Origin of the sequence: Pseudomonas sp. TREG-RG-20F-10-E-6-01 (genome assembly GCF_022662455.1) — a bacterium.
Taxonomy (GTDB): Bacteria; Pseudomonadota; Gammaproteobacteria; order Pseudomonadales; family Pseudomonadaceae; genus Aquipseudomonas.
This window is the reverse complement of record NZ_JAKNQP010000002.1, coordinates 510,806-735,084: the sequence shown is the minus strand read 5'-3', so window position 1 is coordinate 735,084 and position 224,279 is coordinate 510,806. Positions and strand designations below refer to the sequence as shown.

The 224,279-nt window shown below is 59.8% G+C and carries 217 protein-coding genes, 5 tRNA genes, 2 pseudogenes and 1 riboswitch (2 of these 225 running past the window's edge); of the genes and pseudogenes, 147 read left to right on the top strand and 77 right to left on the bottom strand.

Annotated elements, in window-relative coordinates; all coding sequences use genetic code 11:
• Window positions 1-382 carry the 5' portion of a ribonucleotide-diphosphate reductase subunit beta gene (locus tag L8K08_RS09835; protein WP_032879817.1) on the bottom strand. It extends 869 nt beyond the left edge of the window, so only the first 382 of its 1,251 coding nucleotides appear in the window; it begins with the start codon at window positions 380-382; its stop codon lies off the left edge, out of view.
• Window positions 383-960: 578 nt separating this feature from the next.
• Window positions 961-1,230: a DUF2790 domain-containing protein gene (locus L8K08_RS09830; RefSeq protein ID WP_145159385.1), complete on the bottom strand. Its 270-nt coding sequence runs from the start codon at window positions 1,228-1,230 to the stop codon at window positions 961-963.
• A gap of 397 nt (window positions 1,231-1,627) precedes the next feature.
• Here L8K08_RS09830 and acs point away from each other — a divergent pair, with 397 nt between their 5' ends.
• The 7 genes from acs to argR all read left to right on the top strand — a co-directional run bounded on the left by acs (window position 1,628) and on the right by argR (window position 9,667).
• Window positions 1,628-3,583 (top strand): acetate--CoA ligase, encoded by a 1,956-nt coding sequence (gene acs, locus L8K08_RS09825; RefSeq protein WP_056861684.1) that lies wholly within the window; start codon window positions 1,628-1,630, stop codon window positions 3,581-3,583.
• 692 nt (window positions 3,584-4,275) lie between these two features.
• Window positions 4,276-5,061, top strand: coding sequence for an ABC transporter substrate-binding protein (locus tag L8K08_RS09820; RefSeq protein ID WP_242196207.1), 786 nt, complete (start codon window positions 4,276-4,278; stop codon window positions 5,059-5,061).
• 91 nt (window positions 5,062-5,152) lie between these two features.
• Window positions 5,153-5,842: an ABC transporter permease gene (locus tag L8K08_RS09815; protein WP_242196204.1), complete on the top strand. Its 690-nt coding sequence runs from the start codon at window positions 5,153-5,155 to the stop codon at window positions 5,840-5,842.
• Entirely contained in the window at window positions 5,839-6,537 is a 699-nt protein-coding gene (locus L8K08_RS09810) for an ABC transporter permease (protein WP_106576111.1), read from the top strand. Before L8K08_RS09815 ends, L8K08_RS09810 begins: the two co-directional genes overlap by 4 nt.
• Before the next feature lies 1 nt (window position 6,538).
• The gene (locus L8K08_RS09805) at window positions 6,539-7,651 is read left to right on the top strand and encodes a succinylglutamate desuccinylase/aspartoacylase family protein (RefSeq protein ID WP_242196201.1); all 1,113 of its coding nucleotides are present in this window, start codon (window positions 6,539-6,541) and stop codon (window positions 7,649-7,651) included.
• A gap of 27 nt (window positions 7,652-7,678) precedes the next feature.
• Entirely contained in the window at window positions 7,679-8,443 is a 765-nt protein-coding gene (locus L8K08_RS09800; RefSeq protein WP_003214336.1) for an ATP-binding cassette domain-containing protein, read from the top strand.
• Between the two features lie 243 nt (window positions 8,444-8,686).
• A complete protein-coding gene (gene argR, locus L8K08_RS09795; RefSeq protein WP_106576113.1) occupies window positions 8,687-9,667 on the top strand; it encodes a transcriptional regulator ArgR in 981 nt (326 codons plus the stop codon).
• Window positions 9,668-9,673: 6 nt separating this feature from the next.
• Here the strand turns inward: argR and L8K08_RS09790 are convergent, their stop codons facing one another.
• On the bottom strand, window positions 9,674-15,598 hold the full coding sequence (locus L8K08_RS09790; protein WP_242196197.1) for a DUF6543 domain-containing protein: 5,925 nt from the start codon (window positions 15,596-15,598) through the stop codon (window positions 9,674-9,676).
• Window positions 15,599-15,884: 286 nt separating this feature from the next.
• Between L8K08_RS09790 and L8K08_RS09785 the strand changes: the two genes are divergently transcribed.
• The 7 genes from L8K08_RS09785 to astE all read left to right on the top strand — a co-directional run bounded on the left by L8K08_RS09785 (window position 15,885) and on the right by astE (window position 23,751).
• Complete coding sequence (locus L8K08_RS09785; protein WP_242196195.1) at window positions 15,885-17,105, top strand: aspartate aminotransferase family protein; 1,221 nt, start codon at window positions 15,885-15,887, stop codon at window positions 17,103-17,105.
• A gap of 201 nt (window positions 17,106-17,306) precedes the next feature.
• Entirely contained in the window at window positions 17,307-18,326 is a 1,020-nt protein-coding gene (gene aruF / locus L8K08_RS09780; RefSeq protein WP_106576116.1) for an arginine/ornithine succinyltransferase subunit alpha, read from the top strand.
• Window positions 18,327-18,377: 51 nt separating this feature from the next.
• Window positions 18,378-19,403, top strand: a complete 1,026-nt coding sequence (astA, locus tag L8K08_RS09775; RefSeq protein ID WP_003193612.1) for an arginine N-succinyltransferase — start codon at window positions 18,378-18,380, stop codon at window positions 19,401-19,403.
• A complete protein-coding gene (gene astD / locus L8K08_RS09770) occupies window positions 19,400-20,869 on the top strand; it encodes a succinylglutamate-semialdehyde dehydrogenase (RefSeq protein ID WP_242196407.1) in 1,470 nt (489 codons plus the stop codon). Before astA ends, astD begins: the two co-directional genes overlap by 4 nt.
• A 191-nt stretch (window positions 20,870-21,060) precedes the next feature.
• Window positions 21,061-22,407 (top strand): N-succinylarginine dihydrolase, encoded by a 1,347-nt coding sequence (astB, locus tag L8K08_RS09765; protein ID WP_145159371.1) that lies wholly within the window; start codon window positions 21,061-21,063, stop codon window positions 22,405-22,407.
• Between the two features lie 37 nt (window positions 22,408-22,444).
• Window positions 22,445-22,735, top strand: coding sequence for a hypothetical protein (locus L8K08_RS09760; protein WP_003214319.1), 291 nt, complete (start codon window positions 22,445-22,447; stop codon window positions 22,733-22,735).
• 11 nt (window positions 22,736-22,746) lie between these two features.
• The gene (gene astE / locus L8K08_RS09755) at window positions 22,747-23,751 is read left to right on the top strand and encodes a succinylglutamate desuccinylase (RefSeq protein WP_242196192.1); all 1,005 of its coding nucleotides are present in this window, start codon (window positions 22,747-22,749) and stop codon (window positions 23,749-23,751) included.
• Here astE and L8K08_RS09750 read toward each other — a convergent pair.
• Together L8K08_RS09750 and L8K08_RS09745 are read right to left on the bottom strand one after the other, a co-directional pair.
• Complete coding sequence (locus tag L8K08_RS09750; RefSeq protein ID WP_242196189.1) at window positions 23,748-25,271, bottom strand: M91 family zinc metallopeptidase; 1,524 nt, start codon at window positions 25,269-25,271, stop codon at window positions 23,748-23,750. The genes astE and L8K08_RS09750 overlap by 4 nt on opposite strands.
• Window positions 25,272-25,417: 146 nt before the next feature.
• Entirely contained in the window at window positions 25,418-25,924 is a 507-nt protein-coding gene (locus tag L8K08_RS09745; protein WP_242196186.1) for a 6,7-dimethyl-8-ribityllumazine synthase, read from the bottom strand.
• 113 nt (window positions 25,925-26,037) lie between these two features.
• Window positions 26,038-26,207: riboswitch (FMN riboswitch) on the bottom strand.
• A 192-nt stretch (window positions 26,208-26,399) separates the two neighbouring features.
• Here L8K08_RS09745 and ltaE point away from each other — a divergent pair.
• From ltaE to mgtE, 8 genes are all read left to right on the top strand, one after another.
• Entirely contained in the window at window positions 26,400-27,404 is a 1,005-nt protein-coding gene (ltaE, locus tag L8K08_RS09740; protein WP_242196183.1) for a low-specificity L-threonine aldolase, read from the top strand.
• A 146-nt stretch (window positions 27,405-27,550) separates the two neighbouring features.
• Window positions 27,551-30,169, top strand: coding sequence for an alanine--tRNA ligase (gene alaS / locus L8K08_RS09735; RefSeq protein ID WP_242196180.1), 2,619 nt, complete (start codon window positions 27,551-27,553; stop codon window positions 30,167-30,169).
• A gap of 97 nt (window positions 30,170-30,266) precedes the next feature.
• The gene (locus L8K08_RS09730) at window positions 30,267-31,508 is read left to right on the top strand and encodes an aspartate kinase (protein ID WP_056861669.1); all 1,242 of its coding nucleotides are present in this window, start codon (window positions 30,267-30,269) and stop codon (window positions 31,506-31,508) included.
• A gap of 175 nt (window positions 31,509-31,683) precedes the next feature.
• Entirely contained in the window at window positions 31,684-31,872 is a 189-nt protein-coding gene (gene csrA, locus L8K08_RS09725; RefSeq protein WP_003175645.1) for a carbon storage regulator CsrA, read from the top strand.
• A gap of 62 nt (window positions 31,873-31,934) precedes the next feature.
• Window positions 31,935-32,025: transfer RNA gene (locus tag L8K08_RS09720), tRNA-Ser, on the top strand.
• Window positions 32,026-32,134: 109 nt separating this feature from the next.
• A tRNA-Arg gene (locus tag L8K08_RS09715) sits at window positions 32,135-32,211 on the top strand.
• 72 nt (window positions 32,212-32,283) lie between these two features.
• Window positions 32,284-32,360, top strand: a tRNA-Arg gene (locus L8K08_RS09710).
• A 339-nt stretch (window positions 32,361-32,699) separates the two neighbouring features.
• Window positions 32,700-34,142, top strand: coding sequence for a magnesium transporter (gene mgtE / locus L8K08_RS09705; protein ID WP_145159361.1), 1,443 nt, complete (start codon window positions 32,700-32,702; stop codon window positions 34,140-34,142).
• Window positions 34,143-34,257: 115 nt separating this feature from the next.
• Here mgtE and L8K08_RS09700 read toward each other — a convergent pair whose 3' ends face one another.
• The 3 genes from L8K08_RS09700 to L8K08_RS09690 form a co-directional block, all read right to left on the bottom strand.
• Window positions 34,258-34,584, bottom strand: coding sequence for an Arc family DNA-binding protein (locus tag L8K08_RS09700; RefSeq protein ID WP_003193592.1), 327 nt, complete (start codon window positions 34,582-34,584; stop codon window positions 34,258-34,260).
• A gap of 392 nt (window positions 34,585-34,976) precedes the next feature.
• Window positions 34,977-35,156, bottom strand: a complete 180-nt coding sequence (locus tag L8K08_RS09695) for a PA3371 family protein (protein WP_242196178.1) — start codon at window positions 35,154-35,156, stop codon at window positions 34,977-34,979.
• A gap of 10 nt (window positions 35,157-35,166) precedes the next feature.
• Window positions 35,167-35,394 carry a hypothetical protein gene (locus L8K08_RS09690; RefSeq protein ID WP_145159360.1) on the bottom strand — a complete coding sequence of 76 codons (228 nt, stop codon included), beginning with the start codon at window positions 35,392-35,394 and terminating at the stop codon, window positions 35,167-35,169.
• 328 nt (window positions 35,395-35,722) lie between these two features.
• On the opposite strand from L8K08_RS09690, the gene L8K08_RS09685 reads away from it, so the two are divergent.
• Window positions 35,723-35,799, top strand: a tRNA-Arg gene (locus L8K08_RS09685).
• A 280-nt stretch (window positions 35,800-36,079) separates the two neighbouring features.
• The gene (locus tag L8K08_RS09680; protein WP_242196175.1) at window positions 36,080-37,465 is read left to right on the top strand and encodes an MFS transporter; all 1,386 of its coding nucleotides are present in this window, start codon (window positions 36,080-36,082) and stop codon (window positions 37,463-37,465) included.
• A 61-nt stretch (window positions 37,466-37,526) separates the two neighbouring features.
• Here L8K08_RS09680 and L8K08_RS09675 read toward each other — a convergent pair whose 3' ends face one another.
• The 4 genes from L8K08_RS09675 to flgA form a co-directional block, all read right to left on the bottom strand.
• Window positions 37,527-38,276, bottom strand: a complete 750-nt coding sequence (locus tag L8K08_RS09675) for a flagellar brake protein (RefSeq protein WP_119741971.1) — start codon at window positions 38,274-38,276, stop codon at window positions 37,527-37,529.
• A gap of 96 nt (window positions 38,277-38,372) precedes the next feature.
• A complete protein-coding gene (locus L8K08_RS09670; RefSeq protein ID WP_145159358.1) occupies window positions 38,373-38,843 on the bottom strand; it encodes a flagellar protein FlgN in 471 nt (156 codons plus the stop codon).
• A 48-nt stretch (window positions 38,844-38,891) separates the two neighbouring features.
• On the bottom strand, window positions 38,892-39,215 hold the full coding sequence (gene flgM, locus L8K08_RS09665; protein ID WP_145159357.1) for a flagellar biosynthesis anti-sigma factor FlgM: 324 nt from the start codon (window positions 39,213-39,215) through the stop codon (window positions 38,892-38,894).
• Window positions 39,216-39,357: 142 nt separating this feature from the next.
• Window positions 39,358-40,116 carry a flagellar basal body P-ring formation chaperone FlgA gene (flgA, locus tag L8K08_RS09660; RefSeq protein WP_145159356.1) on the bottom strand — a complete coding sequence of 253 codons (759 nt, stop codon included), beginning with the start codon at window positions 40,114-40,116 and terminating at the stop codon, window positions 39,358-39,360.
• A gap of 81 nt (window positions 40,117-40,197) precedes the next feature.
• On the opposite strand from flgA, the gene L8K08_RS09655 reads away from it, so the two are divergent.
• The 7 genes from L8K08_RS09655 (at window position 40,198) to L8K08_RS09625 (ending at window position 46,586) form a co-directional block, all read left to right on the top strand.
• Window positions 40,198-41,130, top strand: a complete 933-nt coding sequence (locus L8K08_RS09655) for a chemotaxis protein CheV (RefSeq protein ID WP_242196171.1) — start codon at window positions 40,198-40,200, stop codon at window positions 41,128-41,130.
• 43 nt (window positions 41,131-41,173) lie between these two features.
• On the top strand, window positions 41,174-42,001 hold the full coding sequence (gene cheR, locus L8K08_RS09650) for a protein-glutamate O-methyltransferase CheR (protein WP_119741973.1): 828 nt from the start codon (window positions 41,174-41,176) through the stop codon (window positions 41,999-42,001).
• Between the two features lie 353 nt (window positions 42,002-42,354).
• The gene (gene flgB, locus L8K08_RS09645) at window positions 42,355-42,762 is read left to right on the top strand and encodes a flagellar basal body rod protein FlgB (protein WP_010208346.1); all 408 of its coding nucleotides are present in this window, start codon (window positions 42,355-42,357) and stop codon (window positions 42,760-42,762) included.
• A 3-nt stretch (window positions 42,763-42,765) separates the two neighbouring features.
• On the top strand, window positions 42,766-43,218 hold the full coding sequence (flgC, locus tag L8K08_RS09640) for a flagellar basal body rod protein FlgC (RefSeq protein WP_106576134.1): 453 nt from the start codon (window positions 42,766-42,768) through the stop codon (window positions 43,216-43,218).
• Between the two features lie 16 nt (window positions 43,219-43,234).
• Window positions 43,235-43,969: a flagellar hook assembly protein FlgD gene (flgD, locus tag L8K08_RS09635; RefSeq protein WP_242196168.1), complete on the top strand. Its 735-nt coding sequence runs from the start codon at window positions 43,235-43,237 to the stop codon at window positions 43,967-43,969.
• A 31-nt stretch (window positions 43,970-44,000) separates the two neighbouring features.
• The gene (flgE, locus tag L8K08_RS09630; RefSeq protein ID WP_145159354.1) at window positions 44,001-45,311 is read left to right on the top strand and encodes a flagellar hook protein FlgE; all 1,311 of its coding nucleotides are present in this window, start codon (window positions 44,001-44,003) and stop codon (window positions 45,309-45,311) included.
• Between the two features lie 189 nt (window positions 45,312-45,500).
• A complete protein-coding gene (locus L8K08_RS09625; protein ID WP_178119658.1) occupies window positions 45,501-46,586 on the top strand; it encodes a hypothetical protein in 1,086 nt (361 codons plus the stop codon).
• An 88-nt stretch (window positions 46,587-46,674) separates the two neighbouring features.
• Here L8K08_RS09625 and L8K08_RS09620 read toward each other — a convergent pair whose 3' ends face one another.
• The gene (locus L8K08_RS09620; protein WP_145159319.1) at window positions 46,675-49,572 is read right to left on the bottom strand and encodes a ribonucleoside-diphosphate reductase subunit alpha; all 2,898 of its coding nucleotides are present in this window, start codon (window positions 49,570-49,572) and stop codon (window positions 46,675-46,677) included.
• A 715-nt stretch (window positions 49,573-50,287) separates the two neighbouring features.
• Here L8K08_RS09620 and L8K08_RS09615 point away from each other — a divergent pair.
• A complete protein-coding gene (locus L8K08_RS09615) occupies window positions 50,288-51,013 on the top strand; it encodes a response regulator (protein WP_145159317.1) in 726 nt (241 codons plus the stop codon).
• A complete protein-coding gene (locus L8K08_RS09610; RefSeq protein ID WP_242196164.1) occupies window positions 51,010-52,620 on the top strand; it encodes an ATP-binding protein in 1,611 nt (536 codons plus the stop codon). Before L8K08_RS09615 ends, L8K08_RS09610 begins: the two co-directional genes overlap by 4 nt.
• 83 nt (window positions 52,621-52,703) lie before the next feature.
• Here L8K08_RS09610 and L8K08_RS09605 read toward each other — a convergent pair whose 3' ends face one another.
• On the bottom strand, window positions 52,704-53,420 hold the full coding sequence (locus L8K08_RS09605) for a 4'-phosphopantetheinyl transferase superfamily protein (RefSeq protein WP_145159313.1): 717 nt from the start codon (window positions 53,418-53,420) through the stop codon (window positions 52,704-52,706).
• A 138-nt stretch (window positions 53,421-53,558) separates the two neighbouring features.
• Between L8K08_RS09605 and L8K08_RS09600 the strand changes: the two genes are divergently transcribed.
• Genes L8K08_RS09600 through L8K08_RS09590 form a run of 3 tightly spaced genes read left to right on the top strand, consistent with a single transcriptional unit; the run spans window position 53,559 to window position 55,906 of the window.
• Window positions 53,559-53,867 (top strand): hypothetical protein, encoded by a 309-nt coding sequence (locus tag L8K08_RS09600; protein WP_145159311.1) that lies wholly within the window; start codon window positions 53,559-53,561, stop codon window positions 53,865-53,867.
• An 18-nt stretch (window positions 53,868-53,885) separates the two neighbouring features.
• Window positions 53,886-54,563 carry a response regulator gene (locus tag L8K08_RS09595; RefSeq protein WP_017138377.1) on the top strand — a complete coding sequence of 226 codons (678 nt, stop codon included), beginning with the start codon at window positions 53,886-53,888 and terminating at the stop codon, window positions 54,561-54,563.
• Window positions 54,560-55,906 carry an ATP-binding protein gene (locus L8K08_RS09590; protein WP_106576142.1) on the top strand — a complete coding sequence of 449 codons (1,347 nt, stop codon included), beginning with the start codon at window positions 54,560-54,562 and terminating at the stop codon, window positions 55,904-55,906. Before L8K08_RS09595 ends, L8K08_RS09590 begins: the two co-directional genes overlap by 4 nt.
• A 130-nt stretch (window positions 55,907-56,036) precedes the next feature.
• Here the strand turns inward: L8K08_RS09590 and L8K08_RS09585 are convergent, their stop codons facing one another.
• Window positions 56,037-57,035, bottom strand: coding sequence for an AraC family transcriptional regulator (locus L8K08_RS09585; RefSeq protein WP_106576143.1), 999 nt, complete (start codon window positions 57,033-57,035; stop codon window positions 56,037-56,039).
• Between the two features lie 340 nt (window positions 57,036-57,375).
• On the opposite strand from L8K08_RS09585, the gene L8K08_RS09580 reads away from it, so the two are divergent.
• The 3 genes from L8K08_RS09580 to L8K08_RS09570 all read left to right on the top strand — a co-directional run bounded on the left by L8K08_RS09580 (window position 57,376) and on the right by L8K08_RS09570 (window position 60,539).
• Entirely contained in the window at window positions 57,376-58,707 is a 1,332-nt protein-coding gene (locus L8K08_RS09580) for a dicarboxylate/amino acid:cation symporter (RefSeq protein ID WP_145159305.1), read from the top strand.
• Between the two features lie 258 nt (window positions 58,708-58,965).
• On the top strand, window positions 58,966-59,952 hold the full coding sequence (locus tag L8K08_RS09575) for an XdhC family protein (protein WP_242196162.1): 987 nt from the start codon (window positions 58,966-58,968) through the stop codon (window positions 59,950-59,952).
• Window positions 59,949-60,539, top strand: a complete 591-nt coding sequence (locus L8K08_RS09570) for a nucleotidyltransferase family protein (RefSeq protein WP_242196159.1) — start codon at window positions 59,949-59,951, stop codon at window positions 60,537-60,539. The genes L8K08_RS09575 and L8K08_RS09570 overlap by 4 nt, the downstream gene beginning before the upstream one ends.
• Window positions 60,540-60,653: 114 nt before the next feature.
• Here the strand turns inward: L8K08_RS09570 and rne are convergent, their stop codons facing one another.
• Window positions 60,654-63,857 (bottom strand): ribonuclease E, encoded by a 3,204-nt coding sequence (gene rne / locus L8K08_RS09565; protein WP_242196156.1) that lies wholly within the window; start codon window positions 63,855-63,857, stop codon window positions 60,654-60,656.
• Window positions 63,858-64,625: 768 nt separating this feature from the next.
• On the opposite strand from rne, the gene rluC reads away from it, so the two are divergent.
• Genes rluC through L8K08_RS09550 form a run of 3 tightly spaced genes read left to right on the top strand, consistent with a single transcriptional unit; the run spans window position 64,626 to window position 67,239 of the window.
• Window positions 64,626-65,585, top strand: a complete 960-nt coding sequence (gene rluC, locus L8K08_RS09560; RefSeq protein WP_242196153.1) for a 23S rRNA pseudouridine(955/2504/2580) synthase RluC — start codon at window positions 64,626-64,628, stop codon at window positions 65,583-65,585.
• Window positions 65,572-66,234, top strand: coding sequence for an HAD-IA family hydrolase (locus L8K08_RS09555; protein ID WP_242196148.1), 663 nt, complete (start codon window positions 65,572-65,574; stop codon window positions 66,232-66,234). Before rluC ends, L8K08_RS09555 begins: the two co-directional genes overlap by 14 nt.
• Before the next feature lie 21 nt (window positions 66,235-66,255).
• On the top strand, window positions 66,256-67,239 hold the full coding sequence (locus L8K08_RS09550; RefSeq protein ID WP_242196145.1) for a S49 family peptidase: 984 nt from the start codon (window positions 66,256-66,258) through the stop codon (window positions 67,237-67,239).
• Between the two features lie 130 nt (window positions 67,240-67,369).
• On the opposite strand, the gene L8K08_RS09545 is transcribed toward L8K08_RS09550, so the two are convergent.
• Complete coding sequence (locus tag L8K08_RS09545; protein ID WP_242196141.1) at window positions 67,370-67,948, bottom strand: nucleoside triphosphate pyrophosphatase; 579 nt, start codon at window positions 67,946-67,948, stop codon at window positions 67,370-67,372.
• Window positions 67,949-68,053: 105 nt separating this feature from the next.
• Here L8K08_RS09545 and L8K08_RS09540 point away from each other — a divergent pair, with 105 nt between their 5' ends.
• The 21 genes from L8K08_RS09540 (at window position 68,054) to L8K08_RS09440 (ending at window position 86,443) form a co-directional block, all read left to right on the top strand.
• Window positions 68,054-68,584, top strand: a complete 531-nt coding sequence (locus tag L8K08_RS09540; protein WP_032886799.1) for a YceD family protein — start codon at window positions 68,054-68,056, stop codon at window positions 68,582-68,584.
• 13 nt (window positions 68,585-68,597) lie between these two features.
• Complete coding sequence (gene rpmF / locus L8K08_RS09535; protein WP_008152339.1) at window positions 68,598-68,780, top strand: 50S ribosomal protein L32; 183 nt, start codon at window positions 68,598-68,600, stop codon at window positions 68,778-68,780.
• Between the two features lie 4 nt (window positions 68,781-68,784).
• Window positions 68,785-69,795, top strand: a complete 1,011-nt coding sequence (gene plsX / locus L8K08_RS09530; RefSeq protein WP_242196138.1) for a phosphate acyltransferase PlsX — start codon at window positions 68,785-68,787, stop codon at window positions 69,793-69,795.
• A gap of 144 nt (window positions 69,796-69,939) precedes the next feature.
• Window positions 69,940-70,878, top strand: a complete 939-nt coding sequence (gene fabD / locus L8K08_RS09525) for an ACP S-malonyltransferase (protein WP_242196135.1) — start codon at window positions 69,940-69,942, stop codon at window positions 70,876-70,878.
• Window positions 70,879-70,910: 32 nt separating this feature from the next.
• Window positions 70,911-71,654, top strand: a complete 744-nt coding sequence (gene fabG / locus L8K08_RS09520; protein WP_106576155.1) for a 3-oxoacyl-ACP reductase FabG — start codon at window positions 70,911-70,913, stop codon at window positions 71,652-71,654.
• A gap of 191 nt (window positions 71,655-71,845) precedes the next feature.
• Complete coding sequence (gene acpP, locus L8K08_RS09515; protein ID WP_016973676.1) at window positions 71,846-72,082, top strand: acyl carrier protein; 237 nt, start codon at window positions 71,846-71,848, stop codon at window positions 72,080-72,082.
• Window positions 72,083-72,226: 144 nt separating this feature from the next.
• The gene (fabF, locus tag L8K08_RS09510) at window positions 72,227-73,471 is read left to right on the top strand and encodes a beta-ketoacyl-ACP synthase II (RefSeq protein WP_145159285.1); all 1,245 of its coding nucleotides are present in this window, start codon (window positions 72,227-72,229) and stop codon (window positions 73,469-73,471) included.
• Window positions 73,471-74,286, top strand: a complete 816-nt coding sequence (pabC, locus tag L8K08_RS09505) for an aminodeoxychorismate lyase (RefSeq protein ID WP_242196133.1) — start codon at window positions 73,471-73,473, stop codon at window positions 74,284-74,286. The genes fabF and pabC overlap by 1 nt, the downstream gene beginning before the upstream one ends.
• Before the next feature lies 1 nt (window position 74,287).
• Window positions 74,288-75,433 (top strand): endolytic transglycosylase MltG, encoded by a 1,146-nt coding sequence (gene mltG / locus L8K08_RS09500; protein WP_242196106.1) that lies wholly within the window; start codon window positions 74,288-74,290, stop codon window positions 75,431-75,433.
• Between the two features lie 19 nt (window positions 75,434-75,452).
• A complete protein-coding gene (tmk, locus tag L8K08_RS09495; protein ID WP_242196104.1) occupies window positions 75,453-76,085 on the top strand; it encodes a dTMP kinase in 633 nt (210 codons plus the stop codon).
• Entirely contained in the window at window positions 76,078-77,067 is a 990-nt protein-coding gene (locus tag L8K08_RS09490; protein ID WP_106576160.1) for a DNA polymerase III subunit delta', read from the top strand. The genes tmk and L8K08_RS09490 overlap by 8 nt, the downstream gene beginning before the upstream one ends.
• Window positions 77,068-77,129: 62 nt before the next feature.
• Window positions 77,130-77,915, top strand: coding sequence for a TatD family hydrolase (locus L8K08_RS09485; RefSeq protein ID WP_145159275.1), 786 nt, complete (start codon window positions 77,130-77,132; stop codon window positions 77,913-77,915).
• Between the two features lie 443 nt (window positions 77,916-78,358).
• Complete coding sequence (locus L8K08_RS09480) at window positions 78,359-79,027, top strand: TetR/AcrR family transcriptional regulator (protein WP_106576163.1); 669 nt, start codon at window positions 78,359-78,361, stop codon at window positions 79,025-79,027.
• A 139-nt stretch (window positions 79,028-79,166) separates the two neighbouring features.
• Window positions 79,167-80,135 carry a radical SAM protein gene (locus L8K08_RS09475; protein WP_145159273.1) on the top strand — a complete coding sequence of 323 codons (969 nt, stop codon included), beginning with the start codon at window positions 79,167-79,169 and terminating at the stop codon, window positions 80,133-80,135.
• Between the two features lie 108 nt (window positions 80,136-80,243).
• Window positions 80,244-80,849, top strand: a complete 606-nt coding sequence (locus L8K08_RS09470; protein WP_106576165.1) for a DUF4823 domain-containing protein — start codon at window positions 80,244-80,246, stop codon at window positions 80,847-80,849.
• Between the two features lie 19 nt (window positions 80,850-80,868).
• Complete coding sequence (locus L8K08_RS09465) at window positions 80,869-81,429, top strand: DUF1285 domain-containing protein (protein WP_145159271.1); 561 nt, start codon at window positions 80,869-80,871, stop codon at window positions 81,427-81,429.
• Window positions 81,430-81,499: 70 nt separating this feature from the next.
• The gene (locus tag L8K08_RS09460) at window positions 81,500-82,213 is read left to right on the top strand and encodes a GntR family transcriptional regulator (RefSeq protein ID WP_145159269.1); all 714 of its coding nucleotides are present in this window, start codon (window positions 81,500-81,502) and stop codon (window positions 82,211-82,213) included.
• Window positions 82,210-83,211: an ADP-ribosylglycohydrolase family protein gene (locus L8K08_RS09455; protein ID WP_242196101.1), complete on the top strand. Its 1,002-nt coding sequence runs from the start codon at window positions 82,210-82,212 to the stop codon at window positions 83,209-83,211. The genes L8K08_RS09460 and L8K08_RS09455 overlap by 4 nt, the downstream gene beginning before the upstream one ends.
• 101 nt (window positions 83,212-83,312) lie before the next feature.
• Entirely contained in the window at window positions 83,313-84,779 is a 1,467-nt protein-coding gene (locus tag L8K08_RS09450) for a cytosine permease (protein WP_145159265.1), read from the top strand.
• Window positions 84,772-85,689: a PfkB family carbohydrate kinase gene (locus L8K08_RS09445; protein ID WP_242196099.1), complete on the top strand. Its 918-nt coding sequence runs from the start codon at window positions 84,772-84,774 to the stop codon at window positions 85,687-85,689. Before L8K08_RS09450 ends, L8K08_RS09445 begins: the two co-directional genes overlap by 8 nt.
• Before the next feature lie 25 nt (window positions 85,690-85,714).
• Complete coding sequence (locus tag L8K08_RS09440) at window positions 85,715-86,443, top strand: class I SAM-dependent methyltransferase (RefSeq protein ID WP_242196097.1); 729 nt, start codon at window positions 85,715-85,717, stop codon at window positions 86,441-86,443.
• A gap of 75 nt (window positions 86,444-86,518) precedes the next feature.
• Here L8K08_RS09440 and L8K08_RS09435 read toward each other — a convergent pair whose 3' ends face one another.
• The 4 genes from L8K08_RS09435 to L8K08_RS09420 form a co-directional block, all read right to left on the bottom strand.
• Window positions 86,519-86,899, bottom strand: a complete 381-nt coding sequence (locus L8K08_RS09435; RefSeq protein ID WP_242196095.1) for a Rho termination factor N-terminal domain-containing protein — start codon at window positions 86,897-86,899, stop codon at window positions 86,519-86,521.
• A 50-nt stretch (window positions 86,900-86,949) separates the two neighbouring features.
• Complete coding sequence (locus tag L8K08_RS09430; protein WP_106576174.1) at window positions 86,950-87,216, bottom strand: hypothetical protein; 267 nt, start codon at window positions 87,214-87,216, stop codon at window positions 86,950-86,952.
• 50 nt (window positions 87,217-87,266) lie between these two features.
• Window positions 87,267-87,620 (bottom strand): hypothetical protein, encoded by a 354-nt coding sequence (locus L8K08_RS09425; protein ID WP_145159255.1) that lies wholly within the window; start codon window positions 87,618-87,620, stop codon window positions 87,267-87,269.
• Window positions 87,621-87,705: 85 nt separating this feature from the next.
• On the bottom strand, window positions 87,706-88,911 hold the full coding sequence (locus L8K08_RS09420; RefSeq protein WP_242196093.1) for an MFS transporter: 1,206 nt from the start codon (window positions 88,909-88,911) through the stop codon (window positions 87,706-87,708).
• 191 nt (window positions 88,912-89,102) lie between these two features.
• Between L8K08_RS09420 and L8K08_RS09415 the strand changes: the two genes are divergently transcribed.
• The 6 genes from L8K08_RS09415 (at window position 89,103) to L8K08_RS09390 (ending at window position 95,789) form a co-directional block, all read left to right on the top strand.
• Window positions 89,103-89,582 (top strand): GNAT family N-acetyltransferase, encoded by a 480-nt coding sequence (locus tag L8K08_RS09415; protein WP_119742815.1) that lies wholly within the window; start codon window positions 89,103-89,105, stop codon window positions 89,580-89,582.
• Window positions 89,583-90,488: 906 nt separating this feature from the next.
• Window positions 90,489-91,310, top strand: coding sequence for an SDR family oxidoreductase (locus L8K08_RS09410; protein WP_145159251.1), 822 nt, complete (start codon window positions 90,489-90,491; stop codon window positions 91,308-91,310).
• Between the two features lie 29 nt (window positions 91,311-91,339).
• Window positions 91,340-92,320, top strand: a complete 981-nt coding sequence (locus L8K08_RS09405; protein WP_242196091.1) for a substrate-binding domain-containing protein — start codon at window positions 91,340-91,342, stop codon at window positions 92,318-92,320.
• Window positions 92,317-93,816 carry an L-arabinose ABC transporter ATP-binding protein AraG gene (araG, locus tag L8K08_RS09400; protein WP_242196090.1) on the top strand — a complete coding sequence of 500 codons (1,500 nt, stop codon included), beginning with the start codon at window positions 92,317-92,319 and terminating at the stop codon, window positions 93,814-93,816. The genes L8K08_RS09405 and araG overlap by 4 nt, the downstream gene beginning before the upstream one ends.
• 17 nt (window positions 93,817-93,833) lie before the next feature.
• Window positions 93,834-94,799: an L-arabinose ABC transporter permease AraH gene (gene araH, locus L8K08_RS09395; protein WP_106576704.1), complete on the top strand. Its 966-nt coding sequence runs from the start codon at window positions 93,834-93,836 to the stop codon at window positions 94,797-94,799.
• 186 nt (window positions 94,800-94,985) lie between these two features.
• Window positions 94,986-95,789, top strand: a complete 804-nt coding sequence (locus L8K08_RS09390; RefSeq protein WP_242196088.1) for an IclR family transcriptional regulator — start codon at window positions 94,986-94,988, stop codon at window positions 95,787-95,789.
• Here L8K08_RS09390 and L8K08_RS09385 read toward each other — a convergent pair whose 3' ends face one another.
• Window positions 95,790-96,842, bottom strand: coding sequence for an NAD(P)-dependent alcohol dehydrogenase (locus L8K08_RS09385; protein WP_017138342.1), 1,053 nt, complete (start codon window positions 96,840-96,842; stop codon window positions 95,790-95,792). It lies immediately after the preceding gene.
• 181 nt (window positions 96,843-97,023) lie between these two features.
• Here L8K08_RS09385 and L8K08_RS09380 point away from each other — a divergent pair, with 181 nt between their 5' ends.
• Complete coding sequence (locus L8K08_RS09380) at window positions 97,024-97,914, top strand: AraC family transcriptional regulator (RefSeq protein WP_242196086.1); 891 nt, start codon at window positions 97,024-97,026, stop codon at window positions 97,912-97,914.
• Between the two features lie 167 nt (window positions 97,915-98,081).
• Here the strand turns inward: L8K08_RS09380 and L8K08_RS09375 are convergent, their stop codons facing one another.
• Window positions 98,082-99,746, bottom strand: a complete 1,665-nt coding sequence (locus L8K08_RS09375; RefSeq protein WP_106576188.1) for an electron transfer flavoprotein-ubiquinone oxidoreductase — start codon at window positions 99,744-99,746, stop codon at window positions 98,082-98,084.
• Between the two features lie 532 nt (window positions 99,747-100,278).
• Here L8K08_RS09375 and L8K08_RS09370 point away from each other — a divergent pair.
• The 14 genes from L8K08_RS09370 to L8K08_RS09305 all read left to right on the top strand — a co-directional run bounded on the left by L8K08_RS09370 (window position 100,279) and on the right by L8K08_RS09305 (window position 112,002).
• On the top strand, window positions 100,279-101,028 hold the full coding sequence (locus tag L8K08_RS09370) for an electron transfer flavoprotein subunit beta/FixA family protein (protein ID WP_057009251.1): 750 nt from the start codon (window positions 100,279-100,281) through the stop codon (window positions 101,026-101,028).
• Window positions 101,029-101,030: 2 nt separating this feature from the next.
• On the top strand, window positions 101,031-101,960 hold the full coding sequence (locus tag L8K08_RS09365; protein ID WP_145159239.1) for an FAD-binding protein: 930 nt from the start codon (window positions 101,031-101,033) through the stop codon (window positions 101,958-101,960).
• 81 nt (window positions 101,961-102,041) lie between these two features.
• Window positions 102,042-102,863 carry a transporter substrate-binding domain-containing protein gene (locus L8K08_RS09360; protein ID WP_242196084.1) on the top strand — a complete coding sequence of 274 codons (822 nt, stop codon included), beginning with the start codon at window positions 102,042-102,044 and terminating at the stop codon, window positions 102,861-102,863.
• Between the two features lie 9 nt (window positions 102,864-102,872).
• Window positions 102,873-103,235, top strand: a complete 363-nt coding sequence (locus tag L8K08_RS09355; protein WP_242196081.1) for a DUF4398 domain-containing protein — start codon at window positions 102,873-102,875, stop codon at window positions 103,233-103,235.
• The gene (locus L8K08_RS09350; protein ID WP_145159233.1) at window positions 103,232-104,047 is read left to right on the top strand and encodes an OmpA family protein; all 816 of its coding nucleotides are present in this window, start codon (window positions 103,232-103,234) and stop codon (window positions 104,045-104,047) included. The genes L8K08_RS09355 and L8K08_RS09350 overlap by 4 nt, the downstream gene beginning before the upstream one ends.
• 273 nt (window positions 104,048-104,320) lie before the next feature.
• Complete coding sequence (locus tag L8K08_RS09345) at window positions 104,321-105,760, top strand: PLP-dependent aminotransferase family protein (protein ID WP_106576193.1); 1,440 nt, start codon at window positions 104,321-104,323, stop codon at window positions 105,758-105,760.
• A gap of 117 nt (window positions 105,761-105,877) precedes the next feature.
• Window positions 105,878-106,372, top strand: coding sequence for a translation initiation factor 2 (locus L8K08_RS09340; RefSeq protein ID WP_242196078.1), 495 nt, complete (start codon window positions 105,878-105,880; stop codon window positions 106,370-106,372).
• A gap of 159 nt (window positions 106,373-106,531) precedes the next feature.
• Window positions 106,532-106,786 (top strand): YkgJ family cysteine cluster protein, encoded by a 255-nt coding sequence (locus L8K08_RS09335; RefSeq protein ID WP_083357231.1) that lies wholly within the window; start codon window positions 106,532-106,534, stop codon window positions 106,784-106,786.
• 67 nt (window positions 106,787-106,853) lie between these two features.
• Window positions 106,854-107,459 (top strand): START domain-containing protein, encoded by a 606-nt coding sequence (locus tag L8K08_RS09330; RefSeq protein ID WP_064453725.1) that lies wholly within the window; start codon window positions 106,854-106,856, stop codon window positions 107,457-107,459.
• Between the two features lie 103 nt (window positions 107,460-107,562).
• The gene (locus L8K08_RS09325; protein ID WP_106576196.1) at window positions 107,563-107,799 is read left to right on the top strand and encodes a hypothetical protein; all 237 of its coding nucleotides are present in this window, start codon (window positions 107,563-107,565) and stop codon (window positions 107,797-107,799) included.
• 213 nt (window positions 107,800-108,012) lie between these two features.
• The gene (locus L8K08_RS09320) at window positions 108,013-108,354 is read left to right on the top strand and encodes a ribonuclease E inhibitor RraB (protein WP_003193463.1); all 342 of its coding nucleotides are present in this window, start codon (window positions 108,013-108,015) and stop codon (window positions 108,352-108,354) included.
• Between the two features lie 483 nt (window positions 108,355-108,837).
• Window positions 108,838-110,247, top strand: coding sequence for a circularly permuted type 2 ATP-grasp protein (locus tag L8K08_RS09315; RefSeq protein WP_145159230.1), 1,410 nt, complete (start codon window positions 108,838-108,840; stop codon window positions 110,245-110,247).
• A gap of 4 nt (window positions 110,248-110,251) precedes the next feature.
• Window positions 110,252-111,202, top strand: coding sequence for an alpha-E domain-containing protein (locus tag L8K08_RS09310; RefSeq protein WP_242196075.1), 951 nt, complete (start codon window positions 110,252-110,254; stop codon window positions 111,200-111,202).
• Window positions 111,199-112,002, top strand: a complete 804-nt coding sequence (locus L8K08_RS09305) for a transglutaminase family protein (protein ID WP_145159228.1) — start codon at window positions 111,199-111,201, stop codon at window positions 112,000-112,002. Before L8K08_RS09310 ends, L8K08_RS09305 begins: the two co-directional genes overlap by 4 nt.
• Window positions 112,003-112,245: 243 nt before the next feature.
• On the opposite strand, the gene L8K08_RS09300 is transcribed toward L8K08_RS09305, so the two are convergent.
• Window positions 112,246-113,052, bottom strand: a complete 807-nt coding sequence (locus tag L8K08_RS09300) for a cytochrome c (protein ID WP_242196072.1) — start codon at window positions 113,050-113,052, stop codon at window positions 112,246-112,248.
• 647 nt (window positions 113,053-113,699) lie between these two features.
• On the opposite strand from L8K08_RS09300, the gene L8K08_RS09295 reads away from it, so the two are divergent.
• The 3 genes from L8K08_RS09295 to L8K08_RS09285 all read left to right on the top strand — a co-directional run bounded on the left by L8K08_RS09295 (window position 113,700) and on the right by L8K08_RS09285 (window position 118,013).
• On the top strand, window positions 113,700-114,905 hold the full coding sequence (locus tag L8K08_RS09295) for an acetyl-CoA C-acetyltransferase (RefSeq protein ID WP_242196069.1): 1,206 nt from the start codon (window positions 113,700-113,702) through the stop codon (window positions 114,903-114,905).
• A gap of 16 nt (window positions 114,906-114,921) precedes the next feature.
• Entirely contained in the window at window positions 114,922-117,069 is a 2,148-nt protein-coding gene (locus tag L8K08_RS09290) for a 3-hydroxyacyl-CoA dehydrogenase NAD-binding domain-containing protein (protein WP_242196066.1), read from the top strand.
• A gap of 215 nt (window positions 117,070-117,284) precedes the next feature.
• On the top strand, window positions 117,285-118,013 hold the full coding sequence (locus tag L8K08_RS09285) for an amidotransferase (RefSeq protein ID WP_145159216.1): 729 nt from the start codon (window positions 117,285-117,287) through the stop codon (window positions 118,011-118,013).
• A 37-nt stretch (window positions 118,014-118,050) separates the two neighbouring features.
• Here L8K08_RS09285 and L8K08_RS09280 read toward each other — a convergent pair whose 3' ends face one another.
• The 3 genes from L8K08_RS09280 to L8K08_RS09270 all read right to left on the bottom strand — a co-directional run bounded on the left by L8K08_RS09280 (window position 118,051) and on the right by L8K08_RS09270 (window position 120,804).
• Window positions 118,051-119,022 carry a magnesium and cobalt transport protein CorA gene (locus L8K08_RS09280; protein ID WP_058420797.1) on the bottom strand — a complete coding sequence of 324 codons (972 nt, stop codon included), beginning with the start codon at window positions 119,020-119,022 and terminating at the stop codon, window positions 118,051-118,053.
• 135 nt (window positions 119,023-119,157) lie between these two features.
• Window positions 119,158-119,898, bottom strand: a complete 741-nt coding sequence (locus tag L8K08_RS09275; RefSeq protein WP_242196062.1) for a 1-acylglycerol-3-phosphate O-acyltransferase — start codon at window positions 119,896-119,898, stop codon at window positions 119,158-119,160.
• A 213-nt stretch (window positions 119,899-120,111) separates the two neighbouring features.
• A complete protein-coding gene (locus L8K08_RS09270) occupies window positions 120,112-120,804 on the bottom strand; it encodes a crotonase/enoyl-CoA hydratase family protein (RefSeq protein WP_145159212.1) in 693 nt (230 codons plus the stop codon).
• A gap of 336 nt (window positions 120,805-121,140) precedes the next feature.
• Here L8K08_RS09270 and L8K08_RS09265 point away from each other — a divergent pair.
• The 6 genes from L8K08_RS09265 to L8K08_RS09240 all read left to right on the top strand — a co-directional run bounded on the left by L8K08_RS09265 (window position 121,141) and on the right by L8K08_RS09240 (window position 123,938).
• A tRNA-Ser gene (locus L8K08_RS09265) sits at window positions 121,141-121,230 on the top strand.
• A 193-nt stretch (window positions 121,231-121,423) separates the two neighbouring features.
• Window positions 121,424-121,981, top strand: coding sequence for a helix-turn-helix transcriptional regulator (locus tag L8K08_RS09260; protein WP_106576207.1), 558 nt, complete (start codon window positions 121,424-121,426; stop codon window positions 121,979-121,981).
• A gap of 116 nt (window positions 121,982-122,097) precedes the next feature.
• Window positions 122,098-122,673, top strand: coding sequence for an HD domain-containing protein (locus tag L8K08_RS09255; protein WP_106576208.1), 576 nt, complete (start codon window positions 122,098-122,100; stop codon window positions 122,671-122,673).
• Window positions 122,674-122,942: 269 nt separating this feature from the next.
• Window positions 122,943-123,197: a hypothetical protein gene (locus L8K08_RS09250; protein ID WP_242196059.1), complete on the top strand. Its 255-nt coding sequence runs from the start codon at window positions 122,943-122,945 to the stop codon at window positions 123,195-123,197.
• Between the two features lie 247 nt (window positions 123,198-123,444).
• Window positions 123,445-123,690 (top strand): hypothetical protein, encoded by a 246-nt coding sequence (locus L8K08_RS09245; RefSeq protein WP_242196056.1) that lies wholly within the window; start codon window positions 123,445-123,447, stop codon window positions 123,688-123,690.
• Window positions 123,687-123,938, top strand: coding sequence for a hypothetical protein (locus L8K08_RS09240; RefSeq protein ID WP_242196053.1), 252 nt, complete (start codon window positions 123,687-123,689; stop codon window positions 123,936-123,938). The genes L8K08_RS09245 and L8K08_RS09240 overlap by 4 nt, the downstream gene beginning before the upstream one ends.
• On the opposite strand, the gene L8K08_RS09235 is transcribed toward L8K08_RS09240, so the two are convergent.
• From L8K08_RS09235 to L8K08_RS09200, 8 genes are all read right to left on the bottom strand, one after another.
• A complete protein-coding gene (locus L8K08_RS09235) occupies window positions 123,922-125,106 on the bottom strand; it encodes a DUF3596 domain-containing protein (RefSeq protein WP_242196049.1) in 1,185 nt (394 codons plus the stop codon). The genes L8K08_RS09240 and L8K08_RS09235 overlap by 17 nt on opposite strands.
• Window positions 125,107-125,375: 269 nt before the next feature.
• Window positions 125,376-125,624 (bottom strand): hypothetical protein, encoded by a 249-nt coding sequence (locus L8K08_RS09230; RefSeq protein ID WP_242196046.1) that lies wholly within the window; start codon window positions 125,622-125,624, stop codon window positions 125,376-125,378.
• Between the two features lie 65 nt (window positions 125,625-125,689).
• Window positions 125,690-125,983: a hypothetical protein gene (locus tag L8K08_RS09225; protein WP_242196042.1), complete on the bottom strand. Its 294-nt coding sequence runs from the start codon at window positions 125,981-125,983 to the stop codon at window positions 125,690-125,692.
• A gap of 15 nt (window positions 125,984-125,998) precedes the next feature.
• Window positions 125,999-128,797, bottom strand: coding sequence for a toprim domain-containing protein (locus L8K08_RS09220; RefSeq protein ID WP_242196040.1), 2,799 nt, complete (start codon window positions 128,795-128,797; stop codon window positions 125,999-126,001).
• 4 nt (window positions 128,798-128,801) lie between these two features.
• Entirely contained in the window at window positions 128,802-129,035 is a 234-nt protein-coding gene (locus tag L8K08_RS09215) for a hypothetical protein (protein ID WP_242196037.1), read from the bottom strand.
• A 73-nt stretch (window positions 129,036-129,108) separates the two neighbouring features.
• Entirely contained in the window at window positions 129,109-129,345 is a 237-nt protein-coding gene (locus L8K08_RS09210) for a hypothetical protein (protein WP_242196034.1), read from the bottom strand.
• Window positions 129,342-129,821, bottom strand: coding sequence for a YmfL family putative regulatory protein (locus L8K08_RS09205; RefSeq protein WP_128588295.1), 480 nt, complete (start codon window positions 129,819-129,821; stop codon window positions 129,342-129,344). Before L8K08_RS09205 ends, L8K08_RS09210 begins: the two co-directional genes overlap by 4 nt.
• A 29-nt stretch (window positions 129,822-129,850) precedes the next feature.
• Window positions 129,851-130,063 (bottom strand): hypothetical protein, encoded by a 213-nt coding sequence (locus L8K08_RS09200; RefSeq protein WP_099312182.1) that lies wholly within the window; start codon window positions 130,061-130,063, stop codon window positions 129,851-129,853.
• Window positions 130,064-130,204: 141 nt separating this feature from the next.
• Here L8K08_RS09200 and L8K08_RS09195 point away from each other — a divergent pair, with 141 nt between their 5' ends.
• Together L8K08_RS09195 and L8K08_RS09190 are read left to right on the top strand one after the other, a co-directional pair.
• Entirely contained in the window at window positions 130,205-130,498 is a 294-nt protein-coding gene (locus tag L8K08_RS09195) for a helix-turn-helix transcriptional regulator (protein WP_242196404.1), read from the top strand.
• 75 nt (window positions 130,499-130,573) lie between these two features.
• Complete coding sequence (locus tag L8K08_RS09190) at window positions 130,574-130,759, top strand: hypothetical protein (RefSeq protein ID WP_242196029.1); 186 nt, start codon at window positions 130,574-130,576, stop codon at window positions 130,757-130,759.
• 38 nt (window positions 130,760-130,797) lie between these two features.
• Here L8K08_RS09190 and L8K08_RS09185 read toward each other — a convergent pair whose 3' ends face one another.
• From L8K08_RS09185 to L8K08_RS09175, 3 genes are all read right to left on the bottom strand, one after another.
• Window positions 130,798-131,055, bottom strand: coding sequence for an ogr/Delta-like zinc finger family protein (locus L8K08_RS09185; RefSeq protein ID WP_073638021.1), 258 nt, complete (start codon window positions 131,053-131,055; stop codon window positions 130,798-130,800).
• Between the two features lie 74 nt (window positions 131,056-131,129).
• Window positions 131,130-131,999 (bottom strand): phage portal protein, encoded by an 870-nt coding sequence (locus L8K08_RS09180; RefSeq protein WP_242196401.1) that lies wholly within the window; start codon window positions 131,997-131,999, stop codon window positions 131,130-131,132.
• Window positions 131,911-133,962: a terminase family protein gene (locus L8K08_RS09175; RefSeq protein ID WP_242196026.1), complete on the bottom strand. Its 2,052-nt coding sequence runs from the start codon at window positions 133,960-133,962 to the stop codon at window positions 131,911-131,913. The genes L8K08_RS09180 and L8K08_RS09175 overlap by 89 nt, the downstream gene beginning before the upstream one ends.
• 161 nt (window positions 133,963-134,123) lie before the next feature.
• Here L8K08_RS09175 and L8K08_RS09170 point away from each other — a divergent pair, with 161 nt between their 5' ends.
• The 25 genes from L8K08_RS09170 to L8K08_RS09050 all read left to right on the top strand — a co-directional run bounded on the left by L8K08_RS09170 (window position 134,124) and on the right by L8K08_RS09050 (window position 154,241).
• The gene (locus L8K08_RS09170; RefSeq protein WP_106576227.1) at window positions 134,124-135,044 is read left to right on the top strand and encodes a GPO family capsid scaffolding protein; all 921 of its coding nucleotides are present in this window, start codon (window positions 134,124-134,126) and stop codon (window positions 135,042-135,044) included.
• A gap of 1 nt (window position 135,045) precedes the next feature.
• Window positions 135,046-136,065: a phage major capsid protein, P2 family gene (locus tag L8K08_RS09165; protein ID WP_242196023.1), complete on the top strand. Its 1,020-nt coding sequence runs from the start codon at window positions 135,046-135,048 to the stop codon at window positions 136,063-136,065.
• Window positions 136,062-136,787, top strand: a complete 726-nt coding sequence (gene gpM, locus L8K08_RS09160; RefSeq protein ID WP_106576230.1) for a phage terminase small subunit — start codon at window positions 136,062-136,064, stop codon at window positions 136,785-136,787. The genes L8K08_RS09165 and gpM overlap by 4 nt, the downstream gene beginning before the upstream one ends.
• Before the next feature lie 98 nt (window positions 136,788-136,885).
• Window positions 136,886-137,347, top strand: coding sequence for a head completion/stabilization protein (locus L8K08_RS09155; RefSeq protein WP_106576231.1), 462 nt, complete (start codon window positions 136,886-136,888; stop codon window positions 137,345-137,347).
• On the top strand, window positions 137,344-137,793 hold the full coding sequence (locus L8K08_RS09150) for a phage tail protein (RefSeq protein WP_106576232.1): 450 nt from the start codon (window positions 137,344-137,346) through the stop codon (window positions 137,791-137,793). Before L8K08_RS09155 ends, L8K08_RS09150 begins: the two co-directional genes overlap by 4 nt.
• On the top strand, window positions 137,783-138,463 hold the full coding sequence (locus tag L8K08_RS09145) for a phage virion morphogenesis protein (RefSeq protein WP_106576234.1): 681 nt from the start codon (window positions 137,783-137,785) through the stop codon (window positions 138,461-138,463). Before L8K08_RS09150 ends, L8K08_RS09145 begins: the two co-directional genes overlap by 11 nt.
• Before the next feature lie 11 nt (window positions 138,464-138,474).
• Complete coding sequence (locus L8K08_RS09140; RefSeq protein ID WP_242196020.1) at window positions 138,475-139,602, top strand: DUF2586 domain-containing protein; 1,128 nt, start codon at window positions 138,475-138,477, stop codon at window positions 139,600-139,602.
• A gap of 5 nt (window positions 139,603-139,607) precedes the next feature.
• Window positions 139,608-140,057: a phage protein gene (locus L8K08_RS09135; protein WP_053253844.1), complete on the top strand. Its 450-nt coding sequence runs from the start codon at window positions 139,608-139,610 to the stop codon at window positions 140,055-140,057.
• The gene (locus tag L8K08_RS09130) at window positions 140,057-140,275 is read left to right on the top strand and encodes a TraR/DksA family transcriptional regulator (RefSeq protein WP_106576236.1); all 219 of its coding nucleotides are present in this window, start codon (window positions 140,057-140,059) and stop codon (window positions 140,273-140,275) included. The genes L8K08_RS09135 and L8K08_RS09130 overlap by 1 nt, the downstream gene beginning before the upstream one ends.
• Window positions 140,272-140,478, top strand: a complete 207-nt coding sequence (locus L8K08_RS09125; RefSeq protein WP_063033543.1) for a hypothetical protein — start codon at window positions 140,272-140,274, stop codon at window positions 140,476-140,478. Before L8K08_RS09130 ends, L8K08_RS09125 begins: the two co-directional genes overlap by 4 nt.
• Window positions 140,475-141,008, top strand: coding sequence for a lysozyme (locus tag L8K08_RS09120; RefSeq protein WP_242196018.1), 534 nt, complete (start codon window positions 140,475-140,477; stop codon window positions 141,006-141,008). Before L8K08_RS09125 ends, L8K08_RS09120 begins: the two co-directional genes overlap by 4 nt.
• Complete coding sequence (locus L8K08_RS09115) at window positions 141,008-141,466, top strand: lysis protein (RefSeq protein ID WP_242196015.1); 459 nt, start codon at window positions 141,008-141,010, stop codon at window positions 141,464-141,466. The genes L8K08_RS09120 and L8K08_RS09115 overlap by 1 nt, the downstream gene beginning before the upstream one ends.
• 32 nt (window positions 141,467-141,498) lie before the next feature.
• Window positions 141,499-141,786: a putative phage tail assembly chaperone gene (locus tag L8K08_RS09110; RefSeq protein ID WP_242196013.1), complete on the top strand. Its 288-nt coding sequence runs from the start codon at window positions 141,499-141,501 to the stop codon at window positions 141,784-141,786.
• A 23-nt stretch (window positions 141,787-141,809) separates the two neighbouring features.
• Complete coding sequence (locus L8K08_RS09105) at window positions 141,810-141,950, top strand: hypothetical protein (protein ID WP_019360422.1); 141 nt, start codon at window positions 141,810-141,812, stop codon at window positions 141,948-141,950.
• Between the two features lie 6 nt (window positions 141,951-141,956).
• Window positions 141,957-144,353, top strand: a complete 2,397-nt coding sequence (locus tag L8K08_RS09100) for a phage tail tape measure protein (protein ID WP_242196010.1) — start codon at window positions 141,957-141,959, stop codon at window positions 144,351-144,353.
• On the top strand, window positions 144,350-144,667 hold the full coding sequence (locus L8K08_RS09095) for a DUF2590 family protein (protein ID WP_069553415.1): 318 nt from the start codon (window positions 144,350-144,352) through the stop codon (window positions 144,665-144,667). Before L8K08_RS09100 ends, L8K08_RS09095 begins: the two co-directional genes overlap by 4 nt.
• Complete coding sequence (locus L8K08_RS09090; protein ID WP_242196007.1) at window positions 144,664-145,836, top strand: baseplate J/gp47 family protein; 1,173 nt, start codon at window positions 144,664-144,666, stop codon at window positions 145,834-145,836. Before L8K08_RS09095 ends, L8K08_RS09090 begins: the two co-directional genes overlap by 4 nt.
• Window positions 145,833-146,357 carry a phage tail protein gene (locus tag L8K08_RS09085; RefSeq protein WP_242196004.1) on the top strand — a complete coding sequence of 175 codons (525 nt, stop codon included), beginning with the start codon at window positions 145,833-145,835 and terminating at the stop codon, window positions 146,355-146,357. Before L8K08_RS09090 ends, L8K08_RS09085 begins: the two co-directional genes overlap by 4 nt.
• A gap of 9 nt (window positions 146,358-146,366) precedes the next feature.
• Window positions 146,367-148,757 (top strand): phage tail protein, encoded by a 2,391-nt coding sequence (locus L8K08_RS09080; protein ID WP_242196002.1) that lies wholly within the window; start codon window positions 146,367-146,369, stop codon window positions 148,755-148,757.
• Window positions 148,754-149,257 (top strand): hypothetical protein, encoded by a 504-nt coding sequence (locus L8K08_RS09075; protein WP_242195999.1) that lies wholly within the window; start codon window positions 148,754-148,756, stop codon window positions 149,255-149,257. The genes L8K08_RS09080 and L8K08_RS09075 overlap by 4 nt, the downstream gene beginning before the upstream one ends.
• Window positions 149,250-150,176, top strand: coding sequence for a hypothetical protein (locus tag L8K08_RS09070; protein WP_242195996.1), 927 nt, complete (start codon window positions 149,250-149,252; stop codon window positions 150,174-150,176). The genes L8K08_RS09075 and L8K08_RS09070 overlap by 8 nt, the downstream gene beginning before the upstream one ends.
• Window positions 150,173-150,718: a DNA-binding protein gene (locus L8K08_RS09065; protein ID WP_242195992.1), complete on the top strand. Its 546-nt coding sequence runs from the start codon at window positions 150,173-150,175 to the stop codon at window positions 150,716-150,718. Before L8K08_RS09070 ends, L8K08_RS09065 begins: the two co-directional genes overlap by 4 nt.
• Window positions 150,715-151,419, top strand: a complete 705-nt coding sequence (locus L8K08_RS09060) for a hypothetical protein (protein WP_242195989.1) — start codon at window positions 150,715-150,717, stop codon at window positions 151,417-151,419. Before L8K08_RS09065 ends, L8K08_RS09060 begins: the two co-directional genes overlap by 4 nt.
• Window positions 151,392-152,369 carry a hypothetical protein gene (locus L8K08_RS09055; RefSeq protein ID WP_242195986.1) on the top strand — a complete coding sequence of 326 codons (978 nt, stop codon included), beginning with the start codon at window positions 151,392-151,394 and terminating at the stop codon, window positions 152,367-152,369. The genes L8K08_RS09060 and L8K08_RS09055 overlap by 28 nt, the downstream gene beginning before the upstream one ends.
• Before the next feature lie 90 nt (window positions 152,370-152,459).
• Window positions 152,460-154,241 (top strand): NACHT domain-containing protein, encoded by a 1,782-nt coding sequence (locus tag L8K08_RS09050; protein WP_242195984.1) that lies wholly within the window; start codon window positions 152,460-152,462, stop codon window positions 154,239-154,241.
• Between the two features lie 475 nt (window positions 154,242-154,716).
• On the opposite strand, the gene L8K08_RS09045 is transcribed toward L8K08_RS09050, so the two are convergent.
• The gene (locus tag L8K08_RS09045) at window positions 154,717-154,932 is read right to left on the bottom strand and encodes a hypothetical protein (protein WP_242195981.1); all 216 of its coding nucleotides are present in this window, start codon (window positions 154,930-154,932) and stop codon (window positions 154,717-154,719) included.
• An 872-nt stretch (window positions 154,933-155,804) separates the two neighbouring features.
• On the opposite strand from L8K08_RS09045, the gene L8K08_RS09040 reads away from it, so the two are divergent.
• Entirely contained in the window at window positions 155,805-156,617 is an 813-nt protein-coding gene (locus tag L8K08_RS09040) for a hypothetical protein (RefSeq protein ID WP_242195978.1), read from the top strand.
• An 88-nt stretch (window positions 156,618-156,705) separates the two neighbouring features.
• Here the strand turns inward: L8K08_RS09040 and L8K08_RS30345 are convergent.
• From L8K08_RS30345 to L8K08_RS09010, 5 genes and pseudogenes are all read right to left on the bottom strand, one after another.
• Window positions 156,706-157,287, bottom strand: a pseudogene (locus L8K08_RS30345) (tyrosine-type recombinase/integrase); the annotation flags it as partial.
• 277 nt (window positions 157,288-157,564) lie between these two features.
• Complete coding sequence (locus L8K08_RS09025; RefSeq protein WP_242195975.1) at window positions 157,565-158,110, bottom strand: hypothetical protein; 546 nt, start codon at window positions 158,108-158,110, stop codon at window positions 157,565-157,567.
• Window positions 158,111-158,151: 41 nt separating this feature from the next.
• A pseudogene (locus tag L8K08_RS09020) lies at window positions 158,152-158,470 on the bottom strand (phage virion morphogenesis protein); the annotation flags it as partial.
• Between the two features lie 426 nt (window positions 158,471-158,896).
• Complete coding sequence (locus tag L8K08_RS09015) at window positions 158,897-159,280, bottom strand: cytochrome c (protein WP_242195972.1); 384 nt, start codon at window positions 159,278-159,280, stop codon at window positions 158,897-158,899.
• A gap of 187 nt (window positions 159,281-159,467) precedes the next feature.
• Window positions 159,468-159,737: a short-chain dehydrogenase gene (locus L8K08_RS09010; RefSeq protein WP_242195969.1), complete on the bottom strand. Its 270-nt coding sequence runs from the start codon at window positions 159,735-159,737 to the stop codon at window positions 159,468-159,470.
• Between the two features lie 505 nt (window positions 159,738-160,242).
• Here L8K08_RS09010 and L8K08_RS09005 point away from each other — a divergent pair.
• On the top strand, window positions 160,243-161,217 hold the full coding sequence (locus L8K08_RS09005) for a hypothetical protein (RefSeq protein WP_242195966.1): 975 nt from the start codon (window positions 160,243-160,245) through the stop codon (window positions 161,215-161,217).
• The gene (locus tag L8K08_RS09000) at window positions 161,218-161,583 is read left to right on the top strand and encodes a hypothetical protein (RefSeq protein ID WP_242195963.1); all 366 of its coding nucleotides are present in this window, start codon (window positions 161,218-161,220) and stop codon (window positions 161,581-161,583) included. It abuts the gene before it with no gap.
• Window positions 161,584-161,644: 61 nt separating this feature from the next.
• Here the strand turns inward: L8K08_RS09000 and L8K08_RS08995 are convergent, their stop codons facing one another.
• From L8K08_RS08995 to L8K08_RS08970, 6 genes are all read right to left on the bottom strand, one after another.
• Window positions 161,645-162,685: a DMT family transporter gene (locus L8K08_RS08995; protein ID WP_242195962.1), complete on the bottom strand. Its 1,041-nt coding sequence runs from the start codon at window positions 162,683-162,685 to the stop codon at window positions 161,645-161,647.
• Window positions 162,686-162,753: 68 nt separating this feature from the next.
• Window positions 162,754-163,089, bottom strand: a complete 336-nt coding sequence (locus L8K08_RS08990) for a hypothetical protein (protein ID WP_106576263.1) — start codon at window positions 163,087-163,089, stop codon at window positions 162,754-162,756.
• A gap of 101 nt (window positions 163,090-163,190) precedes the next feature.
• Window positions 163,191-163,544 carry a gamma-glutamylcyclotransferase family protein gene (locus tag L8K08_RS08985; protein WP_094950323.1) on the bottom strand — a complete coding sequence of 118 codons (354 nt, stop codon included), beginning with the start codon at window positions 163,542-163,544 and terminating at the stop codon, window positions 163,191-163,193.
• 9 nt (window positions 163,545-163,553) lie between these two features.
• The gene (locus L8K08_RS08980; RefSeq protein WP_242195958.1) at window positions 163,554-164,213 is read right to left on the bottom strand and encodes a M24 family metallopeptidase; all 660 of its coding nucleotides are present in this window, start codon (window positions 164,211-164,213) and stop codon (window positions 163,554-163,556) included.
• A 206-nt stretch (window positions 164,214-164,419) separates the two neighbouring features.
• Window positions 164,420-164,998 (bottom strand): DUF4337 domain-containing protein, encoded by a 579-nt coding sequence (locus L8K08_RS08975; RefSeq protein ID WP_145159185.1) that lies wholly within the window; start codon window positions 164,996-164,998, stop codon window positions 164,420-164,422.
• A 54-nt stretch (window positions 164,999-165,052) separates the two neighbouring features.
• Complete coding sequence (locus L8K08_RS08970) at window positions 165,053-165,937, bottom strand: LysR family transcriptional regulator (RefSeq protein ID WP_242195955.1); 885 nt, start codon at window positions 165,935-165,937, stop codon at window positions 165,053-165,055.
• A gap of 92 nt (window positions 165,938-166,029) precedes the next feature.
• On the opposite strand from L8K08_RS08970, the gene L8K08_RS08965 reads away from it, so the two are divergent.
• Complete coding sequence (locus L8K08_RS08965) at window positions 166,030-166,998, top strand: NAD-dependent epimerase/dehydratase family protein (RefSeq protein WP_242195952.1); 969 nt, start codon at window positions 166,030-166,032, stop codon at window positions 166,996-166,998.
• Here L8K08_RS08965 and L8K08_RS08960 read toward each other — a convergent pair.
• Window positions 166,985-167,341 (bottom strand): DUF2784 domain-containing protein, encoded by a 357-nt coding sequence (locus L8K08_RS08960; protein WP_242195949.1) that lies wholly within the window; start codon window positions 167,339-167,341, stop codon window positions 166,985-166,987. The genes L8K08_RS08965 and L8K08_RS08960 overlap by 14 nt on opposite strands.
• Before the next feature lie 238 nt (window positions 167,342-167,579).
• Between L8K08_RS08960 and L8K08_RS08955 the strand changes: the two genes are divergently transcribed.
• Window positions 167,580-168,269 carry an HAD-IA family hydrolase gene (locus L8K08_RS08955; RefSeq protein ID WP_145159177.1) on the top strand — a complete coding sequence of 230 codons (690 nt, stop codon included), beginning with the start codon at window positions 167,580-167,582 and terminating at the stop codon, window positions 168,267-168,269.
• Between the two features lie 111 nt (window positions 168,270-168,380).
• Here L8K08_RS08955 and L8K08_RS08950 read toward each other — a convergent pair whose 3' ends face one another.
• Complete coding sequence (locus L8K08_RS08950) at window positions 168,381-169,127, bottom strand: 3-oxoacyl-ACP reductase family protein (protein WP_242195946.1); 747 nt, start codon at window positions 169,125-169,127, stop codon at window positions 168,381-168,383.
• Window positions 169,128-169,233: 106 nt separating this feature from the next.
• Between L8K08_RS08950 and L8K08_RS08945 the strand changes: the two genes are divergently transcribed.
• A complete protein-coding gene (locus L8K08_RS08945) occupies window positions 169,234-170,157 on the top strand; it encodes a LysR family transcriptional regulator (RefSeq protein WP_242195943.1) in 924 nt (307 codons plus the stop codon).
• A 106-nt stretch (window positions 170,158-170,263) separates the two neighbouring features.
• On the opposite strand, the gene L8K08_RS08940 is transcribed toward L8K08_RS08945, so the two are convergent.
• The 3 genes from L8K08_RS08940 to L8K08_RS08930 form a co-directional block, all read right to left on the bottom strand.
• A complete protein-coding gene (locus L8K08_RS08940) occupies window positions 170,264-170,992 on the bottom strand; it encodes an aspartate/glutamate racemase family protein (protein WP_242195940.1) in 729 nt (242 codons plus the stop codon).
• Between the two features lie 13 nt (window positions 170,993-171,005).
• Entirely contained in the window at window positions 171,006-172,535 is a 1,530-nt protein-coding gene (locus L8K08_RS08935) for an NCS1 family nucleobase:cation symporter-1 (RefSeq protein ID WP_242195937.1), read from the bottom strand.
• A gap of 471 nt (window positions 172,536-173,006) precedes the next feature.
• Window positions 173,007-173,741, bottom strand: a complete 735-nt coding sequence (locus tag L8K08_RS08930; protein ID WP_106576281.1) for a phosphoadenylyl-sulfate reductase — start codon at window positions 173,739-173,741, stop codon at window positions 173,007-173,009.
• A gap of 152 nt (window positions 173,742-173,893) precedes the next feature.
• Between L8K08_RS08930 and thrH the strand changes: the two genes are divergently transcribed.
• Window positions 173,894-174,511 carry a bifunctional phosphoserine phosphatase/homoserine phosphotransferase ThrH gene (gene thrH, locus L8K08_RS08925; protein ID WP_145159167.1) on the top strand — a complete coding sequence of 206 codons (618 nt, stop codon included), beginning with the start codon at window positions 173,894-173,896 and terminating at the stop codon, window positions 174,509-174,511.
• Window positions 174,512-174,580: 69 nt separating this feature from the next.
• Here thrH and L8K08_RS08920 read toward each other — a convergent pair whose 3' ends face one another.
• From L8K08_RS08920 to L8K08_RS08895, 6 genes are all read right to left on the bottom strand, one after another.
• A complete protein-coding gene (locus L8K08_RS08920; protein ID WP_242195934.1) occupies window positions 174,581-174,952 on the bottom strand; it encodes a transcriptional regulator in 372 nt (123 codons plus the stop codon).
• On the bottom strand, window positions 174,952-175,254 hold the full coding sequence (locus tag L8K08_RS08915; protein ID WP_145159163.1) for a type II toxin-antitoxin system HigB family toxin: 303 nt from the start codon (window positions 175,252-175,254) through the stop codon (window positions 174,952-174,954). Before L8K08_RS08915 ends, L8K08_RS08920 begins: the two co-directional genes overlap by 1 nt.
• A gap of 227 nt (window positions 175,255-175,481) precedes the next feature.
• Window positions 175,482-176,825: an aminodeoxychorismate synthase component I gene (gene pabB, locus L8K08_RS08910; RefSeq protein ID WP_145159161.1), complete on the bottom strand. Its 1,344-nt coding sequence runs from the start codon at window positions 176,823-176,825 to the stop codon at window positions 175,482-175,484.
• A gap of 178 nt (window positions 176,826-177,003) precedes the next feature.
• Window positions 177,004-177,990, bottom strand: a complete 987-nt coding sequence (locus L8K08_RS08905) for an alpha-L-glutamate ligase-like protein (protein ID WP_242195932.1) — start codon at window positions 177,988-177,990, stop codon at window positions 177,004-177,006.
• Complete coding sequence (locus L8K08_RS08900; RefSeq protein WP_106576285.1) at window positions 177,990-179,522, bottom strand: inactive transglutaminase family protein; 1,533 nt, start codon at window positions 179,520-179,522, stop codon at window positions 177,990-177,992. Before L8K08_RS08900 ends, L8K08_RS08905 begins: the two co-directional genes overlap by 1 nt.
• Window positions 179,523-179,527: 5 nt before the next feature.
• Window positions 179,528-180,064 carry an ATP-dependent zinc protease gene (locus tag L8K08_RS08895; RefSeq protein ID WP_119742081.1) on the bottom strand — a complete coding sequence of 179 codons (537 nt, stop codon included), beginning with the start codon at window positions 180,062-180,064 and terminating at the stop codon, window positions 179,528-179,530.
• 270 nt (window positions 180,065-180,334) lie between these two features.
• Between L8K08_RS08895 and L8K08_RS08890 the strand changes: the two genes are divergently transcribed.
• The 6 genes from L8K08_RS08890 (at window position 180,335) to prpD (ending at window position 188,818) form a co-directional block, all read left to right on the top strand.
• A complete protein-coding gene (locus tag L8K08_RS08890) occupies window positions 180,335-181,030 on the top strand; it encodes a GntR family transcriptional regulator (protein ID WP_119742083.1) in 696 nt (231 codons plus the stop codon).
• Between the two features lie 11 nt (window positions 181,031-181,041).
• Window positions 181,042-181,935 (top strand): methylisocitrate lyase, encoded by an 894-nt coding sequence (gene prpB, locus L8K08_RS08885; RefSeq protein ID WP_025854214.1) that lies wholly within the window; start codon window positions 181,042-181,044, stop codon window positions 181,933-181,935.
• A 42-nt stretch (window positions 181,936-181,977) separates the two neighbouring features.
• A complete protein-coding gene (prpC, locus tag L8K08_RS08880; protein WP_242195929.1) occupies window positions 181,978-183,105 on the top strand; it encodes a 2-methylcitrate synthase in 1,128 nt (375 codons plus the stop codon).
• 199 nt (window positions 183,106-183,304) lie between these two features.
• Window positions 183,305-185,899: a Fe/S-dependent 2-methylisocitrate dehydratase AcnD gene (gene acnD / locus L8K08_RS08875; RefSeq protein WP_242195926.1), complete on the top strand. Its 2,595-nt coding sequence runs from the start codon at window positions 183,305-183,307 to the stop codon at window positions 185,897-185,899.
• A 10-nt stretch (window positions 185,900-185,909) separates the two neighbouring features.
• On the top strand, window positions 185,910-187,100 hold the full coding sequence (gene prpF, locus L8K08_RS08870; protein WP_242195923.1) for a 2-methylaconitate cis-trans isomerase PrpF: 1,191 nt from the start codon (window positions 185,910-185,912) through the stop codon (window positions 187,098-187,100).
• Between the two features lie 233 nt (window positions 187,101-187,333).
• Window positions 187,334-188,818 (top strand): 2-methylcitrate dehydratase, encoded by a 1,485-nt coding sequence (gene prpD / locus L8K08_RS08865; protein ID WP_242195918.1) that lies wholly within the window; start codon window positions 187,334-187,336, stop codon window positions 188,816-188,818.
• Between the two features lie 156 nt (window positions 188,819-188,974).
• On the opposite strand, the gene L8K08_RS08860 is transcribed toward prpD, so the two are convergent.
• Window positions 188,975-190,294 (bottom strand): nitrate/sulfonate/bicarbonate ABC transporter ATP-binding protein, encoded by a 1,320-nt coding sequence (locus L8K08_RS08860; protein WP_145159151.1) that lies wholly within the window; start codon window positions 190,292-190,294, stop codon window positions 188,975-188,977.
• Between the two features lie 14 nt (window positions 190,295-190,308).
• Window positions 190,309-192,054, bottom strand: a complete 1,746-nt coding sequence (locus tag L8K08_RS08855) for an ABC transporter permease subunit (protein ID WP_242195915.1) — start codon at window positions 192,052-192,054, stop codon at window positions 190,309-190,311.
• Window positions 192,055-192,384: 330 nt separating this feature from the next.
• On the opposite strand from L8K08_RS08855, the gene L8K08_RS08850 reads away from it, so the two are divergent.
• On the top strand, window positions 192,385-193,347 hold the full coding sequence (locus L8K08_RS08850; RefSeq protein WP_242195913.1) for a hypothetical protein: 963 nt from the start codon (window positions 192,385-192,387) through the stop codon (window positions 193,345-193,347).
• 59 nt (window positions 193,348-193,406) lie between these two features.
• On the opposite strand, the gene L8K08_RS08845 is transcribed toward L8K08_RS08850, so the two are convergent.
• From L8K08_RS08845 to L8K08_RS08825, 5 genes are read right to left on the bottom strand one after another with little or no spacing between them, the layout of a single operon-like run.
• The gene (locus L8K08_RS08845) at window positions 193,407-194,138 is read right to left on the bottom strand and encodes an alanyl-tRNA editing protein (protein WP_242195910.1); all 732 of its coding nucleotides are present in this window, start codon (window positions 194,136-194,138) and stop codon (window positions 193,407-193,409) included.
• 2 nt (window positions 194,139-194,140) lie between these two features.
• Entirely contained in the window at window positions 194,141-195,133 is a 993-nt protein-coding gene (locus tag L8K08_RS08840; protein WP_106576296.1) for a serine O-acetyltransferase, read from the bottom strand.
• Window positions 195,134-195,170: 37 nt separating this feature from the next.
• Window positions 195,171-196,085, bottom strand: a complete 915-nt coding sequence (locus L8K08_RS08835) for a PLP-dependent cysteine synthase family protein (protein WP_242195907.1) — start codon at window positions 196,083-196,085, stop codon at window positions 195,171-195,173.
• Between the two features lie 15 nt (window positions 196,086-196,100).
• Complete coding sequence (moeB, locus tag L8K08_RS08830) at window positions 196,101-197,963, bottom strand: molybdopterin-synthase adenylyltransferase MoeB (RefSeq protein ID WP_242195904.1); 1,863 nt, start codon at window positions 197,961-197,963, stop codon at window positions 196,101-196,103.
• 38 nt (window positions 197,964-198,001) lie between these two features.
• Window positions 198,002-198,895, bottom strand: a complete 894-nt coding sequence (locus L8K08_RS08825) for an EamA family transporter (protein ID WP_164487959.1) — start codon at window positions 198,893-198,895, stop codon at window positions 198,002-198,004.
• Between the two features lie 160 nt (window positions 198,896-199,055).
• Here L8K08_RS08825 and L8K08_RS08820 point away from each other — a divergent pair, with 160 nt between their 5' ends.
• Window positions 199,056-200,480 carry a PLP-dependent aminotransferase family protein gene (locus tag L8K08_RS08820; RefSeq protein ID WP_106576709.1) on the top strand — a complete coding sequence of 475 codons (1,425 nt, stop codon included), beginning with the start codon at window positions 199,056-199,058 and terminating at the stop codon, window positions 200,478-200,480.
• 127 nt (window positions 200,481-200,607) lie between these two features.
• On the opposite strand, the gene L8K08_RS08815 is transcribed toward L8K08_RS08820, so the two are convergent.
• Window positions 200,608-201,426 (bottom strand): pyruvate, water dikinase regulatory protein, encoded by an 819-nt coding sequence (locus tag L8K08_RS08815; protein ID WP_058412273.1) that lies wholly within the window; start codon window positions 201,424-201,426, stop codon window positions 200,608-200,610.
• 178 nt (window positions 201,427-201,604) lie between these two features.
• On the opposite strand from L8K08_RS08815, the gene ppsA reads away from it, so the two are divergent.
• The 8 genes from ppsA (at window position 201,605) to L8K08_RS08775 (ending at window position 209,746) form a co-directional block, all read left to right on the top strand.
• Window positions 201,605-203,980 (top strand): phosphoenolpyruvate synthase, encoded by a 2,376-nt coding sequence (gene ppsA / locus L8K08_RS08810; protein WP_106576300.1) that lies wholly within the window; start codon window positions 201,605-201,607, stop codon window positions 203,978-203,980.
• 105 nt (window positions 203,981-204,085) lie between these two features.
• Window positions 204,086-205,075 carry an alpha/beta fold hydrolase gene (locus tag L8K08_RS08805; RefSeq protein ID WP_242195901.1) on the top strand — a complete coding sequence of 330 codons (990 nt, stop codon included), beginning with the start codon at window positions 204,086-204,088 and terminating at the stop codon, window positions 205,073-205,075.
• A 230-nt stretch (window positions 205,076-205,305) separates the two neighbouring features.
• Window positions 205,306-205,797, top strand: a complete 492-nt coding sequence (rraA, locus tag L8K08_RS08800; protein ID WP_145159137.1) for a ribonuclease E activity regulator RraA — start codon at window positions 205,306-205,308, stop codon at window positions 205,795-205,797.
• 25 nt (window positions 205,798-205,822) lie between these two features.
• Window positions 205,823-206,818 carry a zinc transporter ZntB gene (locus L8K08_RS08795; RefSeq protein WP_145159135.1) on the top strand — a complete coding sequence of 332 codons (996 nt, stop codon included), beginning with the start codon at window positions 205,823-205,825 and terminating at the stop codon, window positions 206,816-206,818.
• Window positions 206,819-206,904: 86 nt separating this feature from the next.
• Window positions 206,905-207,150 carry a hypothetical protein gene (locus L8K08_RS08790; protein ID WP_005790375.1) on the top strand — a complete coding sequence of 82 codons (246 nt, stop codon included), beginning with the start codon at window positions 206,905-206,907 and terminating at the stop codon, window positions 207,148-207,150.
• A gap of 2 nt (window positions 207,151-207,152) precedes the next feature.
• Window positions 207,153-207,977 carry a mechanosensitive ion channel domain-containing protein gene (locus L8K08_RS08785; RefSeq protein WP_003193288.1) on the top strand — a complete coding sequence of 275 codons (825 nt, stop codon included), beginning with the start codon at window positions 207,153-207,155 and terminating at the stop codon, window positions 207,975-207,977.
• Window positions 207,978-208,064: 87 nt separating this feature from the next.
• Window positions 208,065-208,655, top strand: coding sequence for an RNA polymerase sigma factor SigX (gene sigX, locus L8K08_RS08780; RefSeq protein WP_034120675.1), 591 nt, complete (start codon window positions 208,065-208,067; stop codon window positions 208,653-208,655).
• A gap of 107 nt (window positions 208,656-208,762) precedes the next feature.
• Window positions 208,763-209,746 carry an OmpA family protein gene (locus tag L8K08_RS08775; protein ID WP_106576304.1) on the top strand — a complete coding sequence of 328 codons (984 nt, stop codon included), beginning with the start codon at window positions 208,763-208,765 and terminating at the stop codon, window positions 209,744-209,746.
• A 60-nt stretch (window positions 209,747-209,806) separates the two neighbouring features.
• On the opposite strand, the gene cobA is transcribed toward L8K08_RS08775, so the two are convergent.
• From cobA to L8K08_RS08735, 8 genes are all read right to left on the bottom strand, one after another.
• Window positions 209,807-210,550 (bottom strand): uroporphyrinogen-III C-methyltransferase, encoded by a 744-nt coding sequence (gene cobA, locus L8K08_RS08770; protein WP_242195898.1) that lies wholly within the window; start codon window positions 210,548-210,550, stop codon window positions 209,807-209,809.
• 9 nt (window positions 210,551-210,559) lie between these two features.
• Window positions 210,560-213,268 (bottom strand): nitrate reductase, encoded by a 2,709-nt coding sequence (locus tag L8K08_RS08765; RefSeq protein WP_242195895.1) that lies wholly within the window; start codon window positions 213,266-213,268, stop codon window positions 210,560-210,562.
• The gene (gene nirD, locus L8K08_RS08760) at window positions 213,268-213,585 is read right to left on the bottom strand and encodes a nitrite reductase small subunit NirD (protein ID WP_145159126.1); all 318 of its coding nucleotides are present in this window, start codon (window positions 213,583-213,585) and stop codon (window positions 213,268-213,270) included. Before nirD ends, L8K08_RS08765 begins: the two co-directional genes overlap by 1 nt.
• Window positions 213,582-216,035: a nitrite reductase large subunit NirB gene (nirB, locus tag L8K08_RS08755; protein WP_242195892.1), complete on the bottom strand. Its 2,454-nt coding sequence runs from the start codon at window positions 216,033-216,035 to the stop codon at window positions 213,582-213,584. Before nirB ends, nirD begins: the two co-directional genes overlap by 4 nt.
• A gap of 235 nt (window positions 216,036-216,270) precedes the next feature.
• Window positions 216,271-217,941, bottom strand: a complete 1,671-nt coding sequence (locus L8K08_RS08750) for a bifunctional protein-serine/threonine kinase/phosphatase (RefSeq protein ID WP_242195891.1) — start codon at window positions 217,939-217,941, stop codon at window positions 216,271-216,273.
• Window positions 217,941-219,152, bottom strand: coding sequence for a nitrate/nitrite transporter (locus L8K08_RS08745; RefSeq protein WP_124418244.1), 1,212 nt, complete (start codon window positions 219,150-219,152; stop codon window positions 217,941-217,943). Before L8K08_RS08745 ends, L8K08_RS08750 begins: the two co-directional genes overlap by 1 nt.
• A 211-nt stretch (window positions 219,153-219,363) precedes the next feature.
• Window positions 219,364-219,939 carry an ANTAR domain-containing protein gene (locus L8K08_RS08740; RefSeq protein WP_083357333.1) on the bottom strand — a complete coding sequence of 192 codons (576 nt, stop codon included), beginning with the start codon at window positions 219,937-219,939 and terminating at the stop codon, window positions 219,364-219,366.
• A 13-nt stretch (window positions 219,940-219,952) separates the two neighbouring features.
• A complete protein-coding gene (locus L8K08_RS08735) occupies window positions 219,953-221,179 on the bottom strand; it encodes a CmpA/NrtA family ABC transporter substrate-binding protein (RefSeq protein WP_242195887.1) in 1,227 nt (408 codons plus the stop codon).
• A 258-nt stretch (window positions 221,180-221,437) separates the two neighbouring features.
• On the opposite strand from L8K08_RS08735, the gene sctC reads away from it, so the two are divergent.
• From sctC to L8K08_RS08715, 4 genes are all read left to right on the top strand, one after another.
• A complete protein-coding gene (gene sctC, locus L8K08_RS08730; protein WP_242195884.1) occupies window positions 221,438-222,916 on the top strand; it encodes a type III secretion system outer membrane ring subunit SctC in 1,479 nt (492 codons plus the stop codon).
• Between the two features lie 202 nt (window positions 222,917-223,118).
• The gene (locus L8K08_RS08725; protein ID WP_106576312.1) at window positions 223,119-223,520 is read left to right on the top strand and encodes a winged helix-turn-helix domain-containing protein; all 402 of its coding nucleotides are present in this window, start codon (window positions 223,119-223,121) and stop codon (window positions 223,518-223,520) included.
• The gene (locus tag L8K08_RS08720) at window positions 223,513-223,968 is read left to right on the top strand and encodes a transglycosylase SLT domain-containing protein (protein ID WP_145159113.1); all 456 of its coding nucleotides are present in this window, start codon (window positions 223,513-223,515) and stop codon (window positions 223,966-223,968) included. Before L8K08_RS08725 ends, L8K08_RS08720 begins: the two co-directional genes overlap by 8 nt.
• A gap of 86 nt (window positions 223,969-224,054) precedes the next feature.
• On the top strand, window positions 224,055-224,279 hold the beginning of the coding sequence (locus L8K08_RS08715) for a quinone-dependent dihydroorotate dehydrogenase (protein WP_242195880.1). Its footprint extends 801 nt past the window's final position; 225 of the gene's 1,026 nt are visible here — the first part of the coding sequence; it begins with the start codon at window positions 224,055-224,057; its stop codon lies beyond the right edge, outside the window.

Genomic DNA, 224,279 nt, shown 5'->3' with positions numbered 1-224,279 from the left:
CGGCGGTCATGTTGACCTCTTGCGGCATCCAGTGGTTGGCGCAGCCGTCGAGGTACTTTTGCCAGGCCCAGTCGTACTTGAAGGGCACGAGTTGGTTGAGGTCGGCGCGGCAGTTGATCATGCGCTTTTCGTCAACGGCGACGCGGGCGGCGGAGCCTTCAAGCTCAGCGAGGCCTTCGGCGACGTCGAGTTTGTCCAGGGCGGCCTTGGCGCGCACGATGGCGGCGGAGTCACTGGCGGTGACGGCGCGGGCTTCGATGGCGGCGGCGGCGCCGGCACCGTCGAGGCGGTCCATGTTGGCTTCGGTGGCGTGGCCGGCGTTGGCGCCTTTAGCGGCTACTTCGCCTTCTTCTTCTTTGTCGAATTCGTCCCAGCTCAGCATGACGTGTCGTCTCCTGCGTGAGGGCTCAAAGGTGCCCGTGTGAAACCGGATGGTTGGGTGTTCACACGGCCCTGAGGCCGCGGTGGATCTTAAGGAATCGTTTGTTGCAACAGCTCGCGCAGGCATTAAACGGAATTGGGTAACGGGTGCTCTGCGTGAGGCTGAGGGGCGGAGCGACTGGTGCATGCTCCAGCGGGAGGCCTCAGGTCTGGCTCTTCATCCCAGTGTAAAGGGATATTGCAGGCCCGATTTACCCGCGCATTATAGGGAAAAATTCGACTTTGTGTTGCGGCGGATGGTCACGATTGAGCGCCAAAATGGCTTGGTTTTCGGCCAAGGCGCGTGTTTGCAAGGCTTTGCCGGGACAGGAATTTTTTGACGGGCGGTGGGATAGTTTTTGTGCGGGCAGCAGAGGCGGGTAGGTGGCGGGCTTTGGGAGGTGGGTAAGGCTGAAATTGCCATCGCAGGCAAGCCAGCTCCCACATTTGTTTCATGGCGGGTTCGAAATAGGTTCTTGGCCGCAAGAACGATTACTTGCGGCGACCAAGATCCGGGTTTAAACCTGACTCAATAACCTGTTATCCGTTAGAACAACCGTTGCCCATAACTTGGTAATTAAGAATATGACGTTGACCGTGTGAGTCTTCATATTCCATTTGTACCGGTACCACTTGGCATACTTCCGGAACAGTGCTCATGGACAATACTTTGGCAACATCCAGGTGAGTGCTGTAGGTGTAATCCTCAACGATCGGGGCGTTCTGGCCGGCCAGCTCGGTCGGGGCCTCATCGGCCAGGGCGGCGGTGGCGCACAAGCTGCTGAGGGCCATAACTACGAGAGCTTTCATTTCTTTACTTACCTTCTTCAGGGCGAAAGGGGTCACGGGGCCCTTATGAGGCCGCGTGTGTAACTTAAGAGTTGGGAAGTTCGGATTAACGTTGCCTTCGTGGGGGCTGTTACGTTGTTAATCACGTTGCCTTGTTGGCGGAGTTGATTTTAGGCTCGCGAGTTATATTCATATACCCGTGCTTTTGATAAACACTATTGGCGGTTTTTGTAACAATCCCCTGATAAAGGTTTTTTCATCCAGCCGGAAAGCCACGCAGGGCGCGGGCCAGAGCCGTAAATGGGCATAGCGGTGCAATTTGTAGGGGCTTGTTACTACCATCGTCGAATGGTTCTATGGGGGCGCCCCGGCTACAACAGGGCATACAAAAACAACTATTGTCACCGAGGTAAGAAAGATGAGTGCGGCTTCCCTGTACCCCGTTCGCCCCGAAGTAGCAGCCAACACGCTGACCGACGAGGCGACCTACAAGGCCATGTACCAGCAGTCGGTGGTCAACCCCGATGGCTTCTGGCGCGAGCAAGCCAAGCGCCTTGACTGGGTCAAGCCTTTCACCGCGGTCAAGCAGACCTCTTTCGACGACCACCATGTCGACATCAAATGGTTCGCTGATGGCACCCTGAACGTTTCCTACAACTGCCTGGACCGTCACCTCGCCGAGCGTGGCGACCAGGCGGCGATCATCTGGGAGGGCGATGACCCTTCCGAAAGCCGCACCATTACCTACCGCGAGCTGCATGAAGAAGTCTGCAAGTTTGCCAACGCCCTGCGCGGCCAGGATGTGCACCGCGGCGACGTGGTGACTATCTATATGCCGATGATCCCCGAAGCCGTGGTCGCCATGTTGGCCTGTACCCGCATCGGTGCGATTCACTCCGTGGTGTTTGGCGGCTTTTCGCCAGAAGCCCTGGCCGGTCGCATCATTGACTGTAAGTCGAAGGTGGTGATCACCGCCGACGAAGGCATCCGCGCCGGTAAGAAAATTCCGCTGAAGGCCAACGTCGACGACGCACTGACCAACCCGGAAACCAGCAGCATCCAGAAAGTCATCGTGTGCAAGCGCACCAATGGCAACATCAAGTGGAACCAGCATCGCGACATCTGGTACGAAGACCTGATGAAAGTGGCGGGCACCGTGTGTGCGCCCAAAGAGATGGGCGCCGAAGAAGCGCTGTTCATCCTCTACACCTCCGGCTCCACCGGCAAACCCAAAGGCGTGCAGCACACCACCGGCGGCTACCTGCTGTATGCGGCGCTGACCCACGAGCGCGTGTTTGACTACCGCCCGGGCGAAATCTACTGGTGCACCGCCGACGTCGGTTGGGTCACCGGCCACACTTATATCGTCTACGGCCCATTGGCCAATGGCGCGACCACGCTGCTGTTCGAAGGCGTGCCGAACTACCCGGACATCACCCGTGTCGGCAAGATCGTCGACAAGCACAAGGTCAATATCCTCTACACCGCGCCCACTGCGATCCGCGCGATGATGGCTTCCGGCACCGCCGCCTGCGAAGGCGTGGACGGCAGCAGCTTGCGTCTGCTCGGTTCAGTCGGTGAGCCGATTAACCCGGAAGCGTGGGATTGGTACTACAAGAACGTCGGCCAGTCCCGTTGCCCGATCGTCGACACCTGGTGGCAGACCGAAACCGGCGCCACCCTGATGAGCCCGCTGCCGGGTGCGCACGCACTCAAGCCGGGTTCGGCCGCGCGGCCATTCTTTGGTGTGGTGCCGGCGTTGGTGGACAACCTGGGCAACATCATCGAGGGCGCTGCCGAGGGCAACCTGGTGATCCTCGATTCGTGGCCTGGCCAGGCGCGTACGCTGTACGGCGACCATGACCGCTTCGTCGACACCTACTTCAAGACCTTCCGTGGCATGTACTTCACCGGTGACGGCGCGCGTCGCGATGAAGATGGCTACTGGTGGATCACCGGCCGTGTGGATGACGTGTTGAACGTGTCCGGGCACCGCATGGGCACTGCCGAGATCGAAAGCGCGATGGTTGCACACCCGAAAGTCGCCGAAGCGGCGGTGGTGGGCGTGCCGCATGACATCAAGGGGCAGGGCATCTATGTGTATGTCACGCTCAAAAATGGCGAAGAGCCGAACGAAGCGCTGCGCCTGGAACTGAAAAACTGGGTGCGCAAAGAGATCGGGCCGATTGCGTCGCCGGATGTGATCCAGTGGGCACCGGGCTTGCCGAAGACGCGCTCGGGAAAAATCATGCGGCGGATTCTGCGCAAGATTGCCACGGCTGAATATGACGGGTTGGGGGATATCTCGACCTTGGCTGATCCGGGTGTGGTGGCGCATTTGATTGAAACGCACAAGACCATGAACGTCGCGTAAGGCGGGTTGGTGGGACGAAGCCCCATTCGGCGTGAGCCGGGTGGGGCTTTTTTGCAGGATATCGAAGCCAATGCAAATCCCCTGTGGGAGCGGGCTTGCTCGCGAATGCGATGGACCAGTTAGCAGATGTGCAGCTGACCCACCGCATTCGCGAGCAAGCCAGCTCCCACATTTGGAATGTATTTCATGGACAAGGCGGTGTAGGTCTGACAGACCGACATAACCACCAAGCCAATAAATATCGACTTCCCCCGTAGGACGTTTCTGAATGTTACCGAGGCCTGCAAATGTGTAACCCCACGCCCAAACCTGAGGCAAAGCGCTACGCCCGTGCCCCGAAAAGCCCCGTTTTAGACACCCTCTGAAATAAGATTAAACGCCAGACTTGCCGTGCTAGAAGGGTTTGCGAATAATAGGCCCGCAATTTGCAGCATCAACAGGTTTAATATCTTTTGTCTCTGCATAAAATTCAGAGGCTGTCAATGTGCTGGAACCGCTTTCTCAGTGCTTCTGTAAATTGTTGTCGCATTGAGGAAATATCGGCTTCCGGCCTGTCGTTAGAATGCCGATCACTCGCTCGTCGTCTCCCATGCTGAACCGGGGTAGGACGCAGCACCGCTATTCGGTTTCACTTAAGTCGCATCGTGGGCCACGGCTCATTCTGCTTTTTGCCCTACCGATGGAGTCCCAAGATGAAGAAACTTGTGCTGTTGGGCGCCCTGGCGCTGTCCGTTCTGTCGATGCAGGGCTTCGCTGATGAAAAGCCACTGAAGATTGGTATCGAAGCGGCTTACCCTCCGTTTGCCTCGAAGGCGCCGGATGGCAGCATCGTCGGGTTCGACTACGACATCGGCAATGCCCTGTGCGCCGAGATGAAGGTCAAGTGCGTCTGGGTCGAGCAAGAATTCGACGGCCTGATCCCTGCGCTCAAAGTGCGCAAGATCGACGCGATCCTGTCGTCCATGTCCATCACCGAAGACCGCAAAAAGTCCGTGGACTTCACCAACCGCTACTACCTGAGCCCAGCGCAGCTGGTGATGAAGGAAGGCACCACGGTCAGCGACAGCCTGGATGAATTGAAAGGCAAGAAAATCGGCGTGCAACGCGGTTCGATCCACGACCGTTTCGCCAAGGAAGTCCTGGCCCCTAAAGGCGCCACGGTTGTGCCTTACAGCTCGCAGAACGAAATCTACCTGGACGTGGAAGCCGGCCGCCTCGACGGCACCGTGGCCGACGCCACCCTGCTGCAAGACGGCTTCCTGAAAACCCCGGCCGGTAAAGGCTACGCGTTCGTGGGCCCACAGTTCACCGACGCCAAGTACTTCGGCGACGGCATCGGCATCGCTGTACGTAAAGGCGACAAGGCCGAGCTGGACAAGATCAACGCGGCCATCGCAGCGATCCGTGCCAACGGCGAATACAAGAAAATCCAGGACAAATACTTCGACTTCGATATTTACGGCGCTGACCCTAAGTAACTCGTCCTAGCTGTCTGTCCAGAATGGCGCAAGCAACAGAATTCCTGCGGTTTGCGCCATTTTTTCATCCCCCTTTTCGAGGACCTGAATCATGTTGAAAGGCTACGGGGCCGTCATCCTCGATGGCGCATGGTTGACGCTTCAGCTCGCCTTGTCGTCCATGGCCTTGGCCATTGTTCTGGGTCTGATCGGGGTCGCGTTACGCCTGTCGCCGGTGCGCTGGTTGGCCTGGCTGGGTGACTTGTACTCCACGGTGATCCGCGGGATCCCCGACCTGGTGCTGATCCTGCTGATTTTCTACGGCGGTCAGGACTTGCTGAACCGCGTCGCGCCGATGCTCGGCTATGACGACTATATCGACTTGAACCCCTTGGCCGCCGGTATCGGCACCCTGGGTTTCATCTTTGGCGCCTACCTGTCGGAAACCTTCCGTGGCGCCTTCATGGCCATTCCCAAGGGCCAGGCCGAGGCCGGCCTTGCGTATGGCATGAACTCTTTCCAGGTGTTTTTCCGGGTGATGGTGCCGCAGATGATTCGGCTGGCGATCCCTGGTTTCACCAACAACTGGCTGGTACTCACCAAGGCCACCGCGCTGATTTCGGTGGTGGGCCTGCAAGACATGATGTTCAAGGCCAAGCAGGCGGCAGACGCCACCCGCGAGCCTTTTACCTTCTTCCTCGCAGTGGCGGCGATGTACCTGGTGATCACCAGCGTGTCGTTGCTGGCCCTGCGCTATCTTGAGAAGCGCTACTCGGTAGGCGTAAGGGCGGCTGATCTATGATCTTCGACTACAACGTCATCTGGGACGCCATGCCGCTGTACCTCGGCGGTTTGGTGACCACCCTGAAATTGCTCGCCATCTCGCTGTTCTTCGGCTTGCTCGCCGCCTTGCCCCTGGGCTTGATGCGCGTGTCCAAGCAGCCGATCGTCAATGGTGCGGCCTGGCTCTACACCTACGTGATTCGCGGCACGCCGATGCTGGTGCAGCTGTTTTTGATCTACTACGGTCTGGCCCAATTTGAAGCCGTGCGCGAAAGCTTCCTGTGGCCGCTGCTGTCCAGCGCCACGTTCTGCGCGTGCCTGGCCTTTGCGATCAACACCAGCGCCTACACCGCGGAGATCATCGCCGGTAGCCTGAAGGCCACGCCGAACGGTGAGATCGAAGCGGCCAAGGCCATGGGCATGTCGCGTTACAAGCTGTACCGCCGCATTCTATTGCCATCGGCCCTGCGCCGTGCGCTGCCGCAGTACAGCAACGAAGTGATCATGATGCTGCAGACCACGAGCCTGGCGTCCATCGTCACCCTGATCGACATCACCGGTGCCGCGCGCACTGTGAACGCCCAGTTCTACCTGCCGTTCGAAGCCTATATCACGGCCGGCGTGTTCTACCTGTGCCTGACCTTTATCCTGGTACGCCTGTTCAAGTTGGCCGAGCGCCGCTGGCTCAGCTACCTGGCGCCACGGAAGCACTGATATGGAACGTATCGATCACCTGTTGCCCTGGGGCCACCTGGGCTGCGAGCGCCAGCTGAGCGTGTTTCGTTTCGGCAGCGGCGAGCGCAAGGCCTACCTCCAGGCCAGCCTGCACGCCGACGAATTGCCCGGCATGCGCGCCGCCTGGGAACTGAAAAAACGCCTCACCGAACTGGAACAGCAAGGTGCGCTCAATGGCGTGATCGAGCTGGTGCCCGTGGCCAACCCGATGGGCCTGGGCCAGCTGTTGCAAGGCAGCCACCAGGGGCGTTTCGAAGTCGGCAGCGGCAAGAACTTCAACCGTGATTTCGTCGAGTTGAGCGAGCCGGTCGCCGCGTTGCTCCAAGGCAAGCTGGGCGATGACCCGCACGCCAATGTGCGCATGATCCGTCAGGCGATGAGCGATGCGCTTAGCGCGTTGCCCGAGCCGAGCAGCCAGCTGCAAGGCATGCAGCGCGTTTTGCTCAGCCACGCCTGCACCGCCGATATCGTCCTCGACCTGCATTGCGATGCCGAAGCCGCGCTGCACATGTACGCGCTGCCGCAACACTGGCCACAGTGGCGTTCGCTGTCGGCGCACTTGAATGTGAAAGTCGGCCTGCTGGCGGAAGACTCCGGCGGCAGCTCGTTTGATGAAGCCTGTTCGCTGCCGTGGTTGCGTCTGTCCCGGGCGTTCCCCGAGGCGCAGATTCCGCTGGCGTGCCTGGCGACGACGCTGGAGCTGGGCGGCCAGGCCGACACCGGCCGCGACGAGGCGATCTTCCACGCTGAAGGCATCCTCGCGTTCCTGGCCGAACAAGGCCTGATCAAGGGCGAATGGCCCGCGCCGCAGCACGAGCCGTGCGAAGGCCTGCCATTCGAGGGGACCGAGCTGTTGTTCGCGCCCCATGCCGGCGTAATCAGTTACCTGCGTAAAGCCGGTGACTGGGTGGAGACCGGCGAGCCGATTTTTGAAGTGATTGATCCCTTGACCGACCGCGTCAGCATTGTGTGTGCGGGCACGTCCGGGGTGTTGTTTGCCGTTGAACGGCTGCGTTATGCCCAAGCGGGTTTCTGGCTGGCCAAGGTGGCGGGGCGCGAAGCGCTGCGTCACGGGCGCTTGCTCAACGACTGACCACCTGTTTTTGTGAGAACCGACCGCATGTACAAACTTGAAGTCCAAGACCTGCATAAACGCTATGGCAGTCATGAAGTGCTCAAAGGTGTGTCCCTGGCCGCCGCGGCCGGTGATGTGATCAGCATCATCGGTTCCAGTGGTTCAGGCAAAAGTACCTTTTTGCGCTGCATCAACCTGCTCGAGCAACCTCACGCCGGCAAGATTCTGCTCAACAACGAAGAGCTGAAACTGGTGGCCAACAAAGACGGCGCCATGAAGGCTGCCGACCCGAAACAACTGCAACGCATGCGTTCGCGCCTGTCGATGGTGTTTCAGCATTTCAACCTGTGGTCGCACATGACCGCGCTTGAAAACGTGATGGAAGCCCCGGTGCACGTGCTGGGCATGTCGAAAAAAGACGCGCGTGAAAAAGCCGAGCATTACCTGGCCAAAGTCGGTGTGGGCCATCGTAAGGATGCGTTCCCAGGCCACATGTCCGGCGGCGAACAGCAGCGTGTGGCAATTGCCCGCGCCCTGGCGATGGAGCCTGAGGTGATGCTGTTCGACGAACCGACCTCGGCGCTCGACCCGGAACTGGTCGGCGAAGTACTCAAGGTGATGCAGGACCTGGCCCAGGAAGGCCGCACCATGGTGGTGGTGACCCACGAAATGGGCTTTGCCCGTGAAGTGTCGAACCAGCTGGTGTTCTTGCACAAAGGCATCGTTGAAGAGCGTGGCAACCCGCGTGAAGTGCTGGTGAACCCGCAGTCTGAGCGGTTGCAGCAGTTCCTGTCCGGCAGCCTGAAATAATCAAGACTGCTTTGTGCACCGAGTTAGTGCATGCTTCACAGTCTTGAGATCGGCTCAATCCCCTGTGGGAGCGGGCTTGCTCGCGAAAGCGGTGGATCAGTCAGCAGATGAGTAGCTGGCCCACCGCATTCGCGAGCAAGCCCGCTCCCACATTAGATCTCCATATGTTTTGAGATTTGTGTTGGTTTCCGGGCTAGCATTGGCCCTTGTCTTCATTACCGTTCTTCGTTCGGATAGCACTCCATGACCGCCCACAAAATTGGTTTCCTGATTTGGCCCAGCACAAAAGCCCTGACGCTTGCGCTGGCTGAGGAGGCCTTGCGCGTTGCTCAGCGGGTGCATCCGGACGTGGTCTACGAGTTGTCGTTCCTGCTCGCCGAGCCTGCCACCGAAGGCGCCTGGCAATTGCCGGGTGAGCCGTGGGCCGGCAAGCTCGAGGGTTTCCAGAAACTCTTCCTGCTGGCGGACGAGCCGCCGACCGTCATCGCCTCGCAACTGAGCGCTGCGCTCAAGCAGCTTGTGCGGGCGGGTTGCGTGATCGGTGGCTTATCGGCGGGTGTGTATCCGCTGGCGCAACTGGGTCTGCTCGACGGCTACCGCGCCGCCGTGCACTGGCGCTGGCAGGACGATTTTGCCGAGCGCTTCCCCAAGGTCATCGCCACCAGCCATCTGTTCGATTGGGACCGTGATCGCCTGACCGCCTGCGGCGGCATGTCGGTACTCGACCTGTTGCTGGCCGTGCTGGCCCGTGACCATGGCGCCGAACTGGCCGGCGCCGTCTCCGAAGAACTGGTGGTCGAACGCATTCGCGAAGGTGGCGAGCGCCAGCGCATTCCATTGCAGAACCGCCTGGGCTCCAGCCATCCGAAGTTGACCCAGGCCGTGTTGCTGATGGAAGCCAACATCGAAGAGCCGCTGACCACCGACGAAATCGCCCAGCACGTATGCGTGTCGCGACGACAGCTTGAACGCATCTTCAAGCAATACCTCAATCGCGTTCCCAGCCAGTACTACCTGGAATTGCGCCTGAACAAGGCGCGCCAGATGCTCATGCAAACCAGCAAGTCGATCATCCAGATCGGCCTGTCGTGCGGCTTCTCCTCGGGCCCGCACTTCTCCAGCGCCTACCGCAACTTCTTCGGCGCTACCCCGCGTGAAGACCGCAACCAACGCCGCAGCAGCAGCCCGTTCGAGTTGTCGTCGGTGCCGTCCGAGCGCGGCTGACCTCTGTTATTCCTCCATCGGTTCAGGTGTAGACGGTGGCGTCAGGGGCGCGCCCTGGGCGTTCAGGCCGGCTGCGTCCACCTGCAGATCATTGCCCGTCTGGCGAAAATACTGCCGAAGGTGGTCCAGGCTGCCCTCCGACAGCGGGTTGCCGCTGAGGTCGGACTCGTCGTCCCACGGCTGGCGCATGCTTAGAATGTCGTCCGGGACCTGGGTGATCAGGTTGTCGCTCAGGTCCACGGTGCGCAAATAAGGGCGGTCAAACAGCCCGACCGGTACCTCGCTGAGCCCGCAGTTTTGCAGGTAGAGGCATTCCAGCCTGGGCATATTGTCCAGCTCAGGCGCCCCGCCCAGCGGGTTGTCACTCAAGTCCAGGTACTCCAGGTTACGCAAATCTCGCAACTTGGCGCGGGCCCGCGGGCTGAGGCGAAGGCGACTTTGCGTCAACGTCAGGCTGGTCAGCCTTGGCAGGTTGAAGATCAGGTCGGGAATATCGCCCAGGGCGTATTGATCCAGCGCCAGCGTGCTCAGGTTAGGGAATGCACGCACCAGGCCTTCAACGTTGGTGGTGGTGCCTTCGCCGATGAGCTCCAGATGCGAAACATGTTCGAACCGTGCGCTCAAGGTGGGCAGCTCGCCAAAGATCGACGTATGGCACGTCAGCTTATGGGTCACGCCATACCCGCCATTGAAATCGTCGATTTCGCTCTCGCGGCGCCAGCCTTCCTCCAGTGTTGTCTTGATGGCAAGGCGCTGGATTTGCTCCTCGGCTGCTGTCTGTTCGTCCAGTGCCACATCAAGGATGGGATGCCGTTCGGGTACGGTCAGTGCCCAGAGGGTGAGGTCTGCACTGAGGCGCTCGTATTCGCTTTCCAGACGACGGATGGCGCCGTCAATCGCATCCAGATCGCCGGGCAGGCTGAAGATAAACACATTCACCTCCGCAGTGGTGAACGTCGGATACAGGGCTGCGATGCGCGCTTTATAGGCGCCGGGCGCATCGACCTGGAGGTGCTCGCCGCGGGTTTGGCAATAGCGCTTGAGCCGTTCCAGGGTCGCTCGTGACAGCGGGTTGGCAGATAAATCAAACGCGCTGGTAACTGGGGCCGGCCTTTGCAGCAGCGGTTCTGGGATCTGCGTGATCAGGTTGTGGCTCAGGTCTACGAGGTTGCGTTCGCGGGGCGTGAGCAGGCTCGGCGGAATCTCTGTGAGGCCGGTGTTGCGCAGTCCCAGGCTGTCCAGTGAGGTCATCGAAGTAAAGTCCGGGAGTTGCCCCAGAGGGTTATCGCTCAGGTTCAGCCGTTCCAGGTTGCTCTTTGCCTCCAGGGCCTGGACGGTTTTTGCTGACAGTCGCAGGTTGCAGCGTTCGAGGCTGAGGGTCGTGAGCTGTGGCAGTTGGAAAACCGGCTCGGGAATATCCTCCAGCACATAGTCTTCAATGATCAGGTGCTGCACGTCCGAAAAACTCGCCAGCCAGTTTCCCACGTCCAACGGCTGAGCATCGCCACGGAGCCTGAGGGTCGACACGTGGGTGAACCGGCTGCTGAGTGTCGGCAATTTGCCGCTTATGGGGGCAGAGATGTCCAGCGCGTAAGTGGGATAAATGTCGTTGCTGTGGTCGTCCTGCTTCAGTTGCCGACGCCATCCGGCGAGCAGCGCCTGTTTGAACGCCTCGCGCTGGTTGGGGGCGGTTTCACTGAGGCCGGGGCTGTTCACCCAAGCGTCCAGCTCGTGGTTCAGCTGCTTGTAGTCAATGTCCCGCCGCGCCAGTTCGATCTTGCCCATTTCCAGGTTGCCCGGCAGGCCGAAAATCAGGCGGTTGATTTCGTCACTGCTCAAGGTTGGGTAAAGCATCTTCGCGCTGGCAATGTCCACCGGGGCCGCATTGGCCTCCCAATAACTGCCGGTGCGCTGGAAGTAGGTTTTGACCTGCTCAAGGGTCTGGCCAGACAGCGGGTTGCCGGAAAAGTCGAACGAATGACTGGTTGCCACGGGAAGCTCGAAAAGCGCGTCGGGCAATTCAGCAATGCGGTTGTCCCGAAACAGCGCGGTCTCCAGCTGGGGGCGCTGCAAAATCCCGGCAGGCAATTGCGTAATGTCGGTGTTGCTCAGATCGAGAAAGTGCAGGCCAGGCATGTTCTCGACACTGGGTATGAGCCCCAGCGGGTTGTTGAAGAGGTCGAGGGTTTTGAGCCGGGTCATGTTTTCAAGCGCGGTGCGGGTCTGGGCAGTCAAGGTGATGTTGCAATCGCTGAGCACCAGTTCATTGAGGCTGGGTATCGCGGGGACGCCATCGGGCAGTCTGTCGAGGTTGAAGTTGCGCACGGTCAGGCGGCGCAGGAACGGAAACATCGACAGGAACGTGTCGATCTCCAGTGGCCCTTGCTCGCCCTCCAGCGACAGGCTGGAGATATGACCGAAACGCCCGGGCAGCACGGGAGGATTGCCGGCAATCGGCCAGTTCAAGTGCAGTTGATAGCCATTGGGGGCAGGCGGCTCGTAGTACGCATCGAGCGGGGTTTCCAGGCGCCAGGCCCGGCGCAGTTCATCGGCCCAGGCCGTGCGGTTGCGCCTGGCATAGGCGAGTTCCTGACGACTGATGCGCACCTCGGCGTCAGCGCTCAGGCGCGGCGTGGCCGTGATCCAGGCCTGCAAGTCGCGCTCAAGTTGCTGGTATTCGTTGCGCAGCGTACTCAGCGCCGTCGTGACCCCGCCGGGCGCTTGTTCCAGGCTGCGCACAATGTTGTCGATATGTGTGCGTGGCAACGCCGGGAACAGTTGTCGGGCGTGTTCATGCGCGGTCAGCGCGTGCTGCGCGCCGGGCATGGTCGTCGGCCGATAGCCCGGCATACCACCGCGCAGGCGCATGGTGTTTGGGTCGTAGGCGGGTTTGCCGACGGGGGCGTCCGCGAGCAACTCGCGCAGGTGCCAGTGGTGCAGGGCATGACGAGCAAGCGCCTGGCGCAGGGCCGGGCCCTGGCCGATATGAATGCCCAACGCAGCGCGCGCCGGGTCGGGCAGCGCCTGGAGCAGGGCGGTGTAGAAGTCGGTTTCGCCAAACAGCGGGCCGCTGCTGTCGGTGGGCACGTAGTCGCCGTTGGCGGTGTAAACCAGCGTGCGCTGAACGCTGGCGCGGTCATCACCGGTCACGTCGCGCAACGGGCCATCAGCGGTGTCGTTTCTGACGCTAATGCGCAGCCCCGCGGGCCAGTTCGGCAAATCAGGCAGGGAGTGCAGGGCCAGGCGGTCAGTGTCCTGGTTGTCGATGCTGTCCAGGTACAGCCCTTCGTAGGCACGGCAGGCGCGTATTTCTCGCTGGGCCTCGTGCGCCAACTCGATCAGGCGCCGTGGTACCCGGCCTTGATCGAGGGCGCGCAGCTCCTCAGGGCGGGCGATGGCGCGCAGGGCTTCAGCGGCGCTCACCGGCAAGCCCGGCGACGCGTCGACAAGCGCGCTCAGCTGCGCATCGTCGGTACGCTGCAGGGCGCGATACGCCGATTCGAACAGCGCCCAGCGTTTTTCCCGTGCCAGGTGGGCAAGTTTTTTCCTGAGAACACGCGTACGTGCTTGTAGCGAGGTTGTGGGATCGCCGAACGCTTCCCCAAGCAACGTCCTTCTCTGCGGTTCGTCCAGCGCTTCGATAAGGGTCTGGAGCAGGTCGCCATTGTTCAGTTGGTGCTCATGAATCTGGGTGACGCTGGCGTCTGGCGCGCCCGGGATTTCCCAGTGCGTGCGTCCCCGGCTGTCGATCAGGCGCAGGGTTCTGGTGGTGGGCCACAGCCCGTAGTTGGTCAAGAGCAGCAGTTGGGTCTGGGCATCGGCCAACGCCTGGACACGGGGGTCATCGCTGTTCATTTGGTCGATGAAGGTTTGCAGGTCCTGGTCGATTTTGAAGCGCTCGAGGGTGTCGGCCAGCAGCGGTGGCAGGGGTTCGCGGATCATGTAGAGTTTGCGCAGCGCCGCGTCTTCGACACCGCTGACGTGGCGAATCTGTGCCAGTTGCAGGTCGCTGAAGCTTTGCGCCTGATGGCCCAGACGGCGCATCAACTGGGCGCTGTCCCAACTCAGCGGCCGGTCCAGCTCACTCACCCAGGCGCCTTGGCCATTGCTGTATGCCGTTGGGCGGTAGGCATTGGTGCGGGTGGGATGCTTGAAGTAATGCGTCTGGGTGCTGGGGTCGAGCCCCAGCGCGTAATGCGCGCCGGACAGGGGCAGGATGTCTTGCTCGCCATGCGTGTGCAGGCCGAGCGGGTTGGCGCGCGAGCCTTCGGGCAGCGTCACCGCGTGGGCGTAAGGCGCAAGGTCCGGTTGCCACAGCCGGGGCTGGCCATCGGGCAAGGTGACGGGTTTGAGACGGTCGAAAAACTGCCAGAGTTCCGCGGGCAAGTGTTGGCGCAACAACCCTTCGGCAAGCGGCGGGCCGAGGGCGAACATGCCCAGTTGGACCATCTGCTCCAGCACTGACATCAGGTGCCCGAACGCCTGGGTCTTGAGGCCTTCGGCCCAGTCGACGATGCCCTCGAACGTGTCATCCAGCAGCTGATACGCGGTGTAACCCAGCATCAGTAAACCCACCGGCGGTACAAACGGCGCGGCGACCAGCGCGGCAATCTGCAGCAGGGCCGAGCCGATTTTTTCGAACAGGCTCCAGCGCTCCCAGCGGGTTTTCTGGTCGGCGCTGGCGGTGGACACGGCTTGAGCGCGCGCGTCATTGAACAGCTTGCTCAGTGTGGTCTGGTAAAGGTGTTCGAGCACCGAGCCGCTGATCGGTGTGACGGCAAACTGCAGCTCAGGCTTGTCCACCGGCGTATCCCGCCAGGCAGGGCGCGGGTCGCCGCGGGTGTGCGCATGCCAGGTGACGCGTGACAGGCGCTGGCCAAGCTCGGCGAAAAAATGCCCGCGCTCGTCGTGGTTCACGAAACGGCTGAAGAATTGCTGGTACGCAGGCTGGCGCAGGTCGGCGGTCAGGGCCTGCATGAACTGCACGCTGGAGGGATACTCCTTGAGCGGGTGTTGCGGGTCGTGCGGAATATAGGCAATGACGGGCACCACGTGATTGGCCCGCTCAAGGTTCGCGGAGGTAAACAGCACAATGCCTGTCAGCGGGCTGGACAGGATGCTCAGGGCGTGACAGCGCAGTGCGTTGCAGTCCGCCGGGTTGCTCAGCAATTGTTGCAGGCGCTGCGAGCTGGCTTGCGACAGGTCGCCCTGCAGGCGCGCCATGTGCAGGGCGAGTCTCAGGTTGGCGACCTGGCTGGCGTCGAAGCGGTGTTGCAGGTAGGCAGCGGCGACGGGGTTGTTGAGGTCCAGGAAGTGCTCGAGGTAGGCGCTGTATTGGCCGCCAAGGTCCAGTTCGCGACACAGGCGTGTAAAGGCCGGCACGCTGATACGGGTGTCTATGTCGGGCAGGGTTTCGAAATGCCCGGTGGCGGTGGGCCGGGTGATAAAGCCGGACGGTGGCTCGTAGGCGTCGACAGTGGTTTCGCCAGCTTCAAAGTTATGCAGGGCGGCGTCCAGCAGCGACACGGTCCTGATCCGCGTTGCGCCGGAGCGCACCGGGAACCAGGGGATGGTCGCCGGTACAGATAGGCGCAGGTAGGTGCTGCGCACATCGCACTCCACACCGAAACGCTGCTTGAGCGCCTGTTGCAGCGCGGGCGCGGCGAAGTCGGCGGGTGACTTGAGTGCGTCCATGACCTTGTCGAGCCGGTTCTGGCTGATCCAGGCCTCACGGATCAGGCCTTTGAGCGCCGCGTCCTGCTCGGCTGAGGGCTGGGCGTACCACGCCGGGGCGCTGGTTTTAAGGGCGTTGCGACGCGCGGCCGACGCGTTGCCCAGCCAGTCGGGGATCGCGTTTTTGAGCGTTTCATGATGAACGTCGCGCGCCGGAATCAGCCGGTCGAAGGCGGACACGCTGGGTTGCTGGCTCATTGCAAAGCTTCCTGAGGATAAAATGATGCCCTCAGCAGAACAGTTCGCCGTCGCCGATCCGTGTTAGATAATTAAGCGCGAGCCGTAAATCGGTGCCGTTGGGCGAGCCCACGGTTTAAACTGCGCCATTGCGATGCTATTTGTCGCATTGGCGTAAACCCGCTGAAAACGCGGGTTGGCGCTATAAGAAGTTGTCGCTTGGCGGCAAGGCCGCACTGAAAACTGTCCTTACAATCCCTGCATCGCCCGCCAGTTCCAGGCAGGCGTTCCTCTTCAGGAGACTCCGATGTCCGTTGAGCAAGCCCCGGTGCAACGTGCCGATTTCGACCAGGTCATGGTTCCCAACTACGCACCTGCCGCATTTATCCCTGTGCGTGGCGCGGGTTCGCGCGTCTGGGACCAGGCCGGTCGCGAGCTGATCGACTTTGCCGGCGGCATCGCGGTTAACGTATTGGGCCACGCCCACCCGGCGCTGGTCGGTGCACTGACCGAACAAGCCAACAAGCTGTGGCACGTTTCCAACGTCTTCACCAATGAGCCGGCCCTGCGCCTGGCCCACAAGCTGATCGACGCCACCTTTGCCGAGCGCGTGTTCTTCTGCAACTCCGGCGCCGAAGCCAACGAGGCCGCGTTCAAGCTGGCCCGCCGTGTGGCGTTCGACCGTTTCGGTACCGAGAAGTACGAGATCATCGCCGCGCTGAACAGCTTCCACGGCCGTACTCTGTTCACCGTCAACGTCGGTGGCCAGTCGAAGTACTCCGACGGCTTCGGGCCTAAAATCACCGGCATCACCCACGTGCCTTACAACGACCTGGAAGCGCTGAAAGCTGCCGTGTCGGACAAGACCTGCGCCGTGGTGCTCGAACCGGTCCAGGGCGAAGGCGGCGTATTGCCGGCTGAGCTGGCGTACCTGCAAGGCGCCCGCGAGCTGTGCGATGCGAACAACGCGCTGCTGGTGTTCGACGAAGTGCAAACCGGCATGGGCCGCAGCGGCCACCTGTTCGCCTACCAGCATTACGGCGTGACGCCGGACATCCTCACCAGCGCCAAGAGCCTGGGCGGCGGTTTCCCGATTGCAGCCATGCTCACCCGTGAAGACCTGGCCAAGCACCTGGTGGTCGGCACCCACGGCACCACGTACGGCGGCAACCCGCTGGCGTGCGCGGTGGCGGAAGCGGTCATCGACGTGATCAACACCCCGCAAGTGCTGGCTGGCGTGAATGCCAAGCACGAGCTGTTCAAGGCGCGCCTGCAACAGATCGGCGAGAAATACGGCATCTTCACCGAAGTGCGCGGCATGGGCCTGCTGATTGGTTGCGTGCTCAGCGACGCGTTTAAAGGCAAGGCCAAGGACGTGTTCAACGCGGCCGAAAAAGAAAACCTGATGATCCTGCAAGCCGGCCCCGACGTGGTGCGTTTCGCCCCGAGCCTGGTGGTGGAAGATGCGGACATCCATGAAGGTCTGGACCGTTTTGAACGCGCCGTGAAGACGCTGACGCAAGCCTGATAGCGACACATTTTGCTGGCTGGACTGGGTCAAAAATGTGGGAGGGGGCTTGTCCCCGATAGCGGTGGATCAGTCACTGGATTTATCAACTGACAGACTGCTATCGGGGGCAAGCCCCCTCCCACATTGGATCTGTGTGAACTCAGATCCCGTGTCCGGCATTTTTTCCTCTATGAGTTTTTCGAGTTAAGGAGTGACACCATGCTGGTGATGCGCCCCGCGCAAATGGCTGATCTGGGCGAGGTACAGCGTCTGGCTGCGGACAGCCCGATTGGTGTCACCTCCTTGCCGGATGATGTGGAACGCCTGAGCGACAAGATCGCCGCCAGCGAAGCGTCCTTCGCGGCCGAGGTCAGTTTCAATGGCGAAGAAAGCTATTTCTTCGTGCTTGAAGACACCGAGACCGGCGAGCTGGCCGGCTGTTCGGCCATCGTCGCGTCGGCCGGTTACTCGGAGCCGTTCTACAGCTTCCGTAACGAAACCTTCGTGCACGCGTCCCGCGAGCTGAAGATCCACAACAAGATCCACGTGCTTTCCCAGTGCCACGACCTGACCGGCAACAGCCTGCTCACCAGTTTCTACGTGAAGCCTGCGTTGGTCGGTTCGCCGTGGTCGGAACTCAATTCCCGTGGCCGCCTGTTGTTCGTCGCCAGCCACCCCGAGCGCTTTGCCGACTCGGTGGTGACCGAGATTGTCGGCTACAGCGACGAGAACGGCGATTCGCCGTTCTGGGACGCCATTGGCCGCAACTTCTTCGACCTCAACTACGCCGCCGCCGAGCGCCTGTGCGGGCTCAAAAGCCGCACCTTCCTCGCCGAGCTGATGCCGCATTACCCGATCTACGTGCCGCTGCTGCCCGACGAAGCCCAGGAAGCCATGGGCCAGGTGCACCCGCGTGCGCAGATCACCTTCGACATCCTGATGCGTGAAGGCTTCGAGACCGATCATTACATCGACATCTTCGACGGCGGCCCGACGCTGCACGCGCGGGTTTCGGGCATTCGCTCGATTGCCCAGAGCCGCGTGGTGCCGGTGAAGATCGGCGAAATGGTCAAGGGGGCCGGCCGCCAGTACCTGGTGAGCAACGCGCAGTTGCAGGATTACCGCGCGGTGATGCTGGAGCTGGACTACGCGCCCGGCAAACCGGTGACCCTGGACCTGGCCGCGGCCGAAGCCCTGGGTGTCGGCGAAGGTGCCAGCGTGCGCCTGGTCGCTGTTTAAAGCAGAGTTTTGCGGGTGGCCTGGAGCAGGCGGCCCGTTTGAGGAGATAGCATGATCGTTCGTCCCGTACGCAGCAGCGATTTACCGGCCCTGATTGATCTGGCGCGCAGCACCGGCACCGGCCTTACCACCTTGCCGGCCAACGAAGAGCGCCTGACCCATCGGGTTGGCTGGGCGGAAAAAACCTTTCGCGGCGAAGCCGGGCGCGGCGATGCCGACTACCTGTTTGTGCTGGAAAACGACGAAGGCCGCGTGGTGGGTATTTCCGCCATCGCCGGCGCCGTCGGCCTGCGTGAGCCGTGGTACAACTTCCGGGTCGGCCTGACCGTCAGCGCCTCCCAGGAACTGAACATCTACCGCGAGATTCCGACGCTGTTTTTGGCCAATGACCTCACTGGCAACTCCGAATTGTGCTCGTTGTTCCTGCACGCCGATTACCGCAACGGTCTCAACGGCCGCATGCTGGCCAAGGCGCGCATGCTGTTTATCGCTGAATTCCCGCAGCTGTTTGGCAACAAGATCATTGCCGAGATGCGCGGCGTGTCCAACGACGCCGGGCGCTCGCCGTTCTGGGAAAGCCTGGGCCGGCACTTTTTCAAGATGGAATTCAGCCAGGCCGATTACCTGACCGGCGTGGGCAACAAGGCGTTTATCGCCGAGCTGATGCCCAAGTTTCCGCTGTACAGCTGCTTCCTCTCCGAAGACGCGCGCAATGTCATCGGCAAGGTTCACCCGGACACCGAACCGGCGCTGAGCATGCTCAAGAGCGAAGGCTTCAGCTACCAGGGCTATGTCGATATCTTCGACGCCGGCCCGGCGGTGGAGTGTGAAACCAGCAAAATCCGTGCGGTGCGCGACAGCCAGTCACTGGTGTTGGCCATCGGCACCCCCGGGGACGACGCCACGCCGTTCCTGATTCATAACCGCAAGCGCGAGGAGTGCCGCATCACGGCCGCTCCGGCCCGTCTGGCGGCAGGCACGCTGGTGGTCGATCCACAGACCGCCAAACGCCTGCAGCTGGTGGTGGGTGATCAAGTGCGCGCTGTTGCGTTGTCTGCTGCTCGGGAGTCGAAATAATGAATTCGCTGTATATCGCAGGTAGCTGGCTGGCGGGTCAGGGTGAACTGTTCGAGTCGCGCAACCCGGTGACGCAGCAGGTGCTGTGGGCCGGCAATGGCGCCAGCGTCGAACAGGTCGAATCCGCCGTGCAGGCCGCGCGCCAGGCGTTTCCAGGCTGGGCCCGGCGCCCGCTGGAAGAACGCATCAGCGTGCTGGAAACCTTTGCCGCCACGCTGAAAAGCCGCGCCGATGAAATCGCCCGTTGCATCGGCGAAGAAACCGGCAAACCGCTGTGGGAATCGGCCACCGAAGTCACCAGCATGGCCAACAAGATTGCCATCTCGGTGCAAAGTTACCGTGAACGTACCGGCGAGAAGAGCGGCCCACTGGGCGACGCCACGGCCGTGTTGCGCCACAAGCCGCACGGCGTGGTGGCGGTGTTCGGCCCTTACAACTTCCCTGGCCATTTGCCGAACGGGCATATCGTCCCGGCGTTGCTGGCGGGCAATACCGTGCTGTTCAAACCGAGCGAGCTGACCCCCAAAGTCGCCGAGCTGACCGTGCAATGCTGGATCGACGCCGGCTTGCCGGCGGGCGTGTTGAACCTGCTGCAAGGCGCGCGGGAAACCGGTATCGCGTTGGCGGCCAACCCCGGTATCGACGGGTTGTTCTTCACCGGCTCCAGCCGCACCGGCAATCACCTGCACGAGCAGTTTTCCGGGCGCCCGGACAAGATCCTCGCCCTGGAAATGGGCGGCAACAACCCGCTGGTGGTCGACGAAGTGGCCGACGTGGATGCGGCGGTCTACACCATTATTCAGTCGGCGTTTATCTCGGCCGGTCAGCGTTGCACCTGCGCGCGCCGCTTGCTGGTGCCCGAAGGTGCCTGGGGCGATGCGTTGCTGGCGCGCCTGGTGGCGGTCAGCGCGACGATTGAAGTGGGTGCGTTTGATCAGCAGCCGGCGCCTTTCATGGGCTCGGTGATTTCCCTCGGCGCGGCCAAGGCCTTGATGGACGCCCAGGCGTTGATGTTGGCCAATGGCGCCGTGGCGCTGTTGGAAATGACCCAGCCGCAGGATCAGGCCGCGTTGCTGACGCCTGGCATTATCGACGTGACCGGCGTGACCGAGCGCGAAGATGAAGAGCTGTTCGGTCCGCTGCTGCAGGTGATCCGCTACGCTGATTTTGCCGCGGCGATCACTGAGGCCAACAACACCCAGTACGGTTTGGCCGCGGGCTTGTTGTCGGATTCCGAAGCACGCTACCAGCAGTTCTGGCTGAAAAGCCGCGCCGGCATCGTCAACTGGAACAAGCAGTTGACCGGCGCTGCCAGCACCGCGCCGTTCGGTGGGGTAGGGGCGTCGGGCAACCATCGCGCCAGCGCCTATTACGCGGCGGATTATTGCGCGTACCCGGTGGCGTCGCTGGAAACGCCGAGCCTGACGGTTCCAGCCACGCTGACGCCAGGTATAACGCTGATCTAAAGGTGGGAGCGGGCTTGTGGGGGAGCTGGTTTGCCTGCGATGCGGGCAACTCGGTCCTTTAGTCAAACCGCGCCGCTGCCATCGCGGGCAAGCCAGCTCCCACAGTTGATCGGGTTTACAGATAGAGAGTAGCGGTGGTGTGAAGACTGCTATTGATGCCTATAAAAACAGATGTTCGTGGAGCCTCGCCGATGAAATCCTGTGAAGTCAATTTTGACGGTCTCGTGGGGCCGACCCATAACTACGGCGGTTTGTCCTACGGCAACGTCGCATCCCAGAGCAACAGCCAGCAGTCTTCGAACCCCAAGGTTGCGGCGTTGCAGGGGCTGCAGAAAATGAAAGCCCTGATGGACATGGGCTTTGTGCAAGGCGTGCTGGCGCCGCAGGAACGTCCTGACGTGGCCGCGTTGCGCAACCTTGGTTTCAGCGGCACCGACGCTCAGGTGATTCAGCAGGCGGCCAAGCACGCCATGCCGCTGCTGGTTGCCAGTTGCTCGGCCTCCAGCATGTGGGTGGCCAACGCCGCCACTGTCAGCCCGAGCGCCGACACGGCGGACGGCCGCGTGCATTTCACAGCCGCCAACCTCAACTGCAAATACCATCGCAGCATCGAACACCCGACCACCAGCCGCGTGCTGGGTGCGATGTTCGCTGACCAAAAACACTTTGCCCATCACGCCGCGTTGCCGGCGGTGGCGCAGTTCGGCGACGAAGGCGCGGCCAACCACACGCGTTTCTGCCGTGACTATGGCGAGGCCGGCGTCGAGTTCTTCGTGTTTGGCCGCAGCGCGTTCGACACCCGTTACCCCGCGCCGCAGAAATACCCGGCGCGCCAGACCCTCGAAGCCTCCCAGGCCGTCGCGCGCCTGCATGGCCTGAAGGATGACGGCGTGGTCTACGCTCAGCAGAACCCGTCTGTGATCGATGCCGGCGTGTTCCACAACGACGTGATCGCGGTGGGCAACGGCGAGGTGCTGTTCTACCACGAGGACGCGTTCCTCAATACCGAGCAGATGCTCGCCGAGCTGCAAGGCAAGTTGGGCAAACTGGGCGGCAACTTCCAGTCAGTGTGCGTGCCGCGCGCCCTGGTCAGCGTCGAGGACGCCGTACGGTCCTACTTGTTCAACAGCCAGTTGCTGACCCGCGCCGACGGTTCGATGCTGCTGATCGTGCCGGAAGAATGCCGCGCCAACGAGCGCGTCTGGCAGTACCTGCAAGGCCTGACGGCCTCCGGCGGGCTGATCCGTGAAGTGAAGGTGTTTGATCTCAAGCAAAGCATGCAGAACGGCGGTGGCCCGGCGTGCCTGCGCTTGCGCGTGGCGTTGAATGAAACTGAGCTGGCGGCGGTGAACCCAGGGGTTATCATGACCGCGCCGTTGTACGACACGCTGACCCAGTGGGTCGACAAGCACTACCGCGACAGCCTGCGTGAAACCGACCTGGCTGATCCGCAATTGCTGCTTGAGTGCCGGACGGCACTGGATGAACTGACGCAAATCCTTAAACTGGGCTCGGTTTATCCTTTCCAGATCAACTAGCGCCACTTTTTTTACACCCTATGGCTGAGAACTCTTTATGACCACCGACACCCTGAAACTGATTCTTGAAGACACCGACGGCACCCAGCTGGAAACCTCCTGCACCCGCGTCGCCGTGGTCTGGCAGGGCAAGGAAATCTGGATCCAGCACGACGGCCGTGGCCAGCTGCTGATTGGTGTGGACGTGGAAGAAGGCGACGCTGAATACGCCAACCTGCTGATGCGCCCATTGGCCACCAACCTGATGAGCCTGCAACTGGAAATGGAACCGGCCGACGTTGAAGGTGATGACGACGATCACGTTCACGGCCCTGGCTGCAACCACTAAGGAAGCTGCTTATGCTCGCCCTCGGCAAATTGCTTGAACTGACCCTCGCCGGTCGCGAACCGGCGCAAAAAATTCAACTGACTGTCGACGGCGTGCAGATGCGCTGGCTCAGCGAGGGCGCGCTCGAAGTGCGCCCGCCGCAAGCGCTGGACAACGGCAGCGACCTGCTGCTGTCGTCTGGCATCCATGGCAACGAAACCGCGCCGATCGAACTGCTCGACCGCCTGTTGCATGGCATTGCCCGTGGGGAAATCAAACCCCGCACCCGTATTCTGTTCCTGTTCGGTAACCCCGAGGCCATGCGCCGCGGCGAGCGTTACCTCGAGCTGGACGTCAACCGGCTGTTCAATGGCCGCCACGAACAAAACATTGGCCCTGAGGCCATGCGCGCCGCTGAGCTTGAGCAGCTGGCCCGCACGTTCTTCAGCCTGCCTGAGCGCTCGCGCCTGCATTACGACCTGCACACGGCCATTCGCGGTTCGAAGATCGAGCAGTTCGCGCTGTACCCGTGGAAGGAAGGTCGCCAGCATTCACGTCACGAGCTGGCGCGCCTGTGTGCGGCCGGCATGCAAGCGGTGCTGCTGCAGAACAAGACGTCGATCACCTTCACCGCGTTCACCTATGAGCAACTGAACGCCGAGGCGTTTACTCTGGAGTTGGGCAAGGCGCGGCCGTTCGGCCAGAACCAGGGCGTGGATGTTTCCCGCCTGGAGAGGCGCCTGACGCAGATCATCGAAGGCAGCGAACCGGCCACCGACAGCCTGGATGGCCTGCAGCTGTTTGCGGTATCGCGTGAAGTGATCAAGCACAGTGATGCCTTCCTGCTGCATTTGCCGGCGGACGTGGAAAACTTCTCGCCGTTGGCCAAGGGCTATCTGCTGGCCGAAGATGTGGCCAAGACCCGCTGGGTGATCGAGGAGGAGGGCGCACGCATCATCTTCCCGAACCCGAAAGTGAAGAATGGTTTGCGCGCCGGGATTCTGATTGTGCCCACCACGGACGCAGCGCTGGTTTAGTCCCCTTGAGGCTTCGCCAGGTACGTGTCGCGTGTCGGCAATCCGAACTCCTTGCGCAGCGCATTTTCCGTAAAAGCCTCGGGGTTGGTCCGCGTGGGCGGGGTGTCTGGGTTCAGGTCGAAGTCAAAAGGCGCCAGATCGATGGGCAGGCCCACGGCTTGCCGCTCCACGTTTTTGATCGCAACGGTTTTGCCTCCGTCAGTTTCATCGGTGGTGCCGGGCGCCACGGTACCGGTGACGGCGTTATAGGCGTGACACAGCTCGTGATAGAGCCCGATGATCGGCAGCGAGCCCGGTGGGCTGAAAAAAGGGTTGTACTCGATCCGCCCGCCGTAGGCCGGCGTGCCGGGCTGGCCGTCGCGAATCATCAGCGTGTCGCTGTCGGTGGAGGGCGTGAACCTGGCGTTGTTTTCGTCACCCGGTTCAATGCTGACGGGTTGCCCACTGTGTTGTGCCGCAATATCCAGTGCGTGGAGCAGTTTTTGCCCGTTGGGCGAAACGCGCAGCAGGCTGAGATCGGATTCGACGCGCGCAGCAAACTGCCTGTTTCCCCCAATCGACAAACCCGTTTTACCGGCCTCGCCGGACGCCACGGGCGTCTGGTGGAGCGTGTGGAGGTCGGTGGGGAACAGCGCCGCCATGACCTGTTCGAGCGACGCGGTTGGCAGGCTGGCGAGTTTTTCAAGCAACCACGCGTAGCGTTCGTCGTTGGTCATGGCAACCAGGGTGTCGCCGGGCAGGCTGTATACCCGGTCTGTCGCCTTGAGCTTGCTGACATGGTCATGGCCTTTACCTGGATAGATGACGTTAGTGGCGCTGCCAGCCTTGATCGTGTCATTGCCGTCGCCGCCGCTGAGCAGGTGATGGCCGCTGCCTCCAACAATCACGTCGTCGCCCGGCCCGCCATCGATAAAGTTGAGCCCGGCGCCGCCGTGAATGCTGTCGGCGCCGTCACCCGCATAGATACGCGCGGTGCCGGCGCCGATGACCTGCGTGCTGTCGTTGCCGGGGCCGCTGTCGACGGTGCAGTCCTCGGCGCTGATCCGTAGCGTGTCATCGCCCTCGCCGGACAGGATCGTTGAGTGACGGCCGCCGACGCGCAGGTAGTCGTCGCCAGCGCCTGCGTCAATGCTGACGGGGTTCTGGAGGCTGTCATCGACATGGATGCAGTCGGCGCCATGGCCGGTGACCAGCTCGATGATTTGCCTCGGCGAAGACGGCGTTATCTGATAGAGCGCCGTGCCTACGTACAGGTGCAGGCGATCGCCCGCTGCGCCGAGCCAGAGTTCGCTTTGATCGGCGGTGAATGCAAATCTCAGGGCATCCCTGCGCGGCGCCTTATCCTGGCGGGTCTGCAGCCTGAATCGTTCGACCCGAACGGCCGTGTCCCGATAGACCTGCGCACGCAACGGGGCACCGCCCAGGTTGGCGGTTTTTTCTGCGTCGGTGGGCGAAAGGCTTCCCCCGTGCACGGTGTGAATGGCGCTGGGGGTGTCGGGTACAAACAGAGGACGGTGCATGGCGTGATGGCTCCGGGTCAGGTGAGAAGGCCGGCGGTGGCCCGGCGTGTGGCTCACTAGACCGCAGATACGTCATGGCGCGGTGGTAGATGCTTGAACGAAAAACGCCCCGCTCACCAGGGTGGGCGGGGCGTTTTCAGGGGCGATTATACCGCCAGTTTCTGCTCGCTGCGACGGATTGCACGCACTTTGTGCAAGGTGTCGGCGCAGGTGCGCGCAGCTTCCTGGCCCTTGTGTACGAAGTGCTCGTAGAAGAAGGTGTGGTGTTCGCTGCCCGCGTGGAAGTGGTGCGGAGTCAGGGACACCGAGAACACCGGCACTTCGGTTTCCAGCTGCACTTGCATCAGGCCACTGACCGCCGACTGGGCGACGAATTCGTGACGGTAGATGCCGCCGTCCACCACCAGTGCGGCTGCGACGATGCCGGCGTAGCGGCCGGTCTTGGCCAGCAGCTTGGCGTGCAGGGGCAGTTCAAAGGCGCCGCCGACTTCGAAGAAATCGATGTCCGATTCCTGGTAGCCCTGGGCGATCATTTCGGCAAGGAAGCCTTTACGCGATTGGTCGACAATATCCTTGTGCCAGCAGGCCTGGATAAACGCGACGCGCTCGCCGTGATGGTTCTTGATTTTGCTGTCGATTGCGGTGGGTTGCATGTTCTGACTCCTGTTTAAGAAAAAAACAGGGCGTTATGAATCGAATGGGATTTAAGGGTACGAACCACTGCCTCATGCAAGCATGAACCCAGCGCGCGGCCCTTAGGTGCCAATCCCGTTCTCTCTTCATCCGGACTATGACCGTCGGCCCCGGGATCACACCGGGTCTGCTGACCTTGTCGCCGTCCTGCGTGAGCAGTTCGAGGCGCCAAGCGCTCGCGGGCTATGCACATTGCGTGCAATTACCGCCGGTGGGGAATTACACCCCGCCCTGAGAACGTTGCCGCCAGAACCCTGGCGGCGGAGAGTTTTTAACATGGTTTTTCAAAAACTGCACGAGCGCTGTATCGATAACCTATATCGGTTTGTTTGGTTGGTATTCGATTGAAGCCAATTGGGGCTTGATATTCCGTGGCTTTGCCCGCAGTAATCACCCACAAGAGCACATCACATCACCCCGTTAGAGGCCTGCTTCATGTCTGTGATCGACCTGCGTAGCGACACCGTGACCCAACCCAGCCCCGGCATGCTCGACGCGATGGCCAGCGCCGTCAGCGGTGATGACGTCTACGGCGAAGACCCCAGCGTCAATCTGCTGGAGGCCGAGCTGGCCAAGCGTCTGGGGTTCGAAGCTGCGCTGTTCGTGCCCACCGGCACCATGAGCAACCTGCTGGCGTTGATGGCTCACTGTGAGCGTGGCGAGGAATACATCGTCGGCCAGCAGGCCCACACCTACAAATACGAAGGCGGTGGCGCGGCGGTACTCGGTTCGATCCAGCCGCAGCCGCTGGAAGTGCAGGCGGACGGCTCACTGGACCTGGACCACGTGCTGGCGGCGATCAAACCGGATGACTTCCACTTTGCCCGCACCCGCCTGCTGGCGCTGGAAAACACCATGCAAGGCAAGGTACTGGCGCTGGACTACCTGGCGAAAGCGCGGGCGTTTACCCGTGAACATGGGCTGTCGCTGCACCTGGATGGCGCGCGGATCTACAACGCCGCGGTCAAGCTTGGGGTGGATGCGCGGGAAATTGCTCAGCACTTCGACTCGGTGTCGGTGTGCCTGTCCAAGGGCCTGGGTGCACCGATTGGCTCGGTGTTGTGCGGCTCGCACGCGTTGATCGCCAAGGCGCGTCGTCTGCGCAAAATGGTCGGCGGCGGTATGCGCCAGGCCGGCTCTCTCGCGGCGGCCGGGCTGTATGCCCTGGATCACCAAGTACAGCGCCTGGCCGATGACCACGCCAATGCCCAGTGGCTGGGCGATGAACTGCGCAAGGCCGGTTATGCGGTGGAGCCGGTGCAGACCAACATGGTCTACGTGCAGATCGGTGACCGCGCCGACGCGTTGAAAGCCTTTGCTGCCGAGCGCGGCATCAAGTTGAGCGCCGCGCCGCGTCTGCGTATGGTCACGCACCTGGATGTCAGCCGGGCACAGATCGAGCAAGTCGTGCAGACATTTGCCGAGTTTTCACGCAAATGACGGTGCAGACCGTCTAATTGACTGTTTCTATCACATAAACACGCTGTACCACCGGCAAAGGGCCGATATAATGCGGCCCTTTGCCGTCGCTCCGTCTGATGATGTTGCGCACTGGCCTTTGGCCGCAGACTCCGTGGAAGAACCTAATGAAAAGCGCAGAAATCCGTGAAGCCTTCCTTCGCTTCTTCGAAGAGCAAGGCCACACCCGTGTAGCCTCCAGCTCCTTGATCCCAGGCAATGACCCCACCCTGCTGTTCACTAACGCGGGGATGAACCAGTTCAAGGACTGCTTCCTGGGCCAGGAAAAGCGCGCCTATACCCGCGCGACCAGCAGCCAGAAGTGCGTGCGCGCCGGCGGCAAGAACAGCGACCTGGAAAACGTCGGTTACACCGCTCGTCACCACACTTTTTTCGAGATGCTGGGTAACTTCAGCTTCGGCGACTATTTCAAGAAAGATGCGATTACCTTCGCCTGGACCTTCCTGACCGGCGTGTTGAAGCTGCCCAAGGAAAAACTCTGGGTCACCGTCTACGCCACGGACGACGAAGCGTATGACATCTGGACCAAAGAAGTCGGCGTGCCGGTCGAGCGCATGATTCGCATCGGCGACAACAAGGGCGCGCCTTACGCCTCCGATAACTTCTGGACCATGGGCGATACCGGCCCATGCGGCCCGTGCACCGAGATTTTCTACGATCACGGCGCCGACATCTGGGGCGGCCCACCGGGCTCGCCGGAAGAAGATGGCGACCGTTACATCGAGATCTGGAACAACGTGTTCATGCAGTTCAACCGCACCGCCGATGGCGTGTTGCATCCGTTGCCAGCCCCGTCGGTCGACACCGGCATGGGCCTGGAGCGGATCAGTGCGGTGATGCAGCACGTTCACTCCAACTACGAGATCGACCTGTTCACCAACCTGCTGAGCGCTTCGGCCGCCGCCATTGGCTGCGCCAACGAAGGCCAGTCGTCGCTCAAGGTGGTGTCTGACCACATCCGTTCCTGCAGCTTCCTGATCGCCGACGGCGTATTGCCATCGAACGAAGGCCGCGGCTATGTGCTGCGCCGGATCATCCGTCGCGCCTGCCGTCACGGTAACAAGCTGGGCGCCAGCGGCAGTTTCTTCTACAAAATCGTTGCTGCGCTGGTGGCCGAGATGGGCGATGCCTTCCCGGAACTCAAGCAGCAACAGGCCAACATCGAGCGCGTGCTCAAAGCTGAAGAAGAGCAGTTCTCCAAGACCCTGGAACACGGCCTGAAGATTCTGGAGCAGGACCTGGCCGAGCTCAAAGGCACCGTGGTGCCGGGCGACGTGGTGTTCAAGCTGTACGACACCTACGGTTTCCCTATGGACCTGACTGCCGACATCGCCCGCGAGCGCGAGCTGACCGTCGATGAAGCGGGTTTTGAGCGTGAGATGGAAGCCCAGCGCGTGCGCGCTCGCTCTGCCAGCTCCTTTGGTCTGGACTACAACACGCTGGTCAAGGTTGACGTGCCTACCGAGTTCATCGGCTACAAGGCGACCGTTGGCGCGGCGAAGATCGTGGCCATTTATAAAGACGGCAAATCGGTCGACGTGCTCAATGAAGGCGAAGAGGCTGTTGTGGTCCTGGACCAGACGCCGTTCTACGCCGAGTCCGGTGGCCAGGTGGGTGATTGCGGCTACCTGAGCTCGACGTCCGGTCGTTTTGAGGTGCGCGATACCACCAAGACCGGCGGCGCATTCCTGCACCACGGTGTGCTGGTGTTGGGCAACTTGACCGTCGGCGCGCCGGTAGACACTCAAGTGGATGCCGACGTGCGGCATGCAACTGCTTTGAACCACTCCGCCACTCACTTGCTGCACGCCGCCTTGCGCCAGGTGCTGGGTGAGCATGTGCAGCAGAAGGGTTCGTTGGTTGATAGCCAGCGCCTGCGTTTCGACTTCAGCCACTTTGAAGCGATCAAGCCTGAGCAGATCAAGGCGCTGGAAGACATCGTCAACGCCGAAATTCGCAAGAATACCCCGGTGGAAACCGAAGAAACCGACATCGAAACCGCCAGGAACAAAGGCGCCATGGCGCTGTTTGGCGAGAAGTATGGCGACGAAGTACGCGTACTGAGCATGGGCGGCAGCTTCTCGGTGGAGCTGTGTGGCGGTATCCACGCCAACCGTACCGGCGACATCGGTCTGCTGAAAATCATCAGCGAGGGCGGTGTGGCTTCGGGTGTACGCCGTATTGAAGCGGTCACCGGTGCTGCGGCCCTGGCCTACCTCAATGCAGCCGAAGAACAACTCAAGGAGGCGGCCAGCCTGGTCAAGGGCAGCCGCGACAACCTGATCGACAAGCTCTCTGGTGTACTGGAGCGCAACCGCCAGCTGGAAAAACAGCTGGAGCAGTTGCAGGCCAAGGCGGCCAGCGCAGCGGGCGACGATCTGTCGGCCTCTGCCCTGGACGTCAAGGGCGTGAAGGTCCTGTCCGTGCGCCTGGATGGTCAGGACGGCAAGGCGCTGTTGGCCTTGGTCGATCAGTTGAAGAACAAGCTCGGCCGCGCAGTGATCCTGCTCGGCAGTGTCCATGAGGATAAGGTTGTTCTGGTTGCCGGTGTAACCAAAGACCTGACTGGCCAACTCAAGGCTGGTGATTTGATGAAGCAAGCCGCCGCGGCAGTGGGCGGGAAGGGCGGTGGTCGTCCGGACATGGCGCAAGGCGGTGGTGTAGACGCCGGTGCCCTGGACGCGGCCCTGGCCCTGACCGTGCCGTTTGTCGAGGCCGGTATTTAAGGCACTGTTAATGAGCCCATGGTCTAGTCATGGGCTTGCTCAGCTGCTGGAAAATTTGTTTATTGGGCGCCCCTTTACGGGCTGAGGCGGCTTAGAAATGGCTTTGATCGTACAGAAATTCGGAGGCACCTCGGTCGGTTCTGTCGAAAGAATCGAGCAGGTCGCCGACAAGGTTAAGAAATTCCGCGACGCCGGCGACGACCTGGTAGTGGTGCTGTCGGCCATGAGCGGCGAGACCAATCGCCTGATCGATCTGGCCAAGGCGATCAGCGGTGATCAACAGCCGCTGCCGCGTGAGCTGGATGTGATCGTGTCCACCGGTGAACAGGTCACTATTGCCCTGTTGGCCATGGCGCTGAACAAGCGTGGTGTGCCGGCGGTGTCCTACACTGGCAGCCAGGTGCGCATCCTGACCGACAGCGCACATACTAAGGCGCGCATCCTGCAGATTGATGATCAGAAAATCCGCACAGATCTCAAAGCCGGGCGCGTGGTAGTTGTAGCCGGTTTCCAGGGTGTGGACGAGCAGGGCAACATTACAACCCTGGGGCGTGGCGGTTCAGACACCACCGGCGTAGCGCTGGCAGCGGCCCTTAAGGCTGACGAGTGCCAGATCTATACCGATGTGGACGGCGTCTACACCACCGATCCGCGTGTGGTGTCCGTGGCCCAGCGCCTGGACAAGATCACCTTTGAAGAGATGCTGGAAATGGCCAGTCTCGGTTCCAAGGTGCTGCAGATCCGCGCGGTGGAGTTCGCCGGCAAGTACAACGTTCCGCTGCGCGTATTGCACAGCTTCAAAGAGGGTCCGGGCACCCTCATTACTATTGATGAAGAGGAATCCATGGAACAGCCGATCATTTCCGGCATCGCTTTTAACCGCGATGAAGCCAAGCTGACGATCCGTGGCGTGCCGGATACTCCGGGCGTGGCCTTCAAGATCCTCGGTCCTATCAGTGGCGCGAACATTGAAGTCGACATGATCGTGCAGAACGTTTCGCACGATAACACCACCGATTTCACCTTCACTGTGCACCGTAACGAGTACGATGCGGCGGAGCGAATCCTGCAGAACACCGCGAGCGAGATTGGCGCCCGTGAAGTGGTCGGCGATACCAAGATTGCCAAGGTGTCGATCGTGGGCGTGGGCATGCGTTCCCATGCCGGCGTTGCCAGCCGCATGTTTGAGGCGCTGGCCAAGGAAAGCATCAACATCCAGATGATCTCCACCTCGGAAATCAAAGTCTCGGTGGTGATCGAAGAGAAGTACCTGGAACTGGCTGTACGCGCGCTGCATACCGCTTTTGAGCTGGACGCTCCGGCCCGACAGGGCGAGTGATGCGATGCCAGGAAGGCGCGGTTTACCGCGCCTTTCATTTTTTTGTGGGGCGCATGGTCTTTTGCGTGTGCTCGACAATACTTAGGCCGTTAGGGCTACGGCTTTCATGTCGTAGGTCGAACGCCTTTTTTTTGCAGACTGTTGTTCCTGAACTGAAATGCGTGAGGAGAAAGGTATGCTGATTCTGACTCGTCGGTGCGCAGAAAGCCTGATTATCGGTGATGGCGAAATCACCGTGACCGTGCTCGGCGTCAAAGGCAATCAAGTACGTATCGGGGTTAACGCTCCGAAAGAGGTAGCGGTCCACCGCGAGGAAATTTACCTGCGGATCAAGAAAGAGAAGGACGAAGAACCAAGCCTTTAATTTTTATCGTTTTTTATGTTTGCAAACGGGGATGAACGTGGTTAATATACGCCCCGTGTTGCGGAGAGCTGGCCGAGTGGCCGAAGGCGCTCCCCTGCTAAGGGAGTACACCTCAAAAGGGTGTCGGGGGTTCGAATCCCCCGTTCTCCGCCATTATTTGCTTAGTACGTTGCAATCTGGTTTTTTCGGTAAGTTGTTGAAATTACTCGAAAAAATAGCTTTACATAGAGATTGAACGGCCTATAATGCGCATGCAACAAATGCACTCGTAGCTCAGCTGGATAGAGTACTCGGCTACGAACCGAGCGGTCACAGGTTCGAATCCTGTCGAGTGCACCATTTAAGAGTCAGTTGCAGCAATGCAGGTGACTCGGCTTAAACCAGTTGTGATCTGGTCTAAAAACACAATCTGCACTCGTAGCTCAGCTGGATAGAGTACTCGGCTACGAACCGAGCGGTCACAGGTTCGAATCCTGTCGAGTGCACCATACAAACAAAAAGCCCGCCTAGTGCGGGCTTTTTGCCGTCTGGGGTTTGTGTGGGATTTTATCTTTTTCTCCCGCGCCATGTGTTTTCCTTATCCGCTGCGTCGTCGCAGTTCATAGATACAGCCAAAGCTCAGCTTTGGCTCGCAAGCGCTTGTTCTTTCCAGTTTTTTAACGTTTAAAACCGACGCAAGGTGTATCATTGCGCCCGTCAGCCCCGCCGGGGCTTGTGGAATACCTCCATGGACTTACCCAGTAGTTACTTAGTACCCCGTTTTACCAATCATGAATTGACTGATTGATCCTTCCGGCGTGCCCCGCTGCTGGGAGTGGAGTTCGCCTATGACCGAAGTAGAAGTAAAGAAAACGCAAGACAGCCTGCAGGATCGCCTGGCTCAAGTCATCGAGCTGCTGCAGCGCCAGCGCGTGGTCGAAGACCTCACGCACCGCCAGGAAGGTCCGCATCACGACCGCGTCGAAAACCTGGTGCACCGGCAGAACCTCGTCGAGCTGCAACGCAAGCTCGATGACCTGCACTCCGCCGACGTTGCCTATATCCTCGAAGCCTTGCCGCTGGATGATCGACTGACCCTGTGGCAGTTGGTGAAGGCCGACCGCGACGGCGATATTCTCCTCGAGGTATCCGACTCGGTCCGTGAAACCCTGATCGCCGACATGGACGATCATGAGCTCCTGGCAGCAGCCAGGGAGATGGACGCCGACGAACTGGCCGACCTGGCCCCCGAGCTGCCCCGTGATGTTGTCCATGAGCTGATGGAAGCGCTCGACAGCCAGCAGCGTGAGCGAGTGCGCTCCGCGCTGTCCTACGACGAGGATCAGGTCGGCGCATTGATGGACTTCGAGATGGTCACCATCCGCGAAGACGTCAGCCTGGAAGTGGTACTGCGTTATCTGCGTCGCCTGAAAGAGTTGCCTGGTCACACCGACAAATTGTTTGTGGTCGACTACGAAGGCATTCTCAAGGGCGTGCTGCCAATCAAGCGTCTGCTGGTAAATGATCCGGATAAGAAAGTTGCGGATTTGATGGCCAGCGACACCGTGAGCTTTCACCCGGATGAGGACGCCTACGAGGCGGCGCAGGCGTTTGAGCGTTACGACTTGATCTCGGCGCCGGTGGTCGACAAGAACGGCAAGCTGATTGGCCGTTTGACCATCGACGAAATGGTCGACCTGATTCGTGAAGAAAGTGAAACCGAAGTCCTCAACATGGCCGGTTTGCGTGAAGAGGAAGACATTTTTGCGTCGGTCTGGCGCTCTCTGCATAACCGTTGGGCCTGGCTGGCGATCAACCTGATCACAGCCTTTATCGCCTCGCGCGTGATCGGGCTGTTTGAAGGTTCGATCGAGAAGCTGGTGGCCTTGGCGGCGCTGATGCCGATTGTGGCGGGTATCGGCGGCAACTCCGGTAACCAGACGATCACCATGATCGTGCGTGCGATGGCACTGGATCAGGTGAGTACGGCCAATTCCTCGCGCCTGCTGCGCAAAGAGCTGGCCGTGGGCCTGATCAATGGCCTGGTGTGGGGTGGCGTGATCGGCGTGGTGGCTTACTTGCTGTATGGCAGTTGGTCGCTTGGCGTCGTGATGACCGCCGCCATGACCCTCAACCTGCTACTGGCGGCGTTGATGGGGGTGTTGATCCCCATGACTCTGGCGCGCCTTGGGCGTGATCCGGCGATGGGTGCCAGTGTGATGATCACTGCCATGACCGACAGCGGCGGCTTCTTCATCTTCCTGGGTCTGGCGACGATCTTTCTGCTCTGATCCCCTCAGCGGGAGCACATCTGCTCCCGCTTTGCCGTCTGTTCCCGGCACTCATTTATCAAATCGCAGGCAAAAAAAAGCCAGCACATGGCTGGCTTCGGCTTTCAACTGCAGATCAATTGGCTTCTGCGGCCGCCTCAACGTCGTGCGCAATAAGCGAGACGAGAGCATTTTGCTGGCGGTGGGAGAGCTGACGAAAACGCTGCAGCAGTTCGCGTTCGTGCAGTGACAGCTCAGGGCTGTCCAGGCGCATGCTCAACTCTTCGCCCAGCGCACCTTCCTGAATAAGGCTCTGTTCCAGGCGCGCGATGATTTCGGAGTTCATGCTGCGGTGATGATTGCGAGCCACCTCGGCAATGCGTTCCCGCATTCCGTCTGGCAGACGTACGACGAACTTGTCAGCCGTACGGCTGGAATAAATTGCCTGTTTCAATGGGCGCATATATTTAACCGGTTAGTTCAGGGGAGCGGTTTTTGGAATTGGCCGCAAGATGAGTCTTAAGACAAGGCTCACGACCAAAGTTCAACCCGAATTACAAAGAGGCCGCATCATGCCTCAGATTTGACAGTTCCTTGGCGTCAATTCTGTGACAAATATTGAACTGCCTAAAGGCTTTATGCCAGCACTCATTTGCATTTTTGCGGACTGGTTTGAAAACTTTTCAACGAGTGATTCCGCAAAGGAACTTCTCGCAAGTCCAGGCCACGGCGGGGTTTGAGGCCGCACATCCTATAGCAATATGGCCTTTTGCCCTCGCGTTTAAGACTAGTGGCAATTTGCCGATTTACTAGCACGAGGCGACATAAGGTAGGGGGACAAGCAGGAGGGAGGGATCAGCGTAAGACGGGGTCGAATTTGATTCTGCGGCCCATGATGAGCGTCAGCAGCAGAAGGCTTGCACATACACCGGCAGCAACAAAAGCGGTGGTTTGCGTATCCTGGGCATCGGCGCCAAGGCCTGCGATGCCAGTTGCAACGGTCAGGCACAAAAACAGCCAGGCAGATTTAGTCATTCACGATCCCTCAGAAAACCCAGTGTTCAGATGCTGGCGCGGCCTGACTGCCCTGGGTCAGGCGTACCGGCGATTGTGCGTTGGGCGTCATCACCGCCAATTGCGGGCGTTGTTGCAAATGGTGCGGCACCGCCTGGCTGATCTGTGCGGGATCATTGCTGCCAGTCGATTGAAAATGGAAAGTCACCAATGCAGCAAGGGCTACGGTGTTGAGGGCTAACAGAAGGGCACTGTTCATGGTCATGTTCTCCGCTTAACGCCGTGGCCGGTTAGGTTTTGTAGGAGAAGTATTGCAGGTCTCGTGCCAAACTATTATTTCAATAAAATCAGTGCCTTAAGTCTACTTTAACCGCCTGTAAGGTTGCAATTTGCAATGCTGGCATTTTGGGGGAGTGCATTTTGCACGACGGTGATGGATCCCCCGGTTTTACGGGTTCAAACCGCGCTCTGCAGAACAAGGACAGGCCTACGCTCAAAAAGCCAACGGACGACATGACAAAACCTACCTCGGCCGTTAACATGCACGCCGTCCGTCGCCGCGCCTCTTGTCCGGTGGCCGTCACTTTGTCCCAGTAGCTCAATTGGATAGAGCATCCCCCTCCTAAGGGGAAGGTTGGCCGTTCGAACCGGCCCTGGGACACCAGATTCAGCACCTGTGAAAAAGCCCCGTCCAGAGCGCTCTGGCGGGGCTTTTTTGTGCGCGCTTGGTGAACACCGGTCGAACCTTGCAGCCGTTGAGGGTTCACAGCAGGTGCGCGGTGTATTTATCGCAAACTGTGTACCTTGCACATGGTCAGGCAGCGTCTGAGCCATAAGCAAAATATTCCCCGGATACAGCCGATATCGCCTGTCCGGACCCGGCAACCCCGGACTATCATGCCGATAGCCCTGACTCTCACTGCAAGGAGCCGCTCGGAACGCCGATGCGCCAGATCTGGAAATCTTTTCGAGCCCTTTATTTCGCCTCCTTGATGATGTTGATCGGGTCCGGCCTGCTCAGCACCTATCTTGCCTTGCGCCTGGCAGCCGACCACGTCGACAGCCTGTGGGTGGGTGCGCTGATGGCGGCTAACTACTTTGGCCTGGTGTTGGGCGGCAAGATCGGGCACCGCCTGATCGCCCGTGTCGGGCATATTCGCGCCTATGCCACGTGTGCCGGGATTGTCGGGGCTGCCGTTTTGGGCCATGGCCTGATCAACTGGCTGCCCGCCTGGATCGTACTGCGGATGATCGTGGGCCTGGGGATGATGTGCCAGTACATGGTTATCGAGAGCTGGCTCAATGAGCAGGCGGACGCCAAGCAGCGTGGCGTGGTGTTCAGCGGTTATATGATTGCCTCCTACCTCGGGCTGGTGCTGGGTCAACTGATCCTGGTGATGCATCCGGAGCTCGGCCTCGAACTGCTGATGTTGGTCGCGCTGTGCTTCGCCCTGTGCCTGGTGCCGGTCGCCATGACCCGGCGCATTCACCCGGCGCCTTTGCATCCTGCGCCGATGGAGCCGCGCTTCTTTATAAAGCGCGTGCCCCAGTCGCTTAGTACCGTGCTGGGCGCAGGGCTGATCGTAGGTTCGTTCTATGGTCTGGCACCGCTCTATGCTTCGCAGCAAGGCCTGACCACCGAGCAAGTGGGTCTGTTCATGGGGAGCTGCATTTTCGCCGGGCTGGTGGTGCAGTGGCCTTTGGGCTGGCTCTCAGACCGCTATGATCGCGCCTTGCTGATTCGGTGTTTTGCCTTATGCCTGGCAGTGGCAGCGTTGCCGTTGGCGCTGCTGACCAAGGTGCCTCTGGAAGTGCTGTTCGTGGCCGGGTTCTTGTGTTCCTTGGTGCAGTTCTGCCTGTATCCGTTGGCGGTGGCGTTTTCCAATGACCACGTCGAGGGTGATCGGCGGGTGTCGCTGACCGCGATGTTGCTGGTCACCTACGGCATAGGCGCCAGTGTCGGACCGTTGCTGGCGGGCGTGGTCATGAAGCTGTTCGGCAGCCATATGCTGTATGCGTTTTTCAGCCTGTGTGCGTTGATTCTGGTGTGGCGTATCCGGCCGAAGGCGGTGACCAACCTGCACCAAGTGGACGATGCGCCGCTGCACCACGTGGCAATGCCTGACAGCATGTCCAGCTCGCCGCTGGTGGCATGTCTGGACCCTCGGGTGGATGAGGCGGTGGTGCAGGAGCAGATGCAGACTACCGTGCCGGATCCTGAGCCTGACACTGATCCACAGCCGCCGGCAGACGAGCCAGCTTTCGAAGGGCCGCCGGAACCTCTGGGGCCGGAGGAGCATCCTCACGACTTGAGCAGGGCGCGCCCCTGAATGCAAAAACGGGCAGATCCCATCAGGGTCTGCCCGTTTTTTTTGTCGCGATCCTTAACGCTTAAAGATCGTCGTCTTTGTCAAAGCGTCGCGCCTCGCGCTGCAGCTGATACACAAACCGCTCCACCTGGCGCTGCACCAGCCCGCTCATGTTGTGAAAGCGCACGCCGGCGAAGGTGGTGTTGATCTTGTCTTCGAAGTGCAGGTAACGCAGCTCGACAGAGGTGGTCATGCTGCCAAAGGGCAGGGCGGCAATAAAGCGGTCATAGACCTGGCCCAGTTGCAGGCGCTCGGAAATGTCGCCTTCAAAGCGCAATTTGCAGCCGGTGGCGGAGATGTCCAGAAGCTTGCCGCTGATCGGCGCCTTGAGCTTCTCGCCGCCCAGTTCGATGCTGACCAGTTGCGCCAGCTTCAACGCCGCGCGAAAGGCATTGCGGCGTTGGTGGTAAACCACCTCGTCGGGCATGCTGCCGGTGTAGATGCGGTGGCCGTCTTTTTCACTGATTGTCAGTGTGCCGTTGCTTTCCCAGGCGACGCGTACGCCATCGTGGAAACCTTCGATACGAAAGGGTTCGCCATTCTCGAGGTAGCGTTCACCGTCACGCGGAATCATTTCGTCCAGGATCAGCGTCTTGCTGTCCCGGTCAACGTCCACCAGGTAGCTTTGAAAGCGCTGGCTGCGTTCATGGAAAGTGATGATCAGTGGATCATGGCTTTCTTGCAGCATCCGCAATGTGCTGGCGATTTCCAGAGGCGTGGTGAGCACCTTGGGTGGCTGCGGAGCATCTTCCGCATTAAGGGCGTTGAACACGGTTCTTCCATCTCCAGACAAAATACGACTACACGCAAGAACCGGCATTTTGCCAGCATGTAGCGCGCCTTGGATAGGGCGCGCTGTAAACCACTGTCAGGCTTGGCTGCGGGTGCTTGGCTTGACCAGACGCGAGGTGGAACCCTGGGCGTTATACAGCGCCGGGGGTTCTCCGCCGTGAAGGATGCGCAACTGATTGGCCGTCGTCGCTTGCTGCAGCTGGATCGACTGACCGTTGAGCAGGTTGGCTTCCTGGCACTGGGCAAGTAATTGATTAAGTGCGGTGCTCTGCGCCAGCAACTGATCGCCAACCGAAGAGTGGCTGGCCAGTTGTGCGAGGCCGTCGTGATCAGCCGGGAGGCCCAGGCTGAGAAGAATTTCGCTGCGCTTTTTGCCATGCTGCTCAAGCAGCACAATCAGCGACTGCTTGCGCGCCAGAATTTCTTCCAGCAGGCGCATGTCCCGGCCGTACAGGGCCAGGGATTCTTCCTTTAGCAGCTCGAGCAAATGTTGCGTCGGCGCCAGATCATCAATGATCAGTTGAAGCAAATGTTCGTCGTGGTGCATGGCTGGCCTTGGGTTTTAAGCGTCCAAAAGCCCTGCGCAGGCCTTTGCCTAGCGCTCGGCTTCGAAGTTAAGCAGCTTGCTGGCTACACGGCTGCTGTCGACTTTGTAGCTGCCATCGGCGACGGCCTGTTTCAACTCGGCCACACGGGCTTTATTGACAACCGGCTGGTCGCGCAGCGAGTCAGTGACCTTTTGCAACTGTTGAGCCTCATTGCTCAGGTGAACCGATTCCCCGCTTTGGCTGGCGCTGGCCTGTTCGGTCTTGGCGGGCGCTGGCTGGGCCTTGGCTTCTACGCTGTCCTTGGCACCGCTGGTGCGCGTATTGCCGGGCAATGCCGGGGTGTTATTCAAACGACTGAAATCGATGACCATGATAAAAAAACCTCTGGGTATTTGGACGCTTGCCATGTTTTCGGCCATACCCGGACAAACTTTAGGCTCGATTGACAATAAACCTGTACAGGTCGACATCCAGAGCACAGTGTAGGAAAAGCTGGCGCTTGATACCAGTGATCTATAAAGCGACCTCGACTTGGCCTGGCGCCATCACCTGTGCCTTGATCACGCGATTGGAATTGAGGTTCTTCACCCGGATCTGTTCGCTCATGCCGCCATTGGACAGCGCCTCGCCGGGCATCTTTACCGTCAGCCCGCCGCTGCTGGCGGAAATCACCACTTGGTCGCCCTTGCGAATCACTTCAGCCTGCTCCAGATGCACCAGCGTAATCACCTGGTCGGCGACCATTGGTCGGGTAAGTTTTTGCCCGACGGCCTGGTCCACAGAGGTGAGATAACCCTGGCTGATCGAGCTGATATCCCGTTCACGCAGCGCAACGTCTTCAAACCCGATGATGCCCGTCCGTTTGAGCGGGCGTGTGACAACCACTACATCACGAAACAGTTTGACCTGCGCCGGGACGAACACAGTCCAGGGCGAGGCGCCGTCGCAGCGTACTTTGACCGTCACGCGGCCGATGGGCTGGGCGGGACTTTCCAGGGTGGCTGTCAATTCCTTGTCGCACATGGGCATGCGCAGGCGCGGGTCCAACTGGTTCACCTGAATTTCATAACGTCCCGGCGTCTGCGTGGTCGCCAGATAATCTTCTACAGTGAATTCAAGAAAGCCTTGAGTGACGCCGATAAGGAGATCAGGCAGGGTGACATTATCTGCACGGGCCATGGTGCCCGTGCCCAAGGCAAGCAACGCCAGCCAGACGCAGACAACTCTGCGGTAGCGTGGGATGCGTCGGGAAACTGTCGTTTTAAGGTTCATAAATCTATAAATAGCAAAGCTCGTGCCGTTTAGTGTTGGGTACGCGTCGTACCCCTAAGGTTTTTGCGTAGGAGTCTGGGCATGGCAGGAGTAATGGATTCAGTAAACCAGCGCACACAGCTGGTAGGGCAGAATCGCCTGGAGTTGTTGCTTTTTCGCCTGGACGGCAAGCAGCTGTACGGCATCAACGTGTTTAAAGTGCGGGAAGTGCTGCAGTGTCCCAAACTGACGATCATGCCCAAGTCCAGTCCGGTGGTGTGTGGCGTGGCCAACATTCGTGGTGCGACCATTCCCATTCTTGACCTGGCCTTGGCCACCGGCTCTGCGGGGCTGCAGGACCGTCAGAATCCGTTCGTGATCATTACCGAATACAACACCAAGACCCAGGGTTTTCTGGTGCGCTCGGTGGAACGCATCGTCAACATGAACTGGGAGGAAATCCACCCGCCGCCCAAGGGCACGGGGCGCGATCACTACCTGACGGCGGTGACACGGGTCGATAACCAGTTGGTGGAAATCATCGACGTGGAGAAGATCCTCGCGGAAGTGGCACCGACCTCCGAGTCGATTTCGGTAGGCGTCGTCGACGCCGAAACGGCGCACAAGGCAATCTCGCTGCGCGTGCTGACCGTGGACGACTCCTCGGTCGCGCGCAAGCAGGTGACCCGTTGCCTGCAGACCGTCGGCGTGGAAGTGGTGGCCCTCAACGACGGTCGCCAGGCCCTGGATTACCTGCGCAAGCTGGTGGACGAAGGCAAGAAGCCGGAAGAAGAATTTTTGATGATGATCTCCGACATCGAGATGCCGGAAATGGATGGCTACACGCTCACGGCCGAAATACGCAACGATCCACGCATGCAAAAATTGCATATCATCCTGCATACTTCGTTGTCGGGCGTATTCAATCAGGCGATGGTCAAGAAGGTCGGTGCCGATGACTTTCTGGCCAAATTCCGCCCTGATGACCTGGCATCCCGGGTAGTCGACCGGATCAAGGCAGCAGATCACGGCTAAGGGGAGTTCCCCTGGCGGTCACACGATTTAAGAGGCGGTATCATTGTCTACGGGTAATTTGGATTTCGAACAGTTCCGGGTCTTCCTGGAAAAAGCCTGTGGCATATTGCTCGGTGAAAACAAGCAGTACCTGGTATCCAGCCGCCTCAACAAACTGATGGAGCAGCAGGGCATCAAGTCGCTGGGCGAGTTGGTCCAGCGCATTCAGGGCCAGCCGCGCAGCGGGCTCAAGGAAATGGTGGTGGATGCCATGACCACCAACGAAACCCTGTGGTTTCGGGATACCTACCCCTTCGAAGTGCTCAAGAACAAAGTGCTGCCGGAGGCCATCAAGGCCAGCCCGGGCCAGCGCTTGCGTATCTGGTCGGCCGCTTGCTCCTCGGGGCAGGAACCGTACTCGATCTCGATGTCCATCGACGAATTCGAGCGCACGAACATGGGCCAGTTGAAGGCCGGGGCGCAGATTGTCGCCACTGACTTGTCCGGCACCATGCTCACCAATTGCAAGACCGGCGAGTACGACAGCCTGGCCCTGGGCCGTGGTTTGTCTCAGGAGCGCCTGCAGCGTTACTTCGACCCCAAAGGGGCGGGGCGCTGGGCAGTCAAGGCACCGATCAAGAGCCGGGTGGAGTTTCGTTCGTTCAACCTGCTCGACAGCTACGCCAGCCTGGGCAAGTTCGACATGGTGTTCTGCCGCAACGTGCTGATCTATTTCTCGGCCGAAGTGAAGAAAGACATCCTGTTGCGCATCCACGGCACGCTCAAGCGTGGTGGGTACCTGTTCCTCGGTGCGTCCGAGGCGCTGAACGGGTTGCCGGATCATTACCAGATGGTGCAGTGCAGCCCCGGTATCATTTACCAGGCCAAGTGATCGGCACATGAGCATTAAAAAACGGGAGGCCCGCAAAGGCCTCCCGTTTTTTATGCGCGCGATTCGGCAGGGTTCAAGCCCAGGCGACGCAATATTCAGTGTTCAGGCCGTTGCATTGAAGGGCTGCCTGCTGAACCTGTCGTCCAAGCAGCCGTGTCACTGCCGGCAGTTTGCATAAAAGCGGCAACCGGTATTGCCGCTTTACTGGCGCCACGCGGAAGGCCGTTGCCGCTTTTCTGGCATTGCCACCGGCAAACTCCCCGCAAACCCTTGAATTACGGGCCCCGATGGAATTGGCATGCGCCTTGCTATAACCCTGTTACGAAAAGCAGGTCAGCCTAAAGGTTTCCGCCATGAGCATCAGCTTCGATAAAGCGCTCGGTATCCACGAACAAGCCCTGGGCTTCCGCGCCCAGCGTGCCGAAGTCCTGGCCAACAACATTGCCAACGCCGACACCCCGAACTACAAGGCTCGGGACCTGGACTTCTCTGCCGTGCTCGCTGCACAGCAGGACAAGACCAAGAACGGCACCTTCGCCTTGAACATGACCAACAGCCGTCATATTGAAGCGCAAGGCTTGAGCAATGGTGACGAGTCGTTGCTGTATCGCACGCCGATGCAGCCATCGATCGACCAGAACACCGTCGACGCCCAGCTGGAGCAATCGGCCTACGCCGAAAACTCGGTGAACTTCCAGGCCAGCTTCACCCTGCTCAACAGCAAATTCAAAGGGCTGATGTCAGCCCTGCGTGGAGAGTAAGCCATGTCCTTAGCCAGTGTTTTCAATATTGCCGGCAGTGGCATGAGCGCGCAGACCACGCGCCTGAACACCGTCGCCAGTAACATCGCCAACGCCGAAACCGTGTCTTCGAGCATTGACCAGACCTACCGTGCCCGTCACCCGGTGTTCGCCACCATGTTTCAGGACGGCCAAAGTGGCCAGAGCGGTAGCGGCGACTCGCTGTTCCAGAACCAGGACGCCGCAGGCCAGGGCGTGCAGGTGCTTGGCGTGGTCGAAGACCAGAGCAATCTGGAAGCCCGCTACGAACCCAACCATCCCGCCGCGAACGAAAAGGGTTACGTGTACTACCCCAACGTCAACGTGGTCGAGGAAATGGCCGACATGATTTCCGCCAGCCGCTCGTTCCAAACCAACGCGGAAATGATGAACACCGCCAAAACCATGATGCAGAAGGTCCTGACCCTGGGTCAGTGATAAGGGGCGCCAAATAATGGCCATTGTTGATAGCACTTCTACGACAACCAACACGCCGGTTCAGGACCTTTTCAACTCCAAGGTCAAGACCTCGACGGACAACAGCGGCCTCGCTTCGGTGGCCACGGCGGCCACCGGTAACCAGGCGCTGGGTAAAGATGCATTCCTGCAGCTGCTGGTAACCCAGCTGAAAAACCAGGACCCGCTGTCGCCACAGGACAACGGCGCCTTCGTGGCCCAGCTGGCTCAGTTCAGTAGCCTGGAAGGCATCAACACCCTGAACGACTCGGTGAATGCGATCTCCAGCAACTTCAGCTCCTCGCAAGCGCTGCAGGCGTCGTCGATGGTCGGGCGTTCGATCATCACCCAGACCGACAAGGCCATGGTTGATACCAGCAAGAGCATGACCGGCTCGGTGGCGGTGACCGCGGCGACGGGCAACGTCTCCGTGAAGATCACCGACAAGGACGGCAACGTGGTCCGCACCCTCGACATGGGTGCCCAAAGCGCCGGTGATTCCAGCTTTATCTGGGATGGCAAGGACGATAACGGCGAGGTCGCCCCCGCCGGGACTTATACCTTCGCGGCCAGCACCAAAAATGATACGGGCGACTCGGTTGCCTTGTTGACCTCGCTGCCGGCAACAGTGACCAGCGTGACGTTGAGCCAGACCGGCGGCGAAATGCTGCTCAACCTTGCCGGCGGCATGGGCAGCGTCAAGCTGTCGCAAATTCAGACTATCGGTACATAGAGCCGGCTAAATACGGCAGAAGGAGAGAAACATGTCTTTTAACATCGGCCTTAGCGGCCTCTATGCGGCCAACAAACAACTGGACGTGACCGGCAACAACATCGCCAACGTCGCGACCACGGGCTTCAAGTCGTCCCGTGCCGAGTTCTCGGACATCTACGCCGCGTCCAAGCTGGGCACCGGCCAGAATAGTGTCGGCAGTGGTGTAAACCTGGCGGCCGTTTCCCAGCAGTTCACCCAGGGTGACGTCAACAACACCGGTGGTCTGCTGGACATGGCGATCCAGGGCGGCGGCTTCTTCGTTCAGAAGGGCAGTGACGGCTCGCTGGAATACACCCGCAGCGGTGCCTTCCGTTCGGATAAAGACGGCTACATCACCAACAACACCGGCACCTCGCGTCTGCAAGGCTACGCGGCGGACGCCGACGGCAACATCATCAAGGGCGCGCTGACCGACCTGCAACTGAACCTGTCGAACCTGCCGCCCAAGGCGTCCACCAAAGTCGATTCCACCAGTAACCTGAACTCGTCTTCGCCGGTGATCGATCAAACGACCAAGCCGTTTGATCCAACGGACTCCACCACCTTCAGCACCCAATACAACACCACCTTGTATGACACCCAGGGCAACGCCCACCCAATGGTGCAATACCTGGTGAAAACAGATTCCAACACCTGGAAATCCTACACCCTGATCGATGGCCGTAACCCTGACGGTTCGGCGCCTACCGGCACAGGCTCGACGCCGCCGGTCGCCTCGACGTTGAGCTTCGACGGTTCCGGCAAGCTCACCGGGATTGTCACGGGCACCACTTCCAGCACCACCTTGCAGCTGACCGGCTGGGTGCCAGGCACAGTGACCGACGGCGTGTGGACCCAAAACGGTGCGAACGCCAACCCAGGTGGGATTGCCATCAACATGAGCAACATCACCCAGTACAACTCGGCCACCTACCGTAACCCCCCGGTCACCGATGGCTACGCCACCGGCCAGATTACCGGCCTGAACATTGACGGTAACGGCGTGTTGTTCGCCACCTTCAGCAACCAGCAGAGCAAGTCCATCGGCCAGCTTTCCCTGGCCAGTTTCAACAACGAACAAGGCCTGCAGCCGGCGGGCGGCACCACTTGGAAAGAAACCTATGCATCGGGCCAGCCGGGTTACGACACCCCGCAAGCCGGTACCCTGGGTTCGATCGTGTCCAAATCCCTGGAGAACTCCAACGTCAACCTGACCAACGAGCTGGTGGACCTGATCAAGGCCCAGAGCAACTATCAGGCGAACGCCAAGACCATCTCCACTCAGAGCACCATCATGCAGACCATCATTCAGATGACCTGATGCTGTTGGCCTGACGCGCACGCGCAACAAAAGCCCCTCGATCGAGGGGCTTTTTTTTGCCTGCCATTTGGCATCGGGGAGTATTCCCACCTCTCGCCTGATTACAGCCGACAGGCCCGTGTTGGAACCGGCCACACGGTTCTTCCCACTCATCAAGCCTCAACGTGTTCGATCACAAGGTGGCTCGGTATGGGAAGTTCGTCGATGTCCGGCCAAGGGGCTGGAGGTGTGCGTTATGGCGTTGGGTGGGCAGGGCAGTTCCTGAATGGCGTCAGCCGATCAGAGGGCAACCGGGATGCGTTCGATGCCGATAAAGAGGCGGTCACGCAGCTTCTCAGGCAGTTGGATGACGCCGAGAAAACCTCCAAAAACCAGACGGTCCAGGACCTGCGCGACAAGCTCAATGACAAGCGAAACGCGCTGGGAGAGGAAAAATTCAAAGCGATCCTTGAGCAGCTGAAGCGCGATGCGGTCACAGATTTTCTTGCGCTGTTGAAGAGGCTGTTTCCGGAGCTGTTTGCAGATGACGCGACTCCGTCTCCAACACCGCGTCCCACACCGTCGCCAGACCGCGGTGGCGGTGGCGGTGATGGCGGCCGGGTTAATCCAAGCGATTTTGGCGGCAGTGAGCCCATGAGTAATCTGCCGATTACCGAAGGCTCCAAGCATTTCAACTACAAGCCGGACGCAAGTAACCCGGGCAAGAAACCGGACAATATCTGGAGTGGATTCAGCCAGGGGCCTGATGGTAATTGCGTCACGGTTGCCGCGATAAAGGGGGCGATGATGAAGTTTGGGCAGAAGCCCACTGATGTTTTCGCTGAGGTGCATGAGACCGCTGGTGGCTATCACGTCAAGATGCGCGATGGGTTCGAACTGGATTTATCCAAGGCTGAACTGAGGTACGCCGCCAGTTACGCGCAGTTCAAGGGGGATAACCCCTCGATGATGACCGACGCCAACTTCATGTACGCGGTGAGTGCCAAGCGTGCACAGATGGAAGGGAATGGTTTTGATGACAATCCCGAGGCTTCAAAACAGAGTTTTGCGCATGCGATGCAAAGCTTGAACAACGGTGAGATGGGGCAAGAGGCGCTGGACCGGCTTGGGTTGAAGGGCCTCTACAAAGCCTCTTCGAGTTCGGAGCTGGCAAGCGGCACACTGGGCGTTGTCGACTATGGCGGCCATTCAATGGCGGTAATTGGCGGGCGCGTGGAGTTGTGGGGAGGGCGGGGCGGCGCTCCCCAGGAAGGCAACGCCTACGAATTCGTTTAGCGTAAAAACAAAAAACCGATAAACCCACTGCAGCAGGGTCTATCGGTTTTTTTCAACCCCGGGCAATCAAGCCCGGGATCAGCTCAGCTTATTGGCAAGCTTCGCAATCCGGCTCATCAATCGCGCAGGCCTTTGGCACTGGCGCTGGACCGGCTGGTGCTGCGAGAACCGAATCATCACCGTGGTTGCCGCCGCTGGAAACAGCGTTCAGCTTGCCGGTGTTGATGGTCGACTTCTCGGTGCTGGTCGCGGCCAGGGCACGGAGGTAGTAAGTGGTTTTCAGGCCACGGTACCAGGCCATGCGGTAGGTCACGTCGAGCTTCTTGCCCGATGCGCCAGCGATGTACAGGTTCAGCGATTGGGCCTGGTCGATCCACTTCTGACGGCGGCTGGCGGCGTCAACGATCCACTTGGTGTCCACTTCGAACGCAGTTGCGTAGAGCTCTTTGAGTTCTTGCGGGATGCGCTCGATCTGCTGCACCGAACCGTCGTAGTACTTCAGGTCGTTGATCATCACCGAGTCCCACAGGCCACGAGCTTTCAGGTCGCGAACCAGGTACGGGTTGATCACGGTGAATTCGCCCGACAGGTTCGATTTCACATACAGGTTCTGGTAGGTCGGTTCGATCGACTGCGATACGCCAGTGATGTTGGCGATGGTGGCGGTCGGTGCGATGGCCATGATGTTGGAGTTACGAATGCCTTTCTGCACACGGGCACGTACCGGGGCCCAGTCCAGGGACTCTTCCAGGTCAACGTCGATGTACTTCTGGCCACGCTGCTCGATCAGGATCTGTTGCGAATCCAGCGGCAGGATGCCTTTGGACCACAGCGAACCCTGGAACGTCTCGTAGGCACCGCGCTCGTCGGCCAGGTCGCAGGAAGCCTGGATGGCGTAGTAGCTGACCGCTTCCATCGACTTGTCGGCGAACTCGACCGCAGCGTCCGAACCGTAAGGAATGTGCTGCAGGTACAGCGCGTCCTGGAAGCCCATGATGCCCAGGCCGACCGGACGGTGCTTGAAGTTGGAGTTCTGCGCCTGTGGTACCGAGTAGTAGTTGATGTCGATAACGTTATCGAGCATACGAACGGCGGTGTTCACGGTGCGTTCCAGCTTGGCGGTGTCCAGCTTGCCGTTGACGATGTGGTTCGGCAGGTTGATCGAGCCCAGGTTGCAAACGGCGATCTCGTCCTTGTTGGTGTTCAAGGTGATCTCGGTGCACAGGTTCGAGCTGTGGACCACGCCCACGTGCTGCTGCGGGCTGCGCAGGTTGCACGGGTCTTTGAAGGTCAGCCATGGGTGGCCGGTTTCAAACAGCATGGACAGCATTTTGCGCCACAGGTCTTTGGCCTGGATGGTCTTGAACAGCTTGATCTTGCCTGGGTACTGGGACAGGGCTTCGTAGTACTCGTAACGCTCCTCGAAGGCCTTGCCGGTCAGGTCGTGCAGGTCTGGTACTTCGGATGGCGAGAACAGGGTCCACGGGCCGTCATCGAAGACACGCTTCATGAACAGGTCAGGGATCCAGTTGGCGGTGTTCATGTCGTGGGTACGACGACGGTCATCACCGGTGTTCTTGCGCAGCTCGATGAACTCTTCAATGTCCATGTGCCAGGTTTCCAGGTAGGCACACACAGCGCCTTTGCGCTTGCCACCCTGGTTCACGGCTACAGCGGTGTCGTTCACTACTTTGAGGAACGGTACAACGCCCTGGGACTTGCCGTTGGTGCCCTTGATGTACGAACCCAGTGCACGCACAGGGGTCCAGTCGTTGCCCAGGCCGCCGGCGAATTTGGACAACATGGCGTTGTCGTGGATCGCGTGGTAGATGCCCGACAGGTCATCCGGCACGGTGGTCAGGTAGCAGCTCGACAGCTGTGGACGCAGGGTACCGGCGTTGAACAGGGTCGGGGTCGACGACATGTAGTCGAAGGACGACAACAGGTTGTAGAACTCGATGGCGCGGTCTTCTTTGTGCTTCTCTTCGATCGCCAGGCCCATGGCCACGCGCATGAAGAACACTTGCGGCAGTTCGAAACGGATACCGTCCTTGTGGATGAAGTAACGGTCGTACAGGGTCTGCAGGCCCAGGTAGGTGAACTGCTGATCGCGCTCGTGGTTGATCGCCTTGCCGAGTTTTTCCAGGTCGAAGGTGGCCAGGATCGGGTTGAGCAATTCGAACTCGATACCCTTGGCGATGTAGGCAGGCAGGGCCTTGGCGTACAGGTCAGCCATCTCGTGGTGGGTGGCGCTGTCGGCGACTTTCAGGAAGCCCAGGCCTTCGGCACGCAGGGTGTCCATCAGCAGGCGCGCGGTCACGAACGAGTAGTTCGGCTCACGTTCAACCAGGGTACGGGCGGTCATCACCAGGGCTGTGTTGACGTCGGTCAGGGCCACGCCGTCGTACAGATTCTTCAGGGTTTCGCGCTGGATCAGGTCACCGTCGACTTCTTCCAGGCCTTCGCAGGCCTCGGTGATGATGGTGTTCAGGCGGCCCAGGTCCAGCGGTGCAAAGGTGCCGTCAGCCAGGGTGATGCGGATCGACGGGTGAGCTTGTACGGCAGCTTCTTCAGCCGGGGTGCGTACAGCGCGCTCTTTGGCGCGGGAGTCACGGTAGATCACGTAGTCGCGGGCAACTTTCTGCTCGCCGGCACGCATCAGGGCCAGTTCGACCTGGTCCTGGATTTCTTCGATGTGGATGGTGCCGCCCGAGGGCATGCGACGCTTGAAGGTCGCAGTGACTTGTTCGGTCAGGCGGGCAACGGTGTCATGGATGCGCGACGAGGCAGCAGCGGTGCCGCCTTCAACTGCAAGAAACGCTTTGGTGATGGCGACGGTGATTTTGTCATCGGTGTAAGGAACGACAGTGCCGTTACGCTTGATCACTCGCAGTTGGCCAGGTGCGGTGGCGGACAGATCCAGGTTCGAATCAGCGGCCTGCGGCACGGAGCCCTGCGGGTTCTCGCGAGTTGTGTCGGTTTGCATGGGGGGTTGTCTCCACATTCTATATTTATTTGGGCACCATCACGGTGCCCACCGTTCCGTCCTGAAGCACTTACAGCAGGCCTGGGCCTGGCATAACAACTTCGGGACAGGAGGAAGGGAGCTCATCGCGCCGCTTCCATGCCGAAGTCTTCGGTTCGGGCCATGAGGCGCCCTTCGCCGTATTCCTGGTGGGTGACAGTTGCTCGCTTCAAGCACTGCAACACCCGTACCGCTTTCTGCCCTGGAGGCTGGAAAACGGCTGCCATCCGCGTGCGCGGTTTGGGCTTTTAAAAAATGCGTTGGTTCCAACCAAACGGGAGCAAGAAAGCGCTTGAGTTTCTTGTCTGATCTGTGTTTGGTTTTTCGCTTAAAACCCTACATGTAGGGTTTTTTTAGCGCCGAGGTACAAGATAATGCGTTTTGGGGGGCTTAGCAACGCACTACCTGTGGATAACGCTGTGGGTAAAATGTGTATGAATCGTAGAACGCCCGTGTAGGCCGCAGTACTACTGGATCGCGCCGTTTGTCACCGAATATTCCAAGGTAAAAACAGCCGATTGGAATTTTGAGGGCGCGAACCCTACCACAAAAAAATGCGATCACCGAATGGATTTCCCGGCTTGTGCCAGAGGGCTGGCGCATGGCTACAATCGGCCTTCAATAGAGGCAGCAGTGTGTGCCCCGTAGATGACAATAATTAGAACCGAGGTAGCGCATGGAGCAAGAAGCCTGGCAGATATTGATCGTCGAGGACGACGAGCGATTGGCCGAGTTGACCCGTGATTATTTGCAGAGCAACGGCCTGCGGGTGGCGGTGGAAAGCGACGGCGCCCTGGCGGCGGCACGCATCATTGCCGAACAGCCCGACCTGGTGATCCTCGACCTGATGCTGCCCGGCGAAGATGGCCTGAGCATCTGCCGCAGTGTGCGCGAGCGCTATGACGGTGTGATCCTGATGCTCACTGCACGCACCGATGATATGGACCAGGTGCAGGGCCTGGACATGGGCGCCGATGATTACGTGTGCAAACCCGTGCGCCCGCGCCTGTTGCTGGCGCGTATCCAGGCCCTGCTGCGGCGCAGTGAGCCGGCCTTGCCGATCGCCGTGGAAAACCAGCGTCGCCTGCAATTTGGCCCCTTGGTGGTGGATAACGCCCTGCGCGAAGCCTGGCTGCACGAAGGCGGCATTGAGTTGACCAGTGCCGAATTCGACCTGCTATGGCTGCTGGTGGCGAATGCCGGGCGCATCCTGTCGCGCGAAGAAATCTTTATCGCCCTGCGCGGCATCGGCTACGACGGCCAGGACCGTTCCATCGATGTTCGCATCTCACGCATTCGCCCCAAAATCGGCGACGACCCGATCCACCCGCGCCTGATCAAGACGATCCGCAGCAAAGGCTACCTGTTCGTCCCCGAAGCCGCTGCCGATATGCCGCTGTGAACTCAATCTTCCTGCGCATCTACGGCGGCATGTGCGCGGCGCTGATCCTGGTGGCGTTACTCGGCGTACTGGCCCTGCACCTGCTCAATGAAGTGCGCAGCGGTCAATACCGTGAACGCCTGGCCCACGGCACCTTCGCGTTGATGGGCGACAACCTGCAGCCCATGAGCGCCATCGAACGCCAGCGCGCCCTGGCGGTGTGGGAGCGTTTGCTGGGCATTCCCCTGGAACTGCGCACACTCACCGATGCGCAACTGGACCTGAGCCAACGCAACCGCCTGCAACGCGGCCAGGTGCTGGTCGAGCAGACCGGGCCGCACGCGGCGCGGGTGCTGCGCCTGGTCAGCGAGCAGGAACAACTGGTACTCACCGGCGAAGTGCAACAGATCAGCGAACAACTGGCCCGCGCGACGATTTACCTGCTGGCGGACGAACTGGTGCGCTTTCCGGTCGCCGAGCAGCCGCAAAAACTCGCTGACATAAAAGAAGCCAAGGGCTTTGGTTTTGACATGCACCTGATGACCCTGGACCAGGCTGACATGGACGACGACCAGCGCCGACGGGTCTCGGAAGGCGATACGGTGATGGCCTTGGGCAAGGGCGGCGATTCGATCCGCGTGTTTGCCGGCATGGTCGGGACGCCATGGGTACTGGAAATCGGCCCGCTGTACCAAATGAACCCTTACCCGCCGCAGTGGCTGATCCTGATCGCCTTGATCAGCCTGACCTTGATCGGCTTGATCGTGTATTTGTTGGTGCGTCAGCTTGAGCGGCGTCTCAAGGGGCTGGAAGCGGCGGCCACACGCATCGCCAAAGGCAATCTGGAGGTCCGCGTGCCGGCACGTGGCGCCGACTCGGTGGGGCGACTGGCGGCGGCCTTTAATGGCATGGCCGAGCACTTGCAGCAGTTACTGGCGATTCAGCGTGAGCTGGTGCGGGCGGTGTCCCACGAATTGCGCACTCCGGTGGCACGCCTGCGCTTTGGCCTGGAGATGATCGGCGACGCCGCCAGCCCCGAGGCGCGGCGCAAATACATGGACGGCATGGACAGCGACATTCAGGACCTGGATGGCCTGGTTGACGAAATGCTCACCTACGCCCGCCTGGAGCAGGGCGCGCCGGAGCTGAATTTCCAGCGGGTCGACCTCAGCGCGTTGCTCGATCAGGTGATCGGCGAATTGTCGCCACTGCGCCCTCAGGTCAACGTGGCCCGTGGTATTTGCTTGTCGTCGGCGCATTGGGACGACGCCTGGGTCGATGCCGAGCCGCGCTACCTGCACCGCGCTGTGCAAAACCTGGTGAGCAATGCGATGCGCCACGCCCAGGGCCAGGTGTTGATCAGCTACCAGGTCGGGCAGGTGCGTTGCCGCATTGATGTGGAAGATGACGGCCCCGGTGTGCCGGAAAGCGCCTGGGAGCGCATTTTCACGCCGTTTCTGCGCCTGGACGACAGCCGCACCCGCGCCTCCGGCGGGCACGGCCTGGGTTTGTCGATTGTGCGGCGGATCATCTATTGGCACGGCGGGCGGGCGCTGATCAGCAAGAGCAACAACCTGGGTGGGGCGTGCTTCAGCCTGAGTTGGCCCAGGGATCAGGAGAAGGCTTGAGATCGCTATCGCAGGCAAGCCAGCTCCCACAGGGGGAATGCATGCAAAAATGTGGGCGCTGGCTTGCCTGCGATGGCGTCAGATCAGGCCCTGACGGCCACTAGACTCAACAATTGCTCACCTTCCACCGCAAACTGCCCCTCCAACTCCGTGCCATGGCACCACTCGGCAGACAGGTCGGTCAGCAGCCTTAGTCGCACCTGTCCGGTCTCGGACCACGCCACCACCTCGGCATGTTCGAAGTAAAAGCGCTTCTGCACGATCGGGTAGAGCGCCTTGAACAGGCTTTCCTTGGCCGAAAACGTCAGCGTCACCAACAAGGCGACCTGCTCGCGCGGCACGCTTGCCATGCGCTGCATTTCTTCAGCCGTCAGAATCTCCCCGGCCAGGCGTTCGGCCCGGTCCAGTGCCAGCACATTCTCCAGGTCCATCCCCAGCCCACGCCATTGCGCCTTGTGCCCGACAATCGCCGCAGCGTGCCCGGTGCTGTGGGTGATTGAGCCGCTGATGTGTTCAGGCCACACCGGCGCACGGTCTTCGCCGATGGGCGGCACGCAATCAAGGTGATCGAGTTGTTGCAGCGCCGCGCGGGCGCACAGGCGGCCAGCGAGAAACTCAGCCTGGCGCTTGGCCACCGAGCGCTGGATGCTGGCCGGAGGCGGCACCGCGCAGCGCTGGAAATCACCGGCAGCTAATAAGGCTGGATCGAAACGGGTGCTCAGAAACACCGTGCCCGGCAACGGAGCGGGCAGCGGCCAATGGGCATCAAGTGGGGTGCAGCAAGCGGGTAGAGGCGTCATGCGCGGTATTTTGCGTCAGTTGGCGCGCCAGTGGATAGCCCGTCACGGTTCAGGCCCGGTTCAGAGCCCGTTCAGGGGGAGTTCAGGGGCGCCTGCGTAGTCTGGGCTCAACAGCCAAAACGCGTAGAGGTAAGCACCATGACTGCGATCAAAAAGCTGATGTTGGCGTTAACCATGCTCAGTGCCACTGCCGGCGTCCAGGCGTCGGACGGTGCATTTGCGGCCTTTGGTGGCGAGAAAACCAAGAAGTCCAGCAACCTGATCCATCGTGTCAGCTTCGAAGACGCGGGCACCCAGGCCGCGCCGTGGGGCCAGTCCCTGGGCCTGAGCGCCCCGCAACCTGCCTACCGCACCGGTTACGAACACCTGACGGGCCAATACAATGGCATTAAACTGCGCCCGCAAGACTTGCAGGGCCGCTATGATATCCCCCTGTCGGACAGTTGAATTGCCTTGGAGAGCCTTATGAAATTGCTGGTCGTGGAAGATGAGGCGCTGTTGCGTCATCACCTGTTCACCCGCCTGACCGACAGCGGGCACGTGGTCGAGGCCGTGGCCAATGCCGAGGAAGCCCTGTACCAGACCGGGCAATTCAACCATGACCTGGCCATCATCGACCTGGGCCTGCCCGGCATGGGCGGCTTGGACCTGATCCGCCAACTGCGCAGCCAGGCCAAAACCTTCCCGATCCTGATCCTCACCGCCCGCGGCAACTGGCAGGACAAGGTCGAAGGCTTGGCGGCCGGCGCTGACGACTACGTGGTCAAGCCGTTCCAGTTCGAAGAGCTGGAGGCGCGGATGAACGCCTTGCTGCGCCGCTCCAGCGGTTTCACCCAGTCGACCATTGTTGCCGGGCCCTTGCTGCTGGACCTCAATCGCAAGCAAGCGTCCCTGGATGAACAGCCGCTGGCGCTGACCGCCTATGAGTATCGGATTCTCGAATACTTGATGCGCCACCATCAGCAAGTTGTCGCCAAGGATCGCCTGATGGAGCAGCTTTATCCCGATGACGACGAGCGCGATCCGAACGTGATCGAAGTGCTCGTCGGCCGCCTGCGCCGCAAGCTGGAAGGGCCAGCCGGGTTCAAGCCGATCGACACCGTGCGGGGCCTGGGTTACCTGTTTAATGAGCGCTGCCGTTGATACGCTCGTTACGTGTGCGCTTGATGCTGGCGGCCACCACCCTGGCCGTGTTGTTCATGCTGGGCTTATTGCCCGCCATGCAAGGGGCATTCAGCCTGGCGCTGCAGGATTCCATCGAGCAGCGCCTGGCGTCGGACGTCACCACCCTGATTTCCGCTGCGCGCGTCGAAAACAATCGCCTGCTGATGCCTGCGCAGTTGCCGGACGAGCGTTTCAACCTCACCGATAGCCGTCTGCTTGGCTATATCTACGACCGTGAAGGCCATCTGGTATGGCGCTCACGCGCTACCCAGGAAGAAAACATCAACTACAAGCCGCGCTACGACGGGCGCGGTAATGAGTTCGCGCGCATTCGCGAGGCCAATGGTCAGGAATTTTTCGTGTATGACGTCGAGGTCAAGCTGCTGGGCGGCAAGAGCGCGGCGTTCAGTATCGTGGCCCTGCAGCCAGTGCGCGAATACCAGCTGACCCTTGAAGGCCTGCGGGAAAACCTCTATCTGGGGTTCGGCGCGGCCTTACTGGTGTTGCTGACGTTGCTGTGGCTGGGCCTGACGTGGGGCCTGCAAGCCCTGCGGCGCCTTAGCCAGGAACTTGACCAGATCGAAGGCGGCACCCGCGAAAGCCTTTCCGAGGAGCATCCACGAGAATTGCTGCGTCTGACGGGCTCTCTCAACCGGTTGCTGCACAGCGAGCGTGAACAACGGGCGCGCTACCGTGATTCCCTCGACGACTTGGCCCATAGCCTGAAAACGCCGCTGGCCGTGTTGCAGGGTGTGAGTGAAGACATGGCCCAGCGCCCGGAAGATCGCGGCCAGGCCTGGGTATTGCAGTCGCAGATCGAACGGATGAGCCAGCAGATCGGCTACCAGTTGCAGCGTGCCAGCTTGCGCAAAAGCGGGCTGGTGCGCCACCAGGTGCGCCTTGAGCCGGTATTGCAAAGCCTGTGTGACACGCTGGACAAGGTCTATCGCGATAAACGCGTGACGGTGACTTTTGAGTTGCCGGCCGAATGCGATGTGCCGATCGAGAAGGGCGCGTTGCTCGAAATGCTCGGCAACTTGCTGGAAAACGCCTATCGCCTGTGCCTGAGCGAAGTGCGCATCAGCCTGACAGAAAGCCTCGAAGGCACCGAGCTGTGCATTGAAGATGACGGGCCTGGTGTGCCGCCTGATCAGCGTGCGCGGATTCTGCAAAGGGGCGAGCGGCTGGACCGCCAGCATCCGGGGCAGGGCATTGGTCTGGCGGTGGTCAAGGACATTATTGAAAGCTACAGCGCGCGGCTGACTTTGGGCGACTCACCATTGGGCGGCGCGGCGTTCAAGATTCACTTTCCGGCCTTGTGATCTCTGTTGACTCCACTGGCCCCTTCGCGAGCAAGCCCGCTCCCACATTCGATCGCATTCCTACAGGATAAACGCGGTTAAATGTGGAAGCGGGCTTGCTCGCGAAGGGGCCGGCAATGGCACCACACCGCTAACTCTCCTGCGCCCGATACGCCCCCGGCGTCAAGCCCGTCCACTTCTTGAACGCCCGATGAAATGCCGACGGCTCGGAAAACCCCAGCTGCTCGGCAATCTCCTGCAACGACAAATCCGCTCGTCCCAAATGATAGATGGCAATGTCCCGTCGCAATTCATCCTTGAGCGCCTGAAAACTGGTGCCTTCCTCACGTAAATGCCTGCGCAGGGTTTGAGGACTGATGTGCAGGTGCTGCGCGACCGCTTCCAGGTCCGGCCAGGGCGTGCGGTCGCGGCTCAACAGGCGGCGCAGCTGGCTGCTCAGGCTGTCGCCTTCATCCGGCCGCGACAGCAGGTCGGCGGGGGAGCGCTCGAGAAAATGCTTGAGGGTGCGTTCGTCCTGCAGCAGCGGCAAGCTCAGGTAGCGGCTGGGAAACACCAGGCTGCTGTGTGGCGCGCCGAATACCTGAGGGCAGGGAAAGAGCAGGTCGTATTCGCCGGCATGGGCCGGCATCGGGTAGCTGAACGTTGCCTGTTGCAGGCGGATACGCTGGCCGATCAACCAACTGCCCAGGCGATGCCAGATCACCAGCAGGCATTCACTGAGGAAGTGATCCGGGTCCCACAGCTGCGAATCGTCCAGGCTCAGCCGGGCCATGTCGCCTTCTCTCGTCAGCTGCCAGCGCGGACCCTGTGGGAATAGGCTATAAAATAATAAGCCGCGTTCCAGAGCCTTCTCCAGGGTGCGGCAGTGAATCAGCGCGTGGCACATCATGGCGAAAGTGCCGCGCTTGCTCGGGCCTTCGGCAAACCCCAGGTATTCGTCGTCCAGCGCCAGCCACAACCTCTGCAATAGCCGGGTAAATTGCTCGGGGGCGATGCGGGCGCGGGGTTCGGTCAACAGCTCGGGGGTGATGCCCACCTGCAGCAGCAGGCCCGAGCAGTCGTAGCCCGCCCGGCGCGCACCGCCGAGGGCGGCCCGGGCGTAGTGGCTGGCGATGGTACGTTCACGCATGTGAGGGCCTCGTCCATGGAGTGGCGGATGTTAGCCATCACCGAGAGGGGCGACAAGGCGGATATCCGCCAAATTGTAGGACGAGACCGGGCGGCCTGGCGGAATTCCGCCACATCTTCCAGGGTGTACAGGGCCGTCGTCTTGCCCCCAGCCCTGATGTCTAAAGGCCTTCAGCATTTTTTAAGCGAAGTGGCACGACGTTTGCGATACAGAGAACAGCGCAGGCCTGTTTCAGCAGACCTCGCAAACAACAAATCCCTCCAGTGCAGGAGGGTTCGCAATTCAAGTGTCGTGGGCAATGGCGGATATTTGCCACACGGTGCGATTGAGGAACTTTGCAATGACGACTCGTCAGCCACTGTACAAATCCCTGTATTTCCAGGTGATCGTTGCAATCGTTATCGGTATTTTGCTCGGTCACTTCTACCCGCAGACCGGCGTGGCGCTCAAGCCACTGGGTGACGGCTTCATCAAGCTGATCAAAATGGTCATCGCTCCGATCATCTTCTGCACCGTTGTCAGCGGCATCGCTGGCATGCAAAGCATGAAATCGGTGGGCAAAACCGGTGGCTACGCGCTGCTGTACTTCGAAGTTGTTTCCACCATCGCCCTGTTGATCGGTCTGGTCGTGGTTAACGTCGTGCAGCCGGGCGCCGGCATGCACATCGACGTGGCTACCCTGGACGCCTCCAAAGTCGCGGCCTACGTGACTGCCGGTGCAGACCAGAGCGTGGTTGGCTTCATCCTTAACGTGATCCCGAACACCATCGTCGGCGCTTTCGCCAACGGCGATATCCTGCAAGTGCTGATGTTCTCGGTGATCTTCGGTTTCGCCCTGCACCGCCTGGGTGCCTACGGCAAGCCGGTGCTGGACTTCATCGATCGCTTCGCGCACGTGATGTTCAACATCATCAACATGATCATGAAGCTCGCGCCACTGGGTGCCCTGGGCGCCATGGCGTTCACCATCGGCGCCTACGGTGTAGGCTCGCTGGTACAGCTGGGTCAGCTGATGATCTGCTTCTACATCACCTGCATCCTGTTCGTGGTCGTGGTGCTGGGCGCCATCTGCCGCGCACACGGTTTCAGCGTATTGAAGCTGGTTCGCTACATCCGTGAAGAGCTGTTGATCGTACTGGGGACTTCCTCCTCCGAATCGGCACTGCCACGCATGCTGATCAAGATGGAGCGTCTGGGCGCGAAGAAATCCGTAGTAGGCCTGGTGATCCCGACCGGCTACTCCTTCAACCTCGACGGTACCTCGATCTACCTGACCATGGCGGCCGTGTTCATCGCTCAGGCGACCGACACCCACATGGACATCACCCACCAGATCACCTTGCTGCTGGTGCTGCTGCTGTCCTCCAAAGGCGCTGCAGGCGTGACCGGTTCGGGCTTCATCGTGCTGGCGGCCACCCTGTCGGCTGTTGGCCATCTGCCGGTTGCCGGCCTGGCGCTGATCCTGGGTATCGACCGCTTCATGTCCGAAGCCCGCGCACTGACCAACCTGGTCGGTAACGCCGTTGCCACCATCGTTGTGGCCAAGTGGGTCAAGGAACTGGACACCGACAAGCTGCACAGCGAGCTGGCGTCCGGCGGCACTGGCATCTCCGACACCCGTCCGGAAGATGACCTGGGCGTGGCTGAAGGCCCAGCTCCTGCGGTCAAGTAACATGCCGAAGGCGTGAATCGCGCCAGACGCTCTGCAAACGCCCCGACCTGATCGGGGCGTTTGCGTTTCTGCGGGGTCACTTTTCGGTGCTTTTGATTTACAGTCAGTCACCGCTTCATCAAATCGCGATGAGGCTCGTATCTGCCTACGTCCGTTGGCCCTGACCGGACGATGCTGATGAAACTCACGCCGGGGTGTCCGCTCTAAAACCCATTAGCCAGCCGCATGTTTGCGCTGCAATCGCTTGCAGGAGTTTTGATGGACAGTGTGGATCTGAATGTCTTGCGCAGCGTGCTCGATTGGCGCCGCGCGGGGCACCGAGTGGTGCTTTACAGCGTGGTCCAGACCTGGGGCAGTGCACCGCGCCCGCCTGGGGCGATGTTGGCCTTGCGGGGCGACGGTGTGGTGATTGGGTCGGTGTCCGGTGGCTGCATCGAGGATGACTTGATCGCGCGCTTGCAGGACGGTCGCTTGCCGGACGACGGGCCGCCGGTGCAACTGGTGACCTATGGTGTCACCCGGGATGAGGCTGCGCGTTTTGGCTTGCCCTGCGGCGGTACATTACGCCTGACCGAAGAGCGCGTGGACAACTGGGCTTGGGTCGCCCAATTGCTGGCGCGGTGTGAGGCGCATGAAATCGTTGCGCGCGAGTTGGACCTGGCCACTGGCGAGGTGAACTTGAGCGGTGCGAGCAAGACCGATGTCGTGACCTTCGACGGTGAACGCCTGCGCGCGATCTATGGCCCCCGCTGGCGTTTGTTGCTGATCGGTGCGGGCCAGTTGTCACGCTACGCGGCTGAAATGGCGCGGTTGCTGGATTTCGAAGTGCTGATCTGCGACCCGCGTGAAGAGTTCGTCTATGGCTGGGAAGAACAGCACGGCCGCTTTGTACCGGGCATGCCGGATGAAGCGGTGCTCAATATCCAGACCGATGAACGCACTGCCATCGTCTGCCTGACCCACGATCCGCGCCTGGATGACATGGCGCTGCTGACGGCGCTCAATTCCACGGCGTTCTACATTGGTGCCCTTGGTTCACGGGTCAACAGCCAGAAGCGCCGAGAGAACCTGGCGGCGCTGGGCCTGTCGGCGGAGGCCATTGCCCGCTTGCATGGGCCGATCGGTTTGCACATCGGCAGTCATACACCGTCGGAAATTGCGTTGTCGTTGATGGCCGAAATCGTTGCGATCAAGAACGGCGTGGCACCACTGCAGAAAAAGCCGTTGCCGGTAGCAGCTCAATGACCGTTGCCGCGATTGTGCTGGCGGCAGGGCAGGGCAGTCGTTTTCGGGCTGAGGCGGGGGCTGATAAAGACAAGTTGCTGGCCGATTGCGTGGGCCTAGATGGTGTGACGCGACCGGTGATCGAGCAGGTGCTTGTGAATCTGCCTGAGCGTGTTGTAACGCGCTGGGTGGTGACTTCGCCGGACCGGCTGGAGGTGATTCGCCTGGCACAGGCTTACGGCTGTGAAGTCCTGTTGCTGCATTCTGCCGGCATGGGCGACAGCCTTGCGGCGGTGGTTGCCGCCAGTGGCGCGGCAGACGGCTGGTTGGTGGTATTGGGCGACATGCCGTTTATTCAATCATCGAGCATTGAACAGGTACTGGATGCGCTGCCGGAAGAGGGTATCAGCGTGCCGGTGCATGCGGGAGCATGCGGCCATCCTGTGGCGTTTGGTCGTGCGTTCGGGCCAGGCCTGATGGCGTTGACCGGGGATCGTGGCGCCAAGCCTCTGTTCGCTCAGGCGAAGGTAGCGCAGGTTCACGTGAATGATCCGGGTGTGCTTTGGGATGTGGATCTGCCACAGAGGCTGAATTTCAACGCCGACTGAATGTGGGAGCGGGCTTGCTCGCTCCCGTGTTGGAACTGCGCAGGTCTCAAATCAATCGCCCATAAAAAAGCCCCGCCTGATCACTCAGGCGGGGCTTTTTAGTGGCTGATGGCATCAGACGAGAGGTTTAGGCTCGTGTTCTGCTTCCAAGGCCTTTGGGGCGTGCTCAGTAGTAGCCGGGGCTGGCGCCTCGACCACTTCAGCAGCAGCCGGTGCGGCAGCGGCTGCCGCGGCGGCGGCCTCAGCTTCCCTGCGACGGCGACGCACTTCACGTGGGTCGTTCGGCGCGCGGCCATTTTCAGTCAAGGCGCTGGCAGGGGCTGCTTCAACCACCGGGGCGGCGACTTCGGCTACCACTGGTGCTTCAACCACTGGCGCAGGCTCGGCAACCACCACCGGAGCGGCTTCAACCACTTCGGCAACCGGTGCTGGCGCTTCTTCTGCCACAGGGGCAGGGGTCGGCGCTTCAACCGGAGCGGCTGGCTCGGCAGTCCATTGGAAGGCGGTCTGTTCTTCGCGAACTTCACGCACTGCCGGGGCGGCCTCTTCAACAGCCGGCGCTTCAACCACGGCTTCAACCACTGGCTGAGGCTCAACCACCGGTGCAGGCTCGACAGCGGTGACTTCCACTGCTGGTTGGGCTTCGCGAACCGATGCAACTTCCACTTCCGGCACCACTGGGGCTTCGATCGGGGTGGTTGCTTCGACGACTGGCGCTTCAACTACCGGCGTTTCAACTGCCGGGGCCTCAACCACTGGCGCTTCAACCGCTGGCGTTTCGGCGACTGGCGCTTCTACAGCAGAGGTGTCTTCGACGGCGGCAGTGGCGCGTTCAGCTTGCTCGTGAGCCTGGGCTTCAGCAGGTGCGCTGATCACCGAGGTGGCTACGGCGGCTGTCACAGCCAGGCCGGCAGCCAGTTCGGCGCCAGTCGGTTCGGCGGTAGCGGCTTCTCCGTTTTCGCCAGACTCTTCCGAGCCTTCGATGACATTGCCGTTGGCGTCACGTTGACGCTCGCGACGGTTGCTGCGACGACGCTGGCCACGGGAGCGGCGACGTGGACGATCGCCTTCGGCGTTGTCCTGGCCGTCTTCCTGCAGTTGCTCTTCGCCCGTCAGCACTTCTTCTTCGCTGGCGGCAGCGGCTTGCTCGGCGCGTGGTTGACGCTCTTCACGCGGTGGGCGCGGCTGGCGCTCTTCACGTGGGGCGCGTTCTTCACGCGGCTGGCGAGCCGGGCGTTCTTCGCTGGCCGCTTCGGCAGCCACGGCTGGAGTTGCGTCCAGTGGCTCGCGCAGTTCACGCACACGTTCTTCACGCTCGCCACGTGGCTTGCGGTCTTCACGAGGGGCGCGTGGGGTACGTGGTGCGCGCTCTTCACGCGGTGCACGTTCTTCACGGGCTACGGTCGGGGTTTCTTCGCGGGCTTCGCGAGGTGCACGCTCTTCACGTGGCGCGCGTTCTTCACGCGGTGCACGTTCCTCGCGCGGCTTGCGCTCTTCATCACGGCGACCGTTGCGGTTACGGCTTTGCTGGCGACCGTTGCGACGTTCTTCGTTACGGGCCGGGCGCTCGGTGGCAGGTTTTTCAACCACTACCGGAGCAACAGGCTCTTCCTTGGTGGCGAACAGGCTGACCAGCGACTTCACCAGGCCTTTGAACAGGCTTGGCTCAGGCAGGGCGGCTGGCGCGGCAACCGGGGCGGCTACCTCGGCAGGTACCGGTGCGTTGGCACGCGCCGGCGCGGTCTTCACGGCAGCTTCCTGGCGAACCAGGGTGCGGGTTGCGGCAGCTGGCTGGACTTCTTCCACTTCAGCCGCGGCAGCAGCGATTTCGTAGCTGGACTGGCCGCTGTGCGCTTCCGGGCTGTCATCACGCAAGCGCTGCACTTCGAAGTGCGGCGTTTCGAGGTGATCGTTCGGCAGGATGACGATACGGGCACGGGTGCGCAGTTCGATCTTGGTGATCGAGTTGCGTTTTTCGTTGAGCAGGAAAGCTGCAACCGGGATCGGCACTTGCGCGCGGACTTCGGCGGTGCGGTCTTTCAGGGCTTCTTCTTCGATCAGGCGCAGGATCGCCAGGGACAGCGATTCAACGTCACGGATGATGCCGGTGCCGTTGCAACGCGGGCAGACGATGCCGCTGCTTTCGCCCAGGGATGGACGCAGGCGCTGACGGGACATTTCCAGCAGGCCGAAGCGCGAGATGCGGCCGACCTGTACGCGGGCACGGTCAGCTTCCAGGCATTCGCGGACTTTTTCTTCCACGGCGCGCTGGTTCTTGGCCGGGGTCATGTCGATGAAGTCGATCACGATCAGGCCGCCGATGTCACGCAGGCGCAGCTGGCGAGCGATTTCTTCAGCCGCTTCCAGGTTGGTCTGCAGGGCGGTTTCTTCGATGTCGCTGCCTTTGGTCGCACGCGCCGAGTTGATGTCGATGGACACCAGGGCTTCGGTCGGGTCGATCACAATGGAGCCACCGGAAGGCAGTTCGACGACGCGCTGGAAGGCGGTCTCGATCTGGCTTTCGATCTGGAAACGGTTGAACAGCGGAACGCTGTCTTCGTACAGCTTGATCTTGCTGGCGTACTGCGGCATTACCTGGCGGATGAAGGTCAGGGCTTCGTCCTGGGCTTCAACGCTGTCGATCAGCACTTCGCCGATGTCCTGGCGCAGGTAATCGCGGATGGCGCGGATGATCACGTTGCTTTCCTGGTAAATCAGGAACGGCGCGGAACGGTCCAGGGACGCTTCTTTAATAGCGGTCCACAGTTGCAGCAGGTAGTCGAGGTCCCACTGCATTTCTTCGCTGCTGCGGCCAAGGCCGGCAGTGCGCACGATCAGGCCCATGTCGGCTGGTGCAATCAAGCCGTTCAGCGCTTCACGCAGTTCGTTGCGCTCTTCGCCTTCGATGCGACGGGAAATACCGCCGGCACGCGGGTTGTTCGGCATCAGCACCAGATAACGGCCGGCCAGGCTGATGAAAGTGGTCAGGGCGGCGCCCTTGTTGCCACGTTCTTCTTTTTCGACCTGAACGATGACTTCCTGGCCTTCGCTCAGGACGTCCTTGATGTTCACGCGGCCTTCTGGGGCTTTCTTGAAGTATTCGCGGGAGATTTCTTTGAGGGGCAGGAAGCCGTGGCGCTCGGAGCCGAAATCGACAAAGGCAGCCTCAAGGCTTGGTTCGATGCGAGTAATACGGCCTTTATAGATGTTGGCCTTCTTTTGCTCGCGTGCACCGGATTCGATGTCCAGGTCGTAGAGGCGTTGGCCATCTACCAGTGCAACACGCAACTCTTCGGGTTGAGTTGCGTTAATCAGCATTCTTTTCATGTTGTACCGTCGGTTTCCGGGCTGCCGGAAACGGCGTTCGGCACACACGACTTCTCACGGTCGGTGTCAGGTGCGTCAAGAGTGGTTGGCCACTCCAGTGTCCAGCAATAACGAGCCAATTGGGCCGGTATCGCGACGGACGCGTCCTGCTTGTTAGCGGTGGTGACAAAGGCACCACTTCAACAAAAGCTAAGGTCAGGAGGAGGAATCAACCGGCGACTGTGGACGAGATGAAGCGTCTAAATATAAGCCTAGTGCTACACGGTCCGACGGTTGTGCATCTCCACCCTACACGTATCCCTGATAATTCGGGTGCTGCCGCGCGCAGAATCCGCAGCGGGTTGGCATTTACCGTGTTCTCCAATGGGGAGTCCACGCTCATGGCTAAACAAGACTAGGTGTGGGCGACTGCGCTCTCACTCAGCTCTTAACAGGCGTTGTTTCCGAAGCTTTCGCCATGGTCTGGCTCAAGACTGACTGCACTTTGTGAACTGGCCGTAAATATCGGCGCAGAACGCGAGTATTCACTCTGCTTTCTGCACTCGCTTCAGGCCTCATGTCACCTGCGCTTGTTACAATCTCGAGCCTTCCAAGGTGGCAAAAGCCCCGTAGGACGGCCTCGCGTCCTGATGAATTGCGATGGTCAGGGCCGGCAGTTTGCCGCAAGTCCTCTGTCCAGGCCGCTTTTGGCGGCGTTCGCGACTATAGCAGCAATGATTAAGTGCTTCAATTCCATAAAAAATTGTTATCATCGCCGCCATGACGACTACCGCCCCCCAGACCCCCAGCGTCCAGCTGCTCGAGGTCTCGCCGGAATATGCCGGCCAACGCATCGACAATTTTCTCCTGGCCAGGCTCAAAGGCGTGCCCAAGACCTTGATTTACCGCATCTTGCGTAAAGGCGAAGTGCGCGTGAACAAAGGCCGCATCAAGCCCGAGTACAAGCTGCAGGCGGGCGATATCGTCCGTGTGCCGCCGGTTCGCGTGCCTGAGCGTGACGAACCCGTGCCGCTGGCCCAAGGCCTGCTGCAGCGCCTTGAGGCTTCAATTGTTTTCGAAGACAGCAAGCTGATCGTGATCAACAAGCCGTGCGGCATTGCGGTGCACGGCGGCAGCGGCCTGAATTTCGGCGTGATCGAAGCGTTTCGTCAGTTGCGCCCGGATGCTAAGGAGCTGGAGTTGGTCCACCGCCTGGACCGCGACACCTCCGGTCTACTGATGATCGCCAAAAAGCGCAGCATGTTGCGCCACCTGCACACCGCCCTGCGTGGCGATGGTGTCGACAAGCGCTACATGGCGCTGGTGCGTGGCAACTGGGCGAGCTCGATCAAAAGCGTTCGTGCGCCGCTGCAGAAGAGCAACCTGCGCTCCGGCGAGCGTATGGTCGAAGTGGACGAGGAGGGCAAAGAAGCCCTGACCCTGTTCAAGGTGCTGCGCCGTTTCGGTGACTTCGCCACCATGGTCGAGGCCAAGCCAGTGACCGGGCGTACTCACCAGATTCGCGTGCATACCCTGCACGCAGGCCACTGCATCGCCGGTGACACCAAGTACGGTGATGAGGAATTTTCCAAGGAAATCCGCGACCTGGGCGGCAAGCGCCTGTTCCTTCACGCCTACATGCTGACGGTTCCGCTGCCTGATGGCGGTGAGCTCAAGCTGCAGGCGCCGGTCGACGAGATGTGGGCCAAGACCGTGGAGCGTTTGAGTGTCGCACCTTGATTACAAACTGCTGATCTTTGACTGGGACGGCACCCTGTGCGATTCCATCGGGCGGATCGTGGAATCAATGCACGCAGCTTCAACCCGCTCGGGCTTTGCGTTGTGCACCGATCTCGCGGTCAAAGGCATCATCGGCCTGGGCTTGCCTGAAGCCATCCGTACCTTGTACCCGCAGATCAGTGACGCTGAGCTGGTGACCTTTCGCGACCATTACGCCGAACACTACATCGCGCTGGAGGCCACGCCTTCGCCGCTGTTCGACGGTGTGGTGCAATCGCTGGAGGCCTTTCGTGCCCAGGGTTATCACTTGGCAGTCGCCACCGGCAAAGCCCGTCGCGGGTTGGACCGGGTCCTTAAGGCGCACAACTTCGAAGATTATTTCGACATCACCCGGGCGGCGGATGAAACCGCCAGCAAGCCTCATCCTCTGATGCTTGAGCAGATCCTTGCCCATTGTGGTGTGTCGCCGCGCCAGGCGTTGATGGTGGGCGATGCCTCCTTCGACCTGATGATGGCGCGCAATGCTGGCATGGACAGTGTGGCGGTCAGCTACGGCGCTCAGGCTGCCGAGGCCTTGCAGCAGTACGAGCCGAGGCTGACGATTGATCATTTTTCCGAACTGCAGGCCTGGCTCAGCCGGGCCCAATAAGTCTTTGCTGGGGTTAATGGCATGAGTGACGAGTGGAAGGCGCCGGAAAAGGCGGATAGCAGCGATGATAAAAGCTGGAAGCTGCTGGAGAAGACCCTCCTGGCCAGTGTTCAGGAACAGCGCCGTGCGCGGCGTTGGGGGATTTTCTTCAAGCTGCTGACCTTTATCTGGCTGCTCGCGATGCTGGTGCTGTTCAGTCCACTGATGGACATGGAAAAAAGCGCCACCCGTGGCAGTAACTACTCCGCCTTGATCGAAGTGCGTGGCGTGATCGCCGACAAAGAGTCCGCCAGCGCCGACAATATTGTCAGCAGCCTGCGCGCGGCGTTTGAAGACCCGAAGGTCAAGGGCGTGATCCTGCGCATCAACAGCCCAGGTGGCAGTCCGGTGCAGTCGGGTTACGTGTATGACGAGATTCGCCGTCTGCGCGGCCTGCATCCGGATATCAAGGTGTATGCGGTGATTTCCGACCTGGGCGCCTCGGGCGCCTATTACATCGCCAGCGCCGCTGACCAGATCTACGCCGACAAGGCCAGCCTGGTCGGCTCCATTGGCGTGACGGCGGCCGGTTATGGCTTCGTCGGCACCATGGAGAAGCTGGGGGTTGAGCGTCGCACTTACACCTCGGGTGAGCACAAAGCATTCCTCGACCCGTTCCAGCCGCAAAAAGCCGATGAAACCCAGTTCTGGCAGGGCGTGCTCGATACCACTCACCGTCAGTTCATTGCCAGCGTGAAGCAGGGGCGTGGCGATCGTCTGAAGGATAAAGACCATCCGGAGCTGTTCTCCGGCCTGGTGTGGTCGGGTGAGCAGGCGTTGCCGATGGGCTTGATCGATGGGCTGGGCAGTGCCAGTTCGGTGGCGCGGGACGTGATTGGCGAGAAGGAATTGGTGGATTTCACCGTTCAGGAATCGCCGTTTGATCGCTTCTCCAAGAAGCTGGGTGCCAGCGTGGCCGAGAAGCTGGCGATGTACATGGGCTTCCAGGGCCCGACGTTGCGCTGATACCTCGAAAGCGACAGGGTTCAAACTGTGGGAGCTGGCTTGCCTGCGATAGCGTCACCTCGGTTCGACTGATGTTCCGAGGTGTGTGCATCGCAGGCAAGCCAGCTCCCACATTGGTTTTGTGGTGGGCTTAGGGGATCTGTACGCCTTCGGCCAGCAGCATGTCCACCAGGCGAATCAGTGGCAGGCCGATCAGGCTGGTCGCATCCGGCCCTTCGGTGCTCTGGAACAAGCTCACGCCCAGTCCCTCGGCCTTGAAGCTGCCGGCGCAGTCATAAGGTTGCTCGATCCGAAGGTAGCGCTCGATGCGTTCAGCGCTCAGTTCGCGCATGTGCACCGTAAACGGTACGCAGTCGACCTGGCAGTGCCCGGTCTCGCTGTTCAGCAGCGCCAGCCCGGTAAGGAAGCTGACGCGCTTGCCGCTTGCTGCCAGCAGTTGTGCGCGCGCGTTCTCGAAGGTGTGGGGCTTGCCGATGATTCTGCCCTCCAGAGCGGCGACCTGATCGGAGCCAATGATCAAATGCCCCGGATGGCTGCCGGCGAGGGCGCGAGCTTTCTGTTCGGCCAGGCGCTTGACCAGCTCAATGGCGGATTCATTTTCACGGTGGCTTTCGTCGATATCCGGCGAGCTGCAGATGAACGGCAGGTGCAGGCGGCTCAGCAATTCCCGGCGATAAACCGAGCTGGATGCAAGTAATAAAGGCAGCATAGGCGTCTCCTCAGAGCAGCCGGGGATTCTAGCGGGGTGACCGGCTGACGCACAGGGCTGAATTTCCTTTGACATGGCCGGGTGCATCCCTATAATGCTGCGCCTATGTTGAATGACCCGATTCCACCTCACGTTGACCCGCGCAAATTGGCAGATCGTGGCACTTCCCTTCAAGGTGAATTGCTGCTGGCCGATTTGGAGAGACTCTGCGACCCGCTTTCCGACACTGTCGGTACGGTGCAGGCCAAATTTGTTTTTGAACGAGATGAACGTAAGTCTGTGGTAATCCACAGTTTTATCGACACCGAAGTCAAAATGGTTTGCCAGCGTTGTCTTGAGCTGGTCACCCTGCCGATTCACAGCGAATGCAGTTACGCTGTGGTGAAGGAGGGTGCGAATACCCAGTCGTTGCCGAAAGGTTATGACGTGCTGGAACTGGGCGAAGATCCTTTGGATCTGCATGCACTGATCGAGGAGGAGCTTTTGCTCGCCTTGCCCATTGTGCCTGCTCATCATCCGGAAGAATGCCAGCAGCCGGAGGGTCTCGATGACGAGGCCGAGCCGAGCGAGGACGAGGTAACGCGGTCCAACCCGTTCAGTGTATTGGCGCAGTTAAAGCGTGACCCAAACGTTTAGGAGTTAATCAATTATGGCTGTTCAGCAGAACAAAAAATCCCGCTCTGCCCGTGACATGCGTCGTTCGCACGATGCCCTGACGGCAAGCACTCTGTCTGTAGAAAAAACCACCGGTGAAATTCACCTGCGTCACCACGTATCGCCAGAAGGCGTATACCGTGGTCGTAAAGTGATCGACAAGGGCGCTGACGAGTAATCACTTGTCTGCTCAAGTCATCGCGATTGACGCAATGGGCGGGGACTTCGGTCCCCGCAGCATTGTTCAGGCTTGCATTGCCAGCCTGTCTGCTACGCCCTCGCTGCACCTGACCCTCGTCGGTCAACCCTCCCTTCTTGAAGAATTGATTGCCAGCCATCCGGCGGTGGATCGCGCGCGCCTGACGATTACGCCAGCCAGTGAAACCATCAGCATGGATGACAAGCCGGCGGCAGCCCTTCGTGGCAAGCCCGACTCTTCGATGCGGGTGGCGCTTGAGTTGTTACGTGATGCCAAGGTGCAAGCCTGTGTCAGTGCCGGCAATACCGGAGCCTTGATGGCGTTGTCGCGGCATGTGCTCAAGACACTGCCCGGGATCGATCGCCCGGCGATGGTCGCGGCCATCCCCACACAAAAAGGCTACTGCCAACTGCTGGACCTGGGTGCGAACGTCGATTGCAGTGCCGAGCACCTGTTCCAGTTCGCGGTGATGGGCTCGGTGGCCGCTGAGGCGTTGGGCGTGACCCGGCCGCGGGTGGCGTTGCTGAATATCGGCACCGAAGACATCAAGGGCAATCAGCAGGTCAAGCTCGCCGCCACCTTGCTGCAAAATGCGCGGGGGGTGAACTACGTCGGGTTTATCGAAGGTGACGGTGTGTACCGTGGCGAAGCCGATGTGGTGGTATGCGATGGGTTTGTCGGCAATATCCTGCTCAAGTCCAGCGAAGGCCTGGCAACCATGATCGCTTCGCGTATCGAAGCCTTGTTCAAGCAGAGCCTCGCCTCACGCATGGTCGGCGCCCTGGCGCTGCCGTTGATGCGCCGCTTGCAGGCCGACCTGGCGCCGGCGCGGCACAACGGTGCGAGCTTTCTGGGGTTGCAGGGCATTGTGGTGAAAAGCCATGGCTCGGCAGGGGTGCAAGGTTTTCAAAGTGCGATTGCGCGGGCGCTGATCGAGATCCAGGAAAACCTGCCGCACCGCTTGCACGGCCGTCTTGAGGACTTGTTGCCTTAGGCGAATTGGCTCGGGAATGCTTAAATGTGACCGGCCAGTTCAATTGACCATCCAATCTGTCAGTTTCGTGCGCTCCCACCCGTGGATTTATCTCAAAATCGGGAGCGTTCATTTTTGACGACCAGATCATTAGGGGCTTGTTACATGTCTACATCCCTCGCATTCGTCTTTCCAGGGCAGGGTTCGCAGTCCCTCGGCATGTTGGCCGAGCTGGGCGCGCAACATCCGTTGATCCTGGACACCTTCAAGGAAGCTTCCGAGGCCCTGGGTTACGACCTGTGGGCGCTGACCCAGCAAGGGCCGGAAGAGCAACTCAATCAAACCGATAAAACCCAGCCGGCCATCCTCACCGCGTCGATCGCGCTGTGGCGCCTGTGGCTGGCTGAAGGTGGCGCGCGCCCGGCTTACGTGGCCGGTCACAGCCTGGGCGAATACAGCGCCCTGGTGGCGGCGGGCAGCCTGACCCTGGCTGAAGCCGTCAAGTTGGTCGAGCGTCGTGGTCAGCTGATGCAAGAAGCCGTTCCGGCCGGGCAGGGCGGCATGGCCGCTATCCTGGGTCTGGACGACGCCGTGGTGATCGACGCCTGCGCCGAAGCGGCCCAAGGCGAAGTGGTCAGCGCGGTGAACTTCAACTCGCCTGGCCAGGTGGTAATTGCCGGTGCCAAGGCTGCCGTTGAGCGTGCCATCGAAGGTTGCAAGGCTCGTGGTGCCAAGCGCGCCTTGCCATTGCCGGTCAGCGTGCCGTCCCACTGTGAGCTGATGCGCCCGGCTGCCGAGCGGTTTGCCGAGTCCATCGCCGCCATCAACTGGCAGGCGCCGCAGATTCCGCTGGTGCAGAACGTCAGTGCGGCCGTTGCCGCCGACCTCGAGACCCTCAAGCGCGACCTGCTGGAGCAACTCTACAAGCCTGTGCGCTGGGTTGAGTCGGTCCAGACCCTGGCGGCCAAGGGGGCCACCGAGCTTGTCGAGTGTGGCCCGGGCAAGGTCCTGGCTGGCTTGAACAAGCGCTGCGCCGACGGCGTCTCGACTGCCAACCTCAATACCCCGGATGCCTTCGCTGCCGCCCGCGCGGCACTGGCCTGAATCCCTGATCCCCGAACTTAGGAGAAGCCTGCATGAGTCTGCAAGGTAAAGTTGCACTGGTTACCGGCGCGAGCCGTGGCATTGGCCAGGCGATCGCCCTGGAACTGGGCCGTCAGGGCGCCGTAGTCATCGGCACCGCGACATCCGCCTCGGGTGCCGAGCGTATCGCCGCCACCTTGAAGGAAAACGGCGTTCAGGGCACTGGCCTTGAGCTGAACGTGACCAACGATGAGTCGGTTGCCGCTGTGCTGGCGCAAATCACTGCACAATTTGGCGCACCGGCTATTCTGGTGAACAACGCCGGTATCACCCGCGACAACCTGATGATGCGCATGAAAGACGACGAGTGGTACGACGTGGTCGATACCAACTTGAACAGTCTGTTTCGCCTGTCCAAGGGCGTTTTGCGTGGCATGACCAAGGCGCGTTGGGGCCGAATTATCAATATTGGCTCCGTAGTGGGTGCCATGGGCAACGCAGGCCAAGTAAACTACGCGGCGGCCAAAGCCGGTCTGGAAGGTTTCAGCCGTGCATTGGCGCGTGAAGTCGGTTCGCGGTCGATTACGGTCAACTCGGTGGCCCCAGGGTTCATCGACACCGATATGACCCGCGAACTGCCGGAAGCACAGCGTGAAGCGTTGCTGACGCAGATTCCGCTGGGCCGTCTGGGCCAGGCTCAAGAGATCGCAAATGTGGTCACTTTCCTGGCATCCGACGGTGCGGCATACGTGACTGGGGCTACAATCCCGGTGAACGGCGGGATGTACATGAGTTAAATTGTGACGGATCGCTTCAAAAAAATGTCATACGAGCTGTCTAAAATCCGTTATAAAGCTGCAACTTAATTTATAGGCTGGTGGCCGACCGGGTACAGGGTGAAGCTTTCAGTTGAAAAGCTGAAATGGCTTTCTATACACTTACCCACTGGCCAGCTGCCTGAATTTGTCCATTAGGAGTTAAACAAGGTATGAGCACCATCGAAGAACGCGTCAAGAAAATCGTCGCCGAGCAACTGGGCGTTAAAGAAGAAGAAGTGACCAACAGCGCTTCCTTCGTAGAAGACCTGGGTGCCGATTCCCTTGACACCGTTGAGCTGGTGATGGCTCTGGAAGAGGAATTCGAGACCGAAATCCCGGACGAAGAAGCTGAAAAAATCACTACTGTTCAAGCTGCTATCGACTACGTTACTGCCCACCAGGCGTAATAGTTTGTAGTCGTCGCTTGCTGTTAGGGAAAAACCGCACTGCTGTAACGGCGTGCGGTTTTTTCTTTAGCTCTGATGAAACTTCAGCGCTGATAAAATGCGTGCTGAAGCGAAGTGTCGCCATCAAGAAAAAAGGAGAGTGCTGTGTCGCGTAGACGCGTCGTAGTCACCGGTATGGGTATGTTGTCGCCACTGGGTACGGATGTGCCAAGCAGTTGGCAGGGCATTCTGGCTGGCCACAGTGGTATCGGTCTGATCGAGCACACGGACCTTTCTGCCTATTCCACCCGTTTTGGCGGCTCGGTAAAGGGCTTTAATGTCGAGGAATACCTCTCGATCAAAGAGTCCCGCAAACTCGACCTGTTCATTCAGTACGGCCTGGCAGCCGGTTTTCAGGCGGTGCGTAATGCCGGCCTGGAAGTCACCGACGCCAACCGTGACCGCATCGGCGTGGCCATGGGTTCGGGTATTGGCGGTTTGACCAATATCGAAGAAACCAGCCGCACGCTGCACGATTCCGGCCCCCGTCGAATTTCACCGTTCTTCGTACCGGGCTCGATCATCAATATGATTTCCGGCTTCCTGTCCATCCACTTGGGTGCGCAGGGGCCTAACTACGCCATTGCTACGGCGTGCACCACGGGCACTCACTGCATCGGCATGGCGGCGCGCAACATCGCCTATGACGAGGCGGACGTGATGATCGCCGGTGGCGCTGAAATGGCCGCCTGCGGCCTGGGCATGGGCGGCTTCGGCGCGTCCCGTGCGCTGTCGACGCGCAATGACGAACCGACCCGTGCCAGCCGTCCGTGGGACAAGGGCCGTGACGGTTTTGTACTGTCTGACGGCGCCGGTGCCCTGGTACTCGAAGAGTTGGAGCACGCCAAGGCGCGTGGCGCCACCATCTACGCCGAGCTGATCGGCTTTGGCATGAGCGGCGATGCCTATCACATGACGTCGCCACCGTCCGACGGTGCCGGCGCTGCGCGCTGCATCACCAATGCGTTGCGCGATGCGAAGGTGAATCCCGACCAGGTGCAGTACATCAACGCCCACGGCACCTCGACCCCGACCGGCGACCTGGCGGAAGCCGAGGCCATCAAGTCGGTGTTTGGCGAGCACGCCTACAAGCTGGCGGTCAGCTCCACCAAGTCCATGACCGGCCACCTGTTGGGTGCGGCAGGCGCGGTCGAGGCGATCTTCAGCGTGATGGCCATCAAGGATCAGGTCGCTCCGCCGACCATCAACCTTGATGAGCCGGACGAAGGTTGCGACCTGAACTTCGTGCCCCACGAAGCCCAGCCGATGCCAATCGACGTGGTGATCTCCAACTCCTTCGGGTTTGGTGGCACCAACGGCTCCCTGGTGTTCCGCCGGTTCGCCGAGTGATGCACAGCTGGGTCGACGGTCAGCCAGCGGACAGCGTGCCCCTGAAAGATCGCGGCCTGGCGTACGGTGATGGGCTGTTTGAAACCATCGCCGTCAAGGCCGGGCAGCCCGTGCTGCTCGACCGCCACCTGCAACGCCTCGAGGAGGGCTGCCGGCGCCTTGCGTTGATCACGGATCACGCACTGATCCGCAACGAAGTCTTGGCTTACGCCGCCGCTCTTGGCGACGCAGTGCTTAAGTTGATCCTCACCCGCGGCGACAGCCAGCGCGGTTATGGCATCAACCCCGGCGCCCCGGTGCGCAGTATCTTGCAGGGCAATCCGCCCGCGACCTATCCCCACGCTCACGCAACCGACGGCATCCGCCTGTTTGCGTGCGCCACCCGTTTGGCCGAGCAGCCGTTGCTCGCCGGTCTCAAGCACCTTAATCGTCTGGAACAAGTGATCGCCCGCGCCGAGTGGCAGGATGCCGAGCATGCCGAAGGTTTAATGCTGGATATGTCTGGTCGCGTTATCGAGGGCGTGTTCAGCAACCTGTTCCTGGTTCGCAATGGCGTGTTACTGACCGCTGATCTGAATCGTTGTGGCGTTGCCGGGGTCATGCGCGCCGAGATTCTGGCCCAGGCACATGCACTGGGTATCCCGCTGGCCGTGGCCGACATCAGCGTTGAGCAGTTAAAGCAGGCCGATGAAGTCTTCGTGTGCAACAGCGTTTATGGCATTTGGCCGGTGCGCAGTTGCGCTGCGATGAGCTGGTCGGTTGGGCCGCTCACCCGTAAACTGCAGGGTATTGTTCGCGCGCTATTGGATATTTGAGTTGATACGAAAACTGGTTTTACTGCTGCAGATCGGCCTGGTCTCGGCAGGCTTGCTGCTGGGCTTCTCGGCCTGGAAGCTCGATTCTGCCTTGAAGCAGCCCCTGAATCTGACCCAGGAACAATTGCTTGATGTGCCTGCCGGGTCGACCCCGACGGGCACCTTCAATCGCCTCGAAGCCGAAGGCGTGCTGGATGATGCTTTCTGGTTGCGTCTGTACTGGCGCTTCAACCTCGACGGCCAGCCGCTGCACAGCGGCGAATACCGCATGACCCCAGGCCTTACCGCCGAAGGCTTGATTGGCCTGTGGCAGCGCGGCGAAGTGGTGCAATACAGCCTGACGCTGGTCGAAGGCTGGAACTTCCGTCAGGTGCGGTCGGCCCTCGCCAAGCATGAAAAGATCGTGCAGACCCTGTCGGGCCTGAGTGACAGTGAAGTGATGGAAAAGCTGGGTCATCCCGGCGTGTTCCCCGAAGGGCGGTTCTTTCCTGACACTTACCGCTTCGTGCGCGGCATGACCGACGTCGAATTCCTCAAAAAAGCCTACAACCGCCTGGATGATGTACTTGCCCAGGAGTGGAGCAAACGCGCCGCCGATGCGCCCTACACCGACCCTTACCAAGCGCTGATCATGGCCTCCCTGGTCGAGAAAGAGACCGGTGTGCCGGAAGAGCGGGGGCAAATCGCCGGCGTGTTCGTGCGGCGCATGAAGATCGGCATGTTGCTGCAGACCGACCCGACAGTGATCTACGGCCTGGGCGAGCGCTACAACGGCAAGTTGACCCGCGCACATCTCAAAGAAGCCAACCCTTACAACACCTACATGATCGCCGGCCTGCCGCCGACGCCGATCGCGATGGTCGGCCGCGAGGCGATTCATGCGGCGTTGAACCCGGTGCCGGGCAGCAGCCTGTATTTCGTCGCCCGTGGCGATGGCAGCCATATTTTCTCCGATGACCTGGATGCGCATAATGCCGCCGTGCGCGAGTTTCAGCTCAAGCGCCGTGCCGATTACCGTTCCAGCCCTGCGCCGGCGGTGAAACCGGCGGAAGACGCGGCGCCTCCTGCCGAAGCACCGACCGAAGCGCCGGTTGAAAAGCCCGTCGAGGCTGCGCCGGATACCGCCGCGCCGCAAAGCCCGCAATGACTCTGACTAAGGACTGCCTGTGACTGGCTTGTTTATTACCCTGGAAGGCCCGGAAGGCGCCGGCAAAAGCACCAACCGCGATTACCTGGCCGAACGCCTGCGCGCGGCGGGCATCGAGGTGGTATTGACCCGCGAACCCGGCGGCACGCCGCTCGCCGAGCGCATCCGTGAAGTATTGCTGGCCCCGGGTGAGGAACCGATGAACGCGGACACCGAGCTGCTGCTGGTGTTTGCTGCACGCGCTCAGCACCTGGCCGAGGTGATTCGCCCAGCCCTTGCGCGTGGCGCGGTGGTGATTTGCGACCGTTTTACCGATTCGACCTACGCCTACCAGGGCGGCGGGCGCGGCTTGTGCCTGGCGCGTATCGCCACGTTGGAAACTTTCGTCCAGGGCGATTTGCGTCCAGACCTGACCTTGCTGTTCGACCTGCCGGTGGAAGTGGGGATGGCCCGCGCCAGTGCCCGGGGTCGCCTGGACCGCTTCGAACTGGAAGGCCAGGTGTTTTTCGATGCGGTGCGCAGTGCGTTCCTGCAACGCGCCAAGGCGGAGCCCGCGCGCTACCACCTGCTGGACGCGGCCCAGCCGCTGGCGCAGGTACAGCGCGCCATCGACGCCCTGGTGCCGACGCTGCTGGAGCGCGCCCGTGGCTGAAGCCTATCCGTGGCAGGACAGCCTCTGGCAGCAACTGGCCGGGCGTGCCCAGCATGCGCATGCGTATTTGCTGCATGGGCCAGCGGGTATCGGCAAGCGTGCGTTGGCCGAGCGCTTGATGGCCAGCCTGTTATGCCAGCGCCCGGTCAATCTGGAGGCTTGCGGTGAGTGCAAATCCTGCCTGCTGCTCAAGGCCGGCAGCCACCCCGACAACTACCTGCTGGAGCCCGAGGAAGCCGACAAGGCGATCAAGGTCGACCAGGTGCGTGACCTCGTCAGCTTCGTGGTGCAGACCGCGCAGATGGGCGGGCGCAAAGTGGTGCTGATCGAGCCGGTGGAGGCGATGAACATCAACGCCGCCAACGCCTTGCTCAAGAGCCTGGAAGAGCCGTCGGGCGATACGGTGCTTCTGCTGGTGAGTCACCAGTCCAGCCGCCTGTTGCCGACCATTCGCAGTCGTTGCGTGCAGCAGGCCTGCCCATTGCCGAGCGAAGCGATGAGCCTGCAGTGGCTGGCGCAGGCACTGCCCGAGTGCGGCGAAGACGAACGCGTCGAGTTGCTGACCCTGGCCGCGGGGTCTCCCTTGGCGGCCGTGAAGCTGCACGCCCAGGGTGTGCGTGAACAACGTGCGCTGGTGGTCGATGGCGTGAAGAAGCTGCTCAAGCAGGAGCTGTCCGCGACGCAACTGGCCGAAAGCGCGTGGAAGGATATTCCGTTATTGCTGCTGTTCGACTGGTTCTGTGACTGGTCGAGCCTCATCCTGCGCTACCAGTTGACCCAGGATGAAACCGGCCTGGGCCTGCCGGACATGCGCAAAGTGGTGCAGTACCTGGCGCAGAAAAGCGCGCAGGACAAGGTGCTGAATATCCAGGACTGGATTCTGGCCCAGCGCCAGAAGGTGCTCGGCAAAGCCAACCTCAACCGCGTGCTGTTACTCGAAGCATTGCTGGTGCAGTGGGTCGGCTTGCTCGGCCGGCGTTAATTTCCGCGGCCGACGGTGTATCGTCGGCCAGACACTTTCCGTGACTCAAGTTGTACATTCCTATGCTCGTAGATTCCCATTGCCACCTTGATCGCCTCGACCTTGCCCAACATGGTGGCTCCCTCGACGCTGCCCTTGAAGCTGCCCGCCAGCGTGGAGTAGGGCACTTCCTGTGTATCGGGGTCAGCGCTGAAAATGCCGCCGACGTCAAAGCGCTGGCTGATCGTTATGCCGATGTTGACTGTTCGGTGGGCATTCACCCGCTGGACCTCAAGCCCGGCGAAGCCCCCGCCCTCGATTGGCTCCTGGGCGAACTCAATCACCCACGCGTGGTGGCGATTGGCGAAACCGGACTGGATTACCACTACGAGCCCGAGGCCGCTGAGTTGCAGCAGGCGTCGTTCCGCCTGCACCTGCAGGCCGCCCAGCAAACCGGCAAACCGGTGATCGTTCACACCCGTGGCGCCCGCGCAGACACCCTGACGCTGCTGCGCGAGGCCGCGTTGCCCCAGGCCGGCGTGCTGCATTGCTTCACCGAAGACTGGGACATGGCCAAGGCCGCACTGGACCTGGGCTTCTACATTTCCCTGTCGGGCATCGTCACCTTTCGCAACGCCGACGCCCTGCGTGATGTGGCGCGCCAGGTGCCGGCCGACCGCCTGCTGGTGGAAACCGATTCGCCCTACCTGGCGCCCATCCCTCATCGCGGCAAGCCGAATCTGCCGGAATACGTGCGCGATGTAGCGGATTACCTGGCAATGCTGCGGGGTGAGTCGTACGAACGCTTCGCCGAGCAGACCACCGAAAACTTCAAGCGCCTGTTCCCACTGGCCCACGTCGGCGGCTGATAGGGCCAAATTGCAGGCAAAAAAAACCCGGGTTCTGGGGGGTGAATCCGGGCTAAGACCATTAGGAGTAAACAAGGGTACACAGTCCGTCGGTACCCAGGTCGACGCGTCACTTGGGGGAGATGCCACGCCGACAGTTCAAGTATTGATCAGGATCCCATTCAGTCCAGTCGCATCTGATCGTTTTTTAAACAGATTTGGAATACGCGCGCTTCGCTTGAGTTCTCATTGCGCAGGTGCACGGGTGTCATTACTGCGTATTGTTTCTGACTGATAACGGCGAAAACGTTGGCGTGCTGAAAGTTAAGTGCATAACGGGTTCACATAGGCGTTGCCCAACGACTGTTCAGTCGGGATAATCCCTCGCACTGGGTAAATCGTATCGCCACGTATCAATGGCCCTGCGCAACCCTCCCACTTTGACCTCTGCAGACTTCTCCCTCATGCAAAAAGAACCCCGTAAGGTCCGTGAGTTTCGCCGCCGTGAGCAGGAAATTCTCGACACTGCACTCAAGCTGTTCCTCGAACAAGGTGAAGACAGCGTCACCGTCGAGATGATTGCGGATGCCGTGGGTATCGGCAAAGGCACGATCTACAAGCACTTCAAGTCAAAGGCCGAGATCTACCTGCGCCTGATGCTCGACTACGAGCGCGACTTGAACGAGCTGCTGCACTCGGCCGATGTCGATAAAGACAAAGAAGCCTTGTCCCGCGCCTATTTCGAGTTCCGCATGCGTGATCCGCAGCGCTACCGCCTGTTCGATCGCCTGGAAGAAAAAGTGGTCAAGGGCAATCAGGTTCCGGAAATGGTCGAGGAGCTGCACAAGATTCGCGCCTCGAACTTTGAGCGCCTGACCCTGCTGATCAAAGGTCGCATCAGCGAAGGCAAGCTTGAAGATGTGCCGCCTTATTTCCACTACTGCGCCGCCTGGGCGTTGGTGCACGGCGCCGTGGCGCTGTACCACTCGCCGTTCTGGAGCAACGTGCTGGAAGATCAGGAAGGTTTCTTCCAGTTCCTGATGGACATCGGCGTGCGCATGGGCAACAAACGCAAGCACAGCGCTGAACTGCCGGGCGCTGAGCCCAAGAGCGGTGAAACCCCCGCTGCTTGAGCTATTCCCGACAGTGATGGCGCAATGATTTACTGCCAGTTGCAGTACCCCAGGAATATACTCAGGCAAGGACCTTGCTAAAAGTTGATTTATAGGTCAGCTTTTAGCGCGCCCGAATCATCCTCTGCCGGAGTGATCCATGATCGTTGATCGTCAAGGCAGGCGATTTCGCAACTTGCGAATCAGCCTGACCTCAGCCTGCAACTACGCGTGTACCTACTGCGTGCCTAACGGCAAGCGGCTGGTGGCTGCCCAGGACGAACTCTCGGCCGAGGCTATGGCCCGTGGGGTGGCGTACCTGATCGAAGCGGCGGGCATCGACCGCCTGCGCATCACGGGCGGCGAACCGCTGGTGAGCCCCAAGCTGGAAGCCTTCATGAGCGCGGTCGGCGGAATGGGCCTCAGTGATATCAGCCTGACCACCAACGGCCAATTGCTGGCGCGTAAACTGCCGCTGCTGGTGGATGCCGGCATTCGGCGCATCAACGTCTCCCTCGACACCCTGGACGCCGACGCCTTCCGCAGCATCGCCCGTGGCGGCGACTTGGCCACCGTGCTTGATGGCATGGACCAGGCCCGCGCCGCGGGGATCAAGATCAAAGTGAACATGGTGCCGTTGCGCGGGCAGAACCTGGACCAGGTCATGCCGCTGCTCGACTACTGCCTTGAGCGTGGCTACGAGCTGCGCTTTATCGAACTGATGCGCATGGGCCATCTGGCCAAGGATTCCAACGCCTTCCTGCAGCAATTCGTCAGCCTGCAGCAACTGCTCAGCCTGATCGGTGAACACCACGAATACCTGCAAGCCAACGCGCCAGTAGACGCCACCGCAGTGCGCTACGAGGTGCCGGGCCAGGGCTTCTTTGGTGTCATCGCCAATGAAAGCGTGCCGTTTTGCCGGACGTGTTCGCGTCTGCGTTTGTCGTCTACCGGCTGGCTGCATGGCTGCCTGTCGTCGAGCAACCGTCATTACGTCGGCGACCTGCTCGACCTGCCGCGCCATCAGGCGCTGCCAGCGTTGCAAGGCCTGCTGATGAAGGCCCTGGGCGACAAACAGGAAGTGGCCTTCTCCGGCGGTGCCACCATCATGAAGATCATCGGCGGCTAGCCCATGCACGCTCCTCCCACATTTCATTTGCGGCGCTGCCGGATGGCGCGGATTCTGCATCTCACGCCCATTCGCCGGTTTTCCGTCACCGGCTTCTGGAGGATTAGGATGCGTAGTCTGGTTTTGTTGCTGGCGTCGTTGACGCTGAGTGGTTGCATGACCGTCAGCGATATGGCCGAAGGCACCCGCTATCAGATGAGCGACGCCGGCTTGCTGGACCACAGTGATACCCGCCGCACTGCGTCGATTCGCATACAGCCGGACTCTTTTGTCTTTATCGCCCAAGGTGCGTTTGTGCCGCCGGGCAGCGCTTATCCGCGACCTAACGTGGTGGCCGAAGAAGCCTTCAACGGCTTTGTCGAATACTTCCCGATGGTGCGCCGCGCGCGCAAGCCCGAAGGCCTGGAGCAGGCGATGGCCGAAGCCCGTGGGGCGGGTGCGCATTACCTGTTGTATTGCCGCTTCGCTGCAGCCGATGACCGCATCGGCAATGCCGATGAATGGACGGACCAACAGGCGCTGGACCGCGTCGGGCTGGACAGCGGCGTCATCCAGATCATGTTGATCGAGACCAGCACCCAGTATTTGATTGATACTGCACGTATTCGCAGTCGTGGCGGTTTACTGACGTTCCACGACAACAAGCCAGAAGATCTGATTGCCCGCCCCCTGGCGCAGTACGCCCGCGGCCTGCTGGGCATGGGAGATCAGTAAAAAACTCAAGGAGAACTGCATGTCCGATTCCGCCAAGGCCAATGACCTGTTGGCTCAATTGCCCAAGGGCAAGGGGCCGGCACCGGTGCACCTGTGGAATCCGGATTTCTGCGGCAACATCGACATGCGCATCGCCCGCGATGGCACCTGGTTCTACCAGGGCACGCCGATCGGGCGCAAGCCGATGGTCAAGTTGTTCTCCAACATCATTCGCCGCGACGGTGATGATTATTTTCTGGTGACGCCAGTAGAGAAGGTCGGCATCACCGTCGATGACGCACCGTTCGTGGCGGTAACCCTTGAGGTGCAAGGGCAGGGCGAAAGCCAGGTGCTGCACTTCACCACCAACGTCGACGAGCACGTCGAGGCCAGCCTCGAACACCCGCTGCGCGTCGAAATCGACCCCATCACCCAGGAGCCCGCGCCCTATTTGCGTGTGCGCACCAACCTCGAAGCCCTCGTGCATCGCAATGTTTTCTACCAACTGGTCGAGTTGGCGGTCAGCCGTCCGATCAACGGTCAGAACTGGCTTGGCGTATGGAGCGCCGGGGAGTTTTTCCGCATTGGCCTGGAGCCCTGAGGCCGGCTTTTTCACCTTCCTGAAATAATTCGCTTGCTGTCATCGGGCGCTATCGGTTATCAATTTGTACATGATTAGACATGTCCGATTTGATAAGAAAAAACGCGTCGTCGACGAGCTTATCCGCCGTATCGAGGCGGGGGTGATGGCCGACGGTTTCCTGCTGCCAGGCGAGCACCAGCTGGCCGAAGAGTTTGCGGTCAGCCGTGGCACGTTGCGCGAAGCCCTGGCCGAGCTCAAACGCCGCAACTACATTGCGACCCAGAGCGGCGTCGGCTCCATCGTCACGTTTGACGGCATGGTGCTCGACCAACACAGCGGCTGGGCCCAGGCCCTGGCGGACACGGGGGCGCTGGTCACCACCGACGTCCTGCGCCTGGAAGCCGTGACCCGGCCCGACCTGCTCAGCCGTTTCGGCAGCGACCAATTCATCGCCCTCGACCGTCGCCGGCGTACCACCGATGGCACGGCGGTGTCGCTGGAGCGCTCGCTGATGCCCGCCTCCGGTGGCCTGGAAGGCCTGCCCCGCGTCGGCCTGATCGACAATTCCCTGACCATCACCTTGGCCGCCTACGGCTACGTTGGCGCCGAAGGTGACCAATGGATCGGCGCCGAGCCCCTCAGCGACGAAGACGCCGAGCTGCTTGGCCGCCCCGCTGGCACGGTGTTTCTCAAGGCCTCGCGCACCACCTACGACCGCCGCGAGCGCTTCATGGAGTACGTCGAAAGTTTGCTCGACCCTCTGCACTTTCGCCTGCACCTGCAGTTTGGAGCGTCAAAATGACCCCGCAAAACCGCGCCCTCGGCGCCTTCTACGGCCTGGCGTTGGGCGACGCATTGGGCATGCCCACCCAGTCCTTGAGCCGCGAGCAGGTGCAACAGCGCTTCGGTGCCATCACGGGTTTGGAAGACGCCGACGCCGACCAACCCATTGCGCCAAACATGCCGGCCGGTTCGATCACCGATGACACTGAGCAGGCGATCCTGGTCGGCGAGTTGCTGGTTGAAGGCCACGGCAAGATCGAACCGACCGTGCTCGCCCAGCGCTTGATCGACTGGGAAGCGGCGATGCGCGCCAAGGGCTCCCAGGATTTGCTCGGGCCATCGACCAAGCGCGCCATCGACATGATCCTCGCCGGCCACACCCCGGAGGAGTCCGGGCGCTATGGCACCACCAACGGCGCCGCCATGCGGATCACGCCGGTGGGGATCGCCGCCGATGTCAGCGACCCGACACCGTTCATCCAGGCGGTGATCCAGGCCTGCCAGGTCACCCACAACACCACGTTGGGCATCTCCAGCGCGGCCGCTGTTGCAGCGGTGGTCTCAGCCGGTATCAACGGCGTGGACCTGGGCGAAGCGCTCAACATCGGCACGCAGATCGCCCAGCAGGCGGAAAACCATGGTCACTGGATTGCCGGTGGGCGTATTTCCACGCGCATCAGCTGGGCGCGGACCTTGAGCGTCGGCAGCGGCGACAAAGCCCTGTTTGCCGACCTGCTTTACGAACTGATTGGCACCTCTGTCGCCTCCCAGGAATCGGTGGTGGTGTCGTTTGCCCTCGCGCAGCAAGTGGCGGTGGGCGCGATGAATGCTTTTGAAGCCGTGTGCCTGGCCGCCAGCCTTGGCGGCGACACCGACACCATCGCCGCCATGCTCGGCGCGATGTTGGGCGCGTGCCTGGGCATGCAGTGCTGGCCGCCCGTGATGATTGAACAGGTCAAGCAGGTCAATGGCCTGGACTTGCAGCCGCTGGTGCAGGGGCTGCTGCAAATTCGCTAAGCGCCGCAGGCATTGAACTCGCAGAGTCAGGAAGACCGAGAGTCGATTCACCTTGAGTATCTGCCACAACCACAACAATACAGGCACCAGGAGCACCCCTCATGAGCAGCACTTCTTCCGGCCAAAGTGCCGGGCAATTGGAAACACGCGGTATCGAACCGGTCCCTGAAGGCGAGTGCAACGGTCATCCGCTGCAACTGTTCTGGGTGTGGTTCGCGGCCAACATCAGCATTCTCGGTTTGCCGCTGGGCGCAACCCTCGTGGCGTTCCGTGGCCTGGCGATCTGGCAGGCGATCATCGTCGCAATCCTCGGCGCCGCCGGCTCGTTCGCCGTGGTGGGCATCATCTCGATTGCCGGCCGCCGCGGGCGTGCACCGAGCCTGACGCTGTCCCGCGCGATCTTCGGCGTGCGCGGCAATATCGGCCCGACCCTTGTGTCGCTGATGTCGCGACTGGGCTGGGAAACCGTCAACACCACCACGGCAGCATTCGTGTTGCTGTCGTTGTGTTCGATCCTGTTCCACTCGCCGGTCGAAGCCAAAAGCGCGCCCGTGCTGACACTGATCTTCATCGCCATCTTCGTGCTGCTGACCCTGTCCGTCTCCGGTCTGGGCCACGCGACCTTGCTGGTGATCCAGAAGTGGGCGACCTACGTATTTGGCGCCTTGAACATCCTGGTGGGCGGCTTCCTCTGCGCCACCATCGACTGGAGCGCGGTGTTCAACGCCACGCCGGCGCCGCTGAGCGCGATGATCATCGGCGTCGGCACCATGGCTGCCGGCACCGGTATCGGCTGGGCCAATGCCGGCGCCGACATGTCGCGCTACCAGCACCGCAGCGTCAAGGCCGTGCGCCTGGTGGCCTCCGCCGCGTTTGGTGCGGGGATTCCGCTGGTGTTGCTGATCACCCTCGGCGGCTTGCTGTCGGTGGGCAACAACGATTTGGCCTCGGCCACTGACCCCATCATCGCGATCCGCGACATGCTGCCCACCTGGATGGCCGTGCCGTACCTGATCACCGCGTTTGGCGGCCTGCTGCTGTCCAACAACCTGTCGGTGTACTCGGCGGGCCTGACCACCTTGACCCTTGGCTTGAAGGTCAAGCGCGTGCACGCGGTGATCGTCGACATCGTCGCGATCTTCGCCGGTTCGATCTACTTCATGCTGATTGCCGACAGTTTCTACGGCCCGTTCATCACGTTCATCTCGCTGCTGGCGGTGCCGATTACGGCGTGGGTCGGGATCTTCGTGGTCGACTTGCTTCATCGCCACTACTACAGCCCCAAAGACTTGCTGGACGTGAGCCCAAGCAGTGCCTATTGGTATCGCGGCGGCGTGGAATGGCGTGCGTTCGGCGCCTGGGCCGTGGCCATCGTGCTGGGCTTCAGCTTCACCACCATCGGCACCACAGCCGAAAACATCTGGTTCGCCGGCCCGCTGTCCGACTCATGGCTGGGTCACAATGGGCTGGGCTGGATCGTCACCTTCCTGGTGGCCGGCGGAATTTACGCAGTACTGGGCGGCGCAGCTGACCGTCGTCCGGCTTTAGTAGAGAGCCCCAATGTCTAGATTGCTGCACACCGGCCAGGTCATCGTCGACCTGGTCATGGCCCTCGACACCTTGCCTGCAACTGGCGGCGATGTGCTGGCGCGGTCTGCCAGCTTCGAAGCCGGCGGCGGTTTCAACGTGATGGCCGCCGCCCGACGCAATGGTCTGCCAGTGGTTTACCTCGGCCGCCATGGCAACGGCCGTTTCGGCGACCTGGCGCGCGCGGCCATGCAAGCCGAGGGCGTAGAGATGGCCCAGGCGACCAGCGACGGCAAGGACACCGGCTTATGCGTGTCGCTGACCGAAGCCACCACCGAACGTACCTTCATTTCGCATATCGGCGCTGAAGGGGATTTGAGCGCCGAGGACCTGGCGAACGTCGTGCCGCGCGCGGACGATTACGTGTACGTCAGCGGCTACAGCCTGTTGCTCGAGGGCAAGGCCCAGGCATTGCTTGATTGGCTGCTGGCGCTGGCGCGTGACATCACGGTGGTGTTCGACCCGGGGCCGCTGGTCAAGGCGCCGGACTCGGCGCTGATGGTGGCCTTGCTGCCGCGCATCGACATCTGGACCAGCAACGGCCCGGAAGCCCTGGCGTTTACCGGCGCCGGTACCCTGGCCGAGGCACTGCTCGAACTCGAACGGCACTTGCCTGCCGATGCGTTGCTGGTGGTGCGCGATGGGCCGAACGGGTGCTGGGTCAGCCTTCAAGGCGAGGCCAGGCATGTGCCCGGCTTCAAGGTGACCGCCGTGGACAGTAACGGCGCCGGCGATGCGCATGCCGGTGTGTTTCTTGCGGGGTTGGCCAAGGGCTTGAAACCGGCTGATGCGGCACGCCGTGCCAATGCGGCCGCAGCGCTGGCGGTCACGCGCTGGGGGCCGGCAACCTCACCTGGGGCTGCCGAAGTGGATGCGTTGTTGGCAGAATAGGCGCCACTCAGCACGGAGCGACGCCATGACCCAGAATATCTACGACACGCCAGCTTTCTTCGAGGGCTACAGCAAAATGGGCCGCTCGGTCGAAGGCTTGGCCGGCGCGCCGGAGTGGCCTGCCTTACAGGCAATGTTGCCGCCGATGGCTGGCTTGAAAGTGGTGGACCTGGGCTGTGGCTATGGCTGGTTCAGCCGCTGGGCGCAGGAGCAGGGCGCGGCTCATGTGCTGGGCTTGGACGTGTCGCAGAAGATGCTGGCGCGGGCCAAACAGATGACCTCTGCGGCGACTATCACCTATGCCATCGCCGACCTGGAACAGCTCGACCTGCCTGCTGCCTCGTTCGATCTGGCCTACAGCTCGCTGGCCTTTCATTACATCGTCGATCTGAAGGGGCTGTTCGAGCGTATTCACCACGCTCTGGTGCCTGGCGGCCGACTGGTGTTTTCCATCGAGCACCCGATCTTGATGGCACCCCGCAACCCGGGGTGGCTGGTCGATGATCAAGGCCGCAAAAGCTGGCCGGTGGATGGCTATCAATTGGAAGGGCCGCGGGTGACTCACTGGTTGGCCGAAGGCGTGATCAAGCAGCACCGTACGCTGGGCACGTTGCTCACTCTGATGATTCAGGCGGGGTTCACGCTCAGTCACGTGGAGGAGTGGGGGCCAAGCGAAGCGGACCTCATTGCTCGGCCAGCATTGGCCGAAGAACAAGAGCGCCCCATGATGCTGCTGGTATCGGCTCACCGCTGACCCTGAATGTGCAACACAAAACACAATGTGGGAGCTGGCTCCCACATTGTGTTTGTTGTGTCGGCAAGGCCGGCGTCAGCCAGCCTTGCGCAGCGCTTCGATCAGCTCATCCTTGCGCATGCTCGACCTGCCCGGAATATCCTTGGCCCGAGCTTCTTTCAGCAAGCTTTCCTTGGTCTGCGTCGCCAGCGAAGTGCGGCCGGTGCGAGGGTGACCCTCGCGGCTGGCGGCAGCGCGCTTGGCCGAATCACTGCGTGCCTCGGCTTTTTTCTGCGGCGCTTTGCGCTGGCCCGAACCGCCGGCTTTGTCGCCGCCGCCGGACTGCTTGTTGACGGTGGCCCACGCGCGGGCTTCGGCTTCTTCCGTGGGCACGCCTTTGTGCTCGTAACTGTGTTCGATACGGGCAGCTTTGCGCTTCTGTGCGGCGGTGTATTTAGCTTTGCTTCCAAGAGGCATTGCGATACTCCAACTGGCCCTGTTGTCAGGGCCAGACCAGACAAAATGGATTACTGGGTGCTTTCGCCTTCCAACTTGCGCGCCTCGTCAACGCCTGACGCGGTCAGCTTGATCGGCAGGTTCAACGAGTATTCACCGGCGTCGTCGGTGGTCACATGCCCATCCTTGATAAATCCACGGTCCTGCAGGAACGCCAAGACACTGGCAACCTCCTTCCCGCCGCGGTAGTTATCCAGCACCTCCTTGCCCAGACCGTTCGGGTGGGCGTGCAGCAGGCGGGTGAGGACTTCTTTTTCAAGGTTTCTATCGACGTTCATGCGTACCTCTTCACTGGGAATGATCGGGTGTCGGTGTCGTTATGGACGCTTCAAGGCGCAGGTTGTTTTGGGGCGCCAGGGATGTTCGAGTCGTCGCCTTTATTGACCTTCGGCTCATTGCTGATGCCAGGGCCCATTTTGCCGTTGCCGACCGCAGCCGGTGCCTGGCGTTGGGTGTCGTTACCCTTGGTGCGAGGGTCAGCGCCAGCGCCGTTGTCGATGATCGCGCCGCCATTGGTGTCCAGGCCGGTGCCCATCGAATCCTGGGATTCCTGGGTGGCTGGGCTTGGCGGGCTGCCGACCGGGTCAGTCTTGCCAGTCGAGGAAGTGGCGGCAAAGGCGTTCAGCGATGCGGCAGACAGCAGGCCGGTGAGGGCGAGGGCGGCAAACTTGGAATTCTTCATGGGGGTGTCTCCATATGATTAATGTCCTTACCCTTTATTGGTCAGCCCCCGCTGGCGGTTCGTGCCTTGATGGCGACGAACGGTCTTAGCTCACCTGTAAGATTTTGTGTGCAGAGGCTTTGCGCCACACCAGCCGCGCCACCGTGATCAGCCAATTCAACGACGCCACGCCCACGACAATTGCCATCAATGTCGGCAGGCCGTAATCGACGATGATCCTGCCCGCCAGCCAGGGAAACCCGAACACGCCGACAAAGTACGCCAGGCTGAACAGCAGCAATGTCTGGGACGTGGTGCCGGGCGGTGCTTCGTTGGCCACCAGCCCGTTGATCACCGAATACGTCAGGCCGTAACCCACTCCCAGCGTGGCGGCGGCCAGCAAGTAGCTGAAATTGCCGCTCACGCCCACCGCAAACAGCACGATCGACCCGAGCATGATCCCCGACAACACACACGCCGCCCGGTAGGCATCACGTTTGACCACGTGGCCTGCGATCAACAGACGGCTGGTGATCGCAGCGCTCAGAAACCCGGCGAAGAACAGCGAGTAGTCCAGGCCATGCGCGGCCGCATAGCTGGTTTGAAATGACGAAAGCCCGCCAAACACACACCCTCCCAGGCCGACCATGAGGATTGCGAACCCGGCCTTGGATGACAGCACTCGACGGCTGGCGGCCCAGGAAATCCTCGAGGCCGGCACATTCGCGTGCTGTTTGAGGCGGGCGCCCATGCGCCAGAACATCAGCACCCCGGCAAAGCTGGCCAGCCCGGCAATATAGAAGGCCGTCGTCAGCGGCAGGTCCAGCGCACTGGCGGCTCGGCCGAGCAACGGGCCGGAGCCGATCCCGCTCAACATGCTGCCCGACAGCAGGGCAAAGTATTTGGCTCGCTGCTGGGGCTCCACCAGCAGGCTCACGATGATCGGGCCCAAGGTGTAGAACACGCCCCAGCCCAGACCAAGGGCCAGCCCGAACACCATCAAGCCTTGGCCGAACCCCGGCGTCAGGGCGAAACCCAGGCAGGCCACCACCAGCAATACGCCCATCCCCGCAATAGCCCGCGCGGCCCCGACCGCATCGGCCAGGTGCCCGGAAAACACCACGGCCACAAAGGTACTGAGCATCGCCGTGGAGATCACACTGCCCGCATCATGCTCGTTGCCACCGCGTGAATGGATCAGCAGTGACAGCAGAAACGTCGAGCCGTACGACAGCGACAACAGGAAGCTGGCCAGGCAGAACAGGGCGAAGAGCGTCGCGCCTTGCTTTTTTTCGGGTGCAGTGGCGTGCATGGGGTAAGCCTTGGAATAGTTGGAGTTGTGGCCAACTTTTACCACGCACGCTGCGACCGATTGTTCTGTGCTTGGTGGTGCTTGCTTTAGCACCCGCTGGAGTAAGCCTCCCTGGCCTGCACGAAAATGCGCTGCAATCAGTCATGAAAGCGCCTTAGTATGTGGGCTTTAAAATTGCCCAAGGCCCGCCCATGACCATCGAGATTCGCCCTGCCGTGCCCAGCGATGCTGCGCAGATCCTGACCTTCATCACCGAGCTTGCCGAATACGAAAAGGCCCGGCATGAAGTGATCGCCAGTGTGGCGGATATCGAGCGCAGCCTGTTCAGCGAGGGTGCCACCGCCCACGGCCTGATCTGCTCGCGGGACGGCCTGCCGATTGGCTTTGCGGTGTTCTTTTTCAGCTATTCCACATGGTTGGGCAGCAATTGCCTGTACCTCGAAGACCTCTACATCAACCCCGAACAGCGCGGCGGCGGGGCGGGCAAGAAATTGCTGCGCCACCTGGCGAAGATCGCCTGCGACAACGGCTGCGGACGTTTCGAATGGAGCGTGCTGGACTGGAACGAGCCGGCGATCGCCTTCTACAAGTCCATCGGCGCACAACCGCAGGAAGAATGGGTGCGTTACCGCATGGAAGGCGACGCACTGCGCGATTTCGCCCAAGGCTGAAGCCAACGCGCTGTAACCCCAGAAGCTCAAAGGTGGGAGCGGGCTTGCCTGCGAAGGCGGTGTATCTGTACCAACCAAACCACCTGACCCACCGCCATCGCAGGCAAGCCAGCTCCCACCTTTATTGGTGACAGACCAAAATCTCCGCACCCCCCGCAATCCAAATGTGGGAGCGGGCTTGCCCGCGAAGGCGGTGTATCTGTACCAACCAAGCCACCTGACCCACCGCCATCGCAGGCAAGCCAGCTCCCACACTTACTCTGCGACAGACCGAAATCTCGCACCCGCCGCAGCCCAAATGTGGGAGCGGGCTTGCCCGCGAAGGCGGTGTATCAGTAACAACCAAGCCGCCTGACCCACCGCCATCGCAGGCAAGCCAGCTCCCACCTTTATTGGCGACAGACCAAAATCTCCGCACCCCCCGCAATCCAAATGTGGGAGCGGGCTTGCCCGCGAAGGCGGTGTATCTGTACCAACCAAGCCACCTGACCCACCGCCATCGCAGGCAAGCCAGCTCCCACCTTTATTGGCGACAGACCAAAATCTCCGCACCCGCCGCAGCTCAAATGTGGGAGCGGGCTTGCCCGCGAAGGCGGTGTATCTGCACCAACCAGGCCGCCTGACCCGCCGCTATCGCAGGCAAGCCAGCTCCCACACTAATGAGCGACAGAGCAAAATTCCGCATCCACCTCAGCCCAATTGTGGGAGCCGGGCTTGCCCGCGATGGCGCTCGTCCGGCCAACCCTTCACCTCTGACCCACCGCATTCCCAAGCAACCCCACACCCGCACTTCTCAGCTTTTGTTTCACTATATGGGATGCAAATTTATATATTGAGATATTTCAAAAGATGGGTTTATAGTCGCCTGCATCAGCACTCACTACCAAAAATAAAACAGGTGAAGCGATGCAGCCCCAACCGTTGTCATTACCCGCCGTGCCGGAACCCACCTACGGCGAGCGGCTGAAAAACAAAGTGGTGATCATCACCGGCGCCGCTCAAGGCATTGGCGAGGCGATTGTCGCTTGCTTCCAGGCCCAGCAGGCCCGTCTGGTGATCGCGGATATCCAGGCTGAAAAAGTCCAGAACGTCGCCGCCCACTGGCGCGAACGCGGTGCCGACATTGTCGCGCAGGCCGTCGACATCACGTCCAAAGAGCAATGGCAGTCGCTGGTTAACCTGGCCATCGAGCGCTTTGGCCGTGTGGATGTGTTGGTAAACTGCGCCGGCGTCAACGTGTTCCGCGACCCACTGGAAATGACTGACGAAGACTGGCGCCGCTGCTTCGCCATCGACCTCGACGGCGCCTGGTACGGCTGCCGTACGGTGCTGCCGCACATGATCGAGCAGGGCATCGGCAACATCATCAATATCGCCTCCACCCATTCCAGCCACATCATCCCCGGCTGTTTTCCTTACCCGGTCGCCAAGCACGGCCTGCTCGGCCTGACGCGCGCGCTTGGCATCGAATACGCGCCCAAGGGCATCCGCGTGAATGCCATCGCGCCGGGCTATATCGAAACCCAGCTCAACGTCGATTACTGGAACGGTTTTCCCGACCCGCATGCCGAGCGCCAGCGTGCCTTCGATTTGCACCCGCCCAAGCGCATCGGCCAGCCGGTCGAGGTGGCGATGACGGCGCTGTTCCTGGCGACTGACGAGGCGCCCTTTATCAACGCAACCTGCCTGATGATCGATGGCGGGCGTTCTGTGATGTACCACGACTAAAATTTTTCGATAACAAGAAGAGGTGGTTCATGTTCAAGAAAACACTCGGCGCCCTGACGCTCGCCGCAGCCTTCAGCGGCTTCGTGTCTGCCGAAGAGGTAAAGATCGGCTTTTTGGTCAAGCAGGCAGAAGAACCCTGGTTCCAGACCGAATGGGCCTTCGCCGAAAAGGCCGGCAAGGACCAGGGCTTCACCGTGATCAAGATCGCCGTGCCCGATGGCGAGAAAACCCTGTCGGCCATCGACACCCTCGCGGCCAACGGCGCCAAAGGCTTTGTGATCTGCCCGCCGGACGTGTCGTTGGGCCCGGCGATCATGGCCAAGGCCAAGCTCAACGGTTTGAAAGTGCTGGCGGTGGATGACCGTTTCGTCGACGCCAAAGGCAAGCCCATGGAAGACGTCCCTTACGTCGGCCTGGACGCCTACAAGATCGGCCAGAAACAGGGTGAAGCCATGGCCACCGAAGCCAAGCACCGCAACTGGGACTGGAAGGAAACCTACGCCGTCATCAACACCTTTGACGAGCTGGAAACCGGCAAGAAGCGCACCGACGGTTCGGTAGAAGGCCTCAAGGCCGCCGGCTTGCCCGCCGATCACATCCTGTTCAGCGCACAGAAAACCCTCGACGTACCGGGCAGTATGGATTCGACCAACTCGGCACTGGTGAAACTGCCGGGCACCGCGAAAAACCTGATCATCGGTGGCATGAACGACAGCACCGTGCTCGGCGGTGTGCGCGCCACCGAAAGCGCCGGGTTCAAGGCGGCCAATGTGATTGGTGTGGGCATCAATGGCACCGATGCCATCGAAGAGCTCAAGAAATCAGACACCGGTTTCTACGGCTCGATGCTGCTGAGCCCGGACGCTTCCGGCTACAAAACCGCCACGGCGATGTTCGAGTGGGTGACCAAAGGCACTGAGCCGGCCAAGTTCACCGCCCTGGACAACGTGACCCTGATCACCCGCGCCAACTTCAAGGAAGAGTTGAGCAAAATCGGTCTGTGGAAATGACCGGCGCGGCCTTGCGCTTCAACGGCATCGGCAAGGATTTTCCCGGGGTCAAAGCCTTGGCGCAGATCAGCTTTGAAGCGCGACCGCACTCGGTGCACGCGCTGATGGGCGAGAACGGCGCGGGCAAATCGACCCTGCTGAAAATCCTCGGCGGCGCCTACATTCCGAGCAGCGGCACGGTGCAGATCGGCGAGCAGACCATGGACTTCAAGTCTGCCGCCGACAGCATCGCCAGCGGCGTCGCGGTGATCCACCAGGAGCTGCACCTGGTGCCGGAAATGACCGTCGCCGAGAACCTGTTCCTCGGGCATTTGCCGTCGCGTTTCGGCGTGGTCAATGGCGGGTTGCTGCGCAAGCAGGCGCTGGCGTGTCTCAAAGGCCTGGCCGATGAGATCGACCCGCAGGAGAAGCTCGGCCGGCTGTCGCTGGGCCAACGTCAGCTGGTGGAAATCGCCAAGGCGTTGTCCCGTGGCGCCCATGTAATTGCCTTCGACGAACCCACCAGCAGCCTCTCGGCGCGGGAGATCGACCGTTTGATGGCGATCATCACGCGCCTGCGCGACGAGGGCAAAGTGGTGCTCTACGTGTCGCACCGTATGGAAGAGGTGTTCCGTATCTGCGACGCGGTGACGGTGTTCAAGGACGGCCGCTTCGTGCGCACCTTTGACGACATGGCCACGCTGACCCACGACCAATTGGTGACGTGCATGGTCGGCCGGGATATTCAGGACATCTACGACTACCGCCCGCGTGAGCGCGGCGAGGTGGCGCTCAAGGTCGAGGGCTTGCTGGGCCCGGGCTTGCGCGAAGCGGTCAGCCTTGAGGTGCACAAAGGCGAGATTCTCGGCCTGTTCGGGTTGGTTGGCGCGGGGCGTACCGAGTTGTTTCGGCTGCTGAGCGGATTGACGCGTTCCACCGCCGGGCAGCTGCAGCTCTTTGGTGAAAACCTGCACCTGCGCTCGCCGCGTGATGCCATCGATGCGGGCGTGCTGCTGTGCCCGGAAGACCGTAAAAAGGAAGGCATCATCCCGCTGTCCAGCGTCGCCGAGAACATCAACATCAGCGCACGCGGCGCCCATTCCACGTTTGGCTGGCTCTTGCGTGAGGGCTGGGAGAAGGGCAACGCCGACCATCAAATCAAGGCGATGAAAGTCAAAACGCCGAACGCCGAACAGAAAATCATGTACCTGTCTGGCGGTAACCAGCAGAAGGCCATTCTCGGCCGCTGGCTGTCGATGCCGATGAAGGTGCTGCTGCTCGATGAGCCGACGCGCGGCATCGACATCGGCGCCAAGTCGGAGATCTACCAGATCATCCACAACCTGGCTGCCAGTGGCATCGCGGTGATCGTGGTGTCCAGCGACTTGATGGAAGTCATGGGCATCTCCGACCGCATCCTGGTGATGAGCGAAGGCGTACTGACCGGCGAGTTGAACCGCGATCAGGCGGACGAAGCACAGCTATTGCAATTGGCACTTCCGCGTACGCGGGCTTGAAGAATTCGAGGTGAATGATGTCGCAAATAAAAACTGCAAAGAGCTTCTGGCCGGGTTTTAACCAGCGCAAGTTTCTTGATGATTGGGTGATGCTGCTCGCCGCGTTGAGCATTTTTGTGCTCAGCGCGTTGTTTATCGACAACTTCCTCTCACCGCTGAACATGCGCGGGCTGGGCCTGGCGATTTCCACGGTGGGTATCGCTGCGTGCACGATGTTGTTCTGCCTGGCGTCGGGGCACTTCGACTTGTCGGTGGGTTCGGTGATTGCCTGCGCCGGCGTCGTGGCGGGGATTGTGATTCGTGACACCGACAGCGTGGTGCTCGGCGTGTCGGCGGCGTTGGCCATGGGCCTGGTGGTGGGACTGATCAACGGCATTGTGATCGCCAAGCTGCGCATCAATGCGTTGATCGCCACGTTGGCGACCATGCAGATCGTGCGCGGCCTGGCCTATATCTTCTCCAACGGCAAGGCCGTCGGCGTGATGGACGAACGCTTTTTCGTGTTCGGCAACGGCCAATTGATGGGCGTGCCGGTGCCGATCATCATCACCGTGCTGTGCTTTGTGTTCTTCGGCTGGCTGCTCAACTACACCACCTACGGGCGCAACACCATGGCCATCGGCGGTAACCAGGAAGCGGCGTTGCTGGCTGGGGTGAATGTTGATCGCACCAAGATCATCATCTTTGCCGTGCACGGTTTGATCGGCGCGTTGGCGGGGGTGATTCTGGCCTCGCGCATGACCTCCGGCCAGCCGATGATCGGGCAGGGCTTTGAGCTGACGGTGATTTCTGCCTGTGTGCTGGGCGGCGTCTCGCTGAGCGGCGGCATCGGCATGATCCGGCACGTGATTGCCGGGGTGCTGATTTTGGCGATCATCGAGAATGCGATGAACCTGAAGAACATCGACACCTTTTACCAGTACGTGATCCGCGGTTCGATCCTGTTGCTGGCGGTGATTATCGACCGCATGAAACAACGCTGAAGCCTTGCCCTGTGGAGATCCAAATGTGGGAGCTGGCTTGCCTGCGATAGCGGTGTGTCAGCCTGCACATTGACTGCCTGACACGCCTCATCGCAGGCAAGCCAGCTCCCACAGTGGATCTCCTCTGTTCAGGAGGGCTGCTTTTGCCATAATGGCGCCGTTTTCGTACTTCCCAATAGGCCCGATATGCAGGAAAACGCCCACATCCCCGTCAAAGACGCCGCGCCCACCGGCACCCAGACTCTGTTGCGTGGCCTGGGCGTGGTGCAGGCAGTGGCGGGCGGTGCGCGGGATCTGAAAGAGATCGCCCGGCGCATCGGCACCACCCGCAGCACCACCCACCGCCTGGCCAGTTGCCTGGTGGAGGAGCGTTACCTGCGTGTGGTGCCGCAAGTCGGTTACCTGTTGGGGCCCAAGCTGATCGAGTTGGGCTTCCAGGCCCGTGAAGAATTGCCGTTGGTGAGCCTCGCGGTGCCGTATCTGGATGAGTTGTCGGCGCTGACCGGCGACACCATCCACCTGGCGATTCGCGAATACGACGACGTGCTTTACCTGCACAAGAATCCCGGCCGTAACGGTCCGGAAATGCGCTCGCGGGTGGGCCATCGCATGCCACTGGCGCGCACGGGTGTGGGCAAGGCGATGTTGCTGGACGACTCGGTGCAGGAGTGGCAGCGCCTGTATGAAGCCAGCCTTCCGGCCGGTGGCAAAAGCCAGCAGTGGCCGCAGCACCCGGAGCAATCCTGGGCGCAGTTCGAGCAGCGCATGCGCGAATACGTGGCGGGGGGGTATGCCTTCGATCTGGAAGACAACGAACCGTCGATCCGTTGTGTGGCGGCACCGGTGCGCGATGCCAGCCGGCGAATCGTCGCCGGCATCAGCATCGCCAGTACGGTGCCCTACATGCCGCTGGAAAAAATGGCCGAGCTGATCCCTGTGATCAAACAGGTCGCAGCGCGGCTTTCAGCGGAGTTGGGTGCGAAGGCCTGATCAGGCCTTCAAGGTCGCCATGTCGATGACAAAGCGGTACTTCACATCACCGGCGATCATGCGGGTGTAAGCCTCATTGATCTGGCGGATGTCGAGCATTTCGATGTCGCAGGTGATGTTGTGCTCGGCGCAGAAATCCAGGACTTCCTGGGTTTCGGCAATACCGCCGATCAACGAACCGGCCAGCACTTTACGGCCCAACACCAGCTTGGCGGCGTTGACCGGCGGATCGACCGGCTCGATCAGGCCGACCAGAATGTGCACGCCGTCAAAGCGCAGCACGTCGAGGTAGGGGTTCAGGTCGTGCTGTACCGGAATGGTGTCGAGCAGGAAGTCGAAGCTGCCGGCGGCGGCTTTCATTTGCTCGGCGTCGGTGGACACGATCACGTGATCGGCGCCCTGGCGACGGCCTTCTTCAGCCTTGCTCGCGGAGCGGGTAAACAGCGTGACTTCTGCGCCCATCGCCTTGGCGAACTTGATGCCCATGTGGCCCAGGCCACCCATGCCCAGCACGCCGACTTTGTCGCCCGCTTTCACGCCGTAATGCTTGAGTGGCGAGTAGGTGGTGATGCCGGCACACAGGATCGGTGCGGCGCTGGCCAGGTCGAGCTTGGCCGGGATTTTCACCACGAAGTGCTCGCTGACCACGATGCTGTCGGAGTAGCCGCCCATGGTGTTGCTGCCGTCGACCCGGTCCGGGGTGGCGTAAGTCATGGTCGGGCCTTCGAGGCAGTATTGCTCCAGGTCCGCGTGGCAGGCGTCGCAGTGGCGGCACGAATCAACCATGCAGCCCACGCCGACCAGGTCGCCGACTTTGTGCGCGGTGACGCTGGCGCCGACGGCGGTGACTTTGCCGACGATCTCGTGGCCCGGCATCAGCGGGTACACGGCAATGCCCCACTCGTTGCGCGCCTGGTGGATGTCGGAGTGGCACACGCCGCAGTAGAGAATCTCGATGGCCACGTCATCGGCGCGCGGGCTGCGACGTTCGAAGGACATGGGGGCGAGGGGAGTGGTCGCCGACTGGGCGGCATAACCGATGGCGGTATACATGAGGAAACCTCGCAACAGGAATAACTAGGGAGGCGGCGCATTTTCCGCGCCGCGCCCCGATGCGGCCATGGCGATTGCTCCGAGTCTCATGCCTATTCGTCCGGGAGTGCCCCTTGTTTGGATCCATGTGCCCTCAGACCTGCGATGATGCTCTCATCCCTTTTTCGCGAAGTTTTTTGCCATGTTGTTGACCCGCCATCTCGACGCCAACGCCACGTTGGTGGCCTTGATAAAAGGGCTTACGCCCTGCGACGGATTTTCGCCGACGAACCTTCCCGGCGTGCAGGTCCTGCGCGCCAGCTGCGACGTGGCGCGCGGCCCGCAGATCTACGAGCCGAGCCTGATGATCGTCGCCCAGGGCAGCAAAGTCGCCTACCTGGGCCCGCGTACGCTGGAGTATGGCGCCGGGCATTATTTGATCCAGGCGATGCCGGTGCCGTTTGAATGCGAGACCTTCGCCCTGCCGAACGCGCCGTTGTATGGCGTGACGGTGGGTATTGATCGGGTGGTGCTGGGCGAGTTGGTCATGGCCATGGGCATTCAGGCCGGGCCGCCGCCGGCAGCGCAGACGCTGGAATCGATGAGTTCGGTGGTGCTCGATGATGCGATGCGTGGGTGCGTGGAGCGGCTGTTGCAGTGCCTGCACGATCCGCTGGAAAGCCGGATCATGGGCCCGGCGCGGGTGCGCGAATTGTTGTTCACCGCGTTGCGCGGGCCGCAGGCGGATGTGTTGCGGGCATTGGTGGAGCAGCAGGGGCAGTTTTCGCGCATCGCCACGTCGTTGAATCACCTGCATGCCCATTACGCCGAGCCGCTGAATATCGAGACGCTGGCCGGTTATGCGCACATGAGCGCGTCGACGTTCCACGAGCATTTCAAGCGCTGTACGTTGTTGTCGCCGGTGCAGTATTTGAAGCGTTTACGCTTGCTCAAGGCGCAGCAGTTGCTGCTGGTGGACGGCCTGAGCGTGGCGCAGGCGGCGCACAGTGTGGGGTATCAGAGTACGTCGCAGTTCAGTCGTGAATATAAGCGCTATTTTCTGCGTAACCCCGGTGAAGAGCGGGCTGCCTGATCACACCTCGCTCAATGTGGGAGCTGGCTTGCCTGCGATGGCGATGGGTCAGCTAAAGATTGGTTGACTGAGACTCCGCTATCGCAGGCAAGCCAGCTCCCACAGTTGATATATGTTGCCCATAAAAAAGGCTCCCATTTGGGAGCCTTTTTGTTCAAGCCAATGACTTACATATTCGGGTAAGTCGGCCCGCCCGCGCCTTCCGGCGTCACCCAGGTGATGTTCTGCGAAGGGTCCTTGATGTCACAGGTCTTGCAGTGCACGCAGTTCTGGGCGTTGATCTGGAAGCGCTTCTCGCCGTCTTCCTTGGTGATCACTTCATACACGCCGGCCGGGCAGTAGCGCTGCGCCGGTTCATCGTAGAGCGGCAGGTTGGTGCCGATCGGGATGCTCGGGTCCTTGAGCTTCAAGTGGCACGGCTGTTCTTCTTCGTGGTTGGTACCGGAGATGAACACCGAGCTCAGCTTGTCGAAGCTCAGCTTGCCGTCGGGTTTTGGGTAATCGATCTTCTTGCTGTCCTTGGCGAGCTTCAGGCAGGCGTAGTCCGGCTTGGTGTCGTGCAGGGTGAACGGCATTTTGCCGCCGAGGATGTTCTGGTCGAACCAGTTGAAGCCGGCGCCGAGGATCGGGCCGAACTTGTGCATCGCCGGGCCGAAGTTGCGGCTGGCGAACAGCTCTTCGTAGAGCCAGCTGGCTTTGAAGCTGTCGACGTAGTTGGTCAGTTCGTCGCCGCCTTCAGACTCGGCGAACAGGCGTTCGGCCACCGCGTCGGCGGCGAGCATGCCGGACTTCATCGCGGTGTGGCTGCCTTTGATCTTGGCCACGTTCATGGTGCCCAGGTCGCAGCCGATCAGGGCGCCGCCTTTGAAGACCATCTTCGGCAACGAGTTGATGCCGCCTTTGGCCAAGGCACGCGCGCCGTAGCTGACGCGCTTGCCGCCTTCCAGGTACTGGGCCAGCACCGGGTGATGCTTGAGGCGCTGGAACTCATCGAACGGCGACAGGAAGGTGTTGCTGTAGGACAGGTCGACGATCAGCCCCACGACCACCTGGTTGTTTTCCAGGTGATAGAGGAAAGAACCGCCCGTGTTCTCGTTGCTCATGATGTCCAGCGGCCAACCGGCGGTGTGTACCACCAGGCCAGGTTGGTGCTTGGCGGGGTCGATTTCCCAGATTTCTTTGAGGCCGATGCCGTAGTGCTGGGCGTCTGCGTCGCTGTCCAGGTTGAAGCGCTGGATCAGTTGCTTGCCGATGTGGCCACGGCAGCCCTCGGCGAACAGCGTGTACTTGCCACGCAGCTCCATGCCTGGGGTATAGACGCCTTCCTTTGGATGGCCTTCGCGGTCGACGCCGAGGTCGCCGGTGATGATCCCGCGGACCACGCCGTTTTCGTCGAACAGTGCTTCTTGGGCAGCGAAGCCTGGGTAGACTTCAACACCCAGATTCTCAGCCTGCTGGGCCAGCCAGCGGCACAGGTTGCCCAGGGAGATGATGTAGTTGCCTTCGTTGTGCATGGTCTTGGGCACAAAGAAGTCGGGAACCTTGGTGGCGGCTTCCGGGCTGCGCAGTACATAGATGTCATCGCGCACCACGGGAGTGTTGAGCGGGGCGCCAAGTGCTTTCCAGTCCGGGAACAGTTCGTTCAGGGCGCGGGGTTCAAACACCGCACCGGAAAGGATATGCGCGCCGACTTCGGAGCCTTTCTCGACCACGCAGACGCTGATTTCTTTACCGGCTTCGGCGGCCTTCTGCTTCAGTCGGCAGGCGGCAGACAGGCCTGCCGGGCCAGCGCCGACGATGACCACGTCGAATTCCATGTATTCGCGTTCCACAGGCTATCTCCTACTCAAGGCTCAACAGGCTTTTTTTTTAATGGGTGGAGGTTCGGTGTCGCATCCGTCATCAGTGCATTCGGAGCACGGGATGACCCACCTTTCTCTCTAGGTGGCGCATTATATCTACACCACTGGCAGCGTCCAATACAAACGTTTGTTTGAATTGCTTGGAAGCTAGGTAAATCAAAGCAACGCGGCTTATGACTGGCTATTTTGGCGTATTGACCAGAATAGGCGTTCCGGTCAATATACGGTCGGTTTTGCGCATACCGTAGGCATACCGCAGGTTTCAAGAGCACGTCCAAAAGCAGGGCCAAGGCAAAACAGGTGACGCGCGTTTCATTGATGGCGCGCAGTTTACACGCCGCGATAAAGAATGACCTCTCAGTCACCACTGACGAACGGTCATCATTTCCCGTGAGTAAGGTCATCCGCCGACGTTTTTGGAGGTGCCCTTGTGTGCCGATGAGCATCAACCGCCAGGTTCGCCTAGGCGACTTTCTTTTCACCGGAGAGTAACGAGGAATCCATGAAGGTTCTTGTAGCTGTCAAACGCGTTGTCGATTACAACGTGAAAGTTCGCGTCAAGGCGGACAATTCCGGCGTCGACCTCGCTAACGTCAAGATGTCGATGAACCCTTTCTGCGAAATCGCTGTGGAAGAAGCCGTACGCCTGAAAGAGAAAGGCGTGGCGACTGAAATCGTTGTGGTTTCCATCGGTCCTACCACTGCCCAAGAGCAGCTGCGTACCGCCCTGGCACTGGGCGCCGACCGCGCCATCCTGGTTGAATCGGCTGAAGAGCTGACCTCCCTGGCCGTGGCCAAGTTGCTCAAAGCCGTTGTCGACAAGGAACAGCCTCAGCTGGTGATCCTCGGCAAACAGGCCATCGACAGCGACAACAACCAGACTGGCCAGATGCTGGCTGCACTGACCGGTTACGGCCAGGGCACCTTCGCCTCCAAAGTCGAAGTGAGCGGCGACAGCGTTGCGGTTACCCGTGAAATCGACGGCGGCGCGCAGACCGTTTCGCTGAAACTGCCGGCCATCGTCACCACCGACCTGCGTTTGAACGAGCCGCGCTATGCGTCCCTGCCAAACATCATGAAAGCCAAGAAGAAGCCGCTTGAGTCGCTGACTCCAGAAGCTTTGGGCGTTTCCACCGCCTCCACCAACAAGACCGTCAAGGTTGAAGCGCCGGCTGCACGCAGCGCGGGCATCAAGGTCAAGTCGGTGGCTGAACTGGTCGAGAAACTGAAAAACGAAGCGAAGGTAATCTAATCATGACTATCTTGGTAATCGCAGAACACGACAACAAGGTGCTGGCCCCGGCCACCCTGAACACCGTGGCTGCCGCTGCGAAAATCGGTGGCGACATTCACGTGCTGGTAGCAGGTCAGGGCGCTGGCGCCGTGGCTGACGCCGCGGCGAAAATCGCTGGCGTGAGCAAAGTACTGCTGGCCGACAACGCCGCCTACGCTCACCAACTGCCGGAAAACGTTGCTCCTCTGGTTGCAGAGCTGGGCGCTGGCTACAGCCACATCCTGGCTGCCGCTACTTCCAACGGCAAAAACATCCTGCCACGCGTTGCCGCGCAATTGGACGTTGACCAGATCTCCGAGATCATCTCGGTTGAAAGCGCTGATACCTTCAAGCGCCCGATCTACGCCGGTAACGCCATTGCCACCGTGCAGTCCAACGCGTCGGTAAAAGTGATCACCGTGCGTGCCACCGGTTTCGACCCGGTTGCTGCTGAAGGTGGTTCGGCGGCCGTTGAAGCCGTCTCCGCCGCCCACGACGCGGGTACGTCCAGCTTTGTTGGCGAAGAGCTGGCCAAGTCGGATCGTCCTGAGCTGACCGCTGCCAAGATCGTCGTTTCCGGCGGGCGTGGCATGCAGAACGGTGACAACTTCAAGCACCTGTACGCCCTGGCCGACAAGCTGGGCGCTGCGGTGGGCGCGTCCCGCGCGGCCGTCGATGCAGGTTTCGTACCCAACGACATGCAGGTCGGCCAGACCGGCAAAATCGTTGCGCCACAGCTGTACATTGCCGTCGGTATCTCCGGCGCGATCCAGCACTTGGCCGGTATGAAAGACTCCAAAGTGATCGTTGCGATCAACAAGGACGAAGAAGCGCCGATCTTCCAGGTGGCTGATTACGGCCTGGTGGCGGACTTGTTCGAAGCCGTACCTGAGTTGGAGAAGCTGGTCTAATCCAGCCGCTTCACTTATAAAGAGCCCGGTCTTTGGACCGGGCTTTTTTTTGCGCGCCCCTTTTTAATCTGGAGAACCGCCATGGATCTGCGTCCCGTAGTGCTGGCACTGACACTTGGATTGGCGCTGCTGCCGAGCCTGGCGCTGGCCGCTGGCAAATGTGAGCGCCTGGTGATCACCGGCAGCCCGGACGCGCCGCCCTTGTTATGGCGTGACCCACAAGACCCGACGCACCTGATCGGCGCCACCGCCGATGTGCTGCAACAAGTGGCCAAGGAGCTGGGGCTTAAAATCGACCTGCTCTATGGCGGCAAACGCGCCCTGGCCCTGGATGAAGTGCGCAGCGGGCGCATGGACATCCTCGCCGATGCGCCGCTGAACCTGGGCGAGTTGGAAACCCTCGACTACATCCACCCGGCCTTGATGCAGATCGACTACCTGGTCTGGACCCGCAAGGATTCGGCGCTGGTCTACGCCACGGCGGCCGACCTGCACGGCCAAAAGGGCGCAGTCTCGGAACGCGCACGCTTGAGTGCCGATTTCGACACCTTCGCCAGCCAACAGCTCAACCTGCAACGCTTCCCCACCTTGACGCCGGCCTTTCAGAAACTGCTGCTGGGGGAAGTGGACTACGTGCTCGCCGGGCGTTATTCGGGTATGGCCATGGCCCAGACGCTGGGCATGAGCAACGACTTGATCGCGCGTGAAGTGCCTGTCGATCAACCCGGCTTGTACCTGGCGATTTCCCACAACTCGGCCTGCAATGATCCGTGGCTGCGCGGACAGCTGGCCAAAAAGATGACAGAATTGCCCGCGTCCGGTGTGGTGCAAACAGCAATGCAGCGCAACCTCGAGCGCTGGAAAGCGCAATTGCAGCAACCCGTCGGCACCCCAGCAAAGTAAGGATTTACAGTGACTATTCGACCTCTTTTCGCGGCCCTCGCCGTTGTCGCTTTGGCGGGATGTGCAGCCGATCCTGCGCCGAATGAGCAAATACGCCTCACCCAGCAAGCCCTGGAACAAGCCAGCGCCGTGGGGGCCAGCGTCGACGATTCGCCTGAGCTGAAACTGGCCGAAGACAAGTTCGCCAGGGCCAAGGCCGACATGGCCGATGAGTCCTACAAGCATGCGCGCATGCGGGCCGAACAGGCCGAGTTGGACGCGCGCCTTGCCGAAGCCAAGGTTCTGACCCAAAAGAGCCAAGAGCAACTGAGCGTGCTCAACACCCGCATCACCCGCCTGCGCAAGCAATTGCAGTTGGGAGAAGCCCAATGAGCCCGATGATCCGTGGTTTGAGCTGTGTCGTGCTGCTGGGCAGCGCCGCCCTGGGCGGTTGCGCCAGCCAACCGAGCAGCGAGCAGGCCTTGCAACAGGCCGGCACTGATTTCCAGAAGGTCAAGGAAGACGCCAATGTGCTGCGCTTTGCACCCAAGGACGTCATTCGCGCCGGTGAATCCCTGGCGCGCGCCGATCGTTTGTCCAGCTACTGGGGCAGCGGTGCCGACGTGGTGCATTACGCTTACCTGAGCCAGCGGTACAGTGCGATCGCCCGCGAACACACCGAACAGGGCCTTAACGCCGAGCGCGGCACCAAGCTCGAGTTGGAACGCCAACGCCTGCAACTGGCCCTGCGCGAAAACAAACTCGCCAGCGTGCAGCAACAGGGCAAGTGGCTCGAAGAGCAAATCGCCAGCCTGACCACCACCCAGACCGATCGCGGCCTGGTGATGACCCTCGGCGATGTGCTGTTCGACACCGGTGATGCGCAGCTGGAAAACTCGGCCAATCGGACGGTGCTGAAGATCGTGCAGTTCCTGCAACTGAACCCCAAGCGCGTGGTGCGCATCGAGGGTTACACCGACAACACCGGTGGCGAGCAGGAAAACCTGAAGCTGTCGCGCGACCGTGCGCAATCGGTGGCCGATGTGCTGATGGACCTGGGGATCGATGAAAAACGTATCCAGGTCGAAGGCTATGGCGACCAGTACCCGGTCGAAGCCAACGCCTCCGAGCGTGGCCGCGCGCAGAACCGTCGGGTGGAGATTGTGTTCTCCGATGAAAAGGGCCAGCTGGGCGCTGCGCGCTGACGCCCTGCGCGGTCCTCTGTGGGAGCTGGCTTGCCTGCGATGCGGGCACCTCGGTGGATCTGGCTAACCGAGGTGATGCCATCGCAGGCAAGCCAGCTCCCACCCCAAGCAAACCCGATCGCTGATCGGGTTTTTCATGTTCAACACCCGCACAGTTTTTTCTATCACTGCCGCCCGAGCTCGACTATTCTCGCAACTGTCCCCGTACACTTCTAAACTGTGCCGGTATGTTTCACACAAAAATAAAATACCCGTGAAATCGAGTGCTGCGTCATGACCAATCTGTTGCTCTACCAACGTATCGCCCAGCAACTGGCTGAGGACATCCGCCGTGGTGTCTATCAACCCGGTGAGCGTGTGCCCTCGGTGCGCAAAATGAGCTCCCAGCTCAACGTCAGCCACGCCACGGTGTTACAGGCCTATGCCAACCTGGAAGACCAGGGGCTGATCCGGGCGCGGCCGCAGTCGGGCTATTACGTGCACCAGACACCTGCGTTGACGGCACCCACGCCGGACATCGCGCGGGTCGAGCGCCCGGGTTTGGTCACCCGCAGCAGCATCATCCAGCAAGTCTTGGTCGAGTCGCGCCGCGAAGGTGTGTTCCCGTTGGGCGCCGCCGTGCCGAGTGTGGATTACCTGCCTGTGCGGGCGCTGCACCAGCAATTGGCCAAAGTCACCCGCTTCCAGAGCCCGCGCGCATTCAGTTACATGTTCAGCCCGGGCTTTGAGCCATTGCGCCGCCAAGTGGCGATTCGCATGCGCGACGCCGGCGTAGTGGTGGATCCCTCCGAAGTGGTGATCACCCACGGTTGTGTCGATGCGTTGCAGATGTCGTTGCGCGTGCTGACCCGCCCGGGCGACCTGATCGCCGCCGAATCACCCACCTATTACGGTTTGCTGCAATTGGCCGATCTGCTGGGCCTCAAAGTCATCGAGATCCCCAGCGACCCGTCCACCGGCATGAGCCTTGAGGCCTTGCAACTGGCGGCCAACCAGTGGTCGATCAAGGCCCTGGTGCTGACCACGCGCCTGAGCAATCCCCTGGGCGCGACCATGCCTGAAGAACGCCAGAAACAGTTGCTGCGCCTGGCCTCGGATTTCGATATCCAGATCGTCGAGGACGATATCTACGGCGAACTGATGTTCGAACTGGGCCGCACCAAGGCGCTGAAAGCCTATGACCGCCTCGACCGGGTGATCTACTGCTCGAGCTTTTCCAAGACCTTGTCTCCCGGCGTGCGCATCGGCTGGATGATTGCCGGCAAATACCAGCAGGAAATCCAGCGGCTGCAGATGTTCAGCACCCACTCGGCCTGCAGCGTGACCCAGATGGGCGTTGCGGCCTACCTGGAAAACGGCGGCTATGACCGCCACCTGCGTTATATCCGCCAGGAGTACCGCAAGAACCTCAGCGCTTTTCAGCTGGCGGTGCAGCAGTATTTCCCGGAAGGCACACAGATGACGCGTCCCAACGGCGGCTTTATCTTGTGGGTCAGTTTGCCGGGGCGGGTCAATACCCAGGAACTGCACGTGCGCGCATTGCAGCAGGGCATCAGCATTGCGCCGGGGGTGATTTTCAGTAATACGGAACAGTTCAACCACTGTATTCGCCTCAACTGCGGCACGCCGTGGAACCGCGAGGCAGAGCGGGCGCTGATGACCTTGGGGATGCTTGCCAGCCAGCTGTGCCAGGAAACTGCAGCCGGGCTTTGAGGCCGGTGGCTGAGGCGTGTAATGGGGACAGTACCGATAGCTGGCTAATCACCAGACTTGTCATGCCGCGCACAACAAGCGAGCATATGGCCCTCTGCCGTTAATGCTGTTGGCGATATGACATCTATTTTTCGCGCTGCTGTAGTGGTTGGCCTGTTAAGCCTGTGTAACGTCGGCACCGTGCTGGCGGCAACGCCTGTGGTGTCTGAAAGCAAGCCCGCCGCCAGTACCGAGCAGGCCACTCCCGCGAAAAAACCGGCGCCCGCCAAAAAGGCTCCGGCGGCCAAGAAGAAAGCCGCCACGGTGAAAAAGCGCGCTCCCGTCGCGAGCAAATCCAAGTCAGCCCATGAAGTGGCACAGACCAAACTGCCACCGGCACAGTTGGACCTGACATTGCCTACGGAGATGGTCAGGCACTTGCAGCCCATAGGCACCATGCCCAAGCCCAAGAGCGTGCCCTTGCTGCCGCCGATGTTTGGCGAGAAACCTACCGACAACAGCGCGTTCCAGATCAACGGCCGCTTGCTCAGCAACGAGATGAAGCTGCAGTTGCGTAACGATGAACGTCGAGATATTGAAGGCGCGGCGCTGGATTTCGAGTTCAAACAATAAATTTCGCGCAAAGGTGACGCCGCTCATCGACCATCTGTCGCAGACTGGTCAGTCACTTTTGTTTTGTGCGAAAAACCTCTGTTAGACCATTTTAAAACGGCTGTTTAAGGGCGTACTCTAGCCCGGCCACCACATTGAGTCGTCGAGGACCTGTTGGTCATGAAATGCCGTGAAGGCTGTGGCGCATGCTGCATTGCCCCCTCCATCAGTTCGCCATTGCCGGGAATGCCGCACGGCAAACCTGCGGGCGAACGCTGCCTGCACCTGTCGGTCGAACAGCTATGCCTGCTGTTTGGCCAACCGGAACGCCCAGCGGTGTGCAGTGATTTCAAAGCAGATCTGGATGTCTGTGGCAACGACCAGGCCGATGCGATCCGGTTGATCGGCTGGTGGGAGCAGATGACGGCGGCTTGATGGGCTTTACTATCGGAATTTACTTTCAGAACTTACTTTCAGAACTTCGACAATAAGGAATACAACAATGGGTTCGCTGAAACGAATGGCTGTGTTGTGCGGTTTTACGGTGTTGTTTGCTGCCACTGCGCAGGCTGAGGATTGGCAGGTCGCCAAGGACGAAGACGGTATCAAGGTCTCCCTGAGCGAAATTGCCGGCTCCAAATACAAGGCCTACCGCGGTGTGGCGCTGATCAAGGCGCCTGTCGCCAAGATCCAGGCCCTGCAGGAAGACGTGGCCGGTGCCTGCTCCTGGATCCACGAATGCAAATCGCAAAAACTGCTCAAGACCGAAGGCGACAAGAGCTGGACCTACACCCAGTTCAAGGCACCGTTCCCGGTGACCGACCGCGATTCGATCCTCGAAATCACCACTTCCAAGGCTGCCGACGGCACCGTGACCCGCAAATTGCTGGAAGTGCCGACCTATCAGCCAGAAGTGAAAGGTTACGTGCGCGTTGCCCAGGTAGACGGCTACTGGAAGCTGGTACCCAAAGGCGACAACCAGACCGAAGTGACCTACCAGGTGCACACCGAGCCAGGCGGCAGCGTGCCATCGTGGCTGGCCAACAAGTTCGTGGTGGACGCGCCGTTCAACACCTTGAAAGCCTTGAAAGAACACGCTGAAAAATAAGTGTCATTAATCAGGTGCCTCCTGACTTGAGTGGAACGTTTGCCGAGCCCTCAAGGTCCAGATAGTTGTAAGCCCACACATGGGTTTTATCGAGGAGGCACCGATGCAAAAGTGGCAGATTACCTTCGTTGATGATCACGGCGTTCAGTCCGTCGAGCAGTTCAGCTGCGACCAGAAGCCCAGCCTCGAAGATGCGGCACACATGATTCGTAACAAGCTGGTGCCAGTGGCCGCCGAACTTGACCTGAATGACTTGGAAGGGCGCAAACCCGAGCCTACGGTCAAGATTCTTAAAGACCAGAACAGCATTCAAATCCTCGACATTTCGCCCGCCGCCTGAACATTGCCTGTATGCCCTTCAAGCGCCTCTGGTGGAGGTGATAGCTTCGCGCTACTCTGCAACCGAGATCAGCGAATGAATCGCTAAGGTCTGGTCTTGTCAGCTACATGCTTGTTTTCCCGCGGTGTCGTTAATGCCGTAGCACCCGCGCCAGCAGGGCGCGGTCTTCGGGAAGCACGGAAAGTCTATCCATCAGTTTGAGGAGGACGTTTCATGAGCACAGCCTATCAAGAAGACATCAGCACCAACGTACTGCGCCGCATGAAAGAAGGCGGTTTCGACTTCTCACGTTTTCACCCCATTGAGTTCTACGCCATTTTCCCGGATGAGGAACGGGCGCGCAGGGCTGCGGGTCGATTTCGTGGGGAATCCCTGAATGCCCAGGTCAGCGCGCGCGATGATGGCGCCTGGTACCTGGAACTGAGCAAAATCATGTTCGCAACCTACGACGGCATAGGAGACTTCGAGCAAGACTTTGAAGCGGTGGTCGAGCCTTTGGGCGGGATCATCGAGGGATGGGGCGTCAAGCAGGAGGTGCGTGGGTTACCCATGTAGCGGCATTCGATGAGCAACACAGCGTATCGGCTGACCTTTGGGTCGGCCGATTTTGTTTGTGCACTCCCCACAACTGCATCCTTAACATCGCCACCCACTACGAGCCCGGCCTGCTGCCGATAGCGTCTTTAACGTCGCGATCGCCGGCAAATCGGGCTCTTGGCTTTCTACGGCGCAAAAAAAACCACCCAAAGAGGGTGGCTTAAAGGGAAGAGCGGTTCGCTGACATCTCAGGAAACATCCTGGTCAGCCGATGTGGGGATTATCCGCAAGCGAGGCCGGGCAGTGAAATCAACTCTGACTATGCTGTTGATAGTCAAAGACCGCATTGCGATGAAGCGTGGTACAGGACAGCAGGCGTTCTGCGCACCAGGACGGTGCGCGCAAAACTTGAAGGTTATTTAACTCACTGATTTTTAAGTGTTTATGCCGCTGGCACGGGCCTTGCGACGGTTCTCGCGCCCGGGGGACAAGGAGTACGGCATGATCCGCACTTATTACGATGAAATGTACGACGGGGCAGGGCAGGTCCGCCCCCATTACCGCGAGTTCGCCCGCTGGTTAGCTGAAACTCCCGCCGAACTGCTGGCCCAGCGCCGGCGTGAAGCCGATTTGCTGTTTCATCGCGCCGGGATCACCTTCACCCTTTACGGGGACGAGCAGGGCACCGAGCGCCTGATTCCTTTCGACACCATCCCGCGCAGCATTCCGGCGAGTGAGTGGCAAATTGTCGAGCGCGGCTGCATTCAACGGGTCAAGGCGCTGAACCTGTTTCTCGCCGACCTCTATCACGAGCAACGCATCATCAAGGCCGGGATCATCCCCGCCGAACAGGTGTTGGCCAACGAGCAATACCAGTTGGCCATGCAGGGCCTGGACCTGCACCGCGATCTGTATTCCCACATCTCCGGTGTCGATCTCGTACGCGATGGTGATGGCACCTACTACGTGTTGGAAGACAACCTGCGCACACCGAGCGGCGTGAGTTACATGCTCGAAGACCGCAAGATGATGATGCGCCTGTTCCCCGAGTTGTTCGCCGCCCAGCGCATCGCGCCCATCGACCATTACCCCAACCTGTTGCTCGACACCCTGAAAAGCTCGAGCCCTCTGGATAACCCCAGCGTGGTGGTGCTGACCCCGGGGCGCTTTAACAGCGCGTTCTTCGAGCACGCCTTCCTTGCGCGGGAAATGGGCGTGGAACTGGTGGAAGGCGCCGACTTGTTCGTGCGCGATGACCGCGTATTCATGCGCACCACTGACGGCCCCAAGGCCGTGGATGTGATCTACCGTCGCCTCGATGACGCATTTCTCGACCCACTGGCCTTCAACCCCGACTCCATGCTCGGCGTGCCCGGCCTGCTCGCGGCCTATCGCTCGGGCAATGTGGTGTTGGCCAATGCGATTGGCACCGGGGTGGCCGATGACAAGTCGGTGTATCCCTTCGTCACCGAGATGATCCGTTTTTACCTGGATGAAGAGCCGATTCTGAAGAACGTGCCTACGTTTCAATGCCGTAAGCCCGACGAATTGTCCCACGTGCTGGCCAACCTTCCGGACCTGGTCGTCAAGGAAACCCAAGGTTCCGGCGGCTACGGCATGCTGGTGGGCCCGGCGTCGACAAAAGCGGAAATCGAAGCCTTCCGCGCGCGCATCAAGGCCAAGCCCCACGCCTATATCGCGCAGCCGACGCTGTGTTTATCCACGTGTCCGACCTTCGTCGAAAACGGCATTGCGCCGCGCCATATCGACCTGCGGCCGTTCGTGTTGTCCGGCAAGGAAACCCGCGTGGTGCCCGGCGGTTTGACCCGCGTGGCCCTGCGCGAGGGCTCGCTGGTGGTCAACTCGTCCCAGGGCGGCGGCACCAAAGACACCTGGGTGGTCGAGGACTGATGCCATGTTGAGTAGAACTGCCTCGGATTTGTACTGGATGTCGCGCTACCTGGAACGCGCGGAAAACCTCGCCCGCATGCTTGATGTCAGCTATTCGCTGTCGCTGATGCCTCAGGACGGGCGCGGTGATGGCCTGCACGAATTGGCCATGCCGCTGCTGATCACCGGCACCCTGGAGGATTACCACGAGCGCCACGGCGAACTGCATGCCGAACGCCTGCTGCACTTCTTCGCGCTGGACGCGGCTAACCCGGCGAGCATCTACAGTTGCCTCGGCGCCGCGCGCGCCAGCGCCCATGCGGTGCGTGGGCGAATCACCGCCGACATGTGGGAAAACATCAACGCCACCTGGCTGGATATCCGGGATATCGCCCAGCAAGGGCTCAGCCGCTACGGCATGAGCCGGTTCTGTGAGTGGGTCAAGGAGCGGTCGCACCTGTTCCGTGGCGCCACCTACGGCACCATCATGCGTAACGACGCGTTTCGTTTTATTCGCCTGGGCACCTTCATCGAACGTGCCGACAACACCCTGCGCCTGCTGGATGCGCGCTACGAAATGGCCGGCGACCAAGCCGCTGCGGTCAGCGACGGCACGGCTCATGCCTACTATCAGTGGAGTGCCTTGCTGCGCGCGTTGTCGTCGTTTGAGGCCTACACCGAGATCTACCGTGACGCACCCGGCGCCCGGCAAGTGGCCGAACTGCTGTTGTTGCGCGCTGATGTCCCACGCTCGCTGCGTGCCTGCAGCGAAGAGATCGACCAGATCCTTGCCAGCCTGCCCGGCCTCAACGGGCGCCCGGCCCAGCGCCTGGCCGCCGAGATGGACGCGCGCCTGCGCTTTACTGCCATCGACGAAATTCTCAAGGAAGGCCTGCATGCCTGGCTGACCGACTTTATCCCCTTGGTCCGCCAGTTGGGCGACGCCATCTACAGTTCCTACCTGGAGGCGGCATGAGACTTTCCATCAGCCACGAAACCACCTACCACTACGAAGACCAGGTGCGCGCCAGCATCCAGTACCTGCGCCTCACGCCCCACGACAGCGAACGCCAGCACGTGCTCAGTTGGCAGCTCGATCTACCGCGCCCGGTGCGCGCGCAGGTCGACCCGTTTGGCAACATCCTGCACGTGCTGACCCTTGATGAGCCCCACGACGCCATCATCATCGGCGCCCGCGGCCAAGTGGACATCGATGAATTGCGCGAGGCTGAGCACGAAAGCCAGTCGGCGTTTCCGTTTTTGCGCAGCACGCGACTGACCGAGCCGGACGACGCGTTGCGCGGTTTTGCCGACCAGCATTGCCGTCAACGCCGCGACCGCTCTGCGTTGATCGACCTGATGCATGCGCTCAACCAGTCGATGGTCTACACGCCGGGCGCCACTGAAGTCGACACCTGCGCCGCCACGGCATTCGCGGGGCGCGCAGGCGTGTGCCAGGACCACACCCATGCATTCCTGGCCTGCGCACGCAGCCTGGGCATTCCAGCGCGATATGTGTCGGGGTATTTGTACACCGAAGACAGCACGCACCTGGCCAGCCACGCCTGGGCCGAAGCCTGGCTGGATGACGCGTGGTACAGCTTTGATGTGACCAACCAATTGGCGCGGCCCGAGCGGCATTTGAAGTTGGCGGTAGGCCTGGATTACCTGGATGCCTGCCCGGTACGCGGCATGCGCCGAGGCGGCGGGCATGAGCAGATGCACGCCAAGGTGTTCGTGGCGCCGACGCCGGTGATTTCGGTGCAGCAGCAATAATCTCCCGAACGGAGCAGCTCAAACCTGGGCGCGGGCTTGTCGTGGCGGACGGGCTTGTCGTGGCGAGCGGGCTTGCTGTGGCGAGCGGGCTTGCCCCGCGTTGGGCTGCGAAGCGGCCCTAATAAAGCAGAATGCTGTGTGTCAGGCACTCCTCAGCGTCTGGTTTTGGGGCTGCTGCGCAGCCCAACGCGGGGCAAGCCCGCTCGCCACAGCAGCCCGTTGAGCAAGGGAGCTTGGTAAGGCTTACGGCTGCTGCTTACGCCCCGCCATATGCTTCAAATACCCCACCAGCAAATCCAGCTCGCCGTCCGGTAACACACTGGCTGCGAACGCTGGCATCTTCGCCTGGGGCCAGTGCCGCAGGCTCTGCGGGTCGCGGATATAACGCTTGAGGAAATCCCCGCTGAAATATTCCGTAGGGTTGTAGGGAATATTCAGGTCCGGCCCCACCTGCGCATCGCCGGCGCCGTTGAGGCGGTGACAGGCCAGGCAGTTTTTCTGGAACAGCGCAAAGCCCTGATTGATCGGGTCATTCGCGGCGAGTTTCGGGTCAGGCAACAGGGCTGGAAAGCGCTCGGCCACCGTCTTCAATTGCTTGATCCCGGACATCTGGAAGGGCCACTGCTCAGGGCTGATGTTTCCGGCTTGCGGGTCGGTCCACACCAGATAGAACGGCCCGGCACTTGGCTTGCCTTCGGCCAGCGCGGGCCACGGATGAGCCGGGTCTTCCACCGCCAGCCAGGCACGGGCACCGTGTTTTTGCAGCAAAGGCGCCGCCGTCAGCTCGGCGGCGAAGCCGTCGAGGGCGACGGCTTGCAGATGATTTTCCGGCGAGAGGCCCGGTAACAGAGCCGCCAGCGGCACCGCGCGATAAGTCATGTCGCGCTTGTAGGAAACGTCATTGACGATATGCACCGTCTGCGCCTGCGGGTGCTTGAGCAGGTCTTCGGTCCGCCAGGTTTTGCTGGCGCGGTCCAAGTCGATGGTCAGCTGGGCGGCCGCAGCGGGAAGGGCCAACAGCGCGGCGAGAAAGGCGAGGATCAGTTTCAAGAGTGAGCCCGGTTTGAAGTGGCGATGGCGCCCACGATACCGGAAATCGGCACGCAAAAAGACAGCCCCTGCAACAGGACCGCTATGCGCAATGTCCCGGCAGGTGCTGCCAAAAGCTGCAGTCCTGATGCAATGTGTGCACGGAATGTGAGGATCGAGTCGTCACCCAATAACCTTGGTTAAATTGGGCAAGATCAGAATCAGTGTGGTGGCGAACAGAATAAGTCCCGCCTGACGTACTTTCGAATGTTTGAACATGGCTGACTGCCTTTTGTTGTTATTCCTGAGCGTCAAATGCGTGCCGGTCAATTTCAGTATCGCAACGTGACGTGTCGCTTTTCTTACAGCTGCTCCAGCAAAACCCGGCAGCAACTTCTTACTGATTGAACCTTAGAGCCCTCGTTCTGCGTCGCTTAGATCCATTTAATATCAGCTAATCAGCATTTCTACTTAAAAAGGCATGAGGCATATCGCCATCTTGGCGCCAATGCCTTGGCTAGACCGCTAAAACGATTAACCCGCGCTTTCCCATAGCACCCTACCGTTCGTCCGAGCGTGAGGGTCAAAAGCAATGAGCGCATCCGTCATTGAAACCGTGTCAATCGGGCCTAAGGTAGGGGCACACACGCACTGCGTTCGAGGATGTCATGACCCAAGCTTTGATCTTTGATGCCATACGCACGCCCCGGGGCAAAGGCAAGGCCGACGGCGCCCTGCACAGCGTCAAACCAGTAAACCTGGTGGCCGGTCTGCTCACCGCGCTGGCGCAGCGCAGCGACCTCGACACACGCCAGGTGGATGACATCGTGCTCGGTTGCGTCACCCCGGTGGGCGACCAGGGCGCCGACATTGCCAAGACCGCCGCACTGGTGGCGGACTGGGACATCAGTGTCGCCGGCGTACAAATCAACCGTTTCTGTGCCTCGGGCCTCGAAGCGGTGAACCTGGGCGCGATGAAAGTGCGTTCCGGCTTTGAGGACCTGGTGGTGGTCGGCGGCGTCGAATCCATGTCGCGCGTGCCCATGGGCAGTGATGGCGGCGCCTGGGTGCTCGACCCGCAGACCAACATGCACAGTCACTTCACGCCCCAAGGCATCGGCGCGGACTTGATCGCGACCCTGGAAGGCTTCACCCGCGAGGACGTCGACGCCTTCGCCCTACATTCCCAGCAGAAAGCGGCCAGGGCGCGTGCTGACGGTTCTTTCAACAAGTCGCTGATCGCGGTGCAGGACCAAAACGGCATCGTGCTGCTGGACCACGACGAGTTCATTCGTGGCGACTCCAGCCTTGAAGGCCTCGGCAAGCTCAAGCCAAGCTTCGAGATGATGGGCCAGATGGGCTTCGATGCCACCGCCCTGCGCGTCTACAGCCATGTGGAACGCATCCATCACGTGCACACGCCAGGCAACAGTTCCGGTATCGTCGACGGCGCCGCGCTGATGTTGATCGGCTCCGAGGCCAAAGGCCGCGAACTGGGCTTGCAACCGCGGGCGCGCATCGTCGCCACGGCGGTCACCAGCACCGACCCGACCATCATGCTCACCGGCCCGGCACCGGCCACGCGCAAAGCCCTGGCCAAGGCCGGTTTGCGCGTGGAAGACATCGACCTGTTTGAAGTCAACGAGGCGTTTGCCTCAGTCGTCCTCAAGTTCATCAAGGACATGGGCATCGACGCTGCGCGGGTCAACGTCAACGGCGGCTCCATTGCCATGGGGCACCCGCTCGGCGCCACGGGCTGCGCGATCCTCGGCACCCTGCTCGACGAACTGGAAGTGCGCCAGCAGCGCTACGGCCTGGCCACCCTGTGTGTCGGCGGTGGCATGGGCATCGCCACCATCATCGAACGCCTCTGAGCCCAAGGAACCTGTCATGACCGACGCCATTCGTTACGAAAAAGGCCAGGACCATATCGTGGTGCTGACCCTCGACATGCCCGGCCAGAGCGCCAACACCATGAACGGCGTGTACCGCGAGGCCATGGCGGCCGCAGTCGCGCGCCTGGAGGCAGAAAAGGACGGCATCGCCGGTGTGGTGATCACCTCGGCGAAGAAAACTTTTTTTGCCGGCGGTGACCTCAATGAATTGATCAAAGTCGATAAGGCTCACGCCAAGGAATTTTACGACGGCGTGTTGGTGTTGAAGGCCCAACTGCGCCGTCTGGAAACCCTTGGCAGGCCAGTGGTGGCCGCTATCAACGGTGCGGCGTTGGGCGGCGGTTGGGAGATTTGCCTGGCGTGCCATTACCGCGTCGCGCTGGATGACAACTCGACACAGCTCGGCTTGCCTGAAGTCACCTTGGGCTTGTTGCCGGGCGGCGGCGGGGTAGTGCGCATGGTGCGCATGCTCGGGTTGGAAAAGGCCCTGCCGTATTTGCTGGAAGGCAAGAAGGTGCGGCCGCAGCAGGCGCTGCAAGCCGGGTTGATCAATGCGCTGGCGATGGATCGCGATGAGCTGCTGGCCAAATCCCGCGCCTGGATTCTGGCCAATCCCGAGGGCAGACAACCGTGGGACAACAAGGCTTATCAGATCCCAGGTGGCACGCCGTCGAACCCGAAGGTGGCGCAAATGCTGGCGATTGCGCCGTCGATTTTGCGCAGCAAAACCCATGGCTGCTTCCCGGCTCCGGAGAAAATCCTCTGCGCTGCCGTGGAGGGCGCCCAAGTGGATTTCGACACTGCGCACTTGATCGAAACGCGCTACTTCACCGAACTCGTCACCGGCCAGGTGGCGAAAAACATGATCGGCACCTTTTGGTTCCAGCTCAATGACATCAACGCCGGCAGCTCACGGCCACAAGGTTTTGCGCCGTACGTCACGCGCAAAGTCGGCGTACTGGGCGCGGGGATGATGGGCGCGGGCATCGCCTATGTCAGCGCCAGTGCGGGCATCGACGTGGTGCTCAAGGACGTCAGCCTGGCCGCGGCCGAAAAGGGCAAGGCGCATTCGGCCGCGCTGCTGGACAAGAAGATCAGCCGTGGGCAACTGACGGCCGAACAGCGCGACACCATTCTGGCGCGGATCCATCCTACGCAAGGCGACGCCGACCTGGCCGGCTGCGACCTGATCATCGAAGCGGTGTTCGAAGACCGTGAGCTCAAGGCCAGGGTCTCGGCCGCCGCGCAACGTGTGGTCGGCAGCGACGCCGTCATCGCCTCCAACACCTCGACCTTGCCCATCAGCGGCCTGGCCAGCGCCGTGCCCGATCAAGGCAAGTTCATTGGTCTGCATTTCTTCAGTCCGGTCGACAAGATGCCGCTGGTGGAAATCATCAAGGGCGCCCATACCCGCGACGAAACCCTGGCCCGTGGTTTTGATTTCGTCCTGCAAATCAAGAAAACTCCCATCGTGGTCAACGACAGTCGTGGTTTTTTCACCTCGCGGGTGTTCGGCACCTTCACCAACGAAGGCATTGCCATGCTCGGCGAAGGCGTGGCCGCGCCGATGATCGAAACCGAAGCGCGCAAGGCCGGTATGCCGGTGGGGCCGTTGGCGGTGTCGGATGAGGTGTCGCTGAGCTTGATGAGCCACATCCGGCAGCAAACCGCGAAAGATCTACAGGCTGAAGGCAAGGCGCCGCCGACGCATCCCGCGACCTTGGTGATCGACCTGTTGGTGAATGCGTACAAACGCACGGGCAAGGCGGCGGGCGGTGGTTTTTACGACTACCCCCAAGGGGCGCAGAAACACCTGTGGCCGGAGCTGAAAGCGCGCTTTGAACAGCCCGATAACCAAATTTCGCCACAGGATGTGCGCGACCGATTGCTGTTCATCCAGGCCATCGAAACCGTGCGTTGTGTGGAGGAGGGCGTGTTGAGGTCGACGGCTGACGCCAACGTCGGCTCAATCTTCGGCATAGGCTTTGCCGCGTGGAGCGGCGGTGCGCTGCAGTTTATCAACCAGTACGGCCTGAACGACTTTATCGCCCGGGCGCGCTACCTGGCCGAGCAGTACGGGGAGCGCTTTTCGCCCCCGGCTCTGCTGCTGGAAAAAGCAGCGCAGGGAGACATATTCGCCTGACCGAAACACCTTAGTCTGAGCGATATAAAACCCATGTGGGAGCGGGCTTGCCCGCGATAGCGGTGTGTCAGCCAATGCATATGTCGGCTGATATGACGCCATCGCAGGCAAGCCCGCCCCCACACCGAGGCACTTGGCGAGACTTGCTTTGCAGGGGTGTTTCAAGGCAGGCTCTGGGGTGTGCATTATTCCCACCACCGTGTCAGGTATTTTTTATGTCGCTACGCGTCTGTATCCTGGAAACCGATATCCTGCGTCCAGGCTTGATCGATCAATACCAAGGGTACGGGCAGATGTTCAAGCGCCTGTTCTCCAAGCAGCCGATTGCTGCCGAGTTTGTTGTGTACAACGTGGTTCAGGGCGAATACCCGCCGGATGACGAGGCGTTTGACGCCTACCTGATCACCGGCAGCAAGGCCGATTCCTTTGGCACCGACCCGTGGATCCAGACCCTCAAAACCTACCTGCTTGAACGCTATGAACGCGGCGACAAGTTGCTGGGCGTGTGCTTCGGCCACCAGTTGCTCGCGCTGCTGTTGGGCGGCAAGACCGAGCGCGCCAGCAAGGGCTGGGGCATGGGCATCCACGACTACAAACTCAACGCCAAGGCGCCGTGGATGAGCCCGGTGGTGGAAGAGCTGACCTTGTTGATCAGCCATCAGGACCAGGTCACCCGCCTGCCGGAAAACGCTACCGTGATTGCCTCCAGCGATTTCTGCCCGTACGCCGCTTACCACATTGAAGACCAGGTGCTGTGCTTCCAGGGCCACCCGGAATTCATCCACGACTATTCACGCGAGCTGCTGGAAATTCTTCAGACAACGTTGGGCGAAAAGATCTACACCAATGGCGTGGCCAGTCTGGCGCGTGACCACCACGGCGCAACCGTGGCGGAATGGATGATGCGTTTTGTGGCGCACAAGCCAGAAGCCGACGTGGCCTGAATCACGCTTGAGGCGGGGCCGGCTGGCCGGCGATGGTTTACAACCAGCCCGACCGCTTGAAGCTGGCCCACAAACTGGTGCAGCCCACCGCAATAAACCCGAGCACCGCAAAGTAGCCGTAATGCCATTGCAGCTCGGGCATGTTCTGGAAGTTCATCCCATAAATCCCCGCCACTGCGGTGGGGAACGCCAGGATCGCCGCCCACGCGGCGAACTTGCGCTGCACCACGCTCTGACGCGAGGCTTCGAGCAACACACCAATCTCAATCGTCTGGCTGGCGATATCGCGCAAGGTGGTGAGGTCTTCCATCTGCCGTGTCACGTGGATCTGCACGTCACGAAAATACGGGCGCATGTTTTTGTCGATAAACGGGAAGCTCAGTTTTTGCAGTTCCTGACTGATCTCCACCATCGGCGCCACATAGCGTTTAAGCCGCAGCACGTCGCGGCGCAGGCCGTGGAGGTTCTGGATATCACGCTCGCTCAGCGAGCTGCACAGCACATTGCGCTCCAGCTCATCAATTTCGGCGTGGATCGCTTCGCTCACCGGCTGGTAATTCTCGGTGACGAAATCCAGCAGCGCATAGAGTACGAAATCTTCCCCGTGCTCCAGCAACAACGGCCGCGCCTCACAGCGCTGGCGCACAAAGCCGTAGGACGCGGAATGGCCGTTGCGGGCGGTGATGATGTAGCCGTTGCCGGCAAAAATATGGGTTTCGATAAACTCCAGCTTGCCGTTCTCGCGCACCGGTGAGTAGGTGACGATAAACAGCGCATCACCGAAGGTTTCAAGCTTGGGGCGGCTGTGTTTTTCGAGGGCGTCTTCGATGGCCAGTTCGTGCAGATTGAACTGGCGTTGCAGGTTGGCCAGCTCTTGGGCGCTGGGCTCTTCCAGGCCGATCCACACAAAGTGATCGGGCTTGGCGGCCCAGGCTGCGCCTTCATCGAGGGTGATATCAGTGACTTTCTTTCCGGCGCTGTAGACGGCCGCCGCAACAACTCTACCCATGGTGCTGATTGCTTCTTATTGGGAGGACAGGTGTTGGGCAGCTTAGCGTGAATGGCGTTCCCTTGTTGCTCATGCAGGCACGCTTTTTGTGGCGAGCACGCTCGTTTGTACGGGGGGCAAAGCGCCCGCAAAAAATCACAAAGGCGCAGGTGCCCAAGCGGCCTGCAGTTCACGGTCCATCTGTGCAATACACTCATCCATCTGCTTCTGACACGCCTGCATCAACGCCGGGATGTCATCCGAAGTCAGTTTTACGGTAGGAATCGGCGGCAGCGAGCGTATGAGCACATCACCGCTGTCCCAGCGATTAAGCTGCATGTGCGTGACATAATTGCTGACACACACCTGCACGATGGGCACACCCGCCGCAATCGCCATATGAAACGCGCCTTTCTTGAACGGCAGCAGCCCCTTGCCCAAGTTGCGTGTACCTTCCGGGAACACCCAGATCGATGTGTCTTCATGCTGCAAAGTGCGCGTTGTGGTGAGCATCGCGCGCCGCGCCTTGTGCGCGTTGCCCCGGTCGATCAGCACATTGCCCGCCAACCAGAACAACTGGCCGAACAGCGGCACCCATTTCAGGCTTTTTTTGGCAATGCACACCGTGCGATGCGGCACCACAGTGCCCAGCACAAACAGGTCGTAGTTGGACTGGTGGTTGGCGATGATCACGCACGTGCCGGGCTTATTACGCAGCGAGTCGACGTTCGCCCTCACGTTCAGTCGCAATATCCACATCGCAGGCAACCCATACAGGCGAGCGCACAAGCGACTGTTATCCGGGTTGAACGGCCGACAGATGCCCAGCAGCACGCCCAGCACTCCGGCGACCATAAAGTGCAGGCCCATCAACAACATACGTAACAGAAAAAGCATCGACACAGCCCATCGGGACAAAAGGTGGCGCAGTGTACGGATGTGCACTGTATTCGGCAATTGCCCCTACAGACGTGGGAGATAGGCGATGTTTAAGCACATGTTTCAATGTGTGCCGGCAGCGCCCAGCTAGAGCGGTTTAAGACGTATCCCCATTTTTTGTAAGAAAAAGCCCGACTCAAGGTCGGGCTTTGGCACAACATGGGTAAGGCATCAGATCAGGTTATGCCCTTGATCCTGGATGATGGCGTCATCCAAGGCTTCCAGCAGTGCCTTACGCACCTTCAATTTGGTGTGCTTATGGGCGTTCATGTTGATCTTCTTCAACTGGCGCGCCGCTTCCAGGGCCGCCGCGTGCAACTCTTCTGGCGCAACCACTTTATCCAGGAAGCCGGCTGCCAAGGCACCTTGCGGGTCAAACATTTCAGCATTGATGACCGAACGGTGAAACGCCGACTTGCGCAGACGATCCCGCGCCAACTCAATACCGGCGTGGTGCATGGTCATGCCGATCGCCACTTCATTCAGGCCAATGCTGAACGGGCCTTCCACACCAATGCGGTAATCGGCCGACAACAGCAGGAATGCACCTTTGGCCACCGCGTGCCCAGGGCACGCCACAATCACCGGAAACGGGTGCGACAGCAGGCGACGCGCCAACGTCGAGCCCGACGTCACCAGGCTGATGGCCTCTTTAGGCCCGGCTGTCATCACCTTCAAATCATAACCACCCGACAGAATCCCCGGCGTGCCGGTGATGATCACCACCGCGCGATCCTTCTCGGCCTGATCCAGTGCAGCATTAAACTCACTGACGACGGCCGGAGAAATGGCATTCACCTTGCCGTTGCTCAAGGTCAGGGTCGCGATACCGTCTTCGAGGTGGTAGGCAATCAACTCACTCATGACGCGGTTCCTTGTAGGATTTGTTATAGATAGGCTGTTTATAGAAGCGCATGCGCAGACGTTACCCACCACACCCGCCCCGGTAAAGCGCCGTGACTGACTACACAGTCAGACTTTTCCTGCATCCCCAAGGGTAGACGGCCCGGAGCAGGGCGCAGCAGCCCTACCAAACGCGTACCGCCGATGCCCGAGAATGGCAGATTCACCGTCCCTCGCTGGGTGGGTAACGGCATAACCGTCTAAGCGCATGAAAATTCTGAAAAAAACCTTTGCCATCAGAAAGGCTTTCGACTACATTAGCGCGCCTCGACAGACTGAACTGGTTTGACGAGATACGGTGAAGTGTCCGAGTGGCTTAAGGAGCACGCCTGGAAAGTGTGTATACAAGAAATTGTATCGAGAGTTCGAATCTCTCCTTCACCGCCACATTCTGAAAACGCAAGCCCCTGATTTTCCTAGAGAAAATCGGGGGTTTGTGGTTTTTAACATCTAAAAAATGGCCCCATGGGACCACCATGGGACTGGCGCACTATCCTGGTGCAGAAAAGAGGCCCGCGAGTTGAAGGGGTTTCCTTGCGTTGTTCAGCCTGGCCCACCCGCCATCCTCTCGGAATCTGACATGCCTGATATGTTGCTAAAGCCAGCCTTGCCTGGCGTTGCTCTCAGGCGATGGCGTCTGTTGCATAGAGTTAAACAATCCCATGCCGCGGAGTTGTTTAAAGTCACCCAGTCAACCATTTCTCGCTGGGAAAGTGGTGTACTGGCAATCGATCCCATCGCGCACGAAAAGCTTGAGCAATTGCTGGCTGCTCGCCTCGATGCAGCCGCTGATCAAGCCTTGGCTCGTCTGGTTAAGGAAAGCTCGCGGCCCGTTCATCTCATATGTGACCTAACGCATCGTTTGCTGGCGTGCTCTCCCGCGCGTGCCGCGCAGTTCGCCAGCCCGATTAGCGACTTGCTTGGTCATTCGCTATGGAGATTCGCGACGCCAGAGATCATTGGCAAGGAATACGCGCTGAATAAATCGGGATGGCGGGAAGCGTTCGCGCCGCCCGCGCTGGAGTTTGGAACTGGTAACAATGACTCTTCCCTTATTCCGATCAGGGAAAGTATGTGTCGCTGGACACGTATCCCCCTCTCGGACGGAACTGCAGCACGTTTGGTAGAGACGCTCTGACGCCCACACCTGCGTCGGCGCGCATATTTTATGCGTGGACGCCGACCATTTTGAGTTCTAGTCTGGCTTAAATATGGTGATTAGCATGCTGTTCACCGACTGAGCCAGAGGGGTTTATGGACATCGAAAAAATCAAAGGGCGTCTCGAGTTCTTACGCGAGGCGGAAAAGCTTAAAGATGTACTTAGAAGCGCGCACACCTCTTCCGGGCGCGCTGAAAGCACGGCAGAGCATAGCTGGCGTCTTTGCCTCATGGCGATTGTCTTTGGGGACTATCTGACCAGCCTCGATAGGCTGAAAATGCTCAAGATGTGTGTCATCCATGACTTGGGAGAGGCTATCAACGGCGACATTTCCGCCGTCAATAAAGATTCGTTTCCCAACAAGAGCGAGCAAGAGAGAACCGATCTCCTTCAGTTGACCAGCGCTTTGGATGAATCGTTGAAAGCGGAGATATTGGCACTTTGGGATGACTACGAAAATGCTCTATCACCTGAGGCGGTAGCCGTTAAGGCGCTAGATAAGTTGGAAACAATGCTTCAGCACAACCAGGGCAAGAATCCACCGGACTTCGATTACGAATTTAATCTTGCCTATGGCAAAAAATACACAGATGCCGCCCCTCTGTTTGAGGCGCTTCGCAATATCATCGACCAAGACACCAAAGAAAATATTCTGGCTAATCCTAAATGAACCAGCTCACAACACTGCTAGCGCAACCTATTTTTTCGCGGCTGCAGGCGAGCGCCCCAGGCAGGTGGTCATCGAAGTTCAAATAACGCCGCTTATGTCAAAAAGGCCCCCACACTTACGCCAGGTGTGGGGGCCTTTTTTTGTGCACTCGGAAACCAGCACCCCCTAGACTGGTACACCAGCCCCCCCTAGACTGGTTTTACGCACTGACTCTCACTCACTCGGACAAAAGCGATCACCATGCACACACTCACCCGCGGCGCACAGTCATGAGCGAACCATACGACGAAGCGCCCATAGCTGTACGTGGCCCTATTAACGTGGTCCTGGATGACTGGCGCAGTCGCTGGGTCATGATGGGGCAGTCACTTTACTGCGTAGACTGTCATGCCGGACAAGATGCGCTGTATGCAGCCCAGGCCTTTGTACACAAGCAAAGCTGCACCTTAATCGTGCCCACATTCCAATACCCATGGTATGAACTGCGCGGCGCACTGGGGCACCTGCCGAAGGTTAAACTGTGATCCTTGATCATTTCCTAGCCTCACAGCTTCCTGCGTCTAGCGCTGTCGGCGACTTTGCCCTGGGCCTGTGGAATGACCACTGGCTCATGAGTCATGAGGCTGTGCGTTGCCGCTCCTGTTTGGCCGCTCAAAAGCCGAGTAACGCCAATGAACCGCTTCACCACTGCCCGGGCTGCGACATTAGCGAGGAGCATTACCCGTTACGTGACCTAGCTAAAATCCTGGCCAATCTGTCGGCGGTGCCGGCATGAGCGTCAGTCAACAGCTGGACGCCATCAGCCTGCCGCCGGGACTGCGCACCAAAATGCAAAACCATTTCTCGCGCCTGGCCCATGCGGAGGATCTACACGCCCTGGAGCTGGCCCAGGCGCGCGCCCAAGGTTTTGTCGAAGGGGTAGAGACAGCGCGCGCGCTGACCCCGGCCACCATCGAGGCGCTGTATATCGCCGTTGAAGACGCGGCCGCCGCGCGGCACCGGGAGCTGAGGCCATGATCGGGGAGGCCATCCAGTCGGACACGCTAAAAGCCCTGATCAGTCAGCACGCGATCCGTGAAGCGGTAGTAGGCCGCGTGGCCGGCGACGATGCTAAGTGGACGCTCTCTATCCGTCTCGGCGGCCCCACCGCGCGCCTGGTGCCGGTGCGCTCCCGGCGGGAGCCCTTGCGCACCTGGGCCAGCCTTACTGCGGTGGGTCGTTTCGCCGAGTCGTTGGGCATTACGGCGTTCAGTGTAGAACTGTGACCGGCGAGAGCTTTAGTGCCAGCTGTAGCATGCCAACCACGTCCGGCCCATCCTCGTTGATCCATGTTCCATAGTGCTGGCGAATCATGTTGCCGTTGGTGTGCCCCATCTGTTCGGCGATCCAGTCAATTGAGGCAATGCCCGTCGTCAGCAGCTGGCTGGCGTAAGTGTGCCGGCACTGCCCTGGACCGCGATAGCGGACCCCGGCGGCGAACAAATGAGCTTTGAAAAAACGATCACGCACGACAAAATCGTTGGCGTGTGGCAAACCGCTTTTGGTGTTTAAGAACACAAAATGCAACGTGTGCCGGCGTGCGGTTTTATTGTCCCGCTCGACGATTTCAACGGTTTCGGCTTTTCTTTTGCGTGTCAGTGCCTCGACTTTGCGCAGCGCATCCCAGGCCGGCGCCAGTAAACGAACCTTGCGCATCGAGCGCCGAGTTTTCGTGACGCGATAAGCGCCGCGCACCTTCGATCGACGGAAGGTCACCGTGCCGTGTTCCAGGTCGACGTCTTCCCACGCCAGGGCGATGGTCTCGGATACCCGGGGCCCGGCCCAAATCATGAACTGCACCATCAGCAACTCAAGCGTGCGGGTGGTCGGTGTTTCCAGGATCTGTTTGATTTCCGCCCGGGTGAACGGGTCCGGTGCTTCGGGATCGGGCAAGCGCACCATTAAGCCTTCGGTGGGATCGTGCGCGACTTTCATCCTCGTGCGGTACAGCCGGAACACCTGACGCACGTTGCTGATGATGTCGCGGATGGTCTTGTTTTTGAGGGTTTTGGACAGCGTGCCCTGGATCCACTCTTGCAGGTCCAGATGATCGATCGCATTGATCTGCACTTTGCCCCAACGAGGCCGCACATGCACTTCGGCCTTGTTGGCGTAACCCCTGTAACTCGATGCAGCCACGCTGTTGGCTTTGATCCGCAACCATATGTCCAGGTAATGCCCGAAGGTGTTCTCCACCAGCCTGGCTGATTTGGGGAAGTGGCGCGCGTAGTCAAAGGTGCCGGCTTGGATTTCGTATTCGATGATGGCGAGCAAGCGTTTAGCCTGGGCGACGTTCACCGGCGTGTTTCCTCCTGGTAGCGATTCGCGGCATTTACCGCCGTCGTATTGAAAATAGATTCTCACGGAATTACCGCGAGCTTCGACCCCACTCATGTAAACCCCTAACGCTGTACTCATATAGCGACAGTCTGACGATCGGAAACAAAAAGGCCCGTTTCCGGGCCAAGTATCTAGAAGCGCATCTTCTGGTGGACGCGGCTTATGGCTTGGGCGTGTGGTTGCGCAGATGGGCATTCAGCCGTTGACGTTGCCGGCTACATTGCTCGTGGTTGCCCTGGGCCCGCCACCGGCCGCACAGGTCGCAAACGCTGGTGTAATCGATGTTCCAGGGAAAGCGTCGTGCCCGAGTAGCATGGGTTTGCTTAGGCATGGCGCGCCGTCCCCCGGGTAGCGGTGTTGGCGAGCAACTGCGCGACGACAGCCGCATCCGTTTCGCTCAGTTCGCCCAGAGTGCTGGCCATCTGGCTGAGGCTCTCGAGGCGGGTGCGTGATTCAGGGGTTTTGTGCACCAGGTAGCCAATGACGGCCGCGCCGATAATCGCGGTGGCCACCAGGTGCCGAGCTGGTGTGGTAGCCTTCGCGGCGCTGCTGCTTCGGTTCTGTGCTTGCATGGTATAGCCCTCTGTTGCGGTCGGGTGTCGAGGAGCTGCAACTCCTCGGCACTGTTTTTTAAAGGTCAGTCCTTGCGGGCCAGGTGGATCACCAGGCCATCAAACTTTGGTTCATGCTCACTGCATGATTGCCATTCCAGCACCCTCAAAATCTGTTGGCGGCTGCAGTCGTCCACCAGAATTTCGCGTTGGCCACCGGCTGCGCGAACTTCCAAAATCTCCAGCAAGCCATCCTCGCCATAGGCCTCGGCCTGGATGATCGGCGCGCTTTCTCCCGTGAAGTGCAGGCGGTCCTGAACTGACTGCAGCTTGCTGGTTTTGCCATCTCCGGCACTGCCCATAAACACTTGGATTTGCATAGGTCTTGCTCTCCTTTACGCCTTGAATGTCCAGCACTTAACTGTCGTCGGCCGGGGTTGTGAACACGGGTTGCGGGTGTTGAAGGCAGCACGAACAGCGCTGTGCACCGCTTTGTTGCTGTCCAGAAACTTGCGTGAACGGGATTCCTTGAGCAGATCGCGCAACGTGGCCACGTCGGCCAACTTCTGTTTGTGTTCGGCGGCGCGCTCACAGAATTCGTTGAGGTTGATAGCGATCACGGTTGGGTCGCTGCTGTGGTCGACCACCGGGTCTTCGCTCAAGGATTCGAGGTAGTCGTAGACTTCCCAAAACTCGGCCACGGCCGAATGGTCGGAACTGATGGAGGCCTGGCGCTCAATGGCCATCCGCACGATCTGGCGCTGCGTGGCAGCGACCTGGGGGTCACTCAGTTTCAGCACCAGGCGCAGGCAATCCAGCAGCGAGAGCAGTTGCGCGTGGTTTTTGCTGATTCGCTCGACACGGATGTACCCGCGCAAGTCATAACCGCAACTGCTGCAGTTGCCCTGATCGCTGGCGTAAGCCGTACCGCACGCAAAACATTGGGTATGCAGGCGACGCAGCTTCGCTTCGTGTTCGGGCATACGCTGGGCGAACAGCTCAAGCACCGAGGACTCTTTGCCTACAGCCCGTAATAGAAAGTGGCTGAGGGTGCCGCCGTCCAAAGCGTTTAACTGATCAGCTGCAGCGCGACTTTCCGGTGTGACTATAGGGCGTACAAAGTGCAGTTTTACGATGCGCGTCATGATCGCTTCGTGGGCAACCACGGCCGCGTTTTGACTGATCGCTATCGTTCCTCGGAATGGCGGTTCATACGTTTCGTTGCCCGCTGTCTTGACGCCTTTGGTGGCCAAGGTGCCGCCGCCGTAGAAGTCTTTTAGCTCATCCCATTCGAAGGTTTTAGCGTGTGCCCGATCATCGCTGTGACGATCGGCTTCCAGGAACACAACCGGCATGCCAGAGACTTGGCCCATCAGGCGCGAGCGTCCGGCCTTGGTCGATTTCATGGGGTCGAAGCCCTCATAGCCTTCGCGGCCGAGTAACTTCCAGAGCAGGTTCAGCAGAGTGGTTTTACCGGCGCCGGCCTCACCGGTGGCCTCTAGGAACGGGAAGGACTGGTAACGAGCGCGGATCTGCTCGCAGAACAGCGAGCCGAAGAAGAACACCAGCGCGACGAAGCCCTGGGCGCCGAAACAGGTCCACAGTAACTGCACCCACTTTTCATCAAAGCCCTTTGCTTCGCGCTGCAGCTTGATGGGTACGCCTTTCTGCAGCGTTTTTAGGCGCAGCTTGCCGAACTCAAAATAGTCTTCGCTGTTGACCTTGTAGGTGGTGCCGTCCTTGATCGCGATATCGCCGTAGACGTAACAGGCGTATTCCTTGCTGTAGCCCACGTAGTCGATGGTCGACACAGTTTTGATGCCGAACAGTTGATCCTTCATGAGCTTATCGAGCTGCTGGCCACTGCCGGTAAACATCGCACCTGCCGCCATGCCGAGCAGCCGCTTTTTGAATTCGCTCGCGGCAGACAGCTGGCCACTGGTGAAGGTGTTTTTCACGCTTTCGGAGTCGTGCGGGAAGTCCACGCGCAGGTAGTACCAGGATTCGTCTGTTACCTCGTTACGCTGGAAGTACAGGGCTTGTGGGTAGCAGTTGGCAATCTCCACAACACTGCCGGACTGCTGCAGGGCTTTTTCGCGTTGTTGCGCCTGGTTGAGCAGTTGGTCGTCGTGGTTCTCGCTGTCCTCGATGTCGGACATGGCCCGGTTGAATTTCTCCATGTCCAACTTGAACCAGTACAGACGGCTGGCGAAGCCCAGGTGAAATTCCCCGCGCTTGTTCCAGTCGTACATGAGCAAGGCTTTTTCCGCCGCGCTCTCAGCCAGCAGTAGGGCGCCCTGATGGCGGGCTTGCTTGAGGTCAGTAGTGATCTGTTCGGCGCGCTTGGTGTCGTCCTGGATGAAGCTCCAGCGCTGATGGAGATCGTTCCAGTCTGACTTGCGGCCGTCGCGTTGCGGGATCTGCGCAGACTCACAGACGAAGCCCAGGGCACGGGCTTCGCGCACCCAACGTCGTGTGTAAGCGTTGGCGCTAGGCTCGTTATCAAGCGCCCAAACCAGCTTGGGCAACTTCCCGCCATCGCGGGTCTTAATCAGTGCCTTGAGTGAGTCACCAGGGAACGCATTGGACGACATGGCCGATACGGCCGCGATGTCGTTGTGCACCAGGGCGATGGCGTCGAAGATGCCTTCAACAATCCAGATTTCCTTGGCTTCAAGAAGGTCGACGCAGGGCGGGCACCACCATACGCCGCGATAGCTATCCTTGGATTTGAAGCGGGCTTTCATCTTGCCGAAGCGGTGTGGCTGATCGATCAGGCGTTCCCACCAACCGCCTTTTTCCAAGGCGAAGCGCACCGTTGCGCTGCCGGCGTTGTGTTCAGCGGAGTAGAACGTTTCCTGGGTAAACCAGCCCTGGATCAGCTCAAACCGAAAGCCCCGGGCGAACTCCAGATAGGCGCGTGCCGTTGCGTTGGGATGCTGGTCTGTCGCCGGCGCTCGCTTGCTCCAGTCTTCGAACAGATCGTCGTACAGCTCTTTCACGTGCAGGGTGTGGCCACACTTTTCGGGGCGACCACAAATCACCATCCATGGCGTATCAAAGCGGGAATACAGCTCTTTCTTTTTGCACTTTGGGCAGGTGCCGCCGCGCATGTAGTCGGTGCCCGTGCGGTGCTTGAGCCCGAAGTCGGCCTGAAGGCGTTGCAGCACGTCGTGACGAAGATCTTCTTTCATGGGGTTACTTCACTGCTTTGAGGCTGTGGGACAGGGCTGCCATGAGGCGTTTTTGCGCAGCCATGACCGGGATGTGGGCGAGAATTGCGCCATGGCGCAGACCGGCCGCAACAAGGCGGAATTGCTCGGCGTACCAGTGTTCGTTGAGGCTCAAGCGATACTGTTCACGCAGGTTGGCCAGCAACGCTTCGGCCTCGGCTGGGGGCAGTTGTGTGGTGACAATTACGGCGTTTGTCATCGTTAAACCTCAATTTCGGGCGCAGCTCACCCAAACCCACGGGACGTGGGCCGGCGATTGGTAGGGTTAGGTGTTACGAGTTCGCGGAGCGTTGGCGGTGTGCCAGGTCCAACAACTCAATGTGGGCAAGGTCGGTCAGTTTGGTTGCTACCGGTTCGGCCACATCGAGGTTCTCAACCAGATGAAAGATTGCCCGTTTGCGTAGCGCCGATAGGTCGCCCAGGTGTTCGGCTTGATGGCGCTCAAGAAACGCCAGTGCAGCGTTCTGCATGCACTGCTTGTAGTCCAGGGTATTGGTTTGAGTGTTCATTGGCCTTTACCTGACTTGGCGCGGTAGAGATCGATGGCGGCATGAATTTCGGCAGTACGGGCAGCTATGTGCAAGACGTGCGCGTTCAGGATCAATTCGGCCTCGTCTTCGGTGATTACGCCGTCCTCGATCGCCTGAGCGATAACCTGATCGACCGTGCCCTGTTTGGCCGACGTCTGTACGGCCCGCGCATACATCTCAACGTTGTCCAGGTTCTCCGGTTGGATGACCGGCACGAACATGCCGCCGTACATCGCTGCAACGTAGTTGGCCAGGTGCTGGGTTCCTGTGACCTGCTCCAGTTGAAAGATTTGCAGGTCCGTCAGCGGGCGGCAGTTGTTGTTCTCGTAAGCGTGGTTATCGAACTTCTTAAGTGGTAGGCCGATGCGAGCGGCGGCGCGTTCGCGGCCACCTTCGAAGGTGCAGATAATTGCACTGACGACTTCACGGCGTGTTTTCAGAACCTGACTTTTCATCTTCTGCTGTTCCCTCAGAGGCTTGGCCATTACTGTTCGATCACGCCGTCTTTGATTCCGAGTAATACGGCTGCGCGATGAGCCTCCCCGCGACGGCATTGGCTTTGCCCGCTCAGTACCGCATAGACGGTGCTGGGGTTGAGTTGATGTTGGGCTGCGAAGTCTTTGGCTGACTGGCCCCGTTTTTCTAATGCTTCCCGTGCTTGATGACGGGCTTGCTCGGTAACGCTGGTGTTCGGCATAGTGCAGATCCGTGCAATTTCATGTGGTGTGAGATGCACAATGATGCACTTAGGTGCACTTGTAAATAGTAAGGATGAAAAAAAGTGCATCTTTCTGAAGATATCGGTTTTCGGCTGCAAGAAGAACGGAAGCGAAGCGGCATGACACAGAACCAAGTCGCGGAAGCACTTGGGATTGCAAAGCGCACACAGGCGAACTACGAGGCGGGATCTAGCGATGCTACGGCGTCCTACCTGAGTAAGGTGGCGGTCCAGTTCGAATTCGATGTGCCCTACATCCTCACTGGACGGCGTAGCACCCTGGCCGTTGATTCGCTGAATGAGATTGAGGACAGAATTGTTCAGCAATACCGCAGTATCCCTGCGGATGATCAAAGAGCGATTCGGCGGTTTATTCAGGCCATGGCTGACGATGCTGCCAAAGGAATGAGCTAACCCCTTTGCTCGCGTCTTACTAGCGGCTTGCCCCCATATCATTGCTACAGCAATGGATTTTATGGAGTGGTAAGCATGTTGGATCGCACAAACGCGGATGTTGTTTACGTTGAAATTGCGGCATCTGCGCGGTATGAGCTTTCGCACATTGAGCGACGTCTGATTGGGTTGTATCGTCAGTTGAGCCCTCGCGACAAAGAGCAGTTGAGCAGACTGACCGAAGCGCTGATAAGCAACCCGGATCATTCCGACGAAGACTGAATCCAGCGCCGCCGGCACTCGATTGTCGGCGGCGCGCGTCATGCGACGGCCTGCGATCCGAGCTTTTCAAACAGCTCCCGCTGTTGGGCCCTGGGCATATCTCTCAGCCGATCCATCAACAGCCTGTCGAACGTCTGAGCGGAGGGGCTAAGCGTATGAGAAAACGTGAGATTCGCAACCCAGGTGTGCCCACACTTCGCATCGAGGCACTGGCAGTAAAGTTTCGCAAAATCGGCTGAAAGTACCTCGCGTGATGCAATTCGCCCTTTGTGTCCGCATTTGCAAGTAACTCTCATATCCCCTCCCCAGGGTGCAGCTTATTGCCACTATGTTCGCACGTAGTGCAGTATATTTCTCTATCTTTGAGGTGTCAGGTAGAGGTTTCCCCTCCGTTATCGATCTTTTTCCAGTTGATGCGCCTGTCCCGTCGAAGTACCTCATTGAGCTGGCTGAACAGCTGACAGATCGGCCTAATCTCGTTGCTGGTGTAAACGCGATCGATCTTTTCGATATCCCCAAACCCGCCGTTGTTTTCCGGGATGATCCCGGCCAAAGCTGGGTTCATCCGCCAGGCGGCGATCACGTCGTTGCGGGTGATGTTCTTGACCTTCTCAAGCTCGTCCTTGGCTTGGAAGTCCCCCACGGGAATGATCTGAATCGCGTTTTCCTTGCCGTTGGGGATGTTGACGAACATCGAGCGGAAGTTGCCCACGCCCTTACTAGCGCTGATCTGGGCGCGCAGGTTTTCTTCGTCTTCCTCGGTCAGGTCCGGGTCGTTGGTGTAGAAAATGTATCCCGCGTGCGCGCCGTTGCTGTAATAACGCCTTCGGAATAGGGTCGCGGCTTCGTTGAGCAACAGCGCCTGCATGCCGCCCAGGTAGTCAGGCACACCGTAGATGTTCTGTTCCACGTCGTAGTCCAGGACGTGTTCTATTTCGTCCTGGTCGAAGTCCATGTATTTGCTGTCTGGCAGCAACATCCTGAACCCACCGTCGACCTTCACCCGCATGTTGATCGCCGGCAGGTGCTGCATTTCCAGCACTTCGCCAAAGGCGTTGGTATCGCGATAGAAATAGGCCTCGCCAAACACCATGTAATCCAGGCTCGCACGGCCCATGGTCTGCGTGCTGCACCCCTCGGACGGAATGAACTCACGCAGCAGCAGGTTGCGTTTGAATTTTGGAATGGCACCGTGGTGTGCGTTGGCGCGTAGCAACTTGGCCAGGCCCGCCCGGGACACCGGCGGCTTGTAGATTTCGCCGTCGTCGCTGAGAAACACCCCGAGGTACTCGCCGATGTTGCCGGACAGCACCTGTTCGGGTTCCCCGAACGTGAACGCCCGCATGGGCTGTGGCTGTCGCGCCGGTCGGTTGGTTTGGGGCTTTTTGTGTCGTTGCTTGGGCATTGTTTCCGCTCGTGACGTAGCGGCTACGGCGCCGCTTGTTGGTGTTGAGGGGTTCGTTGAACAGGGCGTGCATGATCGACCAGGCGATGTCGGCGTGGCCGGTGGCGTCAGTGCGCGAAGCGCTGTAGGTGACCTGGCCGCTGGTTGTGGTGCCGCGCTTGATGGTCAGGAACGCTTGGGCGATATCGGTCCAGCCGGCGTCCCATTCGATGCGGCTCCCCTGGATCGTGTCTTGGGCCTTGAGTACCAAGGTGTTTTTGGTTTCTAGGCTGTAATGGATCGCGGTCGCACGCGGATAGAAGTCGCGCACCAGGTCAAACACGCCGTAGCCTATACCGGTCGTGTCGATACCGATGTGCTGCACGTTGAAGCGCTCGGTAAGTTTCTTGACTTGGTCGGCCTGGTACTTGAACGACTGCCCACGCCAACTGTGCTTTTCCAGGATGCGGAATTTTGCCCCGGGTTCCAGTGGCGGAGCGACCACCACGCACGTGGCGTCGTCGCGGGTGCGGCTCGGATCGTAGCCAAGCCATACCGGGCTGTTGCCGAACGGCCGATCCAGATCCGGGTTGAAGTCTTCCCACAACGATAGGTCGGAGTAGCACCGCTCCAGGTCTTTGAGGCCGAACGCGCTCTGGCTGCTGTCGATGAACTTGCAGTAGAACAGCTGCTGGAATTTGTCTTCGTCGTACTCCAGCTGCAGCTGCTCGACGTCGAACAGATCGCAGCCGCCGGCGATGGCGTCGTCCAGTGTGATGGTCTTGCGCCATTGACCGTCGGGGCACAATGCGCCCTGGGTGTATGACGCCTCGGTGGGCCAGGTGCCGCCGGCCTTCTTGCCGCGCTCGCTGTTGCGGAATTCCTCGCCCGACCAGAACGGGTACGCTTGGTGCGAGACCGCGCTGGGCGTCGAAAAGTAGGTTTTTCGCCACTTCTTGTGGGTGCCCATGGCACTGGCCACGGTGCTGAGTTTGTCGAAGTCACGTATCCAAAAATACTCATCGACGTAGACGTGGCCATGGTAGCCCTGGGCGGTGCTGCTGTTGGTCGACAGGAAACGCAGCTCGGCGCCGTTACTGAGCGTGATGGGGTTGCCGGTCAGCTCGATGTCAAACCACTGTTTGGCAAACTGGATGATGTAACTGCGAAAAATCTCAGACTGCGAACGGCTGGCCGACAGGAACACCTGGTTGTCGCCGTTCAGCACGGCGTCCATGAATGCTTCGCCGGCGAAGTAGTACGTCAGGCCCACCTGGCGGCTTTTCAGGATGTTGCGGATTCGGCATGTCAGCGGATTTTGCTTTGCGGCAAACAGCTCCTGCTGATAGCGGTACATCTTGCTGATGAACTTATCCAGGAAGTCGACTTCGGTCAGCCCGCTAATGTCGTTCTTTGCCTTCTTTTCGCGTTTCTTCCCTCCGCTATCCCCACGGCCCGAACGTTCGCCACGCGCGCCCTGGCGGCGTTCCTGCGGTTCGCCTGCAGCTTCACCGGCCGGTGCCGGCAACGGTTTGACTGCTTGCTTCAACAGGCGCTCGCGAACGGTGGTCAGTCTGTCCAGCTCGTTCAGTTCGTCCTTGGTCAGGCTGCTGGCTTTGTCCAGGAGCAGGGTGATTCGCCGACCGACGGCGGTTAGCGGTTCCTCGTCCGACAGCATGTCTTCCCACCCGCCCTGGCGTATCCAGTAGTAGACGATTCGGATGTTGGGCAGGTTGAGCTGCGCCTGAATTTCCTTCGCCTTACAGCGGCGCAGAAATAGACGTTTGGCGGCTTCTTTAACTTCGGTCGAGTAGTACATGGGCCGCAGTCTATGCGGCGAAAACGCTGGAAACGCGGGGTTAAATTCCGCGTTTCTCCTATATGCCGAATCTAGGAGAAACGCGCATTTGAACCGTTTGTTTGAGGCTTGGCGGCTCCCTATCGTGGCGGTTCATTCAGTGATTGAGCGCAGTCAAACCCATGCCCCGTTCCCTTGTTTCGTTCTGGAAGCGTGTCGCCACCAGCGGAGCCACCGTTGATGGGCGCGTGATCCTTCCCCAGGAACTGCGCGACATCGCTGAAACCTACAAGCCGTCTTTTTACACGGCTGTGATCTGGTGCGATCACGAACGCTTGCCAGGCTCCCACGGCACCGTTTACGCGGTGCGTCTGGTGGAAGACGCCGAAGACCTGGAGCCAGGCGAAGTGGCATTGGAAGCGCAATTGAAGCCCAACGACCGGTTGCTGTATCTGAATGACCAAGGCCAGAAACTGTTCACCAGCATTGAGATCACCCCCGATTTCCGTGGCAAAGGTAAAGCCTATCTGACCGGCTTGGGCGTTACCGACCAGCCGGCAAGTGTCGGCACCCAGGAACTCTACTTTTCGCACAAGAACAACCGCGCTTCCTATTACGCCGCCTCGGTCGAACTCGGCCGCCTTCAGGACGACAGCCTACCCACCGCCGAAACCGGACTGATCAATGCCCTGACCGGCTTTTTCAAGCGTTTCGCCGCCGACGTGCTGCCCACCGAAACCACTCCACCCCAAACAGAGAGCAAACCCCCAATGGATGAAGCTACAGCAACGGCTTTGACGGCCCTGGTGGCCCAATTGCTGGTTGTCGCTGCCGGCCTGCAGGCCGTCATTGAACCAGCCGCCGAAGATGCGCCCGCGCCAGATTCGGACCTGATCGACGACGTGAGCGCAGCAGTGGACGAGATTGTGGCCACTGCCGAGGACGAACGCGAATTCCGCCGCAAGAACAAGGGCAATCAGGCTGTACTTGCCAAGCTGGATGCGCTGCAGAAGCAGTTCAGTGCTTTGCAGAACAACCCCATCGGTCGCCAGTTGCCGCGCAATCCCGGCCCGGTAACCAACGTCAAAAAGCGGGTGCTCTAACATGGCCTACTCCCTGAGCGCTTTCGGCGCCCAAATGTTCGCAGAACTGCAGGTAGCCATTGCGGAAAGCTACGGCGTTGACCTTGCCACCAAGATGTTCAGCGTCGATCCGACGATTGCCCAGGAACTGAACGACGCTATTACGGCCAAGTCGGACTTCCTGGGACGAATCAACGTCATTCCGGTGACCGAGATCAAGGGGCAGAAAGTCTTCATCGGTGTGTCGGGGCCAGTCACCGGTCGCACAGACACCACGTCCAAGGACCGCGAAGCCAAAGACGCATCGGCGTTGGATCAGTCCACTTATGAGCTGTCTTCCACTGAGTCCGATGTGGGCCTGCCGTACGCCAAAATCGACGCCTGGGCCAAGTTTCCGGACTTCCACCAGCGCTATTCCGCTGCCGTGCAAAAGCAGATCGCGCTGGATCGCATCATGGTCGGCTTCCATGGCACGCACGCTGCCAAACAGACCGACATCAAGCAGTATCCAATGCTCCAGGACGTCAACAAAGGTTGGCTGCAGCAGGCCCGTGAGCAGATCCCGGCCCAGGTACTCAAGGAAGGTAAGGCTGCGGGCAAAGTCACCCTCGGCGCCGGTGGCGACTATGCCAACCTCGATGCCCTGGTGCATGACACCAAGCAACTGGTTGACGAGCGCCTGCGCGATGCCGGCGACCTGATCGCAATCATCGGCACGGATCTGCTGGCCGCAGACAAAGCCAAGCTGTATTCGAAACAGGGCGATACCCCGACCGAAAAAGAGCGCATCGAAGAAGCCCAGGTGATCGCCACCTATGGCGGCTTGCCGAGCTTTAGCGTGCCGTTCTTCCCGGTCAACGGCGTGGTCGTCACCAGTTGGGACAACCTGTCTATCTATTTCCAGGATTCCAGCTGGCGTAAACAGACCATCGACAACCCCAAGCGATCCCGCGTCGAGGACTACAACAGCCGCAACGAAGGTTATGTGATCGAGCAGCTGGAAAAGTTCGCCATGACCGAGAACGTGGAGCTGGTCGCGTGAGTCTGGCCCTCGCGCACAAGCGCCGAACCATCGCCCTGGGAGGCGCCGCCGTTGTGGCGGCTGCCGCTTCCGCAGCGCTTCCTTACTCGCCGGCGGAAGCCCTGAGCAGCCCTGCCAATGCCCGCAAGCACCTGCTGCTGCAGGAAGCGGCGTTGGACCAGGACCTGGCGCGCCTGAGTGATCTCAATAACCTGGCCAGTAAACAGTCGCTCAAGCGCGACGAGCTGCTGCCCAAGTACCAGGAATACGTCCAGCGCTACTGCGAGTCCGGCCTGAATTTCCCGAATCGTGTTGCGGTGCAGGTCATGGTCTGGCTGTTCGATACCGCGCAGTTCGAAGACGCCCTGGAGCTTGCTGACTTCCTGATGGAACAGGGCCAGCAGATGCCGGAGCGCTTCAAGCGCCGCGACATCCCGACCTTTGTTGCCGATGCCGTGTGCGAATGGGCCTACGCCGAATACACCGCCAAGCGCAGCCCGGAACCTTACCTGTCCGACCTACTGCCGCGAGTTGATGGTGAGTGGAACCTGACCGAGCAGATCCCGAGTAAGTACCACAAGTTGATCGGCATGCGCGCCATGGAGGCCGAGCAGTGGGAGACCGCGCTCAAGCACCTGGAGCGTTCGACGGAGTTGTACGCCCAGGCCGGCAACAACACGCGCATCAAACAGATCCGCAGAACCTTGGAAAAACAAACGGCCGCTAACCCGGCCACCGAATAACCGACTACCCCCCCCAGCGGGGATCTGTGGAAGTGAGCCGCCCATTTATGGACCGTCCCACTGAAAACAGACTCCCCGCCCTATTTGAGCGGCCAGCAATGAGTTTTTCCGGGAAACCCACCACCTTTGTGGAACTGACGATCGAGAACGACGGCTTTTGGCCAGACCTCTCTGTGTCCGAATTCCAAAAGGAACAACGCCTGCCGGCGGAGTACCTGGTAGAGCTGCTGGCCGACGCCTTGAACACAGCCATGGTCGAGGTCAATACGGACCTGGCCAGGTGCAAAGCACGTTGGAAGGCCAACGGCATGACGCGTGTCGAGTCCGCAGATTCCACGCTGCTGCCAGAACGTACCTTCCAAGTGAAGCTGTACAAGCGCGCCGTGTACTGCCGCGCTAAGGGCAGTTTGCTGCCACAGTTTGCAACCGTCACCCGCCGCGAGAGCGCCGAAAACACCGGCAAGGAAGCGCCTGAGCGTGCCGAAACCTTCCTGGCGTTCAGCCAGCAAGCCGTGCGTGCCCTGCAGGGCCGTGGCCGCATCACGGCGGCGTTGCTGTGATCCAGCTGCAGGCGCTGACCGCCTATCTGATGGCCCGCAACCTGGTGGAGCCTGAGCAGTTCGACAGTTGGACCGAGCAGGTCAGCCTTGAGCTGATCTGGAAACCCGACCGCGACGGCCTGCACATGGCTGACATGCGCTATCGCGCTGTGTTCTCCCTGGAACGCTTCGCCGGCAATCCGGCCAGGCTGATGGCCCTGGTGGGTAGTTGGCTGGAAACCCACGATCCTGACCGGAACCGCCACGAACTGCCGGCGCCCCTGTTTGCCGTTGAACCCCTCGACCAGGACACCTTCGACGTGGACTTGTCCCTGGAGTTCGTCGAGCCGCAATACCTCGCCCAAGACCCTGCCGGCGAGATCGAGGCGTTCGGCAAGACTTGGGCATTCGTGCCGTTCGATCTGTGGGTTGCCGAGCATGGCGAGGTGGGCAGCAATGGCCGCTAACCCGCTCGACCTCGATATCAGGGGCTTGCTCGACGTCGACGCCCAGTTGGCATTGCTTGAACTGTCGCCACAGTTGCGCCGGCGACTGTTGAACCGGGTAACCACACGCGTGCGGACGATGAGCCGTAAGCGGGTGCGTGAGCAGAAGAACACCGACGGCTCCCCGTTCGCTGAACGCAAGGGCAGCGCCAAAGGCAAAAAAAAGATGGAAGCCGGCCTGGCCAAGCTGCTGCAGGTGACCCGCGTCAGTTCGGACGAAGCCGAACTGGGCTGGAAAAACGCCTTGACCCGTTGGGTCGCCGCCCAGCAGCACAACGGCGTCAGCGAGCGACGTACCGCTGCGCAGATGCGCCGCTGGAACAAAGTCCCACCAGGCATTGCATGCACCGACAAACAGGCCAAGCGCCTGCGCCGGTTGGGCTTTCGTGTCCGGCACAAAGGCAAAAGAGCGCTGGCCAGGCCGTCGGTGGCTTGGATTCAGGAGCATGTGAATTACGCCAAGGCCGGCCTTTTGATCCGCATTTTGAACGATGAACGAACCGAGAAAACGGGCGCGCAAAGCTGGGACATCACCCTGCCAAAACGCCAGTTCCTGGGCGTGGAAACCAGCGGCGAAACCCGCGAGCTGGTTAACCAGGTCTTTGAACAAATCCTTAATTCACCCCGCTAACGAGGCACAGCATGGCACTTGGCAAAGTCAGCGTTAACAATCTCAATCTGGGCCAAGGCGCCGTGACTGAGATCGAACGCTATTTTCTGTTTATCGGGCCTGGTCCGAAAACCGCTCCCAAAAATATCGGCAAACTGGTGCCGCTCAATACCGAAAGCGACCTCGATGCCGCCCTGGGTATTGCTGCCAGCGACCTGAAAACCCAGATCACTGCCGCTCGATTGAACGGCGGCGATCGCTGGGCCTGTCTGGCGGCGCCGATCGTGGCCGATACCGACTGGCGCGCCTCTTTGGAGACCTGCCAGCAACAGGGCTATTCGGTTGAGGCTGTCGTTATCACCCAGCCTGTGACCAAGGGCGACGACCTGGCGGCCATGCACGACGCGGCTGTGCTGGTTAATAACGTCTACGGCCGCCGCTTGTTCGTGATGGCCGCAACTGCCAGCCCGACAGTGCTGCAGTCCTGGGCGGAATATGTGGCCGAGCAAAAGGCAATTACCGCCAACGTGGCCGCGCCGCGCGTGATGGTGGTGCCGCAGTTGCACGGCAATGACCTAGGCGTGTTGGCCGGTCGTTTGGCCAACGCTGCCGTGAGTATTGCCGACAGCCCAATGCGTGTGGCCACCGGTGCCGTAACCGGTCTGGGCAGTGTGCCGGTCGATAAAGAGGGCGTGCCGCTGCCGTCTGCAATCCGCGCCGAGTTGGACAAGTCTCGCTTTTCTGTTTCCCAGACCTACCCGGACTACCCGGGTGTGTATTGGGGCGACGGCAACATGCTGGACACCCCAGGCAGCGACTACCAGGTAATCGAATATCTGCGCCTGACGGACAAGGCGGCGCGCCAGGTGCGGCCGCTGCTGATCCGCCGTGTGGCTGATCGTCGCTTGAACAACACCCCCAACAGCATGGCCGTGAACGTCAACGCACTGATGGCGCCACTGCGCCAGATGGCCAAGTCGGTCAAGTTCGCCGGCCAGGTGTTTCCGGGAGAGATCGAGACGCCGAAAGACGGCGACATCGTGCTGACCTGGAAGAGCAAAACCGCCGTCGAGGCGTACATCAAGCTCAAGCCCCACAACTGCCCGAAAGACCTCACGGCGAACATCGCCCTGGATCTTTCCAACGACGATTCGGAGTAACCCCCATGTCACGTATTGGCGGCAAGAACTTTGACGTGAACCTGGGCGATCTGCAGGTACACGTCGAAAGCTGCACCCTGGATATCACCGACAACAGCAAGACCGCGCAAACCCGGGGCGTGCCTGATGGCTACGTCGACGGCGACGTGGCGGCGGCAGGTGAAGTTGAGCTGGACTCGACCAACTTTAACCTGGTGGTCGAAGCGGCGCGCACTGCCGGCAGCTTCCGCAAGCTGGATGCGTTCGACGTGGTGTTTTTCGCCAAGGCTGGCGACGACGAGCTGCGCATTGAGGCGTTCGGCTGCAAGTTGAAGATTTCCAGCCTGCTGAGCATTGATCCGAAGGGCGGCGAGAAGACCAAGCACAAGGTGCCGTTTGAGGTCACCAGTCCGGACTTTATCCGTATCAACGGCGTGCCTTACCTGGATTCCACCGAGATCGAGGGCATTAGCTGATGGTATGCCCGTTCGATCGCGCTCAAGCCCTGGAACAACGTCAGCGGGACCAGGCTATCAACGCCCAGTTGGCCCAGGCCCGGCGTGAGTCAACGGGCCCAAGCCTTACTCACTGCCAGGACTGTGATAACGAGATTCCGGCAGCGCGCCAGGCGCTCGGCGGCAAGACCCGCTGTGTCCCGTGCCAGTCTTTTTTCGAAAAAGGAGTGCAGCGATGAGCACTAATCAGGCGGCCCAGGACACCGCCATCGCACTGGCGAAGGCTTCACCTGCGATCGGTGTAGCCGCCACTGGGGCGACAGGGGCCGTCGACTGGTCGGCTGTCGCCTACATGCTGACTGCCGTTTACATGGTGCTGCAGATCCTGCTGTTGGTTCCCAAGTATCGCCAGATGCTGCGTGACTGGAAGGTGAAGCCATGAGCCTGCGCGGCAAGATCGCCGCCGGCGCTATCACGCTCTGCAGCTCTGCGCTGGTCGTTTTCCTGGGCACCTGGGAAGGCAACGCCCAGAACACCGTTTATGCGGACAAGCTGTCCCGTGGCCTACCCACCGTGTGCAAGGGCATCACCCGCCATACAAGCCCCTACCCGGTGGTAGTAGGCGACTACTGGTCGGATGCGCGCTGCAGCGAGGTGGAGCAGTTGGTGATCAGTAAGGGCCAACTGCAGCTGGCCGACTGCATCACCAACCAGGACGTGGGCCAGAACACATTCGATGCCCTGAGTAGCCATGGCCACAACTTCGGCACCGCCAGCACGTGCGCGAGCCGCGCCGTGGGATTGATCAATGCCGGCCGTATCAAAGAGGGCTGCCAGGCGCTGGCCTGGGCGCCTGACGGCAAAACACCGGTGTGGGCCTTCATCACCACCGCCGATGGCAAGAAGGAATTAGTCCCAGGTTTGCATAAACGCCGATTGGCCGAGGCCGAGCTTTGTAAGGCGGGCCTGTGATGCGCGAAGGCACTTTCATCCTGGTGCTGTGCCTGGTGACCTGGTTCGGCTTTGACCTGCTGCAGGACCAGCGCGACAACGCACGGATCGAGCGTGACGCGGCGCTGTTTGAAGTGAACGGCCTGCGAGAGGCCGCCCGGATCAGCGGCGAAATGCTGGCTGAGCGTGACGCTATCGACCTTCAACGTACCCAGGAACTGAACCATGAACGGGCTGAAAACGATGCTCTGCGTCTCGATGTTGCCACTGGCCGTAAGCGGTTGCGGCTCAACGCCACCTGCAGCGCCCCAGTGCCCGCCAGTGCCAGCGCCGGCGGCGTGGCTCATGCAGCCACCGCCGAACTCACAGCAGACGCTCGATCGGATTATTTCACCCTCAGAGATCAACTCGCCCTCAGCCGGCAAATGATCTTGGGCTTGCAAGACCACGCGCTGCGGGTTTGCCCGCAGCAACCATAACTGACACCCAACCTCTGTACGGAGCAACACCCATGACCGATACACGCGATATCACTCTGGAAGTAGGCGACAAGGAATTCACCTTCGCCCTGACCCCCCAGGACGTGACGAAGTACTTCAACGCCGTGACCCAGGCCAACAAGGTCTCGCCGGCGAATAACCTGCTGGTGACCACCGTTAAGCAGGAAGAACGCGCCACCCTCAAGCCTCTGTTGGGCAATCCGGTGCTGGTCATGCAGCTGGCCGGCGCGCTCCTCGAGGAGTACGGCCCGGACGTTGAAATCACCGTAAAAAAGCTCTCGACCACGCCGAACGACTGACCGAGAACGGCCTGGGCCAACTGGTGGCCCTGGCCGGTCGCTGGCTACCTGGTGCCGAACCCACCGCCGAGGTGATGGGAACGGCCAAGTGGCTGGAGGACGAGCATTGGCGCCGTATGGAAATCGCCATTGCCAATGGCATTGCCTACGCACTCAACGGATAAACACTGATGGCTGACAAAAGCGCCCGCCTGGCCTTCATATTGAGCCTGACCGATAAGGTCACGGCGCCAATGGGCAAGGTCAAAACCGGTTTTTCCGACCTGGCCGAACAGAGCGAAAAGCACATCAAAACCATGGGTTTTGGTCTGGCGGGCATCACGGGCGCCTATGTCGGTATCACCCAATCCATGGAACCCGCTTTGGAGATGAACCGCGCCCTTGGCGAGGTCCGATCGCTGAACGTGGCCGAAGACGCCTTGAACTCGCTGAACCGTAAGTCACTGGAGTTTTCGGTGGCCTACGGCGAGAACGCCAAGGATTTTGTCGCCTCGGCGTATCACATCGAGGGCGCCATCAAAGGGTTGGTCAGCAGTCAGCTGGCCACCTTCACCAATGCCAGCAACGTGTTGGCCAAGGCCACCAAGTCCGACGCCGACACCATGGGCACCTACGTCGGCACCATGTACAACCTGTTCAAAGGCCAGGCCGACGCCATGGGCAAAGGCCAATGGGTTGAAACCCTGGCGGGCCAGACGGCCACGGCCGTGCAGCTGTTTCGCACCAGTGGCGAGCAGATTGGGGAGGCGTTCAAGGCTGCAGGTGGCTTGGCCAGCACCGCCGGTGTAAGCCTGGCCGAGCAGATGGCAGTGTTGGGCACGCTGGGCAGCACCATGGACGGAGGGGAGGCCGGCGGCCTCTACAAATCGTTCTTTGAAAACGTCAGCGCTGCCTCTGAAAAACTCGGCATGAAGTTCGTGGATCAGCAGGGCAAATTGCTGCCGATGATAAACATCCTGGACAAGCTCAAAGGCAAGTTTGGGGATCTATCGATTGAGGCCAACGGCGCGAAGCTGCGCGATGCTTTCGGTGGCGAAGCGGCGCGGTTGATCAGCAGCCTGATGGGCGACACCGACCGCCTGAAAAACGGCATGGAGCGACTGGGCAATGTGCGCGGGCTGGAGAATGCCGAGCGGATGGCCAAGAACATGGTGGACCCGTGGCAGCAGTTCAGCTCCGCTGTCGAGGCGTTGCGCATCGCCTTTGGCCAGGCGTTGATCCCAATCTTGACCCCGCTGATGGAGCGCCTGGTGGGGATTGCCAGCACGCTGACCCGCTGGACTCAGTTGTTCCCCAACATCACGCGCTTGATTGGGATCGTAACCCTGTCGTTCCTGGCGATTACCGCCGCCATGTCGTTGCTTACACTGACCGTGGGGCTTTCGAAAATGGCGTGGCTGGGGGCCGTTGTGGTGTGGAATGCCCTCACCTGGTCGGGTTATCGCAGCATCGCCATGTTCCTTTACCACACCGTCATGGTGGTGGGGTTTGTGGCCGGCCTGGTGCTGATGGTCGCTTGGATGGGCCTGGTCAAAGGCGCGATGCTGCTGTGGCAGGGCGCGATCTGGCTGGTCAACACCGCGTTGCTGGCCAACCCGGTGGCCTGGATAGTGATCGGCATTGTGGCCCTGGTCGCGGCCGTGGCGGCGGCGATTATCTATTGGGACGACTGGACCAGCGCGCTACTCAACAGCGAGGCGTTCCAGTGGGTTAGCGGGCAACTTGCTGCATTGTCGGAATGGTTCGACTCGATGGGCGGTTGGTCGAACATGGCCAGCGCTGCGTGGGACGCCATCGTCAACATTTTCAAAAGCGCCATCAGTGGCTTGATTGAGATGTTGAACAAGATCCCTGGCGTGAACATTGAAGCGGCGTTCGGGGACATGCCGGCGGCACCGGAGCTTCCAACCATCAGCGCCCCGCAGGTCGAAGCGCCGTTACTGCCTCAACTGGTAAGCGCGCCCCAGCAGCCGATCCAGGCACCGCCCCTGGTGCTGGCTCCCATGCCTAAAGCACCGGCGCCGGTGATGCCGACGCTGGAAGCGTTGCAGCCCCCAGCGAAGGCGCCGGCACTGGTATTGGCCCCGGCCCCGATGGCAGTAGCACCGGCAATCGCTACACCTGCAGTGTTGCAGCCGCCGGCACAGCTTCCGGCCCAGGTCCTGGCACCGGTGCCGAAAGCGCTGGCACCGGTGGCACAGCCCCAAACGCCCAAGGAATTGCCGCGCACGTTGCCCAAGCTGGTGGCAGTGCCACCGGTGCAAACCCCGGCGCCGATCGGGCCGCAGTTGACCATCCCGCAGCCGCTGCAGACGCCGCCCCTGGTCACCGCTCCCGCTCCCACGGAGAAGGCCGAGCAAAGCCAGCAGCGCATCAACGGCTCGGTATCAAGCTTGTCTCCGAAACGGCCTGACGCCGTGCCCCGGGGCGGCTTCCTGGCCAGCATCCAGAACAACAATCAAACCCAGAACAAGGGCACTCATGTGGAGAACGTCAACATTCACACCGCCAAGCAAATGACCCCGCTGGAACTGGAAGGCATGTTGGCCATGGCGGTGGGCGGATGAGCGAGTACATCGACCTGTTGATCATGGACAACGACCTGGTGCTGGACCCGTCGCGTCAGCCGCTGCTGATCGAGGACCGGGCCAGCATCGCCCAGGACATCGCGCACATGATCCGCGAGAGCGGTTTGCTGGTCACGCTGGTGGCTGAGCGTAGCCGTCTGCGTCAGCGCGACTGCATCCAACAACTGGAACTGCTGGTAGAGGCCGACGCGCGACTGGTGCCGGGCACGGCGTTGATTAAACAAGTGGAGTCTGGCCGCTATCTGGTCACGGCGAAAACGCTGAAATTTGGCGATATCGAGGTGACGCTGTGAGCGACGTAGATTTTAAACAGGCGCTGGCAGACAGCGGCATTCCAGTGACTGAGGACGGCTTGCGCAAGGCCTGGGAAAGCGAAGTTGCCGCGCAGGGTAGCAAGCTGAGCAACACCAGCGCCTACTCGCCGTTCTGGCGACTGATCACCGCGCTGGTGACCAAGCCGGTGCTGTGGCTGATCAACTTTGTCAGCGGCACGGTTCTGCCCAATTTCTTCGTTAAAACCGCCGTGGGTATGTGGTTGGACATGCTGGCCTGGGCGGTCAACGTCGAGCGCAAAGGAGCGACCAAGGCCCAAGGCACGCTGTTGTTTACCACGGACGTCGCCGGCGGCGTGCTGGAGTTGCCCGCCGGCATCCTGGTGCAATCCGCCGCTATCAACGGCCACATTTATCAGCTGATCACCACCCAGGCGGCGACCTTTGCGGATGGCGTGCTGCAGCTGGAAGTCCCGGTGGAAGCGCAGGAAGTGGGCAGCGGCTACAACTTGGCCCCGGGCTACTACGCAATCCTCCCCGTGCCCATTGCCGGCATCGCCCAGGTGGTGAACGCGGACGGTTGGCTGATTGCACCAGGTGCAGACCCTGAGCCGGACGATCAGCTGCGTTTGCGCACACGCAACCAGTTCTCGGCGGTCAACCAGTGGCACACCGACTCGGTGTACCGCGCCATGATTTCCGCCTTCCCAGGTGTGCGGCCGGACGGGGTGTATTTCCTGCATGGCGCGCCACGGGGCCCCGGCAGCGCAAATGCCTACGTGTTGTTTGATGCAGACGTACCGGCGTCGACGTACCTGGAGCAAATCAACTCGCATATACGTGACCAGGGCAACCATGGCCACGGTGATGACATGCTGGTAATGGTCATGCCTGAGACACAACACGCGCTCAGCCTCACCTGGTGGCCCCGGCCGTTACTGACCATCGAGCAACGCGAAAAACTGCAGGCGGAAATTGGGCAGTTCATCCGCGCGGCCTTTCGGGAGAGCGGCACCGGCGACTATCAGCCGACGCTGACCTACCCCCAATCGCGGTTCTCGTTCAGCCGCCTGGGCGAAGAGCTTCACCAGCAATTCGCCGGCATTGAGTCGCTGCATTTTGACAATGCCGACATCGTGTCAGAGCTGACCATTCCCCGGATCAAAACCCTGCAGGTGGTGCAGGCATGATCAAGCTCAGTTTGCCTTTCTGGCTGGACGGCCCGCAGTTGGCCAAGTTGAAAGCGGCCGCGCAGTCCTGGTGGGAAAAGGTCGAAGGCTGGCTGCAATGGCCGCTGCTGCAGATGGACGCGGACACCTGTCACATCACGGTGCTGGATCTGTTGGCCTGGCAGCGCGATATCAGCCGCTTCAAAGACGAACCAGAAAGCCTCTACCGGCTGCGGGTGAAGTTCGCCTTCATAAACGCGGTCGACGCCGGCAGTACGGCCGGGCTCAAACGCATCCTGCAGCGATTGGGCGTTGGCTATGTCGAGATCAACGAACGGTTGCCCGATCGGGACTGGGACGTGGTGCTGCTGCGCCTTTCCGATTCCCAACTGTCGCAAAACCCGGAGCTGATGCGCGTGCTGATTCAACAGTACGGCCGCACCTGCCGGCGCTATGACTTTGTGACCATCACCCCCGTATCACTGCGCATCGTCGCGGTGGACTTCAACGACGACCAGCAAACGCTGGTCGCCAGCCTGTAGGAGCCCCCCATGGGAGCCAGCATTACCCTTGCAGGTGAAAGCCTGATCGCGCAGAAAGTCGGCGCACAACAATCTCTAAACGTTGCTCGATTTGTCCTGGCCAACGTGCCCGGGCTTGACCCGAACGCTACTGTTGATCGAGCGGCGGGCAAGCCGGTGCCGGCGCAAGTCGTCGGCACCTATGAGGTGACCCAGAAAGGTTTCGTGAATCCGAACCAGGTGGTTTACAGCCTGATGCTCGGTAGCGACATCGGAGATTATGACTTCAACTGGATCGGCCTTGAGACCAGTGAAAACGTGTTGCTGGCCGTGGCGTATCTGCCGGTACAGCAAAAGCGCCGAAACATCCCGCCGCGCCAGATCGGCAACAACGTAACGCGTAATTTTTTGGTGGTGTTCGACGGCGCCCAGGCGCTGACCGGGATCAAGATCGATGCCAGCACCTGGCAGCATGACTTTACTGTGCGACTGAGCGGCATCGATGAGCGCGAACGCTTGAGCAATCGCGATGTTTACGGGCGTGCTTGCTTCCACAGCAGTGCGCTTGCACTGCAGAAGGTGGGCAATGCGTACAGCCTGAAACCCGGCATTGCCTATGTTGAAGGTGTTCGGCTGGAGCTTAAAAGCGCGCAAGCTGTCGCTGTCCCGTCAATCCCTAACGTGGCCTGGCTTGACGTACGCCTGCAGCGGGAATTAAGCGATGCGGTCGGTACGTTCCAGGTCGTGTTTGGTTGGGATAAGCAAGACTACACCGACAGCACCGGTGTCCGGCACTACCTGGTGCCCATTGCAGAACTGCCTACGATCGCCTCGATCAACGACCTGCGAGCCGTGGAGCCGATCACCAGCGAGCTGATCAAACACCTGGCAGCCCGGAACGGCGATTATCCCGGGCTACGCGCTCGATCCACGACGAAAGGCGACGTAGGGCTGGACCAGATCCCGAACGCCATCAGCAGTGATTCAAACGCGAATGACCCTTGGATACTGGCCACCACGCACATGGTGCAGTTGGTGCGTAACACCCTAAACGCCAGCATCAACGCGCTGGTGACCGGCACCACTGCAGCCGGCAAAGCCCTGAAACTGGCCACGGCACGCACGTTTAAATTTAGTGGTGCGGCGACAGGTAGCGCGAAGTTTGACGGCACCGCGGACCCGGAAATTGCGCTGACCCTGGCCGACAGCGGAGTGGCGCCCGGTTCCTATACCAAAATGGCTGTCAACTCTAAAGGCGTGGTCTACGCAGGAAGTAACCCAACGACGCTTGCTGGGTATGGCATCACCGATGGATACACAAAAAATGAGGTGGCCAACGGGTTTGTGAAGCAGGGTGGGGGTATCGGTCAATTATTCAACCGGGTTCACATTGGTTGGTCCGCAACCGGTTTGAAGGTCACTGTAGACGAATCCGATCTAGGGCGGATCTGGACTGAACATCTCTTCAACCCCAATAGCAAGGCTGATAAGGCCACGTCCCTCAGCGGTTATGGCATCTCGGACGCCTATACAAAGGCTGAAACTAAGCTTGGATTTGTGAAACAAGGTGGTGGCATCGGCCAGAATTCAAACGATCTTTCTATGGGGTGGAGTGGAAATAAATTAAAAGTCACAGTCGATAACTTAGATTTGGGAGGGTTGTGGAGTGAATACAATTTTGATCCCTCTCAGAAAGCTGATGTGGCCGCCGTTTACAACAAAGAGACAGTTAATCAATTGTTGGTGGCGAAAGTTAACACCGATACATTGTCCTTTGCGGGATTTGCAGGCGGATACGCCACGCAGCCGTACTTTCGGCATTCACTAACCAACGCTGTCGTAAGACTTGGCACTTATGAAGATGTTCAGACGCGTGCGCTTAAGGCTAATACGCTAGCAGGCTATGGCATCACAGATGGCTATACCATCGACCAGACCAACCAACAGCTTGCTTTGAGGGTTTTCGGTGACAGCATTTCCCATGTAGGACTTGCAAGTGGCAATCCTGACTACCCATATGTTCGGGATCAGGTCACCCGCGAGGTTCTCTATTTGCAGCGCCGCCTGGGTTTCGTGCCCACTGAGCAGGGCGGCGGCGTAGGTCAGTCCTCAAATAAAATCAAGTACGGTTGGGATACCCAAGGTCGTGGGATGCGTGCTCAAGTTGATACCACCGACTTGGGTATTCAGTGGGGAGAGGCAAACTTCTATCGGCCCGACACCACCAACTTTATGCCGATAGGCATCAATGGCACGTCTTTCCAGCTGCCTCCAGGTGGATCATGGTGTTATTCGGTCATGCATTATTACTTAGCAGGCCAAGGTGTTGTCGGTAAAAGTGGCCACGCACCTGGTGGAACAGTGATTTCTTTTAGCGGCGGGGCAACTATTTATGGTTTCGCTTGGAGGTATGCACCGTGAGTAACGAAAATAAATCTGAAGTGAATGCGGCAATTGCGCCTGTGGAAGCGTCGCTGGAAGCGCCATTGGCGGAGGTGTTGGTTACGTTCAGTGATGTGTCAGTAAAACCTGACAAATCGTTCGTGGTTACTGTTGCAGGTAACCGATGCCATGTTACCCAGGACTATAACGCCTCGTTGTATCAAGCTGTTCGCACTTACTTGGACGAGGGGGGCAAGTTTGAAAAATATTCTGAGGACATTTTTGTAGAGTCCGACCCGCTCGTGATTGCTCGGCTCTGGGCTGAAACAAGTTTGCAGAATACGGAAACGCTCGTTGCCCAATACCGCGACGCCCGAGACCTGGGCGGCATTACGCCAATTACGGCTGAGCAGTTCACGGCCCTGCTGACCTGGCGCCAGGCGGTGAGGGAGTGGCCCAAGGCAAAACGGTATCCGGCTGAAGCGAGCCGGCCCACTGCACCTGAATGGCTGAGCGCGGTTCTGAACAATGATGAGTGAGTGGACACCGGTGACCATGCGTTGGCCCGCCCAGGCTACCCAATGGATGGGCCAACTTTCAGCGGCCCAGGGGCTTGCCGGCAGTGAGTTGGTCGGCACGGCTAAACGCCTGGCAGACCTGAGCGGGAAAACCTCCACAAGCCCAGGGCCGGTGGGTGGTGCTGCCCAAGGCGCGATTGCGGCGGGCCGTGCTGCGCTTGCTGAGCAAATGGGCGACATTCCTACGTGCTTGGTGGTGACGCCATTTCAAAGCGGGATTGGCCAGGGCCGTGGCTACCAGCGGTTCCTTTCCGCGCCGAACTTGCTGCAGCAGCTCGCCGGCAAATTGGTGGACGTGAGCGACACCGGCCGGCCGGACGGCCCCCAGTTCGCCCTGTGCTTAATGTTCCTGTCGACGCGCTTTGATCAGTTGGCTGCGAGCCTGGCACGCTTCAACGCTTTGTTGCCGTTGCCTGACCTGGTGCGAACTGAACGCCGCGCACGTCACCTGTCGAAGCTGGAGACGGAAAAGTGGGAAATTCCCGCCGCTGGCACCTTGCCGCGTTGGCAGGCGTTGCCCTTGGAGCGTTGCACCGTAGTGAAGGCCGCGCAGCAATCCATGGCCGGCCAGCTTGCCGTTCTGGAGGGTTACGCCGCCGACAGTTCGCCCATGGCAGACCTTGCCGCGCTGGCCAGCCGCAAGGCCGCCCAGCAGAGGGGCCGGGATCAGCAGCTGGCCGACCTGAAAGCGCTGTTTGCCGATGGCAACCCGGACAGCAGCATGTGTGCCCGCATGATCGGCCCTGGCAACGCCACCGAGCTACGCCAGGCGCTGTTGGCGGGCGATGCCCCGGGGCATGAGTGGGTACTGTGCGCGGGCGCGCTGCTGGTGGGATCTGAGAAGGGTTTGAGTTTCGTTCGCGAGCTGGTGGGCCTATGACTCTGCTACTGGACGGGCAACAGGTGCGCGGGAAAAATCTAAAGGTCACGGGCAACCTGCGCATTGAGAGCGACGACCTGTCAGGTCAAACCAGCAACACCGACAAGGGGCACAAAGGCTTCAAACCCAAGACCCTAACTGTCAGCCTGATGATTCCGTTCGTTGACCAGGAGCAACTTCGCGACCTGATGCGTCTAGTGGAAGCGACCGCCGGCGGTGGCCAGCTCAAGACCTACCGAATCGTCAACGACACCGCCGCCTCGTTCGGCATGCGCCAAGTCACGTTCACCGAGGGCGTGAGCGCCCGGGAAGACGACAACCTGCGCGCCTGGCTGATTCAGTTCACCTTGGCTGAAAAACTGTCGAACCCTGAAAAGGTCGAGGGACGGCGATCGGGCAACGCGGTTACCGCGCAGTCTGGCCCTGGCGGGGCGGTTGGCGGCGCCGGTGGCCAGTCACCTGATGGGGCAGAGGAACTGACCGGCTTTGAAGCAACTTTGAAAAAAGTTGACACCTGGCTGGGCGGGGGTGCCAAGGAATGAAGCTGCACAAGGAGTTGGCCATCAACGGCAAGCCGTATGCCCTGGTCAAAAACGAAGTTCGGCTGGACGCAAAAAGCCCCGGCCGGGCGACGTTTACCGTTCAGGCCTCTGCACCGGTCAAGGGTTTGGTTACGCTCGATATCGGCTACAACGACAGCCGACTGCAGCGACACTTCATTGGCTACGTCGAACGCTCCACCACGGCCAGCAGTGGCCAGCAGGTGCTGTTCTGCCGCGAGTTGGCCGCGATCCTGGCCAACCCGCTGCCGCTGAACCTGCGTCACGTCGACCTGCGCGCGGTCCTGGTCGAGATCGGCCAGCACACCGGTTTGCGCTTTCGCGTCCCGGAAAAGCCCTATGCGAGCGTCAAGGCGCCATTTTTCTACAGCCTGGCCGCCGGCTACCAAGCTATGGACAGCCTGGCCCGGGTTTTCAACATCCCCGACTTCATCTGGCAGCAACAGGGTGACGGGGAAGTGTTCGTGGGCAGTTGGACTGACAGCTTCTTTGGCGTTCGCTCGCCGCTGCAGCTGCCGGTGGAACTGTTCGACGACTACCAAGGCAACCAAAGCGCGATGATTGCGGCCCTTCCCGGGTTGCGACCAGGTGCAACAATCAACCACGGCGAGCGCATCACCAGTGTGGCGCTCATCGACAATCAGATGGCCATACGATGGACGACGCAATCCGCCGCAGCGTAGAACGACAATTCCCCGAACTCACCGGTGGTTATCACCTGCCACGCTTTGCCCGTGTTGTCGCTGTAGCCGACGCCCCGGCAGGCGCCGGCATCTGCGATGACTTCCGGCCGCGCTATGCCGTCGACATCGAGGTCATGGGGCCGGACGGGGAGCCAGACACCAAGCTGCCAATCCTGGCCGGCGTGCCGTTGCCACTGCCCACCGGTGGCGAGGAAATGGGCATCTATGCGTTCCCCGAGGAAGGCACCCAGGTCGTGGTGTGCTTTGCCTACGGTTTGCCGCACAAGCCCTATATCCAAACCATTCTGCCTCACGGCCTGAGCATGCCCAGCGTCCCGAAGGGTGATCAGGTGTGGCAGCACAGCGAAGCCTGTCAGCAGCGTGTCGACGCGGACGGTAATTGGCTGCGCCAAACCGACGGCAAGATCCTGGACAAGGCGATTGAGCGGGAAGTGGAGGCGACGGGCAACACCGAGCGGTACCAGAGCCACACCAGGACCGTGGACGATCATTCAATCGAATCGGTAGGGGGCATCAAAACGCTTGAAGCCTTGGGCGCGCTCAAGCTGCTGTCGGGCGGATCTGCGAGCCTGGCGGCTGTGGATGATATGCACCAGGCAACCGGGCGAGACTTGAACATGGTGGTTGGGCGGAAGCACAACGTCACGGTTGGTGGGGATTTGGAGGAAAGGGTAGAGGGGCTGCGTGAAAGTATTTCGGCGATGAGCCAGCGGCTGCAGGCCCCAAAGACTTGGCTTGGTTCGGAGGAGATAAACTTGCTAGAGGTACTTTCGGACCTAATGGAGTTAGTAAGGCGCATGAATATTCAGTTAGCAGCGCACACCCATCAGCCTGCTCAGACCCCAAGTCCATCCGATGTCACCACTTTTATGGCACGCTCAATCGAGGTTTCAATCCTAAATGACAAGGTGAAGGAAATTATTTTCTAAACAGGTTTAAGTAAGACCTATAAAAAGTAGCAGAAGGCTTTTTTTTTCGGCAATATCACTTGCTTATGGAATTGGACGAGGCATCAGGAAATGATCGTAACAGGGGCGATGGTGACTGCTTTTTTCTCAAAGAATTTTGAGAAAATATTTGGTTTGGCGAAAAAGGCATATCAGGCGGTTGATGAAGACATTCAAATAGCATTGAAGACGGCTTACGATGAGTACCTTCAGAAAACATCTGACAAGTACTCAAAGTCGAAATCTTTTTTTATTCGAAATGAACCCACCAATCTATACAGCTACTATGTACCAATCGGTATATCTTGTAATGGACAGCGTATAGTGGAGCCTGATGTCGATAACTGTATTGTCAAATCTAACAGGCTTATTATTTCAGGTTCTGGTGGGAGTGGTAAGTCAGTTTTACTTAAGCATTTATTTTTGAATTGTATTGCTAGTGGGTCTTACGTTCCTATTATGATTGAGCTTCGAGATCTCAATGGGGCTGAAACGACACTTAATGAAATAATCACTGAAATACTTTCTGATTTTGGGTTTAATGTTAGTGGTAACTATATTGAAAAAGCAAAAAAGGCTGGGCATTTTTGCTTTTTCTTAGATGGTTATGATGAGATTACCCATGTGCATCGTAAACGCTTATTAAAAGAAATTAAAGCCTTGTCCAAAAGATACCCAGAGTGCCCGGTCATAATTTCTTCTCGTCCAGATGAGGCATTTAATGGCTTGGAGGAATTTTCCAATTACCATGTCTTGCCCTTAAATATAAATACCGCATCAAAACTTGTCGAAAAGCTTCCTTTTGATGAGGAAATAAAAAGCAAGTTTCAAAAAGATTTGCATGAGAGGTTGTTTGAAAGTCATAGGTCTTTTCTTTCCAATCCTTTACTGCTTTCGATAATGCTTTTAACTTATGGGGAGAACTCTGAGATACCATCTAAGCTTAGTATTTTTTACAATCAAGCTTACGAGGCTCTATTTTTAAGGCATGATGCATATAAAGGTGGGTTCAATAGAGGTAGGTTAACAAAACTTGATATTCAGGACTTTTCGAGAGTTTTTTCCGTATTTTCACTCCTTACCTATGATCGTCGCGAATTCAAAATGCCTCGGACAACATGCCTAGGTCATATAGATAAAAGTCGCCAAGCCTTGATGTTGGATTTTACCATTGAGGATTACTTAGACGATCTTCTCAGTGCCGCATGTCTACTTACTGAGGAAGGCCTTGAAATTGCGTTCTCTCACAGATCTTTTCAAGAGTATTTTGTTGCGATGCATATTTCTTCAGCAACCCCTGAAATTCAAGAGCATCTCTTGGATAGATATTGGAAAAACATGAATTCGGATAGCGTAATTTATCTGCTTCATGAAATAAATCCTGACTTGGTGGAGCGTGTTTTACTTGTGCCAAAGCTATCTAAAATGTTCGAGGATATAGGCGTAAAAAGAAAAGTGGGCATTACTCATGTGATGCGCTTTTTTAAAAAACAATTCATCACCTTGAATATAGAACGTTCGCGGATCACTGCGTCTGCGGCAGAGCTTGAAGCAACTGTTTATGAATTGGCTGGTTTGGTTGCAAGAAATTATGGCGGCTACGTATTTCCTGATCAGAAGCTGTTTGATGAGAGAGAAGCTAAATATGTTGAGGAGTTTGGCGTTAAAAATGAGATTGTTAGTATTCCGATTGCTAAGCTAACTAGTAATCATCCTATTTTAAAAGAGTTTATGAATTGGGAGGGTAACTTTTCAATTAAGCATTTACAAGCAGCATATGACGGATTCAAAAAGCTGAAAGCGAAACACGAGAATAGATTGCAAAAGTTAGACAGCTTGCTTGGTATTTCCTGAGTTTCAGTAGTATGTGCCAAGAAAGTTTCTTGGCATTTTTATCCCTTTTCGGGGGGATGCACGAAATTCATCCCGATTAAAAAAAAGACTGAAAAAAGCACTTATCCCCCTCCCGCCGACGGGGTTTGCGTCCTTTTTTTGTGCAAATCCAGATGTAGTGCAAACGAACCGGCAGCCTAGACGGGCCGGGGGCCTCTTCAGGGTGCCGGCAGTTTCACAGATTGCAAAATTTTGAAGAGAAGTGCAGGGCGACTGCACGGAGGTGCAGCTGACGATCATGGACGGGGCAGAGCTGGAGGCCCCGGATTCATTGGTCTGTGTACAGAAAAATACAGGAGTAAGGGTATTTTCCAAAACGAGATAGTTCTTTTTTCTCGCCGACCGTGGCTGCCGTCGATGAGGTCGAAAGCTGTCATAAGCCATGAATCTTGTGTGCTTGCCGAGAATGTGGCATTTCACAATTTGTCTCGATTCATTAGCTGGCGCCTTGCCTTCTCAATCTGGCCAAACCTTGCTTGATATGCCCCGCGTTCTCACCGATTGCCTCTAAGGCACCACGCACGTTTTCACCCACTTCTACGGAGCCATGTTGTTCTAGGCGTAGCGTGAGTTCCATCAAAGCGGCTTCAAGTGCCAACTGATTTTCATACATCCTTTCAAGCACATCTGAGAGCGAATATTCATGCGCCATACAAGGGGTTCCTATTGTGAACGCTCAGACTAGCCCCAAGCTGAAGAAATCGCCAAACAGATGGCGATTTTGGAACCAGGGCTGGGAAAAAGGTAATTTTGGTTAGGAAAGCCATTAAATCTGCTGCAGCCCGCGTAGTACGTGGGTTTGACGCATTACCTTGAGGGGTAATATTTGGTAATAGCGAAGGTAATATTCGTCCAAGTCCCCGGTTTTGTTGGGGATTGAGCCTGTCAGTAATTACCTGATGAAAAGGTAATGACCTAACCTATAAATTACCAAATTATTACCTTTCTAAATATCTATCAAGCTACTGAAATCAAAGGGTTTTATTCTGCTTTATCAAGCGTATTACCAATATTACCTTTTTCCCATGCCTCAACATAAATCGGGCGACACCCCGTTTTTTACCCCCTTTCGACCCTCATGCACTAACTTGGTGCAAAACCCATGGGACCACCATGGGACTGAGAAAGCCGATTTTTTAGAGCGAGAGCATCGCTGCAGCCCGCGTAAACCGGGCACTTGCATAATGAAAGTGACTTTGCGGGTAGTTTCGAATCTCTCCTTCACCGCCAAATTTGAAACGACAAAACCCCTGAAAACGTTAAGGTTTTCAGGGGTTTTGCGTCTTCAGAGGATTAAAAAGGCCCGTATGGGAACATCCATGGGAACACCTGAGCTTTTTGCCAAGTCCGACCTAACACCGAATCTCTGTGTTTAAGCACTGTCGGCTCCCGGGGAGCCAGGCCTAGAACTTCTACAGAGGGAATGATGGGTGCGGAAAAACTGGCGCAACTATTCGTAGCATTGAAATGCTATTACTCTTCCTCGTTTGACCGACAAACTGGTCATCTACGCACGAGGTAGCAATGACAGTGTCCAATTTAGAAAAGTACCGGAAAGACCTGACGGCATTACTTCACGAGGGGGGCGCAGTTCTTCAAGCGCTTCGCCGAAGTGCAGATGGTAAGAGTGTATGGCGAGCCCGTTTGGCTAAGGGAGGGTGGACCAAAGAAGAAATTGAAAACTACGACCAAAAACTCAAACCTTTTCATATTTGCTATCACCACTGGTATTCGGAAGCTCTGGTCGTTGTAAAACAGCTACTTCCCTACCGGTATGCGGATTTCGTAAAATTTTACGAGCGACCAAAAACTCGAAAGTCATTTGATATGGAAACTTATCGAATTGAGGACGCGTGCCAATCGCTTTTGTCAAAAGCGTATAACGGGGACGTTATCGTTGATACATCTGCAGCTGTTCGATTGCTGCAGCAGCAGATAGCCATTCTTGAGTCCATAGAGAAACGTTTTGAGAGTTCACTCTTTGACATCAAGCAATTGGTACAGGCGGATCTCTTCGACTCCGAGCTTGATGTTGCCAGAGAGCTGCTGAAAAACAAATTTGCTCGTGCTGCGGGGGCCGTAGCCGGAGTTGTGCTGGAAGGCCATTTGAAACAGGTGTGTGATAACCATACCGTTCCTAAAAAGTCTGGAACTATCTCAGTCCTCAACGACGCGCTTAAAGCTGCGGGCGTTATAGAGCTTTCGCAGTCTAGACATATCCAATATCTTGGCGACATTCGTAATAAATGTGGGCATAAAAATGCCGCTGATCCAACCGTAGAGGAGGTAGGCGAACTGATTTCTGGGACCGATAAGGTTATAAAAACTGTATTCTGAGCCACTAATTGGGGCCAGTTTGGCGCCTTTGAGACGATGCCTAGAGATTCAGCGCAAGTTAAAGCATGCTGATGACGTCTGGCCCATCCTAATTAATCCACGTTTCGTAGTGCTGCCGGATCATGTTGGCACTGGTGTGGCCCATCTGCTCCACAATCCAATCAACCGAAGCCACGCCGGTGGTGAGCAACTCGCTGGCATAGGTGTGCCGACACTGGCCAGGTCCGCGATAGCGAACGCCGGCCGCTTTCAAGTGCGCTTTGAAAAACCTGTCCCTCACGACAAAGTCGCTGACGTGCGGCAGGCCGCTCTTAGTGTTCAGGAAAACAAAGTGCAGCTTGTGCTTACGGACAGTTTTGTTGTCCCGCTAGACCACATCGACCGTGTCCACTGTTTTCAGCTGGTTGATGGTGTCCAGTTTCCGCAAGGCATCCCGCTCCGGTTTCAACAGGCGCACCTTGCGCGTCGAGCGCCGGGTTTTGGTCACTCGGTAGGCACCGCGCACCTTGGAGCGCCCGAAAGTCACTGTTCCTAGCTGCAGATCGACGTCCTCCCAGGCCAGTGCGATGGTCTCTGACAATCTCGGGCCTGAATGCGCCTGTACGACGATACCGTTGGCAAGCTGGCCGGATGGGCTGAGCAGAATCACCTGCTCTGCTAGGGTGGGCGGGTACCATTCGCGGTCGTCCTCGGCGCGCCACGCGAGCCATGGAAGTTAAACGGTTGTCAGCGTTCCGATTTTTACCTCCACGCGCGGGGCTCCATCTGCACGGCGGCGATGACGCCGAAGTGGATGAGGTTTTCGAGCATGCGGGCGAGGGCAGCTAAGTCGTTCATGGCGCCGATGTTGGCGCCATGTGTGAGTAGGTGCAGCTTGCGGGAGTCGTAAGCGGAGTTTTTACAAGTCGCTAAATTATCAAAGAATTAATGCGGGGAAGTATAGCGAACTATCGAATAAAAATAGCTACTGCCAGAATTATGACAATCATGCCTAATGAAGCGATCGCCATGATAATGGAGTTTAGTTTTTTATGAAGTTTTTCAATTGTAGTGGTTAGCTTTTTGATTTCTACGTCATGGCAGGTATGTTTTTCGCTGGAGGCGGCCGAGTCATTATCTAGAGAGCTTTTGTCCGCGTGAGCCGCAATGATACTTCCGCCTGCTCCTGAGCAAGCAAATAATAATACTTGCGAGTAGATGTCTAGGTAATCTTTGTAATGCTCCGGAATAGTGTTAAAAGGAACAAATATGTAAATTATTTTTAAGTATAGAGTTTGAAATAATACGCCAAACATTATGATGAATAAGCCCTTGATCACTCTATCTTGCTTGAGGTCAAGTATCATAATGAGAGCCAAAAAGACTCCGAGAATCAACGTCGATATAGCTATTTCTGGTTTGCCGAATATACCAGCTGTGATAGGTGATACAAACGCTAGTATGAAAGCGGCCACCCACAAGGCTACGATCATTTTGTAGTTTGGCTTTGCCATGTTTTGCTTTCCTTGCATTTTAGTTCTCGATCAAAAAGAGTTTATTGAGTTGGCTTTGTCAGTACAGCGCCGGGAATTATATCAAACTCCATGTCTGTGAAGCCTAATAATTCACGTTGCTCGTAACGGATCTCTGGTGCACTGCGCTCAGTACGGTCTTTAAGACCGAATTGGTGAACGCCGGCGATTCGGGCAATGCGCCCGCTGAAACTCACGGTCAAGGCGTTGCTGTCGCCTCGGGCTTTCATGTAGGTCGCGGTGCGTAGTTTTTTGAGCATCTCAACGGCCTTGCCTGCCGCGCAAGTCCCGTTTTTTCCGGGGTGCGAATTTGCTGCCGTCCGGGTTTGGCTGGGTCAATATATGGGAAGTATGTCTGGTGCGCTCATATTGATCAGCAATGCTCAGAGCCTTACCCCGGGGCAAGCCGTTCAGGCTTTTTCGGTACGGACTCGCAAATGGGTGTTTTTTGATGTGCTGGGTTTGGCGGGCATAGCACCCTTTAAACGCTGGGCGCTGGCGCTTGAGATATATCGAAGTTAGGAAGCTTCTGACAAACCGCAATTGACGGCATTAGACCTTGGCCATGCGCCGCCCTTCGATTTGTAAACGGCAGGCCGTTATCAGCAAGGCGATAAAAGAACTTTGTAGTGGCTGAACCCTGAATTCGAATAACGCCACTTATTTAATACAGGCCCTCATACGCTCGCTCGGTGAGAGAGCTTGTTTTGCGAGGGTTATCCACATTTACTTGGTAAATGACAAAGTAATTGATACTTGGATTACTGTTTAAAAAGCATCATTTTTTAAAATAGCGCCACTCATATATTGATTCAAATCACGAAAATCATTAACCGTCCAGGCATGTGGCGGCACCTTCACACCATTCTCTCGCAACGTTCTCGGAATCAAGTCTCCATTCGGCCGAAGTATTACCGACGATACAATAACGCCCGGATAATCACTCAGTCGTTTCTTGAAAGCAGGCGTTGTCAAATCAGGCGTAGGCGGATTGCTCCTATGCGCTAATGGCCCTGTTCCCTTGAGATCAGCGCCGTGGCACATGGCACATCGCTGTAAGAAGAGATTTTTTCCATTGGCGTTATCCGCGAAGGACAGTGATGGTTGAATCAGCGATAACATTCCCAGCGTAGCGATGAACACTATTTTCATTTTTATAGGGTCTTGTTGTATGAGTCAGGTCTGAATCGAGAGGGATCCGGCAGGTGCCATTGCAGCTCAGTGTATAGGCGTGCCCTTAAATTCTAAAGCGAGGGACGTGGCGTCAAATACGAGAAAACAAAGCCCCCAGGTTTCGGCAGAGACCTAGGGGGAAGTTTGAAAGCGTAGCGTTCTTAGATCATACGCGTGGTATATCCATCCGCCGCGCGATGACATCCAGCAAATCGCACCCATCGCGCAGCGGAATTGAGCAAAGCAACGCAAAATCGCTGAGCACAACTGCATCACTGCTTATTTCACTACGTAGGGCAAGGTTCTCAAGAACTTGGGTGACAGCCCGAAGCCGACAACTTGCGGCGTCGAGGAGGATTTCCAACGGCACGGTGGTATCGATAAAAAGGGCAGGGGTGGCGCTGTCGTTGCTGGTGAGGGCAGTGTATTGGTTCATGTGTGAAACTCCGGTTGTCAGAGAATAGCAACCACACATTTGTCGCCAAACAAAAGGGTGGCAGCTGTACGCAGGTTGGCGAACCGGGACAATCGGAAAAACCGGCAGACCCGAAGGTCTCCCGCGCACAGCTACCGTTGAGCAGCTTATTGCGCGCAGAAGCATCCCGCAAATACGCGTGGATGTTTCTTTCGATTTATCGTCGAGTCGCCAAACCCGATCGCCATGTGGGCGACCGAGCGACTATAGGCTTGGCGATTTTGAAGCGGTAGGTCGACGCTTCCCAATGGGCTGTAGGACGTTGCCTAGGTAATCTATCTCGATCAGATCCACGCAACTCCTTTGAATGATTGGGGCAGGTGATCAGCCAGAACCTGCAATCGTAGGAATTGGCCTCGATTGAAGTGGCCTGTTTCTGAAACATCAAAACCACCCCTATACGCGTCTTACCTCGGCAGTAGCGCCTTCTTATAGTCGTGCGCCTCAGTCACTTGGAAGTGCACGCATGCAGGGACCGTACGCATTTATCAACGAACGACCGCAGCCTTATCCCTTGCTCAAAATGAGCTTGGCGCTTGATCCGCATACTCACACCAAATTCGACGCCCTGAACCAGCACATCCGCAACACGCTGGTGTTGCCTGGGCAGTTGGTGATCATTGGCGATAGCCGAACTGCCGATTGCACCGCTGCAGAGGCACAGCTGATGCGCTCGGCGCAGAATATAAAGCTCGCCCTGTTGGCATACTCCGCAACTGACCAATTTCTGATCAAAAACCATGATCAATTGCAGTCCATATTGTCCTATTCGTCTGTTGGCATCGGCAGTGCCAGCAGTGCCTGGAGTAAGCATCTAGCGCAGGTCGAGAAGACCCTTATGGAAATCGAGGATTTGCATAAGCAGTACTTGAGAAAGGGCACCACGGGGGCAAGGGAAGAGTTTCTGGTTAAGCGTAGGGCGCTGTTTGCAAGGTTGGATACTCAAATTTCGGGGATGGCGCGTTTGGGTACGGGCTTGAGAAACGAAGGTTCGATTAAAAAAATGCTCGGGATTTCCAGTAAAAGCTACTGGCATTATGGAGAAATCAGTGGGTATGAGGAGAGGGTCAAGCGTTTAGCCAAGGCTTCGCAGATGTTAAAGGCGGGGACTTATATTGGTATAGCACTGGATGTTGGGGCCACGGCGCTGGAGATATCGGAGGCGTGTTCCACGGGCCGTGAGCAAGAGTGTACGCAGGCGAAATATGTTGAAGCAGGCAAGTTGGTGATGGGAGTGGGCGGCGCATCCATAGGCGGGACACTTGGTACTCTTGTCGGTACCAGTGCTTGCGCCATCGTTTTTGGCATACCTACAGCGGGCGCCGGAGCTTTGGCATGCGCCATCGTCGGCGGTGCTGCGGGCGGCCTCGCCTCAGGTAAGCTCGGAAGCAGCGCTGGAGAGTTCGTAGGTAAATTTCTCTATAAGTCCGTGGAGAATTGAATGTATCTGGAATATTTTGTATTAGGCTCATGCGCCCTCTTGCTACTAAGCTTCCCAATCATGTTTTCTGCCATGTTCAAAAAACTCGATGCCGCGGAGCGCTATCTGCAATACAGCAGCTATATAGTCGGATGCAGGCACACTTTTCGTAATGCGCCCTTTCAGGGAAGGCCTCAACGCGTATACGCCATGGCTACTGTCATTCTTATCCCAAAAGTCATTCAGTGGAGAGGCATGGTACTTGTTGAGGATGTTGAAAAAATACCTCGGCATCTAAAGTACTGGATGGTCATACCAACTTTCGTGACCTGTCTCTCCCTCTTCGGTCTCATCATCAGCTGGTTTTTTATTGACGATTGGCCTTGAAAAGAAGGGCGACTCTACCTCGCCCTTTCCCATAATGCCCGGTCGCTTTGCCGTCAGTGCCTCAATGCCGATGCCGATGATGCACATCCGGAAAGTGCGCATGGCTATGCTTCATCACGCTGTGAACATGCACATGACTGTGCGGCTGCGTCGGGTCCCACTCGAACCCATGCTCATGCTGATGATGTTCATCATGTACGTGCCGATGCCCGTGTTCCGTCGCGTCATGCAGATGTTCATGCGCATGCCGCTCTGTCAGGTGCAACCACACGCCCACGGCCATCAGCGCCGACGCAATCCAGAACGCCACCGTCATCGACTCCCCGAACGCCAGCAAGGACACCGCCGCCCCAAGGAACGGCGCCGTCGAGAAGTACGCTCCGGTGCGCGCACTGCCCAACCCGCGCAAGGCCAAAACAAACAGGACCAGGCTGATGCCGTACCCCAGAAACCCCACCAGCAAGATCGGCGCCAGCTGCGCCACACCCGGCATCTGCGCTCCGAGGTACAGCGCGAGGCTGCAGTTCACCGCCCCGGCAATCAACCCTTTGGCGCCGGCGATGAACAATGCGTCCGCCGCAGACACCTTGCGCGTCAGGTTGTTATCGATGCCCCAGCACAAACAGGCCACTGCCACGGCCGCCGGCCCGAGCCAATCGTGGCTGGCGCCGCCGGCGTCGGACCAGGACAGCACTACGCCGCCCAGCACAATGGCGATCATCCCGAACACAATGCGCCGGTCGGCATTTTCTCTGAACACCCGCCAGGCGATGACGGCGGTCAACACTGATTCAAGGTTGAGCATCAGTGAGGCGGTCGTGCCGGCGGTGCGGGTCAGGCCGAACATCAGTGCCACCGGCCCGAGGATGCCGCCGAACGCGATGGCGCCGATCAGCCACGGCCATTCAGCCGGGGTGAGCCCGGTGGGTTTCCAGCCACGATCACGGATGAGGCGCACGCCTGCGAGGCCGATGCCGCTGCCGAGGTAGAGCAGGCCGGCGAGCAGTATGGGCGAGAGGCCCAGGCCGAGGCTTTTGGCGAGCGGGGTGCTGGCGCCGAACAGCGCAGCAGCGGCGAGTGCGTAAAGGATACTGAGGTTCATGGGCCGTCCTCGAAGGTCTGGCCCATGATACGTCGCTTGTCGGGCTCAATGCCCTGGCAACTTCCGGCTTATTGCGCGGTTTTCAGCTTGATCACATCACCGGAGATTTTGGTGGTGTAACCGCTCAGCACCCAGGCCCAGAACCAGTTTTCCTGCACTTGGGTGTTGATCAGCGCGTCGCCGCCTTTGGCCTTGATGGCCGCAGTCTGGGCGCGCACGAAGCGGCTGTTCTGACCGATCGGGATGACGCCGAACAACATGATGCCGGTAGCGCTGGCTTCACTGTGGCCCAAAACGGTGTATTGGCTGCTGTCGTACTGCGGGGATTTGATGGCGGTGCCGGTGCAGCCTGCGAGGGTAAAACCGAGAACAGCTGCTGCAACCACTTTACTGACGTACTTCACTGTGTAACTCCATGGACTGACCCTCGAGATTCAATTCTCGAGGGGGCGCCACTTTAATCTGAGCACTGGCAGATTGAAATCAATTGCCCGCAATTTCATCTTCAGGCTTGCACGTAGACCCACGCTGTCAGGCCCGAGGCCAATGCCACTGACACACGCTTGTAGTCCGACACCTCGTAGGCATCCGCCGCGGCCAGTTCCTGCTCGTTGATCTGAAAGACCATGCCTTCAACGCTGGCAGCCTTTTCTTCGGTCGGCGCGACAATCGGGTGGTGGGTCTTGCCGCTGGTGGCCAGCACTTCGGGGTCGGTGATTTCGACCCAGCTTTGCGAATAGCCGAGCATCGCGTCGTGCTGGCCGACCAGTTCCCGGCCAAAGTTGGCGAGTTGCACGGCCTTGTCTTGCAAGGTGCCGTAGGAAAACAACAGCACGGGGAATTGGGTGGAGTGTTCCATGGGTATTCCTTAAGCGAGTAGGTCTTCGTAAAAAGCGCCGTAGGGCTTGCTCGGGTGGGCAATCTGAATTTCCAGGATCCACAGCCCGGCGTTCGGGCAGTGCTCGAAATCCCCCAGGTCGCCGCCACGGTGGATCGCGTGGGGGAAGTCGCTGACGCGGTGGCCCTTGATGTCCAGGTTCAGTTGCCAGCCCATGGCCTTGGCGTGTTCCTCGGCGTAGCGGTACAGCTCAAGGCCTACGACCTGGCCATTTTTCCAGCGCGATTGTACGCGCTCGAACAGTACTTTGGCGGCGCTGGCGCAGGCGATCATTTCAGGGTCGTTGCCGGTGGCAAAGGTGGCGCCGGCGTCACCTTCGTGGCCTTGCCACACGGCGCCCATGTCGATAAAGAAGATATCGTTTTCACCCAGCACCGGGTCGCCGTCCGAGCGCTGGTTGAAAGCCTTGAGGGTATTGGCGCCAAAGCGCACCAGCAGCGGATGCCAGATGCGTTGCATGTCGAGCTCGGCGAGTACCTGTTTGCCCAGCTCACGCGCTTGGGATTCGAGCATGCCGGGGCGAATGCGTTGGGCGAGGTGGTTGATGGCTTGCCAGGTCATGGCCTGGGCGTAGCGCATGGCGTCGATACTGTAGGCGGCGCCCACGGCTTCTTTGGGTTGTGCAGTCACCGGTTACCCCTCGCGTTGAACAGCATCAGGCGTTATGCGTTTTACTATATAGCGATGTGATGGCGAACCCAATTCCGAAAACACCGCAGAACCAATGTGGGAGCTGGCTTGCCTGCGATAGCGGTGGCACAGCAAACATTAATGTTGTTTGACCCACCGCCATCGCGGGCAAGCCCGCTCCCACATTTTTGACTGTGTTCAGTCTGTCAGAGGTGTAGCCACGCCAAGGCGCCCAGTACTACGGCCACACCGCCAGCGGTGTAGGACATGCGTTTGAGCCATTCCTTGCGTGTCAGCAACGTAATCGCCGCCAACGAAATCGCGATCTGAATCGCCGTCATCGCCTGCGCCCAACGGTGATGCTGGTGCAGCGCCTCTTCGGATTTCTGATCCCATTCCTTGGAGGTCGCCTCAAGCTTTTCGGCCTGTTTGCGCACGTCTTCCTTCTGGCTCTTGTAACGCTCGATCTCATCCTTGTAATGCGCAGCGTCCACGCCGGGAATATGCGTGGCCAGTTCGGCCAGGTTCTGCCGGCTGGATTTGGCCTGGTAGTAGTTCCACTGGTTGGCGGCTTCGGTCTTGATGATGGCGGCGTTGTTCTTGTCCATCGCCGCTTCGCTTTCGGTGGAGCCGGCCTGGTAGCTGAGCATGGCGCCGAGGGTGGCCATCAGCGCGGTCATCACGGCGATGCGGCTGGCAAAATTGTCACCGCGCCCGTGCGCATGTTCGGTGGTGTGTTCGATGTGTTTTTCGTGGGGGCTGGGGACTTCGAAGGCTTCGGACATGGGGGCGTCTACGAACGGAATGAGGGAGACTGATTCTTTACCAACCAAGCTGTCTCAAGCCTGTACGTAACGCTGCAAACCCGCCACTAACGCATCAAAGGTCACCCGGCAGCGCGGGCTGTTGCGCAGGTCTTCGTGCATGGTCACCCAGGTGTCCATCTTGAACGCGAACGCCTGCGGCAATACCCGTTGCAGGCGCGGGTTCTGTTTGGCCAATTGCACCTGGCACCCGCCGATGCCGGCGCCGGCGCGGATCAGCGCCAGTTGCGCCAGGTCACTGTCGCTGCTGATGGCAAAGGCGCTGCGTTCAAAGCCCTTGAAGGCCAGGCTGCGGATAAACGCGGTTTCCTGGTCGAAGCCGATCACTGAATGACCGACCAGGTCCTGCATTTGCACAGGCATGCCGCGTTCTTGCAGGTAATCGTCACGGGCGTGCAGGCCGACTTCAATCAAGCCGACACGCCGCGCCAGCAGTTGCTCCTGGCTGGGGCGGACCATGCGCACAGCGATGTCGGCCTCCAGTTGCAGCAGGTCGATCAGGCGGTTGGTCAGGATCAGTTCAACCCGCAGGTGCGGGTGCTGGCGGCGCAGCGCGGTGATGATCGGCGGCAGCACTTCCACGCCGATCACTTCACTGGCCGAGACCCGCACCACCCCGCGCACTTCATCGCCTTGAGAAGACGCCGCGCGTTCCAGGGCGGCGGCGGTGCGCTCCATGGTTTCAGCATGGGCGCGCAAGGTGTGCGCCACGGCAGTTGGCAACAGCCCCGTGGGTGAACGGGTAAAAAGCACCACGCCCAGCGCCGCTTCAAGCGCGGCAATGTGCCGGCCGACCGTGGGCTGTGTAATGCCAAGCTGCCGTGCGGCCCCCGACAACGAGCCTTCCTTGAGTACACCAAGGAACGATCGGTAAAGCTCCCAACCAATATGTGTAGCCATGCATAAATGTATAGCGGCTGGATGCTCTTCGGCAATTTATCTATAGCGACGCTGCACACAAAATGACCTCGCCGACAACATGGGAGCAGGTCATGAGCAAAGTTCTGGTACTGGGTGCAACGGGCGGGATTGGCGGTGAAGTGGCACGGCAGATGCGCGCGGCGGGTTGGCAAGTGTGTGCGTTGACCCGGGATGTGGACAAGGCCCGGCGTGAGAACTCGTCCTTTTCCTGGATCAAGGGCGATGCGCTCAATCGTCAAGACGTGCTTGCCGCCGCGCGTGGCTGTGCGGTGATCGTGCATGCGGTCAACCCGCCGGGCTATCGCAATTGGGCGGAACGGGTGGTGCCGATGATCGACAACACCATTGCGGCGGCCATCGCCGAAGGCGCGACGATTGTGCTGCCCGGCACGGTCTATAACTTCGGGCCGGATGCGTTTCCCGTGTTGCACGAAGACTCGCCTCAACACCCGCAAACCCGCAAGGGCGCGATCCGGGTGCAATTGGAGCAGCGTTTGGAACAGGCGTCCCGCCAGGGCGCTCGCGTGTTGATCGTACGGGCCGGGGATTTCTTTGGCGCCCGTGTCGCCAACAACTGGTTTGCCCAGGGCCTGGTCGAACCCGGCAAGCCGGTGCATGTCGTCAGCTATCCGGGCGCGCCGGGTGTGGCGCACCAATGGGCGTACTTGCCGGATGTGGCGCGCACCATGCTCGCGCTGATTGAACGCCGCGAAACGCTCGAGGCGTTCGCGCGCTTTCATATGGCGGGGCATGAGGATATGGATGGCACGCAGATGACTCAGGCGATCCAGCGGGCAGTCTTGCGCAGGACCGGTCATCAACCCCGCGCAGGCCGCTTCCCCTGGTGGTTGATGCGAGTGATCGCGCCCTTCGTGGTCACGGTTCGCGAGATGCTGGAGATGCGCTACCTGTGGCAAACCCCGCTGCGGATGGATAACCAGCGTTTGCTGGATACCTTGGGCCGCGAACCACACACGCCGCTGGATCAAGCGGTCGAAGCCACCCTGGCTGACCTGGGTTGCCTGCCTACGCCTGCCTGACCAGGCGCACATACACCGCGATATTGATCAGCAACACCAACGCGCCAAGCATCAGTTGAATGTTCGGAGTCAGCCCGGCCGGGTAGATCAGCGTGAGGAGGTAATGCTCGATAAACCCGCCGCCATAACCGTCCTGCCCGGCGAGGTGGCGAAACAGGTTTTCCCAGCGGGTGAGCGGGCAGGGCAGGTGGAACACTTCCACGGCCACGCCCCAGGCGGCAGCGGGCAAGTGCAGCCACATGACCGGCCGCCACTTGAGCGCCAGCAGCCCGCCGAACAACACGAACAGGATGAAACACAGGTGAAACAGCACCAGGCTGTCGGCGGCTACGCGATAGAGCATGTCGGGTTCGCTTTTAAAAGTGAGTCACAGACAGAACAGGCAACACCTCAGCATAATGACAGTGTTGGTCCTTAACCGAGTTGTTTTTGCGGGTAGTCGATAAGCTCGGCAGTTTTTTCGGTGTGTTCAGTAAGGCAGGAGAGGAAGGGCGGATTGCTCATCGCAACGGTTGCTTGCAGGCAACCATGACCGTTATTGTGCTGAACCCTTTTAGTCCTTCCCCCAAGGTTCTGTTGTGATGAATGCACCGCGTATTGCAGTCGGTCCAATCAAGGCCGTGATTTTCGATATGGACGGGTTGTTGCTGGACACTGAAGGCATCTACACCGAAGTCACGCAGATCATCGCCGAACGTTACGGTCGCACCTACGACTGGGGGATCAAGCAGCACATCATCGGCCGAGGTGCCCAGGACCTGGCCGACTATGTGGTGAAAGCGTTGGACTTGCCGATCACGCCGGCTGAGTTTCTGGAAATACGCGAACCGCTGATGAGCGAGCGTTTCCCCAAGGCCTTGGGCATGCCCGGCGCCGAAGCGCTGGTGCGGCACTTGAACGCGCATAACATCCCGATTGCGGTGGGCACCAGCTCGTCGCGTCATTCATTTGGCCACAAAACCACATTGCACCGCGAATGGTTTGGCCTGTTCGGCACCATCGTCACCGCTGACGACCCGGAAGTCGGCGCCGCCAAACCGTCACCGGATATCTTCCTCACCGCTGCACGCCGCTTGGGCGTAGCGCCAGAAGATTGCCTGGTGTTCGAAGATTCACCGTTTGGCGTGACGGCCGCAAAAGCTGCCAACATGACGGCCATCGCCGTGCCGGATGAAGCCATGGCCGACAGCAAGTACGCGCATGCCGACCAGATCATCCGCAAACTCGCAGACTTTGACCTGGCCGCCTACGGCCTCCCTCCCATGCGCTGACTCAGCACAGGCCAAAAAATGTGGGCGCTGACTTGCCTGCGATAGCGACCTTGAGGACGCCATCGCAGACAAGCCAGCTCCCACATTGGGTTTTGCTGTTCTCCAGAACCCTCAGGCGCTGAAGCCACCATCGATGGTCAAGCTGGCACCCGTGATATACCCGGCTTCCGGCCCCGCCAGATACGCCACGAAACTGGCAATCTCCTCCACGCGGCCATAACGTCCCACTGCCATCAACCCGATCAATGTTTCGGCAAACTCGCCGCTCGCCGGGTTCATATCGGTGTCCACCGGCCCAGGCTGCACGTTGTTAATCGTGATGCCGCGCGGCCCCAGGTCCCGTGCCAAGCCCTTGGTCAGCCCCACCAGCGCCGCCTTGCTCATCGCGTACGGCCCGCCGCCGCCGAACGGCATGCGCTCGGCATTGGTGCTGCCGATATTGATCACGCGGCCGCCTTCGCTCATATGTTTGGCCGCTTCCTGCGTGGCAATGAACACGCTGCGCACATTGATCGCCAGGGTCTGGTCGAAGTCTTCCAGCTTGAAGTCTTCCAGTGGCGCGATGGCCAGCACCCCGGCGTTGTTGATCAGGATATCCAGGCGCCCGAAGGCGTCGACGGTGGCGTTGACGGCAGCGCGAATCGCTGTGGCATCGGCGCTGTCGGCCTGTATCGCCAGGGCTTGGCCGCCTGCGCTGATCACGCTGTTTTGCAACGCTTCGGCTTTTGCGGCCGAGCTGACGTAGGTAAAGGCGACGGCTGCGCCCTGCGCGGCCAGGCGTTTGACGATGGCGGCACCGATGCCGCGGGAACCGCCTTGAATCAAGGCGACTTTGCCAGTGAGGTTGTGTGCAGTCATGTCGATCTCCAAGTAGTTGATGGGGTGAGTATCGACCTCGTCCCGCCGACCCGGTAGACCGTGATTGCTATAGTCTGTGTAAACCAAAAGTTTGCAATGAGGCGATATGGAAAGCTTTGGCGGTATCGAATGTTTTGTACGCAGCGCCGAAGGCGGCAGCTTTGCCGAGGCCGCCAGGCACTTGAGCCTGACACCGGCGGCGGTGGGTAAAAGCGTCGCCAAGCTGGAGGCACGCCTGGGTGTGCGGCTGTTCCAGCGCAGCACCCGACGCCTGACCCTGACCGAGGCCGGCAAGCTGTTCCTCGAGGAGGTCAGTGGCAGCCTCACCACCATCCAGAACGCCGTGGCCAACCTGGCCAGCGCCGAAGGGCGGCCGGTGGGCACGCTTAAAGTCAGCATGGGCACGGTGTTCGGCAATCGTTATGTGGTGCCGTTGCTGGCGGAGTTTATGCGGCGCTTTCCGGACATCAGCCCGGATTGGCATTTCGATAACCGTCAGGTCGACCTGGTCGGTCAAGGCTTCGACGCTGCCATTGGCGGTGGTTTTGAACTGCCCCAGGGCGTGGTGGCGCGCAAGCTGAGCCCCGCGCATCGAGTGCTGGTGGCCTCCCCGGATTACCTGGCGCAACGCCTGCCGGTGCACGCGCCCGAAGATTTATCGCGGTGCCTGGGCATCCTGATCCGCTCGCCGCAAACCGGCCGCGTGCGTACCTGGCAACTCACCGGCCCGGACCGTGAACAACGCCCGCTGGTACTCAAACCGCGCATGACCATGAGCGACTCCGAAGCCGCCTGCTGCGCCAGCGCTCAAGGCCTGGGCATTGCGCTGGTGAGCATGCCGATGGCCGTGCCGTTTCTGGACAGCGGTGCGGTGGTGCGGGTGTTGCCCGACTGGTACGTCGACGACGGCAACATCTCCCTGTACTACGCCGAGCACAAACTGCTGCCCGGCAAGACCCGGGTGTTTGTGGATTTCATCATTGAGCAGTTTGCCGAGCAGCAACTGGGGCGACGGTTCAGCGCCATTTGATTCCGGCGGCCTACCGAGGCGCGGCCATCGCGGGCAAGCCCGGCTCCCACTTTTAATCGCATTCCCCTGTGGGAGCCGGGCTTGCCCGCGATGCAGGCGACGCGGTCTACCGGCCGAACTGACCCGGCCAGCCAATGACTTTCTTCGGCCTCGGCGTGGCGTAAGTCCTGATCTTCGACGTCGACAACCCCAACCGCACCAGCGATTCGGCAATGGTCACCGCGGCCGTCACCCCATCCACCACCGGCACGCCGGTGCGCTGGCGAATCTGTTCATCCAGCCCGGCCATGCCGCCGCAGCCCAGGCAGATCACCTCGGCCTTGTCGTCGTGAATGGCCCGTTCCGCCTGACGCACGATGGCTTCCATCGCCGCCAGCGGGTCTTCTTCCAGTTCCAGCACTGCCATGCCACTGGCGCGTACCGAGGCGCAGCGCTGGTACAGGCCGGCGAGTTTCAAGCGGTCTTCAATCAACGGCACAGTGCGATCCAGGGTGGTGACTACTGAATAGGCGTGCCCCAGGAACATTGCTGTGCTGGCGGCTGCTTCAGTGATGTCCACCACTGGCACGTTCAACAGCTCCTGCAACCCTTCACGGCCATGTTCGCCATAGCCGGCCTGGATCACCGCATCAAACGGCTGGTCGTAGGCTATCACGCGGTCCATCACCGCGATGGCGGCCAGGTAGCTTTCGAAATTGCCTTCCACTGATTCGGCGCCGAAGTAAGGCGTGAGCCCGACAATCTCAGTGCCTGGCGAGGTGACGGCCCGCGCCTGCTGGGCAATGGTTTCAGTGATGGATTCGGTGGTGTTGACGTTGACCACGAGGATACGCATGGAATGTCCTTGATTAATGACTGACGTTATCGACTGCAATGCTTTCGCCACTGACATCGGCGTAGTGCGGCCGACGCTTGGCGATCAAGAGGTACAACAGCCCTGCAATACCGGCGCCAAACAGCCAGGAAAACGGGGCGACGCTGGCAAAGCCGGGCAACAGCGCCAGCAGAATTGCGATCACCGCTGCGGGAATAAACGCCGCGACCGCACGTAAATTGACTCCGCGGCTGTAGTAATAAACGCCATTGGGGTCTTCGCTATACAGCTGCAATACGTCCACCTGGCTTTTACGGATCAGCCAGTAATCGACCATGATCACCCCGTACAGCGGCCCCAGCAGTGCGCCCAGGCCCGAGAGGAAATACACGATCACCAGCGGGCTGTTGTAGAGATTCCACGGCAGGATCAGCACTGCCAGCGTGGCGCTGATCAACCCGGCGCGGCGAAAGTTCAGGTACTTGGGCGCCAGGTTGCTGAGCACAAACGCGGGGGCAACGAAGTTGGCCATGATGTTGACCGCTACGGTAACAATCAGGAAGGCCAGGCAGCCGAGCACCAGGAAGAAGGTATTGGGAATGGCCGCGATGATTTCGGTCGGGCTTTCGATCACCCGGCCATTGAGCTGGAACTGCCCGCCGCAGAGCAGCACGGTGATTGCGGCAAACACCAGGATATTTACCGGCAAGCCCCAGAAGTTGCCGACCAGGATGGTCTTGCGGCAGGGCGAGGAACGGGCGAAGTCGCAGAAATTGAGGATCAGCGTGCCGTAGATCGTCAGCCACAACGCGCCACCGGCAAAGATATTGCGCCACATCTCGCCGCCGCTCAGCGGTTCGCGGATCGACCAGGCAATATTGCCGCCGACCTGGAAGTACATCCAACCGGCCAGCGAAGCCACCGTCACCAGAATCACCGGCCCGGCGAACGCCTCGTAGCGGCGCACCATTTCCATGCCGTAAGCCAGGATCATCAGCTGCACAAACCAGATCGCCACGAAACACGCCCAACCGAGGGTCGACAGGCCGAGGATGGAGTTGTGGTCATAGTCGGCAAACCCTGGATGAATGGCCGACAGCAGCACGCGGAAAACCACCGAGGCCAGGTAGGTCTGGATACCAAACCAGGCAATCGCAATGACCGCGCGAATCAACGCCGGAATCTGTGCACCGTGGATGCCGAAACTGATGCGGCTGATCACCGGGAAGGGCACCCCGGTCTTCTGGCCCATAAACCCCGACAAGTTCATGAAGAAGTACACCAGCGCTGCGCCGATCCCCAGCGACATCAAAATCTGCCAGCCGCCAAGGCCCAAGGCATACAGGCCGATGGCAAACGAATAGTTGGCGATGTTGTGCACGTCATTGGTCCACAGCGCAAAGATGCTGTAGCGGCCCCAACGTCGGCCTTCAACCTTGGTGGGCGCCAGGTCTTTGTTGTGCAAGCGCGGGCTGAGCACGAGCGGGCCGGGGCTTGCCGCCACAGGGTTCAGGACGGAGGAGGGCAGATCCAGTGCGATGTTATTCGAGAGGCTTGTACGCATTCCGGCAGGCTCCGGCGCATCTGCTGAAACGTCGCAGATGGCAAAGTGTATGTATGTTTTGTATTTATTGTATACAAAGCGTAATTCACCTTAAGCCACATGCGTGCCAGTTTTCGATCTATAAAAACTGTGTTTAATTTCGTTTTTACTGATTATTAAAATAACTAGCTGAATTTAAAGCGATATAAATTGACCGTTTGAACAGGTATTTATTTTTAAGTGGGGAGGCGCTCTCTTGGAGAGGCAAGCAGCACGCGGGGATGGGTGTTACGTTTTGGTGCGGTGCAATATGAATTGCACACATAAATGGCACCGATAGTTACATAGGTGTGTACAAAATTTTTGTCCCCCCCACAAAGCAAATGTGGGAGCGGGCTTGCCCGCGATAGCGATCTATCAGCCAACAATTCATTGACTGACACACCCTCATCGCGAGCAAGCCCTCTCCCACATTTTTTACTGCGACAGACCTCAGGCCTTGCTGATGATATTCCCAGCGTGCAGCCCACATTCCTTCTGCGTGGCTTCTTCCCACCACCAGCGGCCTTCGCGTTCGTGCTGGTTCGGCAATACTGGCCGGGTGCACGGCTCGCAGCCGATGCTGATAAACCCGCGCTCATGCAGGCTGTTGTACGGCAGCTCGAGCATGCGGATGTAACCCCAGACTTCCTCGCTGGTCATTTGCGCCAGCGGGTTGAATTTGTACAGGGTGCGCTCGGGCGTAGAGAATGCCGTGTCAATTTCCAACGCCGCCACCTGGCTGCGGGTGCCGGGGCTCTGGTCACGGCGTTGGCCGGTGGCCCAGGCGCTCACGCCGGACAGTTTGCGGCGCAGCGGTTCGATCTTGCGCACACCGCAGCATTCGCCATGGCCATCCTTGTAGAAACTGAACAGGCCCTTTTCCTTGACGAAGGGTTCCAGTTTGCTCTGGTCTGGCGAGATCAACTCGATGTCGATCTTGTAGAACTCGCGCACCTGTTCGATGAACCGGTAGGTCTCCGGGTGCAGGCGCCCGGTGTCGAGGCTGAACACCTTGACGTTCTTGTTCAGCTTCCAAGCCATGTCTACCAGCACCACATCCTCGGCGCCGCTGAAGGAAATCCACAGGTCATCACCGAACTGGCTGAACGCCAGCTTGAGAATGTCCTGGGCGGATTTGTTGGCATAAGTCGTGGCGAGTTCAACGACGTCGAAGGCTTGGTTCATCAGGAGGGTTCCTACAGGTCAGTGGCGCTGAGCGCTCTATAGGGAAGCGATGGTACCAAAATCCGCCCTGCGTTGCGGCGCAGAGCTTGAGTCGCTAGAGTTCGGCAGTCCTTTTGCTCGCTCAACTAACAACATCTAAATGGGAGTGTCTTGTGGAAATTGCCTGTCTCGACCTGGAAGGGGTGCTGGTTCCGGAAATCTGGATCGCCTTCGCCGAAAAAACCGGTATTGAATCCCTGCGCGCCACTACCCGCGACATTCCCGACTACGACGTGCTGATGAAGCAACGCCTGCGCATCCTCGACGAGCATGGGCTCAAGCTTGCCGACATCCAGGAAGTAATCGCCACCCTTGAGCCGCTGGACGGCGCCATTGAGTTCGTCAACTGGCTGCGCGAGCGTTTCCAGGTGGTGATCCTGTCCGACACTTTTTACGAATTCTCCCAACCGCTGATGCGCCAGTTGGGTTTTCCGACCTTGCTGTGCCACCGCTTGATCACCGATGAAAACGACCGGGTGGTGAGTTACCAACTGCGTCAAAAGGACCCGAAGCGCCAATCCGTGCTGGCATTCAAGACCCTCTACTACCGCGTGATCGCCGCCGGCGATTCCTACAACGACACCACGATGCTGGGCGAAGCTGACCGTGGGATTCTGTTCCATGCGCCGCAGAACGTGATTCGCGAGTTCCCGCAATTTCCCGCGGTGCATACGTTTGAGGATTTGAAGAAAGAGTTCATCAAAGCGTCGAATCGGGCGTTGAGCCTGTAAGTTTTTCAGCGCTGCTGATGGCCGCTTCGCAGGCAAGCCAGCTCCCACATTTGGTCGGGTTCACACAGTTCAACCTGTGGTGGCTGGCTTGCCTGCGAGCAACCGATCATAAGGAATACTCAAGCCCTCATGCAGGCGCTTGATCATCGCCAGGCTCAGCTTGCGCTTGTGGTTCAGCACTTCAGACACTCGCCCGCTCGTGCCGATGAAAGGCTCAAGGTCACGGGCGGTCATGCCTAGCTGCTCCATGCGAAATTTGATCGCTTCCACCGGGTCCGAGGGCGGCATGGGATAGTGTTCCGCTTCGTATTTCTCAATAAGGACAGCGAGGATCTCCAGCTCGTCACCCTCCGGCGAGCCGATCTCGGCCCCCCATAATTGCTCGACGCGTGCGAGCGCCGCCGCCAGGTCTTGCTGGGAATGAATGGGTTTTATGTTCATCACACGGTCTCCGCGTTGATCTGGTCGTAGTGCGCGTGGGTTCCCACGAAGCGTATGAACCCCAGCTGGCGCTGATAATCGATTGCCATGATCACTCGATACTTGTTGCCACCCACGTTGAACACAACCCTGCCGCCTTTGAGAATGCTGGCTGTTCTGAGCTCTGCTTTGAGTGCCTGTGGCGTCTGGTAAGTGGTCTTCTCCATATGACGGTACAACTCGACCAGGGGTGTTTTGGCATCGGTACAGGCGGGATGGCTTTCCCAGAATGTTCGTAAGGCAGACAGAGCGATTATGCGCATCGCTGCAACCTCCCAATTTGGGAGATGGTAGGCCCGGTGAGGTGGATATGCAATCGCGGAAATAATTTCTGACGAGTAGGCAGTCGCTTCATGTGATCCTTCACAAACGGCGGGTGGACGTGGACGCTGGACGCTATCCTCCAGGCCACACGTCGTCCACGACTGTTCTGATGCAGGCTTTTTCGGCAGCTCGGCTCTGCGTCTGAGCCTCAGGCAGGGCTGGGCTGCTACAAGCTTTCCAACGTTTGTAACAACACCCGCACTTTCGTCAGCGACTCCTGATACTCCGCCTCCCACTGCGAGTCCGCCACGATCCCGCCACCGCCCCAGCAGCACACCTGCCCATCCTTGACCAGCAAACTGCGAATCGCGATGGAGCTGTCCATCTCGCCGCGCACATCCAGGTACACCAACGAGCCGCAGTACAACCCGCGCCGCGTGGGTTCAAGCTCATCGATGATCTGCATGGCGCGAATCTTCGGTGCGCCGGTGATGGAACCACCGGGGAAGCTGCCGGCGATCAGGTCGAGTGCGTCCTTGTCGTCGGCCAAGGTGCCAGTGACGCTGCTCACCAAGTGATGCACGTTGGGGTAGCTTTCCAGGCTGAACAACTCCGGCACTTTCACCGAGCCGGTGCGGCAGGTGCGGCCCAGGTCGTTGCGCAGCAAGTCAACGATCATCAGGTTTTCGGCGCGATCCTTGGGGCTGACCAGCAGCTCGGCGGCGTGGGCCGCGTCTTCTTCGGGCGTCAGGCCGCGCGGGCGGGTGCCTTTGATCGGGCGGGTTTCGACGCGGCGCTCGCTGATGTGCACGAAGCGCTCCGGCGACAGGCTCAGCACTGCGCCGTCGTCCGGCAGGCTCTGGAACCCGGAAAACGGGGTAGGGCACGCCTCACGCAAGGCGCAGTAAGCCGCCCACGGATCGCCGACGCACGGCGCGCGAAAGCGCTGGGCAAAGTTGACCTGGTAGCAGTCGCCGGCCTGGATGTACTCCTGAATGCGCACGATGGCCTGCCGGTAAGCGTCGGCGGTCAGGTCCGCAACCATGGGGCCGTGCAGTTTGAAGCTGGCCTGGGTGTCGACAACTTCAGCGTTGAACAGCGCAATCAGGCGTTGTCGTTCGCTGTCGATCAGCGAAGGGTGGAAGACCAGCTGACTGCTCTGCACCCGGTGGTCACTGATCAGCGCCCAGGCATACAGCCCAAAGCGCGCGTCCGGCAGGTGCAGGTCGTCCACCGCCAAGTGCGGCATGTGTTCCAGGTGGCGGCCGAAGTCGTAGCTCAGGTAACCGATCAAGCCGCCAGCGAACGGCAACTCATAGCCAGCAGGTAAACCCGCCTCACCCAACTGCGCGAGGTTTTCGCGCAAGCGTTGCAGGAAATCACTGCCGTTTTCGTCAGGCCGTACCGTCAGCGTTTCCACTGGCCAGGCGCTGAGCAGGTCATAGCGCCCGCGTTCGGCAGCCGGGCGGCCGCTGTCGAGCAACACTGCGCCGGGAGCGTGACGAATCGCCGCGAAGTAGTCGGCGGGGTTGGCCCGGTAGGGCAGCGGGTGTACAGAGCAGGTCGACATGCGGGGTGGATCAGCTGTTGGCTTGGGGGAGGCGATTGTAGTCCCCCGAAGGGTTTGGTCCTAGAGCGCGGTTTAAATGGGGGCAGCGGGCTTACTCGCGAAGACGGCGTGTCAGTCCCGGTTGTGTTGAATGGCACTCCGCTTTCGCGAGCAAGCCCGCTCCCACAGTTGAGTGGCGTCAGCCTTCAACGGCGGGAATATGCCCAAACATCTCCTGCACGAACTTCACCCGCTCTTGCGGCGTTTCCGTCACGCCCGCAGCTTTCAACTCTTCCAGCCGCGCTTCCACCGCATGGGTGCGCAACGTCAGGCCGCAGTCGTTGGCAATCTGGATATTCAGCCCCGGCCGCGCGTTCAGCTCGAGGATCAGCGGGCCTTTTTCCTGGTCCAGCACCATGTCCACGCCGATGTAACCCAGCCCGCACAGCTCATAACAGCTGGCCGCCAACTTCATGAAACCGTCCCAGTTGGGCAGTTGCACGCCATCCACCGCGTTGGTGGTGTCGGGGTGTTTGGTGATGATGTTGTTCAGCCAGGTGCCGCGCAGCGTCAAACCCGTGGCCAGGTCGACACCCACGCCAATCGCGCCCTGGTGCAGGTTGGCCTTGCCGCCGGATTGGCGCGTCGGCAAGCGCAGCATGGCCATGACCGGGTAACCCATCAGCACAATGATGCGGATGTCCGGCACGCCTTCGTAGCTGATGCTCTTGAAGATCTGGTCAGGCACCACGCGGTATTCGATCAGCGCGCGGTCACGGTGGCCGCCCAGGGAATACAGGCCGGTGAGGATGCTGGAAATCTGGTGTTCGATTTCTTCATGGCTGATGATCTTGCCGGACACCGTGCGATAGCGCCCTTCAAACCGGTCGGCCACCACCAGGATGCCATCGCCGCCGGCGCCCTGGGCCGGCTTGATCACGAAGTCGCTGCGCCCACCGATGATCTCGTCGAGCTTGTCGATTTCCTTCTCGGTGGAAATGATCCCGTACATTTCCGGCACATGAATGCCGGCCGCCATGGCCCGTTCCTTGGTGATGATCTTGTCATCCACAATCGGGTACAGGCTGCGCTTGTTGTACTTGAGCACGTAGTCGGCGTTACGCCGGTTGATGCCCATGATCCCCCGCGCTTCCAGGGCCTTCCAGGTTTTCCAGAAGCCGAACATTACGAATCAGCCTTGAGGAAGGCCTTGAAACGCACCAGTTCGGTCAGGCGGTAGCCGCGATAACGACCCATGGCCAGCATGAAACCCACCAGGATCAACAGGACTGCCGGGAAGGTGAACACAAAGTAGATCAGCTCCGGCACGCTCATGATGATGTGCGCCAGCGAGGCGGCGAACAGCGTACCAATCGCCACTTTCAGCGCATGGTTGGCGCCGCGTTCTTCCCAGGTGATCGACAGGCGTTCGATGGTCATGGTCAGAATCACCATCGGGAACAGCGCCACCGACAGCCCGCGCTCCAGGCCCAGCTTGTGGCTGAACAAACTGATGGCTGCAATCAGCACCACCACGAAGGTCAGCACCACCGACAGCCTCGGCAGCATCTGCAGCTTCAAGTGTTCCAGGTACGACCTGAGCGACAAGCCCAGCGCGGTAATAATGGTGAACAGCACAATGCCAAAACCCAGTTGCGTCTCGCGAAACGCCAGGGCGATCAGCACCGGGGTGAAGGTGCCCAGCGTCTGCAGGCCGATCAGGTTGCGCAGGATCAGAATCACCAGCACGCCAATCGGGATCATCACCATGATCATGAAGGTCTGCTGGGTTTGCAGCGGCAGGCCGTACAGCGAGTATTCGAGGAAGTTGGCGTCGGTGTTCTCGTCGGTCAGCTTGGCCAGGCGAATCGCGTTCATTTCGCTGTTGTTCAGGCTGAAGGTCACCATGGCTTTCTTGCCGCCATCTACCGTGATCAGGTTTTCATCGCCGGTCCACCACAGCAGGCGGTCAGCGGGCAGGCCTTGCTCGCCGGTTTCCGGGTTGAAATACAGCCAGTCATTGCCATTGAAGCTGCGCAGCCACAGTTCCGGGGTTTGCGGCTGGTCGGCGACGAGGCGGATGGTGTGGACTTTTTCCACCGGCACATGGGCGATGGACAGCAATAACTCGACGATCTTGGCCTTGTGCGGCGTCGACGGGTCGCCCGCCAGCAGCAGCTTCACATTGTCGTCGTTGAGGTTGTTGGTGCGCTTGATCGCTTCGGTAATAAAGGTTTCGACGTCGGCCGAATGCTGGCGGATCGGCGCCAGCAAGGCTTCGGCGGCGATTTTTTCCGGGCCTTCCACAGCAATGCTGTCGCGGAAGGTCGGACCTTTGACCTTGACCTTTTCGCCGCTGTAACGCTTGGTCAGCACCAGGCGGTAATACAGCGTCTGGTTGCCCTTGGCGCGGCGCGCCGACCAGGTGACCTTGCGGTTACCGTCGGTGCGGTTGACGCTCACGCCGTAGTTATTGGAGATGAAACTCTCGTTGAGGCTGACGAAGTCGCGGCTCAGGGGCGGCACGAACATCGAGATCTTCACCGGGTCTTTGGGGCTGGCGACAAACTCGACCTTGGCGTCGATGTTCCACAGGTCGTCGGTGGCGTCCTCGGTGACGGGAATCCCCAGCACGAAAATCTGGTAGGCGGTGACCGAAATACCCAGCACCACCAAAATGGTGATGAGGATTTTCAGGTGCAGGGTCAGAGAGCGCATTCGGTTTACTCGGCGGTAGGAGCGTCAGCGGCGCAGGCAGGTTTGCCCGCTGCGTATTTAAGACTGGGGTCGACCAGCGCATCAAAGCGTTTCAAGGCTTCGGAGCCGATCAGCAGCGGGTATTGGAATGCGCTGCGGTCAGTCAAGTTCACTTCGATGCTGCGTAAAGCAGTGCCCATGCAGATGTCCAGGGCGATCACTGGGCGGGCGGTGTAGTTCTTGTCCTCATCGGGGTCGTAGTCACCGGCGCGGCGTTTGATTTTGCTGACGCGGGCCAGGGGGCGTTCGATGGGGTGGGAATGGGCGGTGTCGATGGCCAGGTAGAAACGTACCCAGGACTCACCGTTGCGTTTGAAGCGCTTGATGTCGCGGGCGCTCAACGAGGCGGTCTTGGCGCCGGTGTCGAGTTTGGCCGCCACTTCCAGGTCAATGCCCGCCAGTTTCGCGTATTCATTCAGGCCATACACGGTCTTCTCGGCGGCGCCGCCAAGGCTGGGTATGCACGCTAGGCAAAACATTAAAAGGAAGGGCTTGAGTCTCATAGATCCTGAGGCGCTGCAGTGCGATGTTTAATTCAAGGCGACTGGCATTGCTGCGCAATCTCGGGTGCGCCGTTTCATCAAGTGATGTCAGGCAAAAGCGGCGGGCATTCTAACATGATGCTTTTTTGGCGCCAGCGCTGGCAGGCGGCCATGCCCCTATTCAGCGCAGAAGGAGTTATTAGACGATTGTCGACAATGTTGATTTATTCTTTGACTATTTTGGCTTGAGTGGCTAGTTTTTGCGGCATTGCTTTTAAAGGTGTCGACAATATGCTGGATCAACTGGAAACCCCAGTGGTGGCGCAAGACGATTCCCAGACCATGTCCGAGAACGTCTTCCGGCGCATCCAGGCCGCCATCGTCAAAGGCGAAATCGCCCCCGGCAGCAAGATTTCCGAGCCGGAACTGGCCCGCACCTACGGCATCAGCCGTGGCCCGCTGCGCGAAGCCATCCACCGCCTGGAAGGCCAGCGCCTGCTGGTGCGCGTGCCTCACGTTGGCGCGCGAGTGGTGTCCTTGAGCCATGCCGAGCTGATCGAACTCTATGAAATCCGCGAGTCCCTGGAGGGCATGGCCTGCCGCCTGGCCGCCGAGCGCATGACTGACGCGGAAATCGAAGAGCTGCGCCAGGTGCTTCATACCCATGAACGCGACGAAGCGTTCCAGGCCGGCCTGGGCTACTACCAGCAGGAAGGCGACTTCGATTTTCATTACCGGATAATTCAAGGCGCCGGCAATCGCACCCTCACCCAAATGCTCTGCGGCGAGCTGTACCAATTGGTGCGCATGTACCGCATCCAGTTCTCCGCTACGCCCAATCGTCCACGCCAGGCTTTTGCCGAGCACCACCGCATTCTTGACGCGATTGCCGATCGCGACGGTGAACTGGCCGAATTGTTGATGCGCCGGCATATCGGCGCCTCCAAACGCAACATTGCCCGTCACTTCCCCGACGGCACTTCCTGAAGAGGTGAGTCATGAGTTCTAACAATAAAAGTACACCCGGCCAGCGTTTCCGTGACGCGGTCGCCAGCGAACATCCGTTACAGGTCGTTGGCGCGATCAACGCCAACCACGCGCTGCTGGCCAAGCGCGCCGGTTTCAAGGCGATTTACCTGTCGGGTGGCGGCGTGGCGGCGGGTTCTCTGGGCGTGCCAGACCTGGGCATCACGGGCCTGGATGACGTGTTGACCGACGTGCGCCGCATCACCGACGTGTGCGACCTGCCGCTGCTGGTGGACGTGGACACCGGTTTTGGCTCCTCGGCCTTCAACGTGGCGCGCACGGTCAAGTCGATGATCAAGTTTGGCGCGGCCGCTATCCATATCGAAGACCAGGTCGGCGCCAAGCGCTGTGGCCATCGCCCGAACAAAGAAATCGTGTCCCAGCAGGAAATGGTCGACCGCATCAAGGCCGCCGTGGATGCGCGCACCGATGACAGTTTCGTGATCATGGCGCGCACTGACGCCCTCGCCGTCGAAGGTTTGGAGTCGGCACTGGAACGCGCCGCCGCCTGCATCGAAGCCGGCGCTGACATGGTGTTTCCCGAAGCCATCACTGAGCTGGAGATGTACAAGCTCTTCGCCTCCCGCGTGAAGGCACCGATCCTGGCCAACATCACCGAATTTGGCGCGACGCCGCTGTACACCACCGAACAGTTGAAATCTGCCGATGTTTCCATCGTGCTGTACCCGCTCTCGGCCTTCCGCGCCATGAACAAGGCCGCCGAGAATGTCTACACCGCGATCCGTCGCGATGGCACTCAACAGAACGTGATCGACACCATGCAAACCCGCATGGAGCTCTACGATCGCATCGACTACCACACCTTCGAGCAGAAGCTCGACGCGCTGTTCGCCGCGAAAAAGTAAAGAACGCGCCTCCCTGAATAACTACAAAATTGGAGAACAACCATGGCTGAAGCAAAAGTATTGAGTGGCGCCGGCCTGCGTGGCCAGGTGGCCGGGCAGACCGCACTGTCCACCGTGGGCCAGGCCGGCGCCGGCTTGACCTATCGCGGCTACGACGTGCGTGAACTGGCCGCCGATGCGCAATTTGAAGAAGTCGCCTACCTGCTGCTGTACGGCGAATTGCCAACCCAAGCCGAACTGGCGGCCTACACCGCCAAACTCGGCAAGCTGCGCGACTTGCCGCAGGCGCTCAAAGAAGTGCTGGAACGCATCCCCGCCGACGCCCACCCGATGGACGTGATGCGCACCGGCTGCTCGTTCCTGGGCAATATCGAGCCCGAAAAAGACTTCAGCGTGCAGCGCGATGTCACCGACCGCCTGCTTGCCGCTTTCCCGGCGATCATGTGCTACTGGTATCGCTTCAGCCACGATGGCAAAAAGATTGACTGCGTGACCGACGAGCCGAGCATCGGCGGCCATTTCCTGCACCTGTTGCATGGCAAGAAGCCGAGCGAGTTGCACGAGAAGGTCATGAATGTGTCGCTGATCCTTTACGCCGAGCATGAATTCAACGCCTCGACGTTCACCGCCCGTGTGTGTGCCTCGACCCTGTCCGACCTGTATTCCTGCGTCACCGCCGCCATCGGTTCGCTGCGCGGCCCGCTGCACGGCGGCGCCAACGAAGCCGCGATGGAAATGATCGAGCGTTTCGGCTCGGCCGAAGAAGCCGTCGAAGGCACCCTCGGCATGCTGGCGCGCAAAGACAAGATCATGGGTTTTGGCCACGCGATCTACAAAGACAGCGACCCGCGTAATGAAGTGATCAAGGGCTGGTCGAAAAAGCTCGCTGACGAAGTGGGCGACAAGGTGCTGTTCCCGGTCTCCGAAGCCATCGACAAGACCATGTGGGAGCAGAAGAAACTGTTCCCCAACGCCGACTTCTACCATGCCTCGGCGTACCACTTCATGGGCATCCCGACCAAGCTGTTCACGCCGATTTTCGTGTGCTCACGCCTGACAGGCTGGGCCGCGCATGTGTTCGAGCAGCGCGCCAACAACCGCATCATCCGTCCAAGCGCCGAGTACATCGGCGTTGAGCAGCGCAAGTTCGTGCCAATCGAACGTCGCTGAGTGAGGAGACCGACGAGCCCGGGATGGGTATGAGGTCAAATGTGAGAGGGGGCTCGCCCCCGATAGCAGCCTGTCAGTTGATACAGCTGGCACTGAGCAACCGCCATCGGGGGCAAGCCCCCTCCCACATGTTGATCAGATTCCCATTCTGGATCAGCACAGGTCTTCCTTTTGTAACTACCGTGACCGAGTCCTGACGATGAACACTGAATTTCGCAAACCGCTCCCTGGCAGCCGCCTGGATTTCTACGACGCCCGTGCGGCAGTCGATGCAATCGCCCCCGGCGCCTACGCCACTTTGCCGTACACCTCCCGCGTGCTCGCCGAGAACCTGGTGCGCCGTTGCGACCCGGCCACGCTCAATGCGTCCCTGAGCCAACTGATCGAACGCAAGCGCGACCTCGACTTCCCCTGGTTCCCGGCGCGTGTGGTGTGCCACGACATCCTCGGCCAGACCGCCCTGGTCGACCTTGCCGGCCTGCGCGACGCCATCGCCCTGCAAGGCGGTGACCCGGCCCAGGTCAACCCGGTGGTGCCGACCCAGTTGATCGTCGACCACTCCCTGGCGGTCGAAGCCGGTGGTTTTGACCCGGATGCGTTCGAGAAAAACCGCGCCATCGAAGACCGTCGCAACGAAGACCGTTTTCACTTTATCGAGTGGACCAAAAAGGCCTTCAAGAACGTCGACGTGATCCCGCCGGGCAACGGCATCATGCACCAGATCAACCTGGAGAAAATGTCTCCGGTGATTCAGGTGCGTGACGGCGTGGCATTCCCGGATACCTGCGTCGGCACCGACAGCCACACCCCGCATGTGGACGCCCTGGGCGTGATCGCCATCGGCGTTGGCGGCCTGGAGGCCGAGAGCGTGATGCTCGGTCGCGCGTCGTGGATGCGCCTGCCGGAAATCATCGGCGTCGAACTCACCGGCAAGCTGCTGCCCGGCATCACTGCCACCGACATGGTGCTGGCGCTGACCGAATTCCTGCGTAAGCAGAAAGTGGTGGGGGCGTGGCTGGAATTCTTCGGCGAAGGCGCCTCCAAGCTGACCCTGGGCGACCGCGCGACCATCTCCAACATGGCCCCGGAATACGGCGCCACCGCGGCGATGTTCTACATCGACCCGCAGACCATCGCCTACCTGAAACTCACCGGCCGCGAAGACGAACAAGTCACCCTGGTCGAGCAGTACGCGCGTCACACCGGCCTGTGGGCGGATGACTTGAAAGGCGCGCAATACGAGCGCGGCCTGACCTTCGACCTGTCCAGCGTGGTGCGCAACATGGCCGGCCCGAGCAACCCGCACGCGCGCGTGGCCACCAGCGACCTGGCGTCCAAGGGCATCTCCGGCCAGTGGGACGAAGTGCCGGGGCAAATGCCTGATGGTGCGGTGATCATCGCCGCTATCACCAGTTGCACCAACACCAGTAACCCGCGCAACGTGATCGCCGCCGGCCTGCTGGCGCGTAACGCCAACAAGCTTGGGCTGACGCGCAAGCCGTGGGTCAAATCCTCGCTGGCGCCGGGTTCGAAAACCGTGGCGATGTACCTCGACGAAGCGGGCTTGACCCACGAATTGGAGCAGCTGGGTTTTGGTGTTGTGGCATTTGCCTGCACCACCTGCAACGGCATGTCCGGCGCACTCGACCCGGTGATCCAGCAGGAAATCATCGACCGCGACCTGTACGCCACCGCCGTATTGTCGGGCAACCGCAACTTCGACGGGCGCATTCACCCCTACGCCAAGCAAGCGTTCCTGGCTTCGCCGCCGCTGGTGGTGGCTTACGCGATTGCCGGCACCATCCGTTTCGACATTGAAAAGGACGTGCTGGGTCTCGACGCCAACGGCAAGGAAATCCGCCTGCAGGACATCTGGCCCAGCGATGAAGAAATCGACGCGGTGGTCAAGGCTTCGGTCAAGCCGGAGCAGTTCCGCGCGGTCTACATCCCGATGTTCGCGATCCACGAAGACACCGGCCCCAAAGTCGCGCCGCTGTACGACTGGCGCCCGCAAAGCACCTACATCCGCCGCCCGCCGTATTGGGAAGGCGCGCTGGCCGGTGCGCGTCCGCTCAAGGGCATGCGCCCGCTGGCGGTGCTGCCGGACAACATCACCACCGACCACCTGTCGCCGTCCAACGCGATCATGCTCGACAGCGCCGCGGGCGAGTACCTGGCGAAAATGGGCTTGCCGGAAGTCGACTTCAACTCTTACGCGACTCACCGCGGCGACCACTTGACCGCGCAACGCGCGACCTTTGCCAACCCGAAACTGTTCAACGAAATGGTCCAGGAAAACGGCAAGGTCAAGCAGGGTTCCCTCGCGCGTATCGAGCCGGAAGGCCAGGTTACGCGGATGTGGGAAGCCATCGAAACCTACATGGAACGCAAGCAGCCGCTGATCATCATTGCCGGCGCCGACTACGGCCAGGGCTCGTCCCGCGACTGGGCGGCCAAGGGCGTGCGCCTGGCCGGTGTGGAGGCGATTGCCGCCGAAGGCTTTGAGCGTATCCACCGCACCAACCTGGTGGGCATGGGCGTGTTGCCGCTGGAGTTTCTGCCGGGCACCGACCGCCACACCCTGAACATCGACGGCAGCGAAACCTATGACGTGGTCGGCCAACGCACCCCGCGTGCGCAACTGACCCTGGTGATCAACCGCAAAAATGGCGAACGTGTTGAAGTGCCGGTGACCTGCCGCCTGGACACCGCCGAAGAAGTGTCGATCTACGAGGCGGGCGGCGTGTTGCAACGTTTTGCCCAGGACTTCCTGGAATCGGCGGCGACCGCCTGAGGGGTTAACCATGGCACACGCAGCGCAAATCAAGATTCCCGCCACCTACATGCGTGGCGGCACCAGCAAGGGCGTGTTTTTCAGCCTCAAGGACCTGCCCGAAGCCGCGCAGGTGCCGGGTGCCGCGCGCGACGCTTTGCTGTTGCGGGTGATCGGCAGCCCCGATCCCTACGACAAGCAAATCGACGGCATGGGCGGCGCCACTTCGAGCACCAGCAAAACCGTGATCCTCGCCAAGAGCACCCGCGCCGATCATGACGTGGACTACTTGTTTGGCCAGGTCTCCATCGACAAGCCTTTTGTCGATTGGAGCGGCAACTGCGGCAACCTGTCGGCAGCGGTGGGTTCGTTCGCCATCAGCGCCGGGCTGGTCGACCCCGCCCGCGTGCCGCGCAACGGCGTGGCCGTGGTGCGGGTCTGGCAGGCCAATATCGGCAAGACCATCATCGCCCATGTGCCGATCACCGACGGCGCGGTGCAGGAAACCGGCGACTTTGAGCTCGACGGCGTGACCTTCCCGGCCGCCGAAGTGCAGCTGGAGTTCATGGACCCGGCGGCGGAAGAGGAGGGCGGCGGTGGCTCGATGTTCCCCACCGGCAACCTCATCGACGACTTGGAGGTGCCCGGTGTCGGCACCTTCAAGGCGACGCTGATCAATGCGGGCATTCCGACGATTTTCATCAACGCTGAAGACCTCGGCTACACCGGCACCGAGCTGCAAGGCGCGATCAACAGCGACCCCAAAGCCCTGGCGATGTTTGAGACCGTGCGGGCCTATGGCGCATTGCGCATGGGCCTGATCAAGCATCTTGACGAAGCCGCCCAGCGTCAGCACACGCCCAAGGTCGCCTTTGTGGCCAAGCCTTCGGACTACGTGGCGTCCAGCGGCAAGGCCATCAAGGCCGGTGATGTGGATTTGCTGGTGCGCGCCTTGTCGATGGGCAAGTTGCACCACGCCATGATGGGCACGGCGGCGGTGGCGATTGGCACGGCGGCGGCGATTTCCGGCACCTTGGTCAACCTCGCAGCCGGTGGTGTCGAGCGTAATGCGGTGCGCTTCGGGCATCCGTCCGGCACCTTGCGTGTGGGCGCGGAGGCGACCCAGGTGAACGGCGAATGGGTGGTTAAGAAAGCCATCATGAGCCGCAGCGCGCGGGTATTGATGGAAGGTTTCGTACGCGTGCCTGGCGACGCCTTTTAATAGCCAGCACCGAACCCATGTGGGAGCGGGCTTGTGTGGGAGCGGGCTTGCTCGCGAAGACGGTGTGTCAGCTACACATAAGTTGACGGGCCCACTGCATTCGCGAGCAAGCCCGCTCCCACAAGGGGTTAAGCGGTACCCAACACTTATAAGCAGGCAATCAGACCTGCCAACACATGATCAACCCTGACCCTGAGGATGGAACAACCCCCCTAACTGTTTGGAGAACTGCCATGAGCGCCAACGTCGACCAGAACAACCGCCCCGACTACGACCAGGTCCTGCAGGACATCGCCGATTATGTCCTCGATTACCGCATCGACTCCAAGGCCGCATTGGACACCGCCCGCAACTGCCTGATGGACACCCTCGGCTGTGGCCTGCTGGCCCTGCGTTTTCCCGAGTGCACCAAGCACCTGGGGCCACTCGTCGAGGGCACCGTCGTGCCGTTCGGGGCGCGCGTGCCGGGCACTTCGTTGCGCCTGGACCCGGTCAAAGCCGCCTGGGACATCGGCTGCATCGTGCGTTGGCTCGACTACAATGACACCTGGCTCGCCGCCGAGTGGGGCCACCCTTCGGATAACCTCGGCGGCATCCTCGCCGTGGCCGACCACCTGTCGCAAAAGCGCGTGGCCAATGGCGACGCACCGCTGACCGTGCGTGCGGTGCTGGAAGCGATGATCATGGCCCACGAAATCCAGGGCGTGATCGCCCTGGAAAACTCCTTCAACCGTGTCGGCCTCGATCACGTGCTGCTGGTGAAAGTCGCCTCCACGGCGGTCTCCGCCAAGCTGATGGGCGCCAACCGCGAGCAGTTGCTCGCAGCGTTGTCCCATGCGTTTGTCGACGGCCATGCACTGCGCACTTATCGCCACGCGCCTAATGCGGGCTCGCGCAAATCCTGGGCGGCTGGCGATGCGTCGAGCCGTGGCGTGCGCCTGGCCGATATCGCCTTGCGCGGCGAGATGGGCATTCCCGGTGTGTTGAGTGCGCCGCAGTGGGGGTTCTATGACGTGCTGTTCAGTCACACCAACAACGACCTGGCGCTCAAGCCTGAGGACAAGCGCGCGTTCAGCCTGTCGCAGCCCTACGGCACTTATGTGATGGAAAACGTCCTGTTCAAGATCAGCTTCCCGGCCGAATTCCATGCGCAAACCGCCTGCGAAGCCGCAGTGACCTTGCACCCGCAGGTCAAAGCTCGCCTGCATGAAATCGAGCGCATTGTGATCACCACCCATGAGTCGGCGATTCGCATCATCTCCAAGGTCGGCCCGTTGGCCAACGCCGCCGACCGCGACCACTGCCTGCAATACATGACCGCGGTGCCGCTGGCCTTCGGCAATCTGGTGGCCGAGCAGTACGAGGACGCGTTTCACGCGGCCCACCCGATCATCGATGAGCTGCGCCAGAAGATGGTGATCGTCGAAGACCCACGCTACAGCCGCGAATACCTGGAGGCCGACAAGCGCTCCATCGCCAACGCGGTGCAAGTGTTTTTCAAGGATGGTTCCAGCACCGAGCAGGTGGCGGTGGAGTACCCGATCGGCCATCGTCGGCGTCGGGTGGATGGCATTCCATTGCTGGAGGACAAGTTCAAGGCCAACCTGGCGACCCGGTTTACCGCGCAGCGCAGTGCCGAGATTTTTGCCCTGTGCAAGGATCAGGCGAAGCTTGAGGCCACGCCAGTGAATCGGTTTGTGGACCTGTTTGTGATCTGAACACCACCACAACACTCACTGTGTAAACCCAATCAATGTGGGAGCTGGCTTGCCTGCGATAGCATCACCTCGGTGTATCTGAAAGACCGAATTGCCTGCATCGCAGGCAAGCCAGCTCCCACATTTGCCCTGTGTGCTCAATAAAAAGTGTTCGGTTTACATACTGCCTTCCACATCATCCAGGCTGAAGGTCTCGGTATGGTCGTCATAGGAGAAAATCTCCGCATACCGACCCCACGCCACCACGCTTTCCAGGGTTTTTTGCACAAAGGCTTCGGTCATCGAGTCCTCCAGTTCCTGCTCGAAGCGCACCCGTGGCGCGCGGTGCCCGCTGCGCTCAAGCAATACCTGATGAATGCGCGCGGCCAATGGCACGTGCCGGATCAAATGCTCGGCGAACAGGGTTTTGCGTTCCTGGGTGCCGTAGTCGGCGAACAGTTTGCCGGCGTCGGTGAGGGTGATGTCGGCGCCCTTGAGTTCGGCGAAACCCAAATGCTCGAGCATCTCGGCCACCGGGAATAAATCGTCCACTTCCAGCAGGCGGCGCTCGGCCACCGTGGGCAAGCCTGCGTGGCCGTTGTAAGGCTCGGCGGCCAGGGTTTCGATCAGACCGGCCATCAGGTTGGTCGACACTTCCGGCAGCAGGCTGCCCATTTTCAGCTCGGGGATGCCTTTGGCGTCGGCGCTGCGCCGGTCGGTCATCAAGGCATAAATGTCGTCGACCATTTGCCGAAAGGTCGGGTCCAGGCGGTTGCGCGGGTGCGCAAATGGCACCTTGATTTCGGCGACCACCCGGCCCGGGTTGGACGACAGCACCAGGATGCGGTCGCACATCAGCACCGCTTCTTCGATGTTGTGGGTCACGATCAGGATCGATTTGATCGGCAGTTGCTTGCCGCTCCACAGGTCCAGCAAGTCGGTGCGCAGGGTTTCGGCGGTGAGCACGTCGAGGGCCGAGAAGGGTTCGTCCATCAGCAGCAGCGTCGGGTTGACCACCAGGCCACGGGCAAAACCCACGCGCTGGCGCATGCCGCCGGACAACTCGCGCGGGTAGGCGTTTTCAAAACCGTCCAGGCCGATCAGGTCGATGGCAGCCAGGGCACGGCGGCGGCTTTCCTTGCGCTCGACTTGCAAGGCTTGCAGGCCGGCTTCCACGTTTTCCAGCACGGTCAGCCAGGGGAACAGCGCAAAGGTCTGGAACACCATGGCCACACCTTCGGCCGGGCCGTTGAGCGGGGCGCCGTTGTAGCGCACTTCGCCCGACGACGGCTGAATCAGCCCGGCGATGATGCGCAGCAAGGTGGACTTGCCCGAGCCGGAGCGGCCGAGCATGCCGACGATCTCGCCTTCGTGCAGGCTCAAGTCCACGCCGCTGAGCACTTGCAGCTCGTCTTTGCCCTTGCCGAAAACCCGGTTGACGTTTTTCAGCGAGTAGATTTGCGGGGTATCAGCAGCGTGTTCGGTATTGGTATTCATCACAGCGAATCCCGTCAATTCAAGCGAAGTTTGTTTTCAGCCAGGGCGTACATCGGCCGCCAGACTGCGCGGTTGAAGGCCACCACAAAGATCGACATCACCACCACGCCCAGGGCGATTTTCGGGAAGTCGCCGGCGGCGGTGGTCTGTGCAATGTAGGCGCCCAGCCCGTGGGCGACCACGTTGTCCTGGCCCCAGGACACGTACTCGGAAACGATACTGGCGTTCCACGCGCCGCCCGAAGCGGTAATGGCGCCGGTAACGTAATAGGGGAAGATCCCCGGCAGCATCACCTTGCGCCACCACAACCAGCCGCGGATGCGGAAGTTGGCGGCAGCTTCCTTGAAGTCATTGGGAAACGCGCTGGCCCCGGCGATCACGTTAAACAGGATGTACCACTGGGTACCCAGCACGATCAGCGGGCTCAGCCAGATGTCCGGGTTGAGCTTGTAGTGCAGGATCACGATGACGAATACCGGGAACAGCAGGTTCGCCGGGAAGGCGGCGAGGAACTGCGCCAGTGGCTGGATTTTCTCCGCAAGGCGGGGGCGCAGGCCGATCATCACGCCCAGCGGCACCCAGATGAGTGATGCGATCAGGATCAGCCCGGTTACCCGCAGCAGGGTGATCAGGCCCAACACGAACACGTGGCCGACCTCGGCAAAGGTCACTTCGGTGCCGACGTACTGCACGATGTGATACAGCGCATAAGCGGCCAGCAGCGCTATGAGTGTGCCCCACACCCAATCGATCACTTTTGAGGCCTTTGGTGTTTCTGCCGGCAACGCCTTGAGCGCACTGCCCGCGAGGCTGAAACGCTTGTTACCGATACGGCTGATGGCACGGGTGATCGGGCGCAGGATGCGCTGAACCACGCGCGTGCGCTGGATCAGGTTCAACAGCCAGGATTGCGGCGCGGCGCCCTGAGAGGCCGTGGTCTCCATGCGGAACTTGTCGGCCCAGGCCACCAGCGGACGGAACAGGAACTGGTCATACATCAGGATGACCACAATCATCGCCAGGATCACGTAACCCACGGCGTGCAGGTCTTTCTGGGCAATGGCCAGGGCCAGGTAAGAACCCACGCCCGGCAGGGTGATGGTCTTGTCGCCGACGGTAATGGCTTCGGAGGCGACCACAAAAAACCAGCCGCCGGACATGCTCATCATCATGTTCCACACCAGCCCGGGCATGGCGAAGGGCACGTCGAGCTTCCAGAACTTCTGCCAGCCGGAAAGCCGCAGGTTGGTCGACACTTCGACCAGGTCGTGGGGCAGCATGCGCAGCGACTGGTAGAAGCTGAACGTCATGTTCCAGGCCTGGCTGGTGAAGATCGCAAAGATCGCCGCGAACTCGGCGCCCAGCACACGCCCGGGAAACAGCAACAGGAAAAACGTCACGGTAAAAGAGATATAGCCGAGCACCGGCACCGATTGCAGGATGTCGAGCACCGGCACCAGCAGTTTCTCGGCACGCCGGCTTTTGGCGGCCAGGGTGCCGTACAACAGGGTGAAGACCAGCGCGGCGACCATCGCCGCCAGCATGCGCAGGGTGGTGCGCATGGCGTATTCCGGCAGGTTGGCCGGGTCCAGAGAGATGACTTCACTTTGCAACGTGGCGATTGGTGCCCAGGTTTCCCGCGCAGTAATGGAGAAAAACAATAAAAAGCCGATCACCAAAGGCAAGGCGACCAAATCCCAGCGATTGGGTAGCAAGCGCAGCGTGGACGCCGGTAAATAGTGACGAAACACTCTGTTCATAGGCAGTCAGTCCTGCAGCGTTCAGGGGCGTGATGGGAGTGAGCTTAGCTGCTGCACGAATGACCCACCGAGAAGGGCGGGCGCTGTTTTCGTGAGTCAGGGGCAACGAGGCGTTGCAGGCGGGATTGTACGTTTCTGAATGTTACAAGCACATAAATTTGCTGTCAGTTTCCTGTACGAACTGCGGCTTATGTGTTGGTGCGCCGGGCGTCCGCCCCTGACACAAGCGCAAGGCACCGCTGTTTTTGCCTGAGATACAAATAGCCACTTACCCGCCCTACGGTTCCGGAACCCTCTTTCAGAGAAACGCCAATCAGGTAACCAGACGGCGTGCGAACGCAGGCCTTCAAATCGGCAATCACGACTTCACTACCTGAATCTGGGAAGGTCCCTATGACTAGCGTAAATACTCGGCCAGCACCCTACACGGTTGGCTATGAACAGCCTCAAAAGCCGTCGCCCATCAGCTACCAGGACAGCGCCCGCGCCTCCGAACGAGCCAGTACCCAGCCCGATTCGGCGCCGCTGCGCCCTGCGATGACGCCCGAGCAGCGCGGCCAGTTCTCAAGCCACAGCGCGATCGTGAACGCGCCACCTTCACAGGGTTCGGAGGCGACGGACTCGCTGGCAGAACTGACGCAAAAAAATATGGCGCTTCGTGCCAAGTTCCAGGGGTTTGCCGCTGAGGTTGGGCCACAGATTCAGAGCCTCCAACAGCAAGTTGTCGACCTGACCCAGCAACTCAATACACCCCGTGAAGCCACTCAACCCTCCTCGAATCAGCCTGAGGCTACGCCGCAGAACCGTTCTGCAGGTGAGCAGCACACTGCGCCGTCGCAGGCTTCGCCGGTTACACCGAACCCATCGGGGACTGAGCCGGGCCAGGCTCAAAGTCTTGAAGCGTTGAACCGTGAGAGCCAAGCGTTTCGCCAGGAAGTGTTAGCGTTTTTCGGGGAGCTCAAGACGGTGATTCAGCAACTGCAAGAGCAAATCCAGGGCTTGGCTCAACGCATTGACGCGATTGGCACGCCTCAGAACGCGGTGCCTTCTGAGCCGGAAAATTCTGCTCCTGGTCCGTCACCCGACGCAGCGGCCCCCGCGAATGACCCAACGTCGGCCCCGAGCGATGAGCCAGAAGCGACTGCTGCGCGTGGCGTTGAAGCACTCATGAGTGAAAACGCACAGCTGCAGGCCGGGCTTGATCAAATGGAAGCACAGTTCAAGGCGGTGATTGCGCAGCTTCAAGCGCAGATCGAGACCTTGAGCAAGAAAATCAGCGAGCAAAAGCAATAAGGGCTGCACCGCGTCGGCCTTGTATGGGGGCACCCCATACGGGCCGCGTCAGGGTTGATCTATCCCTCGAACCGCAGGATCACCCGGCGGTTGTGCTTGCTCTTCTTTTCGATTTTCTCGCAGAACACCCGGCCGATTTCCTCGGTGTTGATCACATGGGTGCCACCGCATGGCTGGATATCGATGCCGGCGATTTCAATTACCCTCACCGAACCCTGGATCACCGGCGGCGCTACTGCCTGGGTACGGGTGATCTGCAGCAGGGTTGAGTACTCCGAGGCGGGCATCGACAGGGTTTTCACCACGTGGGCCTGCTCGATCAGGGCGTTGAGGTCGCGGGTGATGCTGTCTTTATCGAGGGTCATTTCCGGCAAGTCGAAATCCAGCCGGCCTTTGTCTGCGCCGATGCTGCAACCGGTGACGGGGGCATCAATGATCGAGCACAGCAAATGCAGGCAGGTGTGCATCTTCATATGTTGGTAGCGGCGCTCCCAGTCCAGACCCGCGTCTACCTGCACCCCGGCAATCAACTGCGGCGGGCACTCTTGGACTTGATGCCAGATGATCGAACGCAGCACCGGGTCGCGTACGGTGCCGATCACTTCGACGCGCGTGCCATCGGCCAGTGTCAGGTGCCCGGTGTCGCCCGGCTGGCCGCCGCCGGTGGGGTAGAACAGCGTGTGCTCCAGGGCAATGCCGTGTTCGCTGACCGCAATCACCCGCGCGCTGAAGGCATTCTGGTAGGGCGCGCTGTCGAACAGCGCCAGGGTTTCCATGGTGTGCACGGACATGTTCAACCTCCGACAATCAGTGGGCTGGCTTGCAACAGGTGACGCACCATCGCACTCAAGCCAGGGGGGGAGAGCAGGGTGATTTCAAATTCCGGCCCGCAGATTTTCAGGTTCAGCGGCAAGCGTGGCAGTTGCTCGCCGACATCGAGGCGGCGCAGGCGAAACTGCAGGTGATGACGCTCTTTCACCGTGGGCTCCAGCATCAGCCCCTGCAACGGGTGAAAGTCGGCGTCGAGCACCGTGACCTTGTGGCTGGCATTCACTTCGCCGACCACGTGCAAACGCTCGTCCAGGGCGAAAGCCCCGAGGTAGTTGCTGTGGTCTGACTCATCGTTTTTCTGCAGTTGAACCTGATTGACCACCTTGACCTTGGTACCGGCAGGCACGTCCTGGGTGATGACACACGAAGGGCTGATAAACACGTTGTCGCCGATCAGCACATACCCCAACACGCGGGCGCCGGCGCCGACCTCGACGTTGTTGCCCAGGCGCGGGTGGCGTTTGCCATCCGGGTTGTTGGCGATCCCGCGGGCGCCCAGTGTCACGCCGCAGAGGATGTAGCAGTCGTTGCCGATCTCGCAGGTTTCGCCGATCACTGTGCCGTAACCGTGGTCCAGCACGAAGCGCCGGCCTATGCGCGCAGCGGGATGGATCTCGGCTCCAGAGAGAATTTTGCCCTGGTTGCTGAGCTTGAGAGCCATGCGCGAAAACTCGCCATTGGTTTGATCGGGGAAATGCCATACCAGGTGCGCAAGGCGGTAGAACAGCACGGCCTTGAACGAGGCATAGGATTCCAGAATCAACTCGCCGCGCCCGCGTGACGCCGGGTCGCGGTAGGCATAGGCGATCAAGTCTTCGGCCACCGCCTGGGCGGCGTTCTGGATCAGCGGCGCCAGGTGCGGTTCCAGCTGCTTGATCTGCGCAGGCGTCAGGGTCTTGATGAGGTGGGTGAGCAACTCATCGTGCAGCTGTTGCATGTCGATAAAGCCCCCCATGGAGGCACCCCCGCGTTCTGGATGGTTGGGAAACCGGTTATTCGAAACTGGGCAGGTAGCTGTCAGCATTGTCGTAGACCATGGTCAACACCACCGTTTCGGGCGGCAGTTCGGGGGCGAGTTGGGCGATGGCGACCATGTTGGCGGCCGAGGACAAGCCCAGGCTGATGGCGTCGGTGCGCATGATGCGTTTGATCATGTCGATGCAGGCCTGGTGCGACACCTTGAGCATGCCGTCGATCACGTCCAGGTTGAGAATGCTCGGGATCAAGCCAATCGACAGGCCCTGGATATGGTGCGGCGCGTGCTGGTTTTTCAGCAGGTCGCATTCCTCCGGCTCCACGCCCATGACCCGCAGTGCAGGCCAGGCGGCCTTGAGCGTTTCGCCGATGCCCGTGAGGTGGCCGCCGGTGCCGATGCCGCTGACGAAATAATCCACGCGCCGTTCACCGAACGCGCGGAGGATTTCCGGGGCGGTGGTGTCGCGGTGGGTTTGCGGATTGGCGCCGTTACGCTGCTGGTTGAGCATCACGTAGCTGGGGTTTTCGAGCTGCAGCTCCATGCACTTTTCGCCGTGGGAATTGTTCCCCAGGCGGCTGTCCGACAGCACCACCTTGGCACCATACAGGCGCAGCAGTTTCTGTTTTTCGGGGCTGTAGTTGTCCGGGATCACCAGCACCACTTTGTAACCCAACACGTTGCCGGCCATCACCAGTCCAATGCCGGTGTTGCCGCCGCTGGGCTCGATGATGGTTTGCCCGGAATAGCGCATCAGCACGCCGCGGCGCTCGGCGTCGAGGATCATGCCCAGCGCAATGCGTGCCTTGTGGCTGCCACCTGGGTTGAGGGATTCCAGCTTGGCGTAGACCTCGATGCCAAGGTCTTCGGAAAACTGCGCCAGACGCACGATCGGTGTGTGGCCGATCACGTCAAGAATGGAGTTATGCAACATCGCTCAGCCCCCGGATCAGTACAAAGGCATGTCGGGTTCGACGTCGCGAACCCAGTGTTTCATGCCGCCCTGCAGGACTTTGGTGTTGGCGAAACCGGCGGCCAGCAAGGTGCTGGCGGCTTGCTCGGCGCGGGAGCCGGCGTAGCAGATCAGGTAATGGGTATTGTCGCGGCTGAGGCTGTGCAGTTGCTCATCCAGTTCGGCCAGGGGGATATGCACCACGCCCGGCAGTTTGCACACCTCCAGCTCAGTGGCGTCACGCACGTCCAGCAGCACATCGGCGCTGCGCTGGTGTTCAAGCACTTGCTTGAGTACTCGCGGCTTGATGTAGCGTTCTTCGGCCAGGGACGGTTGGCTGGGCACGGCATCGGCGCACACTGTCGGCGCCACCGGTTCGCTGCGACGCAGCGCCGAACAGCACGGGCAGTCGGCGCGGCGCTTGAAGCGGATTTCGCTGAATTTCATCGCCAGCGCATCGAAGCGCATCAATCGACCGGACAGCGGCTCGCCGATGCCGATCAGCAATTTGATGGCCTCGGTGGCTTGAATCATGCCAACCACACCTGGCAATACGCCGATTACGCCGCCGGCGCTGCAGTTGGGTGCCAGCTCGGCAGGCGGTGCTGAGGGGAACAGGCAGCGGTAGCACGGCCCACCTTTATAGTTGAGCACGCTGATCTGCCCGTCGAAGCGGTAGATGGCGCCGTAGACCAGAGGCTTACCCAGCTGCACGCAGGCGTCGTTGACCAGGTAACGCGTGTCGAAATTATCGGTGCCATCGATCACCAGATCGTAGGCGCCCACCAGTTCCAGGGCGTTGTCGGCGTTGAGGGCAGTGTTGTGCGCGTTGATCTGCATGTGCCGGTTCAGATCCTGCAGGCGCTGTTTGGCCGACTCGACCTTGGGCATGCCCAGTGTGCTGTTGCCGTGAACGATCTGGCGTTGCAGGTTGCTGCTTTCCACCACATCGAAGTCCACCAGGCCCAGGGTGCCAATGCCGGCCGCCGCCAGGTACAGGCTGATGGGCGAGCCGAGGCCGCCGGTGCCGATGATCAATACCTTGGCCTTTTTCAGGTTCAACTGACCTTCGCGCCCGACGCCTGGCAGAGTGATATGGCGCACGTAGCGCTGCACTTCTTCGTTGCTTAAAGCCTCGACGTCCATGCCGCCCGAGGTGGCGAGCAGCACTTCGATTCTGGCTTTTTCCGGCAAGGGCTCGTCGGCGTCGACCAGTTCTTCCTCGGCCGTGAACAGGAAGTGTTCCTTGAGCTGATTGTTCTTCTCGTGAAACAGGTGCGGGCGCAGCTGCGGGTGGCTGCTGCAGAGGTTTTCAATGACTTCGCGCAATGTCGATCCGGTGCCCTCGAGGGTCGATTCCGGCAGCTTGGCCACGCGAACCAGAATGTCGGGGAAAGAGACAGCGTTCATGGACAACTCCGTGTGCAGGTCGTTGAAGGGTTGAGGGGCGAAATGCTTGCCGTCCCAGGCAAACAGCTTTGAGCCCAGGGCCTTGCCCTGGCGTACGTCCACCACCAGGTAGCTCACGGGGTAGATCGGCTCACCCAGGAACAGTGCCTTGTCCTGGTCTTCGTCACTGAAGTAGGCGCCGACATCCGGGTGCGAGTGATAAATCACCACTACCGGGTTATCACTGCGCAACGCCTTGTTCATCAGCAGGGTGTCGGCTACCGAGAAGGTGTAGCCGTTGGCCGCGCTGCGCGCGTACATCTGGGGGTTCTTGCGGTGTAATTCGTTCTGGATATTGCTGCCCAGGTACACGCTGCCGTCGGCGAAGACAAAACCACAGCATTCCTCTGGGTAGCTGCGGCTGGCGTGGGCATAGATCTGCTCCAGGGCGTTGGGGCGGAGGACGTCCATGTTTCTCTCGCGTTGCTGATAGGGGTGGGTCAGGAGGCTCAATTTTTCTTGGCCAGGAGTTTTTCGACAGGCAGCTTGGTGATCGCGAAACCAGCCAGCAGGATGGCGGAGTACAGCATCAGGTCGCGGGAAATTTCCACGCCTTCGTACCAGGCGCCGATGATCACCGCGAATACCGGGAAGATGATGAACACGAACGACAGAATGATCGGACTCAAGCGCTTGAGCAGCATGAAATACACGATAAACCCGCCCACCGACGCCACCAGCCCCAGGTAGAACAGCGCGCTCCAGGAACGCAGCGTGATGGTTTCGAAGGTGGGTGTTTCAAACCACAGGCCGGCCACAAACAGCATCAACCCGGCAATGCCGATGGGCAGCGTGTTGTAGGTGATCACGCTGATGGCGCTGCCTTTTTGCTTGGTAATGACGTAGCACAAGGCATGCATGATCGCGGCGGTCAGAATCGCCAGCACCCCGAAGAATTCAGCATGGTCCAAGTGCAGGCCCTGGCTCTTGATGATCATGTAGAGGCTGCCGAAACCGATGCCGATGCCGACCACCTGGGAAAAATAGATGCGTTCGCGCAGAAACAGCGCGGAGAAAATCAGGATAAACACCGGCATGCAGCTGAACAGCAGCGCGGTGAGGCCGGAAGAGACATGCATCTCGCCGTAGTTGAGCAGGTAATAGGGAACGCTGAAGTAGGACAGTGTCACGAATACGAAGAACCAGCGGCTTTCGCGCGGGAACAGGATGGGCTCACGGCGCACCAGGGCGAAACACAGGAACAACGGGAAGGCGATCAGGAAGCGCAGGCCCGCCGAGGTCAGCGGTGGCACGCTCTCGACGGCGATCTTAATCCCCAGCCACGTAGTGCCCCAACTCAGGCACACGATAAGAAACATCACGCTGGTTACCAGGCCGGCCAACCACTGTTTCTGAGTTTTTGTTTTTGTTGTGTTTTCAAGAACGGCGGACATTGGCATCGTTTATTGCTTCCCTGAGCCGGAATTGAACTCTATATTGACTGTGTATTAAGTTGTTTCATTCGGTGATTGAACCCGTAAAAGCACACTATTAGGGCGAATGATGGCTGTCAAAACAAATATTGACATGGTGTCAATTATGCGTGAGGGGTTGTCCAGCGGTCAGGGCGTGAAGTACAAGCGCCTGTCCGATGTGATGGAACGAGGCATCCTCGAAGGCTTGATTGAACCCGGACGAAAACTGCCGCCCCATCGGGTGCTTTCCGACAATCTGGGTGTAACCATCGGCACTATCAGCCGAGCCTACGGCGAACTTGAACGCCTCGGGTTGGTGGTGGCGCGGGTGGGTGACGGCACTTTCGTTCGCAAGCGTGGGATGGAGCGCCAGCGTGATGAAGGTTTTCGCAACGTCAGCGAGGAGCCGCGCCATTACTTCGACATGAGCCGTAACATGCATATTCCTGGTCAGGAGACGGTGTTTCTGGCCCAGAGCTTCCAAACCTTGTCGACCAACGCCAAGTTCCTCCAGGACATCAGCGCCTACACCCCGGATGCCGGTTTGCCGCGCTACCGTGAGGCCGGGGCGCAGTGGCTTGTGCAGCGTGATTTTCACCCGATTCCCGAGCAGGTCATCTGCGTCAATGGCGGCCAGCATGGCCTGCTGTGCGCGATGATGGCATTGCTGCGGGCGGGCGATACGGTGGTCACCGAACAGCTGACCTATCCCGGGCTGATCACGGCCGCGCGCATGCTCGGCGTGCGCCTGATCGGCCTGGAGATGGACGAAGAAGGCGTGTTGCCGGGCGCGCTGGATGAAGTCTGTCGTAATCACCGGGTTTCGGCGTTGTACTGCACGCCCACCATCCAGAACCCGACCACAGCGGTGTTGTCGGTCGCGCGCCGGGAAGCGTTGGTCAAAGTGTGTCGCGAGCACAATCTGCTGATTCTTGAAGACGAAGCCCACGGCGTATTGGTAGAAGATCGGCCGCCGCCCCTCAGCCATTTCGCGCCTGAACGTACGATTTTGATCAGTAGCCTGAGCAAGGCGGTGTCCGCGGGGTTGCGGGTGGGCTACGTGCATGCGCCACCGGCGCTGGTCAGTCGTATTTCGGCGGCCTTGCGCTCGACGTGCTGGATGGCCACGCCAGTGACTCTGGAGCTGGCGACCCAGTGGATCGAAAACGGCACGGCGGAATACTTGCTACGTCAGCAGATCAACGAGATCAGCCGCCGCAAAGCCCTGGTGCGCGACCTGCTGACCGGCCTGGAGTACCGCACCCACCTCAACAGCCCGCATTTTTGGATTGAAGTGCCGGAGCCCTGGCGCGCGTCGGAAATCGAGGCGGAACTTAAGCAGAATAATTACCTGATCGCCACGGCCGAAGCCTTTGCGGTAGGGCAAACGGCGGTGCCGCAGTTTATTCGGGCGAGTATCTGTAATACGTCGGGTGACGATCAGTTGTTGCGGGCTGGGTTCGATGCGCTGGCGACGGCGTTGGGGCAGGGTGGTGGCAGGTTTCACCTGTAGGCAGGTTTACCGCGTTATCGTTCATCGCAAGCCAGCCAGCTCCCACATTTGAATGCATTCCAGTGTTGGAACTCGGTCAAATGTGGGCGCGGGCTTGCCAGCGAAGGCGTCAGTTCAGACAGCGCAGTTATTTGAACCTGCGCTCTACACCCTTCTCCACCAAAATCTTCGCCGAAATCTCTTCCACCGAAAAATGCGTGGAATTGATGTGCGCAATATTTTCGCGACGGAACAGATTTTCCACCTCGCGCACTTCGAACTCGCACTGTGCGTAGCTGGAGTAGCGGCTATTGGGCTTGCGTTCGTTACGAATCGCCGTGAGGCGGTCTGGGTCAATGGTCAGGCCGAACAGCTTGTGCTGGTGCGCGCGCAGGGCGGCCGGCAGCGTCAGGTGTTCCATGTCGTCTTCGGTCAGCGGGTAATTGGCGGCGCGGATACCGAACTGCATGGCCATGTACAGGCACGTCGGGGTTTTGCCGCAGCGGGACACGCCCACCAGGATCAAATCGGCCTTGTCATAGTAATGAGTGCGGGCGCCGTCATCGTTGTCGAGGGCAAAGTTGACCGCCTCGATACGCTCCATATAGTTGGAGTTGTGGCCAATGGAATGGGACTTTCCTACTGAGTAGGAGGAGTGTTCACTCAACTCTTGTTCCAGTGGCGCCAGGAACGTGGAGAAGATGTCGATCATGAAACCATTGGAAGTGGCGAGGATCTCACGGATGTCTTGATTGACGATGGTGTCGAAAATGATCGGACGAAAACCGTCTTTTTCGGCCGCCAGATTGATTTGTTGTACCATGGCTCGCGCTTTATCCACGCTGTCGATATAGGGCCGCGTGAATTTGGCGAAGGTAATGTTTTCGAACTGCGCGAGCAGGCTCTGACCCAATGTTTCGGCTGTGATGCCGGTGCCGTCGGAGATAAAGAAAGCAGATCGTTTCATTTGAGCCCTGGGCCTTAAGCTGATGGCGAATCTTGGATATGATAGGCGCGATTTTGCCGTCCCGCAGTGGGCCGCATTCTCACTTATTTTCCAGGTCCAGGCCACAAGCGCTGGCGTTTGCTCCTACTGAGCCGCTGGCGTCCTGAGCTTTTCCAACACAGAAAGTGGAGAGATCACCTTGGTAGAGTACGTAGTTTCCCTCGATAAGCTCGGCGTCCATGATGTAGAGCATGTGGGGGGCAAGAACGCATCCCTCGGCGAGATGATCAGTAATCTTGCAGGCGCTGGTGTCTCGGTGCCCGGTGGTTTCGCCACCACGGCCCAGGCTTACCGCGACTTCCTCGAGCTGAGCGGCCTCAACGCCCAGATCCACGCCGCGCTGGACGCCCTGGACGTCGATGACGTCAACGCCCTGGCCAAGACCGGTGCCCAGATCCGTCAATGGATCATGGACGCCGAGTTCCCCGAGAAGCTCAACGAAGAAATCCGCACCGCCTTCGCTACATTGTCGGCCGGCAACCCGGACATGGCCGTTGCCGTGCGCTCCTCGGCCACCGCCGAAGACTTGCCGGATGCCTCCTTTGCCGGTCAGCAGGAAACCTTCCTGAATATCCGCGGCGTCGAAAACGTCATCCGCGCCGCCAAGGAAGTGTTCGCCTCGCTGTTCAACGACCGCGCCATTTCCTACCGCGTACACCAAGGTTTCGACCACAAGCTGGTGGCTTTGTCTGCCGGCGTGCAGCGCATGGTGCGTTCGGAAACCGGCACCGCCGGCGTGATGTTCACCCTGGACACCGAATCCGGTTTCCGTGACGTGGTGTTCATCACCGGCGCCTACGGCCTGGGCGAAACCGTCGTGCAGGGCGCGGTCAACCCGGACGAATTCTACGTACACAAACACACGCTTGAGGCCGGTCGCCCGGCGATCCTGCGCCGCAACCTGGGCAGCAAGGCCATCAAGATGATCTACGGCGACGAGGCCAAGGCCGGTCGCTCGGTAAAAACCGTTGAAGTCGACAAGGCCGAGCGCGCGCGTTTCTGCCTGACCGACGCTGAGGTCAGCGAGTTGGCCAAGCAAGCGATGATCATCGAAAAGCACTACAAGTGCCCGATGGACATCGAGTGGGCCAAGGACGGTGATGACGGCAAGCTGTACATCGTGCAGGCGCGTCCTGAAACCGTGAAAAGCCGCACTTCCGCCAACGTCATGGAACGCTACCTGCTGAAAGAAACCGGCACCGTGCTGGTGGAAGGCCGTGCCATCGGCCAGCGCATCGGCGCCGGCAAGGTGCGGATCATCAAGGACGTGTCCGAGATGGACAAAGTCCAGCCGGGCGACGTGCTGGTGTCCGACATGACCGACCCGGACTGGGAGCCGGTGATGAAACGCGCCAGCGCCATCGTCACCAACCGGGGCGGGCGTACTTGCCACGCGGCGATCATTGCGCGTGAGCTGGGCATTCCTGCGGTGGTGGGCTGCGGCAACGCGACCCAACTGTTGAAAGACGGCCAGGGCGTGACCGTATCCTGCGCTGAAGGCGACACCGGTTTCATCTTTGAAGGTGAGCTGGGCTTCGACATCAAGCAAAACTCCATCGATGCCATGCCGGATCTGCCGTTCAAGATCATGATGAACGTCGGCAACCCGGATCGCGCCTTTGATTTCGCGCAGTTGCCGAACGCCGGTGTGGGCCTGGCCCGCCTGGAATTCATCATCAACCGCATGATCGGCGTGCACCCCAAGGCCCTGCTGAACTACGACGGCCTGCCGCTGGACATCAAGGAAAGCGTCGACAAGCGCATCGCCGGCTACAACGACCCGGTGGGCTTCTACGTCGAGAAGCTGGTGGAAGGCATCAGCACCCTGGCGGCGGCGTTCTACCCGAAAAAGGTCATCGTGCGCCTGTCGGACTTCAAGTCCAACGAATACGCCAACCTGATCGGCGGCAAGCTCTACGAGCCGGAAGAAGAAAACCCGATGCTGGGCTTCCGTGGCGCCTCGCGTTATATCAGCGAGGCCTTCCGCGACTGCTTCGAGCTTGAGTGCCGTGCTCTCAAGCGCGTGCGCAATGAGATGGGCCTGACCAACGTCGAGATCATGGTGCCGTTCGTGCGTACCTTGGGCGAGGCGAGCCAAGTGGTCGACCTGCTCGCAGAAAACGGCCTGAGCCGTGGTGAAAACGGCCTGCGCGTCATCATGATGTGCGAGCTGCCGTCCAACGCCATTTTGGCCGAAGAGTTCCTGGAGTTCTTCGACGGTTTCTCCATTGGCTCCAACGACCTGACTCAGCTGACCCTGGGCCTGGACCGCGACTCGGGGATCATTGCCCACCTGTTCGATGAGCGTAACCCTGCGGTCAAAAAGCTGCTGGCCAACGCCATCCAGGCCTGTAATAAGGCTGGCAAGTACATCGGCATCTGCGGCCAGGGCCCTTCCGACCACCCGGACCTGGCCAAATGGCTGATGGAACAGGGTATCGAAAGCGTCTCGCTGAACCCCGATTCCGTGCTGGAAACCTGGTTCTTCCTGGCGGAAGGGCAAGCGTCCGCCTAAGTCGTGACTTAAAAAGTGCCGGTCACGCCTCAAGGGTGACCGGCACTCTTATCTGTGCAGGGCGGAACTCCTTCCGGACGCCGCCCTTTTTTGTGCAAGAGCATTATGCAAAGCAGCAGCAACCTGTTTCCCGTCGCCCTGATCAGTGCTGAACGTCGCGGCGACCTGAGTGAAGATGTGTATCGCCTCAAACCCGGCAACAGCCCCGACGGCACCGTCGAGCTGGCCGTGACGCGTTTGGGCCTGGCCGATGTCCCGGAAAACCGGGGCACGCCGGTCATTTTGTTGCACGGTAGTTTTTCCAACCGACGTTTCTGGTACTCGCCCAAAGGCATCGGTTTGGGCGCTTATCTGGCGCGCCAGGGCTTTGATGTGTGGATCGCGGAAATGCGCGGGCATGGCTTGTCCAAGCGCAACCAGGACTACGCGAAGAATCGCGTCGCCGACTACGCGTGTTACGATTTGCCGGCCATCGGCGCGTTTGTGCGTGAGCAAAGTGCACAAATCCCGCACTGGATCGGGCATTCCCTGGGCGGCACCGCACTGGCTGCGGCCCTCGGCGGGCAGCACCTGGGGGCGCCAGTGGTGGCCTCGGTGGCGTTGTTTGGTTGCCAGGTCAGCCGTACCCACTGGCCGTTGAAAATTCCACCGGTGGAGTGGACCGCTCGTTTGCTCCTGAAACGCTTTGGCGAGGTGTCCGGCGCGCGGCTCAAGCGTGGTCCGGAGGATGAACCTGCGGGCGTGATGATCGAAGCCATGCGCTGGAACGGCCTGTTCGGTCGCTTTGGCGATGGCAAACAGGATTGGTGGAAGGGCCTCGCCGAAGTCGATGTGCCGTTGTTGGCGGTGAGTGCCGCCGGTGACCAGCAGGACCCGGATTGGGCGTGCCGCAAGTTGTTCGAGCAAGTCGGCTCCGAGCACCGCCAATACCTGTGTCTGGGTCGCCAGCAGGGCTTCAGCGGGGATTTCGGGCATGTCGAGATGCTGGTCAGCAAAGCTGCTCAAGCCGAGGTATGGCCAATGGTGGTGCGGTGGTTGAACGATCCACTGACACCCTTGGCCGGGGCGTACCCGCAGGTACTGGCAGCTGTTTGATCAAGCGCTCTGCCAAGGGCGTTTCACTCGTGTGTGGTTGCGGCTAAGATATGACGCGTTAAACGCTTCTGGTCATATTCAGTCGCGCAGTCGCTATTGCGTTGCGACGAAGCGAGTCCGATCATGGCCGCCGCCAACCGGTGAACCGTTAAAGATTGCCTGTTGCGACGCGTTTTTCTGATGTACACCGTGGGATGTTCGACCTCTTCTTTGATGACAGGAGTTTCTCGATGAACCATTACGTGACGCCCGATCTGTGCGACGCCTACCCGGAGCTGGTGCAGGTGGTTGAGCCGATGTTCAGTAATTTCGGTGGCCGGGATTCCTTTGGCGGCGAGATCGTCACCATCAAATGCTTCGAGGACAACTCCCTGGTCAAGGAACAGGCCGATCAGCCGGGCGCCGGCAAGGTGCTGGTGGTCGACGGTGGTGGCTCCCTGCGTCGCGCGTTGCTCGGCGACATGATTGCCGAGAAAGCCGCAAAAAACGGCTGGGAAGGGCTGGTGATCTACGGCTGCATCCGGGATGTCGATGTCATTGCCCAAACCGATTTGGGTGTACAGGCGCTGGCCACTCACCCGATGAAGACCGACAAGCGCGGCATTGGCGACCTGAACGTGGTGGTGACCTTCGCCGGCGTGACGTTCCGCCCCGGTGAATACATTTATGCGGACAATAACGGCGTGATCGTCTCGCCCAGCCCGCTGAAAATGCCTGAATAAACTGCTGTTGCCGATAGGGGTGAGGATGTTCGAGGAAGAAAACGCGCAATGGGGGCTGGTGCATGCCCTGGTGCTGGACGGTAAAGGCGGTGCGCGTTCGATTGCCCGGACTGAGCTCGACGACTTGCAACTTCAGCCTCAGGAAAGCCTGTGGCTGCATTGGGATCGCAGCCATCCGCAGACCCAGACCTGGCTGCGTAAGTCCAGCGGCTTGAGCGAGTTTGCCTGCGATTTGCTGCTGGAGGAAAACACCCGTCCGCGCCTGTTGCCGCTGCCCGAAGCCCAATTGCTGCTGTTTCTGCGCGGGGTCAACCTGAACCCGGGCGCCGAGCCGGAAGACATGGTGTCGGTGCGGATCTTCGCAGCGGCTGATCGCGTGATTTCCTTGCGCCTGCGTCCGCTGCGCGCAACCGATGAGTTGCTGGTGCAACTGGCGGAGGGCAAAGGGCCGAAAACCGCTTCGGAACTCATCCTTTATATGGCGCAGTACCTGACCAACAAAGTGCAGGATCTGGTTACCGATCTGTCTGAAGTCGTCGATATCGAAGAAGAAAAATTGGATGCCGACGAACGGTATACTCCGGAACATGGCAGCGTCCTGCAGATCCGTCGACGCGCGGCGGGGCTCAAGCGTTTCCTCGCCCCTCAGCGAGATATTTTTGCCCAGCTGACGCGAACCAAATTGCCGTGGTTTTGTGATGACGATGCTGACTACTGGAACGAATTACACAACAGCCTGACGCGTTACCTGGAAGAGCTCGAATTGGCTCGAGAGCGCGTGGGGCTTGTGCTTGAGACCGAAGACCGGCGATTGAGCCTGCGGATGAATCGCACCATGTACCGCTTCGGTATCATCACCGGGATTTTTTTGCCGATGAGTTTTCTCACCGGTTTGCTGGGGATAAATGTGGGCGGGATTCCGTTCTCCGCCAGTCCCTACGGATTCATGATTGCGTGCCTGATGATGGTGGTCGTCGCCTTGGGACAATGGTGGCTATTTCGACGATTGCGCTGGGTTTGACCTGAATATGACCTGAACGTAGTAGGGGGTACATGTGACCCCAGGAATTTAACCCTCGTCTTTTAAATCACTTGCGAGAGGTCTTTATGCACGATCCGTTCGAACAGTCATTGCGTGACATGCTTAATGCTTCGCCGTCCAACCGTGACGACGACGCCTGCCTGGGTCGCGTGTTGAAAACCGCCAACCGTCAGGTAGGTGCGGGAGATCTGTTCGGGCTGCTCGGTCGTTGGCTGCCGGCGCTGATGATGGCTCTGAACAATGGTTCGGCCCATGTGTCGCCGGTTTCCCGTCGTAAACCTCTTGCTCGCACTGCTGATAAGGCTGATTGAATATGGAACTTGATCTCTGGACCCAGAGCCTGGTCACTGCGATGACTGCATTGTGGACCAAGGTGGCGAATTTCATTCCCAACCTGTTTGGTGCTCTGGTTTTGGTCTTGCTGGGCTTTGTCGTGGCCAAGCTGCTCGACACCCTGCTGTCCAAATTGCTCGCCAAACTGGGCCTGGACCGCTTGATGGCAGGCACGGGCCTGACCAAGCTGTTGGGTCGTGCCGGGCTGCAAGTGCCGATCTCGACCCTCATCGGGAAGATCGTTTACTGGTTCGTTTTACTTATTTTTCTGGTTTCTGCAGCTCAATCCCTTGGACTTGAGCGAGTTTCAGCTACGCTCGACATGCTGGCGCTGTATTTGCCGAAGGTTTTCGGCGGCGCGCTGGTGCTGCTCGTAGGCGTTTTACTGGCGCAACTGGCCAACGGGCTGGTGCGCGGAGCCGCTGAAGGTGTGGGGCTGGACTATGCTGCGGGCCTGGGGCGGATCGCTCAGGGGCTGGTGATCATCATCAGTATTTCCGTCGCGATCAGCCAGCTCGAGGTCAAAACTGACCTGCTCAACCATGTGATTGTGATTGTTTTGATTACCGTTGGTCTGGCCGTTGCGCTGGCCATGGGGTTGGGAAGCCGGGAAATTGCCGGTCAGATTCTTGCGGGAATCTATGTGCGTGAGCTGTATCAGGTTGGGCAACAGGTGCGTGTGGGCGAGGTCGAAGGGCAAATCGAGGAGATCGGCACAGTCAAGACGACCGTGCTGACCGATGACGGTGAGCTGGTATCGCTGTCCAATCGGATTCTCCTGGAGCAGCAGGTCAGTAGCCGCTAATCCGGCAAACCCTGCTAATGTACGCCGCCGCAAACCCGGGTGACCGGGCTGTAGCGGACATTGACCTGACTGTCGGCACGACTTGTTTTGAATAAAGCCCAAACGCTGTCCACGCGCTATGACCCCCGTGAGCTCTCTGATGAGGAGTTGGTCGCGCGCGCGCACACGGAGCTGTTTCACGTAACACGCGCGTACGAAGAATTGATGCGCAGATATCAACGCACTCTGTTCAACGTTTGTTCAAGGTATTTAGGGAACGATAGAGATGCGGACGATGTCTGTCAGGAAGTGATGCTCAAGGTGCTGTATGGCCTGAAGAACTTCGAGGGCAAATCGAAGTTCAAGACATGGCTCTACAGCATCACGTATAACGAGTGCATCACGCAGTATCGTAAGGAGCGGCGAAAGCGTCGGTTGATGGACGCTTTGAGTCTCGACCCCCTTGAGGAAGCGTCTGAAGAAAAGGCGCCGGCACCCGAGGAAAAGGGTGGACTTGATCGCTGGTTGGTGCATGTGAACCCAATTGACCGCGAAATTTTGGTGCTACGATTTGTCGCAGAGCTGGAGTTTCAGGAAATTGCTGACATCATGCACATGGGTTTGAGTGCTACAAAAATGCGTTACAAGCGTGCTCTTGATAAATTACGTGAGAAATTTGCGGGCGAGACTGAAACTTAGTGCGTGGCAAATATCTCTTACGTGTAGGCAAGTTCTGTTAGACTTGTCGCCGAGTTGTCCCCCGGTTTGTGGGACTGCTTTACAATCACCAGATGGGGATTTAACGGATGAAACTGAAAAACACCTTGGGCTTTGCCATTGGTTCTCTTATTGCTGCCACTTCTTTCGGCGCTCTGGCACAAGGCCAAGGCGCAGTTGAAGGCCAGCTGTTCTACAAGAAGCAGTACAACGATAGCGTTAAGCACATCGAAGACGGCTTCAACCCTGGCGCAAGCATCGGTTACTTCTTGACCGACGACGTGTCGATCAACCTGAACTACGACACTACCAACCACACCCGTTCGAACGACGGTACTGGTAGCCAGAAGATCAAAGGTGACACTGGCAGCGTGACTGCTCAGTACCACTTCGGTCAGGCCGGTGTTGACTCCCTGCGTCCATACGTTGAAGGTGGTTTCGGTCACCAGAGCCGTACCAACGTTGAAGTTGACGGCCACAAAGGTCGCGATCAGTCCACCCTGGCTATCGCTGGCGCTGGCGTGAAGTACTACTTCACCAACAACCTGTTCGCACGTGCCGGTGTTGAGTCTGACTACAACCTGGACAACGGCAAGTGGGATTACTCCGCACTGGTTGGCCTGGGTGTGAACTTCGGCGGCAACGCCGGCGCAGTAGCTCCAGCTCCTACCCCAGCACCAGCTCCAGAGCCAACTCCAGAGCCAGAAGCTCCAGTTGCTCAGGTTGTTCGTGTTGAGCTGGACGTGAAGTTCGACTTCGACAAGTCGGTTGTTAAGCCTAACAGCTACGGCGACGTGAAAAACCTCGCTGACTTCATGAAACAGTACCCACAAACCACCACCGTTGTTGAAGGTCACACTGACTCCGTCGGTCCTGACGCTTACAACCAGAAGCTGTCCCAGCGTCGTGCTGACGCGGTCAAGCAAGTTCTGGTCAAAGACGGTATCGCTCCTAACCGTGTAAGCTCGGTTGGTTATGGCAAATCCCGCCCAGTTGCTGACAACGCAACTGAAGCTGGCCGTGCTATCAACCGTCGCGTAGAAGCCTCGGTAGAAGCTCAAGCTGCTCAGTAATTACTGAGTGGTAAAAAAAAGCCCGGCTTAGGCCGGGCTTTTTTTCGTCTGGCGTTTGCTTCAGGCGCTGGCGGATACCGCCACGCATGCCGTCTGTGCAGCCGCAGCGACACTGCCGATCACCAGAATTGCCGGGCTCTTCAAGGCGAACGCCTGCGCATCCTTGTGCATCTGCCCCAACGTGCTACGGCATTCTCGCTGTTGAGGCAGCGATGCGTTTTCGATCATCGCCACCGGCATATCCTCTGCCATGGCGCTCTCCAGCAGCTGCTGACGGATCTCCTCCAGCTTCGCCACGCCCATATACACCACCAACGTCGTCCCGCTTTCGGCCAGTGCACGCCAGTTCAGGCTGCTGTTGTCCTGGGTATGTGCCGTAACGAGCGTTACACCGCGACTGACCCCACGCAACGTCAGCGGGATATCGCAGTTTGTTGCTCCGGCCAGGCCCGCCGTGATCCCGTTGACCAACTCCACATCCACACCATGTTCGCGCAACCACGTCGCTTCTTCGCCGCCACGCCCGAAAATGCATGGGTCACCCCCCTTTAATCGCACCACGCATTTGCCTTGCCGGGCATAACGCAGCATCAGGCGATGGATAAACTCCTGTGGTGTCGAACGGCAGCCACCGCGTTTGCCTACGCTGATAATCCGCGCGTTAAGGCAGTGTTCCAGCACTGCCGGGTTGACCAGGTCATCAATCAACACCACATCGGCCTCATGGAGTGCCCGTACCGCCTTCAGGGTCAGCAGTTCAGGATCACCGGGCCCGGCACCCACCAGCCAGATTTTTGCGCTCATGTTTTTCCCTCACACACTGATTGCGATTGGCTGCGGGTTGCTGGCCAAAAGACGTTTGATTTCCGGTACGCACGAGCCGCATTGCGTGCCGCAGCCCAGCGCCTGTTTGAGCCCGTTAAGGTCCAGGCCGCGAGTGATGCCTGCGCACACGGCGTTTTCGCTGACGTTCTTGCAGTTGCACACAATCTTGCCGCTGGCTGCCGCACCGCCCGGCGGCGCACTGAGCGGTGCCAGCAGCCAGCGTCGCAATTGATCGTCAGTGCGGCCTTCCAGCCAAAGGCTTTGCAACCAATGCCGAGCCAGGGTTTCACCGGCCAGGCGCAACGCGGTAATCCGGCCTTTTTCGATTTTTACGCGTTTACCGATCGAGCGACGCGGGTCGTCGTACGCCATCACTGGGCCGTCGTTGAGCCCCAGCAGTGCGTCGATACGGGTCAGCAGTTGCAGGTCGGGCGCCTCGGTATGTGCCGCGCGCACCACCAGTGCCGGCCGTTCGCGCCCGGCCAGGCTCAGGCTCACGTAGGCAAAGCCCTCGCACAGCGGGCGCAGTGCCTCGACGTGTTGCTGCACATCGCCTTCGATCAACGCAAACAGCTGCCACGGCAGTTGCACAGCCTCCAGGCGTACACCGCTGTGTTTGAGTTCTGGCTGTTTCGACAAAGGGTCGAAGGCTGGCTGGGTCAGCGTATTCACGCCCCCCTTGAGAAAACGGTCACCCCAATGCATCGGCAGGAACGCTTGGCCGGGGCGCACGCTGTCATCACTGTTGATGGCAACCACCACGCTGCCGCGGCGGCTCTTGAGGTTGACCAGGTCACCGTCCTTGAAGCGATGGCGGCGCAACTCATCCGGGTGCAGGCTCAGCAGTGCCTCGCTCACATGCCCAAACAACTGGGCTGCAGTGCCTGTGCGACTCATGCCGTGCCATTGATCACGCAGGCGGCCGGTGATCAGCGTCAGCGGAAAACGTGCGTCGCGCTGCTCTTTGGCGGCGCGGTAGGGGTCGGCAACAAAGTGCGCGCGACCGCTCTCGGTCGGGAATACGCCGTCGGTGTACAGGCGCGCAGTTCCAGATTGCGCGCCCGCGGGAAACGGCCATTGCTGCGGACCCATCCGATCGAGCAGGGCATGGCTGATGCCCGACAGGTCAAGGTCGCGGTTGCGGGTCAGCAGTTTGTACTCATCAAAGATCTGCGAGGGGTGTTCAAAGGCGAAAAGCCCCGGTTTTCCGGGACGAAGGCGTCGCTCCAGGCGCTGGGCAAAATCCACAGTGATTGCCCAATCCGGACGCGCCTCCCCAGGTGGGGCGATGGCCCGTTGCACGTGGGAAATGCGCCGTTCAGAGTTGGTCACCGTACCTTCTTTCTCGCCCCAACTGGCTGCTGGTAACAGCAGGTCAGCGAAACGGGCCGTCTCGGTTGTACGAAAAGCTTCCTGTAGCACCACGAAAGGGCACGTCTCCAAGGCCATGCGCACGGTGTTTTGGTCGGGCAAGGAGTGGGCGGGGTTGGTGCAGGCGATCCACAACGCCTTGATCTTGCCGGCCTGTACCTGTTCAAACAGTTCGATGGCGGTCAGCCCGGTGCTGGCGGGCAGTTGTTCAACCCCCCAATACGCGGCCACTTCGGCCCGATGTTCCGGGTTGGTCGCCTCGCGATGGCCGGGCAGCAAATTCGACAAACTGCCGGTCTCGCGCCCACCCATCGCATTCGGCTGGCCAGTCAGGGAAAACGGCCCACAGCCCGCTCGGCCCAGCGTGCCGGTGGCCAGGTGCAAGTTGATCAGCGCGCTGTTCTTGGCGCTGCCGACGGTGGATTGGTTGAGCCCCATGCACCATAGCGACAGAAAACTGCTGGAGGTGCCGACCCATTCGGCGCACAGGCGCAGTTGCTCGACGCTGATCCCGCACAGCTGAGTGACCATTTGCGGCGTGTAGTCATGCACCAGCCGTTTCAGCTCGGCCAGCCCATCGGTATGCGCCTGGATAAAGTCTCGGTCGACCCAGTCTTCCCACAGCAACAGATGCAAAATCCCATGGAACAACGCTACATCCGTCCCAGGCAGGATGGCCAGGTGCAGGTCAGCCAAATCGCAGGTGTCCGTGCGGCGTGGGTCAATCACCAGCACTTTCATCTGCGGGCGCCGCGCTTTGGCTTCCTCAAGGCGTCGGAACAACACCGGGTGGGCGTAGGCCATGTTGCTGCCGACGATCATTACGCAGTCGCTGCACTCCAGGTCTTCATAACTGCACGGCGGCGCATCGGCGCCCAGGCTGCGCTTGTAGCCCACCACTGCCGAGGACATGCACAGCCGCGAGTTGCTGTCGATGTTGTTGGTGCCGACCAGTGCGCGCGCCAGCTTGTTGAAGCTGTAGTAGTCCTCGGTCAGCAATTGCCCGGAAATATAGAACGCCACGCTGTCCGGCCCGTGTGCGCTGATGGTTTCGGCGAACACGTTGGCCGCGTGCTCCAGTGCGGTTTCCCAGTCAGTGCGTGCCCGCGCCAGGCCTTTGCCCAGACGCAGCTGCGGGTACAAGGCGCGGGCCGCCAAGTCGCCGGTCAGGTGCAGACTTGAGCCTTTGCTGCACAACTTGCCGAAGTTCGCCGGGTGGTTCGGGTCGCCTTGTACACCGAGGATCTGCGCGCCATCGTGCTCGATCAGCACGCCGCAACCCACCCCGCAGTAACAGCAGGTGGACGCGGTGACCTGGCGGTTCATCAACCCGCGTCCCGCAGGGCCAGCATGACCCGGCCGTTTTCCACGCGGGCGTGGTGATGGTGCGCGCAGCCGATGTCCGGTGCCTGGGCTTCGCCGGATGCCAGATCAATCTGCCAGTTGTGCAGTGGGCAGGCCACGCGCTTGCCGTAGATCAGGCCTTGGGACAACGGACCGCCCTTGTGCGGGCAGCGGTCGTCGAGGGCGAACACTTCGTCATCACTGGTACGAAAAATCGCGATATCGCCTTTGGGCCCATTGATGATGCGCGAGCCCAGGGCGTTGATTTCATCGAGTGCGCAGATATCCAGCCAGTTCATACCGGCACCTCCAGCTGTTTGACGGGGATGACCTCGAATTCCTTTTTCAGCAGCGGCTGTTCCAGGCGTTCTTTCCAAGGGTCTTGTTCGAACGACAGCGAAAACTGCAGGCGCTCGTTGAGGGCTTGGCGGCGAGCCGGGTCTTCCAGTACGGCCTTCTTGATGTGCTCCATGCCCACGCGTTGCAGGTAATGCACGGTGCGCTCGAGGTAGAAGGCTTCTTCGCGGTAAAGCTGCAGGAAAGCGCCGTTGTATTCACGGACTTCGTCGGCGGTTTTGAGCTTGACGAAAAACTCCGCGACTTCGGTTTTGATCCCGCCGTTGCCGCCGATGTACATCTCCCAGCCCGAATCCACGCCGATGATGCCCACGTCCTTGATGCCGGCTTCCGAGCAATTGCGTGGGCAACCGGAGACCGCCAGCTTGACCTTGTGCGGCGACCACATATTGAACAGGTCATGCTCCAGCTCAATGCCCAACTGCGTCGAGTTCTGCGTGCCAAAACGGCAGAACTCACTGCCGACGCAAGTCTTCACGGTGCGGATGGATTTGCCATAGGCGTGACCGGAAGGCATGTCGAGGTCTTTCCAAACCCCTGGCAGGTCCTGTTTCTTGATACCCAGCAGGTCGATGCGTTGCCCGCCGGTGACCTTGACCATCGGCACGTTGTACTTGTCGGCCACGTCGGCAATACGCCGCAGCTCTGACGGATTGGTCACACCGCCCCACATCCGCGGGACTACGGAGTAGGTGCCGTCTTTCTGAATGTTGGCGTGGGCGCGTTCGTTGATCAGGCGCGATTGCGGGTCATCCTTGGCTTCGCCTGGCCAAGTGGAGATCAGGTAATAGTTGAGCGCCGGGCGGCAGGTGGCGCAGCCGTTGGGTGTGCGCCAGTTCAGGTAGCTCATGGTGCCGGCGATGGTCAGCAAGTGCTGATCGCGGATGGCCTGGCGAATTTGCCCGTGGTTGAGGTCGCTGCAACCGCAGATCGCCTTTTCGCTCTTCGGTTTGACGTCCGCGGCACCGCCCACGGTGTTGATCAGGATCTGTTCCACCAGCCCGGCGCAGGAGCCACAGGAGCTGGCGGCCTTGGTGTGCTTCTTGACCTCGTCAACGCTGAAGAGCCCGTGCGCCTGGATCGCCTTGACGATGGTGCCCTTGCACACGCCGTTGCAGCCGCAGACTTCGGCGTTGTCGGCCATGCTCATGGCCTTGTCCTGGCCTTGATGGCCGACATCGCCTAAAGCGTTTTCGCCGAACATCAAGTGATCGCGGATCTCACCAATCGCATGATTCTCACGGATCTGACGGAAATACCAACCGCCGTCCGCGGTATCGCCGTACAGGCAGGCGCCGACCAGGATGTCGTCCTTGATCACCAGTTTTTTGTACACGCCGCCAATCGGGTCGCTGAGGGTGATGGTTTCGGTGCCTTCGCCGCCCATAAAGTCGCCGGCGGAGAACAGGTCGATACCGGTGACCTTTAATTTGGTTGAGGTGACCGAGCCCTTGTAGGTGGCAAAGCCCAGCTGCGCTAGGTGATTGGCGCAGACTTTGGCTTGCTCGAACAGTGGCGCAACCAGGCCATAGGCGATGCCACGATGGCTGGCGCATTCGCCGATGGCATAAATGCGTGGGTCGTAGGTCTGCAAGGTGTCGTTGACCAAAATCCCGCGGTTGCACGGGATACCGGATTTTTCTGCGAGTTCGGTGTTGGGGCGGATGCCGGCGGCCATCACCACCAGGTCAGCGGGGATGACGTCGCCGTTCTTGAATTGCACCGAGCCGACACGGCCGTTACCGGCATCGTGCAGCGCCTGGGTCTGTTCTTGTAGACGGAACACCAGACCACGGCTTTCCAGTTCGGTTTGCAGCAGTTGGCCGCTGGTCTTGTCCAACTGCCGCTCCAACAGCCATTCGCCGATATGCACCACGGTCACGTGCATGCCGCGCAGCATCAGGCCGTTGGCGGCCTCCAGGCCGAGCAAGCCACCGCCGATCACCACAGCGTGCTTGTGGGTTTTGGCGGTGTCGATCATGGCCTGAGTGTCGGCGATGTCGCGGTAGCCGATCACGCCTTTCAAGGTATTGCCTGGGATCGGCAGGATAAATGGCGTCGAACCGGTGGCGATCAGCAGGCGATCGTATTCGGCTGCGGTGCCGTCTTCGGCGATGACCAGGCGTTTGACACGGTCGATCTGCACCACTTTGCGGTTGAGCAACAGCTTGATGTGGTTATCCAGGTACCAGTCGAGCTCGTTGAGCACGATCTCTTCGAACGTTTGCTCGCCGGCCAGCACCGGCGACAGCAGAATGCGGTTGTAGTTGGTGTGGGGCTCGGCGCCGAACACGGTGATGTCGTACAGGTCGCTGCTCAGCTTGAGCAATTCTTCAAGGGTGCGAACCCCGGCCATGCCGTTGCCGATCATCACCAATTTGAGTTTTTTCATGTCGTTCTCCGCAATGGCTCGACCAATTACGCGCAAACAAAAAAAGGCGTCCCCGCTAGTGATCTAGCGAGGACGCCTTTGTCCTGGTCCCGTTCTCTCGGGAAGCTCGCTCCTTCGACGTTGAAGGGACGGCTGTATGTGTGTTGTTGGGGAAGCTAATGCAGTGGCTGTGCCAAGTTGGCCAGCTTGCGGGTTTATTGGGGCTTTGAGTCAACGCTGCCTGGAAATTTGCCCTCTAGCGGTGCAACAGCCAGTACAGCAGCACCAGATTGATCAGCAGCGACATGGCGGCCAGGCTTTGCCAGACCTTGAGCGGTTCGCGCTCCAGCAAGGGCCGTGGTCGCACGCTCAATTCACGGCGGTCGGCCTGCTCCAGCACCAGCAGCCATTCTTCGGCGGTTTCATAACGTTGCGCGGGTGAGGCCGCCACGGCGCGTTCCAGACTCAGTGGCAACCAGTCAGGCAGGTCGGGACGATAGCGGCTGGCGCTGACGGGCTGGGCGAAACGCGGCCGTTGGAAAGCTTCGATTTCGCCGTAGGGATAATGCCCGGTCAGCAGGTAATACAAGCTAACGCCGACACTGTATAAATCCTGCTGCGGCGTAGGCGGCTCGCCGCTGAACGCCTCGGGTGCGATAAAACTTGGCGTGCCGGGCAGCAAATGAGCGCGGTCTTCGGAGAGCCCCGGGCAATAGGCCAGGCCAAAATCCAGCACGCGCAGTTCGCCATCGTCACCCAGCAGCAGGTTTTCCGGCTTGATATCGCGGTGCAGGATTTGTCGCCGGTGCAGCAGGCCCATCGCCCGCAGCAACCGCTCGGCGATGGACTGCCACTGCGCCAAGGGCAATGGACCCTGGTGCCGGAACAGTTCGGCAAGGGTTTGCCCCGGGTATTCGCGCATCACGTAGTACAGATGCTGTCGCCCACTGGCCGCGTGAACTTCAGGAAACGCGCGCCCGGCAACCCGGCGCAAAAACCACTCTTCAGATAGCAACGCTTGGCCGGCATCGCTGTCATCGTCGCGGTTGAGCGGCAAGGTTTTCAGCAGCCAGGGTTGCTGCTGGGCATCACGTACCCGGTACAGCAACGACTGTCGGCTCTGCGCCAGCAGGCTTTCAACCTGCCAGCCTTCAAAGCGCTGCCCGGGTTTGAGCGAAGGGGGCAGCGGCCATTGCTGCAACTGCACCAGCGCATCGCCCAGGGTGGCGGCGCCGAGCTGGTCGATGCGCACCAGCAGGGCGCTGGCATTGTCCTGGCTGGCGGCCAGGTGCGCGGCGTTGACCAGCGTTCTGACCGCCACATCGAGGTTAGTTTGCTCGCGCAGGATCGCACTGATGCTGTGCTCACCCAAGGCGGCCCACACGCCATCGCTGAGCAATAAAAAACATTCGCCTGCGCGCAGTTCACCGTCGAGAAAATCCAGCACCAGGTGTTGGTCCAGGCCGAGCGCGCGCTTGAGCACGTGCTGCATGCCCGGTTGTTCCCACACATGGTCTTCGCTGATGCGCTGCAACTCGCCGTCCAGCCAGCGATACACCCGGCAATCGCCGACATGCGCGAGGGTGAAGCGTTGGCCGCGAAACACCAGCGCACTCAAGGTGGTCAGCAGCGGCTGGCCGCCGCCGTTGGCCTGCAACCAGCGATTCTGCGCCAGCAACAGACGCTCGAGCGCCTGGGCCACGCCCCAGGTTTGCGGCGTGGCGTAGTAGTCCAGCGCCAGCGCCTGCAAGGTCGAGCGCGCCGCCAGGCCGCCATCGGCGCATTGGCTGACGCCATCGGCGATGGCGCACAGGTAACCTTTACTCGCCGCCAGTTCCGCCACGGGTGTGACGACGCGCAGGGCGTCCTGGTTTTCGGCCCGAGGGCCAATGGCGCTGGCTTGCGCGACACTCAGTTGCAAGCCCATCAGACGCGCGCGGCGGTCACGGCGGCCGAACCCCAGGTGGTTCTCCAGCGACGTTTGACCCCGTGCAGCCCGAACCAGGCCAGCACGCCGAGGCTGGCGAACAGCCACAGGGCCATTTGATAACTGCCGGTGCTTTGCTTGATCGCGCCCATGCCTGCCGCGAGGGCGAAGCCGCCGATCCCGCCGGCCATGCCGATCAGGCCGGTCATCACGCCGATCTCGCGGCGAAAACGCTGGGGCACCAGTTGAAACACCGCGCCATTACCTGCGCCGAGGCCGAGCATGGTGCAGACGAAAAGTGCCAAGGCCGCGTAAGAACTTGGCAGATTGAAACCCACCGCCGCGATGCAGATTGCCGCCACGCTGTACATGCCGAGCAGGGTGCGAATCCCGCCGAATCGGTCCGCCAGGGCACCACCCAACGGGCGCATCAGGCTGCCGCCAAACACGCAGGCGGCGGTGTAGTAGCCGGCGGTCACCGGGCTCAAGCCGTATTGGTCGTTAAAGTAGCCGGGCAGGGCGCTGGCCAGGCCGATAAAACCGCCGAACGTCACGCTGTAAAAGAACATGAACCACCAGCTGTCGCGGTCGCCCAGGGCTTTAAAGTAGTCGGCCATGGATTTGGCCTTCGGGCGTTCCGGGGCATTGCGCGCAAGCCAGGCGAAGACGACCAGCGTGATGACCAATGGAATCAGCGCGAAGCCGAACACATTGCTCCAGCCAAACGCGGCGGCGAGTACCGGTGCCAGCAATGCAGCAAACACGGTGCCGGAGTTGCCGGCACCGGCGATGCCCATGGCCTTGCCCTGGTGTTCCGCGGGATACCACTGAGAGGCCAGCGGCAGGGCGACCGCAAACGACGCGCCCGCCATGCCCAGAAACATGCCCAGCAGCAGGGCCTGCTCGTAACTGTGGATGCCCAGTTGCCAGGCGCCGAACAGTGCGGCAATCACAATGACCTGGCCGATCAGCCCGGCGGTTTTAGGCGACAGTTTGTCGGCCAGCATGCCCATCAGAAAACGCAACACCGCGCCGGCCAGGATCGGCGTGGCCACTACCAGCCCGCGCTGTTGGGTGGTCAAGTGCAGGTCGGCGGCAATCTGCACCGCCAGCGGGCCCAGCAGGTACCAGACCATGAAACTCAGGTCGAAATACAGGAACGCGGCAAACAGGGTCGGGGTGTGCCCGGATTTCCAGAAGCTTGATTTCATCACGCACCTCAACGGTTGGGGTCTTGTAAGAAGGCCAAGTGATGGGGCCGCTGGCTAAAAGCCGCCCCATCGGCCCCAGGCGCTGGGGCCAAAACGAAAAAACGCCGCCATCGGGTTCGCGAGGGCAAACCGGATGGGCGACGTCTTTGTCGTAGAAGGGGCAACCGCCGTTGGTTACCTGTGGTGAATGCTTAGCAAGAGCTGCGCCAGATCAGCCAAGCAACTCGCTCATGGCGATAATCTGCTCCGCCACCTGGATCAGTTTCTGTTGGCGGCTCATGGCTTGGCGGCGCATCAGGGTGTAGGCCTCTTCTTCGTTGCAGTGCTTCATTTTCATCAGCATGCCTTTGGCCAGCTCGATGCGTTTACGCTCGGCCAGTTGCTGGTCGCGCGCCTGGAGCTGGGCGCGCAAGGCCTGGTCGCTTTCAAAGCGGGCCATGGCCACGTCCAGGATCGGCTGCAGGCGCTGGGCCTGAATGCCTTCGACGATATAAGCGCTGACCCCGGATTTGATGGCCTGGCGCATTACGTTCGGGTCGTGTTCGTCGGTAAACATCACGATCGGCCGCGGCTGATCGCGGCTGACCAGTACCACCTGCTCCATTACATCTCGGCCAGGTGACTCGGTATCGATCAGGATCACGTCCGGGCGCACCGTTTCGACGCGCGCGGGCAGGTCAATGGTCAGGCCGGACTCATCGATCACCTCGAACCCGGCTTCGATCAATGCGGCCTTGAGGCGCCCGACCTTGCGCGGCGTATCGTTGATTAACAGGATGCGTAACATAAAGGTCGTCCTGTCAGCGCTGCACTTCGTGGCTGGGGTGGTCTGCCATGGCGTGCAGTCGGAAGCTGCGCGCGTAGGCGGCGGGGTCGGAGCCGTCCCAGATTTTGCCGTCGATCAGCTGGCTGCTGCGCATGTCCGCTGCGTTTGCGTTGACGCCAACGGCGGCAGCGGCCTGACGGTATAAAGCCAGTTGCTGCACGCGGCGGGCCACGCCCAGGTAGTCCGGATCTTCGCGCAGCAAGCCCCAGCGCCGAAACTGGGTCATGAACCACATACCGTCGCAAAGGTACGGCAGGTTTACCTCGCCATCGCCGAAAAACCGCAGGGCATGTGGGTCTTGCCACTGGTGGCCGAGGCCGTCGTCATAAGCACCCAGCAGGCGTGGTTCGATGCAGTCGAGCGGCGCATCGAGGTAGTCGCGAGCACTGAGTAATTGTGCGGTGGAGCGGCGGTTTTCCTGGCTTTGCTCGATAAAGCGGCTGGCCTCGAGAATCGCCATCACCAGGACGCGAGCGGTGTTCGGGTATTGATCGACAAACGCCTGGGTGCAACCTAGAACCTTTTCCGGATGATTCGGCCAGATCGCCTGGGTGGTCGCCAGGGTGAACCCCTGGTTTTGCTTCACCGCGCTGGCACACCAGGGCTCGCCCACGCAAAACCCATCGATGCGCCCGGCTTGCAGGTGCGCGACCATCTGCGGCGGCGGTACCACCACGCTGTCGACGTCGTGCAACGGATGAATGCCTTGGCTCGCCAGCCAGTAATACAGCCACATGGCGTGAGTGCCTGTGGGAAATGTCTGTGCAAAGGTCAGTTTTGTGCGGCTTTGGTGCACGTGGCGGTCCAGTGCTTCAGGAGTGATCACCCCTTGCTGTTGCAGGCCGCGGGACAGGTTGATGCTCTGGCCGTTCTGGTTGATCCCCATCAGGACGGCCATGTCGGTCGGCGCTACGCCGCCGATGCCCAGGTGCACGGCATAGATCAACCCATAGAGGCTATGGGCGGCGTCCAGTTCGCCGCTGACCAGTTTGTCGCGCAGGTTGGCCCAGGACGATTGGCGCTTGAGGTTCAGCGTCAGGCCGTAGGGTTGGGCGAAACCCTGGGTGGCGGCGACCACCAGCGAGGCGCAATCGGTCAGCGCCATGAAGCCCAGGTCGAGGCTGCTCTTTTCCGGGGCGTCACTGCCGTTCACCCAGGCCAGCGGATGGCTCACCGGGCTGTTGCCGACCGAATCGTTCATCAACACTCACCTTTGCTCAAAAAAAAGCGTCGTAACCCTTGAGGGTTGCGCGGGTGGCAGCGCAAGCCATTGCAGGGAAACGACGCCATTGTCCGTAAGCCTGCTCCGACGTTGGTGCAGGCTTTGATACATAGCCCTTAGCAAGGCACATGCCACGGGGCTTCAAGCGCAGTCCGCCGTCAGCTTTCCATCAAGATTGAAACTCAGCTGCCTTCCAGTATGGCCGCCTCTTTGCGCCAGACGGCGAGGAACATCCACGTGTCTATCCATTCTCCAACCATGCGCAGTTACCGCAGGTTATGCCGCTGGCTGCTGTGCGGTGCACTGCTGTTGGCAAACGCGTGCGCTTTGGGGGGTAGCTATCAGGCGCGGGATGAAAGCCTGCATACCTTTTTTACCGCGCTGTCGGTGCCCTTGGGCTTGCCTGTCGTTGTCAGCCGCGAGGTGGCGCGTAAAACCATCACCGGGCAATTCGACCTTGGGGCGGCGCAGCACACGCTGGAAACCGTCGCCGAGCAGCAAGGCCTGATCTGGTACAGCGACGGGCAGGTGCTTTACCTGTATGACGCCGGGGAGGCAAAAAGCTCGGCGGTAGCGCTGCGGCATATCTCGGTCGACAGGCTGCGCGGGTTCATGCGCCGTTCCGGGCTCGATGAGTCGCGTTTTCCCCTGAGGGAAAGCGGCGGGCGGACGTTCTATGTGTCCGGGCCACCTAACTATGTCGACCAGGTATTGCACCTGGCTCAACTGATGGACAAGCAGCGCACCGAGGTACGCGTCGGCACGCAAACCTTCGGTGTGGTGCAGGTGTTCAACACGCACGTGGCGGATCGCACGTATTCGATGGGCGACGACCAGGTCAACGTTCCGGGTATGGCCTCGATGATCGAAAGCGTGCTGGCCAGCGAGCAAAAGAAGGACACGCAACGACCCCCGGGTTTGCTGGTCGACAAGAGCCTGGTGGTGATGGCTTATCCGGATTCAAACAGCCTGTTGATCAAGGGCAAACCTGCTCAGGTGAAGGTGCTTGAGGAGCTGGTGGCGGAGCTCGACAAGCCTAAGCGGCCGATTGAGGTGTCGCTGTGGCAAGTGGAGGTGGAGCGCAGTGAATTCGCCAGAATGGGCGCGGCCTGGGCTCAGGAAACCCAGACCGGGGCTTTCGTGACGCGCGTACTGGAACCTTTGGAAGACAACCGCTTGATGGCACAGCTCGGTGTGCTGGAGCGCCGGCGCAAGGCCAAAGTCGTCGCGTTTCCCGTAATCCTTACCCAGGAAAACGTGCCTGCGGTTTTCCAGGATAACCATACGTTTTACCTGCCACGGCCCGGCGACGATAAGGGTGATTGGCAGCCCGTGCGGTATGGCATTGAAGCCAGTGTGCTCCCGCGCTTCGCCGGAGCGCATCAGATCGAGATGCTGGTGAACCTCGAGGATGGCCGTCAGATGGACAGCACATTCAAGCCCGGCTCGGCAGGAGCGGTGGGGCGAATGGCCGTCAGCTCTGTGGTGCGCGTACCTCAAGGCAGACGCTTGTGGCTGGGTGGTTTTCACCGTGAGGGCGAGGCGACCCGCCGTGGTCGACGCGCGCAGGTACGGCTCTTTGTGATCCAGGCGCGGGCGGTCGGTAGTGAGCCGCGGATGTTGGCCGGTGCTGTCGGCCCGCCGCCGCTGACCCCGAGCCAATATGAGCGTGTGCAGCGTGCGTTTGTGCGCGAACGCCGTGATGTCCTTGAGTGACACAACCCGTTGGTCAGAGCCCTGAAACGCTTTGCGGTCGGTGACTGCGAAAAGTCCTACGTGGCGCCCGCCGAAAGCCTCGATGATATGGGTTTTTTCCTAACGTTGTTCGCGGCTCGGGTTTTTATAGTCGTGATGTTGGCGTATCGGCCGTTTCTGGAAACAAGGAATTCAATGTCAGTAGTCGGGTGCAGAGGTGTGCATGACCCTCGTGAATGATGGGCTGACGGCTGCCTGGGTGTTTGCCGGGTGGACCTTGCAGGGCGATGGCCGATTGATCGGCGAAGGCGCGGATATTCAGTTGCCGCCCAAGGAGTGGCATGTACTGCGGCTGCTGTTGGCTTCTGACGGAGCATTGATGACCAAGGATCGTCTGCTTGAGTTGGTCTGGCCCCGAGGGGAGGTTGCAGAGGAATCGCTGACGCGCTGTATCTACGCATTGCGCAAGCAGCTGAAGAAGGACAAGGGCTTTATCAAGACAATTTACGGCAGGGGGTATCGCTTTACCTGTGCCGTGAAAGCCGAGCAGCGCGCCATTCTCCAGACGGGGCCAGGGCGTGTGCAACGCATCTGCTCGGCTTGTGGGCAGGTGACTCATGATTAATCGATTGGGCAAAGCGTTGGTGTTGAGCCTGTTGATGGGCAGCCATCAGGCCTGGGCCAATTGCTGGGAAGAGGTGGCTAGCCGCTATGACCTCGAACCGGAGCTCTTGCAGGCCATCGCCGCTGTGGAATCGGGTTACCGCGCGCACGCCGTGAACGCGCTCAACAGCGATGGCTCCCGGGATATTGGCCTGATGCAGATCAACAGCATGCACTTGCCTCGCCTGGCCAAGCAGGGCATTACCGAGGAGCGGTTGTTGAGTGAGCCCTGTTTGTCGGTCGAGGTGGGCGCCTCAATACTTGCCGGGTTTATCCAGCGTTTCGGTTACAACTGGACAGCCGTGGGCTCCTACAACGCCGGCGCGGCACCTGAGCGTGAAGCGTTGCGTTTGCGCTACGCAGAAAAAATATGGGCGCGGTATGAGGCGTTGGTAGCACAACGTCATTGACGATTGGACGGCGCACCTCGCACCTGGCGCGCCACCCCGGCTATAATCGGCGCCACCTTTCGCCGCCATCCGAGTCTAGCCCGCCCATGTATACCCTGGCCCGCCAGCTGTTGTTCAAACTCTCTCCGGAAACCTCCCACGATCTGTCCCTGGACCTGATCGGTGCCGGTGGTCGTCTGGGACTCAATGGCCTGGTATGCAAGGCACCGGCAAAAATGCCGGTATCGGTGATGGGACTCGACTTCCCCAACCCGGTCGGGCTGGCTGCCGGCCTCGACAAGAACGGCGCGGCCATCGACGGGTTTGCGCAA

What these genes read in the sequence shown, in the direction of transcription:
- L8K08_RS09830 (WP_145159385.1), bottom strand. Translation starts at nt 1,230, where the DNA reads ATGAAAGCTCTCGTAGTTATGGCCCTCAGCAGCTTGTGCGCCACCGCC.
- acs (WP_056861684.1), top strand. Translation starts at nt 1,628, where the DNA reads ATGAGTGCGGCTTCCCTGTACCCCGTTCGCCCCGAAGTAGCAGCCAAC.
- L8K08_RS09820 (WP_242196207.1), top strand. Translation starts at nt 4,276, where the DNA reads ATGAAGAAACTTGTGCTGTTGGGCGCCCTGGCGCTGTCCGTTCTGTCG.
- L8K08_RS09815 (WP_242196204.1), top strand. Translation starts at nt 5,153, where the DNA reads ATGTTGAAAGGCTACGGGGCCGTCATCCTCGATGGCGCATGGTTGACG.
- L8K08_RS09810 (WP_106576111.1), top strand. Translation starts at nt 5,839, where the DNA reads ATGATCTTCGACTACAACGTCATCTGGGACGCCATGCCGCTGTACCTC.
- L8K08_RS09805 (WP_242196201.1), top strand. Translation starts at nt 6,539, where the DNA reads ATGGAACGTATCGATCACCTGTTGCCCTGGGGCCACCTGGGCTGCGAG.
- L8K08_RS09800 (WP_003214336.1), top strand. Translation starts at nt 7,679, where the DNA reads ATGTACAAACTTGAAGTCCAAGACCTGCATAAACGCTATGGCAGTCAT.
- argR (WP_106576113.1), top strand. Translation starts at nt 8,687, where the DNA reads ATGACCGCCCACAAAATTGGTTTCCTGATTTGGCCCAGCACAAAAGCC.
- L8K08_RS09790 (WP_242196197.1), bottom strand. Translation starts at nt 15,598, where the DNA reads ATGAGCCAGCAACCCAGCGTGTCCGCCTTCGACCGGCTGATTCCGGCG.
- L8K08_RS09785 (WP_242196195.1), top strand. Translation starts at nt 15,885, where the DNA reads ATGTCCGTTGAGCAAGCCCCGGTGCAACGTGCCGATTTCGACCAGGTC.
- aruF (WP_106576116.1), top strand. Translation starts at nt 17,307, where the DNA reads ATGCTGGTGATGCGCCCCGCGCAAATGGCTGATCTGGGCGAGGTACAG.
- astA (WP_003193612.1), top strand. Translation starts at nt 18,378, where the DNA reads ATGATCGTTCGTCCCGTACGCAGCAGCGATTTACCGGCCCTGATTGAT.
- astB (WP_145159371.1), top strand. Translation starts at nt 21,061, where the DNA reads ATGAAATCCTGTGAAGTCAATTTTGACGGTCTCGTGGGGCCGACCCAT.
- L8K08_RS09760 (WP_003214319.1), top strand. Translation starts at nt 22,445, where the DNA reads ATGACCACCGACACCCTGAAACTGATTCTTGAAGACACCGACGGCACC.
- astE (WP_242196192.1), top strand. Translation starts at nt 22,747, where the DNA reads ATGCTCGCCCTCGGCAAATTGCTTGAACTGACCCTCGCCGGTCGCGAA.
- L8K08_RS09750 (WP_242196189.1), bottom strand. Translation starts at nt 25,271, where the DNA reads ATGCACCGTCCTCTGTTTGTACCCGACACCCCCAGCGCCATTCACACC.
- L8K08_RS09745 (WP_242196186.1), bottom strand. Translation starts at nt 25,924, where the DNA reads ATGCAACCCACCGCAATCGACAGCAAAATCAAGAACCATCACGGCGAG.
- ltaE (WP_242196183.1), top strand. Translation starts at nt 26,400, where the DNA reads ATGTCTGTGATCGACCTGCGTAGCGACACCGTGACCCAACCCAGCCCC.
- alaS (WP_242196180.1), top strand. Translation starts at nt 27,551, where the DNA reads ATGAAAAGCGCAGAAATCCGTGAAGCCTTCCTTCGCTTCTTCGAAGAG.
- L8K08_RS09730 (WP_056861669.1), top strand. Translation starts at nt 30,267, where the DNA reads ATGGCTTTGATCGTACAGAAATTCGGAGGCACCTCGGTCGGTTCTGTC.
- csrA (WP_003175645.1), top strand. Translation starts at nt 31,684, where the DNA reads ATGCTGATTCTGACTCGTCGGTGCGCAGAAAGCCTGATTATCGGTGAT.
- mgtE (WP_145159361.1), top strand. Translation starts at nt 32,700, where the DNA reads ATGACCGAAGTAGAAGTAAAGAAAACGCAAGACAGCCTGCAGGATCGC.
- L8K08_RS09700 (WP_003193592.1), bottom strand. Translation starts at nt 34,584, where the DNA reads ATGCGCCCATTGAAACAGGCAATTTATTCCAGCCGTACGGCTGACAAG.
- L8K08_RS09695 (WP_242196178.1), bottom strand. Translation starts at nt 35,156, where the DNA reads ATGACTAAATCTGCCTGGCTGTTTTTGTGCCTGACCGTTGCAACTGGC.
- L8K08_RS09690 (WP_145159360.1), bottom strand. Translation starts at nt 35,394, where the DNA reads ATGAACAGTGCCCTTCTGTTAGCCCTCAACACCGTAGCCCTTGCTGCA.
- L8K08_RS09680 (WP_242196175.1), top strand. Translation starts at nt 36,080, where the DNA reads ATGCGCCAGATCTGGAAATCTTTTCGAGCCCTTTATTTCGCCTCCTTG.
- L8K08_RS09670 (WP_145159358.1), bottom strand. Translation starts at nt 38,843, where the DNA reads ATGCACCACGACGAACATTTGCTTCAACTGATCATTGATGATCTGGCG.
- flgM (WP_145159357.1), bottom strand. Translation starts at nt 39,215, where the DNA reads ATGGTCATCGATTTCAGTCGTTTGAATAACACCCCGGCATTGCCCGGC.
- flgA (WP_145159356.1), bottom strand. Translation starts at nt 40,116, where the DNA reads ATGAACCTTAAAACGACAGTTTCCCGACGCATCCCACGCTACCGCAGA.
- L8K08_RS09655 (WP_242196171.1), top strand. Translation starts at nt 40,198, where the DNA reads ATGGCAGGAGTAATGGATTCAGTAAACCAGCGCACACAGCTGGTAGGG.
- flgB (WP_010208346.1), top strand. Translation starts at nt 42,355, where the DNA reads ATGAGCATCAGCTTCGATAAAGCGCTCGGTATCCACGAACAAGCCCTG.
- flgC (WP_106576134.1), top strand. Translation starts at nt 42,766, where the DNA reads ATGTCCTTAGCCAGTGTTTTCAATATTGCCGGCAGTGGCATGAGCGCG.
- flgD (WP_242196168.1), top strand. Translation starts at nt 43,235, where the DNA reads ATGGCCATTGTTGATAGCACTTCTACGACAACCAACACGCCGGTTCAG.
- flgE (WP_145159354.1), top strand. Translation starts at nt 44,001, where the DNA reads ATGTCTTTTAACATCGGCCTTAGCGGCCTCTATGCGGCCAACAAACAA.
- L8K08_RS09625 (WP_178119658.1), top strand. Translation starts at nt 45,501, where the DNA reads ATGGGAAGTTCGTCGATGTCCGGCCAAGGGGCTGGAGGTGTGCGTTAT.
- L8K08_RS09620 (WP_145159319.1), bottom strand. Translation starts at nt 49,572, where the DNA reads ATGCAAACCGACACAACTCGCGAGAACCCGCAGGGCTCCGTGCCGCAG.
- L8K08_RS09615 (WP_145159317.1), top strand. Translation starts at nt 50,288, where the DNA reads ATGGAGCAAGAAGCCTGGCAGATATTGATCGTCGAGGACGACGAGCGA.
- L8K08_RS09605 (WP_145159313.1), bottom strand. Translation starts at nt 53,420, where the DNA reads ATGACGCCTCTACCCGCTTGCTGCACCCCACTTGATGCCCATTGGCCG.
- L8K08_RS09600 (WP_145159311.1), top strand. Translation starts at nt 53,559, where the DNA reads ATGACTGCGATCAAAAAGCTGATGTTGGCGTTAACCATGCTCAGTGCC.
- L8K08_RS09595 (WP_017138377.1), top strand. Translation starts at nt 53,886, where the DNA reads ATGAAATTGCTGGTCGTGGAAGATGAGGCGCTGTTGCGTCATCACCTG.
- L8K08_RS09585 (WP_106576143.1), bottom strand. Translation starts at nt 57,035, where the DNA reads ATGCGTGAACGTACCATCGCCAGCCACTACGCCCGGGCCGCCCTCGGC.
- L8K08_RS09580 (WP_145159305.1), top strand. Translation starts at nt 57,376, where the DNA reads ATGACGACTCGTCAGCCACTGTACAAATCCCTGTATTTCCAGGTGATC.
- L8K08_RS09575 (WP_242196162.1), top strand. Translation starts at nt 58,966, where the DNA reads ATGGACAGTGTGGATCTGAATGTCTTGCGCAGCGTGCTCGATTGGCGC.
- L8K08_RS09570 (WP_242196159.1), top strand. Translation starts at nt 59,949, where the DNA reads ATGACCGTTGCCGCGATTGTGCTGGCGGCAGGGCAGGGCAGTCGTTTT.
- rne (WP_242196156.1), bottom strand. Translation starts at nt 63,857, where the DNA reads ATGCTGATTAACGCAACTCAACCCGAAGAGTTGCGTGTTGCACTGGTA.
- rluC (WP_242196153.1), top strand. Translation starts at nt 64,626, where the DNA reads ATGACGACTACCGCCCCCCAGACCCCCAGCGTCCAGCTGCTCGAGGTC.
- L8K08_RS09550 (WP_242196145.1), top strand. Translation starts at nt 66,256, where the DNA reads ATGAGTGACGAGTGGAAGGCGCCGGAAAAGGCGGATAGCAGCGATGAT.
- L8K08_RS09545 (WP_242196141.1), bottom strand. Translation starts at nt 67,948, where the DNA reads ATGCTGCCTTTATTACTTGCATCCAGCTCGGTTTATCGCCGGGAATTG.
- L8K08_RS09540 (WP_032886799.1), top strand. Translation starts at nt 68,054, where the DNA reads ATGTTGAATGACCCGATTCCACCTCACGTTGACCCGCGCAAATTGGCA.
- rpmF (WP_008152339.1), top strand. Translation starts at nt 68,598, where the DNA reads ATGGCTGTTCAGCAGAACAAAAAATCCCGCTCTGCCCGTGACATGCGT.
- fabD (WP_242196135.1), top strand. Translation starts at nt 69,940, where the DNA reads ATGTCTACATCCCTCGCATTCGTCTTTCCAGGGCAGGGTTCGCAGTCC.
- fabG (WP_106576155.1), top strand. Translation starts at nt 70,911, where the DNA reads ATGAGTCTGCAAGGTAAAGTTGCACTGGTTACCGGCGCGAGCCGTGGC.
- acpP (WP_016973676.1), top strand. Translation starts at nt 71,846, where the DNA reads ATGAGCACCATCGAAGAACGCGTCAAGAAAATCGTCGCCGAGCAACTG.
- pabC (WP_242196133.1), top strand. Translation starts at nt 73,471, where the DNA reads ATGCACAGCTGGGTCGACGGTCAGCCAGCGGACAGCGTGCCCCTGAAA.
- L8K08_RS09485 (WP_145159275.1), top strand. Translation starts at nt 77,130, where the DNA reads ATGCTCGTAGATTCCCATTGCCACCTTGATCGCCTCGACCTTGCCCAA.
- L8K08_RS09480 (WP_106576163.1), top strand. Translation starts at nt 78,359, where the DNA reads ATGCAAAAAGAACCCCGTAAGGTCCGTGAGTTTCGCCGCCGTGAGCAG.
- L8K08_RS09475 (WP_145159273.1), top strand. Translation starts at nt 79,167, where the DNA reads ATGATCGTTGATCGTCAAGGCAGGCGATTTCGCAACTTGCGAATCAGC.
- L8K08_RS09470 (WP_106576165.1), top strand. Translation starts at nt 80,244, where the DNA reads ATGCGTAGTCTGGTTTTGTTGCTGGCGTCGTTGACGCTGAGTGGTTGC.
- L8K08_RS09465 (WP_145159271.1), top strand. Translation starts at nt 80,869, where the DNA reads ATGTCCGATTCCGCCAAGGCCAATGACCTGTTGGCTCAATTGCCCAAG.
- L8K08_RS09460 (WP_145159269.1), top strand. Translation starts at nt 81,500, where the DNA reads ATGATTAGACATGTCCGATTTGATAAGAAAAAACGCGTCGTCGACGAG.
- L8K08_RS09455 (WP_242196101.1), top strand. Translation starts at nt 82,210, where the DNA reads ATGACCCCGCAAAACCGCGCCCTCGGCGCCTTCTACGGCCTGGCGTTG.
- L8K08_RS09450 (WP_145159265.1), top strand. Translation starts at nt 83,313, where the DNA reads ATGAGCAGCACTTCTTCCGGCCAAAGTGCCGGGCAATTGGAAACACGC.
- L8K08_RS09445 (WP_242196099.1), top strand. Translation starts at nt 84,772, where the DNA reads ATGTCTAGATTGCTGCACACCGGCCAGGTCATCGTCGACCTGGTCATG.
- L8K08_RS09440 (WP_242196097.1), top strand. Translation starts at nt 85,715, where the DNA reads ATGACCCAGAATATCTACGACACGCCAGCTTTCTTCGAGGGCTACAGC.
- L8K08_RS09435 (WP_242196095.1), bottom strand. Translation starts at nt 86,899, where the DNA reads ATGCCTCTTGGAAGCAAAGCTAAATACACCGCCGCACAGAAGCGCAAA.
- L8K08_RS09430 (WP_106576174.1), bottom strand. Translation starts at nt 87,216, where the DNA reads ATGAACGTCGATAGAAACCTTGAAAAAGAAGTCCTCACCCGCCTGCTG.
- L8K08_RS09425 (WP_145159255.1), bottom strand. Translation starts at nt 87,620, where the DNA reads ATGAAGAATTCCAAGTTTGCCGCCCTCGCCCTCACCGGCCTGCTGTCT.
- L8K08_RS09420 (WP_242196093.1), bottom strand. Translation starts at nt 88,911, where the DNA reads ATGCACGCCACTGCACCCGAAAAAAAGCAAGGCGCGACGCTCTTCGCC.
- L8K08_RS09415 (WP_119742815.1), top strand. Translation starts at nt 89,103, where the DNA reads ATGACCATCGAGATTCGCCCTGCCGTGCCCAGCGATGCTGCGCAGATC.
- L8K08_RS09410 (WP_145159251.1), top strand. Translation starts at nt 90,489, where the DNA reads ATGCAGCCCCAACCGTTGTCATTACCCGCCGTGCCGGAACCCACCTAC.
- L8K08_RS09405 (WP_242196091.1), top strand. Translation starts at nt 91,340, where the DNA reads ATGTTCAAGAAAACACTCGGCGCCCTGACGCTCGCCGCAGCCTTCAGC.
- araG (WP_242196090.1), top strand. Translation starts at nt 92,317, where the DNA reads ATGACCGGCGCGGCCTTGCGCTTCAACGGCATCGGCAAGGATTTTCCC.
- araH (WP_106576704.1), top strand. Translation starts at nt 93,834, where the DNA reads ATGTCGCAAATAAAAACTGCAAAGAGCTTCTGGCCGGGTTTTAACCAG.
- L8K08_RS09390 (WP_242196088.1), top strand. Translation starts at nt 94,986, where the DNA reads ATGCAGGAAAACGCCCACATCCCCGTCAAAGACGCCGCGCCCACCGGC.
- L8K08_RS09385 (WP_017138342.1), bottom strand. Translation starts at nt 96,842, where the DNA reads ATGTATACCGCCATCGGTTATGCCGCCCAGTCGGCGACCACTCCCCTC.
- L8K08_RS09380 (WP_242196086.1), top strand. Translation starts at nt 97,024, where the DNA reads ATGTTGTTGACCCGCCATCTCGACGCCAACGCCACGTTGGTGGCCTTG.
- L8K08_RS09370 (WP_057009251.1), top strand. Translation starts at nt 100,279, where the DNA reads ATGAAGGTTCTTGTAGCTGTCAAACGCGTTGTCGATTACAACGTGAAA.
- L8K08_RS09365 (WP_145159239.1), top strand. Translation starts at nt 101,031, where the DNA reads ATGACTATCTTGGTAATCGCAGAACACGACAACAAGGTGCTGGCCCCG.
- L8K08_RS09360 (WP_242196084.1), top strand. Translation starts at nt 102,042, where the DNA reads ATGGATCTGCGTCCCGTAGTGCTGGCACTGACACTTGGATTGGCGCTG.
- L8K08_RS09350 (WP_145159233.1), top strand. Translation starts at nt 103,232, where the DNA reads ATGAGCCCGATGATCCGTGGTTTGAGCTGTGTCGTGCTGCTGGGCAGC.
- L8K08_RS09345 (WP_106576193.1), top strand. Translation starts at nt 104,321, where the DNA reads ATGACCAATCTGTTGCTCTACCAACGTATCGCCCAGCAACTGGCTGAG.
- L8K08_RS09340 (WP_242196078.1), top strand. Translation starts at nt 105,878, where the DNA reads ATGACATCTATTTTTCGCGCTGCTGTAGTGGTTGGCCTGTTAAGCCTG.
- L8K08_RS09335 (WP_083357231.1), top strand. Translation starts at nt 106,532, where the DNA reads ATGAAATGCCGTGAAGGCTGTGGCGCATGCTGCATTGCCCCCTCCATC.
- L8K08_RS09330 (WP_064453725.1), top strand. Translation starts at nt 106,854, where the DNA reads ATGGGTTCGCTGAAACGAATGGCTGTGTTGTGCGGTTTTACGGTGTTG.
- L8K08_RS09325 (WP_106576196.1), top strand. Translation starts at nt 107,563, where the DNA reads ATGCAAAAGTGGCAGATTACCTTCGTTGATGATCACGGCGTTCAGTCC.
- L8K08_RS09320 (WP_003193463.1), top strand. Translation starts at nt 108,013, where the DNA reads ATGAGCACAGCCTATCAAGAAGACATCAGCACCAACGTACTGCGCCGC.
- L8K08_RS09315 (WP_145159230.1), top strand. Translation starts at nt 108,838, where the DNA reads ATGATCCGCACTTATTACGATGAAATGTACGACGGGGCAGGGCAGGTC.
- L8K08_RS09310 (WP_242196075.1), top strand. Translation starts at nt 110,252, where the DNA reads ATGTTGAGTAGAACTGCCTCGGATTTGTACTGGATGTCGCGCTACCTG.
- L8K08_RS09305 (WP_145159228.1), top strand. Translation starts at nt 111,199, where the DNA reads ATGAGACTTTCCATCAGCCACGAAACCACCTACCACTACGAAGACCAG.
- L8K08_RS09295 (WP_242196069.1), top strand. Translation starts at nt 113,700, where the DNA reads ATGACCCAAGCTTTGATCTTTGATGCCATACGCACGCCCCGGGGCAAA.
- L8K08_RS09290 (WP_242196066.1), top strand. Translation starts at nt 114,922, where the DNA reads ATGACCGACGCCATTCGTTACGAAAAAGGCCAGGACCATATCGTGGTG.
- L8K08_RS09285 (WP_145159216.1), top strand. Translation starts at nt 117,285, where the DNA reads ATGTCGCTACGCGTCTGTATCCTGGAAACCGATATCCTGCGTCCAGGC.
- L8K08_RS09280 (WP_058420797.1), bottom strand. Translation starts at nt 119,022, where the DNA reads ATGGGTAGAGTTGTTGCGGCGGCCGTCTACAGCGCCGGAAAGAAAGTC.
- L8K08_RS09275 (WP_242196062.1), bottom strand. Translation starts at nt 119,898, where the DNA reads ATGCTTTTTCTGTTACGTATGTTGTTGATGGGCCTGCACTTTATGGTC.
- L8K08_RS09270 (WP_145159212.1), bottom strand. Translation starts at nt 120,804, where the DNA reads ATGAGTGAGTTGATTGCCTACCACCTCGAAGACGGTATCGCGACCCTG.
- L8K08_RS09260 (WP_106576207.1), top strand. Translation starts at nt 121,424, where the DNA reads ATGCCTGATATGTTGCTAAAGCCAGCCTTGCCTGGCGTTGCTCTCAGG.
- L8K08_RS09255 (WP_106576208.1), top strand. Translation starts at nt 122,098, where the DNA reads ATGGACATCGAAAAAATCAAAGGGCGTCTCGAGTTCTTACGCGAGGCG.
- L8K08_RS09250 (WP_242196059.1), top strand. Translation starts at nt 122,943, where the DNA reads ATGAGCGAACCATACGACGAAGCGCCCATAGCTGTACGTGGCCCTATT.
- L8K08_RS09245 (WP_242196056.1), top strand. Translation starts at nt 123,445, where the DNA reads ATGAGCGTCAGTCAACAGCTGGACGCCATCAGCCTGCCGCCGGGACTG.
- L8K08_RS09240 (WP_242196053.1), top strand. Translation starts at nt 123,687, where the DNA reads ATGATCGGGGAGGCCATCCAGTCGGACACGCTAAAAGCCCTGATCAGT.
- L8K08_RS09235 (WP_242196049.1), bottom strand. Translation starts at nt 125,106, where the DNA reads ATGAGTGGGGTCGAAGCTCGCGGTAATTCCGTGAGAATCTATTTTCAA.
- L8K08_RS09230 (WP_242196046.1), bottom strand. Translation starts at nt 125,624, where the DNA reads ATGCAAGCACAGAACCGAAGCAGCAGCGCCGCGAAGGCTACCACACCA.
- L8K08_RS09225 (WP_242196042.1), bottom strand. Translation starts at nt 125,983, where the DNA reads ATGCAAATCCAAGTGTTTATGGGCAGTGCCGGAGATGGCAAAACCAGC.
- L8K08_RS09220 (WP_242196040.1), bottom strand. Translation starts at nt 128,797, where the DNA reads ATGAAAGAAGATCTTCGTCACGACGTGCTGCAACGCCTTCAGGCCGAC.
- L8K08_RS09215 (WP_242196037.1), bottom strand. Translation starts at nt 129,035, where the DNA reads ATGACAAACGCCGTAATTGTCACCACACAACTGCCCCCAGCCGAGGCC.
- L8K08_RS09210 (WP_242196034.1), bottom strand. Translation starts at nt 129,345, where the DNA reads ATGAACACTCAAACCAATACCCTGGACTACAAGCAGTGCATGCAGAAC.
- L8K08_RS09205 (WP_128588295.1), bottom strand. Translation starts at nt 129,821, where the DNA reads ATGAAAAGTCAGGTTCTGAAAACACGCCGTGAAGTCGTCAGTGCAATT.
- L8K08_RS09200 (WP_099312182.1), bottom strand. Translation starts at nt 130,063, where the DNA reads ATGCCGAACACCAGCGTTACCGAGCAAGCCCGTCATCAAGCACGGGAA.
- L8K08_RS09195 (WP_242196404.1), top strand. Translation starts at nt 130,205, where the DNA reads ATGACACAGAACCAAGTCGCGGAAGCACTTGGGATTGCAAAGCGCACA.
- L8K08_RS09190 (WP_242196029.1), top strand. Translation starts at nt 130,574, where the DNA reads ATGTTGGATCGCACAAACGCGGATGTTGTTTACGTTGAAATTGCGGCA.
- L8K08_RS09185 (WP_073638021.1), bottom strand. Translation starts at nt 131,055, where the DNA reads ATGAGAGTTACTTGCAAATGCGGACACAAAGGGCGAATTGCATCACGC.
- L8K08_RS09175 (WP_242196026.1), bottom strand. Translation starts at nt 133,962, where the DNA reads ATGTACTACTCGACCGAAGTTAAAGAAGCCGCCAAACGTCTATTTCTG.
- L8K08_RS09170 (WP_106576227.1), top strand. Translation starts at nt 134,124, where the DNA reads ATGCCCCGTTCCCTTGTTTCGTTCTGGAAGCGTGTCGCCACCAGCGGA.
- L8K08_RS09165 (WP_242196023.1), top strand. Translation starts at nt 135,046, where the DNA reads ATGGCCTACTCCCTGAGCGCTTTCGGCGCCCAAATGTTCGCAGAACTG.
- L8K08_RS09155 (WP_106576231.1), top strand. Translation starts at nt 136,886, where the DNA reads ATGAGTTTTTCCGGGAAACCCACCACCTTTGTGGAACTGACGATCGAG.
- L8K08_RS09145 (WP_106576234.1), top strand. Translation starts at nt 137,783, where the DNA reads ATGGCCGCTAACCCGCTCGACCTCGATATCAGGGGCTTGCTCGACGTC.
- L8K08_RS09140 (WP_242196020.1), top strand. Translation starts at nt 138,475, where the DNA reads ATGGCACTTGGCAAAGTCAGCGTTAACAATCTCAATCTGGGCCAAGGC.
- L8K08_RS09135 (WP_053253844.1), top strand. Translation starts at nt 139,608, where the DNA reads ATGTCACGTATTGGCGGCAAGAACTTTGACGTGAACCTGGGCGATCTG.
- L8K08_RS09130 (WP_106576236.1), top strand. Translation starts at nt 140,057, where the DNA reads ATGGTATGCCCGTTCGATCGCGCTCAAGCCCTGGAACAACGTCAGCGG.
- L8K08_RS09125 (WP_063033543.1), top strand. Translation starts at nt 140,272, where the DNA reads ATGAGCACTAATCAGGCGGCCCAGGACACCGCCATCGCACTGGCGAAG.
- L8K08_RS09120 (WP_242196018.1), top strand. Translation starts at nt 140,475, where the DNA reads ATGAGCCTGCGCGGCAAGATCGCCGCCGGCGCTATCACGCTCTGCAGC.
- L8K08_RS09115 (WP_242196015.1), top strand. Translation starts at nt 141,008, where the DNA reads ATGCGCGAAGGCACTTTCATCCTGGTGCTGTGCCTGGTGACCTGGTTC.
- L8K08_RS09110 (WP_242196013.1), top strand. Translation starts at nt 141,499, where the DNA reads ATGACCGATACACGCGATATCACTCTGGAAGTAGGCGACAAGGAATTC.
- L8K08_RS09100 (WP_242196010.1), top strand. Translation starts at nt 141,957, where the DNA reads ATGGCTGACAAAAGCGCCCGCCTGGCCTTCATATTGAGCCTGACCGAT.
- L8K08_RS09095 (WP_069553415.1), top strand. Translation starts at nt 144,350, where the DNA reads ATGAGCGAGTACATCGACCTGTTGATCATGGACAACGACCTGGTGCTG.
- L8K08_RS09085 (WP_242196004.1), top strand. Translation starts at nt 145,833, where the DNA reads ATGATCAAGCTCAGTTTGCCTTTCTGGCTGGACGGCCCGCAGTTGGCC.
- L8K08_RS09080 (WP_242196002.1), top strand. Translation starts at nt 146,367, where the DNA reads ATGGGAGCCAGCATTACCCTTGCAGGTGAAAGCCTGATCGCGCAGAAA.
- L8K08_RS09070 (WP_242195996.1), top strand. Translation starts at nt 149,250, where the DNA reads ATGAGTGAGTGGACACCGGTGACCATGCGTTGGCCCGCCCAGGCTACC.
- L8K08_RS09065 (WP_242195992.1), top strand. Translation starts at nt 150,173, where the DNA reads ATGACTCTGCTACTGGACGGGCAACAGGTGCGCGGGAAAAATCTAAAG.
- L8K08_RS09060 (WP_242195989.1), top strand. Translation starts at nt 150,715, where the DNA reads ATGAAGCTGCACAAGGAGTTGGCCATCAACGGCAAGCCGTATGCCCTG.
- L8K08_RS09055 (WP_242195986.1), top strand. Translation starts at nt 151,392, where the DNA reads ATGGACGACGCAATCCGCCGCAGCGTAGAACGACAATTCCCCGAACTC.
- L8K08_RS09050 (WP_242195984.1), top strand. Translation starts at nt 152,460, where the DNA reads ATGATCGTAACAGGGGCGATGGTGACTGCTTTTTTCTCAAAGAATTTT.
- L8K08_RS09045 (WP_242195981.1), bottom strand. Translation starts at nt 154,932, where the DNA reads ATGGCGCATGAATATTCGCTCTCAGATGTGCTTGAAAGGATGTATGAA.
- L8K08_RS09040 (WP_242195978.1), top strand. Translation starts at nt 155,805, where the DNA reads ATGACAGTGTCCAATTTAGAAAAGTACCGGAAAGACCTGACGGCATTA.
- L8K08_RS09025 (WP_242195975.1), bottom strand. Translation starts at nt 158,110, where the DNA reads ATGGCAAAGCCAAACTACAAAATGATCGTAGCCTTGTGGGTGGCCGCT.
- L8K08_RS09015 (WP_242195972.1), bottom strand. Translation starts at nt 159,280, where the DNA reads ATGAAAATAGTGTTCATCGCTACGCTGGGAATGTTATCGCTGATTCAA.
- L8K08_RS09010 (WP_242195969.1), bottom strand. Translation starts at nt 159,737, where the DNA reads ATGAACCAATACACTGCCCTCACCAGCAACGACAGCGCCACCCCTGCC.
- L8K08_RS09005 (WP_242195966.1), top strand. Translation starts at nt 160,243, where the DNA reads ATGCAGGGACCGTACGCATTTATCAACGAACGACCGCAGCCTTATCCC.
- L8K08_RS09000 (WP_242195963.1), top strand. Translation starts at nt 161,218, where the DNA reads ATGTATCTGGAATATTTTGTATTAGGCTCATGCGCCCTCTTGCTACTA.
- L8K08_RS08995 (WP_242195962.1), bottom strand. Translation starts at nt 162,685, where the DNA reads ATGAACCTCAGTATCCTTTACGCACTCGCCGCTGCTGCGCTGTTCGGC.
- L8K08_RS08985 (WP_094950323.1), bottom strand. Translation starts at nt 163,544, where the DNA reads ATGGAACACTCCACCCAATTCCCCGTGCTGTTGTTTTCCTACGGCACC.
- L8K08_RS08975 (WP_145159185.1), bottom strand. Translation starts at nt 164,998, where the DNA reads ATGTCCGAAGCCTTCGAAGTCCCCAGCCCCCACGAAAAACACATCGAA.
- L8K08_RS08970 (WP_242195955.1), bottom strand. Translation starts at nt 165,937, where the DNA reads ATGGCTACACATATTGGTTGGGAGCTTTACCGATCGTTCCTTGGTGTA.
- L8K08_RS08965 (WP_242195952.1), top strand. Translation starts at nt 166,030, where the DNA reads ATGAGCAAAGTTCTGGTACTGGGTGCAACGGGCGGGATTGGCGGTGAA.
- L8K08_RS08960 (WP_242195949.1), bottom strand. Translation starts at nt 167,341, where the DNA reads ATGCTCTATCGCGTAGCCGCCGACAGCCTGGTGCTGTTTCACCTGTGT.
- L8K08_RS08955 (WP_145159177.1), top strand. Translation starts at nt 167,580, where the DNA reads ATGAATGCACCGCGTATTGCAGTCGGTCCAATCAAGGCCGTGATTTTC.
- L8K08_RS08950 (WP_242195946.1), bottom strand. Translation starts at nt 169,127, where the DNA reads ATGACTGCACACAACCTCACTGGCAAAGTCGCCTTGATTCAAGGCGGT.
- L8K08_RS08945 (WP_242195943.1), top strand. Translation starts at nt 169,234, where the DNA reads ATGGAAAGCTTTGGCGGTATCGAATGTTTTGTACGCAGCGCCGAAGGC.
- L8K08_RS08940 (WP_242195940.1), bottom strand. Translation starts at nt 170,992, where the DNA reads ATGCGTATCCTCGTGGTCAACGTCAACACCACCGAATCCATCACTGAA.
- L8K08_RS08935 (WP_242195937.1), bottom strand. Translation starts at nt 172,535, where the DNA reads ATGCGTACAAGCCTCTCGAATAACATCGCACTGGATCTGCCCTCCTCC.
- L8K08_RS08930 (WP_106576281.1), bottom strand. Translation starts at nt 173,741, where the DNA reads ATGAACCAAGCCTTCGACGTCGTTGAACTCGCCACGACTTATGCCAAC.
- L8K08_RS08920 (WP_242195934.1), bottom strand. Translation starts at nt 174,952, where the DNA reads ATGAACATAAAACCCATTCATTCCCAGCAAGACCTGGCGGCGGCGCTC.
- L8K08_RS08915 (WP_145159163.1), bottom strand. Translation starts at nt 175,254, where the DNA reads ATGCGCATAATCGCTCTGTCTGCCTTACGAACATTCTGGGAAAGCCAT.
- pabB (WP_145159161.1), bottom strand. Translation starts at nt 176,825, where the DNA reads ATGTCGACCTGCTCTGTACACCCGCTGCCCTACCGGGCCAACCCCGCC.
- L8K08_RS08905 (WP_242195932.1), bottom strand. Translation starts at nt 177,990, where the DNA reads ATGTTCGGCTTCTGGAAAACCTGGAAGGCCCTGGAAGCGCGGGGGATC.
- L8K08_RS08900 (WP_106576285.1), bottom strand. Translation starts at nt 179,522, where the DNA reads ATGCGCTCTCTGACCCTGCACCTGAAAATCCTCATCACCATTTTGGTG.
- L8K08_RS08895 (WP_119742081.1), bottom strand. Translation starts at nt 180,064, where the DNA reads ATGAGACTCAAGCCCTTCCTTTTAATGTTTTGCCTAGCGTGCATACCC.
- L8K08_RS08890 (WP_119742083.1), top strand. Translation starts at nt 180,335, where the DNA reads ATGCTGGATCAACTGGAAACCCCAGTGGTGGCGCAAGACGATTCCCAG.
- prpB (WP_025854214.1), top strand. Translation starts at nt 181,042, where the DNA reads ATGAGTTCTAACAATAAAAGTACACCCGGCCAGCGTTTCCGTGACGCG.
- prpC (WP_242195929.1), top strand. Translation starts at nt 181,978, where the DNA reads ATGGCTGAAGCAAAAGTATTGAGTGGCGCCGGCCTGCGTGGCCAGGTG.
- acnD (WP_242195926.1), top strand. Translation starts at nt 183,305, where the DNA reads ATGAACACTGAATTTCGCAAACCGCTCCCTGGCAGCCGCCTGGATTTC.
- prpF (WP_242195923.1), top strand. Translation starts at nt 185,910, where the DNA reads ATGGCACACGCAGCGCAAATCAAGATTCCCGCCACCTACATGCGTGGC.
- prpD (WP_242195918.1), top strand. Translation starts at nt 187,334, where the DNA reads ATGAGCGCCAACGTCGACCAGAACAACCGCCCCGACTACGACCAGGTC.
- L8K08_RS08860 (WP_145159151.1), bottom strand. Translation starts at nt 190,294, where the DNA reads ATGAATACCAATACCGAACACGCTGCTGATACCCCGCAAATCTACTCG.
- L8K08_RS08855 (WP_242195915.1), bottom strand. Translation starts at nt 192,054, where the DNA reads ATGAACAGAGTGTTTCGTCACTATTTACCGGCGTCCACGCTGCGCTTG.
- L8K08_RS08845 (WP_242195910.1), bottom strand. Translation starts at nt 194,138, where the DNA reads ATGTCCGTGCACACCATGGAAACCCTGGCGCTGTTCGACAGCGCGCCC.
- L8K08_RS08840 (WP_106576296.1), bottom strand. Translation starts at nt 195,133, where the DNA reads ATGGGGGGCTTTATCGACATGCAACAGCTGCACGATGAGTTGCTCACC.
- L8K08_RS08835 (WP_242195907.1), bottom strand. Translation starts at nt 196,085, where the DNA reads ATGTTGCATAACTCCATTCTTGACGTGATCGGCCACACACCGATCGTG.
- moeB (WP_242195904.1), bottom strand. Translation starts at nt 197,963, where the DNA reads ATGGACGTCCTCCGCCCCAACGCCCTGGAGCAGATCTATGCCCACGCC.
- L8K08_RS08820 (WP_106576709.1), top strand. Translation starts at nt 199,056, where the DNA reads ATGGCTGTCAAAACAAATATTGACATGGTGTCAATTATGCGTGAGGGG.
- L8K08_RS08815 (WP_058412273.1), bottom strand. Translation starts at nt 201,426, where the DNA reads ATGAAACGATCTGCTTTCTTTATCTCCGACGGCACCGGCATCACAGCC.
- L8K08_RS08805 (WP_242195901.1), top strand. Translation starts at nt 204,086, where the DNA reads ATGCAAAGCAGCAGCAACCTGTTTCCCGTCGCCCTGATCAGTGCTGAA.
- rraA (WP_145159137.1), top strand. Translation starts at nt 205,306, where the DNA reads ATGAACCATTACGTGACGCCCGATCTGTGCGACGCCTACCCGGAGCTG.
- L8K08_RS08795 (WP_145159135.1), top strand. Translation starts at nt 205,823, where the DNA reads ATGTTCGAGGAAGAAAACGCGCAATGGGGGCTGGTGCATGCCCTGGTG.
- L8K08_RS08790 (WP_005790375.1), top strand. Translation starts at nt 206,905, where the DNA reads ATGCACGATCCGTTCGAACAGTCATTGCGTGACATGCTTAATGCTTCG.
- L8K08_RS08785 (WP_003193288.1), top strand. Translation starts at nt 207,153, where the DNA reads ATGGAACTTGATCTCTGGACCCAGAGCCTGGTCACTGCGATGACTGCA.
- L8K08_RS08775 (WP_106576304.1), top strand. Translation starts at nt 208,763, where the DNA reads ATGAAACTGAAAAACACCTTGGGCTTTGCCATTGGTTCTCTTATTGCT.
- cobA (WP_242195898.1), bottom strand. Translation starts at nt 210,550, where the DNA reads ATGAGCGCAAAAATCTGGCTGGTGGGTGCCGGGCCCGGTGATCCTGAA.
- L8K08_RS08765 (WP_242195895.1), bottom strand. Translation starts at nt 213,268, where the DNA reads ATGAACCGCCAGGTCACCGCGTCCACCTGCTGTTACTGCGGGGTGGGT.
- nirD (WP_145159126.1), bottom strand. Translation starts at nt 213,585, where the DNA reads ATGAACTGGCTGGATATCTGCGCACTCGATGAAATCAACGCCCTGGGC.
- nirB (WP_242195892.1), bottom strand. Translation starts at nt 216,035, where the DNA reads ATGAAAAAACTCAAATTGGTGATGATCGGCAACGGCATGGCCGGGGTT.
- L8K08_RS08750 (WP_242195891.1), bottom strand. Translation starts at nt 217,941, where the DNA reads ATGGGCTTGCAACTGAGTGTCGCGCAAGCCAGCGCCATTGGCCCTCGG.
- L8K08_RS08745 (WP_124418244.1), bottom strand. Translation starts at nt 219,152, where the DNA reads ATGAAATCAAGCTTCTGGAAATCCGGGCACACCCCGACCCTGTTTGCC.
- L8K08_RS08740 (WP_083357333.1), bottom strand. Translation starts at nt 219,939, where the DNA reads ATGTTACGCATCCTGTTAATCAACGATACGCCGCGCAAGGTCGGGCGC.
- L8K08_RS08735 (WP_242195887.1), bottom strand. Translation starts at nt 221,179, where the DNA reads ATGAACGATTCGGTCGGCAACAGCCCGGTGAGCCATCCGCTGGCCTGG.
- L8K08_RS08725 (WP_106576312.1), top strand. Translation starts at nt 223,119, where the DNA reads ATGACCCTCGTGAATGATGGGCTGACGGCTGCCTGGGTGTTTGCCGGG.
- L8K08_RS08720 (WP_145159113.1), top strand. Translation starts at nt 223,513, where the DNA reads ATGATTAATCGATTGGGCAAAGCGTTGGTGTTGAGCCTGTTGATGGGC.